Origin of the sequence: Pseudomonas sp. Irchel s3f10 (assembly GCF_900187515.1) — a bacterium.
GTDB classification, from domain to species: Bacteria; Pseudomonadota; Gammaproteobacteria; order Pseudomonadales; family Pseudomonadaceae; genus Aquipseudomonas; species Aquipseudomonas tensinigenes.
Genome location: NZ_FYDZ01000005.1, coordinates 1 through 229,661, shown reverse-complemented (window position 1 = coordinate 229,661; position 229,661 = coordinate 1). Strand labels below are relative to the sequence as shown.

Below are 229,661 nucleotides of genomic sequence, written 5' to 3'. Positions count from 1 at the left end.
GGTTTCAGATCAAAATACTGACCAGCCAATCCGTGAACTGAGCATCTCCAGCGCCGCCATCCCCGCCAGCGAATTGCCGGCAGCATTCAACTCCGGCGACCATACGCACACCGTGAACTGCCCCGGCACCACCGCAACAATCCCGCCGCCGACGCCGCTCTTGCCCGGCAAGCCAACGCGATAGGCGAAGTTGCCCGCCTCGTCATACAGCCCGCTGGTGGCCATGATCGAGTTGACCTGTTGGGTTTGCCGACGCGTGAGGATCTGTTCGCCGCTGTGTTTGCAGAACCCGTCATTGGCCAGAAAGCAGAACGCCCGCGCCAGATCGATGCAGTTCATCCGTAACGCGCAGTGGCTGAAATAGCTGCGCAGCACCGCTTCGACATCGTTGTGAAAATTGCCGAAAGACTGCATCAGATACGCCATCGCCGCATTGCGCGCGCGGTGCTGGTATTCGGAGTCGGCGACTTTGCCGTCGATCATGATCTGCGGATTGCCGGACAGGCGCCGGACGAAATCGCGCATCGACAGGGTCGGTGCGGCGAAGCGCGACTGGTTGATGTCGCAGATCACCAGCGCACCGGCATTGATGAACGGGTTGCGTGGTCGACCGCGCTCGAATTCCAGCTGCACCAGCGAGTTGAACGGCTGCCCGGACGGCTCGTGACCGAGGCGTTCCCAGATCGCTTCGCCGGAGTGATCAATCGCCTGCACCAGGCTGAACACCTTGGAAATACTCTGCACCGAGAACGGCGTCTCGGCGTCACCGGCGCAGTACATCTCGCCGTCGTTGCCGTACACGGCGATGCCCAGCTGATTGGCCGGCACGGTGCCGAGGGCCGGAATGTAGTCAGCCACCTTGCCCTGCCCGATCAGCGGGCGGACAGCGTCAAGAATCTCGTTCAACAGCGCTTGCATGCCGGGTTCCGAAGTCTCGCCCCATGGGATTGCGGGGACACTGGGGCTAGACGCTGCGCCCGCCCGTCGAATCACACCGGCCGCCATCGTGGTGAATGTTCTACGCTCAACCGCACATTCAAAAACGGGAGAGCAACCATGCAACTCGAAGGCTCCTGCCATTGTGGCGAGGTCACATTCAGCCTCACCAGCACCCATCCCTACCCTTATCAACGCTGCTATTGCTCGATCTGCCGCAAGACCCAGGGCGGTGGCGGTTATGCGATCAACCTCGGCGGCGACGCGAGCAGCCTCAAGGTGCGCGGGCGCAAACACATCAGCGTCTATCACGCGAAGATGAAAGACGAGGGCGACAAACGCGCCCATCGCAGCACGGCCGAGCGGCACTTCTGTTCACTGTGCGGCAGCGGCCTGTGGTTGTTCAGTCCGGAGTGGCCGGAGTTGATCCACCCGTTCGCCTCGGCCATCGATACGCCATTGCCAGTGCCGCCGGAGCACACGCATTTGATGCTCGGTTCGAAAGCACCATGGGTGGAAGTCGAGGCTAAATCGAAAGACCAACAGTTCGACGTCTACCCCGAAGAATCCATCGCCCAGTGGCATGAACGCCTCGGATTGACCCGATAGATCCACGGCAAACACAAATCCCTGTGGGAGCGAGCCTGCTCGCGAAGGCGTCCTGTCAGCCAACATTGATATTTCTGACCCAACGCTTTCGCGAGCAGGCTCGCTCCCACAGGTTTTTCATCGTTCTTGATTCGACGCAGTTCCCTTTTCCCGCACTCGTTCGGTTAACCCCTCAGAAGCACTTCAACTACCGATCGATTCGATGCAAAGGGATCTCCATGTCGCACGTCCGTTTCGCCCTGTGCCCGCTGGCACTGGCCTTGCTGAGCATTTCTGCCAACGCCGCTGAAAAAACCGAGCAGACCTTGCAACTGGGCGCCACCAACATTTCCGCCCAAGGCCTCGGCGCCACCACCGAAGACACCCGCTCCTACACCACCGGAGCCATGTCCTCGGCCACCGGCCTGCCGCTGTCGATCCGCGAAACCCCGCAATCGGTGACGGTCATCACTCGCCGGCAAATGGACGATCGCGGTGTACAAAGCATTGGCGATGCGTTGCGCAATACCCCCGGCATTTCCATGCAGAAGTACGACAGCGACCGAACCGAGTTTTCCGCGCGCGGACTGGCGATCACCAACTTCCAGTACGACGGCATCAACATTCCCTACGATGGCGTTTACGGCGAGAACCCGAACAACGGCGACGACGCCGCGAGCATCGACCGCATTGAAATCATCAAGGGCGCGACCGGCCTGATGACCGGCTCAGGCGATCCGTCGGCTACGGTCAACCTGATCCGCAAGAAGCCGACCAAGGAATTCAAAGCCTCGATCAGCGGCACCGTTGGTTCGTGGGATGCCTACCGCACCGTCGGTGATATTTCCGGTTCGCTGACTGAATCGGGCAACGTGCGCGGACGTTTCGTCGGCGCCTATTCCGATCAGAATTCCTATCTGGATCACTACAGCCAGCGCAAAGACCTGTTCTACGGCATCCTCGAAGCCGACCTCAGCGACGACACCCTGCTGACCTTCGGCGTCGACAAATCCAGCACCACGCCACGCGGTTCGTCGTGGACCGGCAACCCGGTGTATTTCGCCGATGGCGGGCGAACCGATTTTGGTCGCCACTTCAACTCCGCCGCGGACTGGAGCCGCCGCGATTTCGACAACATCACCTACTTCGCCTCCTTGGAACAGGCGTTGGCCAACGACTGGAAATTCAAGGTCAGCCTCGACCAGAAAACCACCGATCACGACACCCGCCTCGCTTCGGCCAGCGGTGGTAATCCGAACCGCGCCACGGGCGAAGGCATGTTCATGTATTGGGGGCGCTGGGAAGGTCATCGCGTGCAGAACACCGCTGACGTCAACGTCTCCGGGCCCTTCACCCTCGGCGGTCGCGAGCATGAACTGATTGCCGGCGTGATGACCTCGCACTCGCGACAGACTGGCGCAACCTACGACAGCAGTGCGTTTTCCGAAGTGCCAGGGAGCATTTACGACTGGGACGGCAATCTGCCGAAACAGGACTTCCCGAAGAACGGCAAATACCAGCGCACCCAGAGCCAGAACGGTATTTACCTGGCCACGCGCCTGCGCCCGACCGACGATCTCTCGGTGATTCTCGGCAGCCGCTTGAGCACCTTCAAGTACAACGAAGACTACCGCTACAACCCCGGCACCGGCCTCGACGACACCCACACCAGTTACAAAGAACACGGCGTAGTCACACCGTACGCCGGGGTGATCTATGACCTCGACGACACCTACTCGCTGTATGCCAGCTACACCAGCATTTATCAGCCGCAGACCTACAAAGACGCCAACGGCTCCACCCTCGCCCCGGTCGAAGGTGACAGCTATGAAACCGGTTTGAAAGCGGCGTATTTCGACGGTCGTCTCAACGCCAGCCTGGCGTTCTTCCGCATCGAGCAGGACGGGGTTGCCGAGTCGATCGGCACCAACGCGGTGACCAATGAAGGCATCTATAAAGCCATCGACGGCGCCACCACCAAAGGCGTCGAACTGGAACTGGCCGGCGAACTGGCCGAAGGCTGGAACCTCTCCGCCGGCTACACCTACGCACGTACCCGTGATGCCGATGAGCAGCGCATGTTCGGTTATCCGTTGTCGACCACCAAGCCTGAGCATACGGTGCGCACCTTCACTACCTACCGTTTGCCCGGCGTGCTCGACAAGGTCACTGTCGGCGGTGGCGTGAGCTGGCAGAGCGCGTTCTACGGCAAGATCTACAGCGCCCCGGCCGGCGACTACACGCGGATCAAACAGGGCGGCTACACCCTCGTCGACCTGATGAGCCGCTATCAGTACAACGAGCACCTGAGCTTCACGGTCAACGCCAACAACGTCTTCGACAAGCGTTACCTGACGGGTCTGGGCAACTTCGACACTACGTTCTACGGTGAACCGCGCAATTTGATGCTGACGACCAAGTGGGATTTCTGATTCTGGGCTGAAATAAACAGCGCCATGGATGGCGCCTTCGCGAGCAGGCTCGCTCCCACATTGGATTTGTGAACGCCGCAGATCACCGTGGGAGCGAGCCTGCTCGCGAAGAGGCCGGCACAGATCACAACATTAATCCAGATGCGCCCAGGTCATCCGGAACGACGCCCCACCCCAAGGCGAATCACCCACTTCAACCTGCCCGCCATGCGACTGCGACACGCGGCGCACCAACGCCAAACCCAAGCCAAACCCACCCGTACGCCGATCCCGACTGGCATCCAGTCGCGAAAACGGCTCAAAGATCTTCTCCCGCCCGTCTAGCGGCACGCCCGGCCCATCGTCGTTGACCCGCACTTCGTAATATTCACCGCTGCGCACCAGCGTCACTTCAACCCGCTGCTCGGCATAACGAATCGCATTGCGCAGCAGATTGATCACCGCCCGCGCCATGAATCGAGGCTCGATGCGCACGGTGTCGAGCCGGCAATCACCAATCAACAACTGCACACCCGCCGCTTCGGCCTCCAGCGCCACGCTGCCGACCACACTGTCGAGCCAATTGGCAGCTTGAATGTTTTCGCGTTTGATCACCGTCGCGCCGCGCTCAAGGCTGGCGTAGGTCAACAGTTCCGAAACCATTTCCTCCAGCTCGCCGAGGTCGGCATACATATCGGCAATCAGCTCGCGGTTCTGGCTGGGGTCCGACTGCTGCTTGAGCTGATCAAGCTCAAACGACAACCGCGCGATCGGCGTGCGCAGCTCGTGGGACACGGCATTGGTCAGCTCACGCTGATTGGCGATCAGGCCTTCGATGCGCGCCGCCATCAGGTTGAAGTGCTCGGCCAGATCGCGGATGTTCGAGCGTTTCGACAATTGAATTCGCACCGACAGATCGTTGTCGCCAAAACGCTCGGCGGCCAGGCGCAGTTTCTCCAGATCACGCCAGTGCGGACGCACCCAGAAAAACAGCACGAAGCCGATCAGCACAGCAATCATCAGGTAGGCAGCGGCGATGTAGAACGGCATCAGGCTCGGCTCGGCCGGCAAACGGATGCTGAGCAGTTGCGGGCCATCGTCAATGGCGGAAATGTACTGGCTGTACTTGTCGCGGATCACCAGCAGCCCTTTGGCCAGCTCGGCTTTTTCCTCGTCGCTGAGGGCCAGTTCAGAGGTATCGACCAGCGTCAGCCCCAAACCGTAATGCGGGCGAATCGTTTCCAGCTGCTTTTCCCGGGCCGGGCCATCGAGGTCACGCAACTGCTGAGCCAACGTCCACGCTTGCCCCCGCACAGCCTCGCGGTTGTAGTCCTGCATCTGATAATCGAGCAAGGCATCAAAGGTGCGTTCGACCGTCTGCAACGCCAGCACCAGACCAATCGTCATGACCAGAAACAGCCCGAGAAATAACCGCAGCATCTACAGCTCCCACGCAAACGGATTGAACAGATAACCCTTGCCCCACACGGTTTTGATACAGATCGGCTCGCGGGGATTGTCCTTGAGTTTGTTGCGCAATTTGCTGATGTACACGTCGACGCTGCGATTGAGCCCATCAAAAGCGATCCCGCGCATGCGATTGAGGATATCGTCGCGCGACAGCACTTTGCCGGCCGCGCTGGCCAGCAACCACAGCAGCTCGAATTCCATGGTGGTCATTTCGATGACCTCGCCCGCCAGCCGCACTTCACGGCAACTGCGGTCGACGCTCAACTGGCCGAACTCCAGAAAATTCACCACATTGCTGTCCGGCACCTGTCGCCGTTGCAATGCTCGCAACCGGGCCAGCAGCACCGGCGGCTTGATCGGTTTGATCACGTAGTCATCGGCACCGGATTCCAGGCCGAGAATGTGGTCGAGATCGTCCTCCTTGGCAGTCAGAATCACAATCGGCGTGTCCGATACACTGCGAATCTCGCGGCACACGTGCAAACCGCTCTGCCCTGGCAACATCAAGTCGAGCACCACGACGTTCGGCTTGAACTCGAGAAAGGCCGCCACGGCCAGATCGCCGCGCAGCACGGTGCGTACTTCATAACCGTGCTGTTCGAGAAAGTGTGCGATCAGCGCTGCCAGACGCTCATCGTCTTCCACCAGCAGGACTTTGCCAAAACCCAGGTTATCCATAACGTCCGTCTGCCGCCCATGTGTGAAGTGGTCGGCATTATGGCGGCTTTCGTGGCACAGGCGTTTGCTTCAGGCAGCAAAAACCGGCCGCTGGGGCCGGTTATCGGTGATGTTTCATACTCTTAAGAGTTTTTAACAATCTTATGCAGGGACGCCGCTGTGGAAGCGGAACTCGTCGTCCGGCGACTCGATCAATTCTTGCTCGGCGGCACGGACCTTGTCGATGACCTGAGCAATATCCTTCGCGTCCCCATACTGGTAGGCGAGTTTCAGATAACCCTGAAAATGCCGTGCCTCGCTTTTCAGCAGGCCAAAGTAGAACTTGCCGAGTTCTTCGTCCAGATGCGGCACCAGGGCTTCGAACCGCTCGCAACTGCGCGCCTCGATAAACGCGCCGACCACCAGCGTATCGACCAGTTTCACCGGCTCATGGCTGCGCACCACCTTGCGCAAGCCCGAAGCGTAACGGCCAGCGTGGAGCTGGCGCAGTTCGATCTTGCGCCGTTTCATGATGCGCATGACCTGCTCGTGGTGCACCAGTTCTTCCCGGGCCAGACGCGACATCATGTTGATCAGGTCGACGTGAGAATGGTACTTGGCAATCAGGCTCAGGGCGGTGCTGGCAGCCTTGAACTCGCAGTTCTTGTGGTCGATCAGCAGGGTTTCCTGATCGGCCAGTGCAGCCTCAACCCAGGCGTCGGGGGTGCGGCAGCCAAGGAATTCGTGGATTTCGGGAAGGATCATGGGGCTCACGGTAAAAGGTGTTCGAGCGAAGGGCGCCGATTATACCGGCCTGTCCGCAGACCACCAGCGGCTGGCGTTGATATGCATCAAGTCGCGGAAGATCGAGCAGCAACTATAGTTGTGCAACGCCGTGCCTTTTCTTTGCTGGAGACTCCGCTCATGCAAGCCATTCGCAGCATTCTGGTGGTCATCGAACCCGAACATTCGGAAAGCCTGGCGCTCAAGCGCGCGAAGTTGATCGCGGGCGTGACCCAGGCCCATCTGCACCTGCTGGTGTGCGACAAGAAGCACGACCATGCCGGCATGCTTGGCGTACTCAAGGCTGCGCTGGTGGCCGATGGCTACAGCGTGACCACCGAGCAGGCGTGGAACGAGAGCTTGCATGAAACCATCATCGATGTGCAGCAGGCCGAGGGTTGCGGGCTGGTGATCAAGCAGCACTTCCCGGACAGTTCCCTGAAAAAAGCCCTGCTGACCCCGGCGGACTGGAAACTCCTGCGCCACTGCCCTACTCCGGTGCTGCTGGTGAAAACCGCAGGTTCGTGGAAGGACAAAGTGATTCTGGCGGCGGTGGACGTGGGCAATGCCGATGGCGAGCACCGGCATCTGCACACGACGATCATTGATCATGGCTATGACATTGCCAGTCTGGCCAAGGCGCATCTTCACGTAATCGCTGCGCATCCATCACCGATGTTGTCGGCTGCAGACCCTACGCTGCAACTGAGCGAAACCATCGAGGCGCGTTATCGCGAGCAATGTCGGGCGTTTCAGGCTGAGTTCGATGTCGATGATGAGCATCTGCACATCGAGGAAGGCCCGGCGGATGTGTTGATCCCGTTTATGGCGCACAAGCTGCAGGCGGCAGTGACCGTGATTGGCACGGTGGCGCGTACCGGGTTGTCAGGGGCGTTGATCGGCAATACGGCGGAAGTTGTGCTGGATGCACTGGAGAGCGATGTGCTGGTGCTCAAGCCGCAGGAGGTTGAGGATCATTTGGTGGAGTTGGCGGTGAAGCACTAAACAGCTCACATTGAAATACGATCCCTGTAGGAGTGAGCCTGCTCGCGATGGCGGTGTGTCATACGACAACAGTGTTGACTGATAGACCGATATCGCGAGCAGGCTCACTCCTACAGGAAAACGCATTCCAAATGTGGGAGCGAGCCTGCTCGCGAAGCTTCTAGGCGCCGAAGGCGTCTTTGAGGAATCCCGGGGCGATGTAGCGCTGATAGTGCGCTTCCGACAGCAGGAAGAATTCCCGATCAATGGCATCGCGCAACTCCGGCAGGTTCCAGTCGCGAAACTCCGGCAGCAACACCATTCCGTACGCTTCCAGATTAATGATCACCCGCGCACCGCGAGCAATCAGCTGATACGCCCAGCAATATTCCGACTGGTGCGGCACGAAGCGGATCTTGCGCTGTTCCAGCTGCTCGCGCAGGCGCGCGGAATCGAAAATCTCGACCTTGGCCGCCATCACTTGTGACAGCAATTGCTCCAGACGCAACCACACCGCACGTTTTTCCTCCTCGTTGTAGCCATTCCAGTGGATCACTTCGTGGTGGAAACGCTTGCAGCCACGGCACACCAGATCACCGTAAACAGTGGAGCAGAGGCCGACGCAGGGGGTCTTGATGGTCTGATTGGGCATAAGATAGGCAAAACACTGAAACGCGGAACAGGTCGGCATGTTAGCCCTTTGTCGGGCATTGATCACCCCTCAAACATCAGGGTCACAGCCGCGCGCGGCGTTTGCCCCGGCCACGCGCATTGCCACGAAAGTCCAATAGAGCGCGACTTACCTTTAAATTTTTTTTGCCGTAGAATCAGCCAGCCTTTTAAGGCGCCAATGTCCGTTAGAAGCTGTTTTCAAAGCGTCACGAGCACAGTCGTTCCTTCAGAGCGGTGTTGGCGAGGGATTTTTCCAGCGGGGAAAAATCCAGCGCCAACCCTCATCAGCTCCCCGTTCTGCAGGCGTAAAACTTTGAAAGCAGCTTCTGTAAGGAATTGCCGGTAATTCTGGCCGAACGACCCACAACGTCGTGAGGAGCATGAGTACGGCAATTTCGGGATGAGCGTCCCGGACACCCATTTGGGACCACTGATGAGGGTAATAACTGTGCTTGAAGCCTACCGCAAACATATCGAAGAGCGTGCAGCCCTGGGTATCGTTCCCCAGCCGCTTAACGCCGAACAAACAGCAGGCCTGGTCGAGCTGCTGAAAAACCCTCCGGCTGGCGAAGAAGAATTTCTCGTTGACCTGATCACCAATCGCATTCCACCAGGCGTGGACGAAGCGGCCTATGTCAAAGCCGGCTTCCTCTCTGCACTGGCCAAGGGCGAAGTTTCCTCCCCTCTGCTGGACAAAAAGCGCGCTGTAGAACTGCTTGGCACCATGCAGGGCGGCTACAACATCGTCACCCTGGTTGACCTGCTGGACGACGCCGAACTGGCGCCAGTCGCTGCCGCACAACTCAAGCACACTCTGCTGATGTTCGATGCGTTCCACGACGTCGCAGAAAAAGCCAAGAACGGCAACGTTCACGCCAAAGGCGTACTGCAATCCTGGGCTGACGGCGAGTGGTTCAAGAACCGTCCGACCCTGGCCGACAAGATCAGCCTGCGCGTCTTCAAGGTTACCGGCGAAACCAACACCGACGACCTGTCCCCTGCTCCAGATGCCTGGTCGCGTCCAGACATCCCGCTGCACGCCCTGGCCATGCTGAAAATGGCCCGTGACGGCATCGTTCCTGATCAGCAGGGCGCCATCGGCCCGATGAAGCAGATCGAAGAAATGCGCGGTCAAGGCTTCCCTATCGCCTACGTCGGTGACGTGGTCGGTACCGGTTCCTCGCGTAAATCGGCAACCAACTCGGTGCTGTGGTTCTTCGGCGACGACGTTCCTTACGTGCCGAACAAGCGCGCTGGCGGTTTCTGCTTCGGCAGCAAAATCGCTCCGATCTTCTACAACACCATGGAAGATGCCGGCGCACTGCCAATCGAGTTCGACGTTTCCAACATGAACATGGGCGACGTGATCGACCTGTACCCGCATGCTGGCAAAGTCTGCAAACACGGCACCGACGAAGTCCTGACCACCTTCGAAATGAAGACCCCGGTGCTGTTGGACGAAGTCCGTGCCGGCGGCCGTATCCCGCTGATTATCGGCCGTGGCCTGACCGAGAAGGCTCGCGCCGAACTGGGTCTGCCACCGTTCGACCTGTTCAAGAAGCCAGAAGCCCCAGCTGAAAGCACCAAGGGTTTCACCCTGGCGCAGAAGATGGTCGGCAAGGCTTGCGGTCTGGCAGAAGGCCAAGGCGTTCGTCCTGGCACCTACTGCGAACCGAAGATGACCACCGTGGGTTCTCAGGACACCACCGGTCCAATGACCCGTGACGAACTGAAAGACCTGGCGTGCCTGGGCTTCTCCGCTGATCTGGTGATGCAGTCGTTCTGCCACACCGCGGCGTATCCGAAGCCGATCGACGTGACCACCCACCACACCCTGCCTGACTTCATCATGACCCGCGGCGGCGTTTCCCTGCGTCCGGGCGACGGCATCATCCACTCGTGGCTGAACCGCATGCTGCTGCCGGACACCGTCGGTACCGGTGGTGACTCGCACACCCGTTTCCCGATGGGCATTTCGTTCCCGGCCGGTTCCGGTCTGGTTGCGTTTGCTGCTGCCACCGGCGTTATGCCGCTGGACATGCCGGAATCGATCCTGGTGCGCTTCAAAGGCAAAATGAAACCTGGCATCACCCTGCGTGACCTTGTTCATGCCATTCCTTACTTCGCCATCCAGAACGGTCTGCTGACCGTTGAAAAGAAAGGCAAGAAAAACGCCTTCTCCGGCCGCATCCTGGAAATCGAAGGTCTGGAAGGTCTGACCCTGGAGCAGGCGTTCGAACTGTCCGACGCCTCGGCCGAACGTTCGGCTGCCGGTTGCACCATCAAGCTGTCGAAAGAGTCGATCACCGAGTACCTGAACTCCAACATCACCCTGCTGCGCTGGATGATCGGTGAAGGTTACGGCGATGCGCGTACTCTGGAACGTCGCGCTCAAGCGATGGAAGCCTGGGTGGCCAACCCGGAACTGATGGAAGCCGATGCCGACGCCGAATACGCCGAAGTCATCGAAATCGATCTGGCCGACATCAGCGAGCCTGTACTGTGCGCGCCGAACGATCCGGACGACGCCCGTCTGCTGTCCAGCGTTGCTGGCGAGAAGATCGACGAAGTGTTCATCGGTTCGTGCATGACCAACATCGGTCACTTCCGCGCTGCCGGTAAACTGCTGGATCAGGTCAAGGGTCAGCTGCCAACCCGTCTGTGGCTGTCGCCGCCGACCAAAATGGACGCTCACCAACTGACCGAAGAAGGCTACTACGGCATCTACGGCAAGGCTGGCGCACGCATGGAAATGCCAGGCTGCTCGCTGTGCATGGGTAACCAGGCACGCGTTGAGCCAAACAGCACCGTGGTGTCGACATCGACCCGTAACTTCCCGAACCGTCTGGGCGACGGCGCGAACGTCTACCTGGCTTCGGCCGAGCTGGCGTCCGTGGCTTCGATCCTGGGTCGCCTGCCGACCGTCGAGGAGTACATGGAATACGCTGGCAAGATCGACAGCATGGCGGCCGATATCTACCGCTACCTGTCCTTCGACCAGATCGCCGAGTTCCGTGAAGCTGCTGCGAACGCCAACATCCCGGTCGTTCAAGCCTAACGTAACAACGCAATGAAAAACGCCGCCCATCGTGAGATGAGCGGCGTTTTTTTATGCCTGATGGAGGGTGGTTGCCTGTTCGGGCCTCACCGCTTTCGCGAGCAAGCTCAGCTCGCGAGCCAAAAAAAACCGCTGTGCCCGGGCAGGCACAGCGGTTTTAATCGATTGAATCCGTGTTACATCGTCAGCTTGTAAACCAGTGCCGAAATCGCTACCAGACCTACCGCCGTAACAAACACGTTAGACGCCTGGCCACGATAGCGCGCCATCGCCGGAACCTTGCGAATGGCATACATCGGCATCAGGAACAGAATCGCCGCGATGACTGGGCCGCCGACGGTTTCGATCATGCCCAGAATGCTCGGGTTCAGGGTCGCCACGATCCAGCAGATCACCAGCATGAACGCCGCCACAATGCGATCCAGTGCCTTGGCGCTCGGACGCTTGCCGCTCTTCACGATCAAGCCTTTCAGGCCCTCACTGGCACCGATGTAGTGGCCGAGGAACGACTTGGAGATCGCCACAAACGCAATCAACGGTGCCGCAAAGGCGATGGTCGGATTGCTGAAGTGGTTGGCCAGATAAGACAGGATCGACAGATTCTGCTCTTTGGCTTCCGCCAATTGCTCTGGCGACAACGTCAGTACGCAACTGAACACGAAGAACAGCACCATCAGCACCATCAACGCGTGTGCGCGGGACAGAATCTGCGAGCTGCGCTCTTCAGCGTGGACGCCATAACGACGTTTCTGATCAACCGCAAATGCCGAGATGATCGGCGAGTGGTTGAACGAGAACACCATCACCGGAATCGCCAGCCACAGCGTGTGCAACAGCGCGGACGGCGCCGGCACCTGCGATGCCGTGGTCAGGATGCCGCCGTTCCAGTGCGGAATCAGGTAAACGGCGAGGAACAACAGCGCGACAATAAATGGATAGACCATCAGGCTCATGGCCTTGACGATTGCCTGCTCGCCACAACGCACCACCGCCAGCAAACCGAGAATCAGCACAAACGACAGCAGCGCGCGCGGTGGCGGCGTGATGTGCAGTTGATGTTCGAGGAAGCTGGCGACCGTGTTGGTCAGGCCGACGCTGTAGATCAGCAGGATCGGGAAGATCGCGAAGAAGTACAGCAGCGTGATCAGTGCACCGGCCTTGATGCCGAAATGTTGCTCGACCACTTCCGTGATGTCGGCACCTTCGCGACCGGACAGCACGAAGCGGGTCAGGCCACGGTGCGCGTAGAACGTCATCGGGAAGGCCAGCAGCGCAAGGACCACCAACGGCCAGAAGCCACCCAGACCTGCGTTGATCGGCAAAAACAGGGTACCGGCGCCGATGGCCGTCCCAAACAGTCCCAACATCCAGGTGGTGTCCTGGCGATTCCAGCTCGAAAGTTCAGCGGGTGCTACTGCATCAAAGCGTTGATCAACGCTTTTGGCCTGATCATTCATCCGGTCGGATCTCCGCATTCCGGTCACTTGCCACTCGGTCAGGACGCGTCGGAAAAAACCGACAGACATGCTCCGGCCGAAACAGGGGCGCGATTCTCCGTGATAAATGAGCATAAGCAAAGACTTAGCTGAGGAATGGTCGTGCGGAGCAGATCAGCCGGGGTGTCGTTATCGGGAAATTATCTGTCGTAAACAGGTATTCGTGATGTCGTTAATAGGCACATGCAAGGGTATTCAGATGGTTCGAGCCAACACTATCACGAAAGCGATCCCCACCGCGCCCATCAACATTCCAAGGCTAAACAGCAAAACCGTTTCACGCCTTTCGGCTTTGCGAAAGGGCTTCATGGCTTCTCTGAACTCAAACTCCTCTTGATACAGTCGGTCTATCCTGGCTCTGCTTTCCTCTGTGCTCATACTGCCCCCTTCCCTTTTTTTGGTGCTCTGAATCAACACGCATGCGCAACTGCAACCTGCTGTGCTCTCTTACAGCTTCAAATAAAGCCCAACGGCGGTGGCAATTGCAGTTAATGCCCCAGCCCCCACCACAAGGGGATACAAGAAAGTCTCAAGTTTCAGTTTTGCTTCCTCCGCCAAAAGCTTGCGCCTCTCCGCGCCGAGCTTTTGGGTTTCCGTTTGTAGCCTTTCGAGTTCCACATTTTTGTGGTCATCCAGATGCATGAACCTTCCTTGGCTGCTGACAGTTAACGCTCGGGAAGTTTTTCCATCCTGGACCACCTCCCATCGCTGCCCCATGATTTCGCGTTAACCGTCTGCCCGATAGCAGATGGCTCTGCCAAATGCGTAGGTAAAATCCGTGAGTTTCGTAGGTAGCCTCATACAAAAACAGCAACGAGGTCATCACCCCACACTTTCAATTTGATTGATATGTTCTAGCGTGAATGAGTCCCCTCCCCCCGGAGTCTCTGCCCATGCCCCTCGTTCGCGTCGATATCCAGCAAAACCCCGACCCCACTTTCGCCAAACGCATTGGCGAGCACATCTACGCTGCCCTGCGCAGTTGTATCGATGTGCCCGAGCACGACAACTTCCAGATCCTCACCGAGCACGACAGCCAGCATTTCGTCTACGACCTGCAGTATCTGGGGATCCAGCGCAGCGATGGCGTGGTGTTCATTCAGATCACCATCAGCGAAGGGCGCACCGTGGAGAAAAAGCAGTTGCTGTTCAAAACCATCGCCGAAAGCCTGCACACACAATTGGCGGTGCGCCTGGAAGACGTTTTCATCAATCTGGTCGAGGTAAAAAAAGAGAACTGGTCATTCGGCAATGGCGTCGCGCAGTACGTCACTTGAGCCGCTCATTGACAGCCCGTTATCAGCGCCAGCATGATCGGCCCATGAACATTCGCGCGCTGCAACTCACCCGTACCACCACGACCGCCACCGGCGGGTCGTGGTGTTTCTGTCTGAGGTAAACCCAGCGCAGCAAACCCCAGGCCCCGCCAGCAATGGACGGGGCCTTGTTGTTTCTCCCGTCCGTGCGGCATCTGCAGCACCCAAGGAGAAACACCATGCCCGCAGCACTGTTGATCATCGATATGCAGGTCGGTCTGTTCCACGGACCGGAAAAGCCCTACCAGGGCGAACGGGTTCTGGCCAACATCCAGCGCCTGGTCGCTCAGGCCCGCACGAATCAAGTACCGATCTTCGCGGTGCGCCACACTGGCCCGCAGGGCTCACCGATTGCCGCCGGCAGTCCATTCTGGCAACTGCTGCCAGCGCTTGAACTGGACGCTGACATCGACACCCTCTTCGATAAATTCCGACCCAATGCTTTCCATGGCACTGACCTTGCGCGGCAACTCCAGGGCGCACAGGTAGAAGAGCTCTATGTGGTCGGCATGAAAAGTCAGTTCTGCATCGACAGCACCTGTCGCAGCGCTGCCGATCTGGGCTTCAACCCCTTGCTGGTCGCCGATGCCCACACTTGCATGGACACTGCCGAGCTATCGGCCGAAGCAATCATCAAACATCACAACGCTACGCTCGGTGCTGCCTTTGCACGATTAATCGACAGCGCTGAAGTGACGTTCTAAGGAAATCCACTCTGAAGTTGACGCAACTTGCCTTGCTGCGGTTGCGTCAACCAGACATTTGTCACGGCATCCTTAGTCCTACAGCATCGTGTAATTAGTCAAGGGTGCCAGCGACTTTAACTACAGACAACGCCAACAAACAAGCAAATCGGACACCAACTTTTCAGAATACTCCTACAGCCTAAACAGCCAAAAAAACTCACAACAAAATATTACTTAAAACCGAATACCAGCCATTTGTTACAAACAACTACCCAGCCATTGAACAATGTTCCACGGCAGGTCTATATTTTTATCGCCCTGAATTCGAAGACTAATAATTGAAGTGTGATCAAGAGGACACAGCATGCAAAAGAACATGATGACCGGCCTGCTGTTGGCCGCCCTGCTTGCCCCGCTCGCCAGCGCCAATGCCGACGTCCGCGAGCTGGCTTCTTCACCGCGATGGCTGACCACCAAGGTCTACATCGACGGCGCCCCGGAAACCGACGTCAAAGCGAAGTACCCCGGCGTCGTCGGTATATCGACGTGGGATCCCGAGCGTAATCGATACGAGTTCTTTTACGCCGATACCGGCGAATCAAAGTACAACAACGGTGGTGGCGGTTATTTCTTTGTCACCGGCGATCAGCAACAGCACATTCTTGTGCCGGATATCGGCCCGAGCAAAACAGTTGTCAGGCGCCTGGAAACATTGAACGACCGTGAGTTCACTTATTCTCGTGAAGTCCCCCGCGACATGGTCGACAACAATCCTCTTGTGCGCATTCATGTCGTTCACGCGCCCTATACCGGAACAATAGAAACCAAGTCCGCCATCAAACAATAAAACCAGGAGTTCGCTATGCAAAAGTCACTTAAAACCCTGCTGATGTCGACTTTACTGACTTCTTCCGTCTATTGCGCCGGGGTCAGTGCGCAAACCGCTACCCAACCTGCAAAAAATGCCGTCGCCACTGCCGACAACGCGATGATGCTGACCGTGTTTCTGAAACATGATCAAACCCGCCCGTTAAGCGAACTCAAGGCCCAGCTCGCGCAACAGGGTTTCCATAAAACGTTTCCACCGGCCGGTGTCGAAGTGGTGAGCTGGAACATCATGATGGGTATCGGCCAAGTCGTGACCGTACGCTTTCCTGTCTCGCGTCTGGCGGAAGTGAACCTTGCGCTGGAAAACACCGCATGGGGCAGTTACCGAACCGAGTTCTATCCGACCTACGATATCAAGCCACTCGCGATGGCTGAACAAGCCAAAGCCCAAGCGGCCCAATGATACCGACAGCACACCGGATCACCGGTGTGCTGCCAGCCTTGCTTCTTGTCCGAAGCCGTCCAGAATCAAAGCACTACTGCGCGAATGACAACGATTGCCAAGTCGCTGCGGATTCAGCACTCTGAAACAACTTTCGCGACCACCCCGCAGACGTTCACAGGAGCCGCGCAATGCCCGCAACCGTTCTGGTACTGGTTGAAACCATCAATGACTATTTGCCGATCCTCGAACATCAGGGCTTCCACCTGATCCTCGCCCCCACACCCGCCGAACGTGCGCAAGCCATCGCCACCCACGGTAGTCGCATCGATGCAGTGCTGACCCGTGGCCCTTTGGGCCTGACCGCCGATGAAATCGCCGCCCTGCCCGCGCTGAAAATCATCACGGTGATCGGTGCCGGGTACGAGCATGTTGACCTGCAAGCCGCGAGCAACCGCGGCATCACCGTCACCAACGGCGCCGGGGTCAATGCCTCATCGGTGGCCGACCATGCGATGGCGATGCTGCTGGCGCTGGTCCGTGACATCCCGCGTTGCGACGCTGCCGTACGCCGTGGGGAGTGGCCGAAGATCATGCGCCCGTCGCTGGCCGACAAACGCCTGGGGATTCTCGGGCTCGGCGCAGTGGGCATGGCGATCGCCAAACGCGCAAACCTCGGCTTCGACATGCAGATCAGCTATCACAGCCGTCAGGTGCGCAACGATGTGCCGTACGCATTCTGCTCGACGCCGACCGAACTGGCGCGAGCGTCGGACTTCCTGATCGTCGCCACGCCCGGCGGCATCGGCACACAGCATCTGGTTACCCGCGCAGTGCTCGATGCGCTCGGTCCGAAAGGGTTTATCGTCAATATTGCCCGCGCCAGTGTGATCGCCACGGCGGATCTGATCACCGCCCTTGAACAACGCAGGATCGCCGGTGCCGCACTGGATGTGTTCGACCACGAGCCGCAAGTGCCGGATGCGCTGAAAACCCTGAGCAACGTGTTGCTGACACCACATGTTGCCGGCCTGTCACCGGAAGCGACGCAAGGCACGGTGGAGTTGGTGGGCAAAAACCTCGTCGCGTTCTTCTCCGGCGAACCGGTGCTGACGCCCATCGCACTGCCACCAAAACTCAACAACCAGCGCGTGCACTAAAGCACGCCGAGCAACGTCCACAAACGCCGCGATTCGGCGTCGGCACTGATCAACTCACCGAGCAATTCGCTCAGCGGCTTGTTGCCCCACTCGACCCCGCGCCGGATCAGGTACGGCACCGGACTGTGGGGTTCGGTACGGGCGAGGTATTCGGCGATCAGCAGCAATTGGCGATACGCCTCTTCGCGATTGGCCGGCTCACGAAAGGCCAAGGCGACCGGTGCGGGTTCTTCCGGCTGCGCAACGGCGACGGGGGCTTCGACTGGCGGCGGTGGCGGTGCCGGTTGTTGTGGGTGCATGGCGATAAACTCCTGAACCAGTTTCAGCAGCGCCTGGATAGTGTCCTGCAAGGGGCGCAATCCCGGCGCCTGATCCCCCAGATAGCCATCACTCCAGGTGTTGAGCCGTTGCAAGTGTTGCAGGCTCAGGAGCAGATTGCCCTGAGTGCGCAGCCAGAATGCCAGCGGCGTGGCGCGGATTTGTTCGTTGAGCTTCTTCTGTTCATTGCGTGCGGTTTCCGCCGAGGTCTTGGCGTTCTTGCTGTCGTTGGTCTGCACTTGCTGCACCTGCAAGCGCCGCCAGACTTCCAGGGTGTAAGCCTCGAAATCGCTGTTGCGGCTACCAAACAACGGCACCCGCGTGAGCAATATTTCACTGTACCGGCGCACCAGCCATTCCAGCGGAATCACGCGCCACGACTGGTCGCCGTCCTCGGCCTGCGGGTGCAGATGCTCGGGAAAGCGCTCACACAACCCGGCGACCAGCGCCAGACTCCCAGGCAAGCCGTCCAGCGCTTGCAAGTGCAGCCACGCCTCGCCGAGCCAGGCGCTGAGCATCAGGTCCTTGCTGCGTTCCAGCAATAACGTCGTCGTGAGTTTTTCGACGTCCGGCCAGTTCGCGCGCTTGAGCGTCGATTGCCAGACCCCGGTCGGCAGGCTGGCGTCGTCTTCGCGACGCAGGTCGCGCAACTGGTCGAACTCACGTTCATAGCGCAGATCGACGCCGCACGGCGCATCCGCGCTGAGCGGTATGAGCAGTTGGTCAATCAAGTCCGGCAACGTCGTCGATGGCAGGCTCACAAGTCTTCCTTCTGCGATTCAAGGGCGGCGGTGCTGCCGGTCACCTGAAACGGCGAACGCGGCGCGCGGGTTGGCAACGGCGCGATCGACAGCGGCAGTTTCGAGCCCTGGCTCATCAGCGACAGGCGCACGAACATTCGCGTGAAGTCGCTGGTGACGCTGTCCGGCGCCCCGGTCACGGGTAACCGCAACGTCAGCGGGAAATCGGTGTAATCCACGTTTGGCTGACGCTGCACCGAGAAATGCGCGCGCATCAGGCGCAGCAATGACCATGGCCCGCCGTACTCCCAACCGGCCTCCAGATCACGCACCACCAGATTCGGTTGCAGTGGATCATTGACCGGCCGTTCCTTGCCGTTACGCGCCCAGCGCAGGGTCAGGCGGACAGGCTGGCCGACCATCCAGCGCAGGTTCGGCTGCTCGGCTGCCGGATAGTTGATTTGCTGATTGCCGGCGAGCAAGCCCCAGGCAATCACCTGATCGGCGCCCAGTTCATCATCGCGATCGGTGCGCCAGCGCACGTCCAGCTCGACGCCAAGGATGCCGCTCTTGTCACGCACGAACAGCGGCGTCAGCCAAGTGCTGGCCTGCTTCAAACGGTTGAGAAAATCCGCCGCGGCCAGGCGTTCCGGGGTCTGGTTGGTGGCTAGGCCGGCCTGCGCAATCGGCAGTTTTTTGTCGATCAGTTGCAGAAAATATTCAACCCGCGCCGGATCGGCATCCTGCATCTGCACGCCGTTGGCGAACGGAAAACGATCCGCCAGATATTGATTGAAGTAGTTGGCCAGCTCATTCCACGCCGCAGCGGCCTGTTGCACTTGCAGCAGCTGGCAACGCTGCATGGCCTCCTGCTGCAACTCAACCGCGCGCATCGCCAACGTGCCGCGTCCGCCGGCGACGTTGGCGGTCTGCAACATTTGCAGGCAGGAATTGACGTCCATCTCGACGAAATCGCGGCTGACCAGTTGCTCGATCTGTGCCGGCGAACTGGCCGGGTTGGCCTCTTTGTATTTGCGCAGTTCGTCGTTGAGCGCACTGAACTGCGTCACGCGCTCGTAATCCAGTGCCGACAGATTGGCTTGCTGCGTTGTCAGCCACTGCAACGATGACGTCCGCCGCTCAGTAATGCCGAGCATGGTGTTGAACTGCTGCTTTAGGCTCAGTTTCAGATCCTGCACGTCGCTGGCGCCGAACAGCTCCAGACCGAGATTTTTCGAGCCGTCCCACTGGCTGATTTCGGCCCGCCCGCCGAACAGCGGTTGCGCGGTGATTTCATCCAGACCACCCATAAGCTGCGCCATGGCGCGGCGGTTGAGCGCCGTTTGCAGACGCGTGGCGAGATCCGCGCGATGCACCTCGACGAAAGCCTTTTGCAGGGCCATGGCTTGCTCGGCCTGCACATTGAACACAGCGTAAGGATGCGCCTGATCGTTGTGATCCTTGAGGCTCAACCACATCGCCTGGGCGGCGGCACGCTCGGCGGCTTTGAGCACCGCAACGCGATAGTCCGGTGGAATGCGTGGCAGTTCTTCGGCGATGTAGCTGTTGTAGTCGGCGAAATATTTCAGCGATTCATTGAGGTCATCGCCGTCCACGGTCTGGCCTTGCATATTGACGTTGTCTTCGCTGGCACGCAGGGCGACCGAAACGAAGTCACGCTTGAACAGCGCCTGGATCGCGTTATCGAGTTTCACCACTTGCTCTTGCAAGGCCAATTGCCCGCTGACTTGCTGTACCAGCAAATTGTCCCGCGAGCCGATCTGGGCGATCCATTGATCGCGGAAACTCTGCTGCAAGCGTGACGCTTGCGTGTCGAGGTCTTGTTGGACTTGCGCGCCCAACAATGTGCTCTTGCCCACTTTGGCGAGGAAGTCACCATAACCGGGCACCAATTCCTGGCCTTTGCCACGGCTCCACGTTGCATTGGTCAGGGCAATCGCCGCTTGCAGATCGTCGACCAGCGCGGTCAGCTCTTCGAGCTCGCCCAGGCTGTTGCCACTGCCCGCCTCCAGTTGATCGAGGTGCAACTTGAGGTAACCGGCCTTGCTGACAAAGTTGTCGGCGAGGAAATATTGATCCAGCCAGCGCTGCATCAATCCGGAAAAATTGCTGACGATCAGCGGCCGGTCGACGCTCAGGTCGAGTGCCTGCAAGCTGCCGTCTTCGCCGGCCACCAGCAACCGATTGTAGAAGTTCGCGTAGGGCAAGGTGCCGGTGTTGAGGTTCAGCGACAGCGCGGTGTTGCTCAGTTGCACCAGGTCGTCCAGTGGCGCGCGCTGATTGTTTTGCAGTTGATTGAACAGCTGATTCTGCTGCTCCAATCGCAGTGCCCGATCCACCAGATCGGTCGCCTTCAGATAGTTCTGCCACTGCGCGGGGTCGTCGCTTTCGACACTGCTGCGCCGGTCGGTGCTGCGGATCACCTTGATCTGCGCCAGCTCCGCGCTCAGCAGGTCATGCAGCGGCACCACCACATGACGCTGGGTGGATTGCAAGACTTCCTGCTCGAGCTGATTGTCGAGCGAGGAAAACCACGACGTCGGGAACACCAGCGAGACAAAGCTCCAGTGCGGCGCGCGTTCCAGGACGCGCCAGAAGGTCTGCACATTGCGCCGGGTCGAGTCGACCCGCTGCGCTTCATCGCTGATCGCCACGTAGCCCTTTTGCGCGCCCTGCATCTGCCGCGCCAGTTCGTGAGCATCCTTGACCGACGCATGCCAGACCCACAGCATCGCCACCGCCCAGACCACCCCGACGACCAGCGCGATCCCGGCAGTCAGCCGCTGCCAACGCTGGCGCAGACGCAACAGGCGCGGTACGCCGTGCGCCAGACCACGCTCACCGACCAGTCGCTGGCGCCACAGCTGTCGGGCAAAGGCGCTGCGCTGCAAGCCGCTGTCATCCACGGAAAACCCGTCCTGCGCATCCTCCCCGGCCACATTGGCGGTGAAATACACACCACGGAAACACGGTGCCTCACCTTGCGCATTGCCCTGAAACACCGGCTCCAACACGTTCTGCAAACCGCGCCGCAAGGTTTCCAGACGATCCGGCAAGGTAAACAGATCCGCACTCAACTGCCCGGACAAGGTGCCAATTTCAATCACCGCTTCGGCCACCGCGCGGTGCAGACGATCCAGCGCCTGATCGCTCCACTGGCCTTGCCAGACGGCATCGCGCGCATAGGCTGACGACCAGCCCAACGTGGCTTCGCGCGCCTCTTGCGGCAAGGCGCTGATCAGATCCTGAACCCCCGGCAATTCCTCAAGCCCGGTGACAATCACATACACCGGGACACTGAGCCCGAAGCGTTGCAGCAGGTCGATAAAGCGCCGACGCGCGGCCAGACCCAACTGAGTTGCTTGTTCGAGATTACTTAGCCGACTGACTGGCACCGTCCAGACCACTGCGTCCAGCGGCCGTTTACTGCGCAGCCGCAGGATCAGGCCGAGCAGCCGCCACCAACTGCCGCGCTGCAAGTGCATGCCGTCGTCCGGCAGAAACAATGCTTGCGGCACCACCAGCACAGCCCCTTCGGGGTCCGACCACCAGCGACCGAACCACGCCGGTTTATCGGTCGGTTGCAGGCGCCATTCTGTGACCAGTTGGGTGCCTTGGACTTCGTCGCCGAGCATCAGCAACCATGGCATCTGATAGCGGTCGAGATTGCCCTGGTCGCGTTCCATATGGCGCACGGAGGCATAGAAACTGCGGATCGCCGCGCCACTCTGGGTGCGCAACCACCACACCGCCACCACGATGATCACCAGCAACAACAGCAGCGCGATGCACCACGCAACGATCGTCAGCGGGCTCATGAGGCTTGCTCCGGCGCACTCACCCTATCGCCGCTTTGCAGTGCCGGCGCCAACTCCTGGCCGATGTCCCGCCACAACCAATGCCCCAGCGCGGTCAACAACAGCACCATCGCCAGAATACCCAGTGCCAGACGAAAGCCATCCGGCAGCGCCGTGCGCACCGGCAGTTGCAGCGCCGGTGTTTGTGAGGGCTGCACCAGGCGCTGACTGACATCGGCGTAACTGGCTTCGTCTTGCCAGGCCAGGTTGTACAGCGCCAACCGCCATTTCTCCAATTGCGCCTGACTGTGTTCACCGCGCAGACGGCCATGGAAACCGAGGATCAGACACTGCAGGTACACGTTGGCCAGATCGCGAGTGGTCGGCTGCTGTTCTTCGAGCAAGGTTTGAATCGCCGCGGGTACTTGTTCGCCCGCCTGACGGCTGGAGTACAGACGCGACTCCAAGGGTCTTTCCTGCCACGCCGCTTGGCCGGGCCATGGCGTGAACAGCAGGGTTTCGTCGACCAGCGCGACAAATGCATATACCAATGCCTTGACCTGTTCGGTCGCCGAATCGCCGACCCGCGAATAGGCCGTGCGCCACAATCGCTGCGAAGCCTGCGTCGAGAGTTCGACAACGGTCTCGACCAGCGCCGCTTCGTCCTCGCTGTCCTTGGGCAATTGCAGCCAATCCTGTTGCCATTGCTGCCAGGTCTGGCGGAACGCGCTGCTCAACGGTGCGTCCTGCAACCCAAGGCTTGCGGCACTTCCCTGCGACATACGGCGTTCCTTGTGTGATCAGGCACTTTCATTGTTCTGGGCGATAAACAGCACCACTTGCCATGGACTGCTGGTCAGCTTCGCCGCCGGTGCCGCAATCATCAGCGGCAGTTGCGCGTCGAACCACGCGCCCTGGGCGGTGATCACAAACAGGCGCGTGTCTTCGCCGACGCTGTAGGCAACCTGTTCGCTGCGGCTCATGGCCTGATGGGACAACCCGCTCATGCGCTGACGGCTGAGCAGCGCAATGTGCGGCGCCGAGGCGATGATCGCGCCACGCAACCAGTCGATCGCGGCTTGCTCACTGGCACCGTTGGGCATGCGCAGACCGATGACCAGACGCTGACTCGGCTGCTCGTCCGGCAACTGAATCGAGAAGCTCTGCTCACTGCGTTCGAACGGCAGGCTGCGATAACCGGCCCGAATCATTTCCAGGGTGGTTTCCAGCCATTGCAGCACCGCGTCGTAACCGCGCTGCAATTCGACAAAATCCAGCGGGGCAAACGCCGGCACGCCGGCCAGCGGATCGAGCGCCGACCACGCGCCCGCCAGTCCGAGCAGATGCACATAAAGGGTTTGCGGATGGGCGATGCGGCTGTTCAGTGCGCCTTCGACTTCCGGCAGGCGCGCCCATAACGCGGTCAACTGCCGGCGAATTTCCAGCGCGTCGTCCTGATTGCCGGCCTGCTGCGCCTGACGCAAACGGCCGCCGAGAAACAGGCATTTCTCCCGTGCCCGCGCGCAGAGCCCGGCGATGCGTCGGCCAAGTGCGGATTCCGGCAACAGGATCGGCGTCGGTGGCGTGTAGGACAACGGCAGAAATCCACCACCCTCCTTGCGGATTTTCAGCAGCGGCAGGCAGATTGAATCGGCTTTGTTCAGTTGTGTGCACAAACGCGGATTGGGTCGCCACACGGTAATTGATTCGGGAAATTCACCGCTGGTGAGATCCGGCAACGCCTCCCCCACTACCGATTGCATCCGGCCCTTGAGCGGCAGCAATTGCCCGGCACGCCACATCGGGCTGATTGCCAGAAACACCGTGACGGTGGCATCGTCGGCGGCATCGATCGCCGCGCTGACGTCCAGCTCCAGGGTTGGCCCGGTGCCGGCCTGCAAGTCCACCGGCAGACCATCGGGCATCGTTCCTTGCAGCGACAGCACGCGCACCATGCCGGCGCTCAGCGCCGAAGGATCGAACTCCATGTGGCTGACGCCCCAGAACCACGGGTTGCACGCCTGCGCCATGTGCGCACCGAGCGCTTCGGCCCGCAGCCCCTGCAACTGAAAATGCTGCGGCAACAATTGCATGCCTTCATGCCAGCAAACCGCGTCAGGTAGCAGACTCATACGACTCCTTTCGACCCTGCCGCAAGCCGGCGGCGAGCGGTGTTTTCAATTTTCCCGGCTGACCAGATTCATCTCGCGACTGTCGAATTTCAGCCATGCCTCGCGTTGATCATCGAGGCGTAATCGGTGCGCTCCGGGTGTGTTATAGCTGGCGAAGACCAAAAGTCCAGCGGCCTTCTTGCCCCCCAACGGGAAGGGTTGGCGGTCGATGAATTGCCCCGGCACCAGCTCCAGTCCCCACACGCTCATCAACTGACGATAGTCGCGCTGGTACTGCTCGCGCCCGGCGAACCACTGACTGGCGCTGATACCGGACAATTGCTTGAGCAGATCAGGGTCGGCGACCGCGATGAAATCCACGGCAATCGGCGTGTCGTCGTTGGCTTTGGGCGCGACGTCGAGGGTCAGGCTGTCGAGGTCCACCTTCGGCCCGAAGAGGGAGCAACCGGCCAGGGACGCAAACAGCAGTGTTAGAAAAAGTCGTCTACGCAAAATGAATTTTCCTTTTCACAAGCCTGTCCAAAAATGTTTTTGCTTGCTTTTTTATAGACCTGTTCTAGCGTCTTGGGTAGTTCGGTTCCTACAGCCGAATCAAGAAGGTTTGTCAAAGGAACGACAGGTCATCTGCCTCCCTTTCTAACCTACGGTCCAGCAAGGGAAAGCGATGAACGGGCCTCCCCGATGCATTGCGCCCGCTCATCGCATCGGAGTCCGCCGTCATGGCAGAAAGTACTCAGCACAAGCTCGACCGGGTGCGCCCGCCCCGAGTGCAAATCACTTACGACGTCGAAATCGGCAATGCCATCGAGAAAAAGGAACTGCCACTGGTGGTCGGGATCCTCGCTGACCTCTCGGGCAAGCCACTTGAGCCATTGGCAAAACTGACTGACCGGCGTTTTACCGAAATCGACCGCGACAACTTCAACGAAGTGCTCGCCTCGATCAGCCCGCGCGCCACGCTGCAGGTCAACAACACCCTGAGCGGCGACGACAGCAAGCTCAACATCGAGCTCAATTTCAAACACATCGATGACTTCGACCCGGTCAAGGTGGTGGAACAAGTCACCCCGCTGCGACGCCTGTTCGAGGCCCGCCAGCGCCTGCGCGATCTGCTGACCAAACTCGACGGCAATGATGACCTGGACAAGCTGTTGCGCGACGTGATCGCCAACACCGAAGGCCTGCAGGAAATCAAATCGGCCCGCCCGGACACCGCTACCCCGGCAACTGATGCCGAGGCGCCGGCCGAACCGCAAGCCTGATCGTCCACTTAATCGAGGGGAGAATTCGCCATGCCCGCTTCAGCTCAGAAACAAGCCAGCGACAGTACGACCGAGACACTTTCCCTGCTCGACCAGATCATTCTCGACGGCCGCATGGCCCACGATGACAGTCAGCAGGATTACGCCCGCGACATGCTCGCGGAGTTCGCCACTCAGGTCCTCGACGAAGGCATGGCCATCGACAAGGACACCGTGGCGATGATCAACGATCGCATCAGCCAGATCGACGAGTTGATCAGCGCCCAGCTCAACGAGGTGTTGCACCACCCCGATCTGCAGAAACTCGAAGCCTCGTGGCGTGGTCTGCACATGCTGGTGCAGAACACCGAAACCAGCACGCGACTGAAACTGCGCCTGCTCAATGTCACGCAGAAAGAGTTGCAGAACGACCTGGAAAAAGCCGTCGAATTCGACCAGAGCGCGCTGTTCAAAAAAATCTACGAAGAAGAATACGGCACCTTCGGTGGCCATCCGTTCAGCCTGTTGGTCGGTGACTACACCTTCGGTCGTCACCCGCAGGACATCGGCCTGCTGGAGAAACTGTCGAACGTTGCCGCTGCTGCGCATGCGCCGTTCATTGCCGCCGCCAGCCCGCGCCTGTTCGACATGAACAGCTTCACCGAACTGGCCGTGCCGCGTGATCTGTCCAAGGTGTTCGAGAGCCAGGAGCTGATCAAGTGGCGCTCATTCCGCGAGAGCGAAGATTCGCGCTACGTGTCTCTGGTGCTGCCGCATTTCCTCCTGCGTCTGCCCTACGGCCCCGACACCTCGCCGGTGGAAGGCATCAACTACGTCGAAGACGTCAACGGCACCGACCACAGCAAATACCTGTGGGGCAATGCCGCGTGGGCGCTGTCGCAACGCATCACCGAAGCCTTCGCCAAGTACGGCTGGTGCGCGGCGATTCGTGGCGCTGAAGGCGGCGGCGCGGTGGAAGGTCTGCCAGCGCATACGTTCCGCACCAGCTCCGGCGATTTGTCACTGAAATGCCCGACCGAAGTGGCGATCACCGATCGCCGCGAAAAAGAGCTCAACGACCTCGGTTTCATTGCCCTGTGCCACAAGAAAAACAGCGACGTTGCGGTGTTCTTCGGCGGCCAGACCACCAACAAGTCCAAGGTCTACAACACCAACGAGGCCAACGCCAATGCGCGGATCTCGGCGATGCTGCCGTACGTGCTTGCCGCCTCGCGTTTCGCCCATTACCTGAAGGTGATCATGCGCGACAAGGTCGGCAGCTTCATGACCCGCGACAACGTGCAGAGCTACCTCAACAACTGGATCGCCGACTACGTGCTGATCAACGACAACGCGTCACAGGAAATCAAGGCGCAGTACCCGTTGCGTGAAGCGCGCGTGGACGTCACCGAAGTCGCCGGCAAGCCCGGCGCCTACCGCGCGACGGTGTTCCTGCGGCCGCACTTCCAGCTCGAAGAGCTCACCGCGTCGATCCGCCTGGTGGCGACTTTGCCGCCACCGGTTGCTGCCTGACCTGCTTTGCCCTCGCCGCAACTGCGGTGGGGGCTTTCTCTATCTAGCGCGACACCTTTCAGGAGTTTCAAGCGATGGATGCAATCATTCTCGACCTCGGCGGCGATATCAAAGGCGACAGCCTGCTCGAAGGTTTTGCGGACAAGATCGAAGTCATGTCCTACAGCCACAATGTGGCGATGCAAGTGACCAACGATGTCAGCAACTCGGAGCGCACCTCCGGTAAACCCCATGTCGGCGAATTCACCTTGACCAAGTTCATCGACAGCTCGACGCCGTCACTCAACGAATACTGCTGCGCCGGCAAACCGATCCCCGAAGCCATCATCACTATCGGTCGCAACGCCGCCGAGGGCAGCGGACAGTTGATGCCCTTCATCGTCTACACCCTGACCAACGTGGTGATTTCCAACGTCAGCGTCAGCGGCGGCACCGGCGGCAAACCGGTGGAAACCCTGTCGCTGAACTTCACCAAGATCAAATGGGAACTCACCGCACAAAAAGACGATGGCACCAAAGAAGGCACCGCCGCGTCGACCTGGGACATGGCCGCCAACAAGCTTGTCAGCTAACCGGACGCCCCGGCCATGGCTGGCACCGGCATCCTGCCTCCGCTGCTCGAACGCCTCGCCTCCAGCGAGGCCGACAGCACGCGGGAGTTCGATCGGCAGGATTTGCTCGACTCGGTGCACGCCGAGCTCGGGCGCCTGTTCAACACCCGCCGTGGCCCGCGCACGCTGACCCAGCCGCCCAGCGTGATCGATTACGGCATCGCCGACTGGAGTGCACTGCAACAGCAACGCAGCGATGACCGTCGGCGGCTGGCACGGGACATCCGCGAAGCCATCACTCATTTCGAACCGCGCCTGATTCTCGGCGAAGTTCAGGTCAATCCTGTGCCCGAACAACCGCAACGAATGAGCATTCGCTTGATCGGCGAGTTGCGCAGCGGCGAGCAACACTGGCCGGTGGCATTTGTCATCGAACCCGGCGGGCAAGGGCTGGAGGTGCGCCATGAGCGACTCGATTGACCCGCAACTGCTCGATTACTACCAGCGAGAGTTGACTTGGCTGCGGCATGCCGGCGGCCAGTTTGCCGAACGCTATCCAAAAGTCGCGCGGCGCCTGCAATTGTCCCCCGGCGAATGCCCCGATCCACATGTCGAGCGGTTGCTCGAGGGTTTTGCCCTGCTGGCCGCGCGTCTGCAACGACGGCTCGATGACGATTACGCCGAGTTCAGCGATGCGTTGCTTGAACAGCTTTACCCGTTGGCCATGCGCCCGTTGCCGTCCTGCGCCATCGTTCAGTTCGAACCTGATCCAGGCAAAGGCAACCTCGACGAGGGCTATCCCCTGCCCCGCGACACCCCACTGTTCGTGACCACCGGCAAAGGTGAAAGCATTCACTTTCGCACCTCGGCCGCTGTGTGTCTGTGGCCGCTCGAAGTCAGCGAAGTGCTGTTGCTTGGCGGTGATGAAGCGCAAGCGCTGACCGGTGTCGCGCAATCGCGCTCGGCACTGCGCCTGAGCTTGCGCTGCCTTGGCGAAAGCCAATGGGCGGAACTTGGCATCGAGCAATTGCGCATCCATCTGGCCGCGTCGCCAGTGGTGAATGCCGCCCTGTATGACTTGCTCGGCGCCCATGCAGTGCAAGTGCTGGCCGGGTCGCCGGGCAGCGTGCCGATCGTACTCAAAGGCCTGCCGAAAACCGTCGGTTTCAGTGATGACGAAGTCATGTTGCCGGATGAAGACGGTGTGCATCCGGGCATGCGTTTGCTGGCCGAGTACTTCGCCTTCCCGGACAAATTTCACTTTTTCGATCTGCCGCTGAGCGGTGTCGCCAGCGACTGCCAGACGCTTTATCTGTACATCGTGTTCGACCGCGCGCCGGGCTGCCGCCTGCACTTGCAGGCCAGCGACATCGCTCTGGGCTGCGCGCCGGTGATCAACCTGTTCCCGCGCACCTCCGAGCCGCTACGCCCGGACGGCACCCGCAGCGAGTACCGTCTTATCGCCGACAGCCACCGCGAAAACAGCGTCGAGATTCACAGCATCCGAGGCATGCGCGCCAGCTCCAGCACCGGCGTACAACGGCTGCCAGCCTATTACGGGAGTCAGCACAGCGGCGGCGATCAACAACGCTACTGGCATGCGCGCCGGGTCAGCGGCATGACCGCGAACCGGCTCGGCAGCGACCTGTTGGTGAGCGTGGTCGACACCCGGTTCGAACCGCAAACCGATCTGCCCGACTACAGCCTGACGGCCGAGTTGCTGTGTACCAACCGGCACTTGGCCCAAAGCCTGCCCGCCGGGACACCGCTGGGTTTCGAACGCCCTGGCCCAGTGGCTTGGGCTCGCCTGCGCAACCCGCCGAGCCCGCAAAGTCTGCCGCGCCTGGATGGCGATTCACGCTGGCGGCTGGTGTCGCAACTGACTCTCAACCATCTGTCACTGGTCGAAGGTCCGCAAGCGCTCGATGCTCTTAAAGAGATCCTGCAGCTGCATAACCTGCGCGATGAAACCAGTGCGGTACGGCAGATCGAAGGCCTGCTGAATCTCAGTTGCGAACGGGTGATCGGCCATGTCGGCGGCGATGCGTGGCGCGGTTGGCGCAACGGTCTCGAAGTGCAGTTGCAACTTGATCCACAGCATTTTGTCGGTAGCAGCGCGGTGCTGTTTTCGGCGGTGCTGGCGCAGTTCTTTTCGGTGTACGCCACGGCCAATCGCTTTGTGCGCACGGTGTTGATGCAGGAAGACAAGGAGATCAAGGCATGGCAACCCCAAGCCGGCATGCCCCTGTCCCTCTGACCCTGAGCCAGCGCCTGCGCCGTGATCCGCAGGCGTTCGAGTGGTTGCAGGCGTTGTTGTTGCTTGAGCGCGAGCAGCCGCAGGCGCAATCACTCGGCAGCGGCACCTCGCCGCAAGCGGAAGCATTAAAACTGCGCGGGCCTCTGACGCCGATGTTCGCCGCCAGCCAGATCGAAGCCCTGCACGAAGAGCCTGGCGAACCGCTGACACTCGACACACCGATATTCGGTCTCGGCGGCCCGGACGGCCCTCTCCCCTACGCCTATCAGGATTGGCTGCAACAACGGGCGCGGGCCAAGGATCATGCACCGGCCGCGTTTCTCGATCTGTTCCAGCACCGCTTGCTCAGCCTGCTCTACAAAGTGATGCGCAAACACCGGGTCGCGTTGGGTTTTGTCACGCCGGGGGCTTCGCCGGTGCAGGCGCAATTGCGCGCGCTGACCGGTTTGCTGCCCAAGGCTTTGCAGGAGCGCCAGGCTGTTCCCGACTGCGCCGTGCTCGCGTGCACGGCGTTGTTTGCCGATGGCCGTCGCTCACTGGCGGGGTTCGCCGCGATTGTCCGCGAGCAATTTGGCGTGCCGGTCGAATTGAGCGCTTACGAAGGTGCCTGGCGACAGATCCCGCCCGCCAGCCGCAGTGTGATGAAAGCCGGTGGACGCAACCTGCAACTGGGCCGCAGCGCCGTGGCTGGCACGCGGGTCTGGGATGAGCACGCCGGCATTCGCCTGACCCTCGGGCCGTTGCCATCGATACAGGCGGCGCGCTTTCTACCGGATGGCGAAGCACACCCGGCACTGGCCAGCCTCGCCGGGTTGTATTTCGGCCCGGATCTGGACGTCAGACTGGTACTGCGGGTGCGCGGGGCCGGGCCGCTGAAACTCGCTCGCCAGACCCCGGTTCTGCTGAGCTGGAACGGCGGTTTGCAGCGTCAGGCCAGCCTCGGCGTGCAAACCATCGAAACCCGCCTTCGTCAGCTGGAGATCACCTGAACATGGAACTGGCCAGCCTGATCGGACGCCTCAACCCGGACAACCGTCGCGCCCTCGAACGCGCCGCGCAGCGCTGTTTGCAACGCGGGCATCACTTTGTCGAGATCGAACATCTGTTGCTGGAACTGCTCGACATCGAGGGGGGTGATTTGGCTTTTCTGCTGCCGCGTTTCGGCCTGGAACGTGATGCGCTCACGGCGGAGATCAACAAGGCGCTGGACCTGTTCAAGGCGGGCAGTACGCGCACACCGGCGCTGTCGTCGCACACCCTCGGTTTGCTCGAAGATGCAGTGGTGCAGGCCAGTGTGCTGGGGCTCGACAGCATTCGTTCCGGGTTGCTGTTGTTGGCGTTGATCGATCGCGATGAGCGCCGCAGCTTGTTGCTCAACAGCGCCTCGTCGTTGCTGCGGATTCCCAAGGAAGCACTCAGGGCGAACCTGCTGGAATGGACGGAAAACTCTCGTGAACATGTCGGTGCGCGTCCGGGTTCATCGGCCAATTCAGCCCCACGCCGGGACTCGGTGCTCGATCAATACACCCAGGACCTGACGGCCGACGCGCATGCCGGGCGCATTGATCCGATCGTGGGTCGCGACGGTGAGATTCGCCAGTGCATCGACATTCTGCTGCGCCGTCGGCAAAACAATCCGATTCTGGTCGGCGCACCGGGTGTGGGTAAAACCGCCGTGGTCGAAGGCCTGGCCCTGCGCATCGCTGCCGGGGATGTGCCGCCGTCGTTGCAGGAAGTCAGCCTGCGGGTGCTCGACCTCGGTCTGTTGCAGGCCGGTGCCGGGGTCAAAGGTGAATTCGAACAGCGCTTGAAGGGCGTGATTGACGCGGTGCGCAGTGCCGACAAACCGATCATCCTGTTCATCGACGAAGCCCACACCCTGATCGGTGCTGGCGGTGCCGAGGGTGGCAGCGATGCCGCCAACCTGCTGAAACCGGCGCTGGCTCGGGGTGAGTTGCGCACCCTCGCTGCCACGACGTGGATGGAATACAAAAAATATTTCGAGAAAGACCCTGCCCTCGCCCGCCGCTTTCAACTGGTGCAGGTTGAAGAACCGGACGAAATCACTGCCGTGGAAATGCTTCGCGGCGTGGCCGCCAAACTTGAACAGCACCACGGCGTACAGGTGCTCGATGCCGCTATTCATGAAGCGGTGAAGCTCTCGCACCGCTACATTTCCGGCCGCCAGTTACCGGACAAAGCCATCAGCGTGCTCGACACCGCGTGCGCCCGCGTCGCCCTCGGCCAGCATGATGTGCCGCCGCCGCTGGAAAGCCTGCGCCACCGCCAGCAAAGTCTGAAAGAAGAAGTCGACCGTCTGCGCCGCGAACAGGCCACCGGGCTGGACCACCGCGAACGCATCACGCTGCTGGAAAGTGAATCGAAGACCAATGTGCAAGCCATCCGCGAACTGGAAACCCGCTGGGGTGAAGAGCGTGTAGCCGTCCGCGAACTGCTCGACACGCGTCGTGAACTGCTGGCCTTGAGCGAACGTGCCGACAGCGACAAACCCGATGAAGCCACCGACAGCCGCATCGATCATCTCGCCGCCGAGCTGTTGCGCCTTGAGGCCGGACTCGACGCGATTCGTCAGGACGATCCACTGGTGCCGGAACAGGTCGACACCAAAACCGTCGCCGCCGTGATTGCTGGCTGGACCGGCATCCCCGTCGGCAAAATGCTTGCCGACGAAGCCCACGCTGTGCGCACCCTCGGCCAGCGCATGGGCCAACGAGTGATGGGCCAAAGCACCGCGCTCAATACCATCGCACAACGCTTGCAAGCCTACCGCGCCGGACTCACCGACCCACAAAAACCAGTGGGTGTGTTCCTGTTGGTCGGCCCCACGGGCGTGGGCAAAACCGAAACCGCTTATGCCCTGGCCGATGCGTTGTACGGCGGTGAACGCAACCTGATCAGCATCAATCTTTCGGAATATCAGGAAGCTCACACCGTCAGCCAACTCAAAGGCGCACCACCGGGTTATGTCGGTTATGGCAGCGGCGGCGTACTGACCGAAGCGGTGCGGCGCAAACCCTATTCGGTGGTGTTGCTGGATGAGATCGAGAAGGCCCATCCGGATGTGCTCGAGGCGTTCTACAACGTCTTCGATAAAGGCTTGATGGAGGACGGCACCGGGTTGGTGGTCGATTTCAAGAACACCGTGATGCTCGCCACCAGCAACGTCGGCGCTGAGCTTCTACTTGATACGCCGGTTGCACAACTCGGCTCCGAAGCCTTCAACGAAGCCCTGCACAAGGTCCTGCTGCAAGCCTTCCGCCCGGCGTTTCTGGCGCGCATGACCGTGGTTGCCTATCGGCCGCTGGATGAGGCGACGCTGGAAGGGATTGTGCTCGCCAAGCTTGAGAAGTTGCGTGGCCGCTACAAGGCAGCGACCGGCAAACAATTCGAGTTTGATTCGGGAATTGTCAAAGCGGTGCTCGCCAAGTGCAGCGCGGCGGGTGCGCGGGATGTCGAGAATGTGTTGATGACGCAGGTGACGGGGAAGTTGGCGGAGTGGGTGCTGGAAACCTGAGCCTGCGCTTTGCAGGGACGCATTCGGATCAACGACGCAGGAACACACATGCCGATCACTATCAGTTTCTACCTCGGCGCCAAAACCTTCGGCGCACCGTCCAACCCGCTTTCGATTGGCGCCGTGGTCAGTTGGTTGGCGAAATCCGGCTACCCCCTTGATCTTTATCGGGGAGAAGGCTTGATGCTGGCCGAGTTTCTCGGAAGAACGACCAATACCTATGGTTTCTTGCAACCTGCCGAGTTTCTGCGCGACCTGAAGAATTTTGTTTACCCGGGTACTGCGCAAGCGGCGCGCCCGGTGAATCCGCGCAAAACGCCCGAAAGCGAAGGCGTCTTCATGGCGCCGCCACAGACCGATGTAAAGAAACACACCAAGGACCGGATGCAGCATCAACTCAGGCTGTTCCTGATCATGTCCCTGTTGAAATGTAACGGCTGCTTCCACACCGCCAACGAAACCGATGTCGAACTCTCCAAAACCATCTTCCAGCATGGCCAGGGCAATGTGGGCGAAGCCGCCGCGCATAAAATCATGGCGACTTTCACCGTTCAACAGCACCAACTGGAAGACGTTGTGGCCGACAGCGCCTGTCGAACATTCCTGATCTACCTTCAATCAGAAACCTCCATCTTGAAATCCTATTTCAACAGCGCCGACAGTGAGGTGGAAGTTCTCATAAGAGACCACCTGCTGCGCATGGCCCGGGCCATCGTCACCGACGTCACGCTGGTCAAACCGATGAGCCGTGCCGAGTTCAAGGATTACGCCGAGCGCTTGTGGAGCACGTTCCATAGTCTCTATCTGGGTGCCTGCAGAGATGCGCTGCTCACGGCGGCGGAAAGAATGCGAAAAGAAACCCATAACTATGACTGCCGCAAGCTATTGCCCCACATTCCGCTGGGCCAATTGATGGAAGCCAAGAAAAAAGCGGCTGAAGCGGCCTACGCGACGATCGTCCTGGACACCTACTTTGAAAGCGCACAAATCACCGTTGAATGCCCGTTGACCGAGGGTGAAATAGACAATCTGTACGACGTGTTTTATTGACGCGGCCTCGGCTGATCGCAGTGTCTCGATGACATGTCTGACCGCCCGCCCTCTTCGACGACAGTTGAAGACTTCCACACCATGAAGGATCACCAATGGACTACGAACGAAGGGAACTCTTGCATATTCATTCTCCGTTGGATGACCTCAAGAGAATGGAAAAGGAAGCAAGGGACCACTGGAACCGCGTGATTCGGGAAACCGGAGCGTCGCCGCTGTGGTGGAAGTTGATGCGCAACCCCAAGTTTCGTGCGGCGGTTGAAGCCGAAGCAGAAAGAATTTATCTGGAAAGTATTGATGAGCTGGTGAAGCGAAGGGCAAATGAACTTGCTGTCACTCAGGAACTTGAAGAGGAATATCAGCGTCGGCTAAAGGCGCCTGGCCGGCAACTGGCGGCAAAAGTCCCGGAAAAACTGAATGACCTTCTGAAACGGGTTAGATCCGAACAAGAATCAGGCGTGACTTACGGGACGCTCGCCGAATACCGTCAATATGAAAAACACTTTGCCAAGGCACGAGAACGTGGCGACAGAATAATCATTCTCGGAAAACACTCAGGCGCAGAACTTAAAAAGCTCCTCTCCGTGATTCATCCGAAGATCGACACATCGTGCCTTAAAGACACAACCATGTATGGCGGCGACCTCATGATCATCGGCCTCGAACCCAGGGAGTTCGAGTCCTGGCTGAAACATCTGGGATTATGGGGCATGAACGACGAAGCCGGCATGATCACCAAAACTGTTCAGATGAAATGGGGTGAGTCCAGTGATCCGCAAAATACAGAGCATCAAATAACCTATGCGGGCATTCAACTCTCAGGACTACGCGATGAAACCGCATTGCCAATGGGCCATAGAGAAATCTCCATCGGACTATTGAACCCTGCCCATCCATGGGATGCGCTGGCACCCCACCTGGCAGGGCCGACGATCATCAGTGCGATAAAAAATGCATTTAAAGCGGGTAAACACGAAAAGCTGAACGTTCCTGAAGGAGGTTTATACCCTTTCGTCAGCCGGGTGGTCATTCGCACGACCAACTGGACACATCGCTTCCAGATCAGTGGCAACAATATTATTTGTACCTCAAGCACTCGACACACCGCACAGCATCGTCAGCTATTGGCCGACCCACGCCCGGGCAAACCGTCTGCAGGCACTCGTACAGGCACACTCATCAAGTTAAAAGTCGGGGCACGCATTCAAGTCGCAGGCAATTCTGTCGGGCAAAAAGCCTATTCTCTGACTCAGGAAGAAGTCACCAGGCTGGGAATCACCCTCCCCGAAAAACCACAACCCATTGAATTCGAAGTCGACCACACCGGGAAAATAATAAAGATCAATCGTATCGGCTAGCTGGCTGGGTAAAAGCGCAACTTGCCGTTGATAGCGTCCATTCGAAAAGGCTTCGCCAATGCCTCGTTCCGTAGACAGCAACACCACGTTTTCCCTCACTGCCGCTGCGCTGTCAGCGCTTTACCCTGAGGCATTGTCCGGTGACGAAGGCCTTAACATGCTGGGCGTGCAAACCCTTCACGGTCTCAACGATGGCGCCTCGCTCACCCTGACCAGCTCCGTTGCCACCCACATCACCACCACGCTGCACAAAGACGCCCAGATGCGTCCGTTCGACGCTCTCGTCGCCGAGATCCGCCAACTGCCTGCCGACGCAACCGCCGAGCGCTATCAGCTGGTTTTAAGACCGTGGCTCTGGTGGCTGACCTTGGCCAGCAACAACCGCGTATTCCAGAACCTCGCCACTTCAGACATCGTCACCACGATTTTCAAGGTCCACGGCTTCACCGACTTCAAGCTGTCGCTGACCAGCAGTTACACCCCCCGCGAATACTGCGTGCAGTACGGCGAAAGCGATTTCGCCTTTGTCTCGCGGCTACTGGAAGAGGAAGGCATTTTCTGGTTCTTCACCCACGATGAAGGCAAGCACACGCTGGTATTGGGCGACAGTAACGATGCGTTCGTCCCCATTCCCAACGGGCCGACGGTCAAATACCTGGGGCAAGTCCTGGGCGAGCGGGAATTACACGGCATTCGTTCCGGGCAAGTGTGCCTGCAAGCGGTGGCAGGGGTTTATCGCGCGACAGATTACGAATTCACCACGCCAACCACTTCGCTCTACGGCCAGGCCGAAGCTGTGGCCGGGCCGCTTTCGATCTACGAGCATCCGGGCGGCTACAACGCCAAGGCGCGCGGTGATGCGCTGACCAAGCAACGGATTGACGGCTTGCGCAGCGAGGAGAAACGCTTTGTCGGTGAAAGCGATTGCCGTTGGCTGATTCCGGGGCACTGGTTCACCCTCAACGGGCATGACGATGCGAGCCTTAATATCGACTGGGTGGTGACGCGGGTCACCCATGACGCTAGCCATGAACGCTATCGCAACCGCTTCGAAGCCATCCCCAAAGCCACGCCGTTTCGCCCGCAACGCACCACCCCGAAACCGCGCATGCATCCGCAGACAGCCATTGTCGTGGGCAAATCCGGTGAGGAAATCTGGACCGACGAGTACGGGCGGATCAAGTTACAGTTCCCGTGGGATCGCGACGGCAAGAACGATGAAACCAGTTCCTGCTGGGTGCGCGTGGTGTTGCCCTGGAGCGGCAAGGGATTTGGCATGCAGTTCATTCCGCGCATCGGCCAGGAAGTCATCGTCACGTTTATCGATGGCGATCCGGATCGGCCGCTGGTGACCGGTTGCGTCTACAACGGTGACAACGCCCTGCCCTATGCGCTGCCGGCCAATCAGACCCAGTCCGGAATCAAGACCCAGTCTTCCAAGGGTGGCGGTGGCTTCAACGAGTTGCGCTTCGAAGACAAGAAAGACGCCGAAGAAGTGTTTTTGCAGGCGCAAAAAGACCTGAATATCAACGTGCTCAACGACACCACGGCCACCGTCGGCCACGACGAAACCCTCACGGTGCAGAACGCCCGCACCCGCACGGTCAAGGACGGTGACGAGACTGTGACCCTGGAAAAAGGCAAGCGCAGCGTGACCATTCAGACCGGCAGCGACAGCCTCGATGTGAAGGATAGCCGCACGGTAACGGTGGGCGCCGACCAGAACCACAGCACCGGCGGCAACTACACCGACAAGGTCACCGGCGATTACAGCCTGACGGTGGACGGCAACCTGACAATCAAGGTCAGCGGCACCCTCACCCTGCAAAGTGGCGGCAGTTTCACGATCAAGAGCGGCGCCGATCTGGCGACCTCGGCCAGCACCTCGATCACGCACAAGGCCGGCACCGCGCTGACCAATCAGGCCGGCACTTCTCTGGACAACAAGGCCGGCACCACATTGACCAACGATGCCGGGATCAGCCTGACCAACAAGGGCGCCGCCTCGCAGACCGTCGATGGTGGCGGCATGCTGACCATCAAGGGCGGTCTGGTGCAGGTCAACTGAACAAGGAAAAGTCATGGCGATCACACCGCTGGATCTGCAGCAGGATGACAAACAGCTCAAGGGGCGATTGCAGGACGGTCAGCTTGATGGGCCGCTGAACATCAAGAATGACGGGCGTAGGCAAGCGGATCTGCATTACAGCCAAGGCGAGTTACAGGGCACTTCGCTGCTCTATCACGCCAACGGCAAGGTCTCGGCGCAGATGCCATTTGTGCGTGACAAGTTGCAGGGCGTAGCCAGTTTTTACGCACCGGAGGGATTTCTACAGCGCAAGGCAACCTATCGGCGCGGGTTATTGCATGGCGAGGCGTTCAATTACTTCCCGGATGGGCAAGTGGCGGAAGCCGAGGTTTATCGCGATGGCGTGCGTGAGGGGCGTTATCAGCGCTTTCATCCGAATGGCAAACCGGCGTTGGAGGCGCGCTATGTGAACGGACAATTGCTGGAGCCGGAGCAAGGCTTTGCCGAAGATGGGCGGCCGCTGGGCGCGGACGGCAAGCCGATTTCGCGGGTGCGCTGGTGGTATCGGCAGTGGACGGATCCGCAGCAGGCCTGAAAGCCCAGAAGAGCCCCTCACCCTAGCCCTCTCCCAGAGGGAGAGGGAACCGACCGAGTTGTCTTGCTTCATACATCGACCTGCAAGACCGAGTCGATTATGGATTCACAGCTAGACTTTCACGTCGGCGAAGCTAATCAATATCCCCCAATCGGCTCCCTCTCCCCCTGGGAGAGGGCTGGGGTGAGGGGTTTGGATTTCACGCCAAGTAAAAAACTCACGGAATCAGCATCTGCATCTGTCCCGGCACCACAATCTTGATCACCCCCGCCCAGTTGCACATCAACGTCGAGTTGGCATCGATCGCCGGCATCCCGCCCAGCAACAACGTCGGCGCTCCGCCGGGAATCCACGGCGTGGCCGTCGCGGGTATACACGGCATCGGCGTCAACACCCCCAGCGCGGCGGCAGTTGCAGCGGCGACCATCGGGTTGGCCAGGCTCATGCACACGCCAAACGGCAGGATATTCACCAACGGGATGTGATCCATGATGTTCGCCGCCGGCATCCCGCCGGTCAGCGTGCGGTTCACTGGCAACACATTGAGCATCGACGGCGCAGCGCCGAAGCTGCATTGCAGCGTGGCCGTGGCACAGACTTGCGGACAGCCCATTTCAAAGCTCCTTTTTGCCCATGGCATACCCGCTAAACCTTAGTCTGCCACGACCCTTCGCGCACATTCCCAAAGGTGATTATCCGGCAACACGCTAACCTATAAGACCGACCCGCGCTTGTGGCGACCTGAGCGCACCATTAGATTAGCCAATGATGTCTGGCCTCCAAAATAAGCAGAAGGGATAAGCATGGCGCTTACTGACCAGTCCACCCGTATCCGCTCCGGCGAAGAACTTGATGCCAGCCTGATCGATCCGTACCTCAAGGCGCACATTCCGGGCCTGAGTGGCACACCTGTGATCAGCCAGTTTCCCGGCGGCGCGTCGAACCTGACCTACCTGCTGGAATACCCGGAACAGGAGTTCGTCCTGCGCCGTCCGCCGTTCGGCCACAAGGCCAAATCCGCTCACGACATGGGCCGCGAATTCCGCATCCTCAATCAATTGCGCGACGGCTTCCCGTATTGCCCGAAAGCCTACGTGCACTGCACCGACGAATCGGTGATCGGCGCCGAGTTCTACGTGATGGAACGGGTCAACGGCATCATCCTGCGCTCGGAATTGCCGCCGGAACTGGGCCTCGATTCGGCAAAAACCGAAGCCTTGTGCAAAAGTTTCATCGACCGTTTCGTCGAACTGCACCGCGTCGACTACACCGCCTGCGGTCTCGGCGATCTGGGCAAACCGCAAGGCTACGTCGCCCGCCAGATCAAAGGCTGGAGCGAACGTTACGAAAAAGCCCTGACCCCGGACGCGCCACATTGGGAACAGGTCAAAGCCTGGCTCAATGACAAGATGCCGGCCGACCACCCGACCTCGAGCATCGTCCACAACGACTATCGCTTCGATAACGTCATCCTCGATCCGCAGAATCCGATGCAGATCATTGGTGTTCTGGATTGGGAACTGACCACCCTCGGCGATCCGCTGATGGATCTGGGCAACACCCTCGCCTATTGGATTCAAGCCGACGACCCGGCGCCAGTGCAACTGATGCGCCGCCAGCCGAGCCACGCACCGGGCATGCTCACGCGCCGCGAATTCGTCGATTACTACGCCGAGCGTTCGGGCATCCAGATCGACAATTTCGACTTCTACTACACCTACGGCCTGTTCCGCCTGGCCGGCATCGTGCAGCAGATTTACTACCGCTTCTACCATGGCCAGACCCAGGACAAACGCTTCGCGCAGTTCATTCACATGAACAAACTGCTGGAGCAGATGAGTTTGCAGGTCATTGCGAAATCGAGCCTCTGACGGCCCACACCCAGGAACCCTTATGTCCAAGACTCAGTTGTTCGACCTCGACGGCAAGATCGCTTTCGTCTCCGGCGCCAGCCGTGGCATCGGTGAAGCCATCGCCAAACTGCTCGCCCAGCAAGGCGCCCACGTCATCGTTTCGAGCCGCAAACTCGACGGCTGCCAGCACGTTGCCGACGCGATCATTGCTGCTGGCGGCAAAGCTACAGCCGTGGCCTGCCACATCGGTGAAATGGAGCAGATCAGCCAAGTCTTCGCCGGGATCAAGGAACAGTTCGGCCGCCTCGACATTCTGGTCAACAACGCCGCGACCAACCCGCAGTTCTGCAACGTGCTGGACACCGATCTCGGCGCGTTCCAGAAGACCGTCGACGTGAACATTCGCGGTTACTTCTTCATGTCGGTTGAGGCCGGCAAGCTGATGCGTGAAAACGGTGGCGGCAGCATCATCAACGTCGCGTCGATCAACGGCATTTCGCCGGGGATCTTCCAGGGCATCTACTCGGTGACCAAAGCGGCGGTGATCAACATGACCAAAGTCTTCGCCAAGGAATGCGCGCAATTCGGCATCCGCTGCAACGCCTTGCTGCCGGGCCTGACCGACACCAAATTCGCCTCGGCACTGGTGAAGAACGATGCGATCCTCAAGCAGGCACTGACGCAGATTCCGCTCAAGCGTGTGGCGGATCCGAGTGAGATGGCCGGTGCGGTTTTGTATCTGGCCAGTGATGCGTCGAGCTACACCACCGGGGTTGCGCTCAACGTCGACGGTGGGTTCCTGTCTTGATCCCCATTGCAAACAAATAACCCCCTGTAGGAGTGAGCCTGCTCGCGATAGCGGTGTGTCAGTCAACATTTATGTATTTGACACACCGCTATCGCGAGCAGGCTCACTCCTACAAGGGTTGTGTATCAGGCAATGACTTTCGGTAACTGCCAGCCGAAATGCACCGACAGCAAACGCAACAGCAAACACGCCGCCCCCGCCAGCAACGCCGCTGCTACCGGCGAAACGCCCAGCCTGCGCGCAACGATCAACACCGCCGCGCCAACAAACGCCGAACTCGCATACAAATCCGCCTGCAACACCACCGGTATCCGCGCCAGCACAATGTCGCGAATCACCCCGCCGCCAACCCCCGTGATCGTGCCCATCAGCATCGCCACAAACGGCGTAATGCCGAAATTCAACGCCTTCTGCGCACCCGCCACGGCAAACAACGCCAACCCCGCCGCGTCCAGCACGATCAGCGTCGAACCGGACCAACCCAGCACTTGCTCATGAAAGACAAACGCCAGCCCACCCATGAAAAACGCCAGCGCCGGGTAGCGCCAATCGGCCACAGCATTGGGTGGTGTTGCACCGATCAGCAGATCACGGGTGACCCCGCCGCCGAGGGCGACGATAAACGCAATCACCATCACCCCGAGCAAGTCGAGCTGACTGCGCATCGCCGCAATGGCGCCTTCCACGGCAAACACCGCCGTACCGGCCAAGTCGGCCACCAGCACAATCCGCTCAACCCGGGATTTTCGCCCCGCCGGCGCTACTGCGTGACGCAACGGGTGGTGGTGATGTGTCGAGTGACCTGCCCGTCGACGTACATGTCACCGGCGACTTCAGTGTTTTCGAGAACCTGACACGTGCGCTCCGGCGGTGGCGGTGGCGTCACTGGCGGAGGGGGTGGAGGACTGGCGCAACCAGCCAACAACACAGCAAAAAAAGCCAACGGCAACACGCGTTTCCCAAGATTGTTCATAGGACGACCCGCGATGAATGGAAGAGCAACTCCCGCGAACCAACCGATCACGGAAGACCTGAGCACTCATTCTTTATAGCCGAGTGCCTTGCAAGCGCCAGTAAAACCGCCATGTGGGGTGATTTTGCTGTCGATTTTGCGTCGAGATTTTGGGCGGGTTGGCAGACTGAAATCCGCTTTGCCAGTCACACTGCCATCGCCAGCAGGCTAGCTCCCACAATGGAATTGAGTACATCCAGCAGAGATTGGTCGGCTGTCAGGCCGCCATCGCGAGCAGGCTCACTCCTACAGAAAAGCAAAAGCAAACCACACCCGCTTTTCACCACTCAACAGGATGAGCGTTAGCTCGGCTGCAGCTCTTGATCTTGCCGTGCTGGCCCCTTCGGCAGGCTGAGTGGAGGGATTGATCCGGGGGGTGGGAGCGCAGCGACCGTTTGGCGAAGCCAAACACAGCGAGAGGAGGTGCAGCGAAGCAAACCGTAGGCGATGCGCCCGGATCGAGCCCGGAACGAAGGAACCCCGAGCCCCAGCGAGTGGGCCGAACGTCAGGGCAAAGCGTTTTGGTTACTTTTGGGCGTCTGCAAAAGTGACTCGCTGTAAGAGCGAAACCGCCAGCCGCAGCACCCGAAAAAACGGATATACACCCCAAACCCCAAGAGCATGGTCGGCCCAAAGGCCGCCAAGCCCAAAAGCTCTAAGCCAAATCCGGATCCCGAAAAGAACGCAAAGAATTGCTCTCCAACTCATACCGCAATTCTTCAATCAAAGCCTCGACCGACTCAGGCGTACGCAACGCATCAAGCTTCAACCCACTGATCACCAGATCCACCTGCCCCGACACCGGGTGATACAGCTTCACGGTCAGCGAATGATCACCGTCCACCAGACACTCACACGCCAGCGGCGAAAAACTGCGCTCAAGCTGCGCGCGCAACTGCGCAAGATTCATCATTGCGGTTGTTCCTTTAGCTACTTCGAAGGGACGCGACCACAAACCCAAAAGGCTTGCACCGCACCCCACCAGACTAAGAACAGCCGCCGCCCGCCAACACCTCAAATTGCACCAGACCCACTAGTGCATTTGCACCCTATCGCTGACCCTTGATGCTCGAATCCCCGGCAAACAGCCCACGCTCACGCGCCCAGACAATCGCCTCGCTGCGACTGTGCACATCCAGCTTGGAATACACCGTCGCGACATGATTTCGCACCGTGTTCGGCGCCAGTTTCAGCCGCGCCGCGATCTCCTTGTCCGCCAGCCCTTCACAGATCAACCCCAGCACATCACGTTCACGCGCTGTCAGATCGGTAAACGAAACGCTGGGCAATTGCGGCGAGTTGACCTTCTTCACATTGGCCAGTTTTTCGATAAGCGTCCGACTGAACCACGAAGCATCTTTCATCACCTCCTCAATCGCCGCCACCAGCTCAAGCTCGGTACGTTTACGCTCGGTAATGTCCATCAACACCAACAAATAACAGGGCGTGTCTTGAATATTCACGGTGTCAGCCGAGAGCGCACATTCGAGCAGGTCCGCATCCTTCTTGCGCACCCGCACATCCACCCGATCGACCCGACCGTTTTTCTCAAGCGCGGCCAGCAACCGCGTACGTGCGCCGCTGTCATCGATGAAATCCAGCTGCGTCACGGTTTTGCCGAGCACGTCCTCGCTGTCATAGGCGAGGGTTTCGAGGAAGGCCTGATTGACGTCAATCACCTGCTGCTCGTCGGCACTGCAGATCAGGATCGGCACTGGCGTCAGGCGAAACGCCTTGGCAAAACGCTCCTCACTCTGACGCAACGCCACTTCCGCCTTATGTCGCAGCTCCATGTCGACAAAGGAAAACAGCATGCAATCCTCATCGTTGAGCGTCAGCGGCTGGCCGGCAACGATCACTTGTTTGCTACCGCCATCGGGCAGGCGCAATTCGGCCTGCATTTGTGGAATGGTCGCGACGTCGCGCAGACGCTGGATCGCCAGATCCTTTTTCTCGGCCTGCTCGAAGATGTCGATTTCATAAGCCGAAGTGCCGATCACCTGCTCACGGGTGTAGCCAGTCATTTCGAGAAACCCCGGATTGACCTTGATATACCGCAAATCGCTGAGGCGACAGATCACCGCCGGCGCCGGGTTGGCATTGAAAGTCTTTTCGAAACGCTGCTCGGCGTTGGCCCAGTCAGTGACGTCACTCATGATCAACACCAACGACTCGGGCTGCCCTTCGCGATCCGTGAGAATCATGCTGCGCACGCTGTGCACCCAAATGCGCTCCGGGTCGTCGGCCGGTGACACTTCAATCAGCACGTCATTGAAACTCTCACAGCGCGCCACCCGGCTGATCGGATAGTTTTCGGCGGTGATCGAGTGATTGTTGCGATAGCGCAGGTGGAACTTTTTGGCGTACTCGTCGGCATTGTGGCCCAGATCGGTGATCCGTTTAACACCGTGCATGGCCAGCGCGGCTTCGTTGGCCCAGAGAATGCTCTGATCCAGCTCCAGCAAAATCACCCCGTCGGACAGCCCGGCGATGATCTGCTGCAACTGGCGGCGGTTGGTTTCGGTGGTCAGGACTTCCTGGCTCATTGGATCTCCACAAGTGATACGCCCATGTGAAGAGTACGACCGCGGCCACCTCTGATCGTGCCGAGCATAAATGTTCGCAACTGCACAAATCCCTTTGTAGGCCTTCGCCTGCTCGCGATAGCGGTGTGTCAGTCAGCAGATCCGTTGAATGACACACCGCTATCGCGAGCAGGCGAAGGCCTACAGGGATCGCGGTGCATTCGCGATTTCAAGCTTTGTCGTCTAACGTTAATACCTCATCGGATTGAGCCCCTGCCCGCAATATCGGGCTCTTGATCAAGGAGAGACTGATGACGTCGCGTCGCAACATCGAACAGACCTACCGCACCTGGTCCAGCCCGATTCTGCTGGAGCTGAAAAAGCGCGAACACCAAATGAAGCCGGTCGAGCGCCAGGCGCTGGAAAATGTTTTGGTGGAAAGAAGGTTGCTGGACATCGGCATTCCGGACGACATTGAACGTCGCCGAAATAGCAGCGACTGACAATGCGCTATCGCGAGCAGGCTTGCCCCACAGGTTTTGCGGCCGATCACAAAGTGTGTTCACCCACAATCACTGTGGGAGCGAGCCTGCTCGCGAAGAGGCCAGTAAAGACACCGTCATCACTTGGGCCGCAATTGCCAACTTCGCTCCGGCGGCCGATAAACTGGTCCTTCGCCGGTTCTCAAACCAGCAATCCGGCATTCTTCGGTAGATCGAGCAAACCTTTCGGCACCAGCGGCGCCTGCTCGCTGAAGCTTGAACTGTCATGCCAACGCACGGTGAACGGCGCGCCGTCGCTTTCATGTCCGTGAATCTGCGCATGGGCGTATACGCCCGCGTCGACAAACATCGCGCCATACACCTGAACAATTTCGTGACCCGGCTTACCGTTGTAGACGAAAAGGCTTTCGAGTGTGCCGAGCAGGCGCACGTCAGTCATCGACAGGTCCAACTCCTCCTGCACTTCGCGCACTACTCCCCGACATCACCTTGCGCCCGAATCTCAGACCGGAGAAATCGTCGCGAGCAAGCCGATCAGAATGGTCAGTGCCAGAAAGCCACCCAGGAAAATCGCCATCTTGTTCATGTTGCTCTCCTCAATGCCGGGTTTGCGGTGCACTGAACGCTTCGGAATGAAGAACTGTCGAGAGTGACCGCAGTGCCGGGGCATTTTGAGCGTTCGGCTGCGCCGGTAACAGCTTCAGATAATACGAAAAAATACGGATCAGATGCGCATCTGATCTGCACCGGCCATGGGCCGATATTCAGGTCGACGCACAATGGTTACCTTTCGCCGAGATTGATCTAGAGTCATTGCCGACGCCAGAAGACCAACAACATCGCGGAGAGAACATGACTGACCTGAACCTGCAAGCCAACGTCGCCGAATCCCTGAAGCAATGGCACGAAATGATCCGCACGGGAAATTTGAGCGGGCTGCCCCAATTGCTTGATACAAATGCCGTGTTCCGTTCGCCAATGGCGCATACGCCTTACCCCGGTGCGCCGGTGGTATCGATGATCCTGAACACAGTGTTCGACGTGTTTGAGGATTTCAAATATCACCGTGAACTGGCGACGGCGGATGGGTTGAATGTGATTCTGGAGTTCAGCGCCAAGGTGAGTTCGAAGGAGCTGAAAGGTATCGACATGATTCGCTTCGATGAGCGCGGCAAGATCGTCGAGTTCGAGGTGATGGTGCGGCCGCTCAGCGGTCTGCAAGCCTTGGGCGAAGAGATGGGGCGGCGACTGGGCGCTTATCTGGCGTCCGCCAAAGCCATGTAGGAGCTGCCGCAGGCTGCGATCTGTTGATCTTGATCTTGATCTTTCAAAAGCAAGATCAAGATCAACAGATCGCAGCCTCGTTTCACTCGGCAGCTCCTACAAAACTATTTGCCACAAAAAAGCCCACTGACCGTCGCCGGTTCAGTGGGCTTTGTGTGTCAGGCGGCTAGTTACAGCGCCATGTCACGTGCAGCGTTTTCCTTCGGAGCTTCAGCTTTTTCAGCTGCAGGTGCGGCCGGAGCAGCCACCTGACCGATCACTGGAGGTGTCGGCAGTTCGAGGATCTTGGCGGTGTAAGCCCATTCTGCAGCCACTTTGGCTGGATCGCTGTTCAGCTGAGTGCCGTAGCTTGGCACGATCTGGTGCAGCTTGGACTGCCACTCAGGCGTTGCGACTTTGTCTTTGAAGACTTTCTGCAGCACGCTCAGCATGATCGGTGCAGCGGTCGACGCGCCTGGCGATGCGCCCAGCAGGCCGGCGATGGAGCCGTCTTGTGCAGCAACGATCTCGGTGCCCAGTTTCAGCACGCCGCCAGCGGCTTCATCACGCTTGATGATTTGCACGCGTTGGCCGGCTTGCCACAGGCGCCAGTCTTCGGCTTTGGCGTTCGGGAAGTATTCCTTCAGCGCGTTCAGACGGTCTTCATCCGACAGCATCAGTTGGCCAGCAAGGTACTCGACCAGCGGGTATTCCTTGATGCCGACCTTGGTCATAGGCCAGATGTTGTGGGTAGTGGTGCTGGTCAGCAGGTCCAGGTACGAACCTTCCTTCAGGAACTTGGTGCTGAAGGTCGCGAATGGGCCAAACAGAATGACGCGCTTGCCGTCCAGAACACGGGTGTCCAGGTGCGGAACGGACATCGGTGGTGCGCCAACCGACGCTTTACCGTAGGCCTTGGCCAGGTGCTGCTCAGCGATGGTCGGGTTATCGGTCACCAGGAACGAGCCGCCTACCGGGAAGCCAGCGTATTCCTTGGCTTCAGGAATGCCCGACTTCTGCAGCAGGTGCAGTGCACCGCCGCCCGCGCCGATGAACACAAACTTGGCGTCGGTTTCGGTTTTTGTGCCGTCTTTCAGGTTTTTGTAGCTGACGCGCCAAGTGCCGTCGGCATTCTTGGTGATGTCCTGCACTTCGCTCGACAGTTTCAGATCGAAGTTAGGCTTGGTCTGCAGGTACGTCGCGAACTGGCGGGTGATTTCGCCGAAGTTCATGTCGGTACCCAGCGGGCTCCAGGTGGCCGCGATTTTCTGGTTCGGGTCACGCCCTTCCATCATCAGCGGGACCCACTTCTTGATCACAGCCGGGTCTTCGGAATACTGCATGCCGGCGAACAGCGGGCTCGCTTGCAGGGCTTCGTAGCGCTTTTTCAGGAACTTGATGTTGTCATCGCCCCACACGAAGCTCATGTGCGGAGTGGTGTTGATGAACGAGCGAGGGTTCTTCAGAACGCCTTGCTGAACCTGCCAGGCCCAGAACTGACGGGAGACCTGGAACGCTTCGTTGATCTCGACGGCTTTCGGGATCGTTACGTTGCCTTTGTCGTCTTCAGGGGTGTAGTTCAGCTCAGCGAGCGCCGAGTGACCGGTACCGGCGTTGTTCCAGCCGTTGGAGCTTTCCAGGGCGACGCCGTCGAGGCGCTCGACCATTTCCATCGACCAGCTTGGCTCCAGCTCATTGATCCACACACCGAGGGTGGTGCTCATGATGCCGCCGCCGATCAGCAGAACGTCGACTTTCTTTGCTTCGTCAGCATTGGCGGATGTCATCCCCATCGCCAAAGCCAGACCCAGCAGGGCTGTGTTCACTTTTTTAAACATCTGTTGCACCTATGATAAAACGCCTTCCGCCCGCCGCTGTTATCTGCATGCGATCCGCTTTGATGACGCTCAGGCTAGCGTCGCAGATTCCGGCACACTTCAATTTTGACGGGTGGGCACACAAGGCCGACATGCTGCATCGACCTCAGTTAATGTCCCTTCTGAACTGACTTCTTATCATTATTGGCTCAGCTACTTGAGCGACAGGGATTCCGTCGGCCCGCCCAGAGGCAAGCAAACTGAATAAGGTCAAACCAAGTTGGCGCGAAGAATATCACGTCAGGGCAAACCCGCGCGTCTGTTCCCGACTTGAGAGTCTTTTTCCGCTCAGGGACTTATCGGCCGCCAGTCGCTGAACATGACCCTCTGATCAGTGCGCCGACTCAAACCATCCTGCATTCAAGTGTAGTTGGCCAGCGATCAAGCTCTTTTCGGCAGTGCCTTAGTCACGAATTTTCTGCTAGGTTGTACGACGACTGACAAACATGTCGTCAAACCCCATAACAACAAGGAAACAACCGCAATGACCAAGACCCGACTGCTGATCGGCTTTCTCTGTGCCTTCAACGGTTACGCCATGGCCGCATCGGCCCCGGCAGAAAAAGATGTCGCCCAAGCGGTGGACCATCTGACCCAGGCGATGCTGCACAAGGACATCGCCGAACTGAACGCACTCACCGCGCCCAACCTGACTTACGGCCACTCCAGCGGCAAGATTCAGGACAAGAAAGAATTCATCGCCGATATCGAAACCGGCAAGAGCGCGTTCAAGACCCTGGAAATGCAAAACCAGACCATCACCCTGTCCGGCGATACCGCGCTGGTGCGCCACCACTTTTCCGCGCAGGCGTTGAAGGGGACCGAGGTGATACCGACCGAGATCGAGAACTTTCAGATCTGGCAGAAGCAGGATGGCAAGTGGTTGTTGGTGGGGCGGCAGGCGTTCAAGTTCTGATCGGGGTTAACTGACTCTGAATAGATGTTGACTGGGCTGCCGTCTTCGCGAGCAGGCTCGCTCCCACAGGGGAACGCATTCCAAAGGTGGGAGCGAGCCTGCTCGCGAAGGCGGCAGTCCGGCTAACAAAAATGCGCCTGACTGCCCTCCCGATCACAACCGAAACCGATCCACCGACTGCGCCAACTGCCCCGCCAGGCTCGACAACTCATCGGTGGTATTCGCCGTTTGCCCGATCACTCGGCTGTTGCCCTCGGACATCCCGGCAATCATTTCCACCTGATGGGCAATCTCGTTACTGGCCTGACTCTGCTCGCCAATCGTGCGGGTGATGTCGTTGACCAGTTGTGTCGTGCTCAACGTCGCCTCAAGGATTTCGCGAATAGCGCGTTCGACATCCGCCGTCACCGCCATGCCCTTGTCGACCTGCGCCACCCCCGCCTCCATGCTGCTGACTGCCTCGCGGGTGCTGTGCTGAATGCGCGCGACCATCGCGGCGATTTCCTGGGTCGAGGCGCTGGTGCGCGCCGCCAGACTGCGCACTTCGTCCGCCACCACCGCAAATCCCCTTCCCTGCTCGCCGGCCCGGGCCGCTTCAATCGCGGCATTGAGCGCCAGCAGATTGGTCTGGTCGGCAATGCTCTTGATCACCTGAATGATGTTGAAAATGGCTTCGGATTCCTGATCCAGCGTGCGGATCACCTGGGCCGACTGTTGTGCTGATCGGGCGATATCGTCCATGTCGCTGACCACTTGATGAATCACGCCGCCGCCCTCCTTGGCCAGGGTTTCGGCTTGACTGGCCATGCTCAAGGCACGTTCGGCGTGGCGGGTGATTTCCTCGATGCTCGCGGTCATCTGGCTGGCGGCGGCGGCCATGGTGCCGGCAGCCACGCTTTGCTGCTGGCTGCTGTCGGCGACCTGATGGCAGCCTTGGCTGAGTTGCTCGCTCATGCCACTGACGCCGTGCGCGTTGCGCCGCACCACGTCGATCATGTTGCGCAAGTCGCGCTGCATGGTCGCCAATGTACGGATCAGGACACTGGCTTCATCCTTGCCGGACGGCTCGGCGATCGGCTCGCTGAGATTGCCATGGGCGATGCTTTCGGCGATGCGACTGGCGGTTTTCAATGGCCCCATGATGCTCAAAATGACCCAGCGCCCCTGAATCAGGAGCAGCACAAGACTGGCGATCAACACCACGCCGAGCGCACCGTTGGCGCTGCGGATCGCTGATTCGGTTGCTGCGCTGGTCTGCAGCGTATTGGACTCGATCAACTCGCTCAACGCAGCCATTTGCTCTTCAAGCTGACCAAACGCCGTGTTGAAGGTGCCCAGTTCCTGTTGAGCGGCATCAGGATTGTCCAGCGCCAACCCGACAATCCGCTCACCGGTGTTGATGTAGGTATCGAGACTCGGCTTGATCTGCTCCAGCGCGGTGCGCAATGTCGGGTTGATCGGCAATTTGAGGTTGTCTTCAAGCACCTCACGAAAATGCCCCGCATGCTCGTTGATCGAATCGCGCACCTCGCTCGCCGTACTGGTGCTTTTGCCTAGCCCCACCAGCATCGCCGAGTAGACATCGGCGCGCAGGGCGTCATGCATCATGTCGGCTTCCATATGGTTGCGCAGCGCGCTCATGCTGACCGCGTTATCGCTGACCGCCGAGGCCATCCGCTGGTTGCCGACGTAACTGACGAGACTCACGATCAACGCCGTCAGCAGACTTGTCACAATCAGCAACACTAAACGCAGTTTGATCGACACCGGATTTTCCTCTCTCGTTACGCCCGTAAGCGCTTGTCAGCCTTCAGTTAAGCCTATTTGCACGGGTCTGCCGCGCCAGAGCGTGTCAGCAGGTGTCGGCATGCTGGCCAAAGGCAGCAAAACTTTCGGATTGCGCGGCAAGTCTCACTTTTCAACGCGCACGGCCAACGCTTTCATCGCCGGTTAATGCCGGCAGGCTATTGAGTCCGTCGTTCTGAATTCTCATGCAGTAAAAGGAAACGCTATGAAACGCGCATTGTGGTTGGGTTTGCTCGGCACCTTCGCCATCGGTACCGCACACGCGGCGACGGAAAAAGTCGCCATCAATCTGGTCAGCGCTGACGGCGCGCCGCAGGCGATCGGCTCGGTCACTATCAGTGAAACCGCCTATGGCTTGTTGTTCACTCCCGATCTGAAATCCCTGCCGGCCGGTGTGCATGGCTTCCACGTGCATGAAAACGGCAGCTGCGAGGCGGGCATGAAGGATGGCGTGAAAGGTGCTGCGCTGGCCGCTGGCGGTCATTTCGACCCGCAGAAAACCGGCAAGCACCTCGGCCCCTACGCTGATGGTCATTTGGGAGACCTTCCGGCGGTTTACGTGACTGCCGATGGCATCGCCAACTACCCGGTATTGGCGCCGCGCCTGAAAAAGATCTCCGAGGTGAAGGGCCACGCGCTGATGATTCACGCCGGCGGCGACAACCACGCCGACATGCCCAAACCGCTGGGCGGTGGCGGTGATCGCATGGCGTGCGGGGTGATCTGAACCCTCATGACATAAACCCGGGCAGCCCGCCATGGGGTTGCCCGCGTCTGTCTCGCAATAACGCAGACTTTCCCGCTCCACGGAACTCCCGCCGCGTGCGCCCCTCTCACATTATGTAATCCTTCCCTTTTTGCTTCGCGCTTGTGGAGGAACACCGTCATGCGCAAGTTAGTGCTCGTTTCTTCTTTACTCTTATGCCTGCCCGTGGGTTCCGCTCTGGCCAAAGTCGATGCCGGAGATGTCGCCACCTCGGCCGGTGTCTCCGCGTCGCTGTACTCGACCTTCAAGGATCACAAAATGGTGATTCCGGCCCGTGACGACTTGTCTGCATTTGTCGCCAGTGGCGGGGCCATTCGTGGGGTTTATCTTGAATCGGTACTGCAACAGGTGCGCCAGAACAACCCTGGCCTCAACGCCAGTGATGAAGACCTCGCCAATGCGATTCTGGTGCATTACGAAGGCCTGAATCAGTAGCCATCACGGACAAGGCAGCCGATGGATGGCCGCTGAAGGCGAATAGGCAAAACTGTCCGACGGCCTCTATGATGGAGGCCATGACGACTTCTGCGCCCTTGCGCTCCCCCTGCCCGCCCGGCGCCTGCATTTGCGGGCGCGATCCGTTGCTGGAGACGCCCGGCGCGGATTTGCGCATCCTCCGTCTGACTCGCGAAGAAGAAAAAATCTTGCTCGCGCGGCTGGAAAAACTCAAAGACCTCGCCGACCTCGAACACTTGCAGAAGCGCATGTACGAACAGTTGGGCATTCGTGTGGAAGTCGCCCCCGGATTCAACGAAGTGCGCACCATGCGCGGCATTGCCATTCAGATCGATGAGTTACCGGGCCTGTGCCGCAAGACCCGCGCAGCGATTCCAGCCGCCATCCGCCGCGGACTGGAAAACCACCCGGAAATCGCCTTCGGACTGCTCAACGCCCACGACTTGCTGCGCGACGCCTGATCACTTTTTCAGACCGACCCGTTTGCGCATCTCGGCCGTGATGCTCTGGCGGGTTTTCTTCATATCGGCCCATGGCTCGTCGCCAACCTCCGCCAACCGCTCATGCACGTTGTGCACATTCCACTGATTGCCGCCCTTGATTTCGGCGACCTCTTCACGGAACAGCGGCACCGACACCGGCAAGCCTTCGCGGGTGCGCGCTGCATAGGCGCAAATGGTGGTGGCGCCCAAGCCGTTGCGCAGGTAATCAATAAAGATCCGCCCGACGCGATTCTTCGGCCCGGACACCGCCGAAAAGCGGTCCGGCAACAACTTGGCCATATGACTGACGATGGCGTGGCTGAAATCCTTGACCTCATCCCAACCGAGTTTGCGGGTCAACGGCACCACCAGGTGGATGCCCTTGCCGCCACTGGTTTTGAGAAACGCTTTGAGGCCCAGCTCATCGAGCACGGTCAAGGTCAGCGCCGTCGCTTCGACCATGCTTTTCCACGGCAGCGCCGGATCCGGGTCAAGGTCGAGGACAAAGCGATCGGGCTTGTCCAGATCGACCGTGGTTGCGTTCCAGGTGTGCAGTTCGACGGTGCTCATCTGCACCGCGCCAATCAACGCTTCGGCGTTGTTGATCAGCATCACCGGTTGCCCGGTGACGTCCTTGTCCAGCGTGGTGATGCCGGGGATCGCCAGGCGTTCGGCATTTTTCTGAAAGAACAATTCGCCGGCGATGCCGTCCGGGGCGCGCACCAAGGCGACCGGGCGCTCCTTGAGTTGCGGCAGAATCCACTCGGCGACGCTGGCGTAGTACTCGGCCAGTTGCATTTTGGTAGTACCGCTGACTGCATCGATGACCCGATCCGGGTGCGTGATGCGCACCTTGCCGTTAGCCAGCCCGAGCTGAGACGGCGCGGTTTCGGCATTGCTCGCCGGGGCCTTTTTCGCTGGTTTTTTGGTAGGCGTTTTCTTCTCTGTGGTCTTCACCGGTTTCGCTCGCTCCTCAGTGATGTCCTTGGCCGGCTTGTCGTCGCGCAAGCCATGGAACACGGCGTGGCGCACCGAACCGTCCTTGGTCATTTCGGCAAATGCGACTTCTGCCAGCAGTTTCGGCTTGAGCCAATGCACACCTTTGACTTCGAAGCCGCTGGGTGGATTGACCACCGCAGCCTTCTTCACCTGCAACGGTTTGAGTTGGGCCAGAATGCTTTTCAACGTCGACTCGTTGAAACCGGTGCCGACCTTGCCGGCATAGCGCAACTCGCCACTGTCGCGATCGTGCAGCCCCAACAGCAATGCGCCGAAGGCACTGCGCGAACCTTTCGGATCGGTGTAACCGACAATCACAAACTCCTGACGGTGTTTGCACTTGAGCTTGATCCAGTCGCCGCTGCGCCGCGACAAATAGGGAGAGCCGAGACGTTTGCCGATCAGGCCTTCCATCTGCATCTGGCAGGCGCTGTTGAGCAGTGCATCCGGGGTTTCGTCGAAGGCTTCGGAGAAGCGCAGCAACGGTTGTTCATGGCTGCCGAGCACCGTGGCCAGCGCCGCGCGACGTTCCTCGACCGGCACTTCGCGCAAGTCGACGCCGTTCAGATACGGCAGATCGAACAGGTAGTAGAGAATGTTGCCGCTACGCCCCGCTTCAAAAGCATTTTGCAGGGCCTGAAAATCCGGCACGCCCTGTTCGTTGGCGACAACCATTTCCCCGTCCAGCCACGCCGATTCCAATCCCAGCGCCGCCAGGGCTGCGGCCTGTTGCGGCAACTTGTGCGTCCAGTCGTGACCGTTGCGAGTGAACAGTTGCACCTGATCATGATCGATGCGCGCCATGATCCGGTAGCCATCGAATTTGATCTCGTAGCTCCACTGCCCTTCGGGCGCGCTGTCGACCAGCGTGGCCAGTTCCGGCTTGAGCTGCGTCGGCAGTTTCGCCTTGTGCGCGCCGGTTAGCTTGCCGGTCGCTTGCTTGCGCGCTTTGGCCGGGGCCTTTTTCGGCGGTTTGCTTTGCTCCGCGGCCAACTTGGGCTTGGTTACAAGGGTTCGCTCGCTCAGCACGCTGTCCGGCTCGGCTACCAACACATCGTAATCATCTTGCGGGCGAGCGGCGCTGTCCTGATGTTTGATCAGAAACCAGCTCTCCTTCTTGCCCGGCATGTGCGTGCGCACCAGGTTCCAGATGCCGCCGAGCTTTTCGCCTTGCAGCTCAAACTTGAGTTTGCCCTTGGCGTAGGCCTTGTGCGGATCTTCCAGCGGAATCCACACACCGCGATCCCAGACGATCACATCGCCAGCACCGTAATGCCCTTCGGGGATGCTGCCCTCGAACGTCGCGTAATCCAGCGGATGATCTTCAACATGCACCGCCAGACGTTTGACCTTGGGGTCGAGCGACGGCCCTTTCGGCACCGCCCAGCTCTTCAAGGCGCCATCAAGTTCCAGACGAAAGTCGTAATGCAGGTGCGAAGCATCGTGCTTCTGGATGCAGAACTGCAACGCGTGATCCGTGACGGCTTTACGCCCGGAGCGCTTGACGGCGACCGGCTCGGACGTCGCCGAGAAGTCGCGCATGCGGTTGTAGTCGTCAAGGTTTCTGCTCATCGCGCACCTGCCTTGCTTCAGCCAATCCGGGTCACGGTCAACGCCACCACGGCGATCCGGTCGACCCGTTGATAACCGGGGTTGAGCAGCTCCTCGCCGAAGACATCCGGATCGAGTTCGCGGTACGTCCAGCCAAAACGCTGTTCATCGAGTCGTGGCAGCACGGTGTCGAGAAACGGATCGCGACCATCAACCATCGCCACGCCGGTGTAGAGCAGCAGCGAGCCGCCCGGCGCCAGTCGATTCAAGGCCTGTTCGACGATGCGCAATGAAAGCCCTGCCCCCAGCGTCCCGCCACCATGGCGGTAGGCGCGCTCTGCCGGATCGGCCATGTACGGAGGGTTGGCGACGATCAGATCGAACTCGCCATCGACGCCCTGCAACAGATCACTGGCGCGGACTTCGACGTTGGCGACCTCTGCCAGCGCCGCATTGATCGCGGTCAGACGCAGCGCCGCAGGGTTGATGTCCAGCGCCAGCACCTGCGCCTCGCGACGGGCACGGCCGATCACAATCGCACCGACGCCAGCACCACAACCAATATCCACCGCACGCTGGATCGGCGCGAAGTTCTGCTGCAGGTGGGCGTGGATCAGTTGCGCGAAACGGTAGGTGTCGGGGCCGAAAAACACCGCATCCGCCGCCTCGGTGGGGAATGCCGAATGCACGAACAGCAAATCATCCAGGCTTGACCAGCGCACGCGACTCTTCAGCTGACCTTCGTAACTATCAATGACCTGCGCATCTTGCAATTGCCGCTGTTCATCGGCCGACAACAACCCCGGCGCGAATGGCCGCGACCAGCCGAACACATCGCGCAAAGAGTCGGCCATCTGGCCCTCGTCACGCTGGTTGACCCGTTGATGGGTCAACGGCGTCGGCGTGGTGAACCGATATCCGTCTGCCAACAAGCGCCGGCCGAGGTGCAGCAGCACGAGGTCGTTGGGGCAGAGTTGTTCTTCCTGATTCATCGGCAAGGTCCTTAAGGCAAACGGGATTTGAGTTCGATAAAACGCCGGGTGGCGAGCAACCCGGCCGGGTGTGCATGGCGGGCCGGGGCGAGCCAGGGGATCAGAATCGCCATCTGCGCCAAGGCATCCTGACCTTGCAGCGCGGCGTTGAGCGCCTGTACGTCGGGATCCTGTTCAAGCCCCTCAATGGCCGCGGCAGTCTGAGTGTGCCGCCGAGCGGGTCTGGTTTTATCCGACGACGTCCAGTCGCCGGCAATCCAGTCGTGCACCAGTTGTTTTTCGTAGGCATTGAACACACCGAACATCGCCGCACCGTCGCCCGCGATCAGTTGCCAAAAGCGGCTGGCCTGCGGGTCTTCGTGGCGTTTGATCCAGCCTTTGTTCTGCAGCGCCTGAAGAAAACCGGGCAATTGCTCCGGTGCAGCCAGCCACTGATTGACGGTCTGCCCTTCGAAGCGGCAGTAATCGGAATGCATGTGCTGGGCGAACGGACACTTGCGCTCAAGCATCGCCAGCAACTCGTGCTCAAGGTCGAAACCTTCGATGATCGCGCGACTGCCCTGCCCCAGATCGTTGAGCCGATAGCCCAGCGCGACCCGGCGCAGAAACTCGGTGCGATCGGCCTCAAGCGGCAGCAGATCGAGCGCGGCCTGCACGGCTTTTTGCGCATGGCCGGTGCTGGCATTGTCGATGGTCACATGCAGGGTGAAATAGTACGGATCGATGCCCAGTTCGCTGAGTTCGTAGCTGCTGATCAACAAGTGCAACGGCAGTTGTTCATAGCCGAGGTTGTAGCCGATCACCTCGGGCAAGTAATCAGCGCCACAGACACCGAGGGCCAGTTGTATTGCGCCTTGCAGGTAGCGCTCATCAGCGATCGCGCTGCTGTCCTGCAAGTCATGCTCGGCGAGGAGTTTGCGGTAGATGACCACGTGGTTTTGCGCTGGATTGCCTTCGCCCAGTTCTTCCAGAAATGTTCGCAGCAGGCCCTGGAAACGCGGGTCCTGCCAGCGTGGCAACAGACCATAGAGCCAGGCACCGTCGACCAGTTTGGTCGGTGCCACCGCTTGCAGGAAATACAGCGCCTGCGCCTTGCCACGGAAGAATTGTCGAGGCCCACCGGCCTTGCGCTGCTGGAGATAGTCGGCATATTGCCGGGCGACATCGGCGCAATGCTCGGCCACCCAGGCGTGCCACGTTGTCGGGTCTTCAGGCAACGCATCGCTAATTTGCGCGGCGTGTTGCAGTTGCTCCTGCAAAAACGCCTGCGCAAGGTCTAGGGAATCGTCATCGCGCAACAACGCTTCATAAACCTGGCGGATGTTCCCGGCGGCATTCATAAGATGCGGTTGGGCAGGCGCAGCCTGCAGATGTGTCAGGACAGTCATGGCAAAGTTCTCGGTCGGTTGGCAGGACGCTGTTCCACACGCCTCTACAGCAGCAGAGAGGCGACGCCTGCGAAAAATTCAATCGACGTGAAAATTGCCCGGACGGACGGCGAAGCAGCTCCGTGACGGAGCTGCTGATGGCGATGATTATTTGACGTTACTTCAGGCCTGGCCCTTGGCCTGCTGTTCCAGATGCACCTGCAAATCCGGGTCGATCTGCAAGGCTGCTGCCAGCTCGTCCAGATAACTGCGCTCCGCGTCCCGCTGGTCATCCACGAGGATCACGCTGACCAGATACATCTCAGCGGCCATGGCCGGATCGCCTTTGGCCGCCTGCGCGACTTCGTTGGCGTCCAGCGGTTTCGAGACTTCTTCGTCAAACCATTGCTGCAATTGTGGGTCGTCGGTGTGTTTGCTGATTTCCCCACTGATCATCTGTTGTTCCCGGGTGTCGATCTCACCGTCAGCCTTGGCCGCCGCAATCAACGCGCGCAACACAGCATGGCTGTGCTCCTCGACTTCCGGACCGGCAAGGAGATTCGCCGTCTGCGGGATCTGTTGCGGTGCCGCGCTGGCCTGGCTGCGTTGCCAGGCCTGATACGCCTGGAACGCCATCATCCCCAGCGATGCCAGCGCCGCGTAATTGGTACTGCCGGAACGACTTTGCGTGCCGCCCCCGCCGCCCAACGCCCCACCTAATGCGCCACCCAGGCCACCACCAGCACCGCCGCCGAGTAAACCACCGAGCAAACCACCTAATCCACCCAACCCGCCCGCCGACGCGCCGCCGCGTGTACCGGTCGAATCCGCGCCACCGAGCAGGCCGCCCAGCAAGCCACCGAGGCCGCCCAGACCCGAACCGGCAGACGCTGAAGATTGTTGACCTGCCGGGGCCTGGCCTCGCAGCAGTTGTTCAAGCAAATCGCTGGTGTTCATGACGTCATCCTCAAGCATTGGCAGTGACTGCGTCTGGCAACGATAGACCCCTTAAGCCATAGCGCCAGCACCGTTTGGCTGACACTCAAGGGCCTTGGCGGATTTCGCCCGCGTATTTTTTCGCCGGCCAGCTAAGATTGATCATTGGTGAACCTTATCCCGGCCTGACCGGTCGATAGCTGCAACCCCGACCCGGTTTGCCGGCGCCCTTGTTGCCCAAGGGTGATACCCGGCTTGCTTCACTTTCTGGAGAACGCCCCCGTGATATCGACCGTACACATCGCCAGGCTCAAAGCATGGGGCGCCCATGGTTTTACCGCGACTGGCGTGGTCACCGCTTTTCTGGCCACCCTCGCCCTGTTGGAAAACCAGCCCACCCACTGCCTTATGTGGCTGGGCGTGGCGCTGATTGTCGACGGACTCGACGGCGCGCTGGCGCGCAAGGTCAACGTGCAATCGGTGCTGCCGAGCTTCGACGGTTCGATCCTTGATCTGGTGATCGATTACCTGACGTATGTCTTCATTCCGGCACTGTTCATCTATCGCTACATTCCGTTGCCCGACTACACCTTGCTGCTGACTGTGTCACTGATTCTGGTGTCGTCGCTGTTCTGTTTCTGCAACGTCAATATGAAGAGCAAGGACAACTACTTTGTCGGGTTTCCGGCGGCGTGGAATGTGGTCGCGCTGTGTCTGTACATCATTGGGCCTGGGCCGTGGATTACCTTTCTGACGGTGATCGGCCTGGCGCTGCTGACCGTGACGCGGATGAAATTCCTCCACCCGTTCCGTGTGCGCCGGTTCATGCCGATCAACATTGCGGTGACGGCGATCTGGCTGCTGTGCAGTTTGTCGCTGGTACTCAACCATCCGGTGATCAACCCGTTGGTGATGGGCTTGTGGTTGTTGATGTCGGCGTACTTTCTGGGGATCTGCATCTGGCGCACGGCGCTGGAGTGGTTTGATCGGCCGCAGGTGAAATAGGCTCCAGATCCAACACAAATCCAATGTAGGAGTGAGCCTGCTCGCGATAGCGGTCTGTCAGCTGAATATTTTTGACTGAAAGACCGCTATCGCGAGCAGGCTCACTCCTACAGGGATCTTCATTCAGCGTTTGGTGATCACCACCTCCAGATACTCACTCGGCACCACCAGCGACTCCTCCCCCGCCCGGTTCAAACGGTTGAGCAAATCCGCCAGATCACTTTCCAGCGCCTGCCCGCTCTCCGGCGGCAACGCCGCAAAAGCCTTGTGCACCGGCCCGTACCAATGGCGAAAAATATCGATGAAATGCGCGGCCGAGCGATAGCGAAAATTGAACTCGCGCCTCGTCACGCGCAGCAGAAAATCGCGGTCATCGAAATGTTTGTGCAGCCACGCGTCGGAGCCCCAATTCGACGGCGGCTGAGCACCGGCAGGCGGTGGCAGATGCCGGCCGAGAATCTTGAACATCTGGCCAACGAAACCTTCCGGCGTCCAGTTGGCCAGACCGATCCGCCCGCCACGGCGACAAACCCGGCCCAGTTCAGCAGCAGCCTGGTCCTGATCCGGTGCGAACATCACGCCAAAGGTCGACAGCACGGCATCGTAGCTCTCATCGGCAAACGGCAGCGCTTCGGCATCGGCCACCTGAAACGTCACGTCCAGATGCTCTGCGCGGGCACGATCCTGGCCACGTTCCAGCAGTGCTGCGACGTAATCGGTCGAGGTGACCAGGCAACCGCGCCGCGCCGCCGCCAGCGTTGCATTACCGTTGCCGGCAGCGACATCCAGCACCTCCTCGTCACAACGCAGGTCGCAGGCTTCGGCAAGGTTTTCGCCGACGATTTGCAACGTCGTGCCGATCACGGCGTAGTCGCCACTGGCCCAGGCGACTTTCTGGCGTTCTTTCAAGGCAGTCAGATCAATCGGGGTACTCATGACAGTGAGCTCCGCTACAAATTGGATCAGTGATTATTCGGCCGTCGTCGGGTCAATGACCGTCATCACACGCGCCACACTGTTGGCAGGAAATCCTCCAAGCCTGGCGTGTTCGCGCACCTGCTCTTCGTCAGGCGCGATGTACACGCAATAGATTTTGTCCGCGGTGACGTAGCTTTGCAGCCATTGCACCTGTGGGCCGAGTTCGCGCAACACGTCACAGGACTTGTGCGACACGGCTTTGAGTTCTGCTTCCGACAGCTTCCCGGCCCCTGGAATCTCGCGTTCAATCACGAATTTCGGCATGGCAACCTCGCGCTCTTGTTATGGGGCAAGGCCGGCAGTGACCCTGCTCACGCACTATCGCGCCGAGACCGCTCGGCGTCCCTGCCAATCGTCTGGCAACCCTGTAAAACCGGGGGTTTGCCGATGAGCGGTGGAAATCTGTAAAGCGTCTGGAACACCTTGAGGATTGCCAATGTTCGGGGATTGGTTTCTGATGCGTTCTCGCTTCTGGAACGGATTCGACTGATGTCACTGCAAATCGATTGGCTCGCGCATCACCTGCACCACAGCGACCGTTATGCTCAATGGATCCACCAACAATTCCCCTACGAATACGTCGACCATCCGCTGGCCGAGTGGCAGCGTGAATTTGCCGAGGGCCAAAGCAATGGCGACTGGTCCTGCCTGATCGCCATGGACGGTGAACATCTGCTCGGCGGCGCCGCACTGGCACGCGATGACCTCGACCTGCGCCCCGATCTCGGACCTTGGCTGGCCTGCGTGTTCGTCAGCCCTGAAGCACGCGGGCAAGGTCTGGCGGAACGTTTGATTGCAGGGATTTGTCAGGAGGCGAAATACTGCGGCTTTGCGCGCCTGTATCTGCACACGCAGAACAAGCAGGACTACTACGCCAAACGCGGCTGGCAGGTGCTGGAGCGTTTTCGCGCCTGGGATAACGAACAATGGCTCATGGTCCGCGACCTCTGAGCCATTGCTGTTGCTGATCAGGCCGCAGGCGCCTTTGCCTCTTGCAGCAACTGCTGGATCATCTGCTCCTGCGCTTCGTAGCGACCTTCGCCGAAGTGGCTGTAACGCACCTGCCCCTTGGCGTCGATCAGGTAGTGCGCTGGCCAGTACTGATTGTCGAAGTTACGCCAGATCGCGTAGTTGTTGTCGATGGCCACCGGGTAGGTGATGCCAAGCTTTTTCACCTGATCCTTGACGTTGTCGATGATCCGCTCATAGCCGTATTCCGGGGTGTGTACGCCGATCACCACGAGCCCGTCCTTCTCGTATTTCTTCGCCCAGTCTTTGACGTACGGCAGGGTGTGCTGGCAGTTGATGCAGTCGTAGGTCCAGAAGTCCACCAGCACCACTTTGCCGCGCAGGGACTCAGCGCTCAGCTCGGGCGAGTTCAGCCATTGCACTGCGCCGGCCAGCGATGGCATCGCGCCTTTGCCCTTCTCCATCGGCGAGTCCGCGCGGACTTTGCTGACAAAGTAGTCGACCGCTTTCGGCACATTTTCCAGAACGCTTTTCTCGACGCTGGCCACGCCTTGGGAGGACGTGTTCGCCAACAAGGTTTTGTCGAAGCCGGTAGCAATCACCGCTGCCGTCGCCAGTACCGCAACACCGGCACCACGACGCAACCAACCGGTGAACGGGATCGACGGTTTCAGGCGATTGACCAAGCCGCGTCCGGTGAAGATCAGCGTGCCCAGCGACAGCGCACTGCCGGCGCCGTAGGCCAGCAGCAACAGACTGGTCTGCGCGTTGGCGCCTTGCAGCATGGCACCGGTGAGAATCACGCCGAGGATCGGCCCGGCGCACGGTGCCCACAGCAGCCCCGTGGCCACGCCGAGCATGATCGAACCCATCGGCCCGGCCTTGTTCCGAATATCCGGGTCAAGGCGATTGCCCAGCATCACAAAGGGACGTGTCAGCCAGTCACCGATGCGCGCCGAGATCAGCGACAGGGCGAACACACTCATCACGATCAGCGCAATGTAACGGCTGCTGTTGCTGGCCTGAATGACCCATTCGCTACTGACCACAGCGAGGCTTGAGATCAGCGCGAAGGTCAGGGCCATGCCGCCGAGGGTGAGCAGAATCGAAGTGCGGCTGCGTTGGGCGCCGGCAAACAGAAACGGCACCACCGGCAGAATGCAGGGGCTGAGCACGGTCAGCAGACCGCCGAGGAATGCGATGAGGTACATAGTGATTCACCCTTGATCAATGAATGTGACGAGCCGTTCAGGCGCTCTGGCTTTCCAGCCATTGGCTCTGCGGCGTACGACTGGCGCCGTTCTCGGCAACCATCTGGCCCTGTGGCGTGCGGCTGGAGCCGTCCGCAGCAATCAAGCCATCGCTGCCCTGCTTGGCTACTGGCGTCAGTTGGAAGCAGGTGCTGCTGTGGCAGCTATGCTGTTCAACCGCAGCATTGGCATGGGCGGCAACGCCGGCGAGAGAGAAAACGATGGCAGTCAAAAAGCGCGATACGTTGTTCATGGCTGTTTCCTTCTACAAAGAGTGATGACTTAGTTGTCGTTGTTGCAGCCGTCGGCAAATTTGCTGTAATCGAGCACGCGGGTCTGACCGGCCGAATCGAGGTAGGTCATGCGCGCCTCGACAATCCCGCAAGTCACCGAGTTGTCCTGTTTCAGCGAGAGCACTTTCTGGATATCCAGGTGGGTGCCGTAGGTGTAGGTTTGCGCGGTGACAGCGGCTTCGGCACGGGCCGACAGCGTGCAGATGTTCAGCGCGGCAAACAGGCAGGCGGTGATTACGGATTTGTTGTTCATGGCGTTTTCCTCAAGGCTTAAGTGGGTTTGAGCCGAGGCGATCTGTGTGGGCCTCGATGGAGCCTATTTGAGGCTCGCGAGGTATCGCGTCTGTGTCAGGAACAGGCGCGTTTCAATCGCTGTGTATCCCGGTCGGCGGGGGATACACAGCGATACAAAACCCTGGAAAGTTCGCGTTTTTGCGTGTTCATGTATCCGTTGTCACGGCAGATACACTGCAATACAAAGGCAGGCAGGCGAGCCGCGCGAGGCTCGATAGACTGCACGGCATTCCCCTTTGATAGAGGTTCGAACCCGATGGAACATGTCGATCACATTCTCATCGTCGACGACGACCGCGAGATCCGTGAACTGGTGGGCAACTACCTGAAGAAAAACGGCCTGCGCACCACGGTGGTCGCCGATGGCCGGCAGATGCGCAGCTTTCTCGAAGCCAACACCGTTGACCTGATCGTGCTCGACATCATGATGCCCGGCGACGATGGCCTGCAGCTGTGCCGCGAACTGCGCGTGGGCAAACACAAGGCCACGCCGGTGTTGATGCTGACCGCGCGCAACGATGAAACCGACCGCATCATCGGCCTGGAAATGGGCGCCGACGATTACCTGACCAAGCCGTTCGCTGCCCGTGAACTGCTCGCGCGGATCAACGCCGTGCTGCGCCGCACGCGGATGCTGCCACCGAATCTGGTGGTCACCGAAGCCGGTCGCTTGCTGGCCTTCGGCCGTTGGCAACTGGACACCTCGGCCCGTCACTTGCTGGACAGGGACGGCACCATGGTTGCCCTCAGCGGCGCCGAATACCGCTTGCTACGGGTCTTTCTCGATCACCCGCAACGGGTGCTCAGCCGCGATCAACTGCTCAATCTGACCCAGGGCCGTGACGCTGATCTGTTCGACCGCTCGATCGATTTGCTGGTCAGCCGTTTGCGTCAGCGTCTGCTCGATGATGCGCGCGAACCGGCCTACATCAAGACCGTGCGCAGTGAAGGTTATGTGTTCTCGCTGCCAGTCGAAATTCTCGGTGCCCCGGCATGACGCTCAACCTGCACTGGCCGCGCACCCTCGCCTCGCGCCTGTCGCTGATTTTTCTGATCGGCCTGCTGCTGGCCCAGGCGCTGTCGTTCGGCGCGCAGTATTACGAACGTTACCAAAGCGCCAAGAACACCATGCTCGGCAATCTGCAAACCGACGTGTCGACCTCGATTGCGATCCTCGATCGCTTGCCTGCGGAAGAGCGCCCTGCCTGGCTCGAGCGTCTGGCGCGAAGAAATTATGGCTACCTGTTGAGCGAAGGCGAACCGGGCACGCCGATCGAGGCGGGTGATGTGCCGGTGGCCGTCACCTCGATCACCGAAGCCATTGGTGAACGCTATCCGCTGACTTTCACCGACATCCCAGGGCCGAAGAAACACTTCCAGGGCCATCTGCGCCTGAGCGACGGCAGCCCGGTGACCATCGACGTGCGCCCCGCCATGGTGCCGTTGTCACCCTGGTTGCCGGCGGTCTTGCTCGGCCAACTGGCGTTGATGATCGCCTGCACCTGGCTGGCGGTGCGCATTGCGGTCCGCCCCCTGACCCGGCTGGCCGACGCCGTAGAAACCCTCGACCCCAACGCCCACCCGATCAACCTCGACGAAAGCGGCCCGAACGAAGTGGTTTACGCCGCGCGGGCGTTCAACGCCATGCAGGCGCGCATCGCCGCCTACCTCAAGGAACGCATGCAACTGCTGGCGGCGATTTCCCATGATCTGCAAACGCCGATCACGCGGATGAAACTGCGCGCCGAACTGATGGACGATTGCACCGAGAAAGACAAACTGTGGAATGACCTCAGCGAGATGGAACATCTGGTGCGCGAAGGCGTGGCCTATGCGCGCAGCATCCATGGTTCGACCGAAGAAAGCCGCCGCACCAACATGGATTCCTTCCTCGAAAGCCTGGTGTTCGACTATCAGGACATGGGCAAGCAGGTGCAACTGGTCGGCAAGAGTGCGGCGGTCATCGACACCCGGCCCCATGCCTTGCGCCGGGTATTGGTGAATCTGACCGACAACGCGCTGAAATTCGCCGGCGCCGCCGAAGTCTGGGTCGAAGCCAACAAGGGCAGCCTGGCGATCACCGTCATGGACCGTGGCCCGGGCATCGCCGATGCCGAACTGGCGCAGGTGCTGCAACCGTTCTACCGCGTGGAAAACTCGCGCAATCGCGATACCGGCGGCACCGGACTGGGCTTGGCCATCGCCCAGCAACTGGCCATGGCGTTGGGCGGCTCGTTGACCTTGAGCAACCGCGAGGGCGGCGGGTTGTGCGCGGAACTGAAACTCCCCCTCAATTTTTGAACGCTACATAACCCCTGTAGGAGTGAGCCTGCTCGCGATCGCGTCCTTCCAGTCAACCCGCATTGAATTGAAGGACGCAATCGCGAGCAGGCTCACTCCTACAATGGGTTGCTATACATTCAAGCTATGCCGATCACTTGGTCCTCATGCATCTGCCGCAACAACACCAGGCCATTGTCCATGAACGAATTGCTGGCGAGCTGCCCGGCCTCCTGCGCCAGAGCTTGCAACTGCTCGCGCCCCGTCAATGGCGCAAACTCGCTGATGCGCTGCAGCAAGCGCCAGGCCAACGGACTCAGCTCGGAAAACTTCACACTCCAGTCCGCCGTACGCCGCACCAGCAAAAGCGTCGGTTGCGCCGGTGGCGTGGCAGGTTGATGGTTTGGATCGATTTCATGCACTGGCCACGCATACGCCAACGGCCAGGCCAGTGCCGAGATCAGCAACGGGCGTTCCAGCAATAACGCCGGATCGGTCGGCGGCAGCGCCTGAGCATCGGACTGCTGCAAAGCCATCTCGACCCATTCGTAATGCGCCAGCTCTAGCAGAAACCCCGGCCACTGACCTTCGCGCAACACCTGCGGTTGCGTGGCCAGATAGTCGAGAAAGGCTTCGGCAATCTCGCCGAACTTTGGTGTCTGCGCCCGCCAGTCACGCAAAAAGCCGCGCACCAGCAAACCCCAGCGTTGCTCACCGATGATGCGGATCAACACCGGAAACGTGCCGCTCAACAGTTGCGATACGTTGTTGAACACCAGATCGCGATAGACGTTAACCCGCGCCGCATTCATTTCGGCCGGTGGCGATTGATGTTCGGGATCACGCAAATACCGGGTCAGTGCCTGTTGTTGCAACATCAGGTTATCCACGATGGCTACCCTCCGCTTGCAAGTGGCGAATGGTCTGCAACTCGACGACCAATTCGGAAAACGCCGGAAAGTTGAAATCCCGCTCGAGCAAGGTCGGCTGCGCGCCAAACCGCGCATAGGCATCGGCCAGCAGTGACCAGACCTGCGGTTTAACCGAGGCACCGTGGGTATCGATTTTCAGCGTGTCGGACTCATCGAAATGCCCGGCCACATGCATCCCGACCACCCGGCCCGGCTCGATGCCGGCGAGGAAGGTTTGCGCATCGAAGCCGTGGTTGATCGCATTGACGTAGACATTGTTGACGTCCAGTAGCAGGTCACAATCGGCCTCACGCAGCACGGCGTTGGTAAAAGTCACTTCATCCATATCCTGACGGGGGGCGGCGTAGTAGGAGACGTTTTCCACCGCCAGACGCCGACCAAGAATGTCCTGAGTCTGACGGATTCGCGCGGCGACGTGGTGTACTGCCTCTTCGGTGAACGGCAATGGCAACAGGTCATAAAGATGCCCGTCATCGCTGCAATAACTCAGGTGTTCGCTGTACAGCGGCACGTTGTAATGGTCGAGAAACACCCGGACCTCCTGCAAGAAGCCGACATCCAGCGGTGCCGACCCGCCAAGTGACAGCGACAGACCGTGGCAGGACAACGGATAGCGTTCGGCCAGTTCACGCAATGCCGCACCATGGGCACCGCCAAAGCCGATCCAGTTTTCCGGAGCGACTTCGAGAAAGTCGAAATCGCCGCTGCGGGCAGCTTGCATGTCTTTCAGCAGGCCACGGCGCAGGCCGAGGCCGACGCTGGGTTGCGCTAATAAGGGAAGCGTTTGCATGGGATGTACCTCAGCAGTGATTTTGCCGAGTTGAACCGCCGGCTGTATCACCGCTGTGTGCAAATGACTGGACATTTGCAGCACTGTGTATCCCGCGATGACGGCGATACACGGTGATACAGACTCACTGCCGATCAATATTGTGGGAGCGAGCCTGCTCGCGAAAGCGTCGGCACTGCCAATATAAGAATTGCCTGAAATGCCGCCTTCGCGAGCAGGCTCGCTCCCACAGGTTTTTCAGTGTTCACAAAGACAGCGCCAGCCCCGGACCGGGGCTAGACTCATTCATTACCCAGTCGAGGGGGCCGCAGGACGTCAGCCGTGCCCTGCCCAACTCCGTGACCACCGCCCGGTGGCGCACGCCTCGACCTTCGACGCCGCCGGACTGTGATCCTGTTTCAGGAGCACACATGATGGACGAGGCGAAGCTCAACCAATTCATGGGCAAACTGGTCAACGACATGGGCGGCGCGGCGATGCTGGCCAATGTCATCGTCGGCGAAGAACTCGGCTTGTACCGGGCCATGGCCGACAGTCAGCCGATCAGTGCCGATGCCCTCGCGGCGAAAACCACCTGTAACCCGCGTCTGGTGCGCGAATGGCTCAGCGCCCATGCGGCCTCCGGCTACATGGAGCATCACGACGGCCAGTTCCGCTTGCCGGAAGAACAGGCACTGGCCTTAGCCGTCGAGGACTCGCCGGTTTACGTCGCCGGTGGCCTCGGCGTGGTGGCGTCGTTTTTCCATGACAAAGACAAACTGGTCAAAGCGATGCGCGGCAACGGCGCCCTGCCTTGGGGCGACCACCACCCGTGCATGTTCACCGGCACCGAGCGGTTTTTCCGGCCCGGCTACAAAGGCCATCTGATCGCCGAATGGCTGCCGGCGCTGGACGGTGTGGTGGCGAAACTCGAAGAAGGCGCCAAAGTCGCCGACATCGGCTGCGGCCATGGCGCCTCAACGGTGATCATGGCCCAGGCGTTTCCCAACTCGCGCTTCGTTGGCTATGACTATCACGCGCCGTCGATCACGGTCGCCACCCAGCGCGCCGAGGAAGGTGGCGTCAGCAGCCGGGCGAAGTTTTTTCAGGGCTCGGCCAAGAGCTACCCCGGCGATGACTACGACCTGATCTGTTATTTCGACTGCCTGCACGACATGGGCGACCCGGTCGGCGCCGCCCGTCACGCCTATGACTCGCTGAAAGACGACGGCACCGTGTTGCTGGTCGAGCCGTTCGCCAACGACACGCTGGACGACAACATCAACCCGGTCGGACGGCTGTTCTACGCCGCCTCTACGTTTATCTGCACCCCGAACTCGCTGTCGCAGGAAGTCGGCCTCGGCCTGGGCGCGCAGGCGGGGGAAATGCGTTTGCGCAAAGTGTTTGTCGAGGCCGGGTTCAAACACTTTCGTCGGGCCACGCAAACACCGTTCAACCTGATTCTGGAGGCGCGCAAGTAAGCCTCGCGGGTCGCGTGCTAACCTGCTGGCACTGCCCATTTCGGAGCGCTGACCATGCTTGACAGCCCGACCCGCGACCACCTCGACACCCTGCACAAGGTGATGGCCGATGGCGACTTCCTCGTCCTGACCGGGGCCGGCATCAGCACTCCGTCGGGCATTCCCGATTACCGCGACAGCGACGGTGTACGCCGTGGGCGGCAACCGATGATGTATCAGGAGTTTCTGGCCGCCGCCGAATCACGCCGCCGCTACTGGGCGCGGGCCATGCTGGGTTGGCCGAGGGTGCGTCAGGCGCAGCCGAATGCAGCGCACGAGGCGTTGGCCGGTTTGCAGCGCCACGGGCTGATCCACGACTTGATTACCCAGAACGTCGACACCCTGCACGATCAGGCTGGCAGTCACGATGTGATCGAACTGCACGGCAGCCTGCATCGGGTTCTGTGCCTGGACTGTGGTCAGCGCAGCGAGCGCGATTCGATTCAGCAATTGATGGAACGACAAAATCCGTATCTGGCCGGGGTCGATGCCGTGCAGGCGCCGGATGGCGACACCCTGCTCGATCCGGCGTTCGAGGCGCGTTTTCAGGTACCGCAGTGTCCGCATTGCGCTGGCGAGCGGATGAAACCGGACGTGGTGTTTTTCGGCGAAAACGTCGCGCAGCCCACGGCGGCTCGGGCGATGGCGGCGGCAGAAAATGCAGGAGGGATGTTGGTGGTGGGGTCGTCGTTGATGGCGTATTCGGCGTTTCGTTTGTGCCGGGTGATTGCCGATCGCGGCAAACCGCTGATTGCGATCAATCTGGGCAAGACCCGGGCGGATGATTTGCTGGATTTGAAGATTGAAGCGTCGTGTGAACAGCTTCTACCCCTGTTGGTCAGGGAGCTGGATCGGTGAGTTGCTGCACTCTGCGCTCGACTCAGGACCCAGGCCCCTCACCCTAGCCCTCTCCCAAGGGAGAGGGAACTGACCGAGTTGTCAGGACTGAATACTGCGACCTGAAAATGCTGAGTCGAGCTCACGAGCTGAATATACCTCGATCAGCTCCCTTTCCCCTAACACTAGGCCTTGCCCTCGCCCAAGGGAAAGGGAAAGGGAAAGGGAGAGGGAACTGACCGAGTTGTAGTCAAGCGATACATCGACCTGAAAATTTCGAGTCGAACCCATTTTCTGAAATACCCCCGATCAGCTCCCTTCCCCCTCGCCCCCTTGGGGGAGAGGGTTGGGGTGAGGGGGTAGATCTCACAGTCGCCCCAGATCTTCAGCCTTGAGAATATCGAACAACGCCTGCGCCGCTGCCGACAGTTCATTGCCCGGCTCGGTCAGCACACCAATCGCCCGCTCCACCGAGTCGTCCAGGGTCAGACAGTGGGCGCCGAGCTCCTGCATCTGCTCGGCGCACAACGCCGGGACGGCACTGACGCCCAGACCGCTGGCCACCATCCGCCCGACCGTCGCCAATTGATGGCTTTCAAACTCGACCGGCAACTTCATGCCGCGCGCCTGCAGGTGCTCTTCGAGCATCACCCGCACCGTCGAGGGCCGCTGCAAGGTGATGAACGGCTCCTGCAACAACGTCTGCCAGTCGATCTCGCCGCGCTGCGCCAGTCGCGAATCCTTCGACACCACTGCGACGAAGCGATCCATGTATAACGGCGTAAACGTCATTGAAGTGTTCTGCATCGGCTCGAACGCCACGCCCAGTTCAACCTGGCGATCCCGAACCATTTCCAGCACTTGCTCGTTGATCACGTCATTGACCGTGACATTGACGTTCGGATAACGCGCACGAAAGGTCTTGAGGATCGGCGGCAGCAGGTTGCCGGCAAACGACGGCATCGCCGCCAGCGTCACCCGCCCGCGCTGCAAGCTGAAGCGTTGGCGCATTTCGTCTTCGGCGTTGTCCCAGTCGGCGATCAGCCGTCGCGCCAGTGGCAGCAAGGATTCACCTTCGGCAGTCAGCGCCACATTGCGGGTGTTGCGGCTGAACAGGCGACCGCCCAGGCCCTCCTCCAGCGCTTTGATGGTCAGGCTCAACGCCGATTGCGACAGGTGCAGGCGCTCGCAGGCCACGGCGAAGCTGAGGCTCTGGGCCACGGCGAGAAAGGCGCGGATCTGTTTGATGGTCATGCTCGCTTCGCTCCAGTTGTAAGCTACAAGCGTTAAGCGGCAAGCCATGATGATCGTTCCCACGCTCCTGCGTGGGAACGCAGCCCGTGACGCTCCGCGTCACTGGACGCGGAGCGTCCCTAGAAGCATTACCACGCAGAGCGTGGGAACGATCAAAGCAGCACGCCATAACGCGACTATTGAGCTTTATCAATCAATCGACCTTAAAAATCAACTTAACAAATATATCTTCCAGCGAGACACTCCAACCATTCGGCTAGCCAGCCGCCCGCAAATAATAAAAGAGGTGCATATGGCAGGTTTCGACAAGCGCGTGAGTTCCTACGAGGAAGCCCTGGCCGGGCTTGAGGACGGCATGACCGTCATCGCCGGCGGCTTCGGTCTGTGCGGCATTCCGGAAAACCTGATCGCCGAGATCAAGCGCAAAGGCACCCGCGACCTCACCGTCGTCTCCAACAACTGCGGCGTCGACGGTTTCGGCCTCGGCGTGCTGCTCACCGACCGTCAGATCAGCAAAGTCATCGCCTCTTATGTCGGCGAGAACAAGCTGTTCGAAGAGCAACTGCTCAAGGGCGACATCGAAGTCATCCTGACCCCGCAAGGCACCCTCGCCGAGAAAATGCGCGCAGGCGGCGCCGGTATTCCGGCCTTTTTCACCGCCACCGGCGTCGGCACTCCGGTCGCCGAAGGCAAGGAAGTGCGTGAGTTCAAGGGTCGCAAGTACCTGATGGAAGAATCCATCACCGGCGACTTCGCCATCGTCAAAGGCTGGAAAGCCGACCACTTCGGCAACGTCGTCTACCGTCACACCGCGCAGAACTTCAACCCGCTCGCCGCCACCGCCGGCAAGATCACCGTGGTTGAAGTCGAAGAAATCGTCGAACCCGGCGAACTCGACCCCTCGCAGATCCACACCCCGGGCATCTACGTCGATCGGGTCATTTGCGGCACGTTCGAAAAACGCATCGAACAGCGCACCATCCGCAAATAATTCAGGCTGACGGAGAATAAAAACATGGCACTTACCCGCGAACAAATGGCTCAGCGCGTCGCCCGCGAAATGCAGGACGGCTTTTATGTGAACCTCGGCATCGGCATTCCGACCCTGGTCGCCAACTACATTCCTGAAGGCATGGAAGTCATGCTGCAATCGGAAAACGGCCTGCTCGGCATGGGTCCGTTCCCGACTGAAGACACCATTGATGCCGACATGATCAACGCCGGCAAACAGACCGTGACCGCACGCATCGGCGCGTCGATTTTCAACTCCGCCGAGTCCTTTGCGATGATTCGTGGTGGCCACGTCGACCTGACCGTACTCGGCGCATTCGAGGTGGACGTCAAAGGCAACATCGCCTCGTGGATGATCCCCGGCAAACTGGTCAAGGGCATGGGCGGCGCCATGGATCTGGTGGCTGGCGCCGACAACATCATCGTGATCATGACCCACGCATCGAAGGACGGTGAGTCCAAGCTACTTGCCAAATGCAGCCTGCCGCTGACTGGCGCCGGTTGCATCAAGCGCGTGCTGACCGACCTCGCCTACCTGGAAATCGAAAATGGCGCTTTTGTCCTCAAGGAACGCGCACCTGGCGTCAGCGTCGAGGAAATCGTCGCCAAAACCGCTGGTAAACTGATCGTCCCGGATCACGTACCGGAAATGCAGTTCGCTGCCCAGTGAGGAATTCGAAAATGCAAGACGTCGTAATTGTTGCCGCCACGCGTACCGCGATCGGCAGTTTCCAGGGTTCGCTGGCCAGCGTGTCCGCCGTTGATCTGGGCGCGGCGGTGATCCGTCAGCTACTCGAGCAGACCGGTCTGGACGGTGCGCAGGTCGATGAAGTGATCATGGGCCAGGTGTTGACCGCCGGCGCCGGCCAGAACCCGGCGCGTCAGTCGGCGATCAAGGCTGGCTTGCCCCACGCCGTACCAGCGCTGACCCTGAACAAAGTCTGCGGCTCGGGCCTGAAAGCCCTGCACCTCGGCGCACAGGCGATCCGTTGCGGAGACGCTGATGTGATCATCGCTGGCGGTCAGGAAAACATGAGCCTGTCCAACTACGTGATGCCGGGCGCACGCACCGGTCTGCGCATGGGCCACGCGCAAATCGTCGACACCATGATCAGTGACGGTCTGTGGGATGCATTCAACGATTACCACATGGGCATCACTGCCGAGAATCTGGTCGACAAATACCAGATCAGCCGTGAGCAGCAGGATGCCTTTGCGGCAGCCTCGCAGCAGAAAGCCGCCGCCGCGATTGAAGCCGGCCGCTTTGTCGATGAGATCACCCCGATCCTGATCCCGCAGCGCAAAGGCGATCCGGTGGCGTTCAAGGTTGATGAGCAACCGCGTGGCGACACCACTGCCGAATCCCTGGCGAAACTGCGTCCGGCTTTTAAAAAGGACGGCAGCGTCACGGCTGGCAACGCTTCGTCGCTGAACGACGGCGCTGCTGCGGTCATCCTGATGAGCGCCGAGAAAGCCAAAGCCCTCGGCCTGCCGGTTCTGGCGAAAATCGCCGCCTACGCCAACGCAGGCGTTGATCCAGCAATCATGGGCATCGGCCCGGTGTCGGCCACCCGCCGCTGCCTCGACAAGGCTGGCTGGAACATCGACCAGCTCGACCTGATCGAAGCCAACGAAGCGTTCGCCGCGCAATCGCTGGCGGTGGCCAAGGATCTGCAATGGGATCTGGACAAGGTCAACGTCAATGGCGGCGCCATCGCCCTCGGTCACCCGATCGGTGCATCGGGTTGCCGCGTACTGGTGACCCTGCTGCATGAAATGATCAAGCGTGATGCGAAAAAGGGTCTGGCGACCCTGTGCATCGGCGGCGGCCAGGGTGTGGCGCTGGCGCTGGAACGCGCTTAACCAGAGTTCAACGGTGAATGGCGGATCCACGACATCCGCCGCTCGCTGGCAACAAAAACCCGGTGCGACTTGCGTTGCACCGGGTGTTTTTTTGCCTGTTCGAAATGTGCGTTGAATGTTCCGGCCCTATCGCGAGCAGGCTCACTCCCACATTTTGAGATGCGTTCCCCTGTGGGAGCGAGCCTGCTCGCGAAGGGGCCAGCCCGGCCAGCGAAAATCTAAGGCTTACGCAGCAAGTACGTATCCATGATCCACCCATGCTCCGCCCGCGCCGCCTTGCGCACCCGCTCGATCTCATCCGCGACATCCGCCAGCCTGCCACTGATCAGAATCTCGTCCGGCGTGCCCAGGTAGGCGCCCCAGTAAATCTCGGTTTGCCGATCCGCGACGTGGTGATACGAATCTTCAGCATCGAGCATCACCACCAGACTGTCCGCATCACTCACCTGCCCGGCCGCCAAACGCCGCCCGGTGGTGATTTCAATGGAACGGCCGATCGTGTTCAGCGGCACTTTGTGTTGCGCCGCCAGCGCCTGAACACTGGTGATCCCGGGGATCACCGCAAACTCGAAGGCACAGGTGCCCGAGGCCAGAATGGCCTGGAGGATGCGCACGGTGCTGTCGTACAGCGCCGGGTCGCCCCACACCAGGAAACCGCCGCACTGGCCATCAGACAATTGGTCATTGATCAGCCGCTCGAAGGTCTGCTGCTTGGCACGGTTCAGCTCATCGACACTGGCCGTGTAGTCGACATCGCCGCGCTCGCGTTCCGGGCTGTGGGCTTCGACGAAGCGATAGTCCGGGTCGTCGATGTAGCGCTCACAGATCTCACGGCGCAGGTCGATCAGTTTGTCTTTGCTCTGGCCTTTATCCATCAGGAAGAACACGTCGACCTGATTCAGCGCCTTCACGGCCTGCATCGTGATGTAGTCGGGATTACCGGCACCGATGCCGATCACCAGCAGTTGTTTCATCAACGTGCTCCTTTAACGTCCAGGCCCGGCAAGCGTAGCCGCCAACGCCCGGTGAAGCGCAGTTCGACCATCGACAATGGTTCGACATCAATGTCATGAAACGCGGTGCCGCGCATCACGTGGATCAGCGCGGCGCGGATGACAAACGGATGCGTCACCGCCACTACATGCCCCGGCGTGGCTTGCAGGCTGGTCAGCCACTGCGCCACGCGTTCACACAACTGCGCCACCGACTCACCACCATGGGGTATGGCGTGGGGATCTTCCAGCCAGGCATGCAGCGCGGCGGCTTCCGAGCGTTGCAGGGACTTGATCGACAGCCCATGCCAGCGGCCCCAGTCGCAATCGCGCAGCGCCTCTTCAATTTGCGCATCCGCACCAAACCATGCCGCCGTCTGTTGCGTGCGCAATTCCGGCGCGCAAATCAAGCGCCGCGAGGCATCGAAACGGTCGACCAATGCACCCGACGCCAACCCACTATTTTCAACAGGCTCATTCGTAGGAAAACACGCCAATTTCTGTGCGACGGTTCGCGCATGGCAAATCAATGTCAAACGAGTGGTCTGCACAGGGAACGCTCCGGTAGGCCTTCATGAATATCAACGACGCGAAGCCGTTCTGTGGGTAATTGTGCCGTAAACCGAGGGTTGCGGGGCGGCAGGATAGCCACCGGCAAAAACTGACGACGGCAGGAATACGGCAATATCTGACAGCGTTGTGGGCAATGGACTACAAGCCTTGTCGAATTCCGTGTAGCCCTTGTTACACGGGCACCTCGCTCCATTTTGGCGCTGTTTCAACACGCGGAAAAATTCACTAGACATGTAACGTCAGTTACATAAATACTGTTTTAACGGATTATGAAGCGAATTCAACACCCTCCATCCAGCAGGAGCCCGGATGCCCCCTCTCAGAGACCTGATCACCGATCCCGGCCTGGATCTTACGCCGTCGGAGCGCAAAGTCGTTCGCGCCTTGCTGGATCAGTACCCACGCAACGGTCTGGGGCCGATGGCGCGGCTGGCCGAACATGCCGGCGTCAGCGATCCGACCATTGTGCGGCTGGTGAAAAAACTTGGTTTCGGTGGTTATGCCGAATTCCAGGATGCCCTGCTCAGCGACATGGATCATCGTCTGCGCTCGCCGCGCACGCTGTTACAACCGCGCGCCCATCAGCACAAGGACGACGCCTGGAGCCACTATCTGGGCGACAGCCATCGCCTGCTGGTCGAAACCCAATCGCTGACCCAACCCGAAGACGTGCGCATTCTCACCGACTGGCTGCTTGATGCCCGGCATCAGGTGTACTGCTTCGGCGGGCGCTTCAGCAGTCTGATGGCGACTTATCTACTCAACCACCTGCGTCTGCTGCGCCCCGGTTGCTTCGCTTTGGAAGACAACGCGCAACTGCCCGATCGCCTGTTCGATCTGCAACGCCAGGACGTAGTGCTGGTGTTCGATTATCGCCGCTACCAGACCCAAGCCCTGCGGGTCGCCAGTGCGGCAAAAAACAACAACGCGCGCGTGGTGTTGTTCACCGACATCTATGCCTCGCCGCTGCGCGAACTGGCCGACCTGATCATCAGCGCCCCGGTCGAATCGGCCTCGCCGTTCGACACCATGGTCCCGGCGCTGGCGCAGGTCGAAGCGCTGATCGCCTGCCTGACCCTGCGCACCGAAAACCTCGCCGATCGCCTGGAAGGCATCGATGCCCTGCGCAATGACTTCAACACCCACCTGCTGGAGGATAAATAAGGATGTTCAGCCTTCCCCACCGCTCGCCGCGGGACTTGCCGTTTGTCACCGATCACACCGCACTGTTGCTGGTGGACATGCAGCGTGCCTGGCTCGAACCGCAGTTCGACGCGCACCTCAACGGGCCTGACGCCGAGTACTTCCTGACCCGCGCGCACATGCAGGTGGTGCCCAATCAACGTCGCTTGCTCAGCGCTTTTCGCGAGGCGCGGCAGAACGTGCTGCACACCATTATCGAAAGCCTTACCGCCGATGGCCGCGACCGTTCGCTCGATCACAAGCTCTCGGACATGCACCTGCCCAAGGGCAGCGTGCAGGCCAGGATCATTGAAGACCTGAGCCCGGTGGAAAACGAGATCGTCCTGCCGAAGACGTCATCGGGCGTCTTCAACTCGACCAACATCGACTACGTGCTGCGCAACCTGCAAACCCGTCACCTGATCATCGCCGGCATCGTCACTGACCAATGCGTCGACATGGCCGTGCGCGACGCCGCCGATCGCGGCTATCTGGTCACGCTGGTCGAAGATGCCTGCGCCACCTACAGCGCCGAACGCCATCACGCCTGCCTGAATGCGATCAAGGGTTACTGCTGGATCACCGACACCGACACCGTGCTCGCCCGCCTGCAGGAGATGCAGCCATGAGCACGCGCCTGACGCCGCTGCCGATGACCACGCTGGTCACCACCGACCTGATCGGCATCACCCGTGGCCGCTCGTTTCCCACTGATGAACTTGAGCACTATCAAGGCGCCGGGTGCGGCTGGGTGCCGGCCAACAGCGCGTTGACGCCGCAGGACATCATTGCTTCAACCAATCCGTGGGGCGCTTATGGCGATCTGCGGCTGATTCCCGATCTGAGCAGCCGCGTCACCGTAGGCAACGGCCCGGACGCCAACGCGCCGGCACTGGATTTCATTCACGGCGATATTCGCGAAACCGATGGCCGCCCGTGGGGCGCCTGCCCGCGCACGCTGTTGCGCGACGAAATCGAGCGTTATCGCGATGAACTGGGCTTGCAGGTCAACGCCGCGTTCGAACATGAATTCAACCTGCACGCCGGTTTTGCCGAGCATCTGGCGTTCTCCCTCGAGGCCCAGCGTCAGGGCGCCGAGTTCGGCGGCTGGCTGCTCAGCGCCTTGCGCGCCGGCGGTGTCGAGCCGGAAATGTTTCTGCCCGAATACGGCAAGCACCAATACGAAATCACCTGCCGCCCGACGCTCGGCGTAGCGGCGGCCGATCGCGCCGTCAACGTGCGTGAGATCACCCGCGAGATCGCCCGGCAAATGGGCCTCGACCTGAGCTTCGCGCCGAAGACCGCCGCCGACGCGGTGTGCAACGGCGTGCATCTGCACGTCAGCCTGCTCGATCTGGCCGGCCAGCCGATGCTTTACGACGCTGGCACCAGCAATGGACTGTCGAGTCTCGGCCAGCATTGGGCGGCGGGGATCCTCCATTACCTGCCGGCACTCTGTGCCTTCACCGCGCCAACGCCGGTGTCGTACGAGCGCTTGCAACCGCATCACTGGAGCGCCTCTTACGCTTGTCTGGGTCAACAGAACCGCGAGGCGGCGCTGCGCATCTGCCCGACCGTAACCCTTGGCGGCAAATCCGTGGCCAATCAGTTCAACCTCGAATTCCGCGCCATGGACGCCACCGCCTCGCCGCATCTGGCCATGGCGGCGCTGCTGATCGCCGGACGACTGGGCATCGAACAGCGTCTGGCACTGAACGCGATCACCGATGAAATTCCCGATTCACTCAACGACGAGCAACGCCAGGCCCGGGGCATCGTTGCCCTGCCTGCCTCGCTGGCCCAGGCGCTGGATTGCCTGCGCAACAGTGGCGCCTTCACTGCATGGCTGCCCAAGCCGCTGCTCGACACCTATTACGCCCTGAAAACCGAGGAACTGGCGCTGACGGAACAGCTCTCGCCCGCTGACTTGTGTGAGCACTATGCACGCCTGTACTGAATCCACCGAGTTGGGGTTGTACACCCTACCGGCCTATAACCTGAGCCGCGAAGACTCGACGCACCCGTTGATTCTGGTGTGCGAACACGCCAGCCGCTACATCCCCGAAGCCCTGAACAATCTGGGCCTGGACGCTGCCGCCGCTGCTGAACACATCGCCTGGGACATTGGTGCACTGCAACTGGCTGAACAGCTATCGGAGAGGCTCGGCGCCACTCTGTTGAGTGCCAATTATTCGCGCCTGCTGATCGATCTGAACCGGCCACGCCATGCCCCGGACAGTATTCCGGCGCAAAGCGAGATTTATCAGGTGCCGGGCAACCGTGAACTGGACGAAGCCACCCGCGAATACCGCCGACAGACCTTGTTCAAACCGTTCCACGCGCGCTTGCAAACCTTGATCGACGAGCGTGTTGCTCAGGGCCAAGCAGTTCGTGTGGTGGGGATTCACAGTTTCACTCCGGTGTATTACGGCCAGCCGCGACCGCTGGAGGCCGGCGTGCTGTTCGGTCAGGCCAAGGCCTACGCGCAACGCCTGCTCGATGGCCTCGGCGAACATCCTCTGAAAGTGGCCGGTAATCAGCCGTACAAGATCGATCCGCTGGGCGACATGACCGTGCCCGTGCACGGCGATGCCCGTGGCCTCGACTCGGTGTTGATCGAGGTGCGCAACGACTTGCTGCGCAGCCCCGAAGCCGTATCGCGCTGGGCCGGATACCTCGCGCCATTGCTGTAGTGAATGAAAGACTGCTGACGCTGTAAACGATGGACCGATAACAACTAAAACGACCGACTGGCTGACAAGGAGTTGCGCTTCATGGAAATTGAAGAATTCGGCTACAAGCAAGAGTTGAAACGTAGCCTGACGCTGACCGACCTGGTGGTGTACGGGATGATCTTCATGATCCCCATCGCCCCGTTTGGTGTGTACGGCTACGTAAACGCCGAGGCACCGGGAATGGTGCCGCTGGCGTACATCATCGGCATGGTGGCGATGCTGTTCACCGCGCTGAGTTACGGCAGCATGGCCAAGGCTTTTCCGATCGCAGGTTCGGTGTATTCCTACGCGCAACGCGGCCTCAATCAACACGTCGGCTTCATCGCCGGCTGGCTGATGCTGCTCGATTACCTGCTGATCCCGCCGCTGCTCTACGTCTACGCGGCGATGGCGCTCAACCATTTGTACCCGGACATTCCGAAAGTCGGCTTCATTCTGGCGTTTCTGGTCAGCGCGACCTTCGTCAACCTGCGCGGCATCACCTTCACCGCACGGATGAACATCATCTTCCTGCTCGCACAACTGGTGGTACTCGGCATTTTCCTGTTCTACGCGTGGAATGCCCTGCACAACGGTGGCGGTAACGGCGAGCTGACCCTGGCGCCGCTGTATCACGCGGAAACCTTCAACTTCGCCCTGCTGATGCAAGCGGTGTCGATTGCGGTGCTGTCGTTCCTCGGTTTCGATGCGATCTCCACCCTCGCCGAAGAAATCAAAGGCGATCCGGGCAAGAGCGTCGGCAAAGCGGCGTTGATCACGCTGGTGGTCATGGGCGTGATTTTCGTTGCACAAACCTGGATCGCCACCGATCTGGCGGCGGGCATGGGTTTCAAGTCCGCCGACACCGCGTTCTATGAAATCGCCGAAATCGCCGCCGGCAGCTGGCTGGCGACCCTGACCGCTGTTGCGACGGCGCTGGCCTGGGGCGTGGCCGTGGCCATCACCTCGCAAGCCGCTGTTTCGCGCCTGCTGTTCGGCATGGCCCGCGACGGCAAGCTGCCGAAAGTGCTGGCCAAGGTACACCCGAAACACAACACGCCGTACCTGAGCATTTATCTGGTGGCGGTGCTGTCGCTGGTGATCTGCTACCTGTTCATCAACTCGGTCGACACCCTGACCTCGCTGGTCAACTTCGGCGCGCTCAGCGGTTTCATGCTGCTGCACCTGACAGTGATCAACTACTACTGGCGTCGGCAGAAGTCCGGTCAGGTCGTACGCCACCTGATCTGCCCGGTGATCGGCTTCATCATCGTCGCGGCCATCATGTACAACATGGGCGTCGATGCGCAGAAACTCGGTCTGATCTGGATTGCTCTGGGTCTGGTGTACCTGTTCTTCCTCAACAAACTCGGCGCCAGTACCGCGCTGCCCGACCCGAGCAACGGCTGACAAGAAAAAGAGCGGCGTCTGACAACAAATCAGGCGACCGCCGATTTATCGCGTGGAAACCGACAGTGATAGTCAGGTTCGGCGACTTTGCCGAACCTTTTGATACAGGAGTACATCCATGCTGGTCTTACGCCCAGTCGAGCAGACTGACCTGCCCCAGCTCCAACAATTGGCCCGCGACAGTCTGGTGGGCGTGACCTCCCTGCCGGACGACAGCGAACGCCTGCGCGAGAAAATCGCCGGTTCCTGCGCCTCGTTCGCCAACGCGACAGAGGCTAACGGCCCGGAGAATTACTTCTTTGTGCTGGAAGATCCGGATGATCAGAGCCTGCGCGGCTGCTCGGAGATTCTCGCGACGGCGGGATTTGACGAGCCGTTCTACAGCCTGCGCAACCGCCATTTCACCAGCGCCTCACGCGAGCTGAACATCGAACACGGCGTGCCCGCGCTGTCGCTGTGTCACGACCTCAATGACCACACGCTGCTGCGCGGCTTTCATATCGACACCGCGCTGGTGCGTACGCCGTTCTCCGAGTTGTTGTCACGGGCGCGCCTGTTGTTCATCGCCGCCCATGCGCCGCGCTTTGCCGAGGCGGTGATTACCGAAATCGTCGGCTACAGCGACGAGGAAGGCCATTCGCCGTTCTGGGATGCACTGGGCAAACATTTCTTCGACCTGCCCTACGCGGAGGCCGAACGTCTTTGCGGCCTGCAGAGCCGCTCGTTCCTGGCTGAACTGATGCCGCAATACCCGATCTACGTGCCGATGCTGCCGCAAGCGGCGCAGGACTGTATCGGTCGCATTCACCCGGACGGTCAGGAAGCGTTCGACATCCTTGAGCGTGAAGGCTTCGAAACCAACAGCTACATCGATCTGTTCGACGCTGGCCCGACCCTGTATGCGCGTACCTCGAATATCCGTTCGATTGCCCGCAGCCAGACTGCAACGGTGCAGCAACAGCCACAGATCGATGCCCGTGGCCGTTACCTGCTGAGCAACGATGCGCTTCACGGCTTTCGCGCGATCATGGCCGAACTCGATTTCCAACCCGATCAACCGCTGTCCCTCACCCCTGCAATGTGTGCGGCGCTGAACGTGACCGATGGCAGCCCGATCCGGCTGATTGCCCTGTGAAACCCGCGCGGTTGCGCAGTCAACGACAGTGCCCGAACAGGCCCGCAAAAGGAGTTACAGCATGATTGTCCGCCCGGTCAAAGTCAGCGACCTGCCAGCCTTGATGGCGCTGGTGCAACAGGCCGGCCCGGGGTTCACCACCCTGCCGGCCAACGAAGATCGCCTGTCCCACCGGGTCCGCTGGGCACAACGAGCGTTCGCCGAACAGGTGGAACGGGCCGACGCGGACTATCTGTTTGTGCTCGAAGACGACGACATGCGCGTGGTCGGCGTCAGCGCACTGGCCGGGGCGGTCGGCCTGCGCGAGCCCTGGTACAACTATCGGCTCGGGTTAACGGTGAGTTCGGCGCCGGATCTGGGTATTCAGCGGCAGATCCCGACGCTGTTTCTCAATAACGAACTGACCGGCCAATCGGAGCTGTGCTCGCTGTTTCTTGGCCATGATCAGCGCCACGGCAGCAATGGCCGCCTGCTGTCACTGGGGCGTTTGCTGTTCGTTGCCGAATTCCCGCACCTGTTCGGCGAAAAGATGATTGCCGAACTGCGCGGCAGTGCCGATGAACACGGTTGTTCGCCATTCTGGGACAGTCTGGGCCGGCATTTCTTTCAAATGGACTTCAGCCATGCCGATCACTTGTCAGGCCTTGGCAACAAATCGTTCATCGCCGAACTGATGCCGCGCCAGCCGCTGTACACCTGCATGCTCACCGAACAGGCCCAAGCGGCGATCGGCCAGGCACACCCTAATACCGAGCCGGCGCTGAAGATCCTCCAGGCCGAAGGTTTTACCCACAAAGGCTACATCGACATCTTCGACGGCGGCCCGGTGATCGAAGCGCCGGTGCGCAATATCCGCACCGTCCGCGAAAGCGTCGAGCTGACCCTGAGCCTCGGCAGCCCGGATGAACAGGCACCGCTGTGGTTGATTCACAACCGCCGTCTGGAAAACTGCCGCATCACCGTCGCCCGCGCCCGCCGGGTCGGCAGCAGCCTGGTGATCGACCGCCTCACGGCCAAGCGCCTGCAACTGCAACCGGGCAATTCGGTGCGCGCGGCAATGCTGCCCAATCAACAGCAACAGGCGGTGGCGGCCTGACGGTCACCACCGCAAAAAGGTAAATCCTTTCAGCAAAAGGGTCCGCGACAACCTGTCCCTTGCAAATTCGTCATGATCATTGACCCATTCGCGTGATAGCCTTTTCATTCTTCGGCGTTGACACCTTTGTTCAAGCCTTTCCATTCCTTTGTATTGGTGGAACTCGTATGACCAGGCTTTCCCATCAAGATTTGCGCCGTAACTTCCGTCAACTGCTGGCTTCCGACACCTGCTATCACACGGCGTCGGTGTTCGATCCAATGTCCGCGCGCATTGCCGCTGACCTGGGTTTTGAAGTGGGCATCCTCGGCGGTTCCGTGGCCTCGTTGCAGGTGCTCGGTGCCCCGGACTTTGCCCTGATCACCCTCAGCGAATTCGCCGAACAGGCCACCCGCATCGGCCGCGTCGCCCAACTGCCGGTGATCGCCGACGCCGACCACGGCTACGGCAACGCCCTCAACGTGATGCGCACCATCGTCGAACTGGAACGCGCCGGCGTCGCCGCCCTGACCATCGAAGACACCTTGCTGCCGGCACAATTCGGCCGCAAATCCACCGACCTGATCACCGTTGCCGAAGGCGTCGGCAAGATCCGCGCGGCATTGGAAGCCCGGGTTGATACGGAAATGGCGATCATCGCCCGTACCAATGCCGGTATTTTGCCGAACCAGGAAATCATCAGCCGCACTCGCCAGTATCAGGCGGCCGGGGCTGACGGCATCTGCATGGTCGGCATTCAGGATTTCGATCAACTCGAGCAAATCGCCGAACACCTGACCGTACCGCTGATGCTGGTGACCTACGGCAACCCGGCGCTGCGCGACGACAAACGTCTGGCCGAACTCGGTGTGCGCGTGACCATTGATGGGCATGGTGCGTACTTTGCGGCGATCAAAGCGACGTATGACAGCTTGCGTGAACAGCGGCAGATCTTTACCCAGGCGTCCGATCTGAGCGCGACCGAGTTGACGCACACCTATACCCAGCCGGAGGAATACATTCTCTGGGCCAAGGAATACATGAGCGTCAAGGAGTGATGGGTTGGCCGGGCTGACGCCATCGCGAGCAGGCTCACTCCTACAATTGATCAGTGTTGAACACAAATACTGTGTGCACTGAAGATCTACTGTAGGAGTGAGCCTGCTCGCGATAGCAACAGCCGCTACTCCGCTAAACCGGTGTCTTGTAAGCCTCCTCCCGCTGCACTGCCCGCGCCTGAATCACATTCAGAATCGCACAGCCCTCGCGCATCAACAGATGCACTGCGCTGGTCACCCGCGTCAGATCACAATCGGAAATGCCCTTGAGGTTGAGACTGGCGAATGTGTCGGCCAGATCGCGCACAACCACAAACCGATGCATCGCACAGGCGGCCATGTCGCTGAGTTCTGAGTGGGTATTGAGGAAGAGCACCGGGGATTCGGCGTCGTAGGTGTCGATAGGGAGGAAGCGGGGCATTACTTGATCACACATTGGTATAACTCCTGTATTGAGAGAGCTACCACCAGTCGCGGCCAAACGAGGAAGGTGGCAGCCGTACGCGGGTTGGCCGACCGGATACAGGAACCGGCACACCCGAAGGTGTCCCACGCACAGCCGCCATAACACAACATCACAGACAAACATCGACTGAATATGTTGGGCAGACTGTACGTCTCTGTATCGACCGGCCAAGGTCGTTCGCGGTGTTTTTCCGCGAGCCCGAACTATAGGGGTCGATACCGAAATGCGGCAACAGGGTACGTTGTAGGAAACGTCTTGGAAAGTTGTACGCCGTCCGCGACTTCCACTTTTCCGACAAAAGCCCCTCACCCTAGCCCTCTCCCAGAGGGAGAGGGAACTGATTGGGGGATGCTCGGGATCTACGCCGACGTGAGAGATCGCGCTGAATGCAAATCTGAATTCAACTTGATCTGCCGGTTGCCACATGGACCACAAACAACACGGTCAGTCCCCTCTCCCTCTGGGAGAGGGTTAGGGTGAGGGCAAATGCACCTGGCACCCACCCGCATCAGTCACACCACAAACCCACTCACCGCGGCTTGGCTAACTCCATGATCATCCGCGACAACAGATAAATCCGTGGCGCCACACTCGCCACTTCGGCGTATTCCTCCGGCGTATGAATATTGCCGCCCACAATCCCGAAACCATCCAGCGTCGGCGTGCCAACCCCGGCAGACAGACTGGCATCCGCCGCGCCCCCACTGCCCTCCTCGGTCAACTTGCGGCCAATCTCGCCATAAATCCCCTGGGCCATGGCCATCAGACGGTCCGACTCAGGCGTCTGCGGCATCGGTGGCAAGCCGCGCTGCAACGAAGTCTTCACTTCCGTCTCAGCAATCAGCTTGTCCTGCGACACCCGCGCCAGATCCTTCTCGATCCGGTCGAACTCCTCCGGCACCGCCGCGCGCACGTCAGCCTTGGCCGTGGCTTGATCGGGAATCACGTTGGTACGATCGCCGGCCTTGAGCACGGTGAAGTTGATGGTGGTTTTCTTCGCTTCATCGCCGAGCTTGCCCAGTTGCAGAATCTGATGCGCGGCTTCCATCGCGGCGTTGCGCCCCAGTTCCGGCGCGACGCCGGCGTGCGCGGCTTTGCCCTTGACCTCGACCAACGCCGTCGCGCTGCCCTTGCGCCACACCACCAAGCCATCGGCCGGGCGGCCCGGCTCAAGGTTGAGGGTCACGTCGTGCTGTTTGGCGGTTTTCTTGATCAGGTCGGTGGCGACGTCCGAGCCGGTTTCTTCACTGGCGTCGAGCAGGAAGGTGATTTGCGCGTAGTCCTTGAAGTCGAGATTTTTCAGGACTTTCAGTGCATAGATGCCGGCGACGATGCCGCCCTTGTCATCCATCACCCCCGGCCCGTAAGCGCGGCCATCCTTGATATGGAACGGCCGCTCGGCCGCCGAACCTTCCTTGAACACCGTGTCCATGTGCGCCATCAGCAGGATTTTCGCCTTGCCCGTGCCTTTAAGCGTTGCCAGTACATGGTTGGATTTTTCCGGCGTGTTGGGCACCAGTTCGATGGTGGCGCCGAGTTTTTTCAACTCATCGATAGCGATGTCGCTGACTTGCTTGAGGCCCGGTTCATAGCCGGAACCGGAGTCGATATTGACCAGCCGTTCCAGCAGCTTCAGGGCTTCTGGCTGGTATTGTTCGGCGTCAGCGAGCACTTGTTTGTGCGGTTCGGCGAAGGCGTGGGCAGCGGAGAAAGCGAGAGACAGGCCGAGGCTGGCGGCCAGCAGGGAGCGAGAAAATGAGAACGTCATGAAGCGATCCTTGTTTCGCGTCGGGGGGATTCAACCGTACCCGACATCGGCGCGAGGCTCTACACCGAATGCGACACTGATCTAACCGACAACACACAAACCCTGTGGGAGCGAGCCTGCTCGCGAAGGCGTCGTGTCAGGCGATATCAATGTTGGCTGACCCAGCGCTTTCGCGAGCAGGCTCGCTCCCACAATGGATTTGTGGTGATGCGGATCAAACCGAATCCAGCAACGTCCGCCGGGGCTTGTCATCGCAATTGCAGATCACCCGGTTACGCCCGCCTGCCTTGGCTTCATACAACGCCTGATCGGCATCATTGAGCCAGCGCGTCGCGTCAGCATGCGCCGGGTCGTACGCCGCCAGGCCAATACTCAAACTGACCTTCAACGCCGGATTCTGCTCATAACCCAGAATCGCGAAACGCTCGCGCAACGCTTCCATGGCCTGCGCGGCGTTGAACAGCGGCAGATCCGGCAAAATCACACAGAACTCATCACCGCCATAGCGCCCGGCAACGTCAGTCGCCCGCAGGTTTTGTTTAAGTAATTTGCTCAACTGGCGCAACACGATGTCGCCCGCAACATGGCCGTAAGTGTCGTTGATTGCCTTGAAGTGATCGATGTCGATCAGCGCAATCGCCGCGCCCTGTTTCTGCCGTTTACAGCGCTGAAAAGCGATCTCCAGTTGATCCTTCCAGGCGCCGTGATTGAGCAACCCGGTCAGGCTGTCGGTGCGGCTCAGGGCAAGCAATTCGCGTTTATGCCGACCCAAGGTGTAGGCCTGGCGAAAGCAGATCCAGCCCAGCGCCAACGGGTACAGCAGCAGCAACGGAAAACAGGCGTACATCTGCGCAGGCGTGGTCTGAGGAACGAATGCCGGCGCAAAGACCACCAGCCCGACGCCGACCCCGAGCAATTGCGCCGCAGAGCCTGCCAATAGAAAACGTGAACCACCGATAGCGACGTTGTTCATCGCCATCATCGAAATGGTCGTCGCCGTGGGCAGCGGATTGAAATGCATGGCGGCAAGCCAAAAGCCGCCGAAAAAGGCGTCGATCAACAGATTGCGGTGTTCAGCGTGGTAAGGAACCCGGGCGCGGCGTGCCCATTGAAACGCCAGATGCGGCCAGACCAGGCCGTTGAAGAACATCAGTGCCCAGACCCACAGCGGCGGATCGAGCGAGTACATCGCCACACTCACGCACACGAGCCCCAGAATCAACCCGAGGATGCGCGATGTATAAAGCCTCCTGGCCAATGAAAGTCCCTTTCCTCCGGTATTTCCCATAAGGACCTCGATCACGCACACCGCAGGACGGATGTGCAGGAAGTCTAACAGGGCGACGTTAAATAGCCATCACCGGCCAGCGGGCTGAATAGAGCGACATCAGGGCCGCGCACAGTGCAAATATTTGGCTATACATGAAAGGAGCAAAATGGAAAAACAACTATAAGAAGGAGGCCCATGCACACCTATCACGTGTTGATCATCGGCAGCGGTTTTGGCGGTCAATGTGCTGCGGTCAACCTGTTAAAAGCCGGAATCGACGATTTTCGCCTGCTGGAGCGACGGGACTTCTTCGGCGGCACCTGGTGCCAGAACACCTACCCCGGCGCGGCGGTGGACGTGCCGTCGCCGCTGTATTCGCTTTCCTTCGCGCCGTACCGCTGGTCGCAGATGTTCGCCGGGCAGGCCGAACTGCAGCGCTACACCGAGCACGTTATCGAGCAATTCGGTTTGCGCGAACGCGTAGAGTTGCAAGCCGATGTCGAGCGTGTCGAATGGGACGACACGGAAAAACGCTGGGCCGTGCACACCGCCAGCAAAGGCACCTTTTATGCGCAGTTCCTGATCAATGCCACCGGGCCATTGAGCCAACCGGTAATTCCGCAATTTCCCGGCCGGGATCGCTTTCAAGGCAAGACTTTTCATACAAACAATTGGGATCACAGCTACGACTACCGCGGTAAACGTGTGGCCATCGTCGGCAGCGGCGCCAGTGCCGTGCAGGTGATTCCAGCCATTGCGCCGCAAGTCGATCATCTACACGTGTTTCAGCGCACGCCGCATTGGGTGTTGCCCCGCGCCGATCGTCAGTTCGGGCCGTTGCAACGCTGGCTGCTTGGCCGCAAACCCGCCTACAAACTGTTGCGCTGGCTGATTTACTGGCAATTCGAAACCCGGGTCATCGCCTTCAAATACTCGAAAGCGGCGATTCACATGGTCCAGCAGCACGCCCTGCGTTTTCTCAAACGCCAGGTACCGGACCCGGTACTGCAAGAAAAACTCACCCCGGACTTCACCATCGGCTGCAAACGGGTACTGGTTTCCAGCACCTATTACCCGGCGCTGAGTCGTGCGAATGTCACCTTGCATACCCGCGAACAAGGCATTGCTTCCATCGACGAAAGCGGCATCAACACCGAGGACGGTCAGCACATCGATGTTGATCTGATCGTCTGGTCGACCGGTTACGACGCCACCGACGGGGTGATTTCCTACCCGGTCAGCGGAAAAAACGCCGTGCAACTCAGAGAGGTCTGGGCGCAATACCCGCGCGCCTATCTCGGCACCAGCCTGCCGGACTTCCCCAACCTGTTTATCGTCACTGGGCCCAACACCGGCATCGGCCACACCTCGGCGCTGTTCATCATCGAGTCGCAGATGAACTACATCCTCGACTGCATCCGCACCGTGCAGGCCAAAGGCCTGCGCAGCATCGAAGTGCGCCCCGAAGCGGAACGTACCTACACTGAGATGATTCATCGGGAGATGGAACGCACGGTCTGGAAGTCCGGCGGCTGCCACAGTTGGTATCAAAGCAAGAGCGGTCATGTGATCGCGATGTTTCCCGGCTTCAGTTTCAGCTATCACCGCTTGACCCGAGCGCTGAAACCGGCCGACCACATTCTGTCCTGAACACGTAAAAGGAAGACGTCGATGCTTTTGCTGTTTGTCGCCCTCGCGGTTTTCGTGGCCTGGAGCTGGTTGAGTTATCCGGCGGTCGGTCATTGGCTGTACGACCTGAACATGGCCATCGAGGCCAAGTTGTACAAATTGCACAAGATCGAAGTGCCGATCGCCGAGATGACCGTCTCGACCTGGCAGGGCGGGCCGTATGAAGCGGCCAGCGCGATTCTGATGCTGCATGGCTACAGCGGCGACAAGAACCTGTGGCTGCGCTTTTCCCGGCACTTCGTGCGCGAGTATCGGGTGATTATTCCGGACCTCGCTGGCCATGGTGAAACCGGCTTCAAGGCTGGCGGCGGCTACGACATTCCGCTGCAAGCCAAACGCATGATCCAGTTGCTCGACGTCTGCGGCGTGGAGAAAGTCCATGTGATCGGCAACTCGATGGGCGGCTACATCGCGGCGTGGCTGGCGGCGACTTATCCTGATCGCATTGCTTCGGTGGCGCTGATCGATCCGGCGGGCGTCACCGCACCCGAGGTCAGCGACATGGAGCGGCATCTGGCGCGCGGGCATAACCCGTTTCTGATCAACTCGCGGGAAGAGTTTCGCCAGTTTTACGCGATGACCATGGAGTCGCCACCGTGGGTGCCGAACCTGGTGCTGGACGCCATCGCCCAGCGCTACGAACAACAACGCGATGAACTGGAAGAGATCTTCCGCGATTTTCGCGCCAGCCCGCCAATGGAGCCGAAACTACCCGACATCAAATGCCCGGCGCTGTTGCTCTGGGGCCGCAAGGATCGGCTGATCGACGTCAGCAGCGTGCCGGTGTGGAGCAAGGGCATCGCCAATTTGCGCGTGGATGTCTGGGATCATGTCGGGCATATGCCGATGGTTGAACAGCCGGGGAATACTGCAGAACTTTATCGCGAGTTTTTGGAAAGCCAGAGATGACAATGTGCCCTGCCCCTGATCGTTCCCACGCTCTGCGTGGTAATGCCTCAAGGGACGCTCCGCGTCCAATGACGCGGAGCGTCACGGGCTGCATTCCCACGCAGAGCGTGGGAACGATCAGCAAGGGGTAAGCCTGAGATGAACATTCTTTATGACGAACGCCTCGACGGCCCGCTGCCGCAGGTGAACAAGGCCGAATTCCTCAAGGCATTGCAGCAAGCGCTGCCTGACCTCGACATTTTATGGCGCGAGGACGAACTCAAACCCTACGAATGCGACGGCCTCTCCGCCTACCGCACCACGCCGATGCTGGTCGCCCTGCCCCGTCGACTCGAGCAGGTGCAAACCCTGCTCAAACTCTGCCATCAGAAGAACGTCCCGGTGGTTGCCCGTGGTGCCGGCACCGGATTGTCCGGCGGCGCCTTGCCGCTGGAACAGGGCCTGCTGCTGGTGATGGCGCGCTTCAACAATATCCTGCACATCGACCCGGCCGCCCGCACCGCGCGGGTTCAACCGGGAGTGCGTAACCTGGCGATCTCTCAGGCAGCGGCACCGTTCGGCCTGTATTACGCGCCGGATCCATCCTCGCAAATCGCCTGTTCGATCGGCGGCAACGTCGCGGAAAATGCCGGCGGTGTGCATTGCCTCAAATACGGATTGACCGTGCACAACCTGCTGAAAATCGAAGTGCTGACCATCGAAGGCGAACGCCTGACCCTCGGTTCGGATGCGCTCGATTCAGCCGGTTTCGATCTGCTCGCGTTGTTCACCGGCTCTGAAGGCCTGCTGGGGATCATCACCGAAGTCACGGTCAAGCTGCTGCCCAAACCGCAAGTCGCAAAAGTCCTGCTGGCCAGTTTCGACTCCGTGGAAAAGGCTGGCCGCGCGGTCGCCGAAATCATCGCGGCGGGGATCATTCCCGGCGGGCTGGAGATGATGGATAACCTCGCCATTCGCGCCGCTGAAGACTTTATCCACGCCGGTTACCCGGTCGATGCCGAGGCGATTCTGTTGTGCGAACTCGATGGCGTCGAGGCCGATGTCCACGACGATTGCCAACGGGTGCGCGACGTCATGACCGCGGCCGGCGCCACCGAAGTGCGTCAGGCCCGTGACGAAGCCGAGCGCGTGCGCTTCTGGGCCGGGCGCAAAAATGCTTTCCCGGCCATCGGCCGTTTGTCACCGGACTATTACTGCATGGACGGCACCATCCCGCGCCGCGAATTGCCCGGCGTCCTGCAAGGCATCGCCCGCCTCGGTGAAGAATACGGTTTGCGCGTGGCCAACGTGTTCCATGCCGGCGACGGCAACATGCACCCGCTGATTCTGTTCGACGCCAACCAACCCGGCGAACTGCATCGCGCCGAAGCCTTGGGCGGCAAGATCCTCGAACTGTGCGTGCAGGTCGGCGGCAGCATCACCGGTGAACACGGTGTCGGCCGCGAGAAAATCAACCAGATGTGCGCGCAGTTCAACAGCGACGAACTGAGTCTGTTTCATGCGGTAAAAGCCGCGTTCGACCCGCAAGGCCTGCTCAATCCCGGCAAGAACATTCCGACCCTGCACCGCTGCGCCGAATTCGGCGCGATGCACATTCACGCCGGGCAATTGCCGTTCCCCGAACTGGAGCGTTTCTGATGGCCGATGTCGACGCCGCCAGCACCCTGCTCGATCAGGTCAACGAGGCGCGGGCCAATGCCACGCCGCTGAAAATTCAGGGTGGCAACAGCAAAGCGTTCCTCGGCCGCGAGGTCGCCGGTGAAGTGCTCGACACCCGCGCCCACTGCGGCATCGTCCGTTACGAGCCGACCGAACTGGTGGTCACGGCGCGCTCCGGTACGCCGTTGTCCGAGCTGCTGGCGGCGCTGGATGCTGCCGGACAAATGCTGCCGTGCGAGCCGCCGGCATTCGGCGAGGGCGCGACCGTCGGCGGCATGATCGCCACGGGTCTGTCCGGGCCTCGGCGGCCGTGGTCTGGCTCGGTGCGCGACTTCGTCCTTGGCACGCGGGTGATCACCGGCCTCGGTCAGCACCTGCGCTTCGGCGGCGAAGTGATGAAGAACGTCGCCGGTTATGACCTATCGCGGTTGATGGCCGGCAGTTACGGCTGCCTCGGCGTGCTCACCGAAGTCTCGCTGAAAGTCCTGCCGAAACCGCGCCAGTGCCTGAGCATTCGCCTCGACATGGAATGCGCGCAGGCGCTGGCGAAGCTTGCCGAATGGGGCCAGCAACCGTTGCCGATCAGTGCCGCGTGCCACGATGGCCAGAGTCTGTATCTGCGGCTTGAAGGAGGCGAAGGTTCGGTGACGGCGGCGCATCAACGCCTCGGTGGTGAGCCGCTGGATTCAGGGTTCTGGCGGGATCTGAATGAGCAGCGTCTAGGTTTTTTCAACGAAGGCCTGCCGCTGTGGCGCTTGTCTTTGCCAAACAATCTCGGGCCACTGGATCTGCCCGGCGAGCAACTGATCGACTGGGCCGGTGCACAACGCTGGCTGAAATCCGACGCGGCGCACATTCATATTCTCGCTCAGGAACTCGGCGGCCATGCCACCTGTTTCAGCCACGGCGCCAGCTCTTCGCCGTTCCAGCCGCTGGCCTGGACACTGCTGCGCTATCACCGGCAACTCAAGGCGCAACTCGACCCGCAAGGGCTGTTCAACCCCGGGCGGATGTACGCGGAGTTCTAGCCATGCAAACCACCCTCAGCGAACAATCGCGACAACTGCCCCGCGCCGCCGAGGCGGAAAAGATTCTGCGCACCTGCGTGCATTGCGGCTTTTGCAACGCGACCTGCCCGACCTATCAGTTGCTCGGCGATGAACTCGATGGCCCGCGCGGGCGCATCTACCTGATCAAGCAAGTGCTCGAAGGCGCACCGGCCACGGCACAGACGCAACTGCATCTGGACCGCTGCCTGTCGTGCCGCAACTGCGAAACCACCTGCCCGTCCGGCGTCGACTATCACAACCTGCTCGACATCGGCCGCGCGGTGGTCGATCACGCGGTGCCACGTCCGGCGGCGCAGCGCCTGTTGCGCGAGGGCTTGCGCGCATTGGCACCGAATCCGGGATTGTTCAAAGGCTTGCTGCGGGTGGGCACTACGTTTCGCCCGCTGCTGCCGCGAATGCTGGAAAGCAAACTGCCACAGCATCTGCCGCTTTCCGGTATGCGACCCGCCCCGCGCCATGCCCGGCAAGTGCTGCTGCTTGAAGGCTGCGTACAACCGGGATTGTCGCCAAACACCAATGACGCGACGGCGCGGGTGCTGGATCGCTTGGGCATCAGTGTCACCCCGGTGGCCGAGGCCGGGTGTTGCGGCGCGCTGGACTATCACCTCGACGCGCAAGCCAAAGGCCTCGACCGCGCCCGACACAACATCGATGCCTGGTGGCCGCACCTGCAACACGGCGCCGAAGCGATTGTGCAGACCGCCAGCGGTTGCGGCGCATTCATCAAGGATTACGGGCATTTGCTGGCAGACGATCCGGTGTATGCGGCCAAGGCCCGGGAAATCAGCGAACGCACGGTGGATCTGGTGCAGATACTCGCGCAGGAACCGCTCGAACAGATCTGCGCCGCCACTGAACGGCAGATTGCCGTGCATTGCCCGTGCACTTTGCAGCACGCGTTGAAACTGGGCGGCGCGGTGGAAGCTGTGCTGACACGCCTGGGTTTCAATCTTACCGCCGTGCCCGACGGCCATTTGTGCTGCGGCTCGGCGGGCACGTATTCGTTGACGCAACCGGTGCTGGCCCGACAACTGCGCGACAACCGCCTCAACGCGCTGGAGAGCGGCCGCCCTGAGCTGATCGTCACTTCCAACGTCGGCTGCCAGAGCCATCTGGCCAGCGCCGGACGCACGCGGGTGATGCACTGGATCGAACTGGTGGATCAGTCGTTGGCAGAATGAAGTTCGTAGGATTCTTCGTTTGCCCGCATGCGAGAAGGCTGCGATCTTTTCCCTCATCCATTCCGTGACCGTGGCAGGAATTTTTTTCATGACCGTGCAGCCGTTCGTCAGCCCCGACCTGATCCGCCAACGCTTCTCCAAAGCGATGTCCGACATGTACCGCGAAGAAGTGCCGCTGTACGGCGCGCTGATGGAGTTGGTGGAACAGACCAACCGCGAAGTGCTTGCACGTCAGCCGGACATCGCCCGGCAGCTCGACAGCACCGGTGAAATCGAACGTCTGGACATGGAGCGCCATGGCGCCATTCGCGTTGGCACCGCGACGGAACTGGCCACCCTCGCCCGTCTGTTTGCGGTGATGGGCATGCAACCGGTGGGTTATTACGACCTGACCCCGGCGGGCGTGCCGGTGCATTCCACGGCGTTTCGCGCGGTGCATGAGGACGCGCTGAAGATCAGTCCGTTTCGCGTGTTCACCTCGTTGTTGCGCCTGGAATTGATTGAAGATCCGCAGCTGCGCGCCTTTGCCGAATCAGTGCTGGCCAAGCGTTCGATCTTTACCCCGGAGGCGATGCGCCTGATCGCGCAAGCTGAAACCGCAGGCGGATTGAATGAAAGCGAGGCCGAGGCATTCGTCTTACAGGCACTGGAAACTTTTCGCTGGCATCACAGCGCTACGGTCACCGCTGCGCAATATCAGACGTTGAGCGCGCAACATCGCTTGATCGCCGACGTCGTGGCGTTTAAAGGCCCACACATCAATCACCTGACGCCGCGCACGCTGGACATCGACAGTGTTCAGGAACAGATGCCGGCCCATGGCATCACCCCGAAGGCCGTCATCGAAGGTCCCCCGCGCCGGCAGTGCCCGATCCTCTTGCGCCAGACCAGTTTCAAGGCGCTGGACGAGCCGATCGCCTTCACCGATCAGAACCAAACCCGTGGCAGTCACAGCGCGCGTTTCGGCGAAATCGAACAGCGCGGCGCGGCACTCACGCCCAAAGGCCGGGCGCTGTATGACCGCTTGCTGAATGCCGCGCGCGATGAACTCGGTGACTTCCCCAACGAAGGCAATGCCGCACGCTACAACGCGCTGATGGCTCAACACTTTGGCGAATTTCCTGACAGTGTCGAGGGTATGCGAGAACAAGGGTTGGCGTACTTTCGCTATTTCGCTACGGAAAAGGGTCTGGCTGCAGGGGGACTTGGGCTGTCGTCTCTGGAGGAATTGTTGCGCGATGGTTATGTGAAAGCGGAACCGTTGGTGTACGAAGATTTCCTGCCGGTGAGTGCGGCGGGGATTTTTCAGTCGAACCTTGGCGATGCGGCGCAGGCGCATTACGGCGAGCATTCCAATCGACAGGCATTCGAGCAGGCGCTCGGGCGCGCGACTATTGATGAGTTGGGGTTGTATGCGGCAACGCAGCAGCGTTCGATCGAGGAGTGTCTGAGCCAGTTTGCGCGTTGAAAAATCAAAAGATCGCAGTCTGCGGCAGCCGCTTCAGCCTAATGAAGGCACCTGGCCATTGTGCGCAAGAAGTTGCGCACTTGTTTTGTAAAAAAGCCTGATAAAACCGCTGAGAGCCACGTCGTACAAGGCCTGCAGCCAAGTGCGCAAGAAGTTGCGCAGTACTGCGCAACTTCTTGCGCACTTTTGCATTGAGCGAGCGCTTTATTTCGCACAATCGCCTGAAAAATCAGACAAACACCCCGGCCCGTATGGCCGCCACAATTGTTGGCACGCTCCTTGATAACAGTCAGGCACCCACCGGGCGATTTCGCCTCCCGGGCACCTTAAATTATTCCGCAAGGAGAGCACCCCATGGCAACACCAGCGTACATGTCGGTTACCGGCGAAAAACAAGGCCTGATCACTGCAGGCGCTTTCACCGCTGACTCCGTAGGTAACACCTACCAGGAAGGCCACGAAGACCAGGTTATGGTTCAGGCTTTCAGCCACGACGTGATCATCCCGCGTGACCCACAATCCGGTCAGCCAACCGGTCAGCGCGTTCACAAGCCAGTCGTGATCACCAAGGTCTACGACAAGGCTTCGCCTCTGCTGCAAGCCGCTCTGACCTCCGGCGAGCGCATGAGCGAAATCGTTATCCAGTGGTTCCGTACTTCTGCTCAAGGTACCCAAGAGCACTACTACACCACCAAACTGGAAGACGCGATCATCGTCGCCATCAACAACAAAATGCACAACTGCCAGGATCCAGGCAACTCGCACTTCACCCACCTGGAAGAAGTGCAGTTCACCTACCGTAAAATCACCTGGACCCACGAAGTATCCGGTACTTCGGGTTCCGATGACTGGCGTGCTCCAGTCGTTTAATTACGGCTGATCGTTACAAGCATCGGCCAGCTCTGCTGGTCGATGTTGTTTTCGCCCTCCAGAATTTCGCGTAAGTTGAGCCGTTTTGCGGTCGTCAACTCACGCCGCTGTACAGCACGAGGAACAAGGGATGTTCGCGCCGGCCAATGAAACTCACTTTGCCCTGACCATCGAAGGTCTTTCTGCTGACTTTCAGGTATTCACCCTGCAAGGTCGCGAAGCCATCAGCCAGCCTTTTGTCTTCGAGGTGGAGCTGGTCAGTGAGCAGCCGTCGCTGGACCTCGAAACCCTGCTGCACAAACCAGCCTTCCTGCAACTGTCGCCCGACGGCAGCGGCATCCACGGCCAGATCTACCGCGCCGCGCAAGGCGATTCCGGCAAACGCCTGACCCGTTATTCGGTGACCCTGCGTCCGCAATTGTCTTACCTCGCGCATCGCGTCAATCAGCGCATCTTCCAGAACCTCAGCGTGCCGAAAATCATCGGCAAGGTCCTCGAAGAGCACGGCATCCAAAGCAACGCCTACGAATTCAAGACCGGTTCGATTTATCCCGAGCGCATCTACTGCGTGCAATACGATGAATCGGACCTGCATTTCATCCAGCGCCTGTGCGAGGAAGAAGGTATTCACTACCACTTCCAGCACACGGCGACGGCGCACAAACTGGTGTTCGGCGATGACCAGACGGTGTTCCCGAAACTCAAGCCTGTGGCCTATCAGCAAGATTCCGGCATGGTCGCCACCGACCCGGTGATCAAGCGCTTCGACCTGCGCCTGGAAACCCGCACCAGCCGCACCACCCGCCGCGATTACGATTTCGAAAAACCGCGCCTCACCCTCGAAAGCGAGAACCGTGGCGACGCCCTGCCCGACCTTGAAGATTACGACTACCCGGGCCGCTTCGTCGACCGCGAACGCGGCAAACACCTGGCCAAACGCGCCCTCGAACGCCATCGCAGCGATTTCAAGCTGGCTGAAGGCAAGAGCGATCAGCCGCTGTTGGTCAGCGGCCACTTCCTCGCCCTGACCGCGCACCCGAAAGCCAAATGGAACGACCTCTGGCTGCTCACCGAAGTCCTCCACGAAGGCAAGCAGCCGCAAGTCCTCGAAGAGTCGGTGACCAGCGACACCACCGCACTCAAAGACGATTTCCATCAAGGCTACCGCAACCGCTTCCAGGCCACCCCATGGGACGTGCCCAACCGCCCGCCCCTGCGCCACCCGAAACCACGCATCCTCGGCAGCCAGAGCGCCGTGGTCACCGGCCCGAAAGGCGAAGAGATCCATTGCGACCAGTACGGCCGCGTCAAAGTTCAGTTCCACTGGGACCGCGAAGGCCAGGCCGACGACAAAACCAGCTGCTGGCTGCGCGTCTCCAGCGCCTGGGCCGGCGCCCAGTATGGCGGCATCGCCATCCCACGCATCGGCATGGAAGTGCTGGTCACCTTCCTTGAAGGCGACCCCGATCAACCGTTGATCAGCGGCTGCCTGTACCACAAGGAAAACACCGTCCCCTATCCACTGCCGGCGAACAAGACCCGCAGCACCTTCAAGACCCTCAGTTCCATGGGCGGTGGCGGCTACAACGAACTGCGCATCGAAGACAAGAAAGGTCAGGAGCAGATCTACCTGCACGCCCAGCGCGACTGGGACGAAAACATCGAGCACGACCAGAAAATCCGCGTCGGCAACGAACGTCACGACACCGTCGAAAAGAACAGCTACAGCGAGTTCAAGGCCGAAGAACACCACACCGTCTACGCCGACCGTAAAGTCGAAACCCGCGCCAACGACCACCTGACCGTGGGCGTCAATCAGCACATCAAGATCGGCACCGGCCAGTTCATCGACGCCGGCCAGGAAATCCACCTCAGCAGCGGCATGAAAGTGGTAATGGAAGCCGGCGCAGAGCTGACCCTGATCGGCGGCGGCAGCTTCATCAAGATCGACGCCGGCGGCGTGACCCTGAGCGGCCCGGTGATCAACATGAACTCCGGCGGAAGTCCGGGCAGCGGCACCGGCGCCGCCCCGCTGATGCCTGGCATCCTGAAACAGGCCGACGCCGACAAGGCCGGCCAGGTCCTGACCCCGGCCCAGATCAACACCCTCAAACGTAACGCGCCATTCTGCGAAGAATGCGAAAAATGCAAGGCAGGTGCCTGTGCCATCTGATCGAATTACGCCCAAGGACTGGCTGTCGCACCAGCCGTTGCAGACTGGTGAGCGTTTGTATTTGGTTATTAGTGCGGCGAGTGATTCCGAGCCGCTCAAGCCTTTCTATCAGCAAGATGCCGCACCACAACTGCAGCCCATATGGGGTGGAACACCTTACGCCGATTGGCTTCCTGTAATGCCGTATCTCGCCGAGATCAGCCCCAATGCCAGTTTTCTGCAATGGATTACTGAAACCGATGCATTGGATTGGGGTTGGCTCGCGGTATCCACCAGCGCGCCGGAAACGGTGCTGGAGCATTTGCGCAGCCTGACTCAGGTAAAAATGCCGGACGCCACTGAGGTGTTTTTCAGGTTCTGGGATGGTCGACATTTTCATCCGATCATCGAAGGGTTAGGTGCTACAGCAGGTGAATTGCTGCCGGTGTTCCAACGCTACCTGATTAACGGACAGACGCTCGATGTCGGCAGAAGAGCGGTACCTCCCGCAAAAGAGTGGCCCTGGTGGGAGATCCCCCAAACGCTTTTGGATGCTCTCGCGAAAAAGGACCACACCACCGTCGTTGAAAACCTGATGCAGTGGCTATCCGAAGATTGCCCTGAGTTGTACTTCGAATTCCCCGAAGCCAACTTGCGCAGAAAGGTTGAGCGCTTCGTGCGCCAGAACCCAAACACAGAAGAGATGGCAGAGCGTCTCGCCGCAGAGCTGACAAAGGAAGTCACGTCATGAATACCCCGATTGGTACCCTGGTCCTGCGTGTGCTGGACGCCAAAACACCTGACGTGAGCTTGATCCTCAAAGACTTCAAAAACTGCCTGAGTGATTACAAGGAATGGGCAGACGGTTTCTGGACTGGCTGGGCGCTGGACGTCGACCAGACCTTTAAGGTCGGCAACGAAGTCAGCATCACCGAACGGAAAACCGAAACAGGTGCGGTGAAGACCTATGCCACTTGCCCGTTGGTAGGTGATTTCACGCTGATTCATATGTTCGAGTCCGCGCGCTTTGTGCCGATTGGCAACACGCCAGTCAAACTGGAACCGGTCACCAAGGGCACCTTTTACGATGACGTTACCGGTCCGGTCATCGAAACCATGATCGGACCCAGCGGCATCAAAGTGATCGAGGGGGCCAAGAGAGGTCAGACTTACCGCATCACTTTTTTCCCCAACGTATCCCAGAGCGACGTCAAGGCGCTCTATGACTCCTATCAAGGCGTTATCGGCAAGCTTGATGGCTGGTTGCAGAGCGAATGGTCGAGCAAGTTTAAGCCGCAATGGGCCAGTTACTCTGCAGCGGATCGTGCCGGGCGTTCCGTAATTTTGCTCAAACGAGCCTTGGACGGTTTCGAAGAAGCTCTGCTGCGGCTGTGGGACGACATCAAAAGCCTTTTCGACCTGCTCGCCAATCCGAAGAAAAACTACGAAAAACTCAAAAAGTATTTGTCGGATATTGAGATCGACAAACTTTATGCTGCTTCCAAGGAGTCGATTGCTTCAGGGCTGTTGATCCTCAGCGACGAACCGCTGATGTTCATCTACGTTTCCGCCATTGTCGCTTGGGTCGGAATGCTGCCGCCGCAGGTTGTTGTCGACGTGATGACTGCCATTGCCTCGGAATTCCTGATCAACGTACTGGTGGGTATCTGCCTGACAGGTGGCGCCGGGCTGGCCGTGAGAGCGGGCACCAAAGTCCTCTCCACCGTCAAATCCGGAGAAGCCATCAAGTATCTTGAAGACCTTGCGTCGACCTTGATGACACTCAGCAACAAACACGCCCTGCCCGCCCACGCGGAAGTATCGAAGCCAATCATCGCCAGTGCCAAGAATGTGCCGATGAAGCCTGCCAAAACCGCAGCGCTGAAAATCGATGAAGCTACCACTGAAGCGCCAAAGGCTGGCTCGCGCAAGGCTGAACCCAAAAGCCAACTAGAGGGACTGTCTCCCGCAAAACAACTGCCTAAAACTGCAGATACTCCGAAACAGGAAGTCAAAGACGCCTCTTCGTTCCCAAGGGACAAGAAAAAGAACCAATCCACTTTGCAACCTGAAGAAAAAGTCGACGACGTTCCCGATCAGTCCAAGACGCCCGATGACAAAAGCGCCACCTGCGCGAAGAAGACCTGTACGAACGGCTGCCCGGTCTCGATGGTCACCGGTGAAGAGCTGCTAACCATTACCGACGGTGAACTCGGCGGCCTGCTGCCATTCAGCTGGACTCGTCTCTACCGAACCAGCGCGGCTGAAATCGACTGCGGTCTAGGTTATGGATGGAGTCACGCCCTCGCTCAGCGGGTGGACATCAATGGCGACGAGGTCGTGTGGACCGATCACGAAAACCGGGTCACCACTTTTCCGCTGCCCAGCGTACAGCGCCCGGCAATCACCAATAGCCTTTCGGAAGCAGCCATATTCATTGGCGACGATCCGTCCGAACTCGTACTGACTCAAGCCGGCGAAAAGCCGCAGTTCTATCACTTCCGCTTCAACAGCAAAGGCGCGACGTTGATCGCCATCAGCGACAACTACGACAATCGCCTGCACATCACCCGTGACATCCATGGTCGAATCAAGCGCGTGGATAACGGGGCTGGTCGTGCATTGCTTGTGCGGTACGACCGCAAGCATATTGTCGCCATCGACTATCAGCAGTTTATTCCAGCGGACAATCTCGAAGACGCCTGGAACACCGTTCAGACGCTGACCACCTATGAGTACGATGCTCAACACCGGTTGATCAAAGCCACAAACGCTCTGGGAGAGTCCGAGCGTTATGCCTACAACGAACAGAACGTCATTCTTGAGCGGCAGCTCGCCGGAGGCGCAAGCTTCTACTGGGAGTGGGAAAAGGAAGGCAAGTCCGCACGTTGCATCCATCACTGGGCCAGTTTCTCTCAGATGGATGCGCACTATGCGTGGGATGACAAAGGCAGCGTCACCGTTACCAATGCCGATGGCAGCGAAGAGATCTATACCCACGACGACAAGGCGCGACTCGTCGCCAAAGTTGATCCGGACGGTGCCGAGCACTTAAAAGCCTATGACGACAAAGGCCGACTGATCGCCGAAAAAGACCCGATGGGGGCGGTCACTGAATATCAGTACAACGAGGCCGGCCGTTTGATCGCGGTGATCCCGCCAGAAGACGCGCCGACCACCTACGAGTACTACAAGGGCTTCGTCCGTGTGGTGAATCGCGGTACCGCCAAATGGATCTACTGGCGTAACGACCAGGGTGACATCACTGAGCAAGTCGACCCGGACGGCAACTCAACGCATTACACCTACGATCGCCAAGGACGCCTGCTGGAGATCCGCCATCCCGACGGCAGCCGCCACCAATTGGGCTGGAACAATCTCGGCCAATTGCTGGAGGAGCGCCTGCCGGACGGCGGCCAGCGCAAGTACCGCTACGATGCGCTCGGTCGCCAGATCACACGTCAGGCTGAAACGGGTGCGATCACCCACTACCAGTGGGATGCTGCTAACCGTCTGGCACAGATCACCCTGCCCGGCGGCGCTACCCGTGCCTTCACCTACAACCCATACGGCCGCGTCACTGCTGAACGCGACGAACTGGGGCGCATCACCCGCTATGAGTACGCCGACAATCTCCATCTGGTCAGCCGTCGTATCAATCCGGACGGCAGCCAGCTGCGCTATCGCTACGACAACGCACGCCTGCTGCTCACCGATATCGAAAACGAACGCGGCGAACACTATCAACTCGATTACTACTCAAATGGGCTGATCCAGCAGGAAACCGGTTTCGACGGGCGCCGTACCGCTTACGAGTACGACCTCAACGGCAAACTGCTGAAGAAAACCGAATACGGTGACGACGGCAGTGAGCTGGTGACCGAGTACCAGCGCGACGCCTCTGGCCGCTTGCTGGTCAAAACCCTCGCTGATGGCGAAGAAATCCATTACAGCTACGATGCTTTGGGTCGCTTGGTAAACGTTGACGACGGCCACTGGCCCCTCGCCTATGAGTACGACGTACAAGATCGCCTGATCACTGAGCACCAAGGTTGGGGCACCACGCGGTACGAGTACGACAGCGTCGGCCAACTCAATCACTGCCGCCTGCCGGATGGCAGCACACTCGATTACCGCCACTTGTCCGGCGGTCGGCTGAGCAGCATTGACCTCAACGGGTCGCGCCTGACTACGCATCAGTTCGACGCTGGCCGTGAACAGCAGCGCCAACAAGGCGTGCTGCTTAGCCAATACCAATACGACGAACAGGGAAGGCTTCAAGCGCACACGGTAGGTCAGCAGGATCGCAATCTGTTCCAGCGCCGCTACGCCTACGATGCAAACGGCAACCTGGCCGGCATCGATGACAGCCGCAAAGGAAACCGCAGCTACCACTACGACCCACTGGATCGTCTGGTCAGCGTTCGCGGCGCCACTCCCGAAACCTTCGCTCATGACCCGGCCGGCAACTTGCTGGGCCAAAGCGATCTGCCAACTGCGAACCTCGCCAACGTCAAAGGTAATCGCCTGCTTATGCAAGGCGACCGGCATTACGACTACGACGCCTACGGCAATCTGGCCCGGGAACGCCGTGGTACCGGACAGCAACTGGTCACCGAATACCGCTACGACTGCCAGCATCGCTTGATTGGCGTCTCGCTGCCCGGTGGTAGCACCGCAAGCTACAAGTACGACGCCTTTGGTCGTCGCATTGAGAAGACCGTCGATGGTCAGACCACAGAGTTTCTCTGGCAAGGTGAACGCCTGATCGCCGAAAGTGCCGAGAATCGCTATCGCACCTACATCTACGAGCCTGGCAGCTTCCGCCCATTGGCAATGCTCGACGGCGAAGGCCCCGTCAAGGCAACCCCGTACTATTTCCAACTTGACCACCTCGGCACACCTCAAGAACTCACCGACTACAGCGGCGAAATCATGTGGTCGGCGAAATACCGTGCCTATGGCAATCTGGCCACCTTGGATGTCGCCGAAATTGATAACCCTCTGCGCTTCCAGGGTCAGTATTTCGATGCCGAGACGGGATTACATTACAACCGACACCGCTACTACAATCCGAACACAGCGCGATACCTGACGCCGGATCCGATCAAACTGGTAGGGGGGCTAAACAACTATCAATATGTGCCTAACCCCACGGGCTGGGTGGACCCACTTGGGTTAGACAACTGCCCTGGAGCAGATTGCAAAGCCCCAAGCAATACCGCAAATGCAACAAAACCTGATCGAATTCCGATGACTCAAGCTGACTATGATGAAGTTATCAATTTAGAACGAGGCAATCGCCCTGGAAGTGCACGCGAGTATTTACCGGAGCAATATGTAAACCTTCACGAAGAAGCCTTTAGGCAGCAGGGCGGTTCATTTGTTGTTATTGACCAGTGGATTGAGCGGTCTTCCTATCCGACATTTCCTCCTAGAAAGTTTGTAGGCTTACCTTCTGAAATGGATAGTGTGGTAGCGAAATTCAAAGCGAGTGGTGGAGACTGGGAAGTTCTAAACCGAGAACTAAATCTCGGCTCGAACGATCTATCATCAGCTAAAATTTATTTAGTAAAAATAAAACCTGACGATCCACGATTCAAATACGAAATACCAAATGGAAATGAAGCAGGCGCTTATCCTAAAGAATGGGTTCCTGGAGGTGAAACGAAGAGCGGCACAAAAGAGGCCGCTCTTATTGGCTCTGAAAAAATCGACCACGGCGCCGACATGAACAAGCTTCTAAGCCAATTTGACGACTGGGAACAACTTCAATGACAACCAACTTTGAAATAGCTTTGAAAAAGAATGAATTCCCTGACTACTTCAGAGGTAATGGCCAATATTTCACAAGAGACCCCGACTGGGGAACCCAGTTGCATATCATAAATTGGCAAGGACTATGCGGCTATTTAAAATCGCTAGAAAGCTCGATCGAAATATTGAGGAATGCATTTAGCGTATACTTAAACTCGGTTGAGTTTACAAAAAATGACGCCAGCGACCTGCTTGAAAACATTGGATGCTATTACTACCTAAGAAATAAACATCCTTTCTTGTCAAAAGATGGATTTGATCTTGTACGCGATGCTGCTGATAGTGAGAAACAGAAAATTTCACATATCATGACCTTTCTGAGAAAAACAATCGAAGCCAACAATAATGTTCAAGACCTTGAACTCTATAATCGCCGCATGAGAAAACTCATTGATGACGGCGGCCCAACCAATATAGAGAGCCTCTAACTCTTTCGACGGAACCCACTGTAAAAAGGTGACCAAAAAGGGGACAGATTTATTCTCTAAAATGAAAATAAATCTGTCCCCTTTTCTGATCGGCGCTAACGACGAAAAAGAAACCCGGTACATGAGGGTGGAATTGAGTGCGAATACCATACATGGACATCCGATATCTGAAGACGCCTTCAAAAGGCTAACCAAGAAGAAAAATAAGCGATGAACATTAATAAGATAACAACGCTCGGCGGAACAATAACCTTCGATGATCTCTCCACACTAGTTGGATCCGACATCACACTTATAACCGACGAACTCAAAGAAGACCTTTTACAAGCATCACTGCCACTCGAACAAATAATCGATATTGGATGGTACCCAGAATTCAGCGAAAATGGCGCCTTTAGAATCTCGCTGATCTCAGATCAAAACTGGGAGTCGCCAATATACAGCGAAAGTGCGAAAACTTGGGCCGAACTTGAAAAAGCGTTATATCACGCCCTGAATAAAATAAAAATAGCGTAATCTTTACGCAATCAAAAAACAGACCCTTCGTAAAAAATGTACCCCCCCGGAAACCTTAGGTCTATTTACTACTTATTATTGCAACAATAAAAAACGCATAAAGGCCACGGCTTTGCCGCGTACAACATGCCCGAATCGAAAGACAAAAGACCAGAACGGCCCGAAACACTTAAAGCTCTAGACGCGACTTGATTCCTTAATATTGGACAAAAGGGGACGGACAAAAGGGGGACAAAAGGGGACAGATTTATTTTCTACAAACTGAAAATAAATCTGTCCCCTTTTCTCCAACGACGACGGCTTGATGACTGCCGTTATCCCGCCGGAAGACGAAGCCACAACGTACGAATACATCAACGGCTTCGTCAGTGATGTTCATCGCGGCAAAGCCAGTTGGAAGTACCAACGCAACCGTCAGGGCGATATCACCCAGCAAATCGACCCGGACGGCAATGCCACGCTCTACAGCTACGATCCTCAGGGGCGCCTGCTGGAGATTCTCCACCCGGACGGCAGCCGTCATCAACTCGGCTGGAACAACCTCGGCCAGTTGCTGGAAGAGCGCCTGCCCGATGGCGGCCAGCGCAAGTATCGTTACGACGCGCTGGGTCGGCAGATCACCCGCCAGGAAGAATCCGGCGCCATTACCCAATACCAGAATACGATGAAAGAAGTGGCGCTCACATAAACGTCTGGTCAGGAAAAAAACCTGCCCCGCATTACCTCTTCAACGCAAGTGAAAAAACAGTATTAAAACTACTCAAGGCATTTAAAAAATGAGTTATTTCGACGACGAGCTTGAAAAAGACCTATCAAACTCCAACATTACTTTCGAAAAATTGAAACCCGAAGTACATGATAGCTTTGTATCTAGCATCAATAAAAAATTTCCATTTAGCGGGTCTAAAATAGCTTGGAACTCCCTCCCCAACAGTATGAACTACGTAAAAAAAGAGGCCGACCAAGCTTTTATTGACATTTCAAAAAAAATAACGGCCCTCAACGCCCCCGAGATTGTATTCATTGGCGACTCTCTTACAGATAACGCATACAAAATAAGCACAGCAAATTTAGAATGCACTCTAGCGATTTTCGCGGACATCCCTCAACATACTTACTTCTTCTCGGAAAGCCTAAGCTTCATCGGCTGCATTAGTAGCGAAGGAGAAATTGATTTTAGCGAATCATCTTCTTAATCATCATTCCCAATCAAGCCGGGACAGGCCACGTGCCTGTTTTCCTGATAGACCAAATAGGGAACGAACTAAAAAGGTGACAGATTTATTTTCTACAAACTGAAAATAATTCTGTCACCTTTGTTCCTCAAACCGCATTTCAATGCGTGAATGGGGACAGACCACGGTTTCATTTTTGTACCTATAATCTGCCCTCTAGAAACTCACCTCTTCCTCGCTATTTATAGTGGTCTGTCCCTGAATAACACAGATCCGGAGGGGTAGTTGCTGATGTTCTACATCCAGGCCAGAAAGGTGGGATGGAGCTCTGGGGAGGCGGCCGAAAATAAATGGTGGATCAAATGAAAAAAACAAAATTTATTAATGTTCTCTCTGATGCAGAAAACCTAAATTGGGAAGACGCATTGTATTTACCAAAAAACAAAGAAGAGTGGGGTTTGAATTGCGAAGCAATAATCGAAAACCCAGACACCTTTGAAGACTACGACGCTGATGATAATCCGACAGAGCTATCAAAAATAGGCTATCGTTATGTTTTACTCTGCGACGACCTATCATCCATAATAAAAAACCTAAAAGAACAGACCGCCTCATATGATATGGATACTGCCTACAAAGCGTTCATATTTTATTTTAATAACGATAGCTTCATTAAAATAGCCTAAACAATAGGCCCAGCACAAATATCGATAATAGTGGGCAGATGAAAAGATAGATTTATTTTTAAATGTATCAACCAAAGCCATTAAAAATAATCTGCCCCCTTTTTACCGGCATGTCCAGAGGAATTTTGACATGCCTAAGATAAGTATTTCGTGCAGCAGTCTTGTAAAGAACATAAGACAAAAAGGTGACAGATTTATTTTCTACATGCCAAGAATAAATCTATCCCCTTTCGCTGTGGAATCCTGATATGAAATTTGACTGGAGTTCTTTTGGGATTGAACAGAGATCCTCAGTGGATACCAATACGATTTCTCAAGTGGAAAAACTACTTAGCGTAAGTTTTCCAAAGTCATATCTGGACTTGACCACATATTCCGATGAAGCCTCTCCAGAGATACTTTCATTTCCATATGGAAACAAAGTGACTTGCATAAGCGAATTCTTTTCTTTCTCGCCGGATGTGGCGCCGTATACCATCTCATGGTACTCAGGTGCGGGAAAACCTCCAGGGTTTCTCAAACAAATTATCCCTATAGCAAGAGATGCGGGTGGTTATCTGATCTGCCTAAATTTCAACATACCCTCGATTTCTGTTGAAATATTTAATCAACACTCAAGTAAAACCTACTTCATTGCTAACAATTTTGATGATTTTGTTAATTTGTGGACTGAGTAAAACAACGCGCAAAAATAGTCAGCCTAGGATCGTGCCACCTATCGGAGGTAGTTGATCCTCAATGGAGGATTTCATCAGTCCTCTACTGATCATGATTACAAAGCGTGATGGTTAGACAAAAGGTGACATAGACAAAAGTAGACAGATTTATATTCTACAAACTAGAAATAAACCCTCCCCCTTTTCTAAAATTTAGGAAAGCATATTGAAAAGAACGAGCCAAAGACTTTGAGCGAGCAGAACCATGCATAAATATCAAGACTTGATAATGAAACTCGATAACTCCGACGAAGAAACATTTTGGCTCGGCCCCGCCACTGCCGAGCAAATAAAAAAACTCGAGAATATTCTAGGCGTAAAGCTGCCTGAAGATTTCGTTGACTTCTTGAGTGTATGCGGTGGTGGTGGTGCAGCAGACTCAGAAATATGCGGAATTGAGAATGATGATGCAACTCTAGATAACGGCGGAACTGTAAATTACAGCACCATGCACTGCCGTTCAGAGTTTGAATTACCTAGTCATTTTGCCGTCATTTATTTAAAAGACGACGAAGTTTGCTGGGCAATTGATTGCGGTCCCACGGGAAATGGACAGGTCATTAGCTACGATCTGTTTAAGCGCAAACCGTCTAAGAAAATAGCGGAAAACTTCTATTCATTCTTTGAGGAATACATCAAATTTAGAATCTAACTTTAAACCGTGAGTTATCTGGTAAGCAGTCGGACAAAAGGGAGCCGAACAAAAGGGGACAGATTTATTTTCTAAGAAATTAAAATAAATCTGTCCCCTTTTCTGGTCCCCTTTTCTGTTCATCACGCGGATCAAATGCCTGCATCAGCAATCCATGAAATATTGCCAGCGGAGCATCGCGGTAACAAGGCACTTCACCCTAATAAGTTCAATCAGGGTATAACTCTAGAAATGAGGCAGCAGGATCGAAATCTTCCCTGGTGGTATCGTGCGAGAGAACAAGGCGCAGATGAAAAGCTGCCAGAATGGATTCATGACAATCAAGGTCGCAAAAAATGAATTTTTCCGAATTTGAAGAACTTGTAAACGAAAAAAAAATGGCCAACCCAGTATGGTTTGGCTTGGAGCCAGACAGCCTAGCAAGCGAAGACAGTGTGATTTTCGCTCAAAATACACTGAACGCAACGCTGCCTATTGAATACGTACAGTTTGCGAAGCGATTTGGCGGCGGATATTTTGCACTCGGAATCGTCTACTCTCTGGATGAAAACAGCAACTTCAATATTTTAGAGGTAAATAAATCCGAATCAACAACCAGAGGAACCCATATACTATTTTCCGAAAATGGAACTGGTGATTTTTATGGATTTGAAATTAAAGACAGCCAATGCCTTCCAGAGGTATATTTTTTCGATCACGAAACTGAAAAATGGCAAAAAACAAAGTACGAAAACATGCTCAGCTTCCTTGCTGAAACCGCACTATCCAACTAAAAAAGCAACTAAAATTACAAGCAGCACAAGCAGCATCAATGCCCTACTTTAAAATCATGATTAAAAAAATTCAAGAAAAAAGGGGACAGAATTATTTTCTACGCGCTGAAAATAACTCTGCCTCCTTTTCTTCTTGACAAATCCCAATTAGAGCCTTTAGCTGAGGCATATGGAAAATATGGCGATGGCGGAGCACAACAACTCCACCTAGATGGGCAAAAAGTAAACTCCCACAAACTCGACGTACTACCGGAAAAAAAATGAGAACTTTTTATGTGATTGCTAGTAAGGATATGGAGCCAAACCTCCCGCATAGCTCAAACTGGCCAAAGCTTATAGGCTACTCCTTCGCAGATAACTATTTTTACTTATCCGAAGGCAAAGGCCACGGCTTTGCCGCGAACGACATGCCTGAATCGAAAGCTAAAAGACCAGAATGGCTTGAAATATTTACAGCTTTAGACGCGACTTGGTTCCTTAACATGATTGAAACTAACTTCACCAGCGAAACGAATTTCCGTGAAAAATTAACAGCACACATTGGCAACGTAGATACAATAATATTTTGACTATCTCGAGTTCGGTATTACACCAGCAGGCAGGGCTCAACTGGCATCGAAAGTTATAGTTCAATCCAAGCACAGGAAAACAATCGTGTCTACGTGAAATCTGCCAACGCCTACCAATGTGTAAACGGCGGACAGACCACGTTTTCTTTTTCAAAATCAGAAAAGGGACAGTTTTATTTTCTACAAACTGAAAATAAATCTGTCCCCTCTTAAGCTTTAAATATCACCATTGGACCCCATGAGGTAGAACTATGAATTTCAATGACACCCTCGTAAATACGGACGAGCGATTCGCTATAGGAATTGAAGAAACAACAGGAAAATACTACATCTCGATTTCGGTCAACAATCGCATGGTTGACTACGAAGAATATTATGAATTAAGCAAAGGGTCTTACTTGCTGTTTCTTAAAGACTCCTCTGCGGCTTTACTGTTTGTGGAGCGCTGTAGAGCTAGGTTGGAGGATGAGCTTCTCTTTTTCAAGCCGGGACCAGACCGCGGGATCGCGACGTAAAAAACGATAAAATTCGGTCATTAGTGGAACACAGGCAGATCCCCATCAGGGCCGTACTGGAGGAGATCAGGAAACAAAACAACACTCATTTCACTCGGGCGGAATTGGATCTGATTGATGAGCTTCTATATTGCTATGGATAAGACAACGTTGATAAATCAATGAAGAAATCACACGCCATGACTGCCCCATTAAAATACAATCTCCAGCCGATCAGAGTACCCAGCGGATGGACAATAACCATCAACAACATGTTTGAAGTTGAACTGACAGCCGAAACAACTGAGTGGTTCTCCAGCTCGGTTCTGTTGGGTGGCGTTCGGCGCAGTACAGGTCATTGCTTCGACTCGAGGGTCGAACCGGAAGGCGATCCTGAGGGAGAATTCGTGGTGGATTTTTTGACGATAGAACATGACAAACATGGCAAACCGGTCAAAAACTCTGAGGTATTCCTGGGTGAATTCAGAACCCGACACAAAGCCAGGTTTATTGAGAAAATCGAGTCATTCATGCTGGAGACCTGACAACCTCCGGGACAGAATCTAAAAACTCATGTCGGCTTCGATATTTTCCTCATACCCGGAAAGTGCTTTAAGAATGGCAGCGTTCTCCGCATATTTTTCTTTCAGTTGCCTCAGCTGTCGATCCGTTCCTTTGCAATAGCGATTGATCTCACCGACCATCCGGCTGATGTCTTCTGGTTCCACCAGATCAGGCTCGGAAACCTCTCCCCGCAAGGAATCGCAGTTATCCCTTGCCATGACGTAGTCCGCAACATCGGAGGGCACGGCATTTTCGCTTTTGGCTGGGCCCGCTAAAACCGCAAGTGCCAGCAGCGCCATGAAACGACAGGCCGTGTACCTTTTGGTCGGACTGTTCATTATTGCACCGGCCAGGGAAGTCATGTCGATTTCAACCTCTCGAAAAGTCACGCGTGTCACTCGATCAACGCTTGCGCGACCTCATATTTGACCACCACGCGATTGCGATAAAGTCTCTCACGCTTCACCAATTCCCCCACCTGCCCTTTGTTTCGCACTTCCCGCCAAATCTCATTCTCCCGATACACCCTTGCCCCCTCCCGCACAAACCGATGCGCCTCTTGAAACACGTGATAGCGATATTCCCTCACCCGATCACACAACAACTCCCCCTCGAGTTGTGTCTCGCCGACGTTCAACTTCAGCTGAAAGCTCCGATCCGTCGGGTTATGCAGCACCAGATCAACGTAGTTGTAGAAAATCGCCGCCCCGGACCCAAACGGCAGCACCCGCCCTTCGTCCGGAAACGGGTCGAAGCTGTGGTTGGAACGCTCGACCACCACCAGCGGTGAATGAATCGCCATCCAGTGAATCAGGTTGCTCAGTTGGCAGATGCCACCGCCTACCCCGCGTCGTGCCTCGCCGAAAGACAGTTCCATGCCTTCAACGTAGCCGCGTTTCAAAGTCGGGCGGCCGACGAGGCGGCAGAAGGAGAAGTGTTCGCCGGGGGCGATGATGACGCTGTCGAGGGCGGCGACGGCGAGTTTCAGGTTGATGACTTTGTTGTGTTGCAGGGCGAGGTCGGAGTCGCCGAGTTTGCGGATGAGTTTCGAGGTGTGTTTGAGGTAGCGAAATGGCAGGCGCTCGGCCGTGGTGACGGGACGTGCGTAGCGTTTGCTGGAGCAGCACCAGGCAATTTGACGGAACAGCCTTTTTTGCCACACGCGCAGCCAGTACAAGGCCGGGTGGTAGAGGGAAAGTGGTTTCATCCGTGACACAACGGCGTGCGCCGTTTCTTCCTTGAACCGCGAGAGGGGCGCGCATTTTATCCGGTAATGACCGGCAGCACCCCATGCATTTCACAAGACCAGCCGCCTCTCTTCGGCATACCTCTACCGTCACATTCGCAAATTAAGGTTCGACTAAGGTTGCATCGCTACGATCGCGGCCAAGAAACCTTGTTGCCCTTGAATCGCAGATGAGTCCTTCCGACATGAAAGCGTTTGATTTACCAGCCCAGCCAGCGTCGAATTTCAGCCTTGTCCTGGTAAATTACAAAACCCCGGACATCACTAAAATGTGCCTCGAACTTCTGCGCGAGCACGTCCAGGAGCAGCGCATTCCGGTGTGGGTGGTCGATAACGATTCAGCGGATGCCAGCCTGGATTACTTGCGCTCGCTCGACTGGATCAACTTGATCGAACGGCCTTCGCCGGGCAAGGAAGTTGGCCATATTGCGCACGGTAAAGCACTGGATCTGGCACTGGAAAAAGTCGATACCGATTATCTGTTTCTGTTGCACACCGACACCTTTGTCTATGACAAGGAAGTGTTTGCCATGATGATGCGCGAGTGCACGAAAACGCCGGACATGGCTGCAGTCGGTTGTGTCGAACAACTCAATCGCGGGATTGTTCGTGACACTTGGCGTCTAACTTCGCGCTTCTGCAAGCACTATGTTCGTAAAGCGAAAGTGCGTCTGGGTATGCGTTCGAAAATGCCAAGGCCGTACAAAGAAACGCATCTGAAAAGTTTCTGCACATTGTGGAATGCGCGCTTGATGAAGTCCCAAGGCCTGCACTTCTGCATGGATGACCTGGTGCCCGGCTACACGTTGCAAGATCGAATGAGCAGCCTGGGCTATGGCATCAAGTTCCTGTCGCCGCGCAAGATTTTCAGCTATCTGGACCACATCCAGTCAGGAACCGTCGCGGCGGCGGGCACCTACGGGAAAAATCACCGCAGGACAAAAATGTATCAGGCGACGCTGAAGCGCTTTCAAGGGCAGCAAGCCTGACGTGCAAATCTCGGTTTAATTCACCGCAAACAAAAAGGGCGACTTTTAAAGTCGCCCTTTTTGTTTGCAGAAATTGTATACAACTACTCCAAAGAGGTGTTCGCCCAGTGTAATGGCCTGGCAATCCATGCACCGGTAAAGAGCCCTGACACTGGGCGAACGGGTGGGATTTTAATTGAAGTTGGCAGATATGTCCTCATGCTTAAACATGAAATTTATGTACTAGAACGTTAAAAAGTGTTGCCCACCGATATTTACCGGGAAACTTCTTACAGATTCTTTTATATGATTGCTCTCATACTTAAAGCTGTACAAGAACAATCATTCTGTAGAGTTAATGCTCAACTTTCGTGTTGGCTGGTCACTTTTAAGATATCGGTGTAAGTGACGATGACGCTCTGCCCTTCTTTCAGATCTTTCAGTTTGGCTTGGATTTCAGGCTTTTTCACGTCGAGAACTTTCGACACGCCCGCCGGGTTTTGCAGGGTCACCTGATTTGTCTTCAAATCAATTTTGGTGATTTTCAATTGCACCTGAACCTGACGATACGCCTCGCCACCGGGGTTATCGCTGCCCGGGGCCTTACGCAACTCACCGGTACGTTCGGTAGTGCCAGGCAGACCTTTATCCACATCGGTGTCGAGGTAAGCGGCGACAGAACGCTGTACCTGAATATTGACCTGATCGCCGGGCTTGAGATTGGCGAGGTTTTTCGCCTTATCAGTGAGCTGAACGTGAACCGGCTTGCCTTCGGCACCTTCGAGCACAACCTGATGGTTAGCGGCATCGACGGAGATCACTTTGGTGATGACCTGATCTGCTTCAACAGTGGCAGACAGCGGAATATCGGCAGCCATGGCGCCGAAGCTGGTGGCGGACAGTACGGTTGCGAGGGTGATGGCCTTGGCCAATGCGTCGAGCTTCATAAGCAATACTTTCCCTGTGATGAATGGCACCGCCCGGCGCCGAATTGGCTTCGGCGACGAACGTGCCACTGAGCATAGACGCTGTTCAGGGCTTGGCTTTGGTTTGTGTCGAAGAGGTCTGTTGTTTTGCGGTGTCCTGCGCGGTGGATTCGCCGCTGGGCGTGCCTTTTCCAGTGTTTTCACGCTGTTTCGGGTCGGTGGGCCGCAGGGCGTCGTTGTCGCGTTCGGTTTCGCCCGGTGGACGGGGTTCGTCAGGGTGTTCGCCTTGGGTGATGGGTTTCATGGGGTGGTCCTCAGGCTTTGGGGTCGTCGAGTTCACGGGTAACGTTGATGGCGGGGGAATCCTTGTGCAGGTCGTCGGCCTTGGCACGCAGGAGCTGCCATTGTTCGAGGTCGATGGCGCCTTGGCCGAGCATGTCGTCGGCGATGCGTTGCAGGTCGAAGTAGTGGGCGTCGGGGGATTGCTGCCAGTAGGTTTCGTCGTCGAACAGACGTTGCCAAGTGGTCATGTCTGGGGGGGGCAGGTCGTCGCTCATGGCTAATCCTCGGCAGGTTTCTCTGTAGAGGACAACACAGTAAGCCGAGTTCAAACCGATCCATTGTAGGAGCTGCCGAAGGCTGCGATCTTTTGATCTTGTTTTTTAAAAGCAAAATCAAAAGATCGCAGCCTTCGGCAGCTCCTACAGGGATTTGTGGATACTTTTCAGTAGCCGGTCATTTCCAGATAACCCTGGCCGGGATGGCTGCCGCGGATGTGCACCGGGCCTTCCCAGTACGGGATGCGCAGGTTCATCCAGGCATTGGGGTTGAGCGCGTCGAGGGTAATGTCGAGGTGTTTGTCGGGGATGCTGATCGACCATTTCACCGGCATCGCCCGGCCGGCGACTTTTGCGGTGGCTTGCGGGGTAAGCTGGATCTGCGAACTGCGCAGGGTTTGCGTCTGACCGTCAGCAGCGATCCACGTGCCGGTGAGATACGGCGCGCCGTCCTTCTGGCGCATGCGGTACAGCATCACGTGTTCACCACCGTCCAGATGCAGGGAGAACCAGTCCCAACCGGTTTGATTCGCGGTCAGCGGCTGGCTGCTCCATTCGCGATCAAGCCACGCCGGGCCGCTGACGGTGTAGCTCTGGCCGTTAATCTGCAACGTTCCGCTGGCCTGAAAAAACGGCTGACTGTAGTAATACGACGCCTGACCTTCCTCGGATTTCTGACTGAAACCCTTGTCGCCCTGCAACACCAACGGACGACTGGACGTGAGGTGCAGTTGATAGGCGAAATCCTTGTCGCGCGCGCTGAGTTGCAGGTCGCTCAGCGGATCCTGCGCCTGACTGGCGAATCGCCAATCATCAATCCACGCCTCGAACGGCGCCAGCCGCACACCGGCCTGCCCTACTCCACCTCGGGCGTAACGTTCGGCGGCGTGATGCACCGTGCTCGAAGTCACCGCCGCGTGCCCCAGCCAGATCGTCTGATCAGCCCACCCGGCCTGCTCCGCTACTGGTTTCAATGCACTGCGAAACAGCGTCCACTGCACGCCGAATTCATTGCCCTGCTGATCCTTGAGATTGGCGGTGACGTACCACCACTCAATGCGAAACCCCTCATGCGCAGCGTGATCCGCCGGAAAACTGAACACTCGCCCCGGCACCACCGGCGTAAATGCCAACGCCTGATCGCCCATCCCGGCGAAGCCTTTCTGTTCAGGCGCCGATTGATCGCAACCACCGAGCAGCAACAAAACCATCAGCACAACGAAGTTAATCCTCATGGGCAAACGTCCTCAGCAGGTCCGCCGGTTGCGTGCGGTACAGCGAGTACAGCGGCCATGCCGACGCCAGCAACGTCGCCAGCAACGCCCACCCCATCAACTGCAGCAATTGCCACGGAAACACCCGCAACGGCAGCCGCCAGCCAAACGCTTGCACGTTGATCACCGCGTCCAGACACCACGCCAGCGCGATCCCCAGCGGCAACGCCAGCACCAGCGTCAGCACCGCCAGCAACCACGTCTGTCCCAGATTGAACAGCATCAATTGCCGCCGCGTCACGCCCAGCGCCCACAGCGGTGCGAGTTGGCCGAGGCGACTTTGACTTTGCGTCAGCAGGCTGATGAACAGCGCCACGCCCGCCACCGCCAAGGTCAGACTGTTCAACGCCGCCGTGGCCGCAAAGGTCCGTTCGAAGACTTGCACCGACCAACCCTTGAGCCGCGCCTGATCGACGATGCGGCTGTCATCGAGTTGAAAGCGCGCCTGCAAGCCATTCAACAACGGCGGAATGTTCCGCGGCTCAATGCGCAGATTGAACCGGTTCGGCGTCAACTGCGGCCAGCCGCGCAGCAGGTGGTTGATGTTGACCAGCAAGTGCCCCTTGGGATTGCCGTAGTCGGCGTAGATGCCGACGATGCGCGGCGACCACGCACCATTCGGCGCAGGAATCGTCAGTCGATCACCCGCCCGCACCTTCAGCCGACGCGCCAGCTGTTCGCTGACCATCACTGCATCGTCGGTAGCCAGATGCGCCCACGGGTCGCTGCCACTGACATCGAGCAACGGCCAATGCTGGCGATAATGCGCGTGATCGATGATGCCGAACACCTCCGCCGGCCAGCCCTGCAACGTCACCGCGACTTGCCAGTTGGGCAGCACTGCCGCGACGTTCGGCTGCTGCTTGAGCCAGCTGTACATTTCGCGCGACTGTGCCGGATTGCTCGGGTTGATATACAACTCGGCGCTCAGACGTTGTTCTAGCCAGTCATCGAAGGTCTGGCGAAAACCGGCCGTCATGCTGCCCGCACCAATATTGGCAGCGAGCGCGAGGAGCAACGCCATCAATGCCAGACTCAATGCCGGCAGTTGCTGGCGGCAATCGGCGAGAAACCACTGACCGAGCACCGAGCGACTGCGTCCGAGCAACTGATTCAACAGCGCGCTGAGCAACACCGGCAGCGCCAATGCGGCGCCGATCAGCAATCCGGCCATCAGGACAAAACCGCTGGCCAGACTGTCGCCCCAGATCAATGCCGCCAAGGCAATCAAACCCAACAGCGCTGCCAGCCAGCCCTGACGGCGCAACCAGCGCGCATATTGCTGATGCCAGGCCTGCGGATCGGCCACCGCCAACAACGGCAAGCGTGCGGCACGCAACAGACTATTGGCCCCGGCCAGCAAGGCGCCGAGCAGGCTCAAGCCGATGCCGCTGAACCACCACCAGGTGCTCAGGCGCAACTGCCCCGCCACTTCGGCGCCATACAATCCGCGCAGGCTGGCGGCGACATCCGGCAGCAAGACACTGGCCAACCAATAGCCGCTGATCACACCGAACAGTCCACCGATCAGTGCCAGTACACCCAGCTCAACGATCAAGCAGAAAATCAACATTTGCGCGCTGACCCCGCAGGCGCGCAGCGTACGCAGCAGACCGCGCCGTTGCTCAAGCGCCAGCCCGATAGCGGCGTGGACGATGAACAAGCCAACCACGAATGACAAAAAACCCAACGCATCGAGATTCAGGTGAAAGCTTTCGGTCAGGCGCGCCAGATTGTTTTCCTCGCCGCTGCTTTTGAGCTGCAACTGACCCTTGAACGCGGCGGGCAACTCGGCGTGAAAATCCTTGGGCAGCAACAGCCGCGACAATTGTCCGGGTTGTTCCAGCAGGGTTTGCGCGACGCCGATGTCCACCAGCAACAGGCCGGGCGCCATGTCCTTTTGCGCGAGCAACGGCGGCAATCGCAGACCATTAGCCGTTTGCGGCGTGTCGCCTTCACGCAGATCCAGCGCTTGCAGAGTTTCCGGTGAAATCCACGTGCTCCCCGGCGGCGTGAAAAACTCGACAACACGCTCAATCGGCAGCGCCTGCCCGGCCACCGCCGAATCGGCCGGCAACGACACCGGTTCGATACCCATCAATTGCAACCGCTGATTTTCAAAACCCTTGAGCAGCAACCGGCCCTGCAACAGCGGCGACACCGGCCAGCCCTGTCGGCGCAGATCAACGAACCATTGCTGCGCGAAGGTCGCCCCGTTCGGCGTACTGAGACTGGCCTGCGGTTCGCCGCCGATCAATTGGCTGGCCCGTGCGTAACTGTCGCGCGCCTGACTGTTCAACGCTTCGACGCCGGTGAGCAGACTGGTCGCCAGCCACAGCCCGGTGAGCACACTGAAAAACTGCACCGGATGGCGCCGCCAATGGCTGAGCAGCGCGCGCAGGGTCTGACGGAAAACGTTCACGTCAGCCGCCCATTGGACAACATCACTCGCTGGGCTAAACGGGCCGCAACCCGCTGACTGTGAGTGACCATCAACAATGTAGTGGGCGTGTCATCGAGCAATTCCAGCAACAGCCGCAGGACTTCATCACTGGTCGCTTCATCGAGGCTGCCGGTGGGCTCATCGGCGAGCAGCAATTTCGGCTGCGAGGCCAATGCCCGGCCCAACGCAACACGCTGCTGCTGACCACCGGAAAGTTGCTCGGGATAACGCTTGAGCAAATCGCCGAGCCCCAGACGCTGCACCAGATGCGCCTGCCAACGCGGCTCATGCCGCCCGGCAAGACGCGCCTGAAACGCTAGGTTGTCCTCCACGCGCAGACTGCCGATCAGGTTGAACTGCTGGAACACCAGACCGATTTCTGTGCGCCTCCAATTCGCCAGTTGCGCCTCGTTCATCGCTTCCAATCGATGCGCGCCACTGCGGATGCTGCCGCTGTCGACTTTGTCGAGGCCGGCCACCAGGTGCAGCAACGTGCTTTTGCCACTGCCGGATTCGCCCATCAGCGCCAGGCTGCCGCCGGATTCGAGCGTCAGGTCGATGCCTTGCAGCACCGGCAATGGGCCTTGTGGGGTGAGATAGCTTTTGAAGACGTTTTCAACACGAAGCATGCCGCCACCTGATCGGTCAGTGTGGGGCAAGGATAGCGGATGGCGATGACAGACTTGAACTCAGCGTTGAATTGGCCGGCCCCTTCGCGAGCAGGCTCGCTCCCACAGGTTGATCGCATTCCAAATGTGGGAGCGAGCCTGCTCGCGAAAGCGTCGACCCGGACAAGCTGAAGCTCACTGCCCCGCCGCCACACTCGCCGGCGCCTGCGACGGCGTGACAATACTGCCCAGATCAATGTGCTTCCACTCAGGCTTGGCCCCCAACCGCGCATTGAACCGGTAGTTGAAGGTGAATTCATCCGCCGTCGCGACACTCAGTGGCTTGCCATAAACCGCCTCGATCCCCGCCAGGTCGTAACCCATCAACTGCAACAGCGTCGGAAAAATGTTGTAGTGGCTGGAACGATCCTTGTTCGCCGCCAATTGCGCCGACCAGTCCAGCGTCTTCAGAGCGCTGCCCTGAATCACCACCAGCGGCACCAATCCTTCCTCCTCCACCGGATCGCCACCGCAATGTGTGTTCAACCCCGGATTGCCGCGTTCATGCAGATCCTGGCCATGATCAGAGGTATAGATCAGCAGCGCATTGTTCAGATTGCCCTCGGCGAACACTCGCGCGAAAAACTCGCCGACGTTCCACAACACGGTGTTCTTGTAGGCATTGCGGTACAGCACCCAGTCATCCGGCTGGCCATTGAAACCGTTGCGCTCGCCGGTATCCGCTACCTCGGTGAACTGCCCGCGCGGCAAGGTCGGGCGGTAAGCCATGAACGCATCCGGGTATTTGTCATGCACCGGGAAGTGCGCGCCGACCTTGTTGATCACCACCAGCTCCGACTTGTCATCGTTGAGCAATTCGATCAGCTTCGCTGCCGCCGCCATGTCGCGATCGCGCACGCTGGTCTGGTCGAATTGCACGAACTGGTCGATGTCCTTCTTTTCGGTATCGGTCATCAGGTTCTGCAGGTTGCCGGCGGTGCGCTGGGCGTCGATGTACACGGTGTGCAGCCCAGCCTTCTTGGCGTACTGCCAGATCGACGGCAGCGTGGTGTTGATGCGCATGTAATCGGCGCGGGTGCCGCCGTAGCGCAGGGTCACGTTGGTGTCGGCGCTGCAATTGGCGATGGACGCCGCGTAGCCGTAATTGAAGATGTCGACGCCAGGACGCGCCTGTTTGAGGTTGCTGTGCACGCCGAACGGCGCGTTGATGTCCAGGTAATTGCCGGAAATGCTTTCGTCGATGATCAGCACGATGTCATGGCCGACCGCCTGCGAGGTGCGCGCCAGCGTCACCGGTTCGCGCGGGCCGACCGTGTTGTGCAGCGCTTCATAGGCAAACAGGTTCAGATAGGCCAGCGGCGTGTACATGATCGGCAAGCCACGCGCGCCCTCACCCGCACGCAAAAACAGCACGGCACTGAGCAGCAACACGCCGCACACCGGCGCCGCCACACGTAACGCGTTGGGAATCGCCAGGCCGTGGCGGGGCTTCAGACCGATGCCGAACAGCAACAGCAAACCGCTGAGCACGCCACGCAGGAGCGCGTCCCGGTACTGGTACGCCGCTTCCTGGATAAAACCGCCGGAGTAAACCAATGAGACGAAACCGCTGTAGGTCAGGTAATCCGCCGTGACCCGGGTATAAACATCGAAAAACACTGCCGAGACAAACATTGCCAATGCGAACACGTGGCGAATGAGAGCCTGCCTTATATACGCCATTAGATATAACGCAAAAGTAAGCGCCAAAAACATCGCGCCAAAAAGAAGTACAGCAAAACCGAGGCCGATAGCATTTAACCGATCAATGTAATATTCGGAATACATCAACAAATAAACAATTAAGAACAATTCTTTGGCATATCTGAACATGGCGATACCGATCGGGCAAAACGGCAGGGAGTCAAAGGTTTGTCAGTCAGAACCTGACACTAGCACCCGGCCATCAAAGCGCAAGAATTGACTGTTTTATCAGGGAGAGCGTCAAAAAACCGGTGACTCAAATCTGACACATCGACGACGCCACAAGCCTTTAAATTAGCGGCTTTCGACCGTTTATCGCATATTTGAAATCTGAACAAATCTGCACAAAAGCAACAAATTCAATCGCAGCAATGACTTGATGGCCAATCGCCAAAAAATGCTCAAGTGTTATACCGATGCAACATGTCATTTTGCTGACACGCTTTTCAAACGCTGCGCTATACCCCTTTAACTATCTCATTCCGTAGTTAACTTTTTGGTGTTATTGAGGTGCGCAGATGGACGTGAGCGTATTTGGCACTGGCTATGTCGGACTTATACAAGCCGCCGCACTTGCAGATGTCGGTCATCGCGTTTTATGCGTGGACATTGACCCAAACAAAATTAAACAACTGCAACAAGCAGTGCCGCCCATTAGCGAGCCAGGTTTATCCAGCACGCTTGAGGAAAACATCAAGGCTGGCCGTCTGTTGTTCAGCACCCAGGCCAGTGACGCGGTCGAACATGCCGAGCTGATCTTCATCGCCGTCGGCACCCCGGCCGATGAGGATGGCTCTGCCGACCTCAGTCACGTGCTCAACGTTGCCCGGCAAATCGCCTCGTACATGGAAGCTGATCGCACATTGATCATCAAATCCACGGTGCCGGTCGGCACGGCGGATCAAGTACTCGCCGCCGCCAACAGCGAATTGCTGCGTCGCGGCAAGACTGATCTGCAAGTGCGGGTGGTGTCCAACCCGGAATTCCTCAAGGAAGGCAGCGCCCTCGCCGACTGTATGCGCCCGGACCGGATCATCGTCGGCACCCACGACGACGCGGCCCGCGAGCAGATGAGCGAGTTGTACGCGCCGTTCTGCCGCAACCACGAAAAACTGATGTTCATGGACAACCGCAGCGCCGAGCTGACCAAGTACGCGGCCAACGCCATGCTCGCGACGCGCATCAGCTTCATGAACGAATTGGCCAACCTCACCGAACTGCTTGGCGCCGACATCGAAGCGGTGCGCAAAGGCATCGGTTCAGATCCGCGCATCGGTTACCACTTCATCTACCCGGGCTGCGGCTTCGGTGGCTCATGCTTTCCCAAGGACCTGCGCGCCCTGCTGCACACCGCCGAACACAACGGCATGCCGCTGAAACTGCTGCGCAGCGTCACCGACGTCAACGACCTGCAGCGGCATATCCTGTTCAGCAAACTCAAAACACAGTTCCCGCAAGGTCTGGCGGGTAAGTCCATCGCGATCTGGGGCCTGGCGTTCAAACCGAACACCGATGACATGCGCGAAGCCCCGAGCCGTTATCTGATGGATGCGCTGTGGGCCGAGGGCGCTAGCGTGCAGGCTTACGACCCGGAAGCGATGTCCGAATGCCGGCGCATTTACGGTTATCGCAACGACCTGCACCTGTGCGCCACCCGTGACGACACCCTCGAAGACGCTGATGCACTGGTGATCTGCACCGAGTGGAAAAACTTCCGCGTGGTCGATTTCGAACTGCTCGCCGAAAAGCTGCGCTCAAAGGTCATCATCGACGGCCGCAACTTGTACAACCCGGAACAAGTGGCGGCCGCCGGCCTGCATTACAGCGGCATCGGTCTGCGCCACATTGCCCCAGAAGGGCTGCGGCCATGAAGGTGCTGGTCACCGGTGCGGCCGGTTTCATTGGTGCCCATTGCGTGTTGCGGTTGCTGCACGACGGGCACGCGGTGGTCGGTCTGGACAATTTCAACGGCTACTACAACCCGCAACTCAAGCACGACCGCGTGCAATGGGTGCGCGAGCAGGCCGGCGATTTCCAGCTCGCGACGGTTGACCTGGCCGATGCCTCGGCCATCGAAGCACTGTTTGTCCGCGAACGTCCGCAAGTGGTGATTCACCTGGCGGCGCAGGCCGGGGTGCGTTACTCGCTGGAGAATCCACGGGCGTATCTGGACAGCAACCTCAACGGTTTCCTCAACATTCTGGAGAGCTGCCGGCATCACCCGGTCGAGCATTTGATTTACGCCTCGTCGAGTTCGGTGTACGGCGCCAACCAGCACACGCCGTACTCGGTGAAGGACGGCGTCAATCACCCGTTGTCGCTGTACGCCGCGACCAAGAAAGCCAATGAACTGATGGCGCACAGCTACAGCCATCTGTTCGGCATTCCCTGCACTGGCCTGCGCTTTTTCACCGTGTACGGGCCGTGGGGCCGGCCAGACATGTCGCCGATCCAGTTCGCCCGGGCGATCAGCGAAGGCACGCCGCTGAAGCTGTTCAACTACGGCGAGCACCAGCGCGACTTCACCTACATCGACGACATCATCGAAAGCATCGCCCGCCTCATCGAGCAGCCACCGCAGGTCAATCCGCATTGGGATCGCGAGCAGCCCGACCCGGCCAGCAGCATGGCGCCGTGGCGCCTGTTCAATATCGGCGGGCAGCACCCGGTAGAGCTGAAAACCTATCTGGCGCTGCTGGAAAAGCACCTCGGTCAGACCGCCATTGTCGAGTTGCTGCCGCTGCAACCGGGCGACGTGCTCAACACTTGCGCCGAGGCCAGCGATCTGGCCCAGGCCACCGGATTTCAGCCCCGGATAGAGCTGGATGAGGGACTCGGGCGCTTTATCGCCTGGTTCCGCGACTACTACCCCACTGCCTATCGCCCACGCGCCGTTCGCGGCTGAATTCATGTGGAGGACTCCATGACTGGACATGAGAAAGGTGTACCGATCCTAGAAATGCGCCGCGACAAGCGCGTGGATCCCGAGCACCGAATGCGTCTCGACGCGGCGATTCATCGCCAGGGTCGCGGCTGGTTCACGGGCCGCGACGGCGGTCGGCCATGGCAACTGTCACGCACCAATCGCGTGGTCGCCTGCCTCGGCGCCTTGCTGATTCTGCTGCTGATTTCGCCGTTGTTGATCGGTCTGGCGCTGACCATCAAATTCACCAGCGAAGGCCCGGTGATGTTCGTGCAGAAACGCACCGGTTATCGCGGGCGCAAATTCGGCATGTACAAATTCCGCACCATGGTCGCCAACGCCGAAGAGTTGAAAGAGTCACTGCGTCACCTTAACAAGCACGGTGCCGACGCGATCGATTTCAAGATCGACCACGACCCGCGCATCACCCGCATCGGCGGTTTCCTGCGGCGCACCAGCCTTGATGAACTGCCCAACCTGATCAATGTAGTGACCGGAGACATGCGCCTGGTCGGCCCGCGTCCGACCTCGTTCAACGCCTACCGCTACAAGGACAATCACCTCGCGCGTCTGGCGATCTTCCCCGGCATGACCGGCCTGTGGCAGATCTCCGGACGCAGCAATATCGACTTCGACCAGCGCGTTGAGTTGGACCTCAGCTACATCGCCGAGCAGAGCCTTCTGCTTGATCTGAAGATTCTGTTGAAAACCCCCTTCAAAGTATTCAGCGGCCACGGAGCAAGCTAATGGACGGTTCAACCAACAAAAGCCTGAGCATCGCCACCCCCAGCGAATCGAACCTGACCTCGACCGTGCTGGATCTCGATCTGCGGATCCTGTTCCTGACCGCCGCCAACCCCGGCTCAGGCACCACCACCAGTGCGCTGGCGCTGGCCAGCCAACTGGCGCAAATGAGCAGCGGCCAAGTGCTGCTGGTCGATGCCAGTCAGTCGGCGAGCAATCTCACCCAGCAGTTGAACCTGAGCAAGGAGCGCGGCCTGCGCGACTTGCTGTTCAACCCGGACAAACCGCCGCTGTTGCAGGACTGCGTAGTGCAGGTCTCGAGCCTGCCGTTCCACGTGCTGCCCAACGGCCGGCCGATCCGCACCCTGGAGCACCTGACCGCCGAGCGTCTGAGCCCGTTGCTTGATCAATTGGGCAGCCAGTACCGCTTTGTGGTGATCGATGGCGACGCGGTGTACTCCGACGCCGACACGCTGGTCATCAGCACGCAAGTCGATGGCGTGGTGCTTGTCGTACGCGCCGAAGACACTCGCTGGGAAGTCGCGCAAGCCGCCGTGCAACGCCTGACTCAGGCCGGGGCAAAAGTGGTCGGTAGCGTGTTCAACCGGCGCAAGTACTACATGCCCAAATGGCTTTACAAAAACCTGTAAGCGAACGCAAAGGATGACGCCATGAACGCCAAAATGCTTGTCCTGCTGTTGCTGCCGCTTGCAGGCTGCTCCAGCAATTCCGACACCCGCAACATGCCGGTGAATATCCTCACCGCGACACCGGCCAATGCGCAAGCCACCGACATGCCGAGGGTCGAACAGACCCTGCGCCCGAAAGATGTGCTGGATGTGATTTTCCACATCAGTACCAGCGGCTCGGACGCTTACCGCGTGCAGTCGGGTGACCAGATCGGCCTGAACTTCACCGCTGCCAGTCAGCTCAACGGCACGCAACTGGTGCTGCCTGACGGCACCATCGAACTGCCGGGCGCCAACACCTCGGTGAAAATTGCCGGACTGACCAGCGACGAGGCGCGGCAGGAAATCCAGCGCGCCTATCAACGCAAGCAGCTGTTCCAGCCCAACCGCAATCAGCTCTCGGTGCAGATTCTGAGCCCGCTGAGCAACGAGCAAAACCTCAAAAGCGCGCTGAACCACCCGGCCACTGGCATGAGCCGCGAAATCACCGTTGGTACCGATGGCTATGCGAGTTTTCCGGAAATCGGCGCTGTGCCGCTGCAAGGCATGACCGTCAATCAACTGGAAACCTTCCTCAACAGCAAGTACGCGCAACTGCCAGGACGGATGACGGTGGATGTGCTGCTGAAATCCACCGCTGGCAACGAGATCTACGTGCTCGGCGAAGTCGCTCAACCGGGCTCGTACCCGATCCGCCGGCCGGTGTCGGTGCTTGAGGCGCTGACCCTGGCGCGCGGTACCAATGTCAAGGCGCGTCTCGATTCGGTAGTGATCATGCGGCGCAACGGCAATCAGGTGCAGGCCATGAACTACGACGTCGAGAAAGCGCTGTCGGGCGATGCGCCACAGATCGCCTACCTGCAACCGGACGACATGCTCTACGTACCGAAAACCAAACTGGCCAGCGCCGGCGAACTCGCCCGCCAACTGGCCGATGTGGTGCTGTTCCAGGGCGTGGGGTTCAGCTTCGGCTACCGCGTCGACAACAAAGGCAGTGACAACTGACTCTCAGGTGAACGACATGAACCCAAAAGAAAATTACCTGCACGAGTTCTTCAGGATTTTCTTCGCCAACAAGCAAACGGTGAAGCGCATCTTCCTGATCTTTGCAGTGATCGCGCTGTTGCTGCCGCTGTTGCTCAAACAGAGCTTCGATATCACCGCGCAGGTGATCGTGCAGTCGAAAAAACTCTCCCAGGGCGATGCGACCACCTCGTTGACCCAGGACAACGCCACTTTCATTCCGCCATCGCTGGCGGACATGGAAACCGAAAGCAATATCCTCCGTTCGCCGGCGCTGATTCGTCAGACCATCAGCGAACTGCGCGACCAGGGTCAGTACAACCCGCCGCCGGGGATGCTCAGCAAACTGGCCGAACCGTTCAAGCGTTATGTCAGCACGCCGCTGCGCGAATACGTGATCAATCCGCTGCGTGATGCACTGAGCATGGAAACCGATCCGGTGCGCGACACGGTGCTGGATGGCTTGACCCAGGAAGCCATCGACAATCTGAAGATCGAAACCCTGCCGGGTTCCAATGTCATCTCGATCGTCTACAGCTTCCCAGATCCCGCCCAAGGCACGACGTTCGTTGCCACGCTGTTGCGCAACTATCTGGTCGATCGTCAGGCCTTGCAATCGATCGAGCTGCCGCAATCGTTCTACGAGACCAAGAAGCATCAGTATCAGGTCCGCCTCGACGGTCTGGAAGGCGCACGGTTGAGCCTGCTGGAAAGCGTCGGTTCGTCCGATCCGAAAGAGGAAATCACCTTTCGCCTCAACGCGATCAACACCGAAGAGCAGGCACTCAACCTCTATCGCGATCGCTTGCTGCAAAGCCAGCGCTGGCTCGATTACCTGAAAACCAGCCTGGCCAGCGCCAACACCAACAAACTCAATGACTACACCTTTCCGTTCACCTTCACCACGACAGTGGACAACATCGCGTTCGAAGACCGCGAGATCCGGCAGATGGGCGAGGCGCTGACCACTCAGGTCAGCCGCTATATGAACGACCTGGCGATCTTTCAGCCCAGCAGCGAACCGATGTTGCTGGCCCGCGAGCAAATTGCCCGCACACGCCAGCAATTCCTCAAAGTGGTCAACAACCGCATCCAGGAACGCACGATCGACCTGTCGGTGGTCAGCCAGGTCATCGAGCAGAAAACCGCGCGCATTGCCGAGTTCAAGAATCGCATCCATCAATTGCAGCAAACCCAAAGCAAGCTGCGCCAGATGGACACCGAGATCGGCGCATTGCACGCAGCGTTCTCAACCTATGCGCAACGCTTTGCCGAAAGCAGCACGACGCGCGCGCTGGATAACGACTTGTCCAACGCCCGTGTCTTGAGCCCGCCGTATGAACCGACCGAGGCGGCGTTTCCGAAGCCGATGCTGATCATTCCGTTTGGTCTGCTCACCGGACTGCTGCTGGCCATTGCCTTCGTCTATGTACGTGAGTTCTTCGATCACCGCTTCAAGCATCCTGCGCAAATCAGCCATGAACTGGGCCTGCCGGTGCTGTTGGTGCTCAACGAAGAAACGTCGCAGCAGGGCAATCCGCACAAGAACTGGACCGTGCCGAGCCTGGTTCACTGGGTGCGCAATTGAACGCGGCGTCCACCCCGTGCGTCGCCCTGCCGATCATTCATTTGCTCAGCAGCGGCGGCTTCTACGGCGCCGAGCGGATGTTGCTGGATCATTGCCTGGCGACGCCGGGGCAGCATCAGGTGCTGTTCCTTGACGCGCCAGCAGAGCTGATCGAGCGCTTTCGCCAGGCCGGGGTGGACGCGCGCGGCTGTGCCGGGCTCGGCGGACTGCTGAGGCACTTGCATCAGCGTCGTGGTGACAAGCCGTTGCTCAACACGCACAACTTCAAAGGGCTAGTGTTCGGCTGGGTCGGCGCCACTGTGTTGCGCCTGCCGCTGGTGATCACTCAGCACGGTTTCACCCCGCGCAGTCGCAAGCAGAAGTTCTACACCTGGCTAAGCCTGCAACTGTGCCGCACGGCCTCGGTGAAGCGGGTGGTCTGCGTCGCGCAAAGCATCGCTGTGCTGCACCGTCAGGCCGGCGTCCGTGCAGAGAAATTGCAGGTGATTGCCAACGGTTTGCCAGCGGCGCCAGCGCTGCCGCCGGCGCTGGAACGACAACGCTGGCTGGTCGGTTACGTTGGTCGGTTGAGCAGCGAGAAAGGCCCGGATCTGTTTCTCGATGCGCTGATTGCGTTGTGTCACCAGCATCCGCAACTGGACGCCGTGATGCTCGGTGACGGTCCGGAACGTGAGGCCTTGCAGGCGCGTATCGATGCTGCCGGTTTACCACAGCGGATTTGCTTGCCGGGCTATCAGACGGCGATGCAAGGCTGGTGGCAGCAACTCGATGCGCTGGTGATCAGCTCGCGCACCGAGGGTACGCCGATGATTCTGCTTGAAGCGATGCAGGCCGGGGTGCCGGTGGTGGCGTTCGCGGTCGGTGGCATTCCCGATGTCTTGCAGGACCGTCACAACGGCCTGCTCGCCGCACCGACCGACACCGCCGCCCTCGCCCGTCAGCTCGACACGTTGCTGGCCGAACCGCAGCTGGCCGCACACCTACGCGACAACGCCAGACGCACACAACAGGAACGCTACGACCTCAAGGCTTTGGCTGAACGCTGGTCGCAGCTGTACATCCACACGGCACGGGAGGCACGCGCATGATTTTCCCGCTCTCGATCGTCAGCCTGCTGGCACTGGTCTGCATGGCTTTGCTGGTCAGTCCTTATCCGTATCTGGCGCCGGGGGCGGTGTTGGGGCTGCTGGGTTTCACGGTGCTGTACCGCAAACCGTCGTGGGGCCTGCTGGGCATTGCCGCGCTGGTACCGTTTGAAGGGTTCTTCAAGGACAGCGCGTTATCCGGGAGCAAATTGATCGGTGCTTCGCTGGCGCTGATCCTGGCGTTGCAACTGGCATTGCATCAGATTCCATCGCAGCGCCTGCGCAGCAATCTGTGGCGCTACCTGATCGGTTTCATGGCGCTGTACCTGCTGAGCCTGCTCGCCACCGACAACATGGGCATGTCACAGAGTCATCTGCGTGAACTGAGCGTGGGCCTGATTCTGTTCGTGATCACCTTGTTGGTCGGCCGCGAGCTGAACCTCGATCTGTTCGCCCGGCTGGTCACGCTCAGCGTCAGCGCGACCTGCGCGATGGCGATGTTTTCCAGCCGATTCCAGGACAAGGGCCGCGCCGCCGGCCTGCTCGAAGACCCGAATGCCTTTGCTCTGCTGATCGCCTTCGCCGTGCCGCTGGGCCTGCTGCTGGTGATTCGCAGCCCGAACCTGCTGCAGCGTTTGTTCTGGGCGGGCTGCTGCCTTTTGCTGCTCGGCGGCATGACCAAAACGGAGTCGCGCTCAGGGTTGGTGGTACTGGCCTTGAGTCTGGCGATCGGGGTCTGGCATTACCGCCAGCACCTCAACCGCATCCGTCCGCGGCATTTCGGATTCGCCATGCTCGGCGCGGCCATCGTGCTGCCATTGGCGATTTATGCGATGCCTGCCGGTTACCTGGCGCGCATCCAGTCGCTGAGTATCTTGAGCGCCGGGGCCAAGGCTCAGGATGAATCCCTCGGCCGTCGCGCCTCGTACATTGTCGTCGGCAGCCAGATCATCCGCGAGCATCCGCTGCTCGGCTCGGGCCCCGGGACCTTCCCGCTGCACTATGCAACCACCGGTTACGCCAAGGCATTCTCGGCCAACCGCAAGATCGGCGACCTGTATCGCCGGGCGCATAACACTTATCTGGAGATCTTCAGCGAATTGGGGATTCCCGCCGGCCTGCTGTTTGTCGGCATGCTCGTGCAGGGTTTCTACAACCTGATCCGCGCACGACGCGAATGGCTGCAACGGCGCGAATGGCAGCACGCCGACCTGATGACCCATCTTGGAATGAGTTTTCTGTCGTTGACTTTGTTTCTGATGTTTCTCAGCGCGCCGAACCTGAAGTACCTGTGGATCATGCTTGCACTGACCTGGGTGCTGCGCCTGAAAGCCGAGCAAGCACCGCTGACGGAGGCCAGAGCATGAGCCGGATCAGCATTGTCATTCCGATGTACAACGAGGCACGGCACATCGGCCGCACCCTCCTGGCCGCCCGCAAAGCCGCGAACGCCGCCGACATCGACTGTGAACTGATCGTCGTCGACAACGGTTCCACTGATGACGGGCCACAGATCGCCCGCGCCTTCGGCGCACAGGTGCTGGTGCTGCCCGGCCTGCTGATCGGCGCTTTGCGCAATCGTGGCGCAACGGTTGCCAGCGGTGAATGGCTGGCGTTCATTGATGCCGATATCGAAATGCCCGAAGACTGGCTGAGCGAATTGTTCGCTCTCGAAGCGCAGAATCAGGGCGACATTTTTGGCCTGGATCTGCACACCCCCGCCGCCGCGCCGTGGTACGCGACCGCCTGGCAACGGCGCATGTTGCGTCCATCAGCGCACGCCAGTCGCACCGTGGACTGGCTGCCCAGCGCCAACCTGTTGATGCGCAAACGCTGGTTTGACGTCGTCGGCGGATTCAACGAAACCCTGCGCACCGGCGAAGACAAGGAATACACCTTGCGTCTGAGCACACAGGGCGCACGGCTGCTGTCGACCAGTAACAGCATCGCCCTGCATTGGGGCTACGAAATGAACTGGCGCGAGTGGATGGGCAAGGAGCTGTGGCGCCAGGGCAGCCACCTGCAGTTGCTGCGCACCCATGGCATGAGCCTGCGCCTGCTGCGTTTTCCGCTGCTGTCGTTGCTGGTCTGGATGACGGATTTTCTACTGATCGTTGCCTTGCTCGCCGGCCTCGCGCAGCTCGCGATGATCCTGCTGGTGCTGACCCTGCTGCCGAGTCTGGCGCTCAGCGTGCGGCAGAGTATCAAGCATCACAATGCTCGCCTCACCTTGCAGCTGTGGGGTCTGCACTGGTTACGCCTGCACCTGCCCAGCGCGGCCCTTGTTCTCAGTCTGTGTCATTGGAACGCCAGGAGGCCCGCCCGTGGCTGAATTCATTTTTTGCCTGTGCCTGCTGCTGCCGGCGTACGCCTACATCGGCTATCCGCTGCTGCTGACCTTGCTGGCGCCGCTGTTCCCGGCCTGGCGGCACGCGCCGGCGCCGCCGCTGAACGTCAGCATCGTCATCGCCGCGCACAACGAGGCGCGACACATCGAGCACAAGTTGCGCACCCTGCTGGCCCAGGATTATCAGCCCGCCACGCTGCAGATCATTCTCGCCAGCGACGGCTCGAGCGATGACACCGTGGCCTGCGCGCACAAAGTGATCGATCCGCGCATCACCGTCCTCGACCTGCCGCGCCAAGGCAAAGCCGCCACACTGAATGCCGGCGTCGCCGTGAGCAGTGGCGACATTCTGGTGTTCACCGACGCCGATAACCAATGGTCGCGCGACACCCTCGGCCATTTGCTCGCGCCATTGAGTGATCCGCAGGTCGGTGCCTGCGCCGGGCACATGGTGATCCCGGTCACCGGTGGCGGCCTGAGTATTGGCGACAGCCTCTATCGGCATTACGAAGGCTGGTTGCGCCGGGTCGAGAATCGCACCGGCTGCATGGTCTCCGCCGACGGCGCCCTGCTCGCCTTGCGCCGCGAGCTGTTCCAGAACGTACCGGCCGAGGTCAACGACGACTTCTTCATCAGTACCTGCGCGCCGGTGGCGCACAAACGCATCGTTTACGTACCCCAGGCGCAAGTGATCGACCAGGGCGTCGACGAAGCGGGCAAGCAATGGCGCCGCCGCCAGCGGGTCACCGTCGGAGGCCTGCAAAGCCTGGCACAACGCAGCGCACTGCTGAATCCGTTCAAGTACGGCCTTTATTCCATCGCGCTGATCAGTCACAAACTGATCCGCCGCCTCGCGCCGATTCTCTTGCTGCCGCTGCTGCTGAGCAATTTCTGGCTGTGGAACGAGCACGGTTTCTATCGCCTGAGCCTGATTGCGCAATTGCTCGGCTATGCGGTGGCCATCGCCGGCCTGCTGGATTCGCAACACCGTTTGCCGAAACCGTTCCGCCTCGCGGCGTTCCTGCTGGTGACGCTGGCCGGCATGAGCGTCGGTCTGTGGCAGTTCCTGCGCGGGCAACGTTACGCACAGTGGAATCCTGACCAGAATCGTTGAGAGGACTCATGCCATGGCGATCAAACAACTGCTAAAACGCACCAGCGGCTGGCTCTATCTCAACTCGTCAGTGGGCCGCAACCAGTTGCACGGCGCCGGGGTCATTCTGATGCTGCACCGGGTACTGGCCAACGACCGTGCCGCCAACCTCCCGCACCGCAATGAACTGTGCGTCGGGCCCAAGGCCTTCGAGCATTTACTGCTGTGGCTGCGTCGGCATTTCGATTGCGTGCCGCTGATGGAAATCCTCCAGCCCAATTCGCTGCGCAGCGAGCGCCCACGGGTGGCGCTGACCTTTGATGACGGCTGGCGCGACAACGCCGTCAACGCCTTCCCGCTACTGCAGAAACATCAGGTACCGGCGAGCATTTTCCTCTCCACCGATTTCATCGGCAGCCGTCAGCGTTTCTGGTGGGAAAGCCTCGGCGAAACCCTGTGGGGCAGCCACGGTGAAAAAGCGCGGATGCACTTGATCGAGTGCCTGCAGTTCATGCATCACCCATTGCCGGTATTGCTCGATGACATCGATGTCGACCGCCGCAGCCTGGCGCTGCTGCATTTCCTCCAAGGGTTGAAGACGCTTGACCCGCAGAAACTGGAAAAACTCACCGATGAGTGCCCAGCCGAATCACAGCCGCAAGCGCTGGACTGGCATCAAGTGCGCGCGCTGGAGGCTTCCGGTCTGGTGCGCTTTGGCCCGCACGGTGCCAGCCACGCCATCCTCACCGGCCTGGATGATCAGCGCCTGAACGAAGAAATCAGCCGCAGCCGTGATGCCTTGTACAACGGCTGCAACCGCCCGCTGCCGGTGTATTGCTACCCCAACGGCGACAACGATGAACGCGTGCGCGAGCAGATCGCCAATCACGATTATCCGTTCGCCCTCGGCACCGGCACCGGCATTTATCGCGGCGAAGGCGACCCGCTGAACCTGCCGCGCTTCGGCGTCAGTCAGCGCATCGCGTGCAATCCGGCGTTGTTGTCGTGGCGCATTTATCGCGGGGCACGGCCATGAGTCGCGGTAGCTACCTCAAGCATCTGGCCCTGAGCATGGGCACCAAACTGGCAATGATTGCCTTGCGCCTGCTGCGCAATGTGTTGCTGGCGCGGATTCTCGGCCCGAGTGAACGCGGTTTGTTCGCCCTGCTCAGCACCCTGCCGGACCTGATCAGCGCGGCGACCAGCGGCGGCTTGAATTCGGCAGTCGGTTATCAAGCGGCCAATCAGCGGCCGATGGGCTTGTTGCTCGCTCAGGTGTTGGTGTTCGGCTGTGTTCTGGCCGGGCTGCTGACCTTGCTGGTGGTCGCGCTGGCCCGTGAGTTCGGCAGCGAACTCGATGTGACGATGCAGCTCGGTCTGCTGGCGTGGCTGTTGCTGCTGGCGGTGCCGCTGACCGTGCTCAAAAGCGGTCTGCTGACCTTGCACAACGCATCGGGTGGCGTGGTTGCCTTCAATGTTCTGCGGCTGATCGAATCCCTAGCGCCGCTGCTGTTGTTTGTTGCGCTGTTCTGGATGTGGAAAGAGGCAGCACTCGAAGCCGCGCTGATCAGTTGGCTGGCCGGCATCAGTCTGGTGGTGCTGGTCGGCTGGATGTGGCTCAAACGCGCACAACCGCTGCAACTGCAATGGGACCGTGCGAGCCAGAACGAGCTGCTGCGATTCAGTGCGCGCAGCCATCCGGATCTGCTGTTCCAACAGATCATTCTGCGCTCCGACTACTTGTTTATCGGCGCCCTGCTGGGCAGTACCGCGCTCGGCCACTACGCCATGGCCAGCGCCGCCGCCGAACTGCTGTTGATCGTTCCCGAAGCGGTGACCACGCCGCTGATGAAGCGACTGCTGCAACAGGACAAAGGCATGGACAAGGTCACTCCGCTGGCCCTACGCCTGACCGCCACGGTGATGCTCGGCGCCTGCCTGACCATGGCAGTGATCGGCGAATGGTTGATCGTCACCCTGTTCGGCGCCGCGTATCAACCGGCGTATCCGGCGCTGCTCGCGTTGCTGCCCGGCCTGCTGGGCCTGTGCTATGCGAGCATTCTGCGCCTGGATCTGATTGGCAAGGATCGCCCCGGCACGGTGTCGTTGCTGATGGGCATCGGCGCGCTGCTCAACCTGGCGCTGAATCTGCTGTTGATTCCTGCCTACGGCATTGTCGGTGCAGCGGCGGCCTCATCAATCGCCTATCTGGCGGTGACGGTGGCGATGCTGGTGCTTTATTGCCGCTTGAGCAACGTGCCGTTCTGGCAAACCTTGATCATCCTGCCCAGCGACATCACCCCGATGTGGTTGATGCTGCAACGTCGGAAGACAGCATGAAACGCCTGGCCCTGCTGTTCGGACTCGGCCTGACGCTGGACGCCTACGCGGCGTCGATGCGCTGGGGCGATATCCGCGACGGCAGTTTGTATCTGCAAGCCGATCGCGCGGACACCGTGACCGTCAGCTGGGTGCCGGCGTGGCAGGCCGAAGCTAACGAAGAGCATCTTTACCTGCTCGACGGTCAGGGCAAGTTGCAGGGCGAACGGTTGATCAAGGCCAATGAAACCCGTGGCAGCCAGAGCTGGCCGCTGGCACCTGGCGCTGCGAGTTATCAACTGGAGATTCCCGGCTACAGTTTCCGCGGTTACCGGATCGAACATGACGAAAAAACCGTGGCGCTGTTTGCCCCGGCCAAGGTGCATTTCAGCGCGGAAGTATGTAACGCCACTGAGCTGTATTTCAGAGTCGCACCCGGCGAACACGCGGTGCTGGCCGGCAAGTTCCATGGCGGCGTCAGCGGTTTGCAGGCACAGCGGGTTGGCGATGGACAGCAACTGTCATTGGCACTGAAACCCTATCGTGCCTATTGGCAGTTCGATCAAGTCGCGCTGCCCGTCAGCGAACAACCGCAGGTCTGGCGCCTGCGTCTGCAAGGTAGGGGCAAAGCCGCATTCTGGCTCGATGGCACGGCGAATCTGTTTGCGCAGAATCCGCAGCAGCTCAAACCCTTACAGTCAGAACCGGGGCAGACGCGTCTGACCCTGCACGACAAAGTCCTCGGACGCACGCCGGATCTGGGAATCGCACTGCCTTACCTCGTACCGCCGGCGGCCAGTCACGCCGTACTCGATGCCTTGAAACCCACCGCTGCGAGCTACTACAGCTTCGTTGACGTCACTGCGAAGAATCCACATTTCGAAGACGCGTTCCGTCAGCTTTATCAAAATCGCTTCGGCATTCGCCAGGACATCACCCTGCTCGCCGGTACCGGGCGTCAGGCCGATCTGCGCGCCGATGGACAAAGCAACAGCGGCCTCGACGCCTGGCTCGCCGGCACCCGCGCCCTGGGTGGCAAAGGCACGCATTACATCGGTTTCGCCGACGAGCCTAATCTCAACTATTCAAGCTACGAACAATACCGGGCGATCTTCAGCAGCATGGCGCGGCAGGTGCGCAGCGACCCAGCCAACGCCAAGGCCGGCGTGCGCATCGCAATGCCGGCCAGCTCGCGGCTGGTCAATGGGCCGTTCACCGAAAACGCAGCGGACAAGCGCGGCATCGATTGGGCGCGGCGTTTACTCAGTGAATCCGCCGATCAGGTCGATGGATTGGCCTGGCATGAATGGATGATTCGCGACCTGCTCGCGACCCGGGTCTACCGCGACAGCGTGCGCCGCGCAGCAGACCTGGTGGGGCTGGACGCTAACGGTCAGCCACGCAAAGCGTTGCTGCTGGATCAGACCAATCTGTCCAGTGGCTCAGCCCTGAGCCCCTACGATCAGGAAACCCATTACACCGCGCTGTGGTGGGCCTCGGTGGTCATCAACGCTTCTCAGGATGGCCTGCTGAGCATGCTCAACTGGTTTCAGGCCGCCGACGAACCGCCCTACGGCAAAGGCATGGTGCGCATACATGACGATGGTCGCTTCGAGCTGAAACCGGTGGGCCTTGCCCAGCAATTCATCGCCCGGCATTGGCTGCCGCAAGTGCTGCAACTGGATAACGACGCTTTTGAGGTGGATGTCCTGGCGATGGCCGGCGACGAGCAACGCGCACTGCTCGGGGTGAACAAGGGCACGCGCCTGCAACGCGTTGATCTGAGCGGTGCCAAATGCCCGCTGAAGCAAAGCGCCTTGCGTTTCTTCGGCGCTGACAATCGCAGCCGCGACATACCGTTTGCCTGCGAAAACGGGCGCGTACGTTTCGAATTACCAGGGCAAACCCTGTTTGCCTTGAACTGGAGCGCTTCATGAACCGCCCTTCGATGTTCTGCCCCGCGAGCCTCTTGCTGTGCGTGGGACCTTCAACAGGAGAAGAGACCATGGATGTATTGCGAAGACTCTGCGGACATATCCGTCGTAAAGGCCTGCGAGCGACCTTGGCGAAGATCCGCAGAATGTACATTTTTGCCCATCAGGAACTGCTGTGGATGGAGCGCGATCTGGTCAGCCCCGTGCCGCCACACAACCTCAAACCTTATCCGCCGCTGCGCATGCTGAAGATCACCGCAAACAACGCCAGTGCCTTTACCCGCTACTTCGGCAACCGCGTCGGCGTCATGGCGGAACTGGCCAGTGACGGTCACACCGGGCATATGCATGTCGACGACAAAGGCGATGCCGTGGCGTTTATCTGGGGCACACCGCGCGACTATTTCGATCGGCATTACTACCGTTGCAGGTTCCCGGTTAAACCCGGCGAATTTTTCGAGTTCGGCGGCGAACTGACTCGTGCCTACTGGGGCACCGAATTGTCGGTAGATCTGCAACTGCGCCTGTGGAAAGCCATGGCCGCCCAAGGCTGCCACACAGTGGTCGATGTCTGTGACTCGAGTAACGTCCCGGCGCTCAAGCTGCACCTGCGCATGGGCTATACCGAACAACAGCGGATCATGAATATCTACACGCTGTTCGGCCGCTGGCGCTTCTATCGCGAAACCCGCTACAGCGGCTCGCGTCTAGCGGCGCTGGGTAAAACTTCCCGTCCACCTGTCAAAGCAACGGCGGCCTGAACCCATGGTGATGCGATTCGAATGGCGCACCTCCCTGTGCGCTGCCGACTTCCCGGCAACAGCCTACGAGGCATTGCGCCTGCGCGTGGCCGACCACACGCCGTTCAACAACCTTGGCTGGTTGTGCGCGGCAGAGCAGGCCCTGGGCGAGGATCAGCGCCTGCACGTTCTGCTCGGCTGGGAAGCCGAGCAATTGCTGCTGTGCCTGCCACTGGTAGCCAGCCGCGAACGCTTCGCTGGCGTACCGTTTCGCGTTTTGCATCACTTGGGTTATCCAATGGCCGATCGCCTGGCCCTGCTGTCGTTGCTCGGCCGCGAAGACATGCACAAGGCGCTGGTGCTGATCCGTGAGCATCTGCCCCATGCGCTGCTGCAACTCAATGAACTGTCGGAACCTGCCGGTGAAGAAAGTGCGCTCACCGAATGGATGGCGCGCAGTTCCACGGCTGAACGGCGCCTGAGTTGCCGGGTGCCGGTGCATCTGATCAGCGATGCCGATCATCAGGAGATCTCCGGCGACCCGCGCTACAAGTTGCGTCGGGCGCGCAAACGGATTGCCGCATGCGGTGCGCAAGTGCGGCGAATCACCGCCGATGCGCTGTCGATGCCTACGATTTTGGAAGCGCTGCAGGAAGTCGAGTCGGTCAGTTGGAAAGGTGACGAGGGCGTCGGGATTTTCGCCACCGAACGCAGTCGTCAGTGGATGCAAAGCGCTTTCACCGCCCTCGCCGCTCAAGGGCTGGTGCGGGTCGTGACGCTGGAGCTGGACGGCCGCTGCATCAGCTATCGCCTCGGCCTGCTCGAACAGGGCCGGCTCTACGATTACAACCTGGCGTTTTTGCCGCAGTACGCCGACCTCGGTAGCGGCCGGGTGTTGCTGGAGGAATGGATTCGTTGGGGGCTGGATGAGCACTGGCGCTGGATCGACGCTTCGCGGGTCAGCCTGGAAAACTCCAGCCATCAACTGCACGAACGCATGACCGGGCAACTGGAACACTGGCGCTGGAGTTTCTACTCATGGCGCCCAAGCGGTCTGCTGCTGGGCCTGGGGCTACGCCTTTGGCACCACGTCAAGCCGGCCCTGCAAAAATGGCGCGCACCGCGTGCCGGCAACTCGACGGCGGCGAACACATCCGAAATTCAACCGGCAACACCATCCAACACACCTGGGCTAGCGCCTCGGAGGGCATCATGAGCGTCATCGAAAATCTGCTTCTGCGCATCAAACAAAAAGGCCTGCGCCGCACCCTTGGCGCGCTGTGGAAACGTTACGTGTTCGCTCACCGTGAATTGCTGTGGATGGAGCGCGACCTGGTCACACCGATTGCCCCGAACAAACTGCGCCCCTGTGAAGGTTTGCGCAGAGTCGACATCACCGAGGACAACGCCATGGCATTCGGCAAGTACTTTGGTGACCGCGTGGAGACCATGGCCGAACTGGCCGCTGAAGGGCATACGGGGCACATGTACCTGGACCCGGACGGTCACACCGTGGGGTTCGTCTGGGCCAGTACTCGCGACTATTACGACCGCCACTTCTACCGCTGCACGTTCCCGGTCAAGCCCGGTGAATACTTTCAGTTCGGCGCGGAAATTACCCGGCACTATTTCGGCAGTAGCTTGACCGTCGATGCACAGACCGCACTCTGGCAAGTCATGTCTGCCCGAGGCTTTAAAAAAGTCGTGGATATCTGCGACAACGCCAATGTACAGGCGCTGAAGATGCATATTCGCCTGGGCTATCAGGAACAAGGGCATATCACGCATGTTTACGACCTGTTCGGGCACTGGCGTTTCTTCCGGGAATCGAACTACAGCAACTCGAGACTGGAGGCACTGCGCAAGCCGGAAAGACCGGCAGTGACGGTGGCGGCGCAGGCTTGATTCAGTCTGGATATTTGTGGCGGCTTTGATGCCGCCATCGCGAGCAGGCTCACTCCTACAGGGGTATGCATTTCAAATGTAGGAGTGAGCCTGCTCGCGATGAGGCCGGCAGCCGCATCGATCAATCAGGCCTTGGTGGCGACCAGGGTAAAGCACATCGGCATCTGCGCCTCTCGATTCAGATACCGGTCATACACCTCTTCCCGATTCGAATGCGCGTATTCCTTGAAGTGCGCAATGTTCAGCCCTGCCCCGATGGCACCGCTGAAAATAGCCCCGAGCGTATGCACAAACCAATACGACTTCGCTGCCTGCTGTTCAACCTTGCCGACGTAGACAATCGGCTCTTCCTGCACAAATGGCTCGGCGCGGAAGTAGGAACTGGCGAGGCGATACGGATCTTCCGCATCCGGATCGACCATTTCCAGAAATGGATGGGTTTCGTAGATCACCAGTTTCCCACCCGGTCTCAGCGTCGAGGCGACGTGGCGGAAGAACTCGCCGATGTCCGGCATCCAGTTGAGAACACCAATGGTGATCAGCGCCACGTCGAAGCGGTTCTGCAACGACGCCGGCAAATGATGGATATCGCTTTCGATGAACTCGGCGTTGTGCGGTGAACGCTTGTTCAGCTCACGTGCCTGATCGAGAAACGCCGCCGACTGATCGACACCGACCACGCTTCTGGCACCCAGCGCAAACAGTGAGAGACTCTCACGGCCATTGTTGCAGCCCAGTTGAATCACATCCTTGCCATCGACCTCCAGCAACCCGCTCAAGGTCTCATCAAGGCAAGAGAAATCCGCCTGCTCAACCTCGCTGAGCAAGGCTTGCCAGTCAGGCGAATCCTGGTGATGGCGGGCGGAATCGTTCCACGCCTGTCGATTGCTGTCGATGGCGGTTTTATTGTTGGGCACTTCCATGGCGCACTCCGGACGATGCTCGTGATTGAGCGGATCCGAGTCTAGATCAGCCCGGCAATTGCGGTTGTTGCAAACTTGTAAGCCAACCCTCGTGGCAACTCCTACAAATGAGGAAGTTCTTGCCTACAAATATCAACGATATTTCAAGGCTTGATAGACGACTTAGCTGACCGTGCAAAAGTATCCACTTGGATACAGTCAGGCAATGGATTATCTTATTCAACAAACAGCAGCCTTCCAGGCTTGGCACCGTTCTGTTCGAGACCTGCGGGCAAAAGTAGCCATCGCACGTCGCATTGATCGGGCCTCAACAGGAAATCTCGGCGATGTTAAATCGGTGGGTGATGGCGTATCTGAAATGCGCGTAGATGTGGGTGCAGGCTATCGGGTGTATTTCACGATGCGTAACGGTGCAGTCATCGTTCTATTGGCTGGAGGCGACAAGTCTTCACAAAGCGCAGACATCCGACGCGCACAAAAAATGGCTAAGGAGGTTTAACCATGAGCCAGACGTTAACGAATTTCGACGTGGCAGCATTGCTGGACAGTGACGAAGCCATCAGCGAATACCTGTCCCAGGTTCTTGCAGACGGGGATAACGAAGAGTTTCTTCGCGCAATCGGCTATGTGCTCAAGGCGCGCGGGATGACGCAGATAGCCAAAACTTCTGGCATGGGTCGCGAAAGTCTGTACAAGGCGTTCGCGCCCGGCGCAAAGCCGCGCTTCGAAACGGTTTTGAAAGTTATGCATGCCCTCGGCATCGATCTTTACGCACAGCCGGGGCATGCGATCAATCAACCGGTTGTTTGAATGTCGGGCAGCTATAGTTAATAGCCTTGGGGAAAACCGCACTCGCAGGTGCCGCCATGCAAATGCTCGATCGGCTGTTGTTGATGGGTTGTCTGCTTGTTGCCTCACAGGCGCAAGCGCTGGACAGCAATTTCAATTATTACGGGCCCAACCAGCCCTTCGCCCACCCTGCCCCGTATTCACTGAGTTCCACGCCGCCCAAACCTTACGACGATACGGCGCCGCAGGATTTTGTGGTGCTTCCGGGTGACCATGAATTCTCCGATTCGCAGTTGCCGACCGTGGCGGATGCGACGGTGCGGGTGTTTATCCGCACCTACGATGCCGAACGCGGGATTTATGTGAATGACGAGGTGCTGGATCCGGGTTGTTTGCTGGAGTGTTTGAGTCGGCAGCAGCATTGATCTGGCACCTCCTACAGGGGATCGGTGGCGAGTTACCACTGGCGTTTATCCGGCCGGGCCAGGCCGAGTTTTTCGATGCGGTAGCGCAGCATGTCGCGGCTCAGGCCCAGCAGGCGCGCGGACTTGGTGACGTTCCAGTCGGTCTTGTCGAGCATCTTGCGCACCATGTCGCGTTCGACTTCCGGCAGGTTCATCGACTCCATATTGCTCGCCGGACGCGGTTCGTAGGGCGACACAGGTTCGTGGTGTTGATGCTGATGCTGATGCTGCGGCGACAACTCGTCACAAAGGCTCATGCACACGTTCAACTGATGCGCGGCAATCGTGTCGCTCGGTGCCAGCAACACGGTCTGCTCGAGCATGTTGCGCAGTTCACGCACATTGCCCGGCCAGGTGTAACTGAGCAGCAACTCCTCGGCCTGCTGGCTGAAATGCAGGTTCGGTTTGCCGTAGCGTTTGCCGTGACTGGCGAGGAAGTGCCGCGCCAGCAACAGAATGTCATCGCCACGGGCGTAAAGCCGCGGCACTTTGATCGAAATGATCCGCAGACGGAAAAACAGATCGCGACGGAATTTCCCCTGCTGCACCATCTGCTCCAGGTTGCAGTTGGTCGCGCTGATCACCCGCAGATTGACCTTACGCTCCTTCACCGAACCAACCCGGCGAATAGTGCGATCCTCCAGCAACTTCAAAATCTTCGCCTGTAAAAGCAGGTCCATCTCACCAATCTCATCAAGAAACAGCGTGCCGCCATCCGCCGCTTCCACCAGCCCGACGCGACGGTCCTTGGCATCGGTAAACGCGCCCTTCTCATGCCCGAACAGTTCCGACTCCACCAGATTCGACGGGATCGACGCGCAGTTGAATTCAATAAACGGACCTTTGCTGCGTGGGCCGTCGAAGTGCAACGCCCGCGCCACCAGTTCCTTGCCGGTGCCGGTCTCGCCTTCGACCAACACCGGTGGCAGATCGGTGTTGGCCATGCGCCGCTCGGCATCGAGCAACTGGCCGATAGTGTTCTTCAAATACTGCATCGGCGCCGAGTCGCCAATCAGCGCCTGCACCCCGGATTTCTGCGCCTCGCGCTCCTGATAGAACGACAGCGTGCGCTCCATCCGTTCGGTGGCCAGGGCCTTGTCGAGCAGCAGTTTGAGCTCCGTCAGCGCGACCGGTTTGGTGACGTAATGAAAGGCGCCCTCCTTCATCGCCACCACGGCATCTTCAACGTTGCCGTAACCGGTCATCATGATCACTTTCAGATCCGGCGCGCTGATGCGCAGCTTCTGGATCAGCTCGTGACCACTCATGCCCGGTAGCGAGTTGTCGGTCAGCACAATGTCTGGCATGAAGGTTTCCAGTTGCCCCAGCGCGTCTTCGGCCGAATGGCAGACGGTCACCTCGAAGTCTTTGCGCTCCAGGTAGGTCTGAATATTTTCGGCCAACAGTTCGTCATCCTCGACCAGCAGAATGCTGTGTTCCATATTCCCCTCCCGATGCCACTTTGAAGTTGAGACTGACGCGGGTTCCTTCCTGCTCGCGGCTGGTCAGCACGACCGAACCTTCAAAACGCTCCATGATTCTTTTGACCAACGCCAGGCCAACCCCGAGGCCGCCCTGTTTGGTGGTGAAAAACGGCTTGAACACCAACAGTTGCTGCTGCGCGCTCATGCCCTTGCCGGTGTCGCTCAGGGTCATGCGCACGCGGTCCGGCTGCGGCGATTCGAATTCGACGCTGAGCACACCGCCCTTGGGCATGGCTTCGAGGGCATTGGCAAACAGGCTATTGAGTATTTGCGTGAGCAGCACCTTTTGACTGACGACCGGCGCGCAATTCTGCGGACTGAATCGCACTTCGACATTGCAGCGTTTGATCAATGCTTCGAAGGCGCCAACGGTGTCTTCGACCGCCATGACCAGATCCACCGCCTCGCCGTCGTCATTCATCGGCCGCAGCGACACCAGCAGCTCGCGCACCCAGCGTGACATGCGATCGACCTGGCTGATGATGTCGCCAATATTGCGTTGCGCACCGGGGCTGGCGACTTCCTGGGCCAGTTCGGCACTGGAGCGTATGGTCGCCAGCGGATTGCGCAAGCTGTGCGCCACTGCCGAGGACATCTCGCCGAGGGCGACGAAGGTTTCGTTGCTGATCAGTTGTTGCTGCTGGCTCTGCAGCAATTTCGCCGCGCGCCGGACGATCCAGAACAAGGCTAGAAAGATCGCCGCACCGCCGAAACACGTCGCTGCCCAGATTGAGGCGAACCCACGGTCGATGCGATCGACCAGATCCGCCGGTTCCTTGTAGACCTCAACCATGGCGACAACTTTGCTTTTGTCGGCGTTGAACATCGGGATGTAGTTCTCGATGAACAGGTATTTCGGTTCGCGCAACATTTGCTGCTCGGGTTTCTCATCGTCGATCTTGTGGTAGCTGGAAGACACCGGCACTTTCATCTCGAATGATTCGTCGAGCTCATCATCATCCTTGATGTGCACACCGATAAGCTCAGCGTTGGTCGACCAGATCACCGTGCGATCCAGCGCATAAACGGTCGCGAGCAAAATATCCGGCAGGTGTTCGACGTGATCGAGAAATTCAGTACGCGCTGAAGCCTGTAACGCCGGATCAACATCGGGGTACTGGTTGTCCTGGCGCGGGTCGAGCATTTCGCCCATCGTCCGGTTCGGATTGATTTTGGCGTGACGCATTTCCGCCGCGCCAATGGCCTCAACGAATTGCGCAGTCAGCAGCGCATCGCGCTCGACACTTTCGGTGACCACGAAGCGTGTGGAGATATAACCCAGCCCCAACGCCACGGCGGCGATGATGAAAAAACTCGCGAGCGAGAACCAGCGCAGCAGATTGAACTGCTCGCGCCAGCCCTTGCAGGCAGCAGCCGCCAAGGTTGGCGCAGATGATTTTTGTGTTTCCAGTCTCTGCATGGGAGTGCCCTGGAGATTTTGTATCGAGTCGATGACTGCCTTCAGTGTAGGTCGCTCTGACCGCGACACACGGCTCAGTGATGCTAGTTTGCCGCTACTGAAAACCATTCACCGGAGCTGCCGCGAATGCGCGACAGGCTGCCACCGAGGCAGGGTAATGGGGTTGTGCAATTCTCCCGCCAGTTCCTCATGGAGCAGCGAGCGTCGGCGTTTGCAGCCAATTGGCCAGGCTGTGCTTTCCCGTTGACTGGGGCCTGACACCCATTGGTGGGGAAACTGTGGATCAAGAGACGAGTTGGAAGGCCAGGCGCACCGTGGTGCCCTCGCCTTCGCGGCTGTCGAGGGTCACGCCGCCGCCGAAGCGCTCCATGATGCGCTTGACCAGGACCAGACCGACTCCGAGGCCGCCAGACTTGGTGGTGAAAAACGGCCGGAAGGCCATGGTGCGTTGTTCCTCATTCATGCCTTTACCCGTGTCGCTGAGCACCACGCACACGCCACGGTCTTCGCTCGGTTCCAGGCTGACGGTCAGCGTGCCGCCCTTGTCCATCGCCTCCAGTGCATTGGCCAGCAGGCTGTTGAGGATCTGTGTCAGTTGCACAGGCTGGCTGAGCACCATGGGTGTGTGCTGCGGATGAAACACCACCTGCACGCCGGCTCTGGCGATCTGCTGTTCAAACGCGACAAGGCTTTCGTGCAGCGCTGCCACCAGATTCACCGGTTCCGGATCATCGTTGAGCGGACGCAGCGATTGCAGCAGTTCGCGTACCCATTTCGACATGCGATCGACCTGGCCAATGATGTCCTTGATGTTCTTCTCTGCCGGGCCGGCGTCGAACTCCAGCGCCAGTTCAGCGCTGGAACGAATGGTCGCCAGCGGATTGCGCAAACTGTGCGCCACGGCGGAAGACATCTCGCCCAAGGCGACAAAGGTTTCATTGGCGATAAGTTGTTTCTGCTGGGCGGCGAGCAGAATCGCCGCACGCCGCACGATCCAGTACAGGCCCAAATAGATCAGTCCGCCGCCAAGCGCGGTGGCCAGCCAGATCAGCACCATCCCACGCTCCATGCGTGCGATCAGATCCTTGGGTTCCTTGTAGATCTCGACCATCGCCGTGACGTTTTTGCCCTCAGCGTCGAACAGCGGGATGTAGTTCTCGATGAAGATGTAGTCCGGCGGCGTGATGAATTTCTGTTCTTCGCGGGCCTTGTCGACGTCGTGATAACTGGCGGACACCGGGATTTTTTCGTTAAAGGCGCGATCGAGATCTTCATCGGCATGAATGTTGGTGCCAATGAGCGCGGGGTTGGTTGACCAGATCACCTGGCGGTCGGGCGCATAAATATTGGCGAGAATCACGTCCGGCAAGTGTTCGATGTGATCGAGAAACTCGCCCCTTGCATCGGCCCGGGCTTGCGGACTGACGTCGGGAAAATTCGTGTCTTGACGTGGGTCGAGCAATTCACCCATCGTGCGGATATTGGGAATGGAAACGTGACGTACCTCGGCCGAAGCGATGGCCTGTATGAACTGGGCGGTGAGCAAGGCATCGCGCTGCACGCTTTCATCGATCACGAACCGCGTCGACACCGCGCCAAGCGCGATGGCCACGGTACCAATCACCGCCATGCTGATCAGCGAAAACCAGCGCAGCAGGTTGAACGACTGCTTGCGCGAGCCCAAGCGCAGATTGCCCTCCTCGACCGGAAGCGATTTCGACTGCATGTTCATGGCGGCGACTTCCCGATACATCCCTATAGGGTTATAGCCCACCGTTGGGTGTTTGCCCGGTTGCGGGGATATCGCCCCGATATACACCTCCCAAACCACCACAAATCCCTGTAGGAGCTGTCGAGTGAAACGAGGCTGCGATCTTTTGATCCTGTCTTATTAAATCAAGATCAAAAGATCGCAGCCTGCGGCAGCTCCTACAGGGATCTCGGTCACCTACATATTTTGTTTTCACCGAAGAAACTTGTGGGAGCGAGCTTGCTCGCGAAGGCGGCAGGTCAGTCGACATTTTCGTCACAGGAAATCCGTATTCGCGAGCAGGCTCGCTCCCACAGGTTCTTCATCTGACAGACGTTCAATGTCATCCCCACCGTCCCCAATCCTGGGGAATGACGCCCTTTCCCCGCTGGCCAAAAAACCCCACCTCACACCTGCAAACCCTTCTAATCCGGCCCTCTCACGCCCATCCACCGCACCTTGGCATGGAAGGTGTACAGGCCCTGTGCAACTGACCCATCCCCAAGGGGCAGGTACTTTGATAGAGGGATTAACTCATGCACCCTTTACTGTCCAAAACCGCGACCGTCCTGGTCGTGAGCGCCTTGGCCCAGGGCATCGCCCAGGCCGCTTTGTTTGCTGTTGATCCGGGCCCGTACACACCGGCCAACGGTGGTTTCGCCAGTTGGTATCAGGACTCCCACGGTCGCACCCTGGATCTGTGCCTGTCCAAAGCGCTCAGCTCCCGAGTACCCAGCGCCCCCGGCGCGCCGTCGTACATGTGCTCGCTGCTGCCGACCCCCGGTGTATTCGACGACACCCAACCGATTGTCTTCCCGACCAACTTTCCCGACGAAGCGTTCTGGTTCACCGGCGAAACGGCCCTCGTCGACGCCGCACGGGGAATTGATCTGGGCTACGTCAGCGCCATCGAAGCCGCATTCGCCGCTGAAGAACCGGTCGAGGGCGATCAAGTCAGCTTCGCCCGGATCCGCATTCGCGTCGACGTGCCCACCGCCGGCACCTACGTCATCACCCACCCGTATGGCGTCGATGTGTTCAACATCGACACCCCCGGGCGGCGCGCAATCAACATGACTCGCGACATTGGTATCGGCACGCCGAAAACCTATGACGGCGCACTCAAGGGCGACATCGGGCCGTTCCTGCGCAGCGTCAACGGCCCGTACACCGAGACCAATCCGCTGACCGGTGCCGCCGAACAATTCGTCGGCGACCCGAACCTCAACGAGGCAGTCACCGGCAGCCCGTTCAACACTAACTACGTACGCATCGAAGGCCCTAACGGCCTCGATCTGCGGACGAACGTGTTCGCCGTCTCCGGCAAGTTGTCGACGGTGGTCCGGCCTACGCCAATGATCACCCAGCGCAGCACCTACTCACGCAAGGCCGGCGACAGCGCACCGGTGGCGCAGCAAGACGTGTTCGTCCTTGCTCCGCCAGCTCCGGGTACGGCGGCCGTCACCAGCAGCACTCCAGTGCTGAACATGATCGAAGCCAACAGCACCGGCAGCTGGTACGCGCAGTCCTCGGTCAACCCGACCTTGCCAACCACCTTGCAAGTGACCGCCGACAACCACCTGGCCATCGCCAGCAGCACGCCGACCACCCTGCCCATGACCCTGACCGACCTGGTGGTGATCCAGAGCGCGCAATACAGCCTCAGCTCCGGACAACTGACCGTGGTCGCCTCGACCAGTGACGAAACCTCGCCGCCGGTACTCACCGCCACCTCCGGCAGCGGCGCCGCCATCGGTGCGCTGGGCGGCGACGGCGCGGTGAAAACCCTGGCCACCGGGATCTCGCCGATCCCACCGGCCAAGGTTCGGGTGACGTCGTCCAACGGCGGCAGCGATACCGAAGAAGTGGTCATCGTGCAATGAACGCTCACATGCCCAGATCCGCATCAGGAGGCATCATGAACAAGTGGCCACGCTTTGCGCTCAACGCGCTCGGGCTCGCTCTCTCGCTGACCGGCAGTGCCTACGCGCAACTCGCCGCCGTCGACCCCGGTCCCTACACCTTCGCCACCGGGAAATTCCCGATGTGGTATCAGGACGAAAATCAGCTATCGATGGAGCTCTGTCAGTCGCGTGCTGCCAGTTCGCGCGTTGCCGCGACCACGCCGCCGGCCTACATGTGCATTCTCTTGGCCGAGCCGGGTATCTACGACGATGCCCAGTCGATGATTTTCCCGGACAACTGGCCGCCGGAAGCCTTCTGGTTCCTGGCCGAAACCACGATTGCCGACAACGCTGCCGGTTATGGTGTGGACGCTTATGTCGCCGGGATCGAAGCGGCATTCGCCTCGGAAAATCCGGCCGATGGTGATCAGCAAAGCTTCGCGCGGATTCGCATCCGGGTGAACGTACCCGTTGCCGGCACCTATACGATCACTCACCCGTATGGCGTCGAGACGGTCAATGTCACCGCACCCGGACGCCGCGCGATCAATATCACCCGCGACATCGGCATCGGCGCACCGGGCAATTTCACCGGTGCCGTCAATGGCGCTATCGGACCGTTCCTGCGCAGCGTCAACGGCCCGTACACCGAAGTGAACCCGGACACCGGCGCCACGGAAACTTTCGTCGGCGACCCGAACCTCAACGAAGCGGTGACCGGCAGCCCGTTCAACACCAACTTCCTGCGCATCACCGGGCCTGCCGGGACGATCCAGTCAAGCGTGTTCAGCCTGTCCGGCAAAGTGCTCGACAACCGTCAGCAGACCCAGGTGGAAATCGACCGCGCCACCTATCGCCGCACCGCCGCTGGCGTGCGTGCCGAAGTGTTTGCCAAGGCCAGTAACAGCTCGACCCTGTGCTTCCGCGAAACCGTGGCGCTGCTGCCCGGCCCACCGCCAACGCCGTGCCAGACCAGTCTGCTGGGTGACAACAATGGTCTGTTCTTCGGCCACCGACTGGGCACTGGCGCGGTACCTCCGGTAGTCGTCGTGACCGCCACCAACCCCGCCGGCACCACGCGTCCGACGGCCGTGTCGGCCAAGCTCACCGACGTGGTGAAAGTGCAGACCGCGCGCTACAACTGGGCCAACCATAGTTTGCTGATTGAGGCCACCTCGAGCGATGAAGTGGCGATCCCCGACATGGTTGCCCAGGGCTACGGACGTCTGTCGAAGACCGGCACCCTGCAGCGCATTACCGTCGCCGACCTGACCCAGCCACCGGCCACCGTGACGGTGAAATCTGCCGCTGGCGGTGGTGACACCGAAGCGGTCGTCGTGGTCGGCAGCGCGCCGGACACTGGTGAAAACCAAGCGCCAATCACCAACGCCGACAGCGGCAGCACCAGCTTCGGCGTGCCGATCACCCTCAGTCTGTTGACCAACGACAGCGATCCTGATGGTGACAATCCGCTGGGCATCACCGCATTGACTCAACCAGCCGCCGGCCAAGGCACCGTCGCTCTCAACGGCACCACATCGGTAGTCTACACCCCGCCAGCGGTGGTCAACGCGCCACTGACCACCACCTTCACCTACAAAGCGCAGGACGCCAAAGGCCTGGCCTCGGCCAACCCGGCGACCGTAACCATCACCGTCGCGCCCAACCAGGCACCGACCGCCGTCGCCGACAGCGTCGCCACTCTGGGCGTAGCGATCCCGATCAACGTGCTGGCCAACGACACCGATCCGGAAGGCAACGTGCCGCTGGCCGTCAACAGTCTGACCCAACCCGCCGCCGGACGCGGCACGGTCAGCACTGACGGCACGGTGATCACCTACACCCCACCGGCCACCGTCACCACGGCATTCACCACGACCTTCACCTACATCGCCCGGGACGCCTTCGGTGCCCTGTCGACGCCGGCCACGGTCACGGTGCAAGTCTCGCCACGGCCAGCAGCGGAAACGTTCGCCGTCACCGCGTCAACGGTGCAGGCACGCTCCGGCGGGCGCTTCAACTGGGACTTCACCGGCACCTCGTCAGTGACCACCGGCAACACCATCACCGTGCAGGTCACCACCCCTTCCGGGCTGGTCACCCTTGGCACCACCACGGTGCCGTTGACCGGACGCTGGCGGCTGACGCTGAACAACACGCTGGTGGTGCCATCGGCCAACCCGACCGCGACGATCCGCTCGTCTCAGGGCACCGTGCGCACGGTCTCGGTGACCACGCTGTAGGCCTGCGCCCCAGCCACTTGCGGGTGGCTGGGGCGTGCTTCGCAACCGGATAACGCCACACAGGATTTTCGCCATGAACACGCCGACCGCCGCCCTGCTTTGCCTGCTCCTGCTGTGCAGCAGTGCAGGCGTGCGTGCCGACGACCTGATGGACAACGACGACCTGGCCCCGACCAGCAGCGACCTCGGCGAACTGCCCCCACCCGTGGGTCAGCAAGCCCTGATCGACCAGCTCGGCCAGGCCAACGTCGCCCTGCTGCAACAGAACGGTCAGTCGCTGCTCGGGCAGATCGTGCAGTCGGGCAGCAATCAGGAGGCGTACATCCTGCAACAGGGCAGCGACCTGATGGCGCTGATCAACCAGAACGGTTCCGGCAATGCCGCCTCAATCACGCAAAACGGCAGCCATAACCGCGCGCAGATTTCGCAAAACGGCAACAACAACGACGCCAGCATCGAGCAGGCCGGCGCGGGGCTGCAAAGCGCCGTGACCCAGTCGGGCAACGGCATGAGCGTTTCGGTCAAGCAATATCGCTAAGCACTGCCAATCATCGGAGAGTTCATCATGTTCAAACTGACGCCCCTCACCGCCGCCATCCTGGTCATGATCAGTGCCCAGGCGATGGCCGACGACAGCCTGTCCAACCAAAGCCAGGTCGGCACCGCCAACATCGCCGACGTGAAACAGACCCAGGCCCCGTTCAGCACCGCCACCCAGACCCAATTGGGCCAGGGCAACGACGCCGCCGCCGTGCAAGACCACGCCACCAGCGTGATCACCCAGGACGCGGTCGGCGACTACAACGCCGGTTACGCGGAACAGCTTTACGAAGACAACGCCACCATCACCCAGCAACAAGTCGGCGCCTTCAACACCGCCCACGCCAGCCAGTCGCTGGGCTTCGGCTCACCGAACAGCGCGTTGCAACAGCAGCAAGGCACCGGCAACTTCTCGTTCATTTATCAGGACTCGCAGAACGGCAGCGAGGGCAAAACCTTCCAGTTTGGCGACAGCAACGAAGCCAACATCGAACAACTCTATGAAGGCAGCGGCAACAGTTCAGTGATCACCCAGTACGGTACCGCCAACTACGGCACCGCCGAACAAGTGCTGCACAACGGCGGCCAGATCGGCATCAACCAGGCCGGCGAAGGCAACTACGCCTACGGCGACCAGCGCAACGGCACCGGCGGCAACATCACCATCAACCAGTTCGGTAACCTCAACGGCACTGAAATCTGGCAGGACGCGCAACTGGCCAGCCAGGCCACAGTCAACCAGTACGGTGACAGCAACGAAACCGTGGTCGACCAAAGCTTCGGCGAAAACAACACCGCCGCCGTCACCCAGGTCGGCAACAGCAACGCGATCTACGCCGACCAGTTCGAATCGATCAACTCGACACTGGCGCTGTATCAGGTCGGTAACGGCAACGTGCACTTCACCTACCAGAACGGCGACAGCCACGTGCTCAACGCCACCTCCGTGGGCAACGACAACAAGGTCTACGCCAGCAACTGGAAAGGCCCGCAATCCGGCGGCCAGTTCGGCAGCGGCCAGCGTGCGGCGGTTACTCAGGCGGGCAACGGCAACATCGCCAGCTTCACTCAGGATGGCGTCGGGCAAGTCATGACCACGCATCAGACCGGGACGGGCAACAAGACCACGGTCAGTCAGGCTGATTCCTACAACGAGCTGTACTTTGATCAGAATGGTAGCGACAACATTTTGATCTCCGATCAACGCGGCACGGGCAACCTGGTGCAGGGTTCGTCGAATGGCACGGGTAACAGCGCTGAGTTTGATCAGTCTGGGTCGGGGAACCAGGCGTATACCGCGCAACTGTATGGCAGTGACAACATGATCACTGTTAAGCAGGCGGATACGATGAACGTGGCGTATGTGACCCAGGGCGGCACGGGGAACATTGCCAATGTCGATCAGAGTGGGGTGACGCAGACCGCGAATATTCAGCAGTTCGGGTCGGCTAACCAGGCGACGGTGTTGCAGCAGTAGGGGTTGGGTGTTGATGGGCCGCGATTCTCTGGTGAGGGGGGTCGCGGTTTTTTTTGGCCTATGCAGGAGCTGTCAAAGGCTACGATCTTTTGATTTTGCTATTGAAGATCAGAAGATCGCAGCCTTCGGCAGCTCATAGTCGATCAATCTGGCATTGAACGAATAATGTCGGCCAGATCATCCTTGGTTAATTCATTGGCCTTAATGGCGGCAGCGATATCTTTTTTGGAAAGCGGAAAACGCTTGAAAATTTCTTTCAAAGTATCTGCATCCACATTTGCCAGCCAGAGCGGATCAATAAAAGAACCACCATACTCAGGCTTCATGGGCACTTCTTCGTGAGCAATCGCGCCTTTATGATTCAGATACACCACATAACGATCGTGACCTTCAGGAAAGCTTTTATCGTGGTAGAGCGTAGTGCCCAGAGGCAGGACATAGAAATTATCGTCGCCATTTGGACCTTCGATAAGCAACGGTTCTTTAGTTTTGATCATTTTCATATCGTGCCCCTTCGCAATATCATCAGAAATCAGAAAAGCCAAAAAAATCGCATTTACGGATAAAACTGCCACCAGCCAAAGGCCAAGTCGCCTATTTGTAAACATTTTTCTTATCATAAGGTGCCTCGGTATTCGCTTCGAGCATGGCTTGCAAATCCGCTGGCATAAAAATTCCGTCCTGCGGACTACTTTGCGTACGCGCTGCCTGTCTTTCAATGAAAGAAAGACCGCGCATCTCATTATATTTCGCCGGATTATGCACAATTGGCTTACCCGAAACTTTTGCTCCTGCAATTGTTACGGTTGTGCAGTTATTCGTAGTTGGATGATAGTTTGAAGGCAGGACGTAACGTGCTGACGACGCTGTCTTTCTTCTCTGTTCTTTTTGTTGAGCGACAATCCCGTCGAAATGGGCGATAACAGCCTCAGCCTTAGCATTATCCAAAAAATAAACAAAACCAGTTGTTGTACGCCCCAAACTATTCTCACCAGAGATATACGTTTTGAAGGACGTCCAAACATTCAACACACCCTCCCCCTCGCTATCGAAGGTTCCCCATGTTTTGCCATAACGACCAAAATCGTAGGTGATGTCTTTGCTACCAACCACCACGTGTAAAGCTGCGTGCCCGAAAGGATGCTCTTCTTTATCGCGGGTATAGGGACCACCAACCAGTATTTCCATATAGGCACCTGACACGACTACCTGATTAGTCTTTGTAGTTTTTCCTGATGCGCCTGTATTTTTTGCTGCCTGTGTGGTGCTGTTAGTTTTAGTAGGCTGAACCATTAAAGATGTTCCGTATCTTCAAGTTTCGGAAACTTTATGCTGCAACTCCCTCTAGGAATATTTGCAACATGCACAAAGCCATTTTCGTCAAGGACGCCAGTCATCAAGGTTCCATCCGGCAGCGTCAGTTCATACGCCTCATTGGCGATGGGCTCATCTTTTTCGTTAAGCAACTGAAACTCGACAAAAGTCTTTTCTTTCAGAAACTGCGAGAAGAAGCTAGTGGAAGCGCCACCACCAGACTCACCGACGAAGGTGTCGGGTGATCCGGCAGTAATCGTCGCTCCGCATGCTGTTTGGGAGCCAACATGGGCAACGTCTTTCCCCAAACCGAAAACATGGGGAGCGCCCGTCGTTATGGGGTTGCTGCCGTGAAGAGGACAGGAATAGATATCTCCTACCAATGCCACGGGCATTGAATTAACAAAAATAGGACTTGATCCAGTGGAAATGTTTCCGCCGTGACTCCCTGGGTCTCCGAGCCTTGCGACTGGCTTTCCTGCCATCGTTTCTCTCCTTTGAATATTACAATCAACCGATGTTACCTGATCTTTGATGACTCCTGAACGGTCAAGGATTCATCGTTGTCAGACGCCTCAAGTGCCTCCTGCTTGCGCCGCACCCTTTCCATCAATGCCTCGATCTCTGCCATTACCTGCTCATGCGGAATGTTCGGACGCGGGTCATCGAGTGACTTCTGGACTTCGGCACGGAACCAGCGGTCGTAGCTGGCCGCCTGCTCTTCGTTTTCGAAATCTGCATTGGTTGTGGAAAACAGGGGATCCATGGTGCCTCCGGACTGAGGGTGAAAACGCGGTCTCTGTTCTTGATCGTTCCCACGCTCTGCGCGGGAATACCTCTCGGGACGCTCCGCGTTCCAAATTGCAAATTTGACGCAGAGCGTCAGGGGCTGCATTCCCACGCAGAGCGTGGGAACGATCAATCAGCCATCCTTCAACTCGACATGATCCAGCGCTTGATTGACGGCCAGTTCGCCCAGCATGACGACTTGAGCGATGCCCAGTGCAGTCTTGCGGTGTGAAGTTTCCAGCGAGGCGGCGAAGTTGATGAGCATTTCGCTGGCCGAGCCGAGGGTTTCGCTGGCGTTGGCTAGCAGGGATTCGGTGTTGTACCTGGGGTTGGCGAGGTACATGGGTTCCGGCTCGTTGGCGCTGGACATGATATGGGCGGTGGGGTTGAGGTAGAAATCGAGGGCGCGATCGGCGGCTTCGTGGAGTTTTTTGCTGTCGACTGAGGCGTAGGGGGATGTGGTGTTGGTGTCTGGTTCTGGGGGGTTGGGTGTTGGCTTTTTCATGGTGATTCTCTCTCATTGATAGTTGCAGCTGGCCCATTCGACTTCCAGGAAAAATGGGTGGCAGCTGTACGCAGGCTGGAAATCCGGGAGAGAGCAACCCGGCAGACACGAATGTCTCCCGCGCACAACCGCCATAACAGAGTGCACACAATGAAAGTGCGCAAGCATACGTTATGAAAGGCGTACCTGCTCTCTCGTGTCTTCGGGTTTCCATGCCCGGTCGCTGAATTGGCAGCGACGAACACAGGCTAGAGAGCGGACGTCCGACGGCCAACCTGAAAACATTGTGGGAAGGTTCCGCCGATTCAGACACGTCTTTAAACACACTTCAGATCGCAGCCCTCACCCTAGCCCTCTCCCGGAGGGAGAGGGAACTGACCGAGGTGTTTGGGTGAGGTATGCCGACGTGAAATACCGAGTCGAACTCAGGTTTTGAAAGGCCCAAAAATCGGCTCCCTCTCCCTCGGGAGAGGGCTGGGGTGAGGGGCAGCAACAACGCAAATCAAAAGCCGAACACCCGCGCTCTTCACCACTCAACAGGATGAGCGTTAGCTCGGCTGCAGCTTTTGATCTGTAAGGCGACGTCGGAAGGCTGAGTGGAGGGATTGATCCGGGCGTGGGAGCGCAGCGACCGTTTGGCGCAGCCAAACACAGCGAGAGGAGGTGCAGCGAAGCAAACCGTAGGCGCTGCGTCCGGATCGATCCCGCAGCGAAGGAACCCCGAGCCCCAGCGAGCGGGCCGCACGTAGGAGCAAGCCTTTTTGGTTACTTTTTCGGCGTCTGGAAAAAGTGACCCGCCGTAAGGGCGGAACCCTAAGCAGCCGTTACCGCAGCAACGGATATGTACCCGGTCAACCAGAACTCACCGCCCAACCAGAACCTGGTCGGCCCGAAGGCCGCCACGTTCACTCCGCCTCCGGATCAATCTTGTTCTGGCTCAAATACCGATTCAACACATCATCCTGCCCAGGCACAGAAGCGTCCCCCGCCACCTGCCACAACCGCCGCTCAATCCCCTGCGCCACCATATGCCCCACCGCCGCCTCAATCGCCGACAACACACACAACTGCGCCGGCTCATTCGTCGTATACCCAACCTCAGCCTCAAGCAACTTCTTGAACTCGATAAACTTGAAAATCCCCGCACTGCGCGCCACCGAATAAATCGTCTTGCTGGTCATCACATTCGCCAACACCTGCCCACTGCGAACATCCACCGCACGCAAGTTCACAGTCACCTGATCCACCCGATACTCACGCTGCAAATCAATCCCCAGATACCGCGCCCCTTCCCCACCGCTACGCACATTGGTGTCATAAGCGATGATCCCGCCCTCAAGCATCATGTTCGCCGCCTGCAACGGTGGCAGCTCACCCTGAATATTCACCGGCGTATTCGGCTTCTTCTGCGACGCGCGAATGATCTTGCGTTCGGTCAACAGGTTCTGCAGCCCTTCCCGTTCCAGCACGACAAACCAGCCACTGGCCTGCATCGCGTCCATCAACATCGACGCCGCCCCCTGAGTCACACTGGTGGAAAACGAACTCGCCGGCGTCGGCTTGTACTGCCCGGTCTGGTCACGGAAACCGTACACCACCGCCATCAACCGCCCCTTAGGCCGCGGCATCTTCAGCAAGTCGTAATAAGTCGAGGCCCTAGGCGTCAGGGTCGGAGTTTCGGTGTCCTGCTCGGCCGACATCGGCTCACGCAGACTGCACCCTTGTAATGTCGCCAACAGCAGCCCTAACGCGATGATCTTTTTCATGTCCGTCACTCCCCGGAACCGTCAGCCCGTCATGGGTTGAGGCCGTTCACCTGAATTTCCGAAACCTCACCGGTCGCTCGATCGGTCACTTCAATGCTCAGTGCCCCGGAGTCGTCGATGACGTTGACGATAAAAGAGTCGGTGGACAGGCTCCCCGTGTTGCCGGTGGAGATGTTGTCCAGCAACTGCCCTAGCAGTCGCGATTGCAATTGACTGGTGAAGCGCTCCAACGCCGAAGTGCCGGCCACGCTCGAACGGCTCTTGAGGTCCGGATCGTCGTGATCGTTTTGCGCCTGGGCGTTGTTGAGCAACCAGGTGCCGTTCAACGGGTTGCCGCCGAACGACGGATTGACCGGCGTGTAGACAAGCTCGGTGGCCTGGACGGCAGCAGCGCTGGCAAGGCCGACCAACAACCCCGAGATCCAGAATCCGCTGCGCCGTGAGAACGTTGTGCTGTTCATAATTCGTCCTTCTCAAGGTCGGTGGTGTCCTGCAACAGTGCCTCCAGCTTGCGCTGGACAACCTGGCGTCGAACCCAGTCGGCGGCCGCGTAGGCCTCGTCCTTCAGTTCCACGGTATTCGGCGGCAGGAAGCGCCGATAAACCAGGCGTTGCTGATATTCCACGGTCACCAGGCTGCCCCAGCGCGCGTCGGGCCGCTCGCGCACCACCAGGTTGAAATCCATCGGGCTGGTGTCACGCAGGCGTTCACTGAACGAGTAGTAAAAGTCGTGGCCGATGTGCGAGATCGTGTCGTCGACGATAAAGCCCATCATTTCGTCTTCTTCACCGGCCTGGGCGCAGCACGCCGCCACGGTGAGGACCAACGCGCACCACCATTGCCGAGTCATGGCTGCAGCGCCTGTGGCAAATTCGACTGGTCTTTCGCCGGGCCATTAGTGCCGTCGAGGAAGGCTTTTTCGGCGACGAACTGCCAGTCCGAATAACGCTGCATGCCGTCGAAATCCGACCACTGCGTCGGGAAGCCCGATTGCTTCAAAGGCAGCTCGGTCGAAGGGCTGTTGAGACCGGTGATGCGTCCATCGAAACCAAGTTGCAATGCCCACTCACCCTGACCGATCGGGTCTGGATAAAGCTGACGCAAATGATGTTTCGCTTCTGGAAAACGCTGATCGTCGAGCAGATCGACCAACTCTTTCGGGTACTGCGCCAACCCCGGCGAACTGCGGTAGTAGCTGCGCAGCGCCTGTGCGTACTGAGTACCGACCCAGAGCAACTGGCGTTCACGGTCACGACGCGAGGCGGTCGACCACAACTCACCGGCACTGGCCAGGCCCATGCCCATCACCGCAATCAGGAACAGCACGCCCAGGTAGGTGAAGCCACCCTGCTGCGCGCGGTTACCACTCGGAATACTGGCTGCCATCACGCGCCCTCCCGGTAGCACCGCTTTTGATATCAGCCACACCACCGGCGACGCCGTCCGGTGGCGCGATCAGCACCCACTGGTCTTTGCGTTCGGTGATCGGATCGAGTGGTGCGTTGCGCAGGTAACGTTGTTCGATCAGTTGCTCGATGGAATCGGGATAACGCCCGGTGTCGCCGTAAAAGTGATCCAGCGCCTCGCGCATCGCCGACAGGCTCTGGCGCAGCGTGGTTTCCTTCGACGCTTCGAGGCTGTTGAAGTAGCGCGGCAGCGCGATGGTCATCAGCGTGGCGATGATCGCCATCACCACCATCAGCTCCAGCAAGGTAAAACCTTTTTCCCGGCGCATGAGGTTCACCACTCGCGGTAGGCGATGCCGTTGAGGCCCTTGCCCCGGGCGTGGGAGTAGACGTCGAACACGTCCTCGCCATCGCGCGGGTTCTGAGCCGAACTGTTGTAGGCGCGCACGCCCCAACCCCCTTCATCATCGCGTTTGGCCGGCACCAGCGGATCGCGCGGGATGCGGCGTAAAAAGTAGAACTTGGCGCCTTTGGCACTGCGCACATCGCGCACGCCTTCGACCAGTACTTGCAGGTTCGGCGGGTAACCGCTGCTGTTCAGCGACTTCTCGATGTAGCCGGCATCGAAGGCACGCTTGTAGGCGTCGATGCCATCGCGAATCTGGTACAGCGCGTTGCGCAATTCCTGCTCCTTGCCACGCCGCACCAAAGTCTCGGTCAGCGGCGCGGCCATGCTCGCCAACAGGCCGATCAGGGCCAGCGTCACCACGACTTCGATCAGGCTGAAACCGCGTTGGGAGGCGTTCATGATCAAGGCTTCTCGACAGTGACGCGGGTGGTGGCCACGGCCGATTCACCGACGGCACGCGGCTGCGCGGCCGGCGACGGCATCACGTAACTCTGCGAACGATCCGGTGCCTGGATGTGCATGCTGGTTTCAGTGCCGGTGGAGAACTCCATGTCCGACGGGCTCTGATACGGCAGGTTGCGCACGATCCGTGGGGTGATCGACAGCACCAGTTCGGATTTGCCGACGGTATCCTTGTTGCTGCCGAACAGCCGGCCAATGCCAGGAATATCGCCGAGGCCCGGGATCTTGTTGCCGGTGGCGCCGTGGTCGTTGCGCATCAGGCCGGCGAGGATCTGCGTTTCGCCGTCGTGCAGGCGCAGTGAGGTTTGTGCGTTGCGGGTGTCGACCTGCACCGGGATCGTGCCCTGTCGGGTCGGTTCCAGCGGCGTGGCGTTACTCACTTCGAGAGCAATCTTGATCGCCACTTCGTTGTTGAGATGCACGGTCGGTTGCACTTCGAGCTTCAGACCGACGTCGAGGTAAGTGACGCTTTCGGTGATCACTGGGCCTTGAGTCGACGGCACCGAAGTCGCGCTGATGATCGGCACACGCTGACCGATGTGAATCCGCGCCTGCTCACGGTTGCTGACACGAATCACCGGGCTGGCGAGGGTGTTGATGTCATTGTCCTGAGCGTTGATCTTGGCTTGCGGCGATGGCGAAATCGAAATCCGGCTGGAGTTGATGCCTTTCAGTTGATCAAGCAGGGTCACCGCCGAACCGTCGCTGTTGACCACGCCGAAGGTGTTCGGCCATTGCAGGCCGAGGTCGAGGATGCGTTGAGTGGCGACTTCCATCACTTCCACTTCAAGCACCACTTCCGGGTTGGACTGGTCTTGCGACTGCAGCAGTTTCTCGGCCATGCGCACAGCGTCTTCGGTGTCGCGCATGGTCAGGGTATTGAGGCGTTCGTCGACGAACACATCGCGGGTCTTGAGCATGGTTTTCACCATGTTGAGCGCGGTGTTGGCGTCGATGCTGGTCAGGTAGAAGGTGCGCATCACCAGTTCCTGGTAATCCTTCACTTTCTGCGGCGAATCCGGGTAGATCAGCAAGGTGTTTTCGTTCACCACTTTCTGATGCAACTGGTTCTGTTGCAGCAGCAGGGTCACGGCGTCTTCGATGCGCACGTCACGCACGAAGATCGTCGCTTTCATGTCCGGGCGCAGGTCTTTGTCGAAGATGAAGTTCAGTCCGGCGACCTGCGACAGCACCTCGAAAATGGTCTTCAGGTTGGCGTCGCGAAATTCCAGAGTCACCGGGCGGTCAAGCTTGGTGCGCAGTTGCGGATAGGCAATCACGTTGCGGCTCTGCACCAGACGAATGTTGCCTTGTAGCTCCAGTGCACCCTCATTCTTGGGGTCGAGTTCGAGGATCTGTTTGACCTGACGATCGGCACCGTAAATGTCACCCCGGCGCAGGTCGCCACGGGCCAGTTCGAGTTTCTCGTCCATGCTGCGCAGATAGTCCATCTGCTTCAGGGCATCCTGAGCGCGGCGGTTGTTCGGCTCGATGGTCAGCACTCGGTTGTAGGCCACCCGCGCCGAAGCAAAATCGCGGCGCGAACGGTCGGTATCACCGGTCGTCAGCAACGCGGTGATGGCCTTGGCCCGACCGCTGTTGAGCAGCAGGTGCAGTTCGGTGTCCCGTGGGTTTTCGCGCAGACCTTCCTCGACCCGCGCCAGCCCCGCCTCGTACTGACCCTGTTCAATCAGGTCGGCGGCTTCCTTGTTGGCCACTTGTGCAGAACTGCACGCGGCCAGCCCGGCACACAGGCCCAGGCTCATCAGCAAACGGCAACGGTTCATTGCGTACTCCCCACAGACAGGGTCTGCGACAAATGCAAAGGCAGGTAGACCAGACTCAATTCCACATCGGAAATGCCGGTGATCTTCCAGGTGTCGTCGATCACATCCCCGTTGCGCACGACGTAGATCTTTTCGCCGTTCTGCAAAAACACTTGCAGGTCGCTGCGGTCATGCAGCCTGCCGACGAACTGAAACGGCACCGGTGGCAGGCTCGGGGCTTGCACCACAGTTGCTGGATTGATGGCCATTTCGGTGACCGTGGCCAGAGTCGGCGCGGCCTTCCAGGATTTGGCCGAGAACAGGTCGCCGGCCGGGCTCAAATCCTTGATCGGGGCGTCTTTGGCCTTGGCGGCTCTGGCCGGCAGCGCGCCACGGGTTTTCCCCGGCGTAGCGACGGCCACTTCGTTGGAGTCGGCGTCTTCGCTCGGCGAGAAATATTCCGGCAGCCACGCCAGCGTGACCGCTACACCGAAGAACGCGAGCCAACCTGTCACGCGTTTGGTATTCATCACGACCTCGACAGGTAAAGGGTCATACGGATCCGGCCATTGAGGTCGGTGTCGCCAATCTTCTTGCGTTGCAGCTCGAGGTCTTCCACCACCACCGCTGGCAACTGGCCGAGTAAGGCGTGCAGGAAGCGGCGCAGTTGCGGGTAGCTACCGCGCACTGGCAAGAGGATCTGATAGCGCGCCAGATGGGTTTTCGGGTCGACGCCGAGGGCGTATTCGCCGCGCGCCAGGGTGATGTGTTCTTGCGCTGCGAGGGCGTAGATGCGGTCGATGGCGACGGTGGCTTGCGGTTGCGCCGGCAGTTTGTTGCGGAAGTCGTCGAGCTGACGCTGTGGCACCACCGGCGGCGCGATGCTGCCGTCTTCAACCTTGGCCAGATACGCGCTCGCTTCCCGAGTCTGCAGGCTGATGTGCTGCAACGATTGCCAGCCCGGCAGCAAGCCACCCAGTGCCCAAGCCACGGCGACCAGCAGCAGCGCCAGTCCGGCCAGGCCCGGAACGCCGAGACCTTGCAGGTATTCGTGGACGATCAGTCTAGGGATTCGCATCGCCAATCTCCCAAGTCGCCGACAGGTTGAATTGCACCGGTTGCTCCGGCGATTTGACGACGATTTCGTGGCTCAGCAGCGAGACGTCGGACAGCTCGTCGCTGGCTTCCAGACGTTTGTGGAAATCGAGCATCGCTTGCAGATCCCGCGCTTCGGCGCTGATGCGGACCTGGCCTTTGCGCGCATCCGGGGTCAGGGTCAGCAGCGCGACGTCATCGCGCGGCATCGCTTCGAGCATGGCGAACAGGCGTTCCCACGGCCGGCGCAGTTGCTGCGAGACCTTGCGCATCTCGGCGAGGTTTGCCGCTTGCTCGCGGGTTTCCGCCGGGCTCAGGGTGGACTTGGCGCCGCTGTCGCCGGTGAGCTGACGCTGAGTGGTTTGCAGGTGGCCTTGTTGCTGTTCGGTGTGCGCGTCGAGGTGCTGTTGCACGCCGAAGCACAGCAGCGCCAGCAGCACGCCGCCGCCGAGCAGGCTCCAACCCAACGGACCGGAACGTGGCCGTGGCTGAAAGTCGAGGTTAAGGGCGCGCATGTCAGGCCACCGCCCGGGACATGACGTACAAGCCGTCACGCACGTTCATCGAGGCGTCTTCAAGGGTGCGCAGTTGCACACCCGCCACGTCCGGATGCGCATCGAGGCGCGCCGGGGCATGCAGATAAACATTGAAGGCGCGTTCGCTGGTCGAGGCTTGCAGCTGGCGTTCGCGACCGATCAGGGCATTCAACGCGGCATCGCTGTCGCTGCCGCCCACCGAACGCACGCCGGCCCAGCGCCCTTCCCTTGCCAGCAACAACACACTGCGTTGCGGCTCGGCGACGACGAACAGGAAGTCACCGGCATCGAGGCTTTTGTCGAAGCGGTTGAACGCCGCCATCAGGTACGGCTGCACCGAGCGCAGGCGCAACCCACGAGCGCTGACCAGCGTGCGCAAGCGTTCCAGCAAGTCCTGCGGCAAGGCGCTGGCGATGCGGTCGTAACCGGCCGGTTCGGCGGACAGCACCAGACTCCACGGCTGGGTCGGCGCGCCAAACAAGTCTTCGAAACACAGTTGAGCAAAGCCGCGCAGTTCTTCAGGGCTGCTGATCTGCGTGCTCCACGGCACCAGGCAAAAACGGCTGAAGTGCCCGGAGATGACCACGCTCAATTCGGCACCGGCGCGGGCATGTTCACCGAGCAGGCGATCGAGGGTGTCCAGCGCCACCGCGTAGCTCTGGAAGCCTTCGTCGATGAACCCGACGCTGCCCAGCCACAGGGTGTCGCTGCCGCGCCGCTGACCGAGGCCAACACCGCTGGCGCCCAGCACGGCGACAAAACGCTCACGAGATAAATGTGACACGATTGATCTCCTCCAGCGTGGTGCGACCTTGTTCCACCAGCTCCAGCGCCGATTCGCGCAGCAGGCGCAAACCACGGGCACAGGCCAGGGCTTTGATTTGTTTGATCGGTTGGCGCTCGACGATCATCTGGCGCAGCTCGTCGTCGAGGTGCAGCAACTCGGCAATCGCCGTGCGCCCGCGATAACCGCTGCCCCGGCAGTGGCCGCAGCCCTTGCCGTGGACGAAGTGGTAGTGATCGACTTTCTGCGGATCGAGGCCCGAAGCGCGCAGCTCTTCATCGCTCGGATTGACCGGCGCACTGCAACTGGCGCACACCAGCCGGATCAGCCGCTGAGCGAGAATCGCGTTGAGCGCCGAGACCAGGCTGTACGGGTCGATTTCCATTTGGGTGAAGCGGCCAATCACGTCGAAGACGTTGTTGGCGTGGATGGTGGTGAACACCAGGTGGCCGGTAAGCGCCGATTGCACGGCGATCTGCGCGGTGTCCGGATCACGGATTTCGCCGACCATGATCTTGTCCGGGTCGTGGCGCAGGATCGAGCGCAGGCCTCGGGCGAAGGTCAGGCCTTTTTTCTCGTTGACCGGGATTTGCAGCACGCCCGGCAATTGATATTCGACCGGGTCTTCGATGGTGATGATCTTGTCCACGCCGTGGTTGATCTCGGTGATCATCGCGTACAGCGTGGTGGTCTTGCCGCTGCCGGTCGGGCCGGTCACCAGGACCATGCCGTAGGGTTCGGCGGCGAGGCGACGCAACTGGCGCAGGGTTTCGTCTTCAAAGCCCAGCGCCTGCAATTGCACGCCGCAGACCTTGTCGGCCAGATCCTGTTTGTCGAGCACCCGCAGCACCGCGTCTTCGCCAAAAATGCTCGGCATGATCGACACGCGAAAATCGATCTGACGGCCACTGATACCGATCTTGAAGCGACCGTCCTGCGGCACACGCTTCTCGCCGATGTCCAGTTCAGCCATGACCTTGACCCGCGAGATCACCTGTTCGGCGAACTCGTTGCCCTGGACTTTGCTGATGTTGTTGAGCACGCCATCGATACGGTACTTGATCACCAGACCGTGGCCGGTGGTGCCGAGGTGAATGTCGCTGGCGTGCATTTTCAGCGCGTCGTAGAGGGTCGAGTTGACCAGTTTCACCACGCTGCTGGCGTCTTCGCTGATGCTGGTCAGCGACAGGCTTTGCAGGGTGTCGATTTCGTTGTGGGTGTCGCCTTGGGCGTTCAGCGATTCGACCGCGTGGAAGCTTTCTTCGTGACGGGCCAGATAGGCCTTGAGATCATCGGCGTGGACCAGATGCAGCGGCGCGCCGTGCAGGCAATCGTCGATCCAGGCCAGCCGCGCCGGGTCGAAGGGGTCGGCAAACACGCCGATGACTTCGTCGTTGTGGCGCAGCAGGATGAATTCACGTTTCAGGCATTGAGCGAGGGTGACGCGGTCGAACACCGGCGTCGCTTGAAACAGGCTGTCGGTGTCGAGCACCGGGTAATGCAGGGTGGCGCCGAGGGTGTGAATGAACGGCATCGGCGCCAGTTCACAGAGTACGCCAAGGGCTTCGAGGACGCGTTCGCCGGAGGTGGCGGCCCGCGCCCGGGCCTGGGCAAGCTGTTCACTGGAAAAGCGCTCGGGGGCGCATTCGGCCAGCAGCGGTTCGACGACAACGGACAGACGTTCCATGGCTTGCTCTCCAACCGGGGCTTAGAGCCCTGTCGGCGCGGCAAACCTTGGCGGCAAGTGCCGGAACGTCTGATCGCGCCATTACTCCCCGGTGAGCATTTGATCGTCGTCCGGCGCCATGGATTGCGACTGCCGTCGCCGATCCGCCAACACCCAACTGCCATCGTACAACTGCAACGGGAAGCTCTCGGTCCTGCTCTGGCGTCGTTCGACGAAGCCCTCGGAAGGGCTCGCACCGGGTTTCGCTTCGCGCTTGATGCCCAGAAGGTCGCAGACAGCTCGGGCCAGTTCCGCCAATGGAAACGGTTTGAACAGGATGTGGCTGACTTGCAGTTGCCGCGCCCGCTCACAGACTTCAGCGGTGGGGTGACCTGTTATCAGCACAAAATTACACGTCCTGTTCTGGCGGACCGCGTCGAGCACCTCAAAGCCTTCCATATCGGGCAAGCGGTAATCGAACACCAGCACGTCGGGGGCGAACGTTTCGGCCAAACCGATACCCGTCGCTCCGTCATGTGCAATCCGGACGTCCAGCCCCTGCGCCGACAGATAATCCTGAAGGTTCTGTGCAAGCAGCTGTTCGTCTTCGACAACCAGTACTTTGTTAACCAAGGTCGACTCCTTGAAACAGCAGGTCCGATGACCCCGCCCTGAGAGTGCGCCTTACCATCGGTAACGCACACTTCATGCCAGGCTGAGTGCCGGTAATTTTACGTCTTCATGTCCTTGAATTTAATGACAATGCCCGCTCGTCCCGGTACCCCGTTCCCCAGAAACGGGGAAGCACCTGAATGGGCATCGAAGCCATTCCCCACTATTGGGGGGGAACCTTCAGTCGTCGTCAATTCGTTCGATCCTGTTCTGCACCCGTAATTGCGCGAGCACTTGGCGACGAGCCTGGGTCTGTTGCTGTCGGGCGAGCTGTGCCCTGACTGTATCCAGCCCCTGCGAATCTGGGACATCGGCGGCCTCCAAGTGGTTCGGCAAATAAATCACATGCCAGCCGAACGGTGAACGCACCGGTTCGCTGGCGAAACTCGCCCCGCTGACAATCGAGGCGCGCATTTGCAACAAGCGTAGACGCGCTTCAGCCACTGTGGCTGCATCCGCTTGCACCGGCACGCGGATCAACAGGTGGCGCGGTTGCAAGGTATTGGCGCGGATCAGCTCGGCGAACATCTGCTGGGCCGCCAGTTCGCGGCGGGTGTACTCGGTGAAGGACGCCTCATCGAAACCGGCGTCCTGCAAGCGCCGGACGAATTTATCCGCGCCGCCGATGGCACTGCGGGTCTGCTCGACTTGCTGACGCACCACTTGATCGTCGATCTGCACACCGCGCTTTTGCGACTCCTGCCACAGCAGTTCTTTGTCGATCAGCGTTTGCAGCGCTGCCTGACGCAGCTCTTTATAGGCCCTTGGGCTACGAATGCTCGCCACGGCGCGGCCCTGATCTTCGAGGTATTCGGCGAAGAAACGCTCGAAGCGAAACCCGGAGATTTCCTCGCCATTGACCCGCGCCACGGCCGGTTCGTTATTGGCCCACGCCATCGGCAGCCAACAGGTCAGCAGCATTATCAGCGTTGTGAGCTTCATGATCGGGCCCTCCGTTCAGGGGCTGGCAACAATCGGTTTATAAGGCGCGACCAGATAGAAACGCTGATCGGGCAAATCCACGGTGACCACGTGTGCGCCGCTCAAGCCCAGGCGTCGACCGGGTCCGAAGCTCAGGCGCGGGGTCAGGCCGGTGTCGAAGTCGTGCAGGCCTTCCAGCGCCGTCACCAGTTTTTCCCGGCTGGCGTCGCGGCCAGCCTGTTTCATGCCTTCGCTGAGCAGCAACATCGAGGCGTAGGCGCCGACTTGCAGCACCGCATGCTGGGCGCCGAGGCCCTGGCCTTCGCGCAGCAGCGTCAGGGCCATGCGCCCGGTCTGGGTCCAGTCGCTGGGCACGAACGGATAGGCAAGAAACACCCGCCGGGTGAAGCCGTCGGGCACTTGCAGCAGATCACCGGCCACCTGGCTGGAGGCGGCAAACAGGTAAGGCACTTGCCCGGCGCTTTGCAGCCGCGTCGCCAGACGACTGAAACCGCCGCCACTGCCCAGATAGAACACCGATCGCGAACCCAGCGGCAAAGCCTCTGCTGCCGGGTCGTAAGCTTGCAAAAGGACTTTTTGCCAGCCGTGATCCTGTAAGTACTGAGCGAGGGTCGCCGCTGCTTGCGCTTGCAGCGGGTCATCGGGATAGGCGATCAGCGTCGGCCCTTGCAGCACGCGCAGGCTGGCCGTGGCGTAATCGGCCAGCGCGATCAACTGTTCCCGCAAGCCTGGCAATGGCTCGAAAATCTGCGGGCTGGCCTGCATCGATCCGAGCAACGACAAGGCACCGATCAGCGGCACGCCGGACTGCTCCAACCGGTTCGCCAGTTCGCCGTCGAGGGCCGGTGCCAGAGGCGCGATCAGGGCGAACACCTGTTCCTGCTCGATCAAACGCTGCAACGCCTTTCCGGCACTGGCGCGATCCGGGCCGGGGTCGATCACCGTCAGGCGCAGTTGCCGGCCATGGATACCGCCAGCCTGATTGATCCGCGCGACGCTGCCATTGAGCACCGCTGCCACTGTCGCGCCCTCCTCGGCCAACGGGCCTTGGCTGGGCAGCAAGGTGCCCAGGTGCAAGGTCTCGGCATCGAGGCCGGGGTCACGCTCATCGGCGAGGCGTTTGAGATAGGCGGTAAGGTTGCGCTGATCCTTCATCGACAGCAGAAAGCGCGGCATGCTCGGGTCGAGACGATTGTGGCCGGGGTCGCGACCCTGCTCGATGGCAATGGCCAGAGTGCTTTCGCTGTAGGCCGGATAGCTGCGCCCGTTGACCTGTTGCTGGCCGTAGGTGCTGGTCAGTCGCGCCCAGTTCAGCGGCGGCGGACGCACCCCGCCTTCGGGCCGACCGAGGCCATCGGCGCCATGGCAATTGGCGCACGGCAGACTGGTCGCCGGCAGTAACACATCCGCCGCGCCGACCCGCGCCATGATCGCTTCGCCACTGGCTGACAGGCCTTGGCGGTACAGGCGCTTGCCTGCCGCTTCCTCCGCAGTCAGCGGCGCAGCGCTCGCGCCAAGGCTGACGCCAGCGAGCAGGATCAGGGCGAGTACACCGCTCAGGTTCATGGCGCGAACTCAGCGGCCGGCCACGGGCATTGTCAGCAACTGCAAGCGCTGGGCAATGGCGGCGGCCGGGGCGTCGGGACGGATCTTGCTCCAGCGTTTATTGGCGACATCGCCGACGATCAACTGCGTGGAATGCTGCTCGGGCGTCGGCACGATCTGGCCGATGCGGCTCAATACCAGGTCCATCTGCGCTTTGTCGCCAGTAAGAAAAAGCCAATGAGGGTCATCGGAACCCTGCTTCAAGGTGTAAGCCTTGAGCACCGCCGGCGTGTCGCGCAGCGGGTCACTGGTAAGGGAAATGAAGGTGATGTCCTGTGCCTTGTCACCGAGCAGCTCGCGCACTTCCTTGAGCTTTTGGGTGATCAGCGGGCAGGCATCGTTGCAGCTAGTGAAGATCACGTTAAGCAGGACGATGCGGTTTTGCAGCGCGTCGCTGTAGAAGCGCAGGGTCTCGCCGTTCTGATCCTGCAACGGCGTGTCGGTGAACCAGGTTTTCGCGTCGTGGGTGCCTTTGGCCGGCGCGGCAGCCACAGCGGCTGGCGGCTCGGAGACATGGCCTTCGTGAGCGAACGCGACGTTACCAAGAATCCAGAAACACACGGTCAGGGAGATCCAGTCGAGCGTTCTCATGGCTGCTGCTCCATGGCGATGGCGGTGTGTTTGGCGTGGGTGCGCAGGCCGCTGAGTTTTTCCACTTCCTTGGCCAGCAGCGCCGGATCAGTGAAGCCGTAGTAGCGCATCCAGTGGCGGCTGTCGCCGTCGCCGACGAGGATCAGCGGTTGATGACTCTTCAGGTCGCCACTGAAACTGCCGAGGCCCTTGAGGGTTTCATTGATCGACTGCGGCGAGCCGGTCAACCAGCTCCAGCCCGGCCCGCGCTGGAACGTGCGGGCATAATCCTGCAGGCGTTTCGGGTCGTCGCGCTGTGGGTCGATGCTGATCGACACCAGTTGCACTTCCTCGCCGACGCGCGCACCGAGCTGCTTCTGCACCTTGCCCATGATCGACGAGACCACCGGGCACACCGTCGTGCAACTGGTGTAGATAAAACTCATGACGACGATTTTGCCCTGCACCAGGTCTTGTTCGAGGCGCACGGTTTTACCGTTTTGATCAAGCAGCGGCACGTTGGCGAATTTCACCTGGGCATGTTCCTGGGTGTTGCTGGCCGGGGCTTTGTGTCCGGCGTGTTCGTCTGCCGAGTGGGCGTTGGCGTGTTGAATGCCGAGGCTCAACAGGCACAGGGTCAGCAGGCCAGTGGATGCAAATCGGTTCATGTCGAAACTCCTCTTCAACGGGCCAGGCCGGGGGCTACCCGAACACTGGCAAAGGTCTTGTCATCGAAACCGGCGCCCAGCGATGCCGCACGCACATGCAGATACCAGGCGCCGCTGCGGTCGAGGTTGATTGGCGCCTCGTATACGCCGTCGGCGACTTCCAGCGCCGCCACTTCGCGGGGATGCGAGGTGGGCGCGAGGTAGTAGCGCAGTTGCACGTCTTTGACGCCGCTGCGCTGGGTTTTGTCTTTGCCTTGAACGATGCGGAAGCGCACGACGTAGGGGTCGTTGAGCGCCACGGCGGTCTTGTCGAGGAGGAACTCGACTTTCGGCTGGCCGAGGTGTTTTTGCGGTTTGCCGTCAGGGTCAATCTGCGCAGTGAAGCAGTGAATGATGTTCGGTTGGTTGAGCAGGAACGCCACGTCGAAGCGCCCTGCTGCCGGCAGTTTCACCCGGGCGCTGTAGAGTCCCGGCGAGACCTCGCGCAGGCTGCGGTCGATGACCATGGCGGCGCGTGCGATCTGGCCACGGTTGGGGTAACCGGACATCGGCGCGTTCATGCCTTCGGCGTAGAAGTAGGTGGTGTTGTCGACCGGGTTGACCACGAACACCGCGTTGTCGTCACGCGACACCGCCAAGCTTGAGGCCAGCGGTAAATCCCCGGCCAGGCGCGGCGCTTGCGGGCCCGCTTCGAAACCTTGGCTGATCGGCTGGCGACCTTCGCCGAGGGAGGACAGGTTGATCATGGTGACTTTCGGTGAAGCGAGTCCGCGGATGTAGGCGTAGGCCTGGGTGAACACCACTTGGTAGGGTTCGGCGCTGACGTCGAGGTCGTGGATCGCGCTGTTGGTCGCGGCGTCGATGACGCTGGCGCGGTTTTCCACGGTGTTGAGCACTACACCGAAGCGGCCGTCGGCGCTGAAGCCCATCGGGCCGAGGCCTTGCTGCAGCTTGATCACCCGGCGGACGGCGTGGGTGCTGGCGTCGATCACGGTCACGGTGCCGTCCTTGCCATCGGCCACATACACCGCGCCGGACAGCGCTGAATAGGCGACTGACAGCGGATGGGCGCCGGTTTTGATCTGCTCGACGATGGTCAGGCTGGCGATGTCGACCACGCTGACGGTGCCGTCGTCGCGGTTGCTGACGAAGGCGAAGCGGCTGTCCTTGCTGAAGCTGATTTCGTGGTGGCCGCGCCCGGTCTGCAAATGTTTGAGGGGTTTGAGGCTTTGGCTGTCGATCACCGTCACGCCGGAGTCTTCGGCTTTGCTGGCGTTGTTGCCGACCCACAGCAGACGTTCATCCGGTTGCAGCGCCACGCGCACCGGTTGGCTGCCGGCTTTGATCGAATCGAGAACCTTGAATTGTTCGCTGTCGATGACGGCCACTTCGCCTGCCGTTGGCATCGAGACGAACACGCGTTTGTTGTCTTTTGGGGTGACCCAATCCATCGGTGGTTGCTTGAGTTCGATCCGCGCGAGGGTGCTGGTGATGCCGCCCACTGACACCGACGGATCGACCACGGCGATGCTGGCGTCGCGGTTCATCACCAGCAGGAAATAGCTGTTGAGGTCGAGCAACGGCCGCGCGCCGATGTTGGACTTGAGGAACACCCCGACCCGGGCTTTGCAGCTTTGGTCTCGGCCCTGGGCTTGATCGGCGGCGAGGGTTTGCGGATCGACCCAGGCGCCCGGCGCTACCCCGGACAAAGGCTGGCCGGAAGCGCTGTCAGTGACGCGGAACTGCACATCGGCGAATTCGCCTTCACGCAGTTTGCCGTCGGCGGCGAGTGGCTTGAGATCGAAATCCACCGCCACACCATCACGCTTCAGCGTCTGCCCACTGCCGTTTTGCGCCAGCGCAACCTCGCTCAGCGTCAGCAACGCCCCGGCCGTGGCCAGGGTGCAAATACCGATGATGTTGATGATCCTGTTCATCTCGCACTCCCCAAACGCTACCTGACAAAACACCGACCCTGTGGGAGTGAGCCTGCTCGCGATGGCGTCATCTGCCTCACCATCCGAAACCGAGTAGCCCCAATCGCGAGCAGGCTCACTCCTACAGGGGATTTGCATCCACCGGGACATTGCCGTTCTGCTACTGCCCCTGCGGCGCCGGTTCCGGTTCGTTGGTCACACGCAGCAAGCCCCATAACCCGGAGGTGTTGCCGTAGGCGCCGTAGTCGCGGAACAGATAATCCCCCGGGATCGCATTACTGCCACCAGCACTCGGGATCATGAAGCTGAAGTGCGCAGCCGGCAGGATGCTTTCATGGGCGCCGATGTACATCGACATCGGGTTGTAGCCGAAGCGCACCGAGCCCACGCCCGGCGTGCCCATCGGATAACCACCGACATCGCTCTTCTCGGCCTGGAACGGGTTCACCGACCAGACATGCCCGTCGAGTTGGAACGTGGTGCCACGACTGCCACCGCTCGGCATCAAAATATGCGTACGCAACGGTTGCCCCGGTTTGGCATACAACACCGGCGTCTGCGGATCACCGCCGACCAGCGCATTGCTGTAAGCCATGTGCGCGTTGACCATGTCGCCATAACCCGCGCCATCGGCATGACCGAACGGTGCATCCGGGGCGAGGCCGAAGCGATACCACAGCGGCTCGGTCTTATAGTTGATCGCCATGCTCGAGTTGTCCTGCGGATCGGTCGGCACGCCGAAGCCTTCAGCGGCAATCCCTTCCACCGGCCGGCCATTGGCCCAACGGGTGTTCAACGCCTTGTGCCAGACCATCGCGAAATCGCGGTAGCTGGTCTGCCCAGGCGCGGTGACCGTGGCGTTGACCTTGCGCGCATCGTCAACCCAGGTCGCGCCGATCGGCAGGATGCTCATCGCCCCGCCAAGACCTTTTTGCGGCTGCTTGATCACGTCCGCCGGGGTGATGTTCAAGCCGCCGAACTCCACCGCCGTGGCGTTGATGTTGTCGACGCTGCGGCCCAGTTGAGTCACCGGTTTGCCTTCACGCTCCAGGTGCCCGGCGTAGTACTGATAGGTACGGGTCGGGTACGCGCCGCTGTTGCCGACACGCGGTGGCACGGTCTGGATCGGGTTGGCGCCAACGTTGGCGCCGTCGGATTTGGTGATGTCGTACGCCAGCAACTGCGCGTGCAGGCCGACGTGGCTGGATGGCCGCATCAGGTTGTTGCTGAAGGTGGTCGAGCCCAGACCGCTGTTGCGATCACGTTTGACCATGCCTTGCATCACGGCAGTCTGGGTCAAGTCAGGCATCACGCTCGGCAGACGGTTTTCCAGGGTGATGTTGAGGCAGTCCCCTGCCGCCGCACGCAGCACCAACGGCTCGACCGGAATACCGGGTTTGAGCTTGCCGCTGACCGGATCGAGATCGGATTTGCGCACATACAGAATCGCGGTCGGATCATGCAGCGGCCCGCTCTGCCCGCCGATGGTGATGGTTTCGCCATCCTCCGGATCGGTCACAGTGACTTGTGGAATGCTCACCGTGCGCGAGTTCAGCACCAGGGTGCCGCCCGCTGGATTCAGCGGCCCGCCGACATGCTGGCCAAGACCTTCGGGATCGCCGATGGTCAGGCCCAGCGTATTGCCGAGGATGTCATTGGCCAGCGCCGCAACCACTTCATAGTTGCGCTGCACGGTTGGCCGAGTGCCAATGCCGTTAGGGTTGGCGCCATAGCGCGGGCAACTGCCCTCGAACGCCACAGTGTTGCGCATGCCCGCCGGGCTTGGGTTATTAGGGATAGCGAACAGGTCGGCGCGTTTGGCGGTGTAGTTGCGCATCACGCCCCAGATACCGCTCCAGTAGCCTTCGATCGAAGCGTCCATCGAGTACAGATAATCGCCCGTGGTCGCCGCCGAACTGGAGAGCATCGACACCGGCGCAATGAAGCCCATCTGCTCGGAGATGCCGATCATTTGCGACGCGCGCCAGCCGGAGTTGGAGCTGTTGCCGAAACCGGAACCGCTCTGCAGCCATTTCACACCGTGCAGGGTGACGTTGTGCTCTTCTTCATGGCCGCCGGCATGCACCCGCAGCCGCACGTTGTCGCCGGTATAGGTGCGCAGCATCGGCGTGAACGGGTCTCCCGGTTCGGCGCCGCCCTTGTTGATGTGTGGCGGGAACAGCGTGGTGCCGCCGGTTGGGCCGGTCGCCGAGGTGAGCAGATTCGGCGCTAGGTTCATCGCCGGAATTGCGCGGTCGGTGCGGCTTTGCATGGCGAATGACAAATCGCCACCGAGGCCGTCGGCCTGCATGCCACGCTTGCCGTCCGGGCCAACCTTGTTCGGGTCGTACACGCGCAGGGCCAGCGGTTCGTTGCGATAGTTGACGACGAACATGCCCGGATCATCCACCGAAATCGCCTGCGGACATGGCCGGCTCGGGCAGCCCGGGACCTGACCGCCCTGCACTTCCAGCACACCCTCAAGCAGGTTGCTGGCGTTGTTACGCACTGGCGGATTGATCGCGTAGCGGAAGCTGTCGGCGGTGGCCGGGAACGCCTGCGCATTCGGCACACCGTTAGGGCCGGCACCGACGTAGACGCCAGCTTCATAGGCGTGCTGGAAGTCGCTGTACTCGAGGAAGAACTCGCGGAAGCTGTCGTTCTTGCCGTCGCCATCGAGGTCCCCGGTGTTGATCACTGCTTGCCACGACGTCGGCCCGCCGTCCTGACGCGCGCCGCTGTACAAAGGCTCGCCGGTTTCGGCGTGGAACCAGGTGGAACCGGCCGGCTCTGCAAGAACGGTGGCGTACAGACCAATCTGCTGGTGCGTCGATGGGCCTAAGTGGTCATGAGTGAAGATGGTGCCGAGGCCGCGATCGACGCCTTTCGCGTTGACTACCGGATCGACGAACCAGCGCTGCATCGCCGTGCGCGCACCGAGCCAATCGGCGCGCCCGTATTGGCCGAAGAACGGATGGTTCTTGGCTTTCGGGCAGGCCTGAGTGCCGTCGCGCGGGTCGGTACCAGCGCACTGGTTAAACTCGCGGATCGCGTGAATGCGCTCCTGCACGGCGCCGGGCGAGAGCACGCCGTCCTCGTAGTTCCAGCCGTTGGACGAGCCGTCCGCCGAGGTCAGATCCCACTTCGGCAAGTGGATGTGCTGACCGATCACATCGGTCGGCGTGCGCACCTGATAGTCATCCATCTCATAGGTGGCCGGCACCAGGTTGGTTTGCTGGTACTGCACGCAATCGAAAGTGTTCATGCGCATCACCAGCGGCTCAGGCGGACGCTGCTTGGTGATCACCGGCCAGGCGTCTTCCCACAGCGCCAGAATGCGCGCCTGCGGGAAGTGGTAACCGACCTTGTTGTACACCGCGTCGAACTGGATGTTGGCGGCTTTGTAGATGCGTGGGCGGTCGGCGGTGAAGCTCGAGGCGCCGACGAAGGACATGCCGTCGATGCGTTCACCGCTGGCAAACTCACCGCTACCGGCGCTGGCGGTCAGGCGTTTTTGCCGATCGTCCATGCACGGTTCGTAGTACGGGGCGCCGGCCATCGGCAAGGCACCGTTGGTGCGGAACGCCTTGGCCACCACTTGATTGCCGGGCAGCAAGGCGTAGCTTGGGTGATCTTTTTTCGCGTGGAAGGCCATCGCAGCCTGTTCGACTTCGGTGCCTTCTTCCGGCAGGTAAATCGGTTTGGCGCGGGTGACTTCCTTGGAGAAGTCCAGCGAGGTGGTCACGGTGTGCGCTTCGCCACCGGCCGCGACGCCATCCAGTGCGTGCCGCTGCAAGCCGCCATCCCAACCACCGGATTGCGCCGGGTCAAGGTTGGCCCACAGCGCTTTGCCGCTGGCCTTGAGCGATTGCGCCGTGGCAGCGTCGAGCATGTCCAGCGGTGGAGTTGGCGGACGCTGGCCGACCGAACTTTCCATGCCACCGATCCAGAATGGGTAGCCAGGGTTTTTCAGGCTGCCGTCGGCATTGCGGTTGGCTTCGCTGCGATCGACCAGCGCCAGTGAGCCGATGGCTTGACCACCGGCATTGCCTCCATGGTGCTCGCCGTCATCATCGCCCTCTTCTTCGTCATCGTCGTCATCATTGCCGGCGATCAGGGTTTCACCGATTTTCGGCACCACCACCACTTTGCCCGGCATCGGTGCCATGGCTTTGCCCGGCAGCGGCACGATCGCCGGAATCGGTGTGCCGGCGACGATTTCGCCGTCAGGCAAGGCGCGTGCGCCGGCCGCCGGTTTACCGCTGCGCAAGGCAAACGGTTCGCTGTGGTAGCCGTCGGCGCCCTGCTGCGAAACATCGAGTCGAGTGCCTTCTTCGAACACATCGTGCACCCGCCACATGGCCCACATGCCCTGGGCGAAGTGCGGGTAGAAATGGCAGTGATAGATCGCATCGCCGGCCACGCGGTTGCGGTTGCCCGAACCACCGTTGGCGATTTCATAGGTGTAACCGGCGCCCGGGCCGATGCCCTGGGCGTCGACGTAATCGGAATTGTCGTCGTTGGGGTTGAACAGCCACTGATGGCCGTGCAGGTGGAAGATGTGCTGCTCATGGCCATTGTGGGTATTGCGGAATTTGACGAAGTCGCCGATGTAGCTGTGGTTGACGTTCGACGGCTCCGACGGATACAGGGCCATGGTGGCTTTCACGCCGATCTGATCGGCTCGGGGTATCTGGCCCGGGGTGATGTTCTCAAGCCCGGTGTTGGCCGGCACATCCACCAGCATTGCCACATCACCAACCGTGTGCGAACTGAGGAAAAACTCTTCATAGGCACACGACAGGCAGTCGTGCATTGGCCCCACGCCCAGGCGGTTGGCGACCACTTCGGCGCCCATGCCGCCGGAGCCGTAGTTGATCATGAACGAGTCGCGGGTCGGCTCCAGCACGTGGGCCATCACCGGATCAGCCCAGTACGCAGGGAACGCTTGGGTGGCGGCGGTTTCGTCCTGGAATTGCGAGGCAAAGTCGCGGAACGCTTCGAGGCGGTTGGGGATTGCCGGGTTGCGTTTGCCGACCGATTCCAGCGGATAGGTGCTGGATGGGAAGCTGCCGTCGGCGTTGCTGCCCATGACAATCGCATCGCTTTCGCTGGAAATGATTTCATTGCCATCGACCATGCCGATGATCGGCGTGCCGGCCTTGCCTTCACGCAACCACGGTTCGCGCTGTGGGTAGCGCGCCTGGTAATCAACGATCGGTTGGCCGGTGGGTGCGCGGCCAGTCGTGGCCAGGCGCATTTCTTCTTCGGTGAGGGTATTGCGATAGCTGCGGCCACCCTTGGGCAGGACGACGACCTGGCCGAACAAGCCATTGGCGACGTTACCGGCCGCGCCCTCGCCGCCAAACGTTGCGCCACGGCTGCTCACGGCAAACGCGCCTTCACGTTCGGCGAACAAGGTGTAGGAACGGCTCGCGCCGGGCGGCACCAGGGTGTTGGCGTTACGCCCGGTGAACGAAGAAATGTCATCAATGCTGTTCACCGCTTGCAGGCCGTTGACCTGGAAACCGACGTGACGATCCGCCACCTGCTCATCGACTTTGAAGTCTTCGGCGCCGTTGGTGTTCTCCGCCCCCTCCTCTTCGCCCTCGTTTTCAAAGTGCTTGTTCGGGTTGGCCTGATAGTCGAGCAGGTTCTGCAGATTGATCGTCAGGCAATCGCCGGCAGCCACGCGCAGCACCAGCGGCCGTGGACGCTTGTCCGGGCGCAACGAGACTTTGCCTGGCACTGCGGCGCCGCCGTAAGCCAGCGACTGCTCATGTTCATCGACCACATCGCGGCGCAGGGCGAACATCATGCCGTTGATGTTCTGTGCACCGAGGCGGTTGAACATCAGCGGTTGATCGAAGGCGACGACGTTGGCCACCAGGTTGCGCTCGCAACGTACGGCCGCGCCGGCCAGCTCGACGCTGAGCATCGAGGCCAGAATCAGCAGCCAGTTAATCAGGGACGGAGCGTGAGGAAAGCCAGCCATGATCAGTAACCTCGTAGTGGGTGCTCTTGGGAACACTTCTCGACAAATGCCTCGGAGCAATCCGCGTGCCACAAAAAATTGTATTAGCGTTCAATCAGTTACTGCGGCCACTTGAGAATCCGGGGGATATTCCCCACCCGTTTTCCCCACTTTCCGGGCCTCCACGGTTTACCCCGAAAGTGGGGAAAACCGGGTTGGGGTCACAACGGCGCATCCATCGCCAAGCCCTGCAAACGCCGGTACTGACGCAACACATTCGGTACATAACGTTGGGTTTCGGCGAACGGCGGAATCACCCGGCCACGGCTGAGCACCGCGTCCGGCCCGGCGTTGTAGGCCGCCACGGCGAGGGCAATGTCGTTGTCGAACAGGGTCATCAGGCGCTTGAGGTATTTGGCCCCACCCTGGATGTTGGCCTTGGGGTCGTAGACGTCGGTCACGCCCAGCTCGCGTGCGGTGTCGGGCATCAACTGCATCAGCCCGCCGGCGCCTTTGGGGGACGTGGCGCCGGGGTTGTAATGCGACTCGGCGTTGATTACTGCATGCAGCAGCGCTTCGGGTAGTTGATTGACCTTGGCTGCCGCCGAGACCAGTTCCGCGTAGGGCTGGTTAGCGATCATTTGCGGCTGTTGATCGAGGCTGACCACCGAGGCTTCAGCCTCGCGGATCACCCGTTCGTAGGTGCGTCCGGGTCGGTGAACGTTGGACAGTACATAGCTGCCCTTGGCGTCCACCGAGATGAACACATCGGCCTGCGCAGCACCGCTGAGCAGCACACAACCGAGCAATCCGCTGGCAAGGAATTTCATGTCGGGCCTCCCCGGATCGACCCCGATAAATTGGGGGAAATGCCCCAATGGCCGATCACGTTTGAGCCATACGCAAGCACTGTGCCGACTCTGGAGATGCCCTGATTACAAGGGTTTCAGCCAATCCAGTGATTTTCAGTGGGGCTGAGCATGGCAATTGCATAAGCCCTTCTGGCGACACGGCTGCCACTCACGGGAGGTCATCATGAAGCTGCAATTTCGTCCGCGTGGCCAACGCGGTTTTACCCTGCTCGAATTGCTCGTGGTGCTGGTGGTGCTTGGCCTGTTGGCCGGGATCGTCGCGCCGAAATACTTCGCCCAACTCGGTCGCTCCGAGGTGAAAGTCGCCAAGGCGCAGATCGAAGGGCTGAGCAAAGCGCTGGATATCTATCGGCTGGAAGTCGGCCACTACCCGTCCACCGAACAGGGCTTGCAAGCCTTGGTCATCGCGCCGAGTGACGAGGCGAAATGGACCGGCCCGTACTTGCAGAAAAAACTGCCGCAGGACCCGTGGGGGCGTAATTACGCCTACCGCTATCCCGGCGAAAACAGCGAGTACGACCTGCTGTCGATGGGCAAGGACGGCCAGCCCGGCGGCGAAGGTGAAAACGCCGAAGTGACCAATTGGCAGTGAGCGGAGCGCGGCCCATGCGATTTCATGTGAAAGCGGTCGGCAAGGCTGGGGTGGTGTCCTTGAGCGTGGAAGCGCCGGGCGACAGCGAGGCGCGGCGCATTGCCGAGGATCAAGGTTTACGTGTGCTCAGCTCGCACGCCGACAAGCATTGGCGCTCGCTACGACTGCGCCAGCGTGAGACGTTCAATCTGGTGTTGTTCAGCCAGGAACTGACCACGCTGCTCAACGCCGGCCTACCGTTGATCGATGCGCTGGAAAGCCTCGCCGAAAAAGAAACCGCCCCCGCTGCCCGGAAAACCTTGAGTGAGCTGGTGCGCCTGCTGTACGAGGGCAAATCGTTTTCGCAGGCGCTGGGCCAGTTGTCGGCGGTGTTCCCGCCGTTGTACGTGGCGCTGGTGCAGTCCAGCGAGAAGACCGGTGCGGTCGGCGATGCGCTGGGCCGTTACGTCAGTTATCGCCAGCGCATGGACGAGGTGCGGCAGAAGATCATCAGCGCCTCGATCTACCCGATGCTGTTGCTGATAGTCGGCGGTGGCGTGGTGCTGTTCTTGATGGGTTATGTGGTGCCGCGTTTCAGTCTGGTGTTTGAAGGCTTGGGCGATAACCTGCCGTGGCTGTCGCAGGTGTTGATGAGCAGTGGCATGTTTTTGCATGCGCATCAGGCTGAATTCTTCGCTGGGTTGGCGGCGATTGTCATCGCCCTCGCCGTGCTGCAAAAGCAACCGGCGTTTCGCCGTGGTCTGGATCGACTGGTGGAGAAACTGCCGGCCGTGCATCAACGGATTTTCATGTATGAGCTGGCGCGGTTTTATCGCTCATTGGGAATCTTGCTGCAGGGCGGGATTCCGCTGGTGACCGCCATGGGCATGGTGCGCGGCTTGCTCACCGTGGCGTCGCGGGTGCGGCTCGATCAGGCCTGCGAGCGCGTGCGCGAGGGGCAATCATTGTCTACCGCGCTGGAACTCAATCACCTGGTGACGCCGGTGTCCCTGCGCCTGCTGCGCGCGGGCGAACAGTCCGGCAACCTCGGGCAGATGATGGAACGCAGCGCCGACTTCTACGACGAGGAAATCAGCCGTTGGCTGGAGTGGTTCGTGAAGTTGTTCGAACCGCTGCTGATGACGTTTATCGGCCTGCTGATCGGGGCCATCGTGATCCTGATGTACATCCCGATTTTCGAACTGGCTTCGAGTATTAACTGACTCCGGGAACGGGTCCGATCCCGGCAACAACGCACTTCTACGTTCCCAAACAAAACCACAAAGACGGAGAACGATATGCACATTAAAAAGCTCGTGCTCGCAATGGCCATCGGCGCAGTTCTGTCAGCGTCTACGGTGCTGATTCCGGATAGCCTTTCCGGCATTTCCAGTGTTCAGGCCAAGGAAGGTGGCAGTGGTGGTGGAGGGAGTGGCGGCGGTGGACATGGCGGAGGGGGCGGCGGTAACGGTGGAGGAAATGGCGGCGGGCATGGTGGTAGTGGTGGAGGCGGCGGAAGTGGCGGTGGCGGTGGCGGTGGCGGTGGCGGCAATGGTGGTGGACACGGCGGCAGTGGCAATGGCGGAAGTGGCAATGGCGGAAGTGGCCACGGTGACGGCGGCAGTGGTCACAGCGGCGGCGGGCAGGGCTCCGGACACGCCGGCAACTCCGCTTCCTCAGGACGCAGCGGCACCCACGCCGAACCAGGCGATGATCACGGCGTGCACCGGGCAGGCGAACCGGGGGATGATCGTGGCGTACATGTCGGCGGCGAGCCGGGCGATGACAAGCGCGCCAACTGATCATTAACCCCACCGCAACCTCTGTAGGAGTGAGCCTGCTCGCGATGGCGTTCTGTCTGTCACAACGTCAGTGTCTGAATGACCGCTATCGCGAGCAGGCTCACTCCTACAAGGATTTGTGGTGTACGCAGATTCCGCAGACAACCATAAATCCAATGTGGGAGCGAGCTTGCTCGCGAATGCGGTGAGTCAGTCGATGATGCTTCAACTGACAGTCCGCTTTCGCGAGCAAGCTCGCTCCCACAAGGATTTTATGGTGTTTGAAAACCATTGCGCAGCTCAGAGGGCGACGTGGCTCTCGTTCAGGCGTTCGCGCAAAAATTCGACCAGCGCCTGCACCGGCCTTGAAGCCTGACGATGCTGCGGATACACCGCCGATAACGTCAGCGGTTCCGGACGCAAATCATCCAGCACTGGCACCAGCCGGCCATCCTTTAACGCCGCGCCAACGATGAACGTCGGCAGATAGGTAATCCCCATCCCCTGCACCGCCGCATCCCTGAGCAACTCGCCGTTGTTCACGCGCATGCGCCCGGTGACATTGACCAACACAGGCTTGCCCTGCCCCGCGTTGAAGCGCCACTGCACCGAACGACTATGCCCGTACGGCAAACAGTCATGGCTATGCAGGTCTTCCGGCTCGAGGGGCGTGCCACGTTCGGCCAGATACGCCGGGCTGGCGCAGTACACCCGTTCGATCGACGCGATGCGTCGGGCAATCAGTGTCGAGTCTTCCAGCACGCCAATGCGCAGCGCCAGATCGTAGCCCTCACCGAGCAAATCCACCGGGCGATCACTCAAGTCCACTTCCACCGTGACCTCCCGATAGCGCTGCAAGAACAGTGGCAACAGACAGCCCAGATGCGCCACCGCAAACGACAGCGGCGCACTCAAGCGAATCGTCCCGCGTGGCTCGGCGGTTTGCCCGGCGATGCCCTGCTCCACCTGTTCGACTTCGCCGAGCAGGCGCAATGCCGATTCGTAGTAACTCTGCCCCAGCGGCGTCACGTCCAGACGCCGGGTGGAGCGATTCAACAACCGCACGCCGAGGCGCTCTTCCAGTTGCATCAAGCGCCGACTGACGAACTGCTTGGACAGACCCAACTGATCGGCCGCTGAGGTGAAGCTGCCGGAGTCCATGACCTGGCAAAAAATACGCATGTCTTCGAACGGGTTCATTGTCACTCTCTGGTGGACAGTTAAACGCTTTATAGCCGCTTTTTCACTTTCAAGCAGCTCATTAATCTGTGCTCACGGTTTGAAAACAACCCTGAACAGGTAGGAGCTGCCGAAGTCTGCGATCTTTTGATCTTGATCTGCGGTGATGCTGGAAAAAGGCAAAAACAGCAAAAGATCGCAGCCTTCGGCAGCTCCTACACGAACGCATAAACACTCAAAAATGGAATTGAACATGAACATCAAGAAAACCCTCACCGCTTCCCTCCTCGCCCTGTCCATCGGCAATGCCTTCGCCGCTGAAAGCAGCGGCGTCGAGCACAACACCCAAGCCTTCCTCAATGCCCTCGCCGCCGGTGGTGGCAAACCCCTTGAGCAACTGAGCCCGAAAGACGCCCGTGCAGTACTGACCGGCGCACAGTCTTCGGTGAAAGTGGACTTGTCCGGTGTTGAAGTCAGCGACAAGGCGATCAAGGTCGATGGCCAGACGATCAACCTGAAAGTGGTGCGTCCGGCCAAGGTCAAAGGCGAGTTGCCGGTGTTCATGTTCTTCCACGGTGGCGGCTGGGTGCTCGGTGATTTCCCGACGCACCAACGCCTGATTCGCGACTTGGTGGTGGGCTCTGGCGCCGTCGCGGTGTACGTCGATTACACGCCTTCGCCGGAAGCGCAGTACCCGACCGCAATCAACCAGGCCTACGCCGCGACCAAATGGGTAGCCGAGCACGGCAAGGACATCGGTGTCGACGGCAAGCGTCTGGCAGTAGCGGGTAACAGCGTCGGCGGCAACATGGCGGCGGTCGTCGCGTTGATGGCCAAGGAACAGAAAGCCCCGGCGCTGCGCTTCCAGTTGCTGATGTGGCCGGTGACCAACGCGCAGTTCGACGACGGTTCGTATCAGCAATTTGCCGAGGGCCACTTCCTCACCAAAGGCATGATGCAGTGGTTCTGGGACAACTACACCACCAACCCGGCCGAACGTGCGCAGATCCACGCCTCGCCGCTGAATGCCAGCGCAGAACAGCTCAAAGGCCTGCCCGCCGCACTGGTGCAGACCGCCGAATTCGACGTGCTGCGTGACGAAGGCGAAGGTTATGCGCGGCACCTGGATGCGGCCGGTGTAGCGGTGACCTCGGTGCGTTACAACGGGATGATTCATGACTTCGGTTTGCTCAATCCGCTGAGTCAGATTCCGGAAGTGAAAGCGGCAGTGCGTCAGGCAGCGGCTGAACTGAAAACCCATCTGAATCCATAACGGCAAAAGATCGCAGCCTTCGGCAGCTCCTACATTGGAATACGTTCTCCTGTAGGAGCTGCCGCAGGCTGCGATCTTTTCACTTGCAGACACCACGGAGCCAAGGTCATGACATTTTTCTACACCCACCTGCTGTCCTGGAGCGCCGCCCTTCTGCTGCTCGACGCCGTGCTCTGGCACTTCTCGCCCTTCACCCATCGCGCTCCGAGAGTCGCTGTGCGGCTGGTGCTGTTTCTGGCGTTCACGGCGCTGGTGATCAACGCCGGCGTCAGTCCGTTGCAAGCACCACAATTTACCGATGACCGCGTGGCGCAATTGGGTGCGACGGCGTTGGGGATTCTCTGGTGGCTGTACGCGGCGCGGGTGCTGACCGAAGTCATCGGCCTGGCGCTGATGCGTCGCATCGGCCACAGCGGTCGTTTGCTGCAAGACGTGATCGGCGCCTTGGTGTTTCTGGTCGCAACGGTCGCCGCGGCCGGTTACGTGCTGGAGCTGCCAGTAAAAGGCCTGCTGGCAACCTCGGGTGTGGTGGCAATCGTTGTCGGTCTGGCGCTGCAAAGCACCTTGGCCGATGTGTTTTCCGGGATCGTGCTCAACACCACCAAACCGTATCAGGTGGATGATTTCGTGGTGATCGACGGCGTCGAAGGCAAGGTATTCGACATCGACTGGCGCGCCACGCACCTGCTGACCAGCGCCGGAACCATGGCCGTGGTGCCGAACTCGGTGGCGGCCAAGGCGAAGATCGTCAACCTCAGCCGTCCGAACAACATGCACGGCGTGTCGATCAGCATTCAGGTGCCGAATCACATCCGTCCGCGCCGGGTACTGGATGCACTTGATCGCACCTTGCAGGGCAGTAGCTCGCTGCTGCTGACACCAGCGCCGAAAGCCGTGTTGAAAGAGGCCGGTGAAACCATGTCGGAATACGTCGCCAGCGGGTTCATCGCCGAGCTCGGCAAGAAAAGCGAAGTACGCAATCAACTGTTCGACCTCGCCCACAGGCATCTCGAAGCAGCGGGTATTTCGCGGCATCCGGATGGTGTGATCGAACCCTCGACCCGCGCCCGCGCGTTGCTCGATGAGGTGAAAATCTTCCGCTCGCTGAGCAGTGAGGAACGTGATCGTCTGGCGGAATCGATGGTTGCGCAGCAATACACCGCAGGCCAGGTGGTGCTGGATCTGGACGAGGTGCCGGACAGTCTGTTCGTGATTGCCACTGGGGTGGTCAGCGCGACCGTGGTGGACGGCGACAGCAAGGTCGAGGCCGGGCGAATGGGGCCGAGTGAGGTCATGGGTGAACAGAGCATTCTGGCGGATACACCGTCGCAGGCGACGTTCACGGCGTTGACGTCGAGCATCATTTATCGTCTCGACAAGAGCCTGACTCGTCAGTGCATGGAACAGCGCACGGAGGTGGGTCGGGCGTTGAATAAATTGCAGGCGGTGCGTCAGCAGAACAGTCGCCTCGCGTTGATGGGCAAACCGGTGGCGGTGAGGAAAGGTGGGTTTCTGGGGTGGTTGCAGAAGCGTTGAAGCGAAGATTTTAAGATCAAAAGCCTACCCCCTCACCCCAGCCCTCTCCCCCAAGGGGGCGAGGGGGAAAGGGAGCAGACCGCATGCAATTCAGAACCCGAGTTCGGCTCGGTATTGCACGTCGGCGTACCTCGAAAGAGCCCCTCGGTCAGTCCCCTCTCCCTCCGGGAGAGGGCTAGGGTGAGGGGCTTTTCAGGATCAGCCGATTACTTGGCAGTGAACTTGGTATAGCTATTGATCAGGTTGCGATAGTTAGGCAACCGCTCCGACAGCAAATGCGCCAACCCTTCCATATCATTGCGCCAGTCACCCTGCAGTTCGCACGCCACCGAGAACCAGTTCAGCAGGTGTGCACCCGCCGCCGACATCCGCGCCCACGCCGCTTGCTGCACGGTAGTGTTAAAGGTGCCCGACGAGTCAGTCACCACAAACACTTCATAACCTTCAGCAATAGCCGACAAGGTCGGGAACGCCACGCAAACGTCAGTCACCACACCGGCAATGATCAGTTGCTTGCGACCCGTCGCCTTGATCGCTTTGACGAAATCTTCGTTGTCCCAGGCATTGATCTGGCCCGGGCGCTGAATGAACGGCGCATCCGGAAACTGCTCGCGCAATTCAGGCACGATCGGGCCGTTGGGACCTGCGTCAAAACTGGTGGTCAGAATGGTCGGCAGCTTGAAGAACTTGGCGATGTCGCCCAGCGCCAGCACGTTGTTTTTGAATTCGTTCGGAGTGAAATCCTGGACCAGCGAGATCAGACCGGTCTGGTGATCGACCAGCAATACAACCGCATCATCTTTGTTCAGACGTGTGTAAGGAACGCTCATGGGAAAACTCCTGATGGACGGATGGATGAAGCGTGAAACGCCGACCGGATGGCCGGCGCTTTAGGGGAAATCAGAAGGCGAAGCAGGAACAGCCAAACGCGCCCCAGAAACCAGCGAAGTCGCTGACCGGCGCGTTCGACATTCGCGCCTTTTCATGGCTGTGCGTATGCACCGCGCACGGCCCGCTGCATTGGTGAACTTGCGCCTGCAACGGCGAATTCGGCCGCCAGTGGCCCGGCACCTTCACCACTGGCGACCAGTCCGGCAGCACCGGAATCGAGCGCGGGCCGAGGTCTTCGAAGTCGCCAGCGGCATAAACAATCTTGCCGCCGACCACGGTCAGCACCGACTCAATCCACTTGATCGCTTCTTCCTCGACATGGAAGAAGTCCGCGCTCAGCGCCGCCAGATCCGCCAGTTGCCCGACCTTGATCTGGCCTTTCTTGCCCTGCTCCGAGGAGAACCAGGCGCTGCCGTGGGTGAACAGTTCCAGTGCGGTGGTGCGCGGCAGACCTTCTTCGTACAAGGCCAGACCGCCGACGGTGCGACCGCTGACCATCCAGTACAGCGAGGTCCACGGGTTGTAACTGGAAACGCGCGTGGCATCGGTGCCGGCGCCGACCGGTACACCTTCGGCGAGCATGCGTTTGATCGGTGGCGTCGCCTCGGCGGCTTGTTTGCCGTAACGATCAACGAAGTACTCACCCTGAAACGCCATGCGATCCTGAATCGCAATGCCGCCGCCCAGCGCTTTTACCCGCTCGATGTTTTGCGGGGTGATGGTTTCAGCGTGGTCGAAAAACCAAGGCAAACCGTTGAACGGAATGTCGCGATTGACCTTCTCGAACACGTCGAGCATGCGGCTGATCGATTCGTTGTACGTGGCGTGCAAGCGGAACGGCCAGCGCTGCTCGACCAAGTGGCGCACCACCGGCTCCAGCTCTTCTTCCATGGTTTGCGGCAGATCCGGGCGCGGTTCGAGGAAGTCTTCAAAGTCCGCCGCCGAGAACACCAGCATCTCACCGGCGCCGTTGTGGCGCAGGAAGTCGTCGCCCTGATGCAACTTGACGCTGCCGGTCCAGTTCTGGAAATCGCTCAGCTCTTCTTTCGGCTTCTGGGTGAACAGGTTGTAGGCGATGCGCACGGTCAACTGGTCGTCTTTGGCCAGTTGCTCGATCACCTGATAATCGTCCGGGTAGTTCTGGAAACCACCGCCGGCATCGATCGCACTGGTCAGGCCGAGGCGATTGAGTTCGCGCATGAACTGACGGGTCGAGTTCACCTGATATTCCAGCGGCAGCTTCGGCCCCTTGGCTAGCGTCGAGTACAGGATCATCGCGTTCGGTCGCGCAACCAGCATGCCGGTCGGGTTGCCGTTGCTGTCACGGACGATCTCGCCACCCGGCGGGTTCGGCGTGTCACGGGTGTAGCCGGCGACGCGCAGCGCGGCGCGGTTGAGCAACGCGCGGTCATACAGGTGCAGAATAAACACCGGGGTATCCGGCGCGGCCTGGTTGATTTCTTCCAGGGTCGGCATGCGTTTTTCAGCGAACTGGAATTCGTTCCAGCCACCGACCACGCGCACCCATTGCGGGGTCGGCGTGCGGTCGGCCTGGTCCTTGAGCATGCGCAGGGCATCGGCCAGCGACGGTACGCCTTCCCAGCGCAGTTCGAGGTTGTAGTTCAAACCGCCACGGATCAAGTGCAAGTGCGAGTCGTTGAGACCCGGAATAACGCAGCGACCGTGCATATCGACCACTTGCGTGTTCGGCCCGCGCAGGGCCATGGCCTGGTTGTCGTTGCCGACGACGACAAAGCGGCCGTCGGTGATGGCCACAGCACTGGCCAGTGGTTTGGTGCGGTCGACGGTGTGAAATTGGCCATTGAACAGAATCAGATCGGCGCTCATCGCAGTTCCTCAAGCAAAGTGAAAAGGAGCAAACCCCGCGCGCTCAGCGTGGCGAGGTTTCTTGGGAATCGAGGTGTTCATGGGCCTGGCTGGCTTCGAGCCACGGCGTAAACAAACGGGTGACGGGCGGCATCACCACGTACACCACCGACAGAACGATGGTCAGGGTGATCAGGAACGTGGCGACTACGTAGTTGGAAAGAAGCGGATGCAGCGCCAGCAGCGGCCCCCAGATCAGCGGCACGAGCAAGGTGTGCGGCAGAATCACCAGCAGCGTGACCACAGCCTGCTTCCAGCGCGGCGGCGGCGAAGCGGCATCGGCCAGTGGGGTAAACCAGAATTCCTTGATCGGCGCGACTTCAGTCTGATCGCCGTCAGCCAGCATCGGCGCCGCTTCGGCGACCAGTGCCTGGCGCTGCGGCGACTCCAGCCAGCCTTGCATCGCTTCGGTGCTGCTGAAGCGCAGCACGCAGGTGTAGAAGTCGAGACGGCCGCGCTTGCCACGCACCACGTCCACACCCAGATGGCCTTCACGCTGGCTCGCCACACGGACGATATTGCGCAGCCAGGCCTCGTACGCCGACTCGAAACCGGCCTTGACCCGGTGTTTGATGATCAATGTGACCGTCTCATCGGCCCCCGGTGACTGTGGATTGAGGACTTCAGGCATAACGCAACACTCCGGGCAAACGAACAGAAATCGCCAGCCGTCCCGGCCCGGCGATCAACACAGTGGTAAACAGGATCAGCAGCAACCAGCCGAACTGCCCCTCGGCCACACTCCATTGCGGATGCACGACCAGCAACGCCACCAGCAGCACAAAGAGAATAGGCACGCAGGCCAATCGCGCCAGTAACCCGGCGACGATCAGTAGTGGGCAGAGGACTTCGGCGAAGATCGCCAGGATCAAGGTGAGGTGAGAACCGAGGTGGAACGGGTCTTCGATCAGCTGCAGTTGCGCGGTGAAGTCGAGCAGCTTGGGCAAGCCGTGGACCCACAGCAAAAACAACCCGCCGCTGACCCGCAGGAACAGCAAACCGATGTCGCGTGCCTGTTCATCCCGTTGAGAAACGTGCATGGACTCACCCGTGAATAATTATTGGGTGAATCATGCCGGGGATGGGTGGGAGGAAATTGGATGGGTGTGCTCAGTTCCACGGCGTGCCAGGATTCTTGGAACACTGCAGAACACTGTGGGAGCGAGCCTGCTCGCGAAGGCGTCGGGTCAGTTGATAAATAGTTTGAATGACACACCGCTTTCGCGAGCAGGCTCGCTCCCACAGGGGGTGTGCTTAGGCCGGTGGCTCGAGGTTATCCAGCACCCGATTCACTGCCAGCTCACCGAGCATGATCAACTGCGCAATCCCCAACAACGCCCGGCGCTGCGGCGCGGGCAACAGGTGAGCGACGTCCTGGGCGATGGTTTTGGCCGAGGCAAGTGTTTCGCTGGCGTCGGTCAGCAGTTCTTCATTTTTGGTGTCGGCAGTTACCGCATACATGCCGCGAGTTCTGCGTGGAGGTGGCGTGGAGCCGGGTGGCAGGAGGTAGTGGTCGAGGGCGCGGTCGGCGGCTTCGTGGAGCTTTCGGGAATCGATGGATTCGTAGGGGGATGTGGGGTCGATGTCTGGCGGGTTGGGCGTGACTTTGAACATGGTGAATCTCCTTTTTAGAGCCGGGATCACCACGTCCTGTCGCTAAACAGGATGGGTGGCGACCGTATGCAGGTTAGCGAACCGGTAAAAAGGCAACCCGGTAGACCCGAAGGTCTCCCGCATACAGCCGCCATAGCGAAGTGCAGACGATAGCCTGCAACGAAGCATGGAGCGCTGATGCACTTTTTTTGGTCCGAGTCGCTAAACCCGATCGCTGAACTATTCAGCGACCACCAAACGATAGAGACCCGACCACAAGCGCACAAGCCGGCGGATTCTGGCGTAGCTGTAGGCAAAGGCGCAAGGTTGCGTAGCCTGAAAGAGTGTCTGTGGGTGTTGCTTAAACGGCGATGTTTAACCCATCGACAGCTCGAGGTTCACACCCGATCCTTGTAGGAGTGAGCCTGCTCGCGATAGTGGTATTCCAGTGACATAGATTTTGGCTGACACGACGCCATCGCGAGCAGGCTCACTCCTACAGGGGATCGATGTGTTTGTGAGATTGGCGCAGGGATTTAAACCGCTGGAATATCCAGCGGCGCCGCCATGAACTGGCTGATCCGCGCGCGCAGCCATTTCTCCGCCGGGTCGTTGTCATGCACCCCGCTCCAGGCCATCGACAATTGCGCCGCATCGATCGGGAACGGTGGATCTTCGGCGCGCAACGCACAGCCCTCAACCAGCGCGCAGGCCGCGTAATCCGGCACGGTGGCGATCATCTCGGTGCCGGCGAGCAAGGCGCGCAAGCCGCTGAATTGCGGCACGCCCAACACCACGCGGCGCGAACGGCCGACCTTGGCCAGGTCGAGGTCGATATTGCCGCTCAGGTCGCCGGAGAACGACACCATCGCGTGCGGGCGTTCGCAGTATTCGTCGAGGGTCAGCGGCCCCGGACGGTCGTCGCCGCGCAGGACCTTGCAGGGAATGTCGCGCAGTTTTTTGCGCTTGGCGTTGGCCGGCAATTCAGTGGTGTAACTGACGCCGACGGAGATTTCCCCGGAGGCCAACAGTGCCGGCATCAACAAGTAATTGGCGCGGCGCACGACCACGACAATCCCCGGTGCTTCCTGCTGAAGCTGGCGTAAAAGCGGCGGGAACAGACCAAACTCGGCGTCATCCGACAAACCGATGCGAAAAACATCGCAACTGCTCGCCGGTTCGAACTCCTTTGCCCGACTGACCGCGCCAGAGATGACGTCCATCGCCGGTTGCAGCTCCTTGAGAATCGCCAGCGCCCGCGCGGTCGGCTCCATGCCGCGACCGTTGCGCAGCAGTAGCGGATCGTCGAACAGATCGCGCAAACGCCCCAACGCAGCGCTGACGGCCGGTTGCCCCATGAACAGTTTTTCGGCGACGCGGGTCAGGTTCTTTTCGAACATCAGCGCTTCGAAAATCACCAGCAGGTTCATGTCGACGCGACGCAGATCGTTACGGTTCATGGGCATGTTTTCCTTTTCGGTGTCAGCTGTTTTTGCGGGTGGGCGCTGCGCACTTTACTCGATTAACGGCACCTTGGCCGCGCGCTTGTACGGACCGTATTCCACGGGCACCCACTGAAAGTGTTTGCCTTGCGCGGTGATGTGACCGATGCCCGGGAACGGCAGGTGCGCCGCCGTCACCCACGTCTTGCTGGCCACCGCCGCACTGAAGACTGCCTGACGAGCGTTGATCGCTTGCGCACTGTTGACATCAAAGCCGATTGACACTTCCGGATGCTCAAACTGCACAGCCAGGTTATGCACCAGATCCCCCATGAAAACGATGCTCTGATTCTGCGAGGTGAAACGGTAGGTAGTGCTGCCCGGCGTATGTCCAGCTTCCAGTGTCGCTTCGACTATTCCCGGCAACGGCGACTGGCCAGCGGCGAACGTCTTGAAGCGCCCGGCGGCGACGTAGGCCGCCGTGGAGTCCTGGGCGATCTTGAAAAACTCTTTGGCGCCGGCCGGCGCTTTGGCCAGCGCGGTCGGGTCGAGCCAGTAATCCGCTTCAGCTTTGGCGGCGTACACCGTGGCATTCGTGAACAACGCTTGTTTCTGTGCATCGACCAGACCACAGACATGATCAAGGTGCAGGTGCGTCAGCAAGATCGTATCGACCTGCTCTGGCTGGTAGCCGGCCGCCCGCATATTCGCCAGGAGCTGCCCGGCGGTGGCGCCAATGCATTGTCCGGCGCCGCTGTCGACCAGAATCAGTTGCTTGCCGGTATTGACCAGAAACGCATTGAACGCCGTCTGGACACCCGGGGTTTCAATCGAACGGCGTGCCAGCAGCGCGCGGATCTGACTCTGACTCATGCCCTGCAACAGCTTCGGCGACAGGTCGTTATACCCATCGAACAATGCGGTGACCTCGTAATCTCCCAAGGCCAGGCGGAAATAGCCCGGCGCCTGAGTGCCCTGCTGTGGTGCCTGCGCCATGGCACCGGAAATCACCAGCGCGCACGTCAGCGCCGTCGCTGCTTTAAAGATGCCTTTCATTTGATTCCCCCTGGACCTGCCGATTGCGACGCCCCATCGGTTCGCCACGCTTGCAGTCATCGTGCCGCAAACCGCGGGGCGCAGACTTGCAGGGATGTGCTGAGTTCAGGTCAATGCGCTGGAATTAACAACGATTAACTCGTCAGCCTCCCGCCCTCGGCCAACAATGAAACCCTCTGCGCAGCGTTGTTTTTTTGACCTGAGGGGATGCGCCGACCGTGCATTCCCCATCGACACGGACTTTGGCCATGGCTCACTTACAGCACAGCGTCGCCCTCGCCCCTGCCAACGAACCACGCAAGACCGGGGTCGGCGGACTCAGTCCGCAACGTGAACGACAGGTCAAACAACTGATCCTCGAACGTCTGGGCGAAAGCCTCGAGGTCGCCGAACTGGCCCGCGCCTGTTCACTGTCACGCAGCCATTTTTCCCGCGCCTTCAAATGCAGCACCGGATTATCGCCGCAGGACTGGATTCGCACCCAGCGCCTGGCCCGAGCCAAGCTGTTGATCCGCCACACTGACTTGAGCCTGACGCAAATCAGCCTGGAGTGCGGGTTCTGCGATCAGGCGCATTTCTGCCATATGTTCACTCGTAGCGAAGGCATCAATCCGTTTGCCTGGCGCTGCCAGATCATGCGCGAACCCAAAGTCCACCGTTCACAACCCGCCGTGTTTTGATCGCGACACCCGTTGCACTGACGCTCAAACCTGAGGATTATGCCGGAACACCCCGGATTAGAAGGCCTGCGCTAACGCCTGGCACTACTCCGCTCTGTCCGCCGCAGCACCGCAGGAGTGAGCTGTTGAGTCTTTCCCCGAATCAGGCCCTCGGTTTTGGCCCCTATCGGATTCATCCCGGACAACGGCGGGTGCTCGAAGGCGAACAGCCGTTGCGACTCGGTCGACGGGCGATGGACATCCTCCTGATTCTGCTGGCCCACGCCGGCGAAGTAGTGAGCAAACAGCAATTGATGGCCGGGGTCTGGCCGGACAGTGTCGTCGAAGACATCAACTTGCGTGTACACATGGCGGCGTTACGCAAGGCTCTCGGTGATGGTCAGGCCGGGCAGCGTTACATCATCACCGTGGCGCAACGCGGTTACAGTTTTGTCGCACCGGTTTTACTGGAATCCATGGAGGAGCGTCCTGTGGGCGATGCTGGCGGTCGGCACAATTTGCCCTTGCGGCGCACGCGCATGATCGGCCGCCAGCCGCTGGTCGACAGCTTGATGACGCAGCTGCCGCGCCAACGCTGCATCACCCTGGTCGGCCCCGGCGGGATCGGTAAAACCACGGTGGCCTTGCGCGTGGCTGAACAGTTGATCGGCCATTACCGCGACGGTATTCGGCTGCTGGACCTGGCACCGCTCAAGGATCCTCGGCTGATTTGCTCGCACCTGGCCACCCTGCTCGATCTGGCGTTAATCGAAGGCGATCCACTGACGGCGCTGGTCAATGGTCTGCAACAGCGACAAATGTTGTTGCTGCTCGACAACTGCGAACACCTGATCGATGCCGTCGCGGCGCTCAGCGAAAGCATTCTGCGCGGGGCACCGCAGGTGCATATCCTCGCCACCAGCCGCGAGAGCCTGCGGGCCGAAGGCGAATTTGTGCAGCGTCTGGATTCCCTCGAATACCCGTCGATGCCAGCGATATTGAATCGCGAGCAAGCGCTGAGTTTCTCGGCGCTGCAGCTGTTCATCGAACGGGTCACGGCCGCGCAGGAAAGCTTTGAACTGAACGACGCGCAGTTGCCGCAAGTGATCGAGATCTGCCACCGCCTCGACGGCATTCCCCTGGCGCTGGAGCTGGCGGCTGCGCAGGTCGCCGAACTGGGCCTGGGAGGTTTGCTGAGCCAACTGCAGGGCCGTTTGCCACCGCTGGCAGCGGGTAATCAAAACAGTTTTGAGCGCCATCTCACCCTGCGCGCCACGCTGGACTGGAGTTTCAATCTGCTCGACCGTTGCGAGCAAACCTGTCTGCGCCGTCTGGGCGTGTTTCGCGGAGGATTTACCCTGGAGTCAGCGGCGGCGGTGATCGTTGGCCAACAAATCGACCCCAGCATGGTGTTTGTGTCGATCAGCCAACTGGTGGCCAAATCCCTGCTCAGCGTCGAGGTCGGTGATGAAGAGGTGTTCTATCGCCTGCTCGACACGACCCGCCGTTATGCCCTGGAAAAACTCGATCACGCTGCCGAGTGCGAAGAAACCCGCGAACGCCATGCCGAACGTTGCCTGGCGCTGATGCAGCAAGCGCAAAACGATTGGGACAACACGCCAACGGCGTTGTGGATCGAGCGCTACGCCCGAGGCTTGGAAGATTTGCGCGCGGCGCTGGACTGGAGCCTGAACGGTGTCGGCCCGGGCAGCTTGGGAATTCGCCTGGCAGCGGCGTCGGCGCCCTTGTGGCAAGAGTTGTCGCTGCTTAAGGAATACGGCAGCTATGTACGGCGGGCGCTGAGCCTGCTTGATGAACTGGGCGAACCCTGCCCGCGTCTGAAAATCTCCCTGAAACTGGCCCTCGGCAGTGCCTGCTATCACACCTGGGGCGGCACCCCGGAAACCATCGAAGCGTTCGCCGAGGCTCGCCAGTTGGCGCATCAACATGACGATGTCGCCGGGCAATTGCGCGCGGTGTCCGGACACATGGCGGTCAACCTCAGCTGCGGCCACTACCGCATGGCGCTGGCACAGAGTGAGCACTTCGACCGCCTCGGTCTGCACGGCGACCCGCTGTTGTCACTGAGTACCCACCGCTTGCGCGTATTGGCCCTGCACTATGCCGGCGACCAGCCGCAGGCACGCATTCATGCCGAACAGGTGCTGCAGCGCATGGCGCACAGCGGCCATGTCAACCGCTTCACTCACGGTTTTGGCGTGCAGTACGACCAGAGTGTCGCGTCGCTGACGGTGTTGGCGCGGGTGCTATGGCTGCAGGGATTGCCGGAGCAAGCGTGGCATACGGCGCGTCTGGCTTTGGATATTGCGGTGCAGATCGACCATGGCACCTCGATTTGCTACACCCTGGCGCTAGCCAGTTGCCTGATCGCCCATTACAACGGTGATCAGCAGAACGCCCGGGCATTGTTGCAACTGTTGCTGGAGCAATCGCAGAAACATTCGGTGCTGCTGTTCAATACGTGGGCGCGGCACTACGCGCAGGTGATTGACGCGCAAGCCAAGGCGCCGGTGCCGACGGACAGCAGCGGAGGACTGATTCGGGAAATCATGGTCACGCTGGATGGCCGCTTTGTGGATGACGCGCTGCTTGTGCGGGCGTTGAGTGGGGATGCGGGGTGGAGCACGGCGGAAATCTTGCGGGCTCGGGCTGATGCGTTATTGAATGACGATCTGGATTGTCTGGACGGGCCTCTTCGCGAGCAGGCTCGCTCCCACATGGGGTCTGAGTACACCCAAAATCTCTGTGGGAGCGAGCCTGCTCGCGAAGGGGCCATTCAGGAAGCCGAAGCACTCCTGCAACAATCCCTGGCCATCGCCCGCACCCAAGGCGCGCTCGCCTGGGAACTGCGCAGTGCCACGTCACTCGCGCAACTCTGGCAACGCCAATCGCGCTGCCGCGAGGCGCTGGATTTGCTCAACCCGATCTACCAACGCTTCACCGAGGGCTATGCGACCCCGGACTTGCGCAAGGTGCGCTTGCTGATCGACGAATTAAGCGAGCACGTGCACGCATGAGGCCTGGCGAATTCGGTTGATGTAACGCGCATGTCGGCGTTCAAGCTCAATCCCTTCCCCGCTGCGCTCAAGCTGTTCGCGGGCATAACAGCGGGTGGTATTGAGCATTCGGTACCGGCCTGCACTGCCACCCCGCTCCACCACCAGCAATGACTTGCGCGCCAGGCCGTCAATGAGCGCGGCAAGCGGCGATGACGCCAGTTGCGGACAACTGATCACCGCCAGCGCCGCCTCCAGGGTAAACGCCATTTTGAACACCGATAAACGCTGCAGCGCGCGTTGCTCTTGCTCGCTCAAGCGTTGATAGCTCCAGTCGAGGGCCGCCTGCATCGATTGGTGGCGTAGCACAGCGGTGCGCCGACCGTGGCTGAGCACTTGCAGACCATTGGCCATTTGCGCCTGCAAGCCCACCAACGCCAATGCATCGATCTGCGCCGCGGCCAGTTCGATCGCCAAGGGCAAACCGTCGAGCTGGCGACAGATCTCAAGCACGGCTTTGACATCCTGCTCGCGCAAGCGGAAATCATGCTGTCGAGCCCGGGCACGGCTGACGAACAACTGCACCGACGAATGCCCCATGGCTTCAGTGATGCAATCACCTGCCGAGCGTTTCGGGATCGCCAGCGGTGGTACGCACTGAACGGTTTCCAGACTGACCTGCAAGGCTTCGCGGCTGGTGGCGAGAATCGACAGCCGAGGCGCCGCGTCAAGCAACGTTTCTACCGCTGCTCTGCAGGCATCGCGCCGATGGTCAGCGTTATCCAGTATCAGCAATGCATGGCGAGTCGACAGTCCGGTCAAGTCGCTTTCCAAGGTGCGCAGCACATGATCGAGCAGCGGTGTAGCGTCATCGATCAAGCTCAGATCGATCTGCCATACGCCGTCTCTGTAGTACTGCAACAGCAGTTCCGCGACCCGCAGCGCCACGGTGGATTTACCCACACCAGCCGCGCCCGTGACGCTCATCAGTCGACACAACGGCATTTGTCGAACCAGCCCGCCGACCAGCGAGTCACGCCCGGCGACTGGGGTCAGTCGCGCAGACAAATTATGCCGGGGCGTTTGCAGGCCCTCGAAGAGTACTTGCGCGGCACTGTCACAACGGACCGGGGCAACAAAGCTGTAACCGCATTGCGGCACGTTAACGATGTAACGCTGACCGTTTTCGCCATCCCCCAAGGCCCGACGGAGCGCCGCGATGTGCACCCGCAGGTTGATCTCTTCGACCACCGACGTCGGCCACACCAGGGCGATTAGTTGCTCCTTTCGCACCACTCGACCTGCACGTTCGACCAGCACTTGCAGAATGTCCAGCGCACGACCGCCCATGCGCAACGGCCGATCTCCATCGAGTATCAGCCGTTGGCGCAAGTGGAAGGCGTAGGGGCCGAAATACAGCACCGATGCCATGTTCAAATCGTTGAGGCTATCCATGCCAACTATCTTGGCAGCCTCAGCTGACGCGACAACCGCTACACGGGGCGCCGCACGGACATCCGGGTGCGCCAGACGGACACAAGCGCTCTAACTGAACTGTTCGCGGTATTGCACGGGGGTCAGGCCGAGCTTTTCAGCGAACAGCGAACGCATGTGCCGCACACTGCCGAAACCACTTTTATAAGCCACGGTTTTAAGCGGCAGATCACTGGTTTCCAGCAGATTCCGCGCGCAATCAATGCGCGCATTCTGCAGAAATTCCATCGGTGTCATATTGATCTCACGGGTGAACACCCGCGCGAAATGCCGCGCGCTCATATTGGCAATAGCGGCCATGCGCTCGACTGTGAACGCTTCGTCGAGGTGTTCCAGCACGTAACTCTGTGCGCGAGTGATCGGCGTGTCCTGTGGTGCCACGGCAGCCATCAGTGGACTGAACTGCGCCTGCCCGCCCTGTCGTTTCATCACCACCAGCAGGACTTTGGCTACATCCTGGGCGAGTTTCTTGCCGTGATCACGGGCGACCACGGCCAGCGCCATATCGATGCCGGCAGTGACGCCACCCGAGGTAATCAGATTGCGATCTTCGACAAAGATCTGATCGGTCGCGACATGGGCTTTCGGGAACCCCTTGATCAGGCGTTCGGTGTAGTTCCAGTGCGTGGTTACACGGTAACCGTCAAGCAAACCGGCATGACCCAATACAAACGCGCCAGTGCAGATCGAACCGTAATAGTCGACGCGCTGAACAGCACCTTTGAGCCAGGCGAACAACGACGGAAATTGTTGGTTGTAGGCACCCGGGCCGCCCGGTACCAACAGCAGGTCATAATGTTCGGTGTTGTCGTCGATAGTTTGGTCGGCATGCACCAACACACCATTGGACGCCCGAAGTGGGCCACGCTCGATGCCAAGCGTGATCAATTGATAATGCGCATCGGCTTTCAGGTAGCGATTGGCAACCGAAAAAACCTCCAATGGCCCGGCCATGTCGAGCAGGAGAAAGTCGGGGAACAGCACCATTGCCACGGTTTTCATGGGCAGACATCACTTCAATCAAAGAAACATGAGACAGGCCAGACATTATGGCCAACTGTAGCCGTTTGAGCGCAAAAGTTTTGTGTGACGGCTATCGCAAAACTGTCAACCTGAAAGGGACAGTCTTTCAATTTTCATCTACTTATTGCGCAATCCAGTAAACAGTAACCTTCTCCTCACTCGGACGAATTCACGTCCTGCAAGGAGATTTCATCATGCTGACCCTTCGCAAAGCCTCCGATCGTGGCCTCGCCAATCATGGCTGGTTGAAGTCCTTTCACACCTTTTCCTTCGCCAGCTATCGCGACCCTCGCGAACAGGGTTTTTCCGACCTGCTGGTGATCAACGATGACCGTGTTGCCGCCGGTAAAGGTTTCGGCCAGCACCCGCACCGCGACATGGAGATTTTTTCCTACGTGCTGGAAGGCGCACTGGAACACAAGGACACGCTGGGCACCGGTTCAGTCATCCGCCCGGGTGATGTGCAATTGATGAGCGCCGGCAGCGGCGTGGCGCACAGCGAGTTCAACCACTCGGCGAGCAAACCGGTGCACTTCCTGCAGATCTGGATTGTGCCGGAGGTTGCCGGTGCCAAACCGCGCTATCAACAAGAGCATTTCAGCGCCGAGAAAAAACGCGGTCGCCTGCAGTTGATCATTTCGCCGGACGGCAAGCACGGTTCGCTCAAGGTGCGTCAGGATGCACGGGTCTTCGCCGGGCTGTTCGACGGCAAGGAAAGCGCCACGCTGGAACTGGCGGCCAACCGCTATGCCTATGTGCATGTGGCGCGCGGCAGTATTGAACTCAATGGCCAGGCATTGCGCGAAGGTGACGGCGTGCGGGTACGCGAGGAACAGTTGCTGACCTTGAGCAACGGTGTCGATGCCGAAGTGCTGGTGTTCGACCTGCGGCCGCAGGAATTGCCAGAGATGCCATGACGCGGTGTTTCAATGCTCACGAAAAACGGCCTTCTTTGAAGGCCGTTTTCTATTGTGCTGATTCGGGTGCTTGCGACGAAGCTGGCTTTGGTGCACTTATATCTTTGCCTATCTGGATCGCAGCGAGTGTCGTCTGCAAGGTGGTTAACACCGCTGCCTGATTGGCAAAGTGCGCCCCCACGACGACGGTGATCATTCCGAGGAAATGGACGGCTGTCGTCGCCCAGTAATGCGCCTTCACTGTCGAGGCATGTTTGATGGCTTCTTTTGAGTCCTCGGCGATTTGTTGTACGCCGTCCCACATCAAATCGTATCGTTTGTCCCTCTCCATTTGAGCCTTGTCTCGCTCAGCCTGAGTCAACAGGTAAGCATCGATTTTTGCCGACACACCCTCGAACCGAGCATCCATCCTCGTCTCAATGGTCTCGATCCTGGCATTGAACTCTTCACGGCTTATAGCGTTCATGGTTTGAGTATTCCGACCTTTACTCGATAGGTCACTGATTGGATTTTGACTGAATTCCGTGGTTCTCAATTCGGCACCTTCCTGGGTTTACCAATACCTTCCCTGGTATCAACATCAGTGCGAGCCCTGCGCCCCTCACCGACATGCCGAAACAATAGGCCCCATTCAACAGGCTCACAAGCCGGGAGATTCTGCCTCTGGTGTAGGCCGTTTCGTCAGAGGTTGTAGCCCTGCCAAAACAGCATCTACCTACTCATTCTCCGACGCGAACACGTCGACAATCTGCTCAATCACCGCCCTCACCCGCGCGGTATGGCGCAGGTCCGCATGGGTTACCAGCCATACCTCATACGGGAGCGGCGTAGTGCGCTCCGGCCAGAGCCTGATCAAGGCATCGCGCTCGCCCATGTAAACCGGGATTTCTCCTACACCCAAACCGGCAGCAATTGACCGGCGCACGAGCAAACTGGAACTGAGGCTGGCGACGATCCGGCCGCGGCTGAGCGGTTCCGATACCAGGGTCAGGTCCTTTTTGCCTTGCAGATACGGTTGATAAACCACCAGATCATGCCCTTCAAATGCCGTGCCCGGCTGCGGCACGCCATTGGCGTCTATATACGCTTGGGAAGCAAACAGCCCCACCGGCCATCGGGCAATGCGCCGGGCGATCAGGTCAGGGTTGTCCGGCCGGGTGTTGCGCACGGCGATATCCGCCTCACGCTTGGCCAGGCTGAGAATCTGTGTGGACGCGTCCAGTTGCACGCGCACGTCCGGGTGCTGCTCGTGCAAGCGGGCAATGGCCGGGATCAGAAAGTCGATCGCCAGCGAATCCGTAGTACTGACGCGTACCGTGCCGGTCAGGCGATCGTCCAGGCCTTGAATCTGCCGCTCCAGCTCCAGCGCCGAATGCTCCATTTTCTCAACGCTTTTAAGCGCTGCTTCGCCGACCGCCGTCAACGCGTACCCGTCAGAGGTACGCAGGAACAACGTCGCGCTCAGGGACTTTTCCAGTGCCGTGATGCGCCGCCCGACGGTCGCCTGATCCACCCCCAAAACCAGTGCTGCGCCGCGCAGCGTCGACTCGCGGCAAACGGCCAGAAATACCCGTGCATCATCCCAATTCATGCTGTCTCCCAGCGATGCAAATTCGCATCATCGTGCCGCCAATTCGCTGCATTAACGCAGCAACGATAGCCGATATGCTGAACGCCATAAACCTTCCTCGAGATCGCTTCCATGCGCACTTCAACCTCCACCGGTATCTGGCTGCCGATCTTCGCCGGCCTCTGCGCCAGCCTGGTCAGCATCGGACTGGCGCGTTTCGCTTACACGCCGTTGATTCCTTCGCTGATTGAAGCGCAGTGGTTCCGCGCCAATGATGTGGTCTACCTCGGTGCGGCCAATCTGGTCGGCTATCTGATCGGTGCGCTGCTCGGCCGGCCGGCGGCGCGCCAGCTCGGCAATAAAAATGCCTTGCGGTTGATGATGCTGGTGGTCACGGCGGCATTTTTTGCCTGCGCGTTTCCGTTATCGGTGAGCTGGTTCTTCGGCTGGCGGCTGCTGTCCGGGATCGCCGGCGGCGCGATCATGGTGCTGGTCGCCGCAACGGTACTGCCGCATATCCCGGCGGCGCGTAAAGGGCTGGCCAGTGGCGCGATCTTTCTCGGTATCGGTCTTGGCATTGCCGGTTCCGGGACACTGGTGCCGCCGCTGTTGAGCCTCGGCTTGCAAGCGACATGGCTGGGCCTGGGGGCTTTGGCCTTGTTGCTGACGGCGCTGAGCTGGTTTGCCTGGCCGTCTGATTTCCTGCACCCGGTCGTTGCACAAGAAACGGTGCCCGCAGAACCGACACCGCGCGGGGTGTACTTGCTGTTCGCCCAATACGCCTTTATGGCTGCCGGCCTGGTACCGGCGATGGTATTTCTGGTGGATTACGTGGCGCGTGGACTCGGTGCCGGAGCGCATGTCGGCGCGTTAGTGTGGGTGATGTATGGCTTGGGCGCGATTGTCGGTCCGGTGAGTTATGGCTTTCTCGCCGATCAGCTTGGCGCGCGATCCGGCATTCGTCTGGTGCTGGTGGTGCAAGCGATTGCCCTTGGGCTGCTGGCGCTGACTCAGTCTTTTCTGGCGTTGGCGTTGCTGGCGGTGATTCTCGGTTCATTTCCGCCGGGCATTGTGCCGCTGGCGCTGGCTCGGGTGCATGAATTGGTGCCGGAGCACCATCGCCAGCAAATCGCCTGGAGCCGTGCCACGGTGTCATTCGCCACGTTTCAGGCGCTGGCCGGGTTTGCCTATTCGGCGCTGTTCAATGCCAGCGGCGGTCATCACGCATTGTTGTTCATCATTGCCGCTGGCGCGATCGTCGTGGCGCTGCTGCTGGAGCAAGCCATGAAATGGCTGCCCGCCCCGGTTGAGCCGCGCTGCTGCGCAAATTGAAGGGAATCATTGCTTGCGCAGCACGCTCCCATTTACAGAACTTATGCCAACAGGAATCGATATGTCCCTGCCCAATGAAATGACCCGAATCGAAATCAGCGAACCCGGTGGGCCCGAGGTCTTGCAACCGAAACGTGTGCCACTTCCAACCGTCGCAGAAGGCGAAGTGTTGATCCGCGTACACGCCGCCGGAATCAACCGGCCGGACGCCCTGCAGCGTGCCGGCAAATACCCGATGAAACCCGGCATGAACCCGATTCCCGGGCTGGAGGTCGCCGGTGAAGTCGTGGCACTCGGGGCGGGTGTCAGTCAATTTGCCGTGGGCGACAAAGTCTGCGCGCTGACCAATGGCGGCGGTTATGCCGAGTACTGCGCAGTCCCGGCAGGCCAGACCCTGCCGATTCCACAAGGCCTGGACTGGGTGCACGCCGCTGCGATCCCGGAAACGTTCTTTACCGTATGGGCCAACCTGTTCGGCCTTGGCGGCGCCAGCCGTGGTCAACGCGCGCTGATTCACGGTGGCACCAGCGGCATCGGCACTACCGCACTGATGCTCTGCCGCGAATTCGCTATAGAAGCGTTCGCCACCGCCGGCAGCCCGGACAAATGCGCAGCGATCAGCAAGCTTGGCGGCATGCCGATCAACTATCGAGAGGAAGATTTTTCCCAAGTCATCGCCGATAAAACCGCAGGCCAGGGCGTCAATGTGATCCTCGACATCATGGGCGGCTCGTACCTCAACGATAACGTCAGCGCCCTCGCGATGGATGGCCGTCTGGTCATGCTCGGTTTCCTCGGCGGCGCCCGGGCCAACGACTTTGATCTGCTGGCAATGATGGCCAAACGCGCGGTGATCACCGGCTCCCTCTTGCGCGCCCGCAGCGCAGCAGAAAAAGCCGAGATCGCCGCTCAATTGCGCGAGCACGTGTGGCCGGCGCTGGCTGCCGGGCGCTGCCTGCCGATGATCGACAAGGTTTATTCGCTCAACGATGCGGCTCAGGCTCACGCGCACATGGAGGCTGGCGACCATATCGGCAAGATCGTTCTGCAGGTCGTGTGAGTCTTTGCAGCATTTGGTAATCGTTGCGCCGGGGCGGTGGTCGAAAAACTCACGCGCAGACCGAGGCATCTGGTAAAAAGCCTTCTTTGTCTGCGCTTTGGTGAAACGTTTAATGTTCCTGTCCTTCATGACGCGTCTGCGCCGCCGCCGTTTGGCGTTCGCCTTTATGGCCGCGCTGATTATCGGCGTGCCGACCAGTTGTGCCGTACTCGAACACACCGAACGTAAACTGCTGTTTCGCATCGAACCGGGCACCGCCGGCTGGTATCACGGCTTGCCCGGTAGCGTGCAGGAACTCGACCTGCAACCGAAGAGTTTCAAGGCCGGGCAGAACATTCATGCCTGGTGGTGGCCGGCGGAAAAGGCCAATGCGCCGGCCATTCTTTATTTGCACGGCGTACGCTGGAATCTCACCGGGCAACTGTTCCGCATCGAACAATTGCGCGCGGCGGGTTATTCAGTGTTGGCCATCGACTATCGCGGCTTCGGCAAGAGTCACGGTGATCTGCCGTCGGAAAGCAGTGTTTACGAGGACGCGCGGGTGGCGTGGGAGCGCTTTAAACTGCTGCAACCGGATCCGGCCAAACGTCTGATCTATGGGCACTCCCTCGGTGGCGCTGTGGCCATCGATCTGGCCGCAGAACTCGGGCAAACCGCCGCCCGCGATCATTCCGCGTTACCGGTGCGCGGACTGGTGATCGAGTCCACTTTCACCACGCTGGCCGATGTCGCCGCCTCCGTGGCCAATACTTCACTACCAGTGCGCTGGCTGCTGTCGCAGAAATTCGATTCGATCGACAAGATTGCCGACATTCACATGCCTCTGCTGGTGGTGCACGGTCTGGCCGACGCTTTCGTGCCGCCACGTTTCAGTGAGCAATTGTTCAACGCCGCGCAACAACCCAAGCGACTGTTGTTAGTGCCGGGCGCGACGCACAACAACAGCATGGCGCTCGGCGGGCAGAATTACCGCAAGGCGCTCGACAGCCTGATGCAAAGCAAGCCCGCACCTCGGGTGGCCGGGCCGGCAACCGTGCGCAGCGGGCGGGACACCTAGCGATAGCCGCGAGCCTGTAAATCGAACAATTGCGCGTAGTGCCCGGCCGCGGTGATCAGTTGATCGTGGCCGCCCTGTTCGAGAATCCGGCCTTGTTGCAGCACGATGATGTGGTCGGCATTGCGCACGCTGGAAAAACGGTGGGAAATAAGCAACGTCATGCGACCCTCGCTGTGCTGGCTGAAATGCTCGAACACCGCCGCTTCAGCTGCCGGGTCGAGCGCCGAAGTCGGCTCATCGAGGATCAGAATGTCGGCCTCACGGCGCATGTAAGCGCGGGACAAGGCAATTTTCTGCCACTGCCCGCCAGACAATTCCTGGCCCCCGGCAAACCAGCGTCCCAATTGCGTGGCATAGCCCTTGTCCAGTCCTTCGATAAAGGGTGCCGCCATCCCTTGGGCAGCCGCCTCTTTCCACCGTTGCGCGTCGTTGAACGCCAAGGTATCGCCGACGCCGATGTTTTCGCCGACGCTGAACTGGTAGCGAATGTAGTCCTGAAAAATCACGCCAATACGTCGACGTAACGCGGTCTCCTGCCAATCCTGCAAATCACTGCCATCGAGCAGGATGCGCCCTTGATCAGGACGATAGAGCCGGGTCAGTAACTTGATCAGCGTGGTCTTGCCCGAACCGTTCTCGCCGACCAGCGCCACGCTCTTGCCTGGCACCAGTTGCAGATCAATGTTTTCCAGTGCTGGCCGACTGGCACCGGGATAACGGAAGCCGACGTTTTCGAATCGCAAACCATCGCCCGGGCACACGCCAACGGTCAGGTGGCCGGTATCCAACTGTACCGGCTCGGCCAGGTATTCATAAAGACTGGTCAGATAGAGGCCGTCTTCGTACAGGCCGCTGATCGCACTCAGACTGCTGCTGACAGCGCTTTGGCCTTGCTTGAACAACACCAGATACATGGTCATCTGGCCGAGGCTGATCTGGCCATGCACCGCATCGATCACCACCCAGGCATAGGCCACGTAAAAAGCCGCAGTACCGAGCAGGCCGAGGCCGAAACCCCAGCCATCGCGCCGCAACGTCAGGCGCCGGTCTTCGGCATACAACCGGGCGAACGTGTCGCGGTAGCGTTGCAGCAGCAGTGGTGCAAAGCCAAACAGCTTGACCTCTTTGATATAGGTCTCGTGGGACAGCAAGGTTTCGATGTAATTCTGCTGCCGACTCTCCGGCGCGCGGCGGGTGAACAGCCGAAAGGCATCACCGGAAAAGTGCGCCTCGGCAAAGAACACCGGCAACGCACCGACCACCAGCAGCACCAGCGCCCAAGGGGAGAAATGCACCAGCAGCACACCAAAACTGATCAGCATGATCAGGTTCTGAATCAAGCCCAACGACTTCATGACCAGCGCCAGTGGCCGCGTCGAAGCCTCGCGACGCACGCGCACCAGTTTGTCGTAGAACTCGGAATTCTCGAACTGCACCAGTGACAGGGTCTGTGCTTTTTCCAGGATCAGCGTATTGACCTTCTGCCCCAGTTGCACCCGCAACAGCGACTGCTGCACCGAGAGTGCCCGTTGTGTGCCGGACAATAGCGCCAATACGCCGGCCTCCAACAACACATAACGCAACACGGGCCACAGCGGCGCACTGCCGTGTTGCGCGTGCAACTGCATCGCTGCGACCACGGCATCGACAATCCGCTGCCCCAACCACGCCGCCAGTGCCGGCAGCAAACCGGCCACCAGCGTTGCCAGCACCAGCCCCAGAAACAAGCCACGCGATGTCCCCCAAACCAAACGCAAGGCGCGCTGCGCCTGATCGAACAAGGACGTGAAGCGTGATAGATCAGGCATGGGGCGTTGGTCTCTGCAGGTGATGGCGGTGCGTTATGGTACTCCAGCGCTACGACTGAATTTCACACGACGAGCGCGTTATCGTCGACGCGCTTTTCAGAACAAAAACATCTGGAAGACTCAGGCCTTTCCGACGTCCAACGCTCTGCTATGTTTTAACCGCCCTACGCGGAACCCGGCGAACCCCCGCCACGCTCCGCGCCTGACTGCCGGGAGCAGAGACATGAGAATCGACCCGTACCTGATCTTCAATGGTGACTGCCGCGAGGCGTTCACCTTTTACGAGCAAGCCTTGCAAGGGAAGCTTGAGGCGATGATGACGTTCGGCGAGACGCCCGCCGCCGAGCATGTGCCCAAAGAGCATCACTCTCTGATCATCCACACCTGTCTGAAAGTGGGTGATCAGATGATCATGGCCTCGGACACCACGCCCGACCGCCCGACTCAGGGCATGAGCGGCTGCTCGATCTCGCTGAACGTCGACAGCATTGCTGAAGCTGAGCAGGTGTTTAACGCTCTGGCCAAGGACGGGCGCATCGATATGCCGCTGGAAGCGACCTTCTGGGCGGTGCGCTTCGGCATGCTGGTCGATCGTTTTGGCGTGTCGTGGATGGTCAATTGCGAGAGCGAAAAGCAACCCTGACATTTCCTCAGGCATGAAAAAGCCCAACCTGAAAAGATTGGGCTTTCTGCATTATCGCTGGGCCAGTTCGTGGCGCACGCATTGTTCGTAATAGGTCTGCTTGACCGCCGCCGGCTTGAGCTTCGACGTGCTGTTGTAGGTTTGCTCGGTAATCCCCATCGCGGTCATGCGCATCCACGGTTGCTGGAATCGGCGCACCTGCAATTGTTTGCGTGCGCCGTACAGCGAGACGCCAGACAACTTCGATTGCTGGGCACCGGCAGCAATGTCCGAGCCCCAGGTGCAGGCAAAGCGATGGCTTTTGCTCAGTTCTTTCGCCTGCACCCCCACCGCGAAAACAGCCAGGGAAAGCGTTGCAACGGTGATGACAATCGTCCGCATAGAGCCAACCTAACCTTTTGAAAAAAGGCGATTTTGCCGGGGAAGCAAAAATCCGGGGGCCAGCAATTTGCCGCCTTTCGCGAGTTTTTTACGGACGTAAAAAAGGCGGTGGGATTTTCTGATGAAATCCCATCGCCCCTGGCCCGACGATCAGTTGGCGCTGACCTCAACGCGCAAACGATCCGCGCCCTCCTCCCGACAATCAATGCGAACCGGCAAAAACAACTCTATTACTGCGATATTGCTGTGCAGATGCTCGGTCATGCGCGGCGTGGTGAAGGAGCCGCCACCGGCCAGCGCCATTGGCAGCAGCAACTGATCGGCAAGGTGCTCGGCCACCGCAGCACCACTGCGCAACCAGTCGGCGGCCTGATTGATCGCGGCGTCGGCGACCTTTTCAGCCCGCAGCGACACTTGGCCAAACGCGCTGAACACCTCGGTGACGTGCTCGAATGCGTATTCCAGCAACAACACATTGCCCGGGCCCCGCGCCGGATCAAGCGTGACATGTTGCAGCGCCGCAGGCGGCAGACTCAAGCGCTTGGCCACTTGGCTCAACTCACGTTCGGCCACCGTCGGTGCCAGCCCGGCAGTCAGCGCCGATGCCTGTTGCGAAATCGCCTCGCCGCGTTCACACAGGTCCAACCGCGTCAGGTTCGACGGCTGCACGTTCACCTCAATCTCGCCGCCGCCTGCCGGGACAAATCCATGTCGCAACAAGTCCAGCTCAACGTTGGCGCCCATACGCCGCAGCAGCGGCAGCCAACTGCGCGTGAGGAAATCGGTCGGCGGCGCCAGCGGGTTATGCGTGCCACCTGAGATGCGCACCCGGCTCGCCTGCGATGCTTGCAACAGTGCCGGCAATAAGGTCTGCAACACCAGCGTGCAACTGCCGGCCGTGCCGATGGCGAACTGGTAATCGCCCGAGCGAATCGCGCCGGGTTCAAAGCTCAACGCTTGCGAGCCCAAATGCGCACCGGAAACCGTCGCGCCGCAGACCTCGGCCGCCGCCATGACGGCCGTCAAATGTTGCCTCAGCAGTCCCGGACGGCTGCGTTTGGCGCGGATCTGTTTAATGCGAAACGCCCGGCCTGTCACCATCGACAGGCTCAAGGCACTGCGCAACACCTGGCCGCCACCGATGGCACCGTCCAGTTCTATCACTTCCTGTTTCATTGCATTCCTTACGCGTACAACCTGACGGTTTCCCTGAGGTACCGATCCAGGCGTCGCGACTCTTCCGAAGTTCTGAGTAATGTGGGCACTTCGCGCTCAAGCTCGGCGGCGATGAACCCGTGCAGCGCCGGACGACGCGGCCCGTAGGCGCTCTCGTCGGCATCGCGTTTGAGGGCCAGCAGTTCGTCGACTTCAGCGAGCAGCGCGCGGTCGTCGACGGTGGTCAGCAGGTCGGCGAACGTCATCGGTGGCCGCCCTCGCCCCTGGTCGATCCAGCGCACCGCCAGCAGCGGCCGCAGCACGTAGAAGTACTTCTTGAAACGGACGGTTTCACCTTGCAGGTAACCGCGAAAATTCTTCTTCGCCATCGACAGATAGTGATTGCGCGCGGCGGGCGGGCTGTAGAACGCTTCGGCGAGTTCGCGCAGTTGTGCCACCTGAGCGGTTTCACTGCGGTAAACCAGCGGCGAGTCGAGCCACTCGAGCAAGGTCGGATTGGATTTGCGCAACAACCCGAGGGTCTTGCGCAGTTCCCAGCCACTGACGTCGAGTTCATCGTCCAGCGGACGTTCGATCACATCACGCGGCGCATCGACCTGGACGAACCACTCGGGCTTCTCCACATAGACAAACCGCACGTCGTAATCGCTGTCGGTCGAGGCAAAACCCCAGGCCCGACTGCCTGACTCACAGGCGTATAACACCGTGACATTGCGTTCACGCTCTATGCGCGCCAGCTCTTCCAGTACCCGCGCACGCATCGTGGCGCACAGCGGATGACGCTCTTGCAGTTCCATGACCTGGTTTCCTTTTATCCTTTGACGCACACCACCTGACGCAAGGTGTGCAGCACTTCCACCAGCTCACGCTGGGCGTGCATGACTTTGTCGATGTCCTTGTAGGCCATCGGAATTTCGTCGATCACCGCTTCGTCCTTGCGGCACTCCACATGGGCAGTGGCGCGAATCTGATCTTCGACGGTGAAGGTGTTCTTCGCCTTGGTGCGGCTCATGGTGCGGCCGGCGCCGTGGCTGCAGGAACTGAACGACTCTTCGTTGCCCAGACCGCGAACGATGAAACTCTTGGCGCCCATCGAGCCCGGAATAATCCCCAACTCGCCCTTCTTCGCCGACACCGCGCCTTTGCGCGTGACCAGCACCTCTTCACCAAAATGCCGCTCTTTCTGCACATAGTTGTGGTGGCAGTTGACCGCTTCCAGCGCCACTTCAAACGGCTTGCGAATAATCTGTCGCGTCGCCTGAATCACCGCGCGCATCATCATTTCGCGGTTCTGTTTGGCGAAGTCCTGCGCCCAACCCACCGCCTCCACATAATCATCAAAGTGCTGGCTGCCTTCTTCGAAGTAGGCCAGGTCACGGTCCGGCAAGTTGGCGATGTGCTGACGCATATCCGCCTGAGCCATCTGGATGAACAGGTTGCCGATGGCGTTGCCGACACCGCGCGAGCCACTGTGCAACATGAACCAGACCCGGTTGGCTTCGTCCAGGCACACTTCGATGAAGTGGTTGCCGCTGCCGAGCGTGCCGAGGTGCCCACGGTTGTTGGTGTTGGCCAGTTTCGGATACTTGTCGGTGATCAACTTGAACCGTGGTTGCAACCCCGCCCAGGCCTGATCGGCTTGCTGCGGGATTTCATCCCAGGCGCCCTTGTCGCGTCGCGAACGGTTTGAACTGCGGCCATGTGGCACCGCTTGCTCGATGGCGCTGCGCAAACCGAGCAGGTTGTCCGGCAAATCAGCGGCGGTCAGCGACGTGCGCGCGGCGATCATGCCGCAGCCGATGTCGACGCCAACCGCTGCCGGAATGATCGCGCCGACGGTCGGGATCACGCTGCCGATGGTCGAGCCCTTGCCCAGGTGCACGTCCGGCATGACCGCCAGATGTTTGAAGATGAACGGCATTTTCGCGGTGTTGATCAACTGCTCGCGGGCCTCGTTTTCCACCGGGACGCCTTCGGTCCAGAGTTTGATCGGTTTGCCGTTGGCGACTTCGAGCAGTTGGTAAGTGTGTTCTTTCATGTCTTCATTCTTTATTCATTGGCCGATGATTCGGCGTTGTTCTGTAAGTCGCAGCGACAAAAACACAGGCACTGTGGCTCTGCCAGTTGAGCCCCCGTTGCCGGGGCGGGAGTCGAACCCGCGTTCCGATGGAGTACCTGTCGCATTCGCTGCCAATAACCGCAAAAAAGGTGGCACGACAAAAGTTGATGACTGATGCGCGTTGCCGCGCTCCGGACTTAACCGGCCTTGGATGTACAGCCATCAGGCATTCGTGCCGTCACTGGCGCTGACAAGGGCTTGATGAGACGTCTTGGATGTAGTCCCATCGGCATTCAGCGCCGGTGATCAATCAATTCATGACGCGCTTTCGATCGCCTCGACCCAGTGCCGCGCACTGTATTGGCCGCTGGTGAACTGCTCGATCACGTCGAACACCGCATCGCTGAAACCGCCGACATTCAAGATGTCATCGCGATCCGCCGCCTGTGTTGAAGGGCCTGGCTGGATGTCGATGCACACCAGCCTTGCCTGTGGGTTGAGCTTCTTGATCCGCTCCCATTGGCGCATCGTCTCGCTGGCGCCGCGACGCTGCGAATCGATCCACGATTCGTTGTCCGAGACCATGATCAACGTATCGACCCTGGCCTTGCTGTCCGCCAATCTCTTCAGCGGTGCCGAGCAGTTGGTGCCGCCGCCAAAAATCCCGGCGAGCTTCTCGGCGTTGCTGATCACACTGTCACGCGGGTTGAGCTGGATATCCACCACATCGACCTCGAACGGCATCACCCGGGCAGCCGGCTGTTTGCGCAATACCGCTGCGGCCACCAACGCCGCCACGTCGATGCAGCGCACCTGCGAGGTCGCACCAGGGCGATAACCGGTCACCGGGCTGCCCATCGAACCCGACACATCCGGGCAAACCACCACCGCGCCCTCAAGCGTGGGCACGTTGGCCAGCGACAACTCCAGCGCCTCCTGCAAAGCGTCGCGGATCGCTGCCGGGGTGTTTTCGCCCATCATCCGATAAGCCGACAACAACTGGTACGGATACACCCGCGCCTTCGCCACTTCCTGTGGATCGGCCAACCGCGCCGCAACATATTCGATGCACCCCGGTACTTCAAACGCGCCGTGGCGCGCCAGGCTGTTGAGGTTGATGCGCAATCCCTGCCAGCCCATGTTGCGGGCTTGAGTGGCCCATTGCTCCTTGCTCAGTGTTTCGTTGCCGAGCAACTGAAACGGCACCGCCGGCACTTCATCACTCGCGCCGCTGCGAAACGCCAGCAAATCGCGGGTCAGCTCCGGCAAGGCCTTTGCCTCCACCGGTTTGCCAATCAACCAGGCGAAAAACGCTTCGCGCCACGCTTCGGCAGGTTTCGGGTGAACCATCTTCACCACGTCCGCCAACGACGGTTGATTGCCGATCGACGCTTGCAGCAGTTGCCGCTCGGTCGCGCTGTTCAGCCAGTTCTGCACCAGACGCTTGGGTTGCGAGCCAAGGCATTTACGCCCGGTGGCACCGCTACGGAGGATCTGTACAAAGTTGCGCAGCATCTTGCCGCTGTCGATGACTTGCTCGAACACCTCTGGCACCAGACTTGAACGCTGCGCGGTCAATGCCGCCAGCAACAATGCCGGCATGTCTTTCATGTGACCTTTCTTGCGAGCGTAGATCGCGGCTTTCGCCACGAAGCGACTGTCGAGCTCGGCCACCAGCTTCAGCACTTGATCCAGCTGACTTTCTGCGGAGGCGTAAAAGGTCTGGTTCAGGCAACCGGTGACTGCCAATTGCGCCAGTTGGTGCTTCGGGCTGTAGGCATAAGCGCTGGCACCGGAGGCATTCAAGGTGTCGCAGGCCGGCAGGTGATTCGATTGCGTGTTGAAGAGCGTTGAGTTGGCCATCTTGGCGTCTCGCTGTGTTGTCCTGTTCGTTGCGATAGGTATTGCAGCGGCTGTGCCAGCTTTTGATTTTTCTCGAATAATATTTATATCTTATTGATTTACATGGTTTTTATTTTTTACTCGTATTTCATCGAATGAATTGACGACAAACCCATCGCCGAATAATTATCATTGGATATCGTCTTTTATCTTTTGAGATAAACATGCCAAACAAGCAAACCGTCGCCATCGGATTTATCGGTGCCACCCTCGATCGCGTCGGCAAAGGTGCCAATCGCTGGAGCCATTGGCGCCCAAGCGTAGGCCTGTGCCAACAGCAAGACGTGCTGATCAACCGGCTCGAGCTGATTCACGGCATCGACGCCCGCGACGTCAGCCTCGCCGAGCGGGTGCGCGTCGACATCCAGCAGGTTTCGCCAGAGACCGAAGTGCGCCTGCACCCGATGGCACTGCGCAACCCATGGGATTTCGAAGAGGTCTACGGCGCGCTGCACGACTTCACCACCGCCTACGATTTCGACACCGAGCGCGAGGACTACCTCGTCCACATCACCACCGGCACCCACGTCGCGCAGATTTGCTGGTTCCTGCTGACCGAGGCGCGCTATCTGCCGGCGCGGCTGATCCAGACCTCCCCGGCCAAGCGCAACAGCGAAAGCGATCACGCCATGGGCACTCATGCCCTGATCGATCTCGACCTGTCGCGCTACGATCGCATCGCTTCGCGCTTCGCCAACAAGCGCCTCGAAGGCCTGGAGTTCTTGAAGTCCGGCATCGCCACACGCAACGCCGCCTTCAACCGCTCGATCGAACAGATCGAGCGCGTGGCCGTGCGCTCGAAGGCACCGATGTTGCTGATCGGCCCGACCGGCGCCGGCAAATCCTTCCTCGCCCGACGCATCTACGAACTCAAACGCAATCGTCATCAGATGCATGGGCGTTTCGTCGAGGTGAACTGCGCCACCTTGCGTGGCGATGGCGCGATGTCGGCGTTGTTTGGCCATGTCAAAGGCGCCTTCACCGGCGCACAGAACGCCCGTGACGGCCTGTTGCGCGCTGCCGATGGCGGCATGCTGTTTCTCGATGAGATCGGCGAGCTGGGCGCAGACGAACAAGCGATGCTGCTCAAGGCGATTGAAGAAAAACGCTTCTTTCCGCTGGGTTCCGACAAGGAAGTCGAAAGTGATTTCCTGATCATCGCCGGCACCCACCGCGACCTGCGCAGCCGGGTCGCTGATGGCTTGTTCCGCGAAGATTTGTACGCGCGCATCAACCTGTGGACGTTCGACCTGCCCGGCCTCGCCGGCCGCCGCGAGGACATCGAACCGAACATTGATTTCGAGCTGGAGCGCCATGCCCGCGAACACGGGCAACTGGTGCGCTTCAACCTCGAAGCCCGGCGCAGTTATCTGGCGTTCGCCAGCTCTCGCGAAGCGGCGTGGCTCGGCAACTTCCGCGAATTGTCGGCGTCGATTACGCGCATGGCGACCCTGGCCGACAGCGGACGGATTGATGAGGCGCAGGTGCAGGAAGAAATTGATCGGCTGCGCTACGCGTGGGGCCTGGCGCAACCGCAGGCGATTTCAGGAGAGTTACCGGGGGACGCCGAAACCATGGATCTGTTCGACCGCTTGCAATTGAAGGCCGTGATCGAGGTGTGCCGGCAGGCGGACAGCTTGTCCGATGCCGGCCGCCGGCTGTTCGGAATATCGCGCCAGGCCAAGGCACAAGCCAACGACGCCGATCGACTGAGGAAATACCTCGGCCGGTTCGGGCTTGAGTGGAGCCAGATCGTCGCCCTCAAGTGATGAGAAGGCAGCGACTGACCGCCCGTCCAATCACGGGCACCTTCGCCTGCGGGACGCTTCCAATGAATCACCATCCGCTTCCACCGGAAGACGCCCATCATGAACAGAACCATTGCAGCGATCACCCTGACTGGCCTGCTCGCGGCCTGCCCGCTTTTCGCCTCGGCAGCCGCGAAGACTGCTGACGAGTCTGCCGCGCCACCGACCGCGCTTCCCGGCGTGAATCAGGCCGGCAAAGCTCAGTCCAACGCAGACAAGGCCGACAAGAAAGGTGAAGAGGCGTCGGGCTCGAACTCCGGCGCCGAGTCGCATGAAACGGCAAAAGATGCTGCCACTTCGAGCGACTCGGAAGACCTCGGTAAATCGCCGAAACCTTGATCAGGGTTCTACGGAGGTGGCGGCTGCACATCCGTGAACGTCAGCCCGACACTCCCGGTGATTTGCCACGGGTTGGCAGCGCCATGCCCGCTGAACGACACATGGTCGAACAGCGAATCCTTCAACCCGTCGATCTGCGCTTTGGCCGGACCACTGAAGCGCACGCGCTCGAACACCAACCCCTGATGCCAGGCGTCGTGCTGACTGTCGCCCTTGACCTCGATCGCCTTGCCTTGAGCATTTTCGACGCTCACGTCGGCGACGCGGATATCGCGGAACTGCCCGGGAATGGTTGAGCGCTGGTAATCCAGCTTGGCGTTCGGATCGTTGTAGTCGAGGGTGAAAATGAACGCCTGCTTGAGCGTATTACGGATCGCCGAGTCGCGGAAGATCACGTTACGCGCCCCGCCGCCCATGAAGTTGGTGCTCTTCATGCGCAGGCCGGCATCGGTGCCATCGGAAACGTTGTCTTCGGCCAGGATGTTTTGAATCCATGCGCCGGTATGGCTGCCGGCAACCACCATGCCGTGCCCCTTGCGGAAGTAGTTATTGAAGATCCAGGCATCTTCCTGCGGCTTTTGCTGCACGGCATCCGCCCCGGTGCCCGCAGCAAAATTGACGCAGTCATCGCCGGTATCAAAGAAGTTGTTGAAGACCATCGCGCCCTTGCTGTTGGCGAATTCGATGCCGTCGCCGTTATTGGCGTCGTAGGTTTTATGCGTGGTATTGGCCAGCACTACGTTTTCGGTTTCCAGGTTCATGATTCCGTGGAAGGCCGGGTTCACCACAGTGAAACCGCCATAGAACACGTTTTTCACGTTGCGCAGGGTGATCACCGACGAGCGCATCTGCCCGTAGGCATCCTTGACGTTCATGCCGCGCGCGACCGCTTGCTCGACTTGCGCCTTGGCCAGAATGCCGTCCTGCTGGTAGCGGGTGTTGTCGCTGGGCAGGTAGAACGGCAATGGCTGACCGCGCTCGTCGACGACATCGGCGCGGCGCTTCCAGCCGTTACCGTCAATCGTGCCTTTGCCGACGATGCGGATGTTTTCGAACGACTGGTGCTGCCGCGGATCACGCGGCAAGGCGTTGATCAGCGACGCCGGGCGCACGGTGCTCGAATACGGATACTGGATGTAGCCGGCCGGTGGATAGTCTTCGGCACGTTCGGAACCCAACAGCGTTGCACCCTCGGCGATTTCCACGGTGATGTTGCTCTTCAGGTAGAGCGCCCCGCTTTTGTAGGTGCCCCTGGGCAACAACACTTTGCAGCCGGGGGTGCAGGCGTCGATGGCGTTCTGGATCGCCAGGGTATCGAGGCTTTTGCCATCACCCTTGGCGCCGTACTTCCTGACATCGAACACAGCCGCGACCTTGCTCGTCCGCTGTACAACGGCCGGACTGTCTGCCGACTCCTTGCCATCGGCGCCCACCGAACGCACGGTGAACCGATAGGCCGTATCCGCTTTCAAGCCTTGCGCGGTGTAACTGTGAATGCCGATGCGATGATGAAAACCGGCAACATCCTGTTCGTAGAAGCGGTCGATGTAAGGTTTGGCCGGCGAGACGCGGTCATTGTTGGCGTTGCTGCCACCCAGCAACACACCGTTGGCGTAGACCCGGTAGTCGCTGATATCGGCGTGATCGGCGGGCTTTTCCCAGACCAGGATGATCTGCTGATCATCGTAGGCCAGGGTCGGCACCTGCAGTTTTGCCGGCGCCTCCAGCGACCACGACGGCACACTGCAAACCAGCGTCAACGTGGCTGCCAGCGACAAAGCCAAAGGCTGTTTGCGCTGCGTCGGAACAACATATCGATAAGGCATGAGCACTCCTTGTTCAGGCCGACAATCCGGCTTCTTGCAGGTATTGGCTGCGGTTGACGAACGTCTCGCGGGGCATTTCCACAACCTCCATCGACAGCGACTCGACGTCCGGCAGCAAAGCGACCAGCGCCGCCACGGTCGCCGAGGCCAGACGCCGGCGCTGTTCAGCACTGCGCCCGGACAACACCGACAGCACGACGTGGACAAAATCGTCCGCGCCCGCACCGCAGCGGTAATGCTCGAACATGTTGAGGCGCACCTTGATGTCCCCGGCCTTGAACAGGCCGAAGGCATCGAGGGCGTCATGCACGGTAGCGAGCAGGGTTTGCTCGCCGACACGCTGGGCCAGGGTTTGCGGGCAATCGATAAGGCAATGCGGCATGTCGCGCTCCTTGTTGGATCGGCTTAACCAGCGAGCTGGCGCACCGACTCCTCGCTGAAATCTCGACTGGCCTGCACCAGCATCCGCGTGTAAGCGTGGCTTGCCAGATCCTGGCTGAGCGCCTGACTGTCGAGCAACTCGACGATCTTGCCCTGCTGCATCACCGCTACCCGATCACACAGGTGCGTGACCACACCGAGATCGTGAGTGACCATCAGGTAGGTGAGTTTCTCGCGCCGGCGCAAATCCGCCAGCAGATTGAGAATCTCCGCCTGCACCGAGACATCCAGCGCCGAGGTCGGCTCATCGAGCAGCAACACGCGCGGCTCGAGAATCAGCGCACGGGCAATCGCCACGCGCTGGCGCTGGCCACCGGACAACTGGTGCGGATAGCGAAAACGGTAACTGTCGTTCAGACCGACCTTGAGCAGGATCTCGTTGATCCGGTCGTCCTTGTCGCGCACGCCGTGAATAATCAGCGGCTCACGCAGCGCCGTGTCGACGGTGTGGCGCGGATGCAGCGAGCCATAGGGATCCTGGAACACCATCTGCACCTGACGGAAATGCTCCTTGGGAATCTTGTGCTGCAGCGGCGCGCCGGCAATGCTCAACTCGCCGGTCCAGTGCCGGTACTGCCCGGCCAGGCAGCGCAAAACGGTGGTCTTGCCGGAGCCGGACTCCCCCACCAAACCGAAGGATTCGCCGTCGGCGACACTGAGACTGACGTCGTGCAGCACCTGATTGAGGGCCGGGCCGGCGCCGAAACTCAGGTTCAGCGCGTGCGCTTGGATCATGGACATGGTCGATTCCTCAGCAAGTCAGCCACAGTGGATCGCGTTGTAACACCGGCAACCGTTCGCGACGGTTGTCCATGCTCGGCAACGCCGCCATCAGGCCTCGGGTATAGGGATGTTGCGCATGTTGCAGGTCTCCGGCGGCGAGCGATTCGACCACCCTGCCGGCGTACATCACCAACACGCGGTCGCAGTAATTGCGCACGAGGTTGAGGTCGTGGCTGACGAAAATCAGGCCCATTTCCTGCTGCTCGACCAGCTCTTCCAGCACGTTGAGCACTTGCTGACGCACCGACACATCAAGGGCCGAGGTCGGCTCATCGGCGATGATCACCTGTGGTCGGGTGATAACCATCATCGCGATCATGATGCGCTGGCCCATACCCCCGGAGACCTCATGCGGGTACAGGTTGTAGACCCGTTGCGGATCTCGGATATGCACTTTTTCAAGCATTTCCAGCACCCGCTCGCGGGCCTCGCTGCGGCTGGCCTTGTGGTGCGCCAGATACGCCTCGGCAATCTGATCGCCGACCTTGACCACCGGGTTCAGCGAGTATTTCGGATCCTGCATGATCATCGAAATGCGCTGGCCACGAATCTTCTGCATGACCTTTTCGCCGGCCGACAGCAGATCGACTTCACCGAACTGCATGGCCTTGGCGGTGATCCGCGCACTGGCCGGGTGCAGCTTGAGCAGGCTGCGACCCACCGTCGATTTGCCCGAACCCGACTCACCGACAATGGCGAGTTTTTCCCGCCCGAGGGTGAAGGACACGTCGCGCACGGCATGGGTTTCTTTCTGAGCATTGACGAAGCGCACATTGAGCCCTTCGACGTTCAATTTGATTGCAGACATACAGCCTCCGATTACTCGCTGCGCGGATCAAGAATGTCCCGCAGGCCGTCGCCCAACAGGTTGAAAGCCAGGCTGACCAACATGATTGCGGCCCCCGGAACAGCCACCAGCCACCAGCACTCGAGCATGTAGCGACGTCCGGTGGAAATCATCGCGCCCCACTCCGGCGACGGCGCTTGCGCACCGAGGCCGAGAAAGCCCAAAGCCGCTGCGGTGAGGATGATCCCGGCCATGTTCATGGTCAGGCGGATGATCACCGACGACATGCACATCGGCACAATGTGCCGCAGGATGATTCGCGTGGACGAAGCCCCTTGCAGCTCGACCGCCACGACGAAGTCAGCCTTGCGCAACGACAGGGTTTCCGCCCGCGCCAGTCGCGCGATCGGCGGCCAAGACGTCAGCGCAATCGCTACCACCGCGTGTTCCAGGCCCGGACCGAGCGCAGCGATGAACGCCAGCGCCAGCACCAGGCTGGGGAAGGAAATGAAAATGTCGGTCAGGCGCATGAACACCGTGTCGACGACACCCCCGTAATAACCGGAGACGGTTCCGATAAACAGCCCGATCGGGCCGACGATCACGGTCACCAGGGTGATGATGTACAGCGTGATGCGCGAGCCGTAGACCAGCCGACTGAAGATATCCCGGCCGTATTCATCGGTGCCGAACCAGTGCGCGGCGCCCGGCGCCTGCAGGGCGTTGGCGAGGTTTTGCGCCACCGGATCATGGGTGGCGATCCATGGCGCAAACAGCGCCACCACCACCAGCACCAGCGCGACCAGCAATCCGGCCAGGGTCATCGGGTTGCGCAACAAGTGCCGCAAGACTTTCAGGGCACTTTTGCAGAAAGCGTCGAAGCTGGATCCGGGGGTACGATCCGACCGCCGCTTGGCGCTCGAATCAGTAGAAGACATGTTGGCAATCATGGGCATGTTCTCGGATTGAATTGAGGATCACCCGGCGCATACGCCGACGCACCGGGCAGCGTTCAGCGTTGTTTGTAGACACCCAGATAACGCGTCGCCTCGGCATCATCACCGGCGAACCCCTTGACGTCGGCGGCGCTGACCACGGTGTCGGTCATCTGCGAAATCATCATGATCGGGCCGACCTGCTCGTCGTAGATTTTTTGCGCCTGGTGATACAGGTTCAGGCGCTGGCCGGCATCGCGTTCGACCCCGGCCTGATCTATCAGGCTATTGAGCTGCGGGCTGAAAAACGACGCGCGCCAGCCCTGGAAATTCGGCAGGCCGGCGTCATCGCTGTTGTTGGGGTTGTAGGCAAACGTGCGCAGGCTGAAATACGGATGCGGATAGCGCTCGGCCCCGCGCGCAACGATGATGTCGAAGTTGCGCGCGCGCATCGCGCCGTACACCTGGTTGCCAGTGCCGTTGACGATGCTGGCCTTGATCCCGCCCTCGGCCAGCGTCGCTTGCAGGCGCGCGGCGATGTCGATGAAGGGCGGCTCTGACAGTGTGCGAATGGTCGTGGTGAAGCCGTCCGGATAACCCGCTTCGGCGAGGAGTTTTTTCGCCTTGGCGACGTCCATGTGATAACCCGGATCCGGCAGGCGCGCCGCCAGACTCAGTTGCATCGGCTGCTGATTCAGTTGGCCGTAATACGGCATCACCTGTTCGTCCAGGCCCTTGTAGTCGATCAGGTTACGCACCGCTTCGCGAACTTTGGCATTGGCAAATTCAGGCTGTTTCATGCTTAGCGCGACGTAGTACATGGTGCCGCGCGGCAGTGACTGAACATGGATTTTTTCCGAACCGTCGATGGCGCGAATGTCCGGTGCGGCCATGCCGTACGCCAGATCGAGGTCACCGCGCTCCAGCATCAGGCGCAGCGACTGCGATTCGGTCATGTGCCGCACCACCACCCGTTTGAGCTTGGCAGCACCGCCCCAATAACCGTTGAACCGGGTCAGCAACAGCGAGTCGTTCGCCGTCCATTTGCTCAGCACAAAGGGGCCGCTGCCGGCCTCGTTGGTCACCAGCCAGTTAGCACCGAGATCATTGTTTTTCTCATGCGCCAACGCTGTTTTGCGATCGATCACCACCGCGCTCGGCGAGATCGCCAGCGAATCGATCAACAACAGTGGATCCATGGTTTGCGGCAAGTCGATGACCAGTGTGTGGGCATCGCTGGCACGGATCAGTGACTGGATGTTGTCGACGTTATAACCGTAGGCTTTCCAGGTCGTGGCCAGACCGAAATTGAGTTTCATCACTCGGTACAGCGACCAGGCCACGTCTTCAGCCGTCAGCGGATTGCCGGAGTGAAACTTGACGTCCTGGCGCAAATGAAAGGTTACCTGCTTGCCGTCATCGCTGATCGTCCAACGCTCGGCCAGTTGCGGCAGATGCTGTTCTGGATTGCCCTGATCTCGCTTGACCAGAGTGTCGTAAAGATTGGCATTGACGCCGGAAGCGTCGAGGCCCGGCGCATTGGCCGGATCGATGGAAAACAGGTTGACCATGCTCATGCCGACGATCAGTTGGTCGGCCGGCGTCTTGGCGTTGGCCTGGGTCATCGGCACCAGCGCCAGGACCGCCGCCAACAGGCCAGCGTGCAGTTTGGTAAATGCAGTTGTCATTTGAAAAATCCTTGTTTTTATAGTTTTGGTGCCGCCGCCAGGCGCGTTAACGGGTGCGTGGATCGAAGACCTTGTACAAGGCATCGCTGATCAGGTTGAGCGCGACAAAAATCAAACCGATCACCAGCACACAGCCCATCACCGCATTCATGTCGCCGAGCATCAGGCTGCTGGTCAGGTACTGGCCGAAACCCGGCCAGGCAAAGACCGTTTCGATCAGCACCGCGCCTTCGAGCAGCGAGCCGTAAGCCAGCGCCACCACTGTGAGCAGTTGCACGAGGATGTTGCGAAAGGCGTGACCCCAGACCACCTGGCGGCGTGATAAACCCTTGACCCGAGCGGTGATGATGTATTCCTGAGACAGTTGCTCAAGCATGAAGCTGCGCGTCATCCGACTGATGTAAGCCACCGAGTTCAGCCCGAGGATCAGCGCCGGCAAAACGATGTGGCGCAAGGCGCTGGCGAAGGCTTCCCAATCACCGGCCAGGCTCGAATCGATCAGCAACAGCCCGGTGACTTCGGGCACCATGCCGTCGTACGCCAGGTCGATGCGACCGGCGCCCCCGGCCCAGCCGAGCCAGGCGTAAAACACCAGCAAGCCCATCATGCCCAGCCAGAAAATCGGTGTGGAATAGCCGAACAGGGTAATCACCCGCGCGACATGATCGCCCAGTCGCCCCTGATTGCTCGCCGCGCAGACGCCCAGCGGCAAACCGATCAGCACACCGAAGAGGATGGCCAGAGTCGCCAGTTCGATGGTGGCCGGAAACACTCGGCGGATGTCATCGAGCACCGGGTGCCCGGTCAACAGCGCGTTGCCGAAATTGCCGTGCAGCAAGTCATTGAGGTACAGGCCGAACTGGGTCCAGATCGGCTTGTCGAGCCCCATCGCCCGATACACCTGATCGTAGGTCGAACTGTCGGCGTCCGGCCCGACCACCGCCAGCACCGGATCGAGCGGCATCACCCGACCGATGATAAACGTCAGCGCCAGCAGGCCCAGCAACGTCACCAGTACCGTGCTGGCACGCCGCGCAGTATTGGAGGCGCGGGCTCCCATGGCAGAGGCAGTCATAACAAACATAGTCAGCTCCTGATAAAACGGTCACCGGTGCACCCGGCACGCGAAGTTCATCCGTGCATTTCAGCGTTTTTTGTAGACGTCTTTGTAGCGCGTGGTCGCGGCCGTGTGCCCCTGAAAATCGGCAACATCGGCGTAGACCAGCACCGTATCGGTCATCTGCGAGACCGGCAGAATGGCGCCCACTTGCTGATCGAGTTGCTGCTGGATGTCCTGATACTGCGCCTGCTGTTTCTGCGCATCGGGCTCGACTTCGGCACTCTCGATCAACTGATTCAATTCGGGACTGTAGAACGAAGTGCGCCAGCCCTGAAAGTTGCTCAGCTTGGCTTCGTCACGGTTATCCGGGTTGTACACCAGCGTGCGCAGGCTCGAATGGGGATGACGTTCGGCGCCGCCACCGCCACGACCGACGATGATGTCGAAACTGCGCTCACGCATGGCGCCGTAGATCTGGTTACCGGTGCCGGTGATGATGCTGGCTTCGATCCCGGCCTGCGCCAGCGTCGATTGCAGATTGGAGGCGATGTTGATGAACGGCGGCTCGGCCAGCACGCGAATACTGGTCTTGAACCCGTTCGGGTAACCGGCGTCAGCGAGAAGTTTTTTTGCCTCATCGACATTCAGTCGATAACCGGGATCCGGCAGGCGCGCGGCCAGTCCCAACGGCATCGGCCGCTGATTGATCACGCCGTAGTGCGGCATGACGGTCTGGTTAATGCCCTGGTAGTCGATCAACGAGCGCACGGCTTTGCGCACGCGCGCGTCGGCGAACATCGGCTGCTTCACACTCAGTGCGACGTAGTACAGCGTGCCGCGTTGCAGAGTTTGCGTGCGGACCTTGTCGCTTTTCTGCAAAGCCTGAATGTCCGGCGCCGACATGCCTTTGGCAATGTCGAGGTCACCGCGCTCGATCATCAGACGCAACGACTGCGACTCGGTCATGTTGCGCATGACGATGCGCTTGAGCTTGGCCGGGCCACCCCAATAACCGTCGAAACGGCTCATCAGAATCACGTCGTTGGCGCGCCAGTCATTGAGCACAAAGGCACCACTGCCGGCGGCGTGCGTCACCAGCCAGGCGGCGCCCAGGTCATTGTTCTTCTGATGTTCGAGGACTTTTTTGCGGTCGAGAATGAAGGCGCTTGGCGAGGTTGCCAGCGTGTTGAGCACCAACTGCGGATCGGTGGGTCGCGGCAATTCAATGACGAAGGTATTGGCATCGGTCGCGCGCATCGAACGCTCGACGTTGTCAGCAGTAAAACCGTAAGCCTTCCAGGTCGACGCCAGTGCGAGATTGAGTTTGAGCACGCGCTGCAACGACCAGGCGACGTCTTCGGCGCTCAACGGGTTACCCGATTGAAATTGCACGCCCTGGCGCAGATTGAAGGTCAGGGTCTTGCGGTCGTCGCTGACTTGCCAGCGCTCGGCGAGTGCCGGCAACAGCCGATCCGGCGCAGCGACGTCTTGCACCAGCAACATGTCATAGAGGTTGGCATTGATCTCCGACACGTCCAGACCTGTGGCCGCCGCCGGGTCGAGGGACAGCAGATTGATCATGCTCATGCCGACGATCAATTGATCGGCCGGGGTTTTGGCATGGACGACAGGTAGCGCGGTCACCGTCAGGGTAGCCGCCAGAACCCGCGCCCACAGCGAAGGAAGAATGTTCATAGCGAGAGTGCCTTTCTTATATTTATAGGGCTCTCGGACAGCCCGGCATGCACCGGGCAGCCCGCGTACACGTCAGAAGCTTTTAAGCGTGTTCATCTCGATGAAGTTGAAGTCGATGTCTTCGCCCAGACCCGGCAGGTCGGACAAATGCACAAAACCGTCGCTGTCCATCGGGTCGACCAGGCGCTTGAGGTACGCCGGCACCTCGTCGTAATCCAGGTACGGGTGCAGCAAGCCGCGCTCGTACCAGGTGCAGTTCTTGATCGCGCCGACCACCGTCAGGTTGGCTGCGCCGTTGCCGTGAATTTCGCAGTCCATGCCAAACGACTCGGCCATGTGCGCGACTTTCAGGCAAGGCCCGATCCCGCCTACCCCGGCGACGCCGGCACGCAGGATGTCGCAAACGTCGTGCTTGACCCAACTGGCCCGGCTCAGGTGTTTGCCGGACAAGGTTTCCGGCCCGAGCACCGGAATGTCCAGTTGCCCCGCCAGCCAGGCATAGGATTCGGCGGATTCTTCCATCATCGGTTCTTCGAACCAGGCGAAGTCGAGTTTTTCCAGTTCGCGTCCGATGTACAGCGCCTCGGTGCGGCTGTACCAGTGATAACCGTCGAGCATCAAGGCGATGTCCGGGCCCACCGCTTCGCGCACCGCCGCGCAGGCTTTGACGTCAATGCGCGGGCTCGGTGCGAACGAGACCGGCGGCATCCAGGTGTGCAACTTGATCGCCTTGTAGCCGCGCTTGACCAGCGTTTCGGCAAAGCGTCCGTAGTCTTCCGGCGTCGCCAGGCCCTCAGGCAATTCATCGCCGCACATGGTTGAGCCGTACGCCGGCACCTTGTCACGAAAACCGCCGATCAACTTGTGCACCGGCACGCCGAGCTTGCGCCCCGCCCAATCCCACAACGCCTGCTCGACCAATGCCAGCGCGCGATCAGTCAACTGGCTGGCGCTGCCACGCTGCCAGTGCGCCAAGTCATGCCAGATCTTTTCGCGATCAAAGGCGTTCTGCCCGACCAGCACCTTGCGCACAAAACCGTCCAGCACATAAGGACGAATCAGCTCCGGCGCACCGAGGGCGTAACCCTCCTTGCCGTCTTCGGTCTGGATGCGCAGCAACGCCATTTGCGCCTGACTGACATCACCGGGATGAGCATGACCGGCGCTGTCGACTGCGCGGCGGGTGGGATAGGAAAAAACCTGGACGTTGACTGCTGTGATTCTCATGGACGTCTTGAGCCTTCTTATTGGATTTGTGACAGGAGTGTCGTCGGTTGCGATCGATCATAGGTCATCGTACAACACTTGAAAAGACCCAATAACACCTCTTCGAATCGAAGCCTTTGCGGCTAAACGTCCAGCAAAGCGCCATATTTAAAGATGACTACGGAATAACAGGACTTGCTTTAGACCCCTATTCACAGGGCGTATATGTATCAATATGTTTCTAAACCAGCAAAATCACGTAGACGAGTCATCTTGTCGTACGATAACTTATATCTGCGCCTCAAATGAGAGCCATACGCAACATCGCGGTGCCTGTAGTACTCGTCAAACGACCCTAACAAAAACAAAAAAAGAAGACCGTATGAACACCACCCTACGCACGCTCGTCACTGTCGCGGCCCTCGGCCTGCCCTTCGCTGTCAACGCTGACTCTGCCAGCCTCAACTACCGCCACCAGTACACCGAGGAGGACAGCGCCCACGCCGACCGAATCAAGCTCAATTACCGCCTGGACAGTGGACTGGGGTTTGAGGCGGAGATGAAATACCGCACGGCCGGGGACCGCAAAGATGTCGCCTACGACAACATGGTCAACAACGGCCATGAGTTCACGGTGAGCTACAACTACAAGCTCAGCGCGCAGTCGACGCTGACCCCGGCGTTTCAAATGGACAGCTCCAAGGATGCGACCGCCTACAAGTTCGGCCTCAAGTACAACTACAAAATCGACGACGCCTTTTACGTAGCGACGCGCTATCGCCTGGACCTGCGCAAACTCGATCGCGATCAGGTCAACAAAGACATGCCCGATCACTACAAGGATGACCAGACCACCCACCGCTTCGAAGGCTGGCTCGGCTACACGCCAGCCAACAAGTGGGCTTACGAATATCAGTTCATCTATTTCAAGACCGACTACATCCGCTACGACAACAAGAAGAGCGACTACGAACAGAACCTGATCGTCAAATACAAGCTCACCAAACAATGGGCGCCCTTCATGGAAATCGGCGACATCAAAGTCGACTCCACCTCACCCGACCGCCAGGCTCGCTGGCGTCTGGGCGTGCAGTACAACTTCATGTAAGCCGCGCACTGGTTTTGCCTGGCGAGCGCGCATCGCTTGTCGGGCAGACACCCTGCCGCCCCACCCTTTCACCACCGCGTAATGGAAGACCCGAGCATGACCACACACGCTACGCAAGCCAAACCCTTCAACCGTATTCTGCTGACCGGCGCCGCCGGTGGGCTCGGCCAGATTCTGCGCGAAACCCTGCAGGTTCACGCCGACATCGTCCGCTCCTCGGACATCAGTGCGATGGCGCCGAGCCGCGGCGCGCAGGACGAAGTGATCAACTGCAATCTGAGCGACAAGGCCGCTGTCGCCGCGCTGGTCGAGGGCGTCGATGCCATCGTGCATTTGGGCGGGATCTCGGTGGAGCGATCCTTCGAAGAAATCCTCGAGGCGAATATTCGCGGCACCTTTCATGTTTATGAGGCCGCGCGTCTGCACGGGGTCAAGCGCATCGTGTTCGCCAGCTCCAACCACGTCACCGGTTTCTACTCGCAGGACGAACAGATCGACGCCCATTCGCCGCGTCGCCCGGACGGTTATTACGGTTTGTCGAAGGCTTACGGCGAAGACCTGGCAACGTTCTATTTCCACCGCTATGGCATCGAAACAGTGAGCCTGCGCATCGGCTCCTCATTCCCCGAACCGCGCAACGTGCGCATGCTGGCGACCTGGCTGAGCTATACCGATCTGCAGCACCTGATCGCTCGCGCTCTGCTGGCCAGCGATGTCGGGCACAGCGTGGTGTACGGGGTGTCCGCCAACCGTGATCAGTGGTGGAACAACCGGCACGCCGCGCACTTGGGCTTTGCGCCGCAGGACAGCTCCGAAGCCTTTCGCGCAAAGGTCGAACAACAACCAGCACTCGCCGCCGACCATCCCGACCGCTTGTACCAGGGCGGCGCCTTTACCGCAGCAGGTCCGTTTGAAACGCCGGCGCAGACGCGCTCATGAGTGCTGAACTGATTGTCGATGCGCGCAACGCCACCGGTGAAAGCCCGGTCTGGCAAGCCGACGAAAATGCCTTGTATTGGGTGGATATTCCGGCCGGCCGCTTGCATCGCTGGCAGCTCGATGGCCAGACCGACTGCTGGCAGGCGGATGAAATGCTCGCCTGTATCGCCCGCAGTGAAGCGGGACATTGGCTGGGCGCGCAGGAAAGTGGACTGTTCAAATTGCGCCCGCAGGCTGACGGACGTCTGGCTGCGGAAAAGCTCATCGGCGTCGAGCACGCCCGCCCGCGCATGCGTTTCAATGATGGTCGCTGCGATCGTCAGGGACGCTTCTGGGCCAGCTCGATGCCAACCACGATGGGTGCCGAGGCGGTCGGCGCGCTGTATCGCTACGACGCGCAAAACCCGAACGATGCATCGGTGCTGGCGCCGCAACTGGAGGACCTTGTGGTGCCCAACGGCCTGGCGTTCAGTCCCGACGGGAGCATCCTGTATCTGTCCGATTCGCACCCGAGCCGGCAACTGATCTGGGCCTTCGATTACGACATCGACAGTGGCACGCCGCACAACCGCCGCGTGTTCGTCGACATGAACGTCCACCCCGGTCGACCGGACGGTGCCGCCGTCGATTCACACGGTTGTTACTGGATCTGCGCGATTGATGCCGGCCTGGTGTTGCGCTTTACCCCGCAGGGGAAACTGGATCGCGCGTTGCCGGTGCCGGTGAAGAAACCGACGATGTGTGCCTTTGGCGGCCCTCGGCTCGACACCCTGTTTGTCACCTCGATTCGCCCGCAAGGCATCGACCTCGCCGATCAGCCACTGGCGGGCGGAGTCTTTGCCCTCAACCCGGGTGTTCAAGGCCTGCCCGAACCCAAGGCCCGCGCCTGAGGTTTCAGACGTTCAACGCCGCCGCGTCTGCAGCTTCGTAGGCACGGCGCAGACGCTCGCGGCTGTTGGACAGATGCAAACGCATGGCTGCGCGTGCGGCGTCGGAATCACGCCGGACAATCGCAATGTAAATGTCTTCATGCTCGCGACTGAGGCGCTCCAGATAGGGCTCCTTGCGGTCATTCTCCAGGCGTTTGGAATGCAGGCGTGTGCGCGGCAGAATGTTCGCGCCCAGGTGCAGCATGATGTCGGTGAAATAGCGGTTGCCGGTGGCCAGCGCGATTTGCTGGTGGAACTGGAAATCCGCCGACACGGCGTAGTCGACACTGACGGCGCGGGAATTGATGGCGTCCAGCGAATCACGCATCAGTTGCAGTTGCTCATCGGTACGCCGCGCACACGCCAGGCCGGCGGCCTCGACCTCAAGGGTGATGCGCAATTCAAGCACCGCCAAGACATCCTGAAGCGTGACGATGCTGTCCGGATCAATGCGAAAACCGCTCGGGCTGGGAATGTCCTGAACGAAGGTGCCGATACCGTGACGGGTTTCCACCAGGCCTGCTGCCTGCAGACGCGATATCGCCTCGCGCACCACTGTGCGACTGACGCCGTGCTCGGCCATGACCTGAGATTCAGTCGGCAGCTTCGTCGCGCGCGCAAGTTCGCCACTGCAAATGCGTCGGGACAGCTCGGTGACCAGGTCCTCCGCCAGGCTGCGATGCCGGCGACGAACATTGGGTGTGGCGTTGGATCTGTCCATCAGCAACAAAAATCTCGAGTTTTCGAATAATTACGCATCATAGCCCATTCAGTTGTACGACAACGCACCAGTTCAATGATAGGATTTCTCATGCAGCGGACGTTCGATTCGCTGCAATGGCGATAAGGACGTCCGCTCGAGAAACACGTCGAAATTTCGCGTGTAAAACACTCAAGTTAATCAAGGATCTGATTACTCATGACAAAACCAACAACCTTCACGGCCTGCAAACTGGCCAGCGCCATCGTCGGCAGCCTGCTGTTTTCCAGCCTGCCTGCACAAGCGGCCGATATCTGGCTGGATGTTGCAACGACTGGCTGGGCCACGCAAAACGGTGGCACCAAGGGTGGCTCCAGAGCGGCAGCCAACAACATCTACACCGTGAAGAACGCTGCCGAACTGAAAGCCGCACTCAGCGCTTCGGTCGGCACCAACGGTCGCATCATCAAGATTACCGGGCCGATCGACATCAGCGAAGGCAAAGCTTATACGACGACCGCTGATATGAAAAAGCGCGGTCGTCTGGATATCCCGGGTAAGACGACCATCGTCGGTACGAGCAGCACGGCGGAGATCCGCGAGGGTTTCTTCTATGCCAAGGAAAACGATGTGATCATCCGCAACATCACCCTCGAAAACCCGTGGGATCCCGAGCCGATCTGGGACGCCAATGACGGCAGCGCCGGCAACTGGAACTCCGAGTACGACGGGCTGACCATCGAAGGCGCCAACAATGTGTGGGTCGACCATGTCACCTTCACCGATGGCCGCCGCACCGATGACCAGAACGGCACTGCCAACGGTCGTCCAAAGCAACACCACGACGGCGCACTGGACGTGAAAAACGGTGCCAACTACGTGACCATTTCCTACTCGGCGTTCAAATCGCACGAGAAGAACAACCTGATCGGTTCCAGCGACAGCCGCACCACCGATGATGGCAAGCTCAAGGTCACGATCCACAATACCCTGTTCGAAAACATCTCCGCCCGCGCACCACGCGTTCGCTTCGGCCAGGTGCATCTGTATAACAACTATCACGTGGGCAGCACCAGCCATAAGGTCTACCCGTTCAGTTACGCGCACGGTGTGGGCAAGAGCTCGAAGATTTTCTCCGAGAAAAACGCCTTCGAAATCTCCGGCATCAGCGGCTGCGACAAAATCGCCGGCGACTACGGTGGCAGCGCTTACCTTGATCAGGGGTCTACGCTCAATGGCACCTTGCTGACCTGCAAGTGGGGCACCAACATCGGCTGGACCCCGCCTTACAGCTACACCCCGCTGAACGCAGACAAAGTCGCGGCCGATGTTAAGGCCAAGGCTGGCGCTGGCAAGATCTGATTGATCGATGTAACCGTGTCAATGAAAAGCCCTCGGTGACGAGGGCTTTTTCATGTCTGCTTGAAGATGGTGCGGGGGTGGAGTTGGAGTTCTGAGAAAATTTTGATTATTCATTGCCCTGACTGGCCCCTTCGCGAGCAGGCTCGCTCCTACATTTGAAATGCGTACCCCTGTAGGAGTGAGCCTGCTCGCGATGAGGCCCTGTGCAACAACACCACTACTGGACCAACTGATTGATCTCAATGATCGGCAACAACACCGCCATCACAATCACCAACACCACCCCACCCATCACCACGATCATCAACGGCTCAAGCAGTGCGGTCATGCCCATTGCTCGCCGTTCGATATCCCGCGACAGGGTTTGCGCCGCACGCTCAAGCATCGGTGGCAACGAGCCGGTTTTCTCACCGCTGGCGATCAAGTGAATCAGCACCGGCGGGAACACATTCTCCACGCGCAACGCGGCGGCGAGGTTGACCCCTTCACGCACCTTGGCCGTGGCCTCAGTGACGCTCAAACTCAAGCGGTCGTTGGACAGCGTCTGCCGCGCCGCCTCCAGCGCGCGCAACAACGGCACCCCGGCGCCGCCGAGAATCGCCAGCGTCGAGGCAAAACGTGCGGTGTTCAGGCCAAGGATGAAACGCCCGAATAACGGTAACTTCAGCACGCGATGATGCCAACTCAAACGCGCCGCCGGATTGCGCAGATACAAGCGCCAGCTCCAAAACGCGCCGGCGATCAGCGCCGCACACAACCAGCCCCACGCACGAATGAAATCGCTGGCATTGAGCATCG

General features: G+C 59.5%; 212 protein-coding genes and 3 pseudogenes. 109 read left to right on the top strand and 106 right to left on the bottom strand.

The features are described from left to right. Positions 1 to 9: 9 nt before the first annotated feature. Positions 10 to 918, bottom strand: a complete 909-nt coding sequence (glsB, locus tag CKW17_RS14065; protein ID WP_034152462.1) for a glutaminase B — start codon at positions 916 to 918, stop codon at positions 10 to 12. A 138-nt stretch (positions 919 to 1,056) separates the two neighbouring features. Here glsB and CKW17_RS14060 point away from each other — a divergent pair, with 138 nt between their 5' ends. Together CKW17_RS14060 and CKW17_RS14055 are read left to right on the top strand one after the other, a co-directional pair. Beyond that, positions 1,057 to 1,545 (top strand): GFA family protein, encoded by a 489-nt coding sequence (locus tag CKW17_RS14060; RefSeq protein ID WP_095120286.1) that lies wholly within the window; start codon positions 1,057 to 1,059, stop codon positions 1,543 to 1,545. A gap of 218 nt (positions 1,546 to 1,763) precedes the next feature. Further along, positions 1,764 to 3,956: a TonB-dependent siderophore receptor gene (locus CKW17_RS14055; protein WP_095120285.1), complete on the top strand. Its 2,193-nt coding sequence runs from the start codon at positions 1,764 to 1,766 to the stop codon at positions 3,954 to 3,956. Between the two features lie 132 nt (positions 3,957 to 4,088). On the opposite strand, the gene CKW17_RS14050 is transcribed toward CKW17_RS14055, so the two are convergent. The 3 genes from CKW17_RS14050 to CKW17_RS14040 form a co-directional block, all read right to left on the bottom strand. Continuing rightward, positions 4,089 to 5,375 carry an ATP-binding protein gene (locus CKW17_RS14050; protein ID WP_095120284.1) on the bottom strand — a complete coding sequence of 429 codons (1,287 nt, stop codon included), beginning with the start codon at positions 5,373 to 5,375 and terminating at the stop codon, positions 4,089 to 4,091. Then, on the bottom strand, positions 5,376 to 6,083 hold the full coding sequence (locus CKW17_RS14045) for a response regulator (protein ID WP_095120283.1): 708 nt from the start codon (positions 6,081 to 6,083) through the stop codon (positions 5,376 to 5,378). It lies immediately after the preceding gene. 141 nt (positions 6,084 to 6,224) lie between these two features. Further along, positions 6,225 to 6,827, bottom strand: a complete 603-nt coding sequence (locus CKW17_RS14040; RefSeq protein ID WP_095120282.1) for a tRNA-(ms[2]io[6]A)-hydroxylase — start codon at positions 6,825 to 6,827, stop codon at positions 6,225 to 6,227. A gap of 159 nt (positions 6,828 to 6,986) precedes the next feature. On the opposite strand from CKW17_RS14040, the gene CKW17_RS14035 reads away from it, so the two are divergent. Beyond that, positions 6,987 to 7,850: a universal stress protein gene (locus CKW17_RS14035; RefSeq protein WP_038366282.1), complete on the top strand. Its 864-nt coding sequence runs from the start codon at positions 6,987 to 6,989 to the stop codon at positions 7,848 to 7,850. Positions 7,851 to 8,010: 160 nt separating this feature from the next. On the opposite strand, the gene CKW17_RS14030 is transcribed toward CKW17_RS14035, so the two are convergent. Beyond that, on the bottom strand, positions 8,011 to 8,481 hold the full coding sequence (locus tag CKW17_RS14030) for a DUF1289 domain-containing protein (protein ID WP_064117650.1): 471 nt from the start codon (positions 8,479 to 8,481) through the stop codon (positions 8,011 to 8,013). 468 nt (positions 8,482 to 8,949) lie between these two features. Here CKW17_RS14030 and acnB point away from each other — a divergent pair, with 468 nt between their 5' ends. Then, positions 8,950 to 11,559, top strand: a complete 2,610-nt coding sequence (acnB, locus tag CKW17_RS14025) for a bifunctional aconitate hydratase 2/2-methylisocitrate dehydratase (protein WP_095120281.1) — start codon at positions 8,950 to 8,952, stop codon at positions 11,557 to 11,559. A 176-nt stretch (positions 11,560 to 11,735) separates the two neighbouring features. Here the strand turns inward: acnB and CKW17_RS14020 are convergent, their stop codons facing one another. Both CKW17_RS14020 and CKW17_RS14010 read right to left on the bottom strand, forming a co-directional pair. Beyond that, entirely contained in the window at positions 11,736 to 13,016 is a 1,281-nt protein-coding gene (locus CKW17_RS14020) for an HAAAP family serine/threonine permease (protein ID WP_095120280.1), read from the bottom strand. A gap of 486 nt (positions 13,017 to 13,502) precedes the next feature. Continuing rightward, positions 13,503 to 13,697, bottom strand: a complete 195-nt coding sequence (locus tag CKW17_RS14010; RefSeq protein ID WP_034152472.1) for a hypothetical protein — start codon at positions 13,695 to 13,697, stop codon at positions 13,503 to 13,505. 251 nt (positions 13,698 to 13,948) lie between these two features. On the opposite strand from CKW17_RS14010, the gene CKW17_RS14005 reads away from it, so the two are divergent. The 5 genes from CKW17_RS14005 (at position 13,949) to CKW17_RS13985 (ending at position 17,487) form a co-directional block, all read left to right on the top strand. After that, the gene (locus tag CKW17_RS14005) at positions 13,949 to 14,332 is read left to right on the top strand and encodes a tautomerase family protein (RefSeq protein WP_095120278.1); all 384 of its coding nucleotides are present in this window, start codon (positions 13,949 to 13,951) and stop codon (positions 14,330 to 14,332) included. A gap of 218 nt (positions 14,333 to 14,550) precedes the next feature. Next, positions 14,551 to 15,075 carry a cysteine hydrolase family protein gene (locus CKW17_RS14000; protein ID WP_095120277.1) on the top strand — a complete coding sequence of 175 codons (525 nt, stop codon included), beginning with the start codon at positions 14,551 to 14,553 and terminating at the stop codon, positions 15,073 to 15,075. A 346-nt stretch (positions 15,076 to 15,421) separates the two neighbouring features. After that, entirely contained in the window at positions 15,422 to 15,904 is a 483-nt protein-coding gene (locus CKW17_RS13995) for a DUF4822 domain-containing protein (protein WP_095120276.1), read from the top strand. A 15-nt stretch (positions 15,905 to 15,919) separates the two neighbouring features. After that, a complete protein-coding gene (locus CKW17_RS13990; protein WP_095120275.1) occupies positions 15,920 to 16,348 on the top strand; it encodes a hypothetical protein in 429 nt (142 codons plus the stop codon). Positions 16,349 to 16,518: 170 nt separating this feature from the next. After that, positions 16,519 to 17,487 carry a 2-hydroxyacid dehydrogenase gene (locus CKW17_RS13985; protein ID WP_016982938.1) on the top strand — a complete coding sequence of 323 codons (969 nt, stop codon included), beginning with the start codon at positions 16,519 to 16,521 and terminating at the stop codon, positions 17,485 to 17,487. On the opposite strand, the gene tssA is transcribed toward CKW17_RS13985, so the two are convergent. From tssA to CKW17_RS13960, 5 genes are read right to left on the bottom strand one after another with little or no spacing between them, the layout of a single operon-like run. Beyond that, positions 17,484 to 18,566, bottom strand: a complete 1,083-nt coding sequence (tssA, locus tag CKW17_RS13980; protein WP_095120274.1) for a type VI secretion system protein TssA — start codon at positions 18,564 to 18,566, stop codon at positions 17,484 to 17,486. The genes CKW17_RS13985 and tssA overlap by 4 nt on opposite strands. Next, a complete protein-coding gene (locus tag CKW17_RS13975) occupies positions 18,563 to 22,384 on the bottom strand; it encodes a type VI secretion protein IcmF/TssM N-terminal domain-containing protein (RefSeq protein WP_095120273.1) in 3,822 nt (1,273 codons plus the stop codon). The genes tssA and CKW17_RS13975 overlap by 4 nt, the downstream gene beginning before the upstream one ends. Beyond that, on the bottom strand, positions 22,381 to 23,145 hold the full coding sequence (locus CKW17_RS13970; RefSeq protein WP_095120272.1) for a DotU/TssL family secretion system protein: 765 nt from the start codon (positions 23,143 to 23,145) through the stop codon (positions 22,381 to 22,383). Before CKW17_RS13970 ends, CKW17_RS13975 begins: the two co-directional genes overlap by 4 nt. 18 nt (positions 23,146 to 23,163) lie before the next feature. Beyond that, positions 23,164 to 24,495 (bottom strand): type VI secretion system baseplate subunit TssK, encoded by a 1,332-nt coding sequence (tssK, locus tag CKW17_RS13965; RefSeq protein WP_095120271.1) that lies wholly within the window; start codon positions 24,493 to 24,495, stop codon positions 23,164 to 23,166. A 45-nt stretch (positions 24,496 to 24,540) separates the two neighbouring features. Next, entirely contained in the window at positions 24,541 to 24,987 is a 447-nt protein-coding gene (locus CKW17_RS13960; RefSeq protein ID WP_016982933.1) for a hypothetical protein, read from the bottom strand. 227 nt (positions 24,988 to 25,214) lie between these two features. Between CKW17_RS13960 and tssB the strand changes: the two genes are divergently transcribed. The 11 genes from tssB (at position 25,215) to CKW17_RS13905 (ending at position 38,644) form a co-directional block, all read left to right on the top strand. After that, positions 25,215 to 25,757: a type VI secretion system contractile sheath small subunit gene (tssB, locus tag CKW17_RS13955; RefSeq protein WP_095120270.1), complete on the top strand. Its 543-nt coding sequence runs from the start codon at positions 25,215 to 25,217 to the stop codon at positions 25,755 to 25,757. A 30-nt stretch (positions 25,758 to 25,787) separates the two neighbouring features. Next, positions 25,788 to 27,269 (top strand): type VI secretion system contractile sheath large subunit, encoded by a 1,482-nt coding sequence (tssC, locus tag CKW17_RS13950; RefSeq protein WP_016982931.1) that lies wholly within the window; start codon positions 25,788 to 25,790, stop codon positions 27,267 to 27,269. 74 nt (positions 27,270 to 27,343) lie between these two features. Continuing rightward, positions 27,344 to 27,841, top strand: coding sequence for an Hcp family type VI secretion system effector (locus tag CKW17_RS13945; RefSeq protein WP_016982930.1), 498 nt, complete (start codon positions 27,344 to 27,346; stop codon positions 27,839 to 27,841). 15 nt (positions 27,842 to 27,856) lie between these two features. Continuing rightward, positions 27,857 to 28,300: a type VI secretion system baseplate subunit TssE gene (tssE, locus tag CKW17_RS13940; RefSeq protein WP_095120269.1), complete on the top strand. Its 444-nt coding sequence runs from the start codon at positions 27,857 to 27,859 to the stop codon at positions 28,298 to 28,300. Continuing rightward, complete coding sequence (tssF, locus tag CKW17_RS13935) at positions 28,284 to 30,077, top strand: type VI secretion system baseplate subunit TssF (protein ID WP_095120268.1); 1,794 nt, start codon at positions 28,284 to 28,286, stop codon at positions 30,075 to 30,077. Before tssE ends, tssF begins: the two co-directional genes overlap by 17 nt. Then, entirely contained in the window at positions 30,041 to 31,066 is a 1,026-nt protein-coding gene (tssG, locus tag CKW17_RS13930; protein ID WP_095120267.1) for a type VI secretion system baseplate subunit TssG, read from the top strand. Before tssF ends, tssG begins: the two co-directional genes overlap by 37 nt. A 2-nt stretch (positions 31,067 to 31,068) precedes the next feature. Further along, positions 31,069 to 33,612, top strand: a complete 2,544-nt coding sequence (gene tssH / locus CKW17_RS13925) for a type VI secretion system ATPase TssH (RefSeq protein ID WP_095120266.1) — start codon at positions 31,069 to 31,071, stop codon at positions 33,610 to 33,612. A 48-nt stretch (positions 33,613 to 33,660) separates the two neighbouring features. After that, a complete protein-coding gene (locus CKW17_RS13920) occupies positions 33,661 to 34,662 on the top strand; it encodes a hypothetical protein (RefSeq protein ID WP_095120265.1) in 1,002 nt (333 codons plus the stop codon). A 95-nt stretch (positions 34,663 to 34,757) separates the two neighbouring features. Next, entirely contained in the window at positions 34,758 to 36,020 is a 1,263-nt protein-coding gene (locus CKW17_RS13915) for a hypothetical protein (protein WP_095120264.1), read from the top strand. A gap of 58 nt (positions 36,021 to 36,078) precedes the next feature. Continuing rightward, positions 36,079 to 38,088, top strand: a complete 2,010-nt coding sequence (gene tssI, locus CKW17_RS13910; RefSeq protein WP_095120263.1) for a type VI secretion system tip protein VgrG — start codon at positions 36,079 to 36,081, stop codon at positions 38,086 to 38,088. A 13-nt stretch (positions 38,089 to 38,101) separates the two neighbouring features. Next, positions 38,102 to 38,644 carry a toxin-antitoxin system YwqK family antitoxin gene (locus tag CKW17_RS13905; RefSeq protein ID WP_095120262.1) on the top strand — a complete coding sequence of 181 codons (543 nt, stop codon included), beginning with the start codon at positions 38,102 to 38,104 and terminating at the stop codon, positions 38,642 to 38,644. A 217-nt stretch (positions 38,645 to 38,861) separates the two neighbouring features. Here the strand turns inward: CKW17_RS13905 and CKW17_RS13900 are convergent, their stop codons facing one another. Next, entirely contained in the window at positions 38,862 to 39,257 is a 396-nt protein-coding gene (locus CKW17_RS13900; RefSeq protein ID WP_016985257.1) for a DUF4280 domain-containing protein, read from the bottom strand. 190 nt (positions 39,258 to 39,447) lie between these two features. On the opposite strand from CKW17_RS13900, the gene CKW17_RS13895 reads away from it, so the two are divergent. Both CKW17_RS13895 and CKW17_RS13890 read left to right on the top strand, forming a co-directional pair. Continuing rightward, positions 39,448 to 40,515: a phosphotransferase family protein gene (locus CKW17_RS13895; RefSeq protein WP_095120261.1), complete on the top strand. Its 1,068-nt coding sequence runs from the start codon at positions 39,448 to 39,450 to the stop codon at positions 40,513 to 40,515. Between the two features lie 22 nt (positions 40,516 to 40,537). After that, positions 40,538 to 41,305: an SDR family oxidoreductase gene (locus CKW17_RS13890; protein ID WP_095120260.1), complete on the top strand. Its 768-nt coding sequence runs from the start codon at positions 40,538 to 40,540 to the stop codon at positions 41,303 to 41,305. 125 nt (positions 41,306 to 41,430) lie between these two features. On the opposite strand, the gene CKW17_RS13885 is transcribed toward CKW17_RS13890, so the two are convergent. From CKW17_RS13885 to CKW17_RS13875, 4 genes are all read right to left on the bottom strand, one after another. Beyond that, complete coding sequence (locus CKW17_RS13885; RefSeq protein ID WP_256586236.1) at positions 41,431 to 42,024, bottom strand: trimeric intracellular cation channel family protein; 594 nt, start codon at positions 42,022 to 42,024, stop codon at positions 41,431 to 41,433. Between the two features lie 41 nt (positions 42,025 to 42,065). Continuing rightward, positions 42,066 to 42,278 (bottom strand): hypothetical protein, encoded by a 213-nt coding sequence (locus CKW17_RS29870; RefSeq protein ID WP_141234568.1) that lies wholly within the window; start codon positions 42,276 to 42,278, stop codon positions 42,066 to 42,068. A 694-nt stretch (positions 42,279 to 42,972) separates the two neighbouring features. Continuing rightward, on the bottom strand, positions 42,973 to 43,230 hold the full coding sequence (locus tag CKW17_RS13880; RefSeq protein WP_095120258.1) for a DUF1652 domain-containing protein: 258 nt from the start codon (positions 43,228 to 43,230) through the stop codon (positions 42,973 to 42,975). A 136-nt stretch (positions 43,231 to 43,366) separates the two neighbouring features. Beyond that, entirely contained in the window at positions 43,367 to 44,863 is a 1,497-nt protein-coding gene (locus CKW17_RS13875; protein WP_095120257.1) for a helix-turn-helix transcriptional regulator, read from the bottom strand. A gap of 290 nt (positions 44,864 to 45,153) precedes the next feature. On the opposite strand from CKW17_RS13875, the gene CKW17_RS13870 reads away from it, so the two are divergent. After that, a complete protein-coding gene (locus CKW17_RS13870) occupies positions 45,154 to 45,345 on the top strand; it encodes a hypothetical protein (protein WP_095120256.1) in 192 nt (63 codons plus the stop codon). Between the two features lie 181 nt (positions 45,346 to 45,526). Here CKW17_RS13870 and CKW17_RS13865 read toward each other — a convergent pair. Then, a pseudogene (locus tag CKW17_RS13865) lies at positions 45,527 to 45,820 on the bottom strand (NUDIX hydrolase); the annotation flags it as partial. A gap of 377 nt (positions 45,821 to 46,197) precedes the next feature. On the opposite strand from CKW17_RS13865, the gene CKW17_RS13855 reads away from it, so the two are divergent. After that, positions 46,198 to 46,629, top strand: a complete 432-nt coding sequence (locus CKW17_RS13855) for a nuclear transport factor 2 family protein (protein ID WP_095120255.1) — start codon at positions 46,198 to 46,200, stop codon at positions 46,627 to 46,629. A gap of 170 nt (positions 46,630 to 46,799) precedes the next feature. Here the strand turns inward: CKW17_RS13855 and mqo are convergent, their stop codons facing one another. Then, a complete protein-coding gene (gene mqo, locus CKW17_RS13850) occupies positions 46,800 to 48,446 on the bottom strand; it encodes a malate dehydrogenase (quinone) (protein ID WP_095120254.1) in 1,647 nt (548 codons plus the stop codon). 523 nt (positions 48,447 to 48,969) lie between these two features. Here mqo and CKW17_RS13845 point away from each other — a divergent pair. After that, entirely contained in the window at positions 48,970 to 49,401 is a 432-nt protein-coding gene (locus CKW17_RS13845) for a nuclear transport factor 2 family protein (protein ID WP_095120253.1), read from the top strand. Between the two features lie 153 nt (positions 49,402 to 49,554). On the opposite strand, the gene CKW17_RS30760 is transcribed toward CKW17_RS13845, so the two are convergent. Both CKW17_RS30760 and CKW17_RS30755 read right to left on the bottom strand, forming a co-directional pair. Beyond that, on the bottom strand, positions 49,555 to 50,280 hold the full coding sequence (locus CKW17_RS30760) for a methyl-accepting chemotaxis protein (protein ID WP_371850956.1): 726 nt from the start codon (positions 50,278 to 50,280) through the stop codon (positions 49,555 to 49,557). Between the two features lie 132 nt (positions 50,281 to 50,412). Next, positions 50,413 to 51,168, bottom strand: a pseudogene (locus CKW17_RS30755) (MCP four helix bundle domain-containing protein); the annotation flags it as partial. Between the two features lie 244 nt (positions 51,169 to 51,412). Here CKW17_RS30755 and sodC point away from each other — a divergent pair. The 3 genes from sodC (at position 51,413) to CKW17_RS13825 (ending at position 52,890) form a co-directional block, all read left to right on the top strand. After that, positions 51,413 to 51,934 carry a superoxide dismutase family protein gene (gene sodC, locus CKW17_RS13835; RefSeq protein ID WP_095120251.1) on the top strand — a complete coding sequence of 174 codons (522 nt, stop codon included), beginning with the start codon at positions 51,413 to 51,415 and terminating at the stop codon, positions 51,932 to 51,934. A gap of 159 nt (positions 51,935 to 52,093) precedes the next feature. Then, positions 52,094 to 52,408, top strand: a complete 315-nt coding sequence (locus CKW17_RS13830; RefSeq protein ID WP_038369335.1) for a DUF2388 domain-containing protein — start codon at positions 52,094 to 52,096, stop codon at positions 52,406 to 52,408. Between the two features lie 80 nt (positions 52,409 to 52,488). Continuing rightward, positions 52,489 to 52,890: a hypothetical protein gene (locus tag CKW17_RS13825; RefSeq protein ID WP_176470072.1), complete on the top strand. Its 402-nt coding sequence runs from the start codon at positions 52,489 to 52,491 to the stop codon at positions 52,888 to 52,890. Here the strand turns inward: CKW17_RS13825 and ligD are convergent, their stop codons facing one another. The 4 genes from ligD to CKW17_RS13805 all read right to left on the bottom strand — a co-directional run bounded on the left by ligD (position 52,891) and on the right by CKW17_RS13805 (position 58,777). Beyond that, on the bottom strand, positions 52,891 to 55,482 hold the full coding sequence (gene ligD / locus CKW17_RS13820) for a DNA ligase D (protein ID WP_095120249.1): 2,592 nt from the start codon (positions 55,480 to 55,482) through the stop codon (positions 52,891 to 52,893). It lies immediately after the preceding gene. A gap of 17 nt (positions 55,483 to 55,499) precedes the next feature. Beyond that, a complete protein-coding gene (locus tag CKW17_RS13815; protein ID WP_095120248.1) occupies positions 55,500 to 56,453 on the bottom strand; it encodes a class I SAM-dependent methyltransferase in 954 nt (317 codons plus the stop codon). 11 nt (positions 56,454 to 56,464) lie between these two features. Continuing rightward, complete coding sequence (locus CKW17_RS13810) at positions 56,465 to 57,841, bottom strand: iron-containing redox enzyme family protein (RefSeq protein WP_095120247.1); 1,377 nt, start codon at positions 57,839 to 57,841, stop codon at positions 56,465 to 56,467. Positions 57,842 to 58,003: 162 nt separating this feature from the next. Next, positions 58,004 to 58,777 carry a tellurite resistance TerB family protein gene (locus tag CKW17_RS13805; RefSeq protein WP_095120246.1) on the bottom strand — a complete coding sequence of 258 codons (774 nt, stop codon included), beginning with the start codon at positions 58,775 to 58,777 and terminating at the stop codon, positions 58,004 to 58,006. Positions 58,778 to 59,038: 261 nt separating this feature from the next. Here CKW17_RS13805 and pcsA point away from each other — a divergent pair, with 261 nt between their 5' ends. After that, a complete protein-coding gene (gene pcsA / locus CKW17_RS13800) occupies positions 59,039 to 59,761 on the top strand; it encodes a phosphatidylcholine synthase (RefSeq protein ID WP_007919592.1) in 723 nt (240 codons plus the stop codon). Between the two features lie 123 nt (positions 59,762 to 59,884). Here the strand turns inward: pcsA and CKW17_RS13795 are convergent, their stop codons facing one another. Together CKW17_RS13795 and CKW17_RS13790 are read right to left on the bottom strand one after the other, a co-directional pair. Then, a complete protein-coding gene (locus CKW17_RS13795) occupies positions 59,885 to 60,697 on the bottom strand; it encodes a class I SAM-dependent methyltransferase (RefSeq protein ID WP_095120245.1) in 813 nt (270 codons plus the stop codon). 33 nt (positions 60,698 to 60,730) lie between these two features. Then, on the bottom strand, positions 60,731 to 61,003 hold the full coding sequence (locus tag CKW17_RS13790) for a DUF4242 domain-containing protein (RefSeq protein ID WP_095120244.1): 273 nt from the start codon (positions 61,001 to 61,003) through the stop codon (positions 60,731 to 60,733). A 225-nt stretch (positions 61,004 to 61,228) separates the two neighbouring features. On the opposite strand from CKW17_RS13790, the gene CKW17_RS13785 reads away from it, so the two are divergent. Continuing rightward, positions 61,229 to 61,690, top strand: a complete 462-nt coding sequence (locus CKW17_RS13785; protein ID WP_095120243.1) for a GNAT family N-acetyltransferase — start codon at positions 61,229 to 61,231, stop codon at positions 61,688 to 61,690. Between the two features lie 17 nt (positions 61,691 to 61,707). Here CKW17_RS13785 and CKW17_RS13780 read toward each other — a convergent pair whose 3' ends face one another. Genes CKW17_RS13780 through CKW17_RS13770 form a run of 3 tightly spaced genes read right to left on the bottom strand, consistent with a single transcriptional unit; the run spans position 61,708 to position 63,504 of the window. Beyond that, complete coding sequence (locus CKW17_RS13780; RefSeq protein ID WP_095120242.1) at positions 61,708 to 62,919, bottom strand: cytochrome c biogenesis protein DipZ; 1,212 nt, start codon at positions 62,917 to 62,919, stop codon at positions 61,708 to 61,710. Positions 62,920 to 62,956: 37 nt separating this feature from the next. After that, a complete protein-coding gene (locus tag CKW17_RS13775; protein ID WP_095120241.1) occupies positions 62,957 to 63,211 on the bottom strand; it encodes a hypothetical protein in 255 nt (84 codons plus the stop codon). Positions 63,212 to 63,240: 29 nt separating this feature from the next. Continuing rightward, positions 63,241 to 63,504, bottom strand: a complete 264-nt coding sequence (locus tag CKW17_RS13770; RefSeq protein ID WP_095120240.1) for a DUF2790 domain-containing protein — start codon at positions 63,502 to 63,504, stop codon at positions 63,241 to 63,243. A 297-nt stretch (positions 63,505 to 63,801) separates the two neighbouring features. Between CKW17_RS13770 and CKW17_RS13765 the strand changes: the two genes are divergently transcribed. Together CKW17_RS13765 and CKW17_RS13760 are read left to right on the top strand one after the other, a co-directional pair. Beyond that, positions 63,802 to 64,542: a response regulator gene (locus CKW17_RS13765; RefSeq protein ID WP_095120239.1), complete on the top strand. Its 741-nt coding sequence runs from the start codon at positions 63,802 to 63,804 to the stop codon at positions 64,540 to 64,542. Next, positions 64,539 to 65,846, top strand: a complete 1,308-nt coding sequence (locus tag CKW17_RS13760; protein WP_095120238.1) for an ATP-binding protein — start codon at positions 64,539 to 64,541, stop codon at positions 65,844 to 65,846. Before CKW17_RS13765 ends, CKW17_RS13760 begins: the two co-directional genes overlap by 4 nt. Before the next feature lie 119 nt (positions 65,847 to 65,965). On the opposite strand, the gene CKW17_RS13755 is transcribed toward CKW17_RS13760, so the two are convergent. Further along, on the bottom strand, positions 65,966 to 66,703 hold the full coding sequence (locus tag CKW17_RS13755; RefSeq protein WP_176470071.1) for a DUF2063 domain-containing protein: 738 nt from the start codon (positions 66,701 to 66,703) through the stop codon (positions 65,966 to 65,968). Between the two features lie 4 nt (positions 66,704 to 66,707). Then, positions 66,708 to 67,547 carry a DUF692 domain-containing protein gene (locus CKW17_RS13750; RefSeq protein ID WP_095120405.1) on the bottom strand — a complete coding sequence of 280 codons (840 nt, stop codon included), beginning with the start codon at positions 67,545 to 67,547 and terminating at the stop codon, positions 66,708 to 66,710. Positions 67,548 to 67,960: 413 nt separating this feature from the next. Between CKW17_RS13750 and CKW17_RS13745 the strand changes: the two genes are divergently transcribed. Further along, on the top strand, positions 67,961 to 69,007 hold the full coding sequence (locus CKW17_RS13745; RefSeq protein ID WP_095120236.1) for a class I SAM-dependent methyltransferase: 1,047 nt from the start codon (positions 67,961 to 67,963) through the stop codon (positions 69,005 to 69,007). Between the two features lie 54 nt (positions 69,008 to 69,061). Further along, positions 69,062 to 69,904 carry an NAD-dependent protein deacetylase gene (locus CKW17_RS13740; protein WP_095120235.1) on the top strand — a complete coding sequence of 281 codons (843 nt, stop codon included), beginning with the start codon at positions 69,062 to 69,064 and terminating at the stop codon, positions 69,902 to 69,904. A 345-nt stretch (positions 69,905 to 70,249) separates the two neighbouring features. Here the strand turns inward: CKW17_RS13740 and CKW17_RS13735 are convergent, their stop codons facing one another. Then, positions 70,250 to 71,137, bottom strand: coding sequence for a LysR family transcriptional regulator (locus tag CKW17_RS13735; RefSeq protein WP_095120234.1), 888 nt, complete (start codon positions 71,135 to 71,137; stop codon positions 70,250 to 70,252). A 292-nt stretch (positions 71,138 to 71,429) separates the two neighbouring features. Here CKW17_RS13735 and CKW17_RS13730 point away from each other — a divergent pair, with 292 nt between their 5' ends. The 3 genes from CKW17_RS13730 to CKW17_RS13720 are packed head-to-tail and all read left to right on the top strand — an operon-like array spanning position 71,430 to position 74,011. Beyond that, complete coding sequence (locus tag CKW17_RS13730; RefSeq protein WP_007919568.1) at positions 71,430 to 72,128, top strand: CoA transferase subunit A; 699 nt, start codon at positions 71,430 to 71,432, stop codon at positions 72,126 to 72,128. A gap of 24 nt (positions 72,129 to 72,152) precedes the next feature. After that, the gene (locus tag CKW17_RS13725) at positions 72,153 to 72,818 is read left to right on the top strand and encodes a CoA transferase subunit B (RefSeq protein WP_095120233.1); all 666 of its coding nucleotides are present in this window, start codon (positions 72,153 to 72,155) and stop codon (positions 72,816 to 72,818) included. 11 nt (positions 72,819 to 72,829) lie between these two features. Then, entirely contained in the window at positions 72,830 to 74,011 is a 1,182-nt protein-coding gene (locus CKW17_RS13720) for an acetyl-CoA C-acetyltransferase (RefSeq protein ID WP_095120232.1), read from the top strand. Between the two features lie 218 nt (positions 74,012 to 74,229). Here CKW17_RS13720 and cobF read toward each other — a convergent pair whose 3' ends face one another. After that, the gene (cobF, locus tag CKW17_RS13715; RefSeq protein WP_095120231.1) at positions 74,230 to 74,985 is read right to left on the bottom strand and encodes a precorrin-6A synthase (deacetylating); all 756 of its coding nucleotides are present in this window, start codon (positions 74,983 to 74,985) and stop codon (positions 74,230 to 74,232) included. Further along, complete coding sequence (locus CKW17_RS13710; RefSeq protein ID WP_095120230.1) at positions 74,985 to 75,554, bottom strand: histidine phosphatase family protein; 570 nt, start codon at positions 75,552 to 75,554, stop codon at positions 74,985 to 74,987. The genes cobF and CKW17_RS13710 overlap by 1 nt, the downstream gene beginning before the upstream one ends. 331 nt (positions 75,555 to 75,885) lie before the next feature. Between CKW17_RS13710 and CKW17_RS13705 the strand changes: the two genes are divergently transcribed. From CKW17_RS13705 to CKW17_RS13670, 8 genes are all read left to right on the top strand, one after another. Then, positions 75,886 to 76,740: a MurR/RpiR family transcriptional regulator gene (locus CKW17_RS13705; RefSeq protein WP_016983252.1), complete on the top strand. Its 855-nt coding sequence runs from the start codon at positions 75,886 to 75,888 to the stop codon at positions 76,738 to 76,740. A gap of 2 nt (positions 76,741 to 76,742) precedes the next feature. Continuing rightward, positions 76,743 to 77,387, top strand: coding sequence for an isochorismatase family cysteine hydrolase (locus tag CKW17_RS13700; RefSeq protein ID WP_095047512.1), 645 nt, complete (start codon positions 76,743 to 76,745; stop codon positions 77,385 to 77,387). After that, positions 77,384 to 78,715, top strand: a complete 1,332-nt coding sequence (locus CKW17_RS13695) for a glutamine synthetase (RefSeq protein ID WP_095120229.1) — start codon at positions 77,384 to 77,386, stop codon at positions 78,713 to 78,715. Before CKW17_RS13700 ends, CKW17_RS13695 begins: the two co-directional genes overlap by 4 nt. Further along, positions 78,699 to 79,451 (top strand): N-formylglutamate amidohydrolase, encoded by a 753-nt coding sequence (locus CKW17_RS13690; RefSeq protein ID WP_095120228.1) that lies wholly within the window; start codon positions 78,699 to 78,701, stop codon positions 79,449 to 79,451. Before CKW17_RS13695 ends, CKW17_RS13690 begins: the two co-directional genes overlap by 17 nt. Before the next feature lie 81 nt (positions 79,452 to 79,532). Continuing rightward, positions 79,533 to 80,882 carry an APC family permease gene (locus CKW17_RS13685; protein ID WP_077572161.1) on the top strand — a complete coding sequence of 450 codons (1,350 nt, stop codon included), beginning with the start codon at positions 79,533 to 79,535 and terminating at the stop codon, positions 80,880 to 80,882. Between the two features lie 118 nt (positions 80,883 to 81,000). Beyond that, a complete protein-coding gene (locus CKW17_RS13680; protein ID WP_095120227.1) occupies positions 81,001 to 82,017 on the top strand; it encodes an arginine N-succinyltransferase in 1,017 nt (338 codons plus the stop codon). Between the two features lie 61 nt (positions 82,018 to 82,078). Beyond that, positions 82,079 to 83,113: an arginine N-succinyltransferase gene (gene astA / locus CKW17_RS13675; RefSeq protein WP_095120226.1), complete on the top strand. Its 1,035-nt coding sequence runs from the start codon at positions 82,079 to 82,081 to the stop codon at positions 83,111 to 83,113. A gap of 167 nt (positions 83,114 to 83,280) precedes the next feature. Beyond that, on the top strand, positions 83,281 to 84,150 hold the full coding sequence (locus CKW17_RS13670) for an oxaloacetate decarboxylase (protein WP_007919546.1): 870 nt from the start codon (positions 83,281 to 83,283) through the stop codon (positions 84,148 to 84,150). Between the two features lie 133 nt (positions 84,151 to 84,283). On the opposite strand, the gene CKW17_RS13665 is transcribed toward CKW17_RS13670, so the two are convergent. The 3 genes from CKW17_RS13665 to CKW17_RS13655 all read right to left on the bottom strand — a co-directional run bounded on the left by CKW17_RS13665 (position 84,284) and on the right by CKW17_RS13655 (position 87,672). Next, positions 84,284 to 84,586: a hypothetical protein gene (locus tag CKW17_RS13665; protein ID WP_038369113.1), complete on the bottom strand. Its 303-nt coding sequence runs from the start codon at positions 84,584 to 84,586 to the stop codon at positions 84,284 to 84,286. A gap of 559 nt (positions 84,587 to 85,145) precedes the next feature. Beyond that, on the bottom strand, positions 85,146 to 86,384 hold the full coding sequence (locus tag CKW17_RS13660; RefSeq protein WP_095120225.1) for a M20/M25/M40 family metallo-hydrolase: 1,239 nt from the start codon (positions 86,382 to 86,384) through the stop codon (positions 85,146 to 85,148). Positions 86,385 to 86,598: 214 nt separating this feature from the next. Continuing rightward, the gene (locus CKW17_RS13655) at positions 86,599 to 87,672 is read right to left on the bottom strand and encodes a diguanylate cyclase (RefSeq protein WP_095120224.1); all 1,074 of its coding nucleotides are present in this window, start codon (positions 87,670 to 87,672) and stop codon (positions 86,599 to 86,601) included. Between the two features lie 177 nt (positions 87,673 to 87,849). Here CKW17_RS13655 and CKW17_RS13650 point away from each other — a divergent pair, with 177 nt between their 5' ends. The 22 genes and pseudogenes from CKW17_RS13650 to CKW17_RS13545 all read left to right on the top strand — a co-directional run bounded on the left by CKW17_RS13650 (position 87,850) and on the right by CKW17_RS13545 (position 111,023). Next, the gene (locus CKW17_RS13650) at positions 87,850 to 89,304 is read left to right on the top strand and encodes an NAD(P)/FAD-dependent oxidoreductase (RefSeq protein ID WP_095120223.1); all 1,455 of its coding nucleotides are present in this window, start codon (positions 87,850 to 87,852) and stop codon (positions 89,302 to 89,304) included. A gap of 21 nt (positions 89,305 to 89,325) precedes the next feature. Then, the gene (locus CKW17_RS13645; protein ID WP_095120222.1) at positions 89,326 to 90,252 is read left to right on the top strand and encodes an alpha/beta fold hydrolase; all 927 of its coding nucleotides are present in this window, start codon (positions 89,326 to 89,328) and stop codon (positions 90,250 to 90,252) included. 138 nt (positions 90,253 to 90,390) lie between these two features. Next, the gene (gene glcD, locus CKW17_RS13640) at positions 90,391 to 91,890 is read left to right on the top strand and encodes a glycolate oxidase subunit GlcD (RefSeq protein WP_095120221.1); all 1,500 of its coding nucleotides are present in this window, start codon (positions 90,391 to 90,393) and stop codon (positions 91,888 to 91,890) included. Continuing rightward, positions 91,890 to 92,939 carry a glycolate oxidase subunit GlcE gene (glcE, locus tag CKW17_RS13635; protein ID WP_095120220.1) on the top strand — a complete coding sequence of 350 codons (1,050 nt, stop codon included), beginning with the start codon at positions 91,890 to 91,892 and terminating at the stop codon, positions 92,937 to 92,939. The genes glcD and glcE overlap by 1 nt, the downstream gene beginning before the upstream one ends. 2 nt (positions 92,940 to 92,941) lie before the next feature. Next, entirely contained in the window at positions 92,942 to 94,162 is a 1,221-nt protein-coding gene (gene glcF, locus CKW17_RS13630) for a glycolate oxidase subunit GlcF (protein WP_095120219.1), read from the top strand. A gap of 88 nt (positions 94,163 to 94,250) precedes the next feature. Continuing rightward, positions 94,251 to 95,630 carry a VOC family protein gene (locus CKW17_RS13625; RefSeq protein ID WP_095120218.1) on the top strand — a complete coding sequence of 460 codons (1,380 nt, stop codon included), beginning with the start codon at positions 94,251 to 94,253 and terminating at the stop codon, positions 95,628 to 95,630. Positions 95,631 to 95,984: 354 nt separating this feature from the next. Next, on the top strand, positions 95,985 to 96,500 hold the full coding sequence (locus CKW17_RS13620; RefSeq protein WP_007919523.1) for an Hcp family type VI secretion system effector: 516 nt from the start codon (positions 95,985 to 95,987) through the stop codon (positions 96,498 to 96,500). Positions 96,501 to 96,630: 130 nt separating this feature from the next. Continuing rightward, positions 96,631 to 98,673 carry a type VI secretion system tip protein TssI/VgrG gene (tssI, locus tag CKW17_RS13615; protein WP_095120217.1) on the top strand — a complete coding sequence of 681 codons (2,043 nt, stop codon included), beginning with the start codon at positions 96,631 to 96,633 and terminating at the stop codon, positions 98,671 to 98,673. Further along, positions 98,663 to 99,403 carry a DUF4123 domain-containing protein gene (locus CKW17_RS13610; RefSeq protein WP_095120216.1) on the top strand — a complete coding sequence of 247 codons (741 nt, stop codon included), beginning with the start codon at positions 98,663 to 98,665 and terminating at the stop codon, positions 99,401 to 99,403. Before tssI (CKW17_RS13615) ends, CKW17_RS13610 begins: the two co-directional genes overlap by 11 nt. Then, on the top strand, positions 99,400 to 104,430 hold the full coding sequence (locus CKW17_RS13605; RefSeq protein WP_095120215.1) for an RHS repeat-associated core domain-containing protein: 5,031 nt from the start codon (positions 99,400 to 99,402) through the stop codon (positions 104,428 to 104,430). Before CKW17_RS13610 ends, CKW17_RS13605 begins: the two co-directional genes overlap by 4 nt. Then, the gene (locus tag CKW17_RS13600) at positions 104,427 to 104,897 is read left to right on the top strand and encodes a hypothetical protein (RefSeq protein WP_095120214.1); all 471 of its coding nucleotides are present in this window, start codon (positions 104,427 to 104,429) and stop codon (positions 104,895 to 104,897) included. The genes CKW17_RS13605 and CKW17_RS13600 overlap by 4 nt, the downstream gene beginning before the upstream one ends. A 210-nt stretch (positions 104,898 to 105,107) precedes the next feature. Continuing rightward, positions 105,108 to 105,413, top strand: a complete 306-nt coding sequence (locus CKW17_RS13595) for a hypothetical protein (RefSeq protein ID WP_095120213.1) — start codon at positions 105,108 to 105,110, stop codon at positions 105,411 to 105,413. Between the two features lie 289 nt (positions 105,414 to 105,702). After that, positions 105,703 to 106,071, top strand: a pseudogene (locus tag CKW17_RS13590) (RHS repeat protein); the annotation flags it as partial. A gap of 118 nt (positions 106,072 to 106,189) precedes the next feature. Continuing rightward, positions 106,190 to 106,609, top strand: coding sequence for a hypothetical protein (locus tag CKW17_RS13585; protein WP_095120212.1), 420 nt, complete (start codon positions 106,190 to 106,192; stop codon positions 106,607 to 106,609). 341 nt (positions 106,610 to 106,950) lie between these two features. Further along, the gene (locus CKW17_RS13580) at positions 106,951 to 107,274 is read left to right on the top strand and encodes a hypothetical protein (RefSeq protein ID WP_238539547.1); all 324 of its coding nucleotides are present in this window, start codon (positions 106,951 to 106,953) and stop codon (positions 107,272 to 107,274) included. Positions 107,275 to 107,522: 248 nt separating this feature from the next. Continuing rightward, a complete protein-coding gene (locus CKW17_RS13575; RefSeq protein WP_095120211.1) occupies positions 107,523 to 107,951 on the top strand; it encodes an SMI1/KNR4 family protein in 429 nt (142 codons plus the stop codon). Positions 107,952 to 108,219: 268 nt separating this feature from the next. Next, positions 108,220 to 108,642 (top strand): SMI1/KNR4 family protein, encoded by a 423-nt coding sequence (locus CKW17_RS13570; protein ID WP_218274243.1) that lies wholly within the window; start codon positions 108,220 to 108,222, stop codon positions 108,640 to 108,642. Between the two features lie 135 nt (positions 108,643 to 108,777). Continuing rightward, a complete protein-coding gene (locus CKW17_RS13565; RefSeq protein WP_218274242.1) occupies positions 108,778 to 108,981 on the top strand; it encodes a hypothetical protein in 204 nt (67 codons plus the stop codon). Further along, on the top strand, positions 108,978 to 109,415 hold the full coding sequence (locus CKW17_RS13560) for an SMI1/KNR4 family protein (RefSeq protein ID WP_095120209.1): 438 nt from the start codon (positions 108,978 to 108,980) through the stop codon (positions 109,413 to 109,415). The genes CKW17_RS13565 and CKW17_RS13560 overlap by 4 nt, the downstream gene beginning before the upstream one ends. A 260-nt stretch (positions 109,416 to 109,675) precedes the next feature. Next, on the top strand, positions 109,676 to 109,984 hold the full coding sequence (locus tag CKW17_RS13555) for a hypothetical protein (RefSeq protein WP_095120208.1): 309 nt from the start codon (positions 109,676 to 109,678) through the stop codon (positions 109,982 to 109,984). A 251-nt stretch (positions 109,985 to 110,235) separates the two neighbouring features. After that, a complete protein-coding gene (locus CKW17_RS13550; protein ID WP_095120207.1) occupies positions 110,236 to 110,499 on the top strand; it encodes a hypothetical protein in 264 nt (87 codons plus the stop codon). Positions 110,500 to 110,678: 179 nt separating this feature from the next. Continuing rightward, positions 110,679 to 111,023, top strand: a complete 345-nt coding sequence (locus tag CKW17_RS13545) for a hypothetical protein (protein WP_141234567.1) — start codon at positions 110,679 to 110,681, stop codon at positions 111,021 to 111,023. Positions 111,024 to 111,041: 18 nt separating this feature from the next. Here the strand turns inward: CKW17_RS13545 and CKW17_RS13540 are convergent, their stop codons facing one another. Both CKW17_RS13540 and CKW17_RS13535 read right to left on the bottom strand, forming a co-directional pair. After that, complete coding sequence (locus CKW17_RS13540; RefSeq protein WP_256586232.1) at positions 111,042 to 111,404, bottom strand: hypothetical protein; 363 nt, start codon at positions 111,402 to 111,404, stop codon at positions 111,042 to 111,044. Between the two features lie 32 nt (positions 111,405 to 111,436). Then, positions 111,437 to 112,249 carry a VanW family protein gene (locus tag CKW17_RS13535; RefSeq protein WP_095120205.1) on the bottom strand — a complete coding sequence of 271 codons (813 nt, stop codon included), beginning with the start codon at positions 112,247 to 112,249 and terminating at the stop codon, positions 111,437 to 111,439. Between the two features lie 224 nt (positions 112,250 to 112,473). Here CKW17_RS13535 and CKW17_RS13530 point away from each other — a divergent pair, with 224 nt between their 5' ends. Then, complete coding sequence (locus CKW17_RS13530) at positions 112,474 to 113,277, top strand: glycosyltransferase family 2 protein (RefSeq protein ID WP_095120204.1); 804 nt, start codon at positions 112,474 to 112,476, stop codon at positions 113,275 to 113,277. Positions 113,278 to 113,618: 341 nt separating this feature from the next. Here the strand turns inward: CKW17_RS13530 and CKW17_RS13525 are convergent, their stop codons facing one another. The 7 genes from CKW17_RS13525 to CKW17_RS13495 form a co-directional block, all read right to left on the bottom strand. Continuing rightward, positions 113,619 to 114,203, bottom strand: coding sequence for a hypothetical protein (locus CKW17_RS13525; protein WP_016983329.1), 585 nt, complete (start codon positions 114,201 to 114,203; stop codon positions 113,619 to 113,621). An 85-nt stretch (positions 114,204 to 114,288) separates the two neighbouring features. Continuing rightward, positions 114,289 to 114,486 (bottom strand): hypothetical protein, encoded by a 198-nt coding sequence (locus CKW17_RS13520; RefSeq protein ID WP_007919492.1) that lies wholly within the window; start codon positions 114,484 to 114,486, stop codon positions 114,289 to 114,291. A 10-nt stretch (positions 114,487 to 114,496) separates the two neighbouring features. After that, entirely contained in the window at positions 114,497 to 114,739 is a 243-nt protein-coding gene (locus tag CKW17_RS13515) for a hypothetical protein (protein ID WP_095120203.1), read from the bottom strand. 167 nt (positions 114,740 to 114,906) lie between these two features. After that, a complete protein-coding gene (locus CKW17_RS13510; protein ID WP_095120202.1) occupies positions 114,907 to 115,974 on the bottom strand; it encodes a lipocalin-like domain-containing protein in 1,068 nt (355 codons plus the stop codon). Further along, entirely contained in the window at positions 115,964 to 118,435 is a 2,472-nt protein-coding gene (locus tag CKW17_RS13505; protein ID WP_095120201.1) for an FtsX-like permease family protein, read from the bottom strand. Before CKW17_RS13505 ends, CKW17_RS13510 begins: the two co-directional genes overlap by 11 nt. Then, positions 118,432 to 119,085: an ABC transporter ATP-binding protein gene (locus CKW17_RS13500; RefSeq protein ID WP_095120200.1), complete on the bottom strand. Its 654-nt coding sequence runs from the start codon at positions 119,083 to 119,085 to the stop codon at positions 118,432 to 118,434. The genes CKW17_RS13505 and CKW17_RS13500 overlap by 4 nt, the downstream gene beginning before the upstream one ends. A gap of 174 nt (positions 119,086 to 119,259) precedes the next feature. Then, positions 119,260 to 120,957, bottom strand: coding sequence for a sulfatase-like hydrolase/transferase (locus CKW17_RS13495; RefSeq protein WP_095120199.1), 1,698 nt, complete (start codon positions 120,955 to 120,957; stop codon positions 119,260 to 119,262). Positions 120,958 to 121,346: 389 nt separating this feature from the next. On the opposite strand from CKW17_RS13495, the gene CKW17_RS13490 reads away from it, so the two are divergent. From CKW17_RS13490 to CKW17_RS13415, 16 genes are all read left to right on the top strand, one after another. Beyond that, complete coding sequence (locus tag CKW17_RS13490) at positions 121,347 to 122,699, top strand: UDP-glucose/GDP-mannose dehydrogenase family protein (RefSeq protein ID WP_095120198.1); 1,353 nt, start codon at positions 121,347 to 121,349, stop codon at positions 122,697 to 122,699. Further along, positions 122,696 to 123,733, top strand: coding sequence for an NAD-dependent epimerase (locus CKW17_RS13485; RefSeq protein WP_095120197.1), 1,038 nt, complete (start codon positions 122,696 to 122,698; stop codon positions 123,731 to 123,733). The genes CKW17_RS13490 and CKW17_RS13485 overlap by 4 nt, the downstream gene beginning before the upstream one ends. Positions 123,734 to 123,751: 18 nt before the next feature. Beyond that, complete coding sequence (locus tag CKW17_RS13480; protein ID WP_095120196.1) at positions 123,752 to 124,498, top strand: sugar transferase; 747 nt, start codon at positions 123,752 to 123,754, stop codon at positions 124,496 to 124,498. Then, complete coding sequence (locus CKW17_RS13475) at positions 124,498 to 125,145, top strand: CpsD/CapB family tyrosine-protein kinase (protein ID WP_038369597.1); 648 nt, start codon at positions 124,498 to 124,500, stop codon at positions 125,143 to 125,145. Before CKW17_RS13480 ends, CKW17_RS13475 begins: the two co-directional genes overlap by 1 nt. A gap of 21 nt (positions 125,146 to 125,166) precedes the next feature. Continuing rightward, entirely contained in the window at positions 125,167 to 126,189 is a 1,023-nt protein-coding gene (locus tag CKW17_RS13470) for a polysaccharide biosynthesis/export family protein (protein WP_038369600.1), read from the top strand. Between the two features lie 16 nt (positions 126,190 to 126,205). Continuing rightward, complete coding sequence (locus CKW17_RS13465; protein ID WP_095120195.1) at positions 126,206 to 127,795, top strand: Wzz/FepE/Etk N-terminal domain-containing protein; 1,590 nt, start codon at positions 126,206 to 126,208, stop codon at positions 127,793 to 127,795. Continuing rightward, positions 127,792 to 128,883, top strand: a complete 1,092-nt coding sequence (locus CKW17_RS13460; protein ID WP_095120194.1) for a glycosyltransferase family 4 protein — start codon at positions 127,792 to 127,794, stop codon at positions 128,881 to 128,883. Before CKW17_RS13465 ends, CKW17_RS13460 begins: the two co-directional genes overlap by 4 nt. Then, on the top strand, positions 128,880 to 130,247 hold the full coding sequence (locus CKW17_RS13455; RefSeq protein ID WP_095120193.1) for an O-antigen ligase: 1,368 nt from the start codon (positions 128,880 to 128,882) through the stop codon (positions 130,245 to 130,247). The genes CKW17_RS13460 and CKW17_RS13455 overlap by 4 nt, the downstream gene beginning before the upstream one ends. Next, complete coding sequence (locus CKW17_RS13450; RefSeq protein ID WP_095120192.1) at positions 130,244 to 131,212, top strand: glycosyltransferase; 969 nt, start codon at positions 130,244 to 130,246, stop codon at positions 131,210 to 131,212. The genes CKW17_RS13455 and CKW17_RS13450 overlap by 4 nt, the downstream gene beginning before the upstream one ends. Then, complete coding sequence (locus CKW17_RS13445) at positions 131,205 to 132,341, top strand: glycosyltransferase (protein WP_095120191.1); 1,137 nt, start codon at positions 131,205 to 131,207, stop codon at positions 132,339 to 132,341. Before CKW17_RS13450 ends, CKW17_RS13445 begins: the two co-directional genes overlap by 8 nt. Positions 132,342 to 132,354: 13 nt before the next feature. Next, positions 132,355 to 133,356 (top strand): polysaccharide deacetylase family protein, encoded by a 1,002-nt coding sequence (locus CKW17_RS13440; protein WP_095120190.1) that lies wholly within the window; start codon positions 132,355 to 132,357, stop codon positions 133,354 to 133,356. Next, positions 133,353 to 134,660, top strand: coding sequence for an oligosaccharide flippase family protein (locus CKW17_RS13435; protein WP_095120189.1), 1,308 nt, complete (start codon positions 133,353 to 133,355; stop codon positions 134,658 to 134,660). The genes CKW17_RS13440 and CKW17_RS13435 overlap by 4 nt, the downstream gene beginning before the upstream one ends. Then, positions 134,657 to 136,576: a hypothetical protein gene (locus CKW17_RS13430; protein WP_095120188.1), complete on the top strand. Its 1,920-nt coding sequence runs from the start codon at positions 134,657 to 134,659 to the stop codon at positions 136,574 to 136,576. The genes CKW17_RS13435 and CKW17_RS13430 overlap by 4 nt, the downstream gene beginning before the upstream one ends. A gap of 68 nt (positions 136,577 to 136,644) precedes the next feature. Further along, positions 136,645 to 137,334 (top strand): GNAT family N-acetyltransferase, encoded by a 690-nt coding sequence (locus CKW17_RS13425; RefSeq protein ID WP_095120187.1) that lies wholly within the window; start codon positions 136,645 to 136,647, stop codon positions 137,332 to 137,334. A gap of 4 nt (positions 137,335 to 137,338) precedes the next feature. After that, positions 137,339 to 138,529 (top strand): GNAT family N-acetyltransferase, encoded by a 1,191-nt coding sequence (locus tag CKW17_RS13420; protein WP_095120186.1) that lies wholly within the window; start codon positions 137,339 to 137,341, stop codon positions 138,527 to 138,529. Then, positions 138,526 to 139,218: an N-acetyltransferase gene (locus CKW17_RS13415; RefSeq protein WP_095120185.1), complete on the top strand. Its 693-nt coding sequence runs from the start codon at positions 138,526 to 138,528 to the stop codon at positions 139,216 to 139,218. The genes CKW17_RS13420 and CKW17_RS13415 overlap by 4 nt, the downstream gene beginning before the upstream one ends. 125 nt (positions 139,219 to 139,343) lie before the next feature. On the opposite strand, the gene CKW17_RS13410 is transcribed toward CKW17_RS13415, so the two are convergent. Then, a complete protein-coding gene (locus CKW17_RS13410) occupies positions 139,344 to 140,141 on the bottom strand; it encodes a class I SAM-dependent methyltransferase (RefSeq protein ID WP_095120184.1) in 798 nt (265 codons plus the stop codon). A gap of 205 nt (positions 140,142 to 140,346) precedes the next feature. Between CKW17_RS13410 and CKW17_RS13405 the strand changes: the two genes are divergently transcribed. The 3 genes from CKW17_RS13405 to CKW17_RS13395 are packed head-to-tail and all read left to right on the top strand — an operon-like array spanning position 140,347 to position 141,355. After that, positions 140,347 to 140,640 (top strand): type II toxin-antitoxin system RelE/ParE family toxin, encoded by a 294-nt coding sequence (locus CKW17_RS13405; protein ID WP_064120089.1) that lies wholly within the window; start codon positions 140,347 to 140,349, stop codon positions 140,638 to 140,640. A 2-nt stretch (positions 140,641 to 140,642) separates the two neighbouring features. After that, the gene (locus tag CKW17_RS13400; protein ID WP_095120183.1) at positions 140,643 to 140,951 is read left to right on the top strand and encodes an addiction module antidote protein; all 309 of its coding nucleotides are present in this window, start codon (positions 140,643 to 140,645) and stop codon (positions 140,949 to 140,951) included. 56 nt (positions 140,952 to 141,007) lie between these two features. Continuing rightward, complete coding sequence (locus CKW17_RS13395; RefSeq protein WP_095120182.1) at positions 141,008 to 141,355, top strand: hypothetical protein; 348 nt, start codon at positions 141,008 to 141,010, stop codon at positions 141,353 to 141,355. Between the two features lie 32 nt (positions 141,356 to 141,387). Here the strand turns inward: CKW17_RS13395 and CKW17_RS13390 are convergent, their stop codons facing one another. The 3 genes from CKW17_RS13390 to CKW17_RS13380 form a co-directional block, all read right to left on the bottom strand. Continuing rightward, a complete protein-coding gene (locus CKW17_RS13390; protein WP_095120181.1) occupies positions 141,388 to 142,836 on the bottom strand; it encodes a sigma-54 dependent transcriptional regulator in 1,449 nt (482 codons plus the stop codon). Then, on the bottom strand, positions 142,805 to 144,298 hold the full coding sequence (locus CKW17_RS13385) for a HAMP domain-containing sensor histidine kinase (protein ID WP_095120180.1): 1,494 nt from the start codon (positions 144,296 to 144,298) through the stop codon (positions 142,805 to 142,807). Before CKW17_RS13385 ends, CKW17_RS13390 begins: the two co-directional genes overlap by 32 nt. Positions 144,299 to 144,581: 283 nt before the next feature. After that, complete coding sequence (locus CKW17_RS13380) at positions 144,582 to 146,030, bottom strand: sensor histidine kinase (RefSeq protein ID WP_095120179.1); 1,449 nt, start codon at positions 146,028 to 146,030, stop codon at positions 144,582 to 144,584. A 554-nt stretch (positions 146,031 to 146,584) separates the two neighbouring features. Between CKW17_RS13380 and CKW17_RS13375 the strand changes: the two genes are divergently transcribed. From CKW17_RS13375 to CKW17_RS13360, 4 genes are all read left to right on the top strand, one after another. Beyond that, a complete protein-coding gene (locus CKW17_RS13375; protein WP_095120178.1) occupies positions 146,585 to 147,931 on the top strand; it encodes a hypothetical protein in 1,347 nt (448 codons plus the stop codon). A gap of 35 nt (positions 147,932 to 147,966) precedes the next feature. Further along, positions 147,967 to 150,195, top strand: coding sequence for an Ig-like domain-containing protein (locus CKW17_RS13370; protein ID WP_095120177.1), 2,229 nt, complete (start codon positions 147,967 to 147,969; stop codon positions 150,193 to 150,195). A gap of 73 nt (positions 150,196 to 150,268) precedes the next feature. After that, on the top strand, positions 150,269 to 150,733 hold the full coding sequence (locus CKW17_RS13365) for a curlin (RefSeq protein ID WP_053119098.1): 465 nt from the start codon (positions 150,269 to 150,271) through the stop codon (positions 150,731 to 150,733). A gap of 27 nt (positions 150,734 to 150,760) precedes the next feature. Continuing rightward, entirely contained in the window at positions 150,761 to 152,212 is a 1,452-nt protein-coding gene (locus CKW17_RS13360) for a curlin (protein ID WP_095120176.1), read from the top strand. A 143-nt stretch (positions 152,213 to 152,355) separates the two neighbouring features. On the opposite strand, the gene CKW17_RS13355 is transcribed toward CKW17_RS13360, so the two are convergent. The 25 genes from CKW17_RS13355 to CKW17_RS13240 all read right to left on the bottom strand — a co-directional run bounded on the left by CKW17_RS13355 (position 152,356) and on the right by CKW17_RS13240 (position 177,908). After that, a complete protein-coding gene (locus CKW17_RS13355; RefSeq protein ID WP_224795170.1) occupies positions 152,356 to 152,715 on the bottom strand; it encodes a hypothetical protein in 360 nt (119 codons plus the stop codon). Between the two features lie 91 nt (positions 152,716 to 152,806). Next, on the bottom strand, positions 152,807 to 153,505 hold the full coding sequence (locus CKW17_RS29860; RefSeq protein ID WP_134667717.1) for a hypothetical protein: 699 nt from the start codon (positions 153,503 to 153,505) through the stop codon (positions 152,807 to 152,809). Beyond that, positions 153,505 to 154,011, bottom strand: a complete 507-nt coding sequence (locus CKW17_RS13350) for a PAAR domain-containing protein (protein ID WP_095120174.1) — start codon at positions 154,009 to 154,011, stop codon at positions 153,505 to 153,507. The genes CKW17_RS29860 and CKW17_RS13350 overlap by 1 nt, the downstream gene beginning before the upstream one ends. Positions 154,012 to 154,046: 35 nt before the next feature. Beyond that, complete coding sequence (locus tag CKW17_RS13345) at positions 154,047 to 154,292, bottom strand: antitoxin (protein ID WP_095120403.1); 246 nt, start codon at positions 154,290 to 154,292, stop codon at positions 154,047 to 154,049. A 156-nt stretch (positions 154,293 to 154,448) separates the two neighbouring features. After that, entirely contained in the window at positions 154,449 to 154,820 is a 372-nt protein-coding gene (locus tag CKW17_RS13340; RefSeq protein WP_095120173.1) for a DUF6124 family protein, read from the bottom strand. A gap of 905 nt (positions 154,821 to 155,725) precedes the next feature. Further along, positions 155,726 to 156,586, bottom strand: a complete 861-nt coding sequence (locus CKW17_RS13335) for a CsgG/HfaB family protein (protein WP_038364894.1) — start codon at positions 156,584 to 156,586, stop codon at positions 155,726 to 155,728. Between the two features lie 29 nt (positions 156,587 to 156,615). Next, positions 156,616 to 157,047, bottom strand: a complete 432-nt coding sequence (locus CKW17_RS13330; RefSeq protein ID WP_095120172.1) for a curli assembly protein CsgF — start codon at positions 157,045 to 157,047, stop codon at positions 156,616 to 156,618. Next, positions 157,044 to 157,436 (bottom strand): curli production assembly/transport protein CsgE, encoded by a 393-nt coding sequence (gene csgE / locus CKW17_RS13325; protein WP_095120171.1) that lies wholly within the window; start codon positions 157,434 to 157,436, stop codon positions 157,044 to 157,046. Before csgE ends, CKW17_RS13330 begins: the two co-directional genes overlap by 4 nt. Continuing rightward, positions 157,433 to 157,972: a type II secretion system protein gene (locus CKW17_RS13320; protein ID WP_095120170.1), complete on the bottom strand. Its 540-nt coding sequence runs from the start codon at positions 157,970 to 157,972 to the stop codon at positions 157,433 to 157,435. Before CKW17_RS13320 ends, csgE begins: the two co-directional genes overlap by 4 nt. Further along, positions 157,947 to 158,321: a type II secretion system protein gene (locus tag CKW17_RS13315; protein ID WP_007919395.1), complete on the bottom strand. Its 375-nt coding sequence runs from the start codon at positions 158,319 to 158,321 to the stop codon at positions 157,947 to 157,949. Before CKW17_RS13315 ends, CKW17_RS13320 begins: the two co-directional genes overlap by 26 nt. A 5-nt stretch (positions 158,322 to 158,326) precedes the next feature. After that, on the bottom strand, positions 158,327 to 158,800 hold the full coding sequence (locus tag CKW17_RS13310; RefSeq protein ID WP_038364886.1) for a type II secretion system protein: 474 nt from the start codon (positions 158,798 to 158,800) through the stop codon (positions 158,327 to 158,329). A gap of 2 nt (positions 158,801 to 158,802) precedes the next feature. After that, positions 158,803 to 160,650, bottom strand: coding sequence for a secretin N-terminal domain-containing protein (locus tag CKW17_RS13305; RefSeq protein WP_095120169.1), 1,848 nt, complete (start codon positions 160,648 to 160,650; stop codon positions 158,803 to 158,805). Further along, a complete protein-coding gene (locus tag CKW17_RS13300; protein WP_095120168.1) occupies positions 160,647 to 161,159 on the bottom strand; it encodes a hypothetical protein in 513 nt (170 codons plus the stop codon). Before CKW17_RS13300 ends, CKW17_RS13305 begins: the two co-directional genes overlap by 4 nt. Continuing rightward, positions 161,159 to 161,707: a GspMb/PilO family protein gene (locus CKW17_RS13295; RefSeq protein ID WP_095120167.1), complete on the bottom strand. Its 549-nt coding sequence runs from the start codon at positions 161,705 to 161,707 to the stop codon at positions 161,159 to 161,161. Before CKW17_RS13295 ends, CKW17_RS13300 begins: the two co-directional genes overlap by 1 nt. Continuing rightward, a complete protein-coding gene (locus tag CKW17_RS13290) occupies positions 161,694 to 162,239 on the bottom strand; it encodes a PilN domain-containing protein (protein WP_095120166.1) in 546 nt (181 codons plus the stop codon). The genes CKW17_RS13295 and CKW17_RS13290 overlap by 14 nt, the downstream gene beginning before the upstream one ends. Before the next feature lies 1 nt (position 162,240). Then, the gene (locus CKW17_RS13285; RefSeq protein ID WP_095120165.1) at positions 162,241 to 163,044 is read right to left on the bottom strand and encodes a hypothetical protein; all 804 of its coding nucleotides are present in this window, start codon (positions 163,042 to 163,044) and stop codon (positions 162,241 to 162,243) included. Beyond that, positions 163,025 to 164,731 (bottom strand): GspE/PulE family protein, encoded by a 1,707-nt coding sequence (locus CKW17_RS13280; protein ID WP_095120164.1) that lies wholly within the window; start codon positions 164,729 to 164,731, stop codon positions 163,025 to 163,027. Before CKW17_RS13280 ends, CKW17_RS13285 begins: the two co-directional genes overlap by 20 nt. A gap of 81 nt (positions 164,732 to 164,812) precedes the next feature. Then, positions 164,813 to 165,343 (bottom strand): response regulator, encoded by a 531-nt coding sequence (locus CKW17_RS13275; protein WP_007919379.1) that lies wholly within the window; start codon positions 165,341 to 165,343, stop codon positions 164,813 to 164,815. A 219-nt stretch (positions 165,344 to 165,562) separates the two neighbouring features. Then, entirely contained in the window at positions 165,563 to 166,324 is a 762-nt protein-coding gene (locus tag CKW17_RS13270; protein ID WP_095120163.1) for a SurA N-terminal domain-containing protein, read from the bottom strand. A gap of 15 nt (positions 166,325 to 166,339) precedes the next feature. Beyond that, positions 166,340 to 167,890 (bottom strand): ABC transporter substrate-binding protein, encoded by a 1,551-nt coding sequence (locus CKW17_RS13265; RefSeq protein ID WP_095120162.1) that lies wholly within the window; start codon positions 167,888 to 167,890, stop codon positions 166,340 to 166,342. Positions 167,891 to 167,899: 9 nt separating this feature from the next. Continuing rightward, on the bottom strand, positions 167,900 to 168,520 hold the full coding sequence (locus CKW17_RS13260; protein ID WP_095120161.1) for an SCO family protein: 621 nt from the start codon (positions 168,518 to 168,520) through the stop codon (positions 167,900 to 167,902). After that, positions 168,517 to 169,167, bottom strand: coding sequence for an SCO family protein (locus CKW17_RS13255; protein ID WP_095120160.1), 651 nt, complete (start codon positions 169,165 to 169,167; stop codon positions 168,517 to 168,519). The genes CKW17_RS13260 and CKW17_RS13255 overlap by 4 nt, the downstream gene beginning before the upstream one ends. Before the next feature lie 14 nt (positions 169,168 to 169,181). After that, positions 169,182 to 171,104 (bottom strand): YncE family protein, encoded by a 1,923-nt coding sequence (locus CKW17_RS13250; protein WP_095120159.1) that lies wholly within the window; start codon positions 171,102 to 171,104, stop codon positions 169,182 to 169,184. Between the two features lie 160 nt (positions 171,105 to 171,264). Beyond that, positions 171,265 to 177,099, bottom strand: coding sequence for a manganese-oxidizing multicopper oxidase MnxG (gene mnxG / locus CKW17_RS13245; protein WP_095120158.1), 5,835 nt, complete (start codon positions 177,097 to 177,099; stop codon positions 171,265 to 171,267). A gap of 200 nt (positions 177,100 to 177,299) precedes the next feature. Continuing rightward, complete coding sequence (locus tag CKW17_RS13240; protein WP_095120157.1) at positions 177,300 to 177,908, bottom strand: lytic transglycosylase domain-containing protein; 609 nt, start codon at positions 177,906 to 177,908, stop codon at positions 177,300 to 177,302. A 205-nt stretch (positions 177,909 to 178,113) separates the two neighbouring features. Between CKW17_RS13240 and gspG the strand changes: the two genes are divergently transcribed. The 3 genes from gspG (at position 178,114) to CKW17_RS13225 (ending at position 180,323) form a co-directional block, all read left to right on the top strand. Continuing rightward, complete coding sequence (gspG, locus tag CKW17_RS13235; RefSeq protein ID WP_095120156.1) at positions 178,114 to 178,542, top strand: type II secretion system major pseudopilin GspG; 429 nt, start codon at positions 178,114 to 178,116, stop codon at positions 178,540 to 178,542. A gap of 14 nt (positions 178,543 to 178,556) precedes the next feature. Next, on the top strand, positions 178,557 to 179,744 hold the full coding sequence (locus tag CKW17_RS13230) for a type II secretion system F family protein (RefSeq protein WP_095120155.1): 1,188 nt from the start codon (positions 178,557 to 178,559) through the stop codon (positions 179,742 to 179,744). 75 nt (positions 179,745 to 179,819) lie between these two features. Beyond that, positions 179,820 to 180,323 (top strand): hypothetical protein, encoded by a 504-nt coding sequence (locus tag CKW17_RS13225; RefSeq protein WP_095120154.1) that lies wholly within the window; start codon positions 179,820 to 179,822, stop codon positions 180,321 to 180,323. Positions 180,324 to 180,602: 279 nt separating this feature from the next. On the opposite strand, the gene CKW17_RS13220 is transcribed toward CKW17_RS13225, so the two are convergent. Together CKW17_RS13220 and CKW17_RS30370 are read right to left on the bottom strand one after the other, a co-directional pair. Beyond that, entirely contained in the window at positions 180,603 to 181,502 is a 900-nt protein-coding gene (locus tag CKW17_RS13220; RefSeq protein WP_095120153.1) for a LysR family transcriptional regulator, read from the bottom strand. A gap of 72 nt (positions 181,503 to 181,574) precedes the next feature. After that, positions 181,575 to 181,736: a hypothetical protein gene (locus CKW17_RS30370; protein WP_176470070.1), complete on the bottom strand. Its 162-nt coding sequence runs from the start codon at positions 181,734 to 181,736 to the stop codon at positions 181,575 to 181,577. On the opposite strand from CKW17_RS30370, the gene CKW17_RS13215 reads away from it, so the two are divergent. Then, positions 181,735 to 182,754: an alpha/beta hydrolase gene (locus CKW17_RS13215; RefSeq protein ID WP_095120152.1), complete on the top strand. Its 1,020-nt coding sequence runs from the start codon at positions 181,735 to 181,737 to the stop codon at positions 182,752 to 182,754. The genes CKW17_RS30370 and CKW17_RS13215 overlap by 2 nt on opposite strands. 108 nt (positions 182,755 to 182,862) lie before the next feature. Beyond that, positions 182,863 to 184,290 (top strand): mechanosensitive ion channel family protein, encoded by a 1,428-nt coding sequence (locus tag CKW17_RS13210; protein WP_095120151.1) that lies wholly within the window; start codon positions 182,863 to 182,865, stop codon positions 184,288 to 184,290. A 206-nt stretch (positions 184,291 to 184,496) separates the two neighbouring features. On the opposite strand, the gene ycaC is transcribed toward CKW17_RS13210, so the two are convergent. From ycaC to CKW17_RS13170, 7 genes are all read right to left on the bottom strand, one after another. Beyond that, positions 184,497 to 185,120, bottom strand: a complete 624-nt coding sequence (ycaC, locus tag CKW17_RS13205; protein ID WP_007913541.1) for an isochorismate family cysteine hydrolase YcaC — start codon at positions 185,118 to 185,120, stop codon at positions 184,497 to 184,499. A gap of 70 nt (positions 185,121 to 185,190) precedes the next feature. Then, entirely contained in the window at positions 185,191 to 187,029 is a 1,839-nt protein-coding gene (locus CKW17_RS13200) for an amidohydrolase (RefSeq protein WP_095120150.1), read from the bottom strand. 43 nt (positions 187,030 to 187,072) lie between these two features. Further along, a complete protein-coding gene (locus CKW17_RS13195) occupies positions 187,073 to 187,699 on the bottom strand; it encodes an antibiotic biosynthesis monooxygenase (RefSeq protein ID WP_095120149.1) in 627 nt (208 codons plus the stop codon). Continuing rightward, positions 187,692 to 188,108, bottom strand: a complete 417-nt coding sequence (locus CKW17_RS13190; RefSeq protein WP_095120148.1) for a DoxX family protein — start codon at positions 188,106 to 188,108, stop codon at positions 187,692 to 187,694. Before CKW17_RS13190 ends, CKW17_RS13195 begins: the two co-directional genes overlap by 8 nt. A gap of 214 nt (positions 188,109 to 188,322) precedes the next feature. Beyond that, positions 188,323 to 188,682, bottom strand: coding sequence for a DUF6124 family protein (locus CKW17_RS13180; protein ID WP_095120147.1), 360 nt, complete (start codon positions 188,680 to 188,682; stop codon positions 188,323 to 188,325). 515 nt (positions 188,683 to 189,197) lie between these two features. Then, positions 189,198 to 190,121 (bottom strand): LysR family transcriptional regulator, encoded by a 924-nt coding sequence (locus tag CKW17_RS13175; RefSeq protein ID WP_095120146.1) that lies wholly within the window; start codon positions 190,119 to 190,121, stop codon positions 189,198 to 189,200. A 54-nt stretch (positions 190,122 to 190,175) separates the two neighbouring features. After that, positions 190,176 to 191,159, bottom strand: coding sequence for an MBL fold metallo-hydrolase (locus CKW17_RS13170; RefSeq protein ID WP_095120145.1), 984 nt, complete (start codon positions 191,157 to 191,159; stop codon positions 190,176 to 190,178). A gap of 248 nt (positions 191,160 to 191,407) precedes the next feature. On the opposite strand from CKW17_RS13170, the gene CKW17_RS13165 reads away from it, so the two are divergent. Next, positions 191,408 to 191,839, top strand: coding sequence for a helix-turn-helix domain-containing protein (locus CKW17_RS13165; RefSeq protein ID WP_095120144.1), 432 nt, complete (start codon positions 191,408 to 191,410; stop codon positions 191,837 to 191,839). Positions 191,840 to 191,964: 125 nt separating this feature from the next. Continuing rightward, positions 191,965 to 194,856, top strand: coding sequence for a winged helix-turn-helix domain-containing protein (locus CKW17_RS13160; RefSeq protein ID WP_095120143.1), 2,892 nt, complete (start codon positions 191,965 to 191,967; stop codon positions 194,854 to 194,856). Here CKW17_RS13160 and CKW17_RS13155 read toward each other — a convergent pair. Beyond that, positions 194,833 to 196,290, bottom strand: coding sequence for a winged helix-turn-helix domain-containing protein (locus tag CKW17_RS13155; RefSeq protein WP_095120142.1), 1,458 nt, complete (start codon positions 196,288 to 196,290; stop codon positions 194,833 to 194,835). The two genes, CKW17_RS13160 and CKW17_RS13155, sit on opposite strands and share 24 nt — an antisense overlap. A 90-nt stretch (positions 196,291 to 196,380) precedes the next feature. Further along, a complete protein-coding gene (locus CKW17_RS13150) occupies positions 196,381 to 197,331 on the bottom strand; it encodes a GlxA family transcriptional regulator (protein ID WP_095120141.1) in 951 nt (316 codons plus the stop codon). A 215-nt stretch (positions 197,332 to 197,546) separates the two neighbouring features. On the opposite strand from CKW17_RS13150, the gene CKW17_RS13145 reads away from it, so the two are divergent. Continuing rightward, the gene (locus tag CKW17_RS13145) at positions 197,547 to 198,269 is read left to right on the top strand and encodes a pirin family protein (protein WP_095120140.1); all 723 of its coding nucleotides are present in this window, start codon (positions 197,547 to 197,549) and stop codon (positions 198,267 to 198,269) included. 49 nt (positions 198,270 to 198,318) lie between these two features. Here CKW17_RS13145 and CKW17_RS13140 read toward each other — a convergent pair whose 3' ends face one another. Both CKW17_RS13140 and CKW17_RS13135 read right to left on the bottom strand, forming a co-directional pair. Next, a complete protein-coding gene (locus CKW17_RS13140; protein WP_095120139.1) occupies positions 198,319 to 198,735 on the bottom strand; it encodes a hypothetical protein in 417 nt (138 codons plus the stop codon). Positions 198,736 to 198,984: 249 nt separating this feature from the next. Further along, positions 198,985 to 199,860 (bottom strand): LysR family transcriptional regulator, encoded by an 876-nt coding sequence (locus CKW17_RS13135; RefSeq protein ID WP_095120138.1) that lies wholly within the window; start codon positions 199,858 to 199,860, stop codon positions 198,985 to 198,987. 111 nt (positions 199,861 to 199,971) lie between these two features. Here CKW17_RS13135 and CKW17_RS13130 point away from each other — a divergent pair, with 111 nt between their 5' ends. From CKW17_RS13130 to CKW17_RS13120, 3 genes are all read left to right on the top strand, one after another. Beyond that, complete coding sequence (locus tag CKW17_RS13130) at positions 199,972 to 201,171, top strand: YbfB/YjiJ family MFS transporter (RefSeq protein WP_095120137.1); 1,200 nt, start codon at positions 199,972 to 199,974, stop codon at positions 201,169 to 201,171. A 61-nt stretch (positions 201,172 to 201,232) separates the two neighbouring features. Beyond that, on the top strand, positions 201,233 to 202,231 hold the full coding sequence (locus CKW17_RS13125; RefSeq protein ID WP_095120136.1) for an NAD(P)H-quinone oxidoreductase: 999 nt from the start codon (positions 201,233 to 201,235) through the stop codon (positions 202,229 to 202,231). Positions 202,232 to 202,343: 112 nt separating this feature from the next. Continuing rightward, a complete protein-coding gene (locus tag CKW17_RS13120) occupies positions 202,344 to 203,288 on the top strand; it encodes an alpha/beta hydrolase (protein WP_095120135.1) in 945 nt (314 codons plus the stop codon). On the opposite strand, the gene CKW17_RS13115 is transcribed toward CKW17_RS13120, so the two are convergent. After that, positions 203,285 to 205,096: an ABC transporter ATP-binding protein gene (locus CKW17_RS13115; RefSeq protein WP_095120134.1), complete on the bottom strand. Its 1,812-nt coding sequence runs from the start codon at positions 205,094 to 205,096 to the stop codon at positions 203,285 to 203,287. The genes CKW17_RS13120 and CKW17_RS13115 overlap by 4 nt on opposite strands. Before the next feature lie 223 nt (positions 205,097 to 205,319). Here CKW17_RS13115 and CKW17_RS13110 point away from each other — a divergent pair, with 223 nt between their 5' ends. Continuing rightward, positions 205,320 to 205,739 carry a VOC family protein gene (locus CKW17_RS13110; RefSeq protein WP_095120133.1) on the top strand — a complete coding sequence of 140 codons (420 nt, stop codon included), beginning with the start codon at positions 205,320 to 205,322 and terminating at the stop codon, positions 205,737 to 205,739. A 51-nt stretch (positions 205,740 to 205,790) separates the two neighbouring features. Here CKW17_RS13110 and CKW17_RS13105 read toward each other — a convergent pair whose 3' ends face one another. The 5 genes from CKW17_RS13105 to CKW17_RS13085 all read right to left on the bottom strand — a co-directional run bounded on the left by CKW17_RS13105 (position 205,791) and on the right by CKW17_RS13085 (position 211,218). Further along, positions 205,791 to 206,120, bottom strand: coding sequence for a hypothetical protein (locus CKW17_RS13105; protein ID WP_016987808.1), 330 nt, complete (start codon positions 206,118 to 206,120; stop codon positions 205,791 to 205,793). A 150-nt stretch (positions 206,121 to 206,270) separates the two neighbouring features. Next, entirely contained in the window at positions 206,271 to 207,296 is a 1,026-nt protein-coding gene (rtcA, locus tag CKW17_RS13100; RefSeq protein ID WP_095120132.1) for an RNA 3'-terminal phosphate cyclase, read from the bottom strand. Between the two features lie 8 nt (positions 207,297 to 207,304). Then, complete coding sequence (locus CKW17_RS13095; RefSeq protein ID WP_095120131.1) at positions 207,305 to 208,093, bottom strand: nucleotidyltransferase domain-containing protein; 789 nt, start codon at positions 208,091 to 208,093, stop codon at positions 207,305 to 207,307. A gap of 14 nt (positions 208,094 to 208,107) precedes the next feature. Further along, positions 208,108 to 209,334, bottom strand: coding sequence for an RtcB family protein (locus tag CKW17_RS13090; protein ID WP_095120130.1), 1,227 nt, complete (start codon positions 209,332 to 209,334; stop codon positions 208,108 to 208,110). Between the two features lie 336 nt (positions 209,335 to 209,670). Beyond that, positions 209,671 to 211,218, bottom strand: coding sequence for a TROVE domain-containing protein (locus CKW17_RS13085; protein ID WP_095120129.1), 1,548 nt, complete (start codon positions 211,216 to 211,218; stop codon positions 209,671 to 209,673). Between the two features lie 203 nt (positions 211,219 to 211,421). On the opposite strand from CKW17_RS13085, the gene rtcR reads away from it, so the two are divergent. Both rtcR and CKW17_RS13075 read left to right on the top strand, forming a co-directional pair. Further along, the gene (gene rtcR / locus CKW17_RS13080) at positions 211,422 to 213,026 is read left to right on the top strand and encodes an RNA repair transcriptional activator RtcR (RefSeq protein WP_095120128.1); all 1,605 of its coding nucleotides are present in this window, start codon (positions 211,422 to 211,424) and stop codon (positions 213,024 to 213,026) included. A gap of 99 nt (positions 213,027 to 213,125) precedes the next feature. Then, entirely contained in the window at positions 213,126 to 213,404 is a 279-nt protein-coding gene (locus tag CKW17_RS13075; RefSeq protein ID WP_095120127.1) for a hypothetical protein, read from the top strand. An 8-nt stretch (positions 213,405 to 213,412) separates the two neighbouring features. Here CKW17_RS13075 and CKW17_RS13070 read toward each other — a convergent pair whose 3' ends face one another. The 9 genes from CKW17_RS13070 to CKW17_RS13030 all read right to left on the bottom strand — a co-directional run bounded on the left by CKW17_RS13070 (position 213,413) and on the right by CKW17_RS13030 (position 223,846). Next, positions 213,413 to 215,230, bottom strand: coding sequence for a glycosyl hydrolase family 28 protein (locus CKW17_RS13070; protein WP_095120126.1), 1,818 nt, complete (start codon positions 215,228 to 215,230; stop codon positions 213,413 to 213,415). A gap of 13 nt (positions 215,231 to 215,243) precedes the next feature. Further along, positions 215,244 to 215,612, bottom strand: coding sequence for a 5-carboxymethyl-2-hydroxymuconate Delta-isomerase (locus CKW17_RS13065; protein ID WP_095120125.1), 369 nt, complete (start codon positions 215,610 to 215,612; stop codon positions 215,244 to 215,246). 23 nt (positions 215,613 to 215,635) lie between these two features. Then, positions 215,636 to 216,412: an ABC transporter ATP-binding protein gene (locus tag CKW17_RS13060; protein ID WP_095120124.1), complete on the bottom strand. Its 777-nt coding sequence runs from the start codon at positions 216,410 to 216,412 to the stop codon at positions 215,636 to 215,638. Positions 216,413 to 216,422: 10 nt separating this feature from the next. Further along, entirely contained in the window at positions 216,423 to 217,262 is an 840-nt protein-coding gene (locus CKW17_RS13055; RefSeq protein ID WP_026000816.1) for an ABC transporter ATP-binding protein, read from the bottom strand. 11 nt (positions 217,263 to 217,273) lie between these two features. Beyond that, positions 217,274 to 218,191 carry an ABC transporter permease gene (locus CKW17_RS13050; protein WP_034152645.1) on the bottom strand — a complete coding sequence of 306 codons (918 nt, stop codon included), beginning with the start codon at positions 218,189 to 218,191 and terminating at the stop codon, positions 217,274 to 217,276. A 62-nt stretch (positions 218,192 to 218,253) separates the two neighbouring features. Continuing rightward, positions 218,254 to 219,864, bottom strand: a complete 1,611-nt coding sequence (locus CKW17_RS13045; protein ID WP_095120123.1) for an ABC transporter substrate-binding protein — start codon at positions 219,862 to 219,864, stop codon at positions 218,254 to 218,256. A gap of 46 nt (positions 219,865 to 219,910) precedes the next feature. Beyond that, positions 219,911 to 220,924, bottom strand: coding sequence for an ABC transporter permease subunit (locus CKW17_RS13040; protein ID WP_016987798.1), 1,014 nt, complete (start codon positions 220,922 to 220,924; stop codon positions 219,911 to 219,913). A gap of 84 nt (positions 220,925 to 221,008) precedes the next feature. Next, positions 221,009 to 222,619, bottom strand: a complete 1,611-nt coding sequence (locus CKW17_RS13035; RefSeq protein ID WP_095120122.1) for an ABC transporter substrate-binding protein — start codon at positions 222,617 to 222,619, stop codon at positions 221,009 to 221,011. Positions 222,620 to 222,691: 72 nt separating this feature from the next. After that, the gene (locus tag CKW17_RS13030) at positions 222,692 to 223,846 is read right to left on the bottom strand and encodes a mandelate racemase family protein (protein WP_008079679.1); all 1,155 of its coding nucleotides are present in this window, start codon (positions 223,844 to 223,846) and stop codon (positions 222,692 to 222,694) included. A 361-nt stretch (positions 223,847 to 224,207) separates the two neighbouring features. Between CKW17_RS13030 and CKW17_RS13025 the strand changes: the two genes are divergently transcribed. From CKW17_RS13025 to CKW17_RS13015, 3 genes are all read left to right on the top strand, one after another. Further along, positions 224,208 to 224,933, top strand: coding sequence for an oligogalacturonate-specific porin KdgM family protein (locus CKW17_RS13025; protein ID WP_095120121.1), 726 nt, complete (start codon positions 224,208 to 224,210; stop codon positions 224,931 to 224,933). Positions 224,934 to 225,029: 96 nt separating this feature from the next. After that, the gene (locus tag CKW17_RS13020; RefSeq protein WP_095120120.1) at positions 225,030 to 225,872 is read left to right on the top strand and encodes an NAD(P)-dependent oxidoreductase; all 843 of its coding nucleotides are present in this window, start codon (positions 225,030 to 225,032) and stop codon (positions 225,870 to 225,872) included. Further along, positions 225,869 to 226,762 (top strand): SMP-30/gluconolactonase/LRE family protein, encoded by an 894-nt coding sequence (locus tag CKW17_RS13015; protein ID WP_095120119.1) that lies wholly within the window; start codon positions 225,869 to 225,871, stop codon positions 226,760 to 226,762. The genes CKW17_RS13020 and CKW17_RS13015 overlap by 4 nt, the downstream gene beginning before the upstream one ends. 4 nt (positions 226,763 to 226,766) lie before the next feature. On the opposite strand, the gene CKW17_RS13010 is transcribed toward CKW17_RS13015, so the two are convergent. Beyond that, entirely contained in the window at positions 226,767 to 227,522 is a 756-nt protein-coding gene (locus tag CKW17_RS13010) for a FadR/GntR family transcriptional regulator (RefSeq protein ID WP_038364752.1), read from the bottom strand. A gap of 198 nt (positions 227,523 to 227,720) precedes the next feature. On the opposite strand from CKW17_RS13010, the gene CKW17_RS13005 reads away from it, so the two are divergent. After that, positions 227,721 to 228,863, top strand: a complete 1,143-nt coding sequence (locus CKW17_RS13005) for a polysaccharide lyase family 1 protein (protein WP_095120118.1) — start codon at positions 227,721 to 227,723, stop codon at positions 228,861 to 228,863. Positions 228,864 to 229,080: 217 nt separating this feature from the next. On the opposite strand, the gene CKW17_RS13000 is transcribed toward CKW17_RS13005, so the two are convergent. After that, positions 229,081 to 229,661, bottom strand: a 581-nt coding sequence (locus CKW17_RS13000) for a type II secretion system F family protein (protein ID WP_176470069.1), incomplete at its 5' end; no start/stop codon positions are given.

Bases quoted from the DNA above. Each gene is read 5' to 3' on its own strand.
- glsB (WP_034152462.1), bottom strand. From the start codon at position 918: ATGCAAGCGCTGTTGAACGAGATTCTTGACGCTGTCCGCCCGCTGATC.
- CKW17_RS14060 (WP_095120286.1), top strand. From the start codon at position 1,057: ATGCAACTCGAAGGCTCCTGCCATTGTGGCGAGGTCACATTCAGCCTC.
- CKW17_RS14055 (WP_095120285.1), top strand. From the start codon at position 1,764: ATGTCGCACGTCCGTTTCGCCCTGTGCCCGCTGGCACTGGCCTTGCTG.
- CKW17_RS14050 (WP_095120284.1), bottom strand. From the start codon at position 5,375: ATGCTGCGGTTATTTCTCGGGCTGTTTCTGGTCATGACGATTGGTCTG.
- CKW17_RS14045 (WP_095120283.1), bottom strand. From the start codon at position 6,083: ATGGATAACCTGGGTTTTGGCAAAGTCCTGCTGGTGGAAGACGATGAG.
- CKW17_RS14040 (WP_095120282.1), bottom strand. From the start codon at position 6,827: ATGATCCTTCCCGAAATCCACGAATTCCTTGGCTGCCGCACCCCCGAC.
- CKW17_RS14035 (WP_038366282.1), top strand. From the start codon at position 6,987: ATGCAAGCCATTCGCAGCATTCTGGTGGTCATCGAACCCGAACATTCG.
- CKW17_RS14030 (WP_064117650.1), bottom strand. From the start codon at position 8,481: ATGCCCAATCAGACCATCAAGACCCCCTGCGTCGGCCTCTGCTCCACT.
- CKW17_RS14020 (WP_095120280.1), bottom strand. From the start codon at position 13,016: ATGAATGATCAGGCCAAAAGCGTTGATCAACGCTTTGATGCAGTAGCA.
- CKW17_RS14010 (WP_034152472.1), bottom strand. From the start codon at position 13,697: ATGCATCTGGATGACCACAAAAATGTGGAACTCGAAAGGCTACAAACG.
- CKW17_RS14005 (WP_095120278.1), top strand. From the start codon at position 13,949: ATGCCCCTCGTTCGCGTCGATATCCAGCAAAACCCCGACCCCACTTTC.
- CKW17_RS14000 (WP_095120277.1), top strand. From the start codon at position 14,551: ATGCCCGCAGCACTGTTGATCATCGATATGCAGGTCGGTCTGTTCCAC.
- CKW17_RS13995 (WP_095120276.1), top strand. From the start codon at position 15,422: ATGCAAAAGAACATGATGACCGGCCTGCTGTTGGCCGCCCTGCTTGCC.
- CKW17_RS13990 (WP_095120275.1), top strand. From the start codon at position 15,920: ATGCAAAAGTCACTTAAAACCCTGCTGATGTCGACTTTACTGACTTCT.
- CKW17_RS13985 (WP_016982938.1), top strand. From the start codon at position 16,519: ATGCCCGCAACCGTTCTGGTACTGGTTGAAACCATCAATGACTATTTG.
- CKW17_RS13975 (WP_095120273.1), bottom strand. From the start codon at position 22,384: ATGAGCCCGCTGACGATCGTTGCGTGGTGCATCGCGCTGCTGTTGTTG.
- CKW17_RS13970 (WP_095120272.1), bottom strand. From the start codon at position 23,145: ATGTCGCAGGGAAGTGCCGCAAGCCTTGGGTTGCAGGACGCACCGTTG.
- tssK (WP_095120271.1), bottom strand. From the start codon at position 24,495: ATGAGTCTGCTACCTGACGCGGTTTGCTGGCATGAAGGCATGCAATTG.
- tssB (WP_095120270.1), top strand. From the start codon at position 25,215: ATGGCAGAAAGTACTCAGCACAAGCTCGACCGGGTGCGCCCGCCCCGA.
- tssC (WP_016982931.1), top strand. From the start codon at position 25,788: ATGCCCGCTTCAGCTCAGAAACAAGCCAGCGACAGTACGACCGAGACA.
- CKW17_RS13945 (WP_016982930.1), top strand. From the start codon at position 27,344: ATGGATGCAATCATTCTCGACCTCGGCGGCGATATCAAAGGCGACAGC.
- tssE (WP_095120269.1), top strand. From the start codon at position 27,857: ATGGCTGGCACCGGCATCCTGCCTCCGCTGCTCGAACGCCTCGCCTCC.
- tssF (WP_095120268.1), top strand. From the start codon at position 28,284: ATGAGCGACTCGATTGACCCGCAACTGCTCGATTACTACCAGCGAGAG.
- tssG (WP_095120267.1), top strand. From the start codon at position 30,041: ATGGCAACCCCAAGCCGGCATGCCCCTGTCCCTCTGACCCTGAGCCAG.
- tssH (WP_095120266.1), top strand. From the start codon at position 31,069: ATGGAACTGGCCAGCCTGATCGGACGCCTCAACCCGGACAACCGTCGC.
- CKW17_RS13920 (WP_095120265.1), top strand. From the start codon at position 33,661: ATGCCGATCACTATCAGTTTCTACCTCGGCGCCAAAACCTTCGGCGCA.
- CKW17_RS13915 (WP_095120264.1), top strand. From the start codon at position 34,758: ATGGACTACGAACGAAGGGAACTCTTGCATATTCATTCTCCGTTGGAT.
- tssI (WP_095120263.1), top strand. From the start codon at position 36,079: ATGCCTCGTTCCGTAGACAGCAACACCACGTTTTCCCTCACTGCCGCT.
- CKW17_RS13905 (WP_095120262.1), top strand. From the start codon at position 38,102: ATGGCGATCACACCGCTGGATCTGCAGCAGGATGACAAACAGCTCAAG.
- CKW17_RS13900 (WP_016985257.1), bottom strand. From the start codon at position 39,257: ATGGGCTGTCCGCAAGTCTGTGCCACGGCCACGCTGCAATGCAGCTTC.
- CKW17_RS13895 (WP_095120261.1), top strand. From the start codon at position 39,448: ATGGCGCTTACTGACCAGTCCACCCGTATCCGCTCCGGCGAAGAACTT.
- CKW17_RS13890 (WP_095120260.1), top strand. From the start codon at position 40,538: ATGTCCAAGACTCAGTTGTTCGACCTCGACGGCAAGATCGCTTTCGTC.
- CKW17_RS29870 (WP_141234568.1), bottom strand. From the start codon at position 42,278: ATGAACAATCTTGGGAAACGCGTGTTGCCGTTGGCTTTTTTTGCTGTG.
- CKW17_RS13880 (WP_095120258.1), bottom strand. From the start codon at position 43,230: ATGATGAATCTTGCGCAGTTGCGCGCGCAGCTTGAGCGCAGTTTTTCG.
- CKW17_RS13875 (WP_095120257.1), bottom strand. From the start codon at position 44,863: ATGAGCCAGGAAGTCCTGACCACCGAAACCAACCGCCGCCAGTTGCAG.
- CKW17_RS13870 (WP_095120256.1), top strand. From the start codon at position 45,154: ATGACGTCGCGTCGCAACATCGAACAGACCTACCGCACCTGGTCCAGC.
- CKW17_RS13855 (WP_095120255.1), top strand. From the start codon at position 46,198: ATGACTGACCTGAACCTGCAAGCCAACGTCGCCGAATCCCTGAAGCAA.
- mqo (WP_095120254.1), bottom strand. From the start codon at position 48,446: ATGTTTAAAAAAGTGAACACAGCCCTGCTGGGTCTGGCTTTGGCGATG.
- CKW17_RS13845 (WP_095120253.1), top strand. From the start codon at position 48,970: ATGACCAAGACCCGACTGCTGATCGGCTTTCTCTGTGCCTTCAACGGT.
- CKW17_RS30760 (WP_371850956.1), bottom strand. From the start codon at position 50,280: ATGGCCGCCGCCGCCAGCCAGATGACCGCGAGCATCGAGGAAATCACC.
- sodC (WP_095120251.1), top strand. From the start codon at position 51,413: ATGAAACGCGCATTGTGGTTGGGTTTGCTCGGCACCTTCGCCATCGGT.
- CKW17_RS13830 (WP_038369335.1), top strand. From the start codon at position 52,094: ATGCGCAAGTTAGTGCTCGTTTCTTCTTTACTCTTATGCCTGCCCGTG.
- CKW17_RS13825 (WP_176470072.1), top strand. From the start codon at position 52,489: ATGACGACTTCTGCGCCCTTGCGCTCCCCCTGCCCGCCCGGCGCCTGC.
- ligD (WP_095120249.1), bottom strand. From the start codon at position 55,482: ATGAGCAGAAACCTTGACGACTACAACCGCATGCGCGACTTCTCGGCG.
- CKW17_RS13815 (WP_095120248.1), bottom strand. From the start codon at position 56,453: ATGAATCAGGAAGAACAACTCTGCCCCAACGACCTCGTGCTGCTGCAC.
- CKW17_RS13810 (WP_095120247.1), bottom strand. From the start codon at position 57,841: ATGACTGTCCTGACACATCTGCAGGCTGCGCCTGCCCAACCGCATCTT.
- CKW17_RS13805 (WP_095120246.1), bottom strand. From the start codon at position 58,777: ATGAACACCAGCGATTTGCTTGAACAACTGCTGCGAGGCCAGGCCCCG.
- CKW17_RS13795 (WP_095120245.1), bottom strand. From the start codon at position 60,697: ATGAGTACCCCGATTGATCTGACTGCCTTGAAAGAACGCCAGAAAGTC.
- CKW17_RS13790 (WP_095120244.1), bottom strand. From the start codon at position 61,003: ATGCCGAAATTCGTGATTGAACGCGAGATTCCAGGGGCCGGGAAGCTG.
- CKW17_RS13785 (WP_095120243.1), top strand. From the start codon at position 61,229: ATGTCACTGCAAATCGATTGGCTCGCGCATCACCTGCACCACAGCGAC.
- CKW17_RS13780 (WP_095120242.1), bottom strand. From the start codon at position 62,919: ATGTACCTCATCGCATTCCTCGGCGGTCTGCTGACCGTGCTCAGCCCC.
- CKW17_RS13775 (WP_095120241.1), bottom strand. From the start codon at position 63,211: ATGAACAACGTATCGCGCTTTTTGACTGCCATCGTTTTCTCTCTCGCC.
- CKW17_RS13770 (WP_095120240.1), bottom strand. From the start codon at position 63,504: ATGAACAACAAATCCGTAATCACCGCCTGCCTGTTTGCCGCGCTGAAC.
- CKW17_RS13765 (WP_095120239.1), top strand. From the start codon at position 63,802: ATGGAACATGTCGATCACATTCTCATCGTCGACGACGACCGCGAGATC.
- CKW17_RS13760 (WP_095120238.1), top strand. From the start codon at position 64,539: ATGACGCTCAACCTGCACTGGCCGCGCACCCTCGCCTCGCGCCTGTCG.
- CKW17_RS13755 (WP_176470071.1), bottom strand. From the start codon at position 66,703: ATGTTGCAACAACAGGCACTGACCCGGTATTTGCGTGATCCCGAACAT.
- CKW17_RS13750 (WP_095120405.1), bottom strand. From the start codon at position 67,547: ATGCAAACGCTTCCCTTATTAGCGCAACCCAGCGTCGGCCTCGGCCTG.
- CKW17_RS13745 (WP_095120236.1), top strand. From the start codon at position 67,961: ATGGACGAGGCGAAGCTCAACCAATTCATGGGCAAACTGGTCAACGAC.
- CKW17_RS13740 (WP_095120235.1), top strand. From the start codon at position 69,062: ATGCTTGACAGCCCGACCCGCGACCACCTCGACACCCTGCACAAGGTG.
- CKW17_RS13735 (WP_095120234.1), bottom strand. From the start codon at position 71,137: ATGACCATCAAACAGATCCGCGCCTTTCTCGCCGTGGCCCAGAGCCTC.
- CKW17_RS13730 (WP_007919568.1), top strand. From the start codon at position 71,430: ATGGCAGGTTTCGACAAGCGCGTGAGTTCCTACGAGGAAGCCCTGGCC.
- CKW17_RS13725 (WP_095120233.1), top strand. From the start codon at position 72,153: ATGGCACTTACCCGCGAACAAATGGCTCAGCGCGTCGCCCGCGAAATG.
- CKW17_RS13720 (WP_095120232.1), top strand. From the start codon at position 72,830: ATGCAAGACGTCGTAATTGTTGCCGCCACGCGTACCGCGATCGGCAGT.
- cobF (WP_095120231.1), bottom strand. From the start codon at position 74,985: ATGAAACAACTGCTGGTGATCGGCATCGGTGCCGGTAATCCCGACTAC.
- CKW17_RS13705 (WP_016983252.1), top strand. From the start codon at position 75,886: ATGCCCCCTCTCAGAGACCTGATCACCGATCCCGGCCTGGATCTTACG.
- CKW17_RS13700 (WP_095047512.1), top strand. From the start codon at position 76,743: ATGTTCAGCCTTCCCCACCGCTCGCCGCGGGACTTGCCGTTTGTCACC.
- CKW17_RS13695 (WP_095120229.1), top strand. From the start codon at position 77,384: ATGAGCACGCGCCTGACGCCGCTGCCGATGACCACGCTGGTCACCACC.
- CKW17_RS13690 (WP_095120228.1), top strand. From the start codon at position 78,699: ATGCACGCCTGTACTGAATCCACCGAGTTGGGGTTGTACACCCTACCG.
- CKW17_RS13685 (WP_077572161.1), top strand. From the start codon at position 79,533: ATGGAAATTGAAGAATTCGGCTACAAGCAAGAGTTGAAACGTAGCCTG.
- CKW17_RS13680 (WP_095120227.1), top strand. From the start codon at position 81,001: ATGCTGGTCTTACGCCCAGTCGAGCAGACTGACCTGCCCCAGCTCCAA.
- astA (WP_095120226.1), top strand. From the start codon at position 82,079: ATGATTGTCCGCCCGGTCAAAGTCAGCGACCTGCCAGCCTTGATGGCG.
- CKW17_RS13670 (WP_007919546.1), top strand. From the start codon at position 83,281: ATGACCAGGCTTTCCCATCAAGATTTGCGCCGTAACTTCCGTCAACTG.
- CKW17_RS13665 (WP_038369113.1), bottom strand. From the start codon at position 84,586: ATGTGTGATCAAGTAATGCCCCGCTTCCTCCCTATCGACACCTACGAC.
- CKW17_RS13660 (WP_095120225.1), bottom strand. From the start codon at position 86,384: ATGACGTTCTCATTTTCTCGCTCCCTGCTGGCCGCCAGCCTCGGCCTG.
- CKW17_RS13655 (WP_095120224.1), bottom strand. From the start codon at position 87,672: ATGGGAAATACCGGAGGAAAGGGACTTTCATTGGCCAGGAGGCTTTAT.
- CKW17_RS13650 (WP_095120223.1), top strand. From the start codon at position 87,850: ATGCACACCTATCACGTGTTGATCATCGGCAGCGGTTTTGGCGGTCAA.
- CKW17_RS13645 (WP_095120222.1), top strand. From the start codon at position 89,326: ATGCTTTTGCTGTTTGTCGCCCTCGCGGTTTTCGTGGCCTGGAGCTGG.
- glcD (WP_095120221.1), top strand. From the start codon at position 90,391: ATGAACATTCTTTATGACGAACGCCTCGACGGCCCGCTGCCGCAGGTG.
- glcE (WP_095120220.1), top strand. From the start codon at position 91,890: ATGGCCGATGTCGACGCCGCCAGCACCCTGCTCGATCAGGTCAACGAG.
- glcF (WP_095120219.1), top strand. From the start codon at position 92,942: ATGCAAACCACCCTCAGCGAACAATCGCGACAACTGCCCCGCGCCGCC.
- CKW17_RS13625 (WP_095120218.1), top strand. From the start codon at position 94,251: ATGACCGTGCAGCCGTTCGTCAGCCCCGACCTGATCCGCCAACGCTTC.
- CKW17_RS13620 (WP_007919523.1), top strand. From the start codon at position 95,985: ATGGCAACACCAGCGTACATGTCGGTTACCGGCGAAAAACAAGGCCTG.
- tssI (WP_095120217.1), top strand. From the start codon at position 96,631: ATGTTCGCGCCGGCCAATGAAACTCACTTTGCCCTGACCATCGAAGGT.
- CKW17_RS13605 (WP_095120215.1), top strand. From the start codon at position 99,400: ATGAATACCCCGATTGGTACCCTGGTCCTGCGTGTGCTGGACGCCAAA.
- CKW17_RS13600 (WP_095120214.1), top strand. From the start codon at position 104,427: ATGACAACCAACTTTGAAATAGCTTTGAAAAAGAATGAATTCCCTGAC.
- CKW17_RS13595 (WP_095120213.1), top strand. From the start codon at position 105,108: ATGAACATTAATAAGATAACAACGCTCGGCGGAACAATAACCTTCGAT.
- CKW17_RS13585 (WP_095120212.1), top strand. From the start codon at position 106,190: ATGAGTTATTTCGACGACGAGCTTGAAAAAGACCTATCAAACTCCAAC.
- CKW17_RS13580 (WP_238539547.1), top strand. From the start codon at position 106,951: ATGAAAAAAACAAAATTTATTAATGTTCTCTCTGATGCAGAAAACCTA.
- CKW17_RS13575 (WP_095120211.1), top strand. From the start codon at position 107,523: ATGAAATTTGACTGGAGTTCTTTTGGGATTGAACAGAGATCCTCAGTG.
- CKW17_RS13570 (WP_218274243.1), top strand. From the start codon at position 108,220: ATGAAACTCGATAACTCCGACGAAGAAACATTTTGGCTCGGCCCCGCC.
- CKW17_RS13565 (WP_218274242.1), top strand. From the start codon at position 108,778: ATGCCTGCATCAGCAATCCATGAAATATTGCCAGCGGAGCATCGCGGT.
- CKW17_RS13560 (WP_095120209.1), top strand. From the start codon at position 108,978: ATGAATTTTTCCGAATTTGAAGAACTTGTAAACGAAAAAAAAATGGCC.
- CKW17_RS13555 (WP_095120208.1), top strand. From the start codon at position 109,676: ATGAGAACTTTTTATGTGATTGCTAGTAAGGATATGGAGCCAAACCTC.
- CKW17_RS13550 (WP_095120207.1), top strand. From the start codon at position 110,236: ATGAATTTCAATGACACCCTCGTAAATACGGACGAGCGATTCGCTATA.
- CKW17_RS13545 (WP_141234567.1), top strand. From the start codon at position 110,679: ATGACTGCCCCATTAAAATACAATCTCCAGCCGATCAGAGTACCCAGC.
- CKW17_RS13540 (WP_256586232.1), bottom strand. From the start codon at position 111,404: ATGACTTCCCTGGCCGGTGCAATAATGAACAGTCCGACCAAAAGGTAC.
- CKW17_RS13535 (WP_095120205.1), bottom strand. From the start codon at position 112,249: ATGAAACCACTTTCCCTCTACCACCCGGCCTTGTACTGGCTGCGCGTG.
- CKW17_RS13530 (WP_095120204.1), top strand. From the start codon at position 112,474: ATGAAAGCGTTTGATTTACCAGCCCAGCCAGCGTCGAATTTCAGCCTT.
- CKW17_RS13525 (WP_016983329.1), bottom strand. From the start codon at position 114,203: ATGAAGCTCGACGCATTGGCCAAGGCCATCACCCTCGCAACCGTACTG.
- CKW17_RS13520 (WP_007919492.1), bottom strand. From the start codon at position 114,486: ATGAAACCCATCACCCAAGGCGAACACCCTGACGAACCCCGTCCACCG.
- CKW17_RS13515 (WP_095120203.1), bottom strand. From the start codon at position 114,739: ATGAGCGACGACCTGCCCCCCCCAGACATGACCACTTGGCAACGTCTG.
- CKW17_RS13510 (WP_095120202.1), bottom strand. From the start codon at position 115,974: ATGAGGATTAACTTCGTTGTGCTGATGGTTTTGTTGCTGCTCGGTGGT.
- CKW17_RS13500 (WP_095120200.1), bottom strand. From the start codon at position 119,085: ATGCTTCGTGTTGAAAACGTCTTCAAAAGCTATCTCACCCCACAAGGC.
- CKW17_RS13495 (WP_095120199.1), bottom strand. From the start codon at position 120,957: ATGTTCAGATATGCCAAAGAATTGTTCTTAATTGTTTATTTGTTGATG.
- CKW17_RS13490 (WP_095120198.1), top strand. From the start codon at position 121,347: ATGGACGTGAGCGTATTTGGCACTGGCTATGTCGGACTTATACAAGCC.
- CKW17_RS13485 (WP_095120197.1), top strand. From the start codon at position 122,696: ATGAAGGTGCTGGTCACCGGTGCGGCCGGTTTCATTGGTGCCCATTGC.
- CKW17_RS13480 (WP_095120196.1), top strand. From the start codon at position 123,752: ATGACTGGACATGAGAAAGGTGTACCGATCCTAGAAATGCGCCGCGAC.
- CKW17_RS13475 (WP_038369597.1), top strand. From the start codon at position 124,498: ATGGACGGTTCAACCAACAAAAGCCTGAGCATCGCCACCCCCAGCGAA.
- CKW17_RS13470 (WP_038369600.1), top strand. From the start codon at position 125,167: ATGAACGCCAAAATGCTTGTCCTGCTGTTGCTGCCGCTTGCAGGCTGC.
- CKW17_RS13465 (WP_095120195.1), top strand. From the start codon at position 126,206: ATGAACCCAAAAGAAAATTACCTGCACGAGTTCTTCAGGATTTTCTTC.
- CKW17_RS13455 (WP_095120193.1), top strand. From the start codon at position 128,880: ATGATTTTCCCGCTCTCGATCGTCAGCCTGCTGGCACTGGTCTGCATG.
- CKW17_RS13450 (WP_095120192.1), top strand. From the start codon at position 130,244: ATGAGCCGGATCAGCATTGTCATTCCGATGTACAACGAGGCACGGCAC.
- CKW17_RS13440 (WP_095120190.1), top strand. From the start codon at position 132,355: ATGGCGATCAAACAACTGCTAAAACGCACCAGCGGCTGGCTCTATCTC.
- CKW17_RS13435 (WP_095120189.1), top strand. From the start codon at position 133,353: ATGAGTCGCGGTAGCTACCTCAAGCATCTGGCCCTGAGCATGGGCACC.
- CKW17_RS13430 (WP_095120188.1), top strand. From the start codon at position 134,657: ATGAAACGCCTGGCCCTGCTGTTCGGACTCGGCCTGACGCTGGACGCC.
- CKW17_RS13425 (WP_095120187.1), top strand. From the start codon at position 136,645: ATGGATGTATTGCGAAGACTCTGCGGACATATCCGTCGTAAAGGCCTG.
- CKW17_RS13420 (WP_095120186.1), top strand. From the start codon at position 137,339: ATGGTGATGCGATTCGAATGGCGCACCTCCCTGTGCGCTGCCGACTTC.
- CKW17_RS13415 (WP_095120185.1), top strand. From the start codon at position 138,526: ATGAGCGTCATCGAAAATCTGCTTCTGCGCATCAAACAAAAAGGCCTG.
- CKW17_RS13410 (WP_095120184.1), bottom strand. From the start codon at position 140,141: ATGGAAGTGCCCAACAATAAAACCGCCATCGACAGCAATCGACAGGCG.
- CKW17_RS13405 (WP_064120089.1), top strand. From the start codon at position 140,347: ATGGATTATCTTATTCAACAAACAGCAGCCTTCCAGGCTTGGCACCGT.
- CKW17_RS13400 (WP_095120183.1), top strand. From the start codon at position 140,643: ATGAGCCAGACGTTAACGAATTTCGACGTGGCAGCATTGCTGGACAGT.
- CKW17_RS13395 (WP_095120182.1), top strand. From the start codon at position 141,008: ATGCAAATGCTCGATCGGCTGTTGTTGATGGGTTGTCTGCTTGTTGCC.
- CKW17_RS13390 (WP_095120181.1), bottom strand. From the start codon at position 142,836: ATGGAACACAGCATTCTGCTGGTCGAGGATGACGAACTGTTGGCCGAA.
- CKW17_RS13385 (WP_095120180.1), bottom strand. From the start codon at position 144,298: ATGCAGAGACTGGAAACACAAAAATCATCTGCGCCAACCTTGGCGGCT.
- CKW17_RS13380 (WP_095120179.1), bottom strand. From the start codon at position 146,030: ATGAACATGCAGTCGAAATCGCTTCCGGTCGAGGAGGGCAATCTGCGC.
- CKW17_RS13375 (WP_095120178.1), top strand. From the start codon at position 146,585: ATGCACCCTTTACTGTCCAAAACCGCGACCGTCCTGGTCGTGAGCGCC.
- CKW17_RS13370 (WP_095120177.1), top strand. From the start codon at position 147,967: ATGAACAAGTGGCCACGCTTTGCGCTCAACGCGCTCGGGCTCGCTCTC.
- CKW17_RS13365 (WP_053119098.1), top strand. From the start codon at position 150,269: ATGAACACGCCGACCGCCGCCCTGCTTTGCCTGCTCCTGCTGTGCAGC.
- CKW17_RS13360 (WP_095120176.1), top strand. From the start codon at position 150,761: ATGTTCAAACTGACGCCCCTCACCGCCGCCATCCTGGTCATGATCAGT.
- CKW17_RS13355 (WP_224795170.1), bottom strand. From the start codon at position 152,715: ATGAAAATGATCAAAACTAAAGAACCGTTGCTTATCGAAGGTCCAAAT.
- CKW17_RS29860 (WP_134667717.1), bottom strand. From the start codon at position 153,505: ATGGTTCAGCCTACTAAAACTAACAGCACCACACAGGCAGCAAAAAAT.
- CKW17_RS13350 (WP_095120174.1), bottom strand. From the start codon at position 154,011: ATGGCAGGAAAGCCAGTCGCAAGGCTCGGAGACCCAGGGAGTCACGGC.
- CKW17_RS13345 (WP_095120403.1), bottom strand. From the start codon at position 154,292: ATGGATCCCCTGTTTTCCACAACCAATGCAGATTTCGAAAACGAAGAG.
- CKW17_RS13340 (WP_095120173.1), bottom strand. From the start codon at position 154,820: ATGAAAAAGCCAACACCCAACCCCCCAGAACCAGACACCAACACCACA.
- CKW17_RS13335 (WP_038364894.1), bottom strand. From the start codon at position 156,586: ATGAAAAAGATCATCGCGTTAGGGCTGCTGTTGGCGACATTACAAGGG.
- CKW17_RS13330 (WP_095120172.1), bottom strand. From the start codon at position 157,047: ATGAACAGCACAACGTTCTCACGGCGCAGCGGATTCTGGATCTCGGGG.
- csgE (WP_095120171.1), bottom strand. From the start codon at position 157,436: ATGACTCGGCAATGGTGGTGCGCGTTGGTCCTCACCGTGGCGGCGTGC.
- CKW17_RS13320 (WP_095120170.1), bottom strand. From the start codon at position 157,972: ATGGCAGCCAGTATTCCGAGTGGTAACCGCGCGCAGCAGGGTGGCTTC.
- CKW17_RS13315 (WP_007919395.1), bottom strand. From the start codon at position 158,321: ATGCGCCGGGAAAAAGGTTTTACCTTGCTGGAGCTGATGGTGGTGATG.
- CKW17_RS13310 (WP_038364886.1), bottom strand. From the start codon at position 158,800: ATGAACGCCTCCCAACGCGGTTTCAGCCTGATCGAAGTCGTGGTGACG.
- CKW17_RS13305 (WP_095120169.1), bottom strand. From the start codon at position 160,650: ATGAACCGTTGCCGTTTGCTGATGAGCCTGGGCCTGTGTGCCGGGCTG.
- CKW17_RS13300 (WP_095120168.1), bottom strand. From the start codon at position 161,159: ATGAATACCAAACGCGTGACAGGTTGGCTCGCGTTCTTCGGTGTAGCG.
- CKW17_RS13295 (WP_095120167.1), bottom strand. From the start codon at position 161,707: ATGCGAATCCCTAGACTGATCGTCCACGAATACCTGCAAGGTCTCGGC.
- CKW17_RS13290 (WP_095120166.1), bottom strand. From the start codon at position 162,239: ATGCGCGCCCTTAACCTCGACTTTCAGCCACGGCCACGTTCCGGTCCG.
- CKW17_RS13280 (WP_095120164.1), bottom strand. From the start codon at position 164,731: ATGGAACGTCTGTCCGTTGTCGTCGAACCGCTGCTGGCCGAATGCGCC.
- CKW17_RS13270 (WP_095120163.1), bottom strand. From the start codon at position 166,324: ATGAAGCTCACAACGCTGATAATGCTGCTGACCTGTTGGCTGCCGATG.
- CKW17_RS13265 (WP_095120162.1), bottom strand. From the start codon at position 167,890: ATGAACCTGAGCGGTGTACTCGCCCTGATCCTGCTCGCTGGCGTCAGC.
- CKW17_RS13260 (WP_095120161.1), bottom strand. From the start codon at position 168,520: ATGAGAACGCTCGACTGGATCTCCCTGACCGTGTGTTTCTGGATTCTT.
- CKW17_RS13255 (WP_095120160.1), bottom strand. From the start codon at position 169,167: ATGAACCGATTTGCATCCACTGGCCTGCTGACCCTGTGCCTGTTGAGC.
- CKW17_RS13250 (WP_095120159.1), bottom strand. From the start codon at position 171,104: ATGAACAGGATCATCAACATCATCGGTATTTGCACCCTGGCCACGGCC.
- mnxG (WP_095120158.1), bottom strand. From the start codon at position 177,099: ATGGCTGGCTTTCCTCACGCTCCGTCCCTGATTAACTGGCTGCTGATT.
- CKW17_RS13240 (WP_095120157.1), bottom strand. From the start codon at position 177,908: ATGAAATTCCTTGCCAGCGGATTGCTCGGTTGTGTGCTGCTCAGCGGT.
- gspG (WP_095120156.1), top strand. From the start codon at position 178,114: ATGAAGCTGCAATTTCGTCCGCGTGGCCAACGCGGTTTTACCCTGCTC.
- CKW17_RS13230 (WP_095120155.1), top strand. From the start codon at position 178,557: ATGCGATTTCATGTGAAAGCGGTCGGCAAGGCTGGGGTGGTGTCCTTG.
- CKW17_RS13225 (WP_095120154.1), top strand. From the start codon at position 179,820: ATGCACATTAAAAAGCTCGTGCTCGCAATGGCCATCGGCGCAGTTCTG.
- CKW17_RS13220 (WP_095120153.1), bottom strand. From the start codon at position 181,502: ATGAACCCGTTCGAAGACATGCGTATTTTTTGCCAGGTCATGGACTCC.
- CKW17_RS13215 (WP_095120152.1), top strand. From the start codon at position 181,735: ATGAACATCAAGAAAACCCTCACCGCTTCCCTCCTCGCCCTGTCCATC.
- CKW17_RS30370 (WP_176470070.1), bottom strand. From the start codon at position 181,736: ATGTTCAATTCCATTTTTGAGTGTTTATGCGTTCGTGTAGGAGCTGCC.
- CKW17_RS13210 (WP_095120151.1), top strand. From the start codon at position 182,863: ATGACATTTTTCTACACCCACCTGCTGTCCTGGAGCGCCGCCCTTCTG.
- ycaC (WP_007913541.1), bottom strand. From the start codon at position 185,120: ATGAGCGTTCCTTACACACGTCTGAACAAAGATGATGCGGTTGTATTG.
- CKW17_RS13200 (WP_095120150.1), bottom strand. From the start codon at position 187,029: ATGAGCGCCGATCTGATTCTGTTCAATGGCCAATTTCACACCGTCGAC.
- CKW17_RS13195 (WP_095120149.1), bottom strand. From the start codon at position 187,699: ATGCCTGAAGTCCTCAATCCACAGTCACCGGGGGCCGATGAGACGGTC.
- CKW17_RS13190 (WP_095120148.1), bottom strand. From the start codon at position 188,108: ATGCACGTTTCTCAACGGGATGAACAGGCACGCGACATCGGTTTGCTG.
- CKW17_RS13180 (WP_095120147.1), bottom strand. From the start codon at position 188,682: ATGTTCAAAGTCACGCCCAACCCGCCAGACATCGACCCCACATCCCCC.
- CKW17_RS13175 (WP_095120146.1), bottom strand. From the start codon at position 190,121: ATGAACCGTAACGATCTGCGTCGCGTCGACATGAACCTGCTGGTGATT.
- CKW17_RS13170 (WP_095120145.1), bottom strand. From the start codon at position 191,159: ATGAAAGGCATCTTTAAAGCAGCGACGGCGCTGACGTGCGCGCTGGTG.
- CKW17_RS13165 (WP_095120144.1), top strand. From the start codon at position 191,408: ATGGCTCACTTACAGCACAGCGTCGCCCTCGCCCCTGCCAACGAACCA.
- CKW17_RS13155 (WP_095120142.1), bottom strand. From the start codon at position 196,290: ATGGATAGCCTCAACGATTTGAACATGGCATCGGTGCTGTATTTCGGC.
- CKW17_RS13150 (WP_095120141.1), bottom strand. From the start codon at position 197,331: ATGAAAACCGTGGCAATGGTGCTGTTCCCCGACTTTCTCCTGCTCGAC.
- CKW17_RS13145 (WP_095120140.1), top strand. From the start codon at position 197,547: ATGCTGACCCTTCGCAAAGCCTCCGATCGTGGCCTCGCCAATCATGGC.
- CKW17_RS13140 (WP_095120139.1), bottom strand. From the start codon at position 198,735: ATGAACGCTATAAGCCGTGAAGAGTTCAATGCCAGGATCGAGACCATT.
- CKW17_RS13135 (WP_095120138.1), bottom strand. From the start codon at position 199,860: ATGAATTGGGATGATGCACGGGTATTTCTGGCCGTTTGCCGCGAGTCG.
- CKW17_RS13130 (WP_095120137.1), top strand. From the start codon at position 199,972: ATGCGCACTTCAACCTCCACCGGTATCTGGCTGCCGATCTTCGCCGGC.
- CKW17_RS13125 (WP_095120136.1), top strand. From the start codon at position 201,233: ATGTCCCTGCCCAATGAAATGACCCGAATCGAAATCAGCGAACCCGGT.
- CKW17_RS13120 (WP_095120135.1), top strand. From the start codon at position 202,344: ATGTTCCTGTCCTTCATGACGCGTCTGCGCCGCCGCCGTTTGGCGTTC.
- CKW17_RS13115 (WP_095120134.1), bottom strand. From the start codon at position 205,096: ATGCCTGATCTATCACGCTTCACGTCCTTGTTCGATCAGGCGCAGCGC.
- CKW17_RS13110 (WP_095120133.1), top strand. From the start codon at position 205,320: ATGAGAATCGACCCGTACCTGATCTTCAATGGTGACTGCCGCGAGGCG.
- CKW17_RS13105 (WP_016987808.1), bottom strand. From the start codon at position 206,120: ATGCGGACGATTGTCATCACCGTTGCAACGCTTTCCCTGGCTGTTTTC.
- rtcA (WP_095120132.1), bottom strand. From the start codon at position 207,296: ATGAAACAGGAAGTGATAGAACTGGACGGTGCCATCGGTGGCGGCCAG.
- CKW17_RS13095 (WP_095120131.1), bottom strand. From the start codon at position 208,093: ATGGAACTGCAAGAGCGTCATCCGCTGTGCGCCACGATGCGTGCGCGG.
- CKW17_RS13090 (WP_095120130.1), bottom strand. From the start codon at position 209,334: ATGAAAGAACACACTTACCAACTGCTCGAAGTCGCCAACGGCAAACCG.
- CKW17_RS13085 (WP_095120129.1), bottom strand. From the start codon at position 211,218: ATGGCCAACTCAACGCTCTTCAACACGCAATCGAATCACCTGCCGGCC.
- rtcR (WP_095120128.1), top strand. From the start codon at position 211,422: ATGCCAAACAAGCAAACCGTCGCCATCGGATTTATCGGTGCCACCCTC.
- CKW17_RS13075 (WP_095120127.1), top strand. From the start codon at position 213,126: ATGAACAGAACCATTGCAGCGATCACCCTGACTGGCCTGCTCGCGGCC.
- CKW17_RS13070 (WP_095120126.1), bottom strand. From the start codon at position 215,230: ATGCCTTATCGATATGTTGTTCCGACGCAGCGCAAACAGCCTTTGGCT.
- CKW17_RS13065 (WP_095120125.1), bottom strand. From the start codon at position 215,612: ATGCCGCATTGCCTTATCGATTGCCCGCAAACCCTGGCCCAGCGTGTC.
- CKW17_RS13060 (WP_095120124.1), bottom strand. From the start codon at position 216,412: ATGTCCATGATCCAAGCGCACGCGCTGAACCTGAGTTTCGGCGCCGGC.
- CKW17_RS13055 (WP_026000816.1), bottom strand. From the start codon at position 217,262: ATGTCTGCAATCAAATTGAACGTCGAAGGGCTCAATGTGCGCTTCGTC.
- CKW17_RS13050 (WP_034152645.1), bottom strand. From the start codon at position 218,191: ATGATTGCCAACATGTCTTCTACTGATTCGAGCGCCAAGCGGCGGTCG.
- CKW17_RS13045 (WP_095120123.1), bottom strand. From the start codon at position 219,864: ATGACAACTGCATTTACCAAACTGCACGCTGGCCTGTTGGCGGCGGTC.
- CKW17_RS13040 (WP_016987798.1), bottom strand. From the start codon at position 220,924: ATGGGAGCCCGCGCCTCCAATACTGCGCGGCGTGCCAGCACGGTACTG.
- CKW17_RS13035 (WP_095120122.1), bottom strand. From the start codon at position 222,619: ATGAACATTCTTCCTTCGCTGTGGGCGCGGGTTCTGGCGGCTACCCTG.
- CKW17_RS13030 (WP_008079679.1), bottom strand. From the start codon at position 223,846: ATGAGAATCACAGCAGTCAACGTCCAGGTTTTTTCCTATCCCACCCGC.
- CKW17_RS13025 (WP_095120121.1), top strand. From the start codon at position 224,208: ATGAACACCACCCTACGCACGCTCGTCACTGTCGCGGCCCTCGGCCTG.
- CKW17_RS13020 (WP_095120120.1), top strand. From the start codon at position 225,030: ATGACCACACACGCTACGCAAGCCAAACCCTTCAACCGTATTCTGCTG.
- CKW17_RS13015 (WP_095120119.1), top strand. From the start codon at position 225,869: ATGAGTGCTGAACTGATTGTCGATGCGCGCAACGCCACCGGTGAAAGC.
- CKW17_RS13010 (WP_038364752.1), bottom strand. From the start codon at position 227,522: ATGGACAGATCCAACGCCACACCCAATGTTCGTCGCCGGCATCGCAGC.
- CKW17_RS13005 (WP_095120118.1), top strand. From the start codon at position 227,721: ATGACAAAACCAACAACCTTCACGGCCTGCAAACTGGCCAGCGCCATC.